The organism is Microvirga sp. VF16 (assembly GCF_016864375.1).
Taxonomy (GTDB): Bacteria; Pseudomonadota; Alphaproteobacteria; order Rhizobiales; family Beijerinckiaceae; genus Microvirga.
The window spans coordinates 115,344-346,029 of record NZ_CP069359.1; the positions used below are offsets into that span (position 1 = coordinate 115,344).

The window sequence follows — 230,686 nt, forward strand, 5'->3', positions numbered from 1 at the left end:
AATCGCCCAGATCGGCACCATCTCCGCCAACGGCGATGCCGAGGTCGGCCGCATGCTGGCGGAGGCCATGCAGAAGGTCGGCAACGAGGGTGTCATTACGGTCGAAGAAGCCAAGACGGCTGCGACAGAACTCGACGTCGTCGAGGGCATGCAGTTCGACCGCGGCTATCTCTCGCCGTACTTCATTACCAACGCCGAGAAGATGATCGCGGAGCTCGAGGATCCCTACATCCTCATCCACGAGAAGAAACTCTCCTCGCTCCAAGCTCTGCTGCCGATCCTCGAGGCGGTCGTTCAGACCGGCAAGCCGCTGTTGATCATTGCGGAAGATATCGAGGGCGAGGCTCTGGCCACCCTCGTGGTCAACAAGCTGCGTGGTGGCCTCAAGATCGCCGCCGTTAAGGCGCCGGGCTTCGGCGATCGCCGCAAGGCCATGCTTGAGGACATCGCCGTCCTCACCGCCGGTCAGACGATCTCCGAAGACCTCGGCATCAAGCTTGAGAATGTCACGCTGGACATGCTCGGGCGAGCCAAGACCGTGCGGGTGGAGAAGGAAAACACCACCATTGTCAGCGGAGCCGGTGACCGGCGGGACATCGAGGCACGTATTCAGCAGATCAAGGCGCAGATCGAGGAGACCACCTCGGATTACGACCGTGAGAAGCTGCAGGAGCGCCTCGCCAAGCTCGCCGGCGGTGTCGCGGTGATTCATGTCGGCGGGAGCACCGAGATCGAAGTGAAGGAGAAGAAGGATCGTGTCGACGATGCGCTGCACGCCACGAAGGCTGCGGTGGAAGAGGGCATCGTGCCCGGCGGTGGCACCGCACTGCTGCGCGCCAAGGCGGCGGTCGCCAAGCTGAAGAGTGACAACCCGGACATTCAGGCCGGCATTAACATCGTGCTGCGGGCGCTGGAGGCTCCGATCCGCCAGATCGCCGAGAATGCCGGCGTCGAGGGCTCGATCGTGGTCGGCAAGATCACAGATAATACCGGCTCTGAAACCTTCGGGTTTGATGCCCAGACCGAGGAATTCGTTGATTTGCTCCATGCCGGCATTGTCGATCCAGCGAAGGTCGTGCGCACGGCCCTCCAGGATGCGTCTTCGGTCGCCGGCCTCCTCGTCATCACCGAGGCTATGGTCGCCGAAATGCCGAAAAAGGAAGCCGCTCCTGCGATGCCAGGTGGTGGCATGGGCGGCATGGGAGGCATGGACTTCTAAGTCCTGCTCCCACCATCCAACTGGAACGGCCCCGGATTGCTCCGGGGCTTTTTCGTTTGTGTTGTGAATTCTCTATAGGCGATCACACAGGCGAAGATTGGACGGACAGGTGCGCCGCACTACGCGGGCTGTGAGACCAGGTCGCTACCGTTCTTCGTCCAACCACGCCCGAGGCAATAGTCGCGTCAGCGCTTATTCAGCGGGACCACGTTGGATCCGGCCGTGTTGTTGCCCTTGGGCGGTTTGACCTTGCTGAGGAGGGTGGGCGAGACATTCCACTTCTGCCCAGTATCGGTGATCACCGTCACTGTCTTCTTGTTGTAGCGCGTCAACATGCCCTCGAGTGGGCCCTGGCCGGGAGGCTGGAAGGTGACCCGGTCCCCAATCTTGAACTCCAGCATCTCCACATGAGCGCGCATCTGGTCGAGAAAGCGCAGGCGCTCGACGATGCGGTGATTGAGATCGATCAACTCGGCCTCGGTCAGCTGGTCAATGTCGATCTTCATAGAGGTGCCATATGATAGAGCCGGGCTAGATCATCGAGCGAATGTCTGGCTTGCGCTTCTGCCTGTCAAGCGCCCGACGCCGCTTCCAGGTGGGGTCAACCTCCGCTCATCAGATGGTGCTCACTCTGGAGCGCCGGGTAGATCCGGCGACAGCCAGGCCTCGTCCGCACAATCAACGTGCTGGTGCGCCCTGAACGCGTGCCCGTCCTGTGCCCACTCAATCGGCCAAATCCGCTGTGCCAAGGAAGTAGGGGCAGAGACAGGTGGAGCAATTTGAGGAGCAGGCCTTTAGACGTCCTCAGAACATTTGATTAGTCGTCTCTGCCGGAAGCTACAGTGCGGGATCGTGTGCGGCGACGAGAGACCTCGGTTCTTGTCTCTGTAGGTCTCCTTGCAGACGCAGGCACCCGCTTATGTCCATCACTACTATTGCCCGCCCGAACAGCTGGAAGCCGACCTTTGGGACTGACAGTCCGGTTCTTTGTCTGAGGATACTGTGCCTTTGGTGAATGCTCGTCGAGAAAAGCGCGGCACGCCGTGAAATTGGTGATCACTTCTGGTGGGCACTCGATTGCGTGCTGTTCGGCAAGCGACCGAGCATAGCGCACCATCGCTTCGCTTGGAGAGCGAGGGCCCGTTTGCGGGGCCTCCGCCGGTTTGGAAGATCGCGACGGAGCATGCTGGTCAAGGAAGGCTCGGCAGATTGCGCTATTGCTTTTGAGCCCGCGGGGCAGTTTCAAGCCACGCTGGGCGGCAATCGATGTTGCGAAAGCAATCATCGCCTTCGTTGGAGGCTTTCCATCCGCTGTGAAGGGCGCCGGGAGACACGCTGGATCCAGAGCAACAGTGTCCGACTGTCCAATCGTCGTAATCAGCTCTCTGACACGACTGCGGGTTCGCTCCTGATAGGCTGTGGCTCTGCCAATCGCCTCAGTTCGCGTGGATGCACGCCCGATCTCAGCCAGATCCGCCTCGAACATCGCCCGGCCAACCGGGTCGCCATAGGCGGGAAAAACACGCCGGACGGCTGCAATGAACGCGAGACCAACTTCCGTCACTTGGATCGGCGGATCCTTACCCTTCAGCAACTCAACATACTGACTCTTCTGGAGCTTCGGCAGGATCGTGTCACGGGTCGCCGCGGTTCCGAGCCCCTTGGGCTCGTTTGGGTTCGCCGGGTTCTCGAGAGCAGCTTTGAGTGTTGGGTCTTCCACCTGATCGACGAGGCGGCCCATCACGACCGGCAACTCGCCGCGCGTGATCCGCCGTGGTGGCTCGGTCTTGGCCGTCTCAATTCGAGCGTCAGTTGCCTTCCCAGGCTCGTTGTCGCGGACAGGCGGGAGGCGTCCGGTGGTGGGCTCCTCGTCCGGCTTGGCCTTGCCCGGAACAGCCTCATTCTCCTCGTCAGCCTCGGCTCCATAGACAGCGCGCCAGCCCGGAGACTTGATCACGCTGCCGCTGATCGAAAACCGCTTGGAGCCAAGTGGGGTCGGGACCTGCACAGCAATGGTAGTCCGAGCATCGATACCATCGGGCAGGTGGGCCGCCAGGAAGCTCTTGGCGACCAACTCCCAGAGGCGAAGATGATCTCCGCTGATGCTCCCTAGCTGGGGCACCTTGCGCAGCGGCACGATGGCGTGGTGCTCGCCAGGATCCTTGACGTAATGGCCCTTGTTGCCCTTGCGGAACACGAGGTTGCTCGCGGCTGGCACGAGGCTGGCAAGATCAGTCAGGGCCCCGACAACACTCGCGATCACAGCACTGGCATCGCCTGTCTGACTCTCGGGCAGGTGCTCGGATTCGGTGCGAGGATAGGTCAAGTAGCCCTGATCATAGAGCTCCTGTGCCAGCTTGGCCGTGTGCTGAGGATCCCAGCCGAACCGCTTGGCGCAGCGACGGGCGAGGGTGTCTTTGGAGAACAGGCGAGGAGGCGTCCGGCGCACATCCTTCTGCTCGACACCAAGCGGACCTGACCAGGAGGCGGCTGCCTGCTGAATCGTTTCGGCCACCTGCTTGTCGAGGATCTTGTCTTTGGGAGCATGCCAGAGGGTGATCTCGGCTCCCCCGTCTGTCGCGACCGTCAGAGCAATCTTGAAATAGTCTTGCGGGACGAAGTCACGGATGCGCTTCTCGAGGTCAGCTAGGATCGCAAGCGTCGGAGTCTGCACACCGCCAAAGCGCCAGGGCTGCCGGAAGGCTGGTGGGCGCAGCCGCAAGGAGATGGCGCGAGTGCCATTAAGGCCGAGATGATAGTCCTCGTATTGGCGGCACAGAGCCTCGAGGTAGGCTGCATAGTCCCGCTCCCCCGAATCTGTCTCCTTGGCCATGGCCGCGAACGCTCGCCGGATCGAGACTTCATCTAGCGCTCCGAGCCTGAGACGATCCACCCGACCCCGATAGCCAAGATGTTCAAGCACCTCCCAGGCAATCATCGAGCCCTCCCGGCCCGGGTCAGTGGCGATGATGACGCGCTCCACACCCTGGAGAGCCTGCCTGACCGCCTCGATCTTCGGCTTGTATGACTGCCCGGAGCGGCTAGTGCCGTATGTAACAGGAATACGGTCGAGCACGATCGGGAGCGTGTCAAAGCGCCAAGATTTCCACTCATCTCGAACATTGCCGGGTTCTTCGGCAGCCAAGAGATGGCCCTCGGCGGAGACGCAGACAGTGCTCGGCGATTTGAAAAACCGCTGCAGTTGGCGCATGGCCGACGGCTTCTCGAAGAAGAACAGCGTGCGCGGGGCTGATTGGGCGGTCATGACCTACAATCATGCAATATCATTGTAACCTACAGCCCAAAGCGAGCGCAGGCCTACAATCAAGAACGGATAGAGAACACTAGCTGCAGTGACATTGCTGGTCAACGGAAGGACGGGACTAGAGCACCGGACGGTTAAACGGACGCATATCCGGCCGCCCTGAGGAAGTTCCAACACTCGTGCGGCTCGAAGAGATTGCAGATGTCGCCGAGGGCGCGCCAAAGCGCGTCAAAGGTTCGGGCTTCAGCTTTGCGCAGGTGTGCCTTGATCTTGGCGAAGGCCTGTTCAATGGGATTAAGATCGGGCGAATAAGCAGGCAGGAACAGAAACCAGGCTCCGCGTTGCTTCAGGCATTGGGCGGCCTTCTCGCTCTTGTGGGCAGCCAGGTTGTCGAGGATTACCACGTCGCCTTGGTGCAGCGTCGGCGCGAGCTGGGTCTCGATATAAGCCTCAAACGCCAACCGGGTGATCGGGCCATCAATCACCCACGGAGCGCTCAACTCGCTGCACCGTAGCCCGGCTACAAAGGTATGGGTTGTCCAGTGTCCAAAGGGAGCTTTCATGCGCAGGCGCTGGCCGCGGCGAGAACGTCCGCGCAGGCGCGTCATCTTGGTGTTGACGTACGTCTCATCGAGAAAGATCAAGCGGTGCGGCTCTTGGCGCATATGCGGCTGACGGTGGGTATGCCAGACGCGGCGCTCATCCCGCACGGCGGCGTGTGCGCATTCCGCCGCCATCAGGACTTTTTTATAGCTGAAGCCGCGGTGGCACAGAAAGCGCGAGAGCATTGCGGGAGCTGCCATCACCCCGTGTTCCTCCAGCAGCCTCGCGGCCAGTTCGGGCATGGTGATGGCGGGGTGGGCCTCGACCGTCTGGATCAGGAAGCTCTCATAAGCCACCAGCTTGCCGCGTCCGGGCGGGCGGCCTTGCCGGGCCGGCGCCGGCGAGCCGGTGTCCCGCGTTCGCCGCACCAGCTTGATGGCCAAGCTCTCGCTGACGTCAAAGTGCTCGGCTGCCGCTCGGCAGGAATGACCGGCCTCGACAAAGTCGGCGACGCGCACCCGCAGATCCAGGGAATAGCAATGACCCATGATCCACCTCCCGTTCCAGCAAGTGAATCACGGATCGCGCCAGCCCAAAACCCCGGGAGTCGGATTTCCAGTCCGGTGCTCTAGAGGCTGAGCAGCGCTAACAGTGCTCTCAGCGAACTGCGGATACGGCTCGTTCTGATGTCCTCAGAGCCTGTACGGCAGAAGCGGGAACAAATGTGCCTGTCACGGGCTGCACTCGGGATGCCGGCCAGTAAGCTCGCTTCAAGTGTATAGCTGATCGCAGAGTGTTTAGACCAAACTCTCAATTGTATGAACAGCGCTACCTCGACTTCCCTAAGCGAAGATAACCATACCTTGCTAAGCTTCGTCGCAACAATGTTTTATCTCTAGCGTCCACCCATCTGTCGTGCTTATTTCGCAAAATCAGGAACTTGATATCGTAGACAGAAGACAGGCGCATGGATGGAGCCGAGATCGGGCGCATTGATGATTTTTTGCTGAACCGCTGCCTTTCGATCGACCTTGAGGTTGATCCGGGTCAAGCGAAGATTTTCGCCTTTGCCGCCGTTCGCCGCCAAGGTCAGGAGAAAGTGGTATTCCGAAACGGGAACGAGGCCGCCTTTGATCAGCTCGAGGGACTCGCCGCTGGGGCCGACTTCCTGCTTGGTCACAACATTATCCGATTTGATCTCCCTCACCTCGCAGCGGTGAGGCCCCGCCTCGCGCGACTAGCCACAAAGCCAATAGATACGCTTTGGCTGAACCCGCTAGCTTTCCCGCGCAATCCATACAACCATCTAGTCAAACACCATCACGATGGGCGGTTGCACGCAGGACATGTCAACGACCCGGAGCTCGACGCGCGCCTTGTGCTCGATGTGCTGGCCAACCAGATCACAGCCTTTGCAACCCTGGCGAAGGAGACGCCTGCCGCTCCTATCGCCTATCACTACCTGACCACTTGCATGCCGGGGAGTGACGGTTTCGATGCACTGTTTACCGACTTACGCAGAGCACCCCGACCTGCTGCGGCACAGGCCGAGAAGGCGATCAAGGAGCTGCTCGATGGTCAGGCATGCGCTTCGCGTATCCAGCAAACACTGAACCGCCTGTCCTCTCCACAACTCGGCTGGCCGATGGCCTATGCACTTTCGTGGATCTCGGTCGCGGGCGGGGATTCCGTTATGCCACCCTGGGTGCGGGCGCAGTTCCGTGAAGCCTCACGGATCGTTCGGCATTTGCGCGACCGCGCGTGCGGCGACCCAGGCTGCCATTGGTGCCGCGAGAAGAACAACCCGAAGAAAGCGCTATCGCGCTGGTTCGGCTTCGACAGCTTTCGGCCGGAGCCAAAGGACGATGCTGGTCGCCCGCTGCAGGAACGCATTGTCGCTGAAGCAATGGAAGGGAAATCCGTTCTCGGTATCCTGCCCACTGGCACTGGGAAGTCTGTCTGCTACCAGATTCCGGCGCTGGCGCGGTTCGATAAGATCGGCGCGCTTTCCGTCGTCATCTCGCCTCTGGTCGCATTGATGGCCGATCAGGTGCAAGGCCTTGCGCGTCACGGAATCGGGGGTTGCGTTACGATCAACGGGCTTCTCTCAATGCCAGAGCGCCATGCTGCGTTGGATCAGGTGCGGTTGGGCGACGCGGCCATGTTGCTGATATCACCCGAGCAGCTACGCAGCCCCTCAGTGCGTGCAGTCCTGGCGCAGCGCGAGGTCGGCTACTGGATCCTGGATGAGGCCCATTGTGTCTCAAAGTGGGGGCATGATTTCCGGCCCGATTATCGCTACGTCTCGCGCTTTATCCGTGAGTATTCCGGGGATCAAGAGCCCGCGCCGGTGATCTGCCTGACTGCGACGGCAAAGCCGGAGGTGGTGCGCGACATCCGTGATCACTTCCAGTCCCGCCTAGGGGTGGAACTGCTTCTGCTCGACGGCGGTGCGACCCGCCAGAACCTCGCCTTCGAGGTGCACGAGACCCACCGCAGCCGCAAGCTCACCGACATTCTTGATATGATCGAACGCGCCCTGCCGCGCGATGGTGCGTCAGGCGCCGTGGTCTATTGCGCCACGCGTGCTGCGACTGAACGTGTCGCAGGCTTCCTGCAACAACAGGGGTTGGCAGCGGACTTCTTCCATGCTGGCCTGACGCCCGAACGCAAGCACGAGGTGCAAGAGCGTTTTCGTGTCGGTGAGCTGCGGGTCATTGCGGCCACAAACGCCTTCGGTATGGGGATCGACAAGCCCGATATCAGGCTGGTGGTGCATGGCGACATTCCGGGCTCGCTTGAGAACTACCTGCAGGAGGCCGGCCGGGCTGGACGTGACCGCGATCCGGCGGTCTGCGTGCTTTTGTTCACCACCGAGGACGTCGAACGGCAATTCTCTCTCAGCGCCCGCTCGCGTCTGGCGCGCCATGAGATCAGCGCGATCCTGAAGGCGCTCCGCCGCTTGGATACCCGTGGAAAGCACAACGGTGAGGTCGTCGCCACGCCGGGCGAGATAGTGCGGGAAGAGACGGCGCAGGAATTCGAGCGCGATAACGCCACAGACGACACACGGGTCAAGACGGCCGTTGCCTGGCTCGAAGAATCAACTCTGCTAACCCGGGAGGAGAACCGGGTGCAGGTCTTCCCTTCCTCGCTGCGTATCCGCACGCTGACAGAGGCCGAGGAGATTCTGTCCAAGATTGAGCTGACCAGAACCCGGCGTAAGCAGCTACTGGATCTGGTGCGGCATCTAATGACGGCCTCCCCCGATGCTGGTGTCTCGACCGACGAGCTTTCCGGCGCCAGTGGCCTGACCGGTGGCGCACTTCGGAAGGCATTGTCCGATCTCGAAGCACTTGGTATCGCAACGGACGATACAGCCATTACGATCTTCGTTCATGTCGGGGTCGAGGGGTCGTCGAAACAGCGGTTCCAGGTCGCTACGGCATTGGAGGCCGCGTTGATCGACGCCATGCGCGAGGCGTCGCCAGATGCTGAGGGCGGCGAAGCGCAGCCTCTGCATCTCGCCGCGACCTGTCAAGTTCTGCGCGATCAGGGCCATCTGGGCGTGCGCCCGGATCTGGTTGAGGCGCATCTGCGCAGCTTGGCGCAGGACGGGCGCGACGAGGACGGCGGACGCGGCAACATTCATTTGCGCAAGGTGAATCGAAACACTTGCTTCGTGCGACTGCAGCGGTCGTGGGAAATGGTTAGCCGGACGGCGGAGATCAGGCGTCGAGGGGCGGAGCTTTTAATCCAACATCTCGAAGCGCTAGTGGCAAAAGGCACGCGCGGTAAAGATGTCCGGGTCGAGACCACGATGGGCAAAATGCAGTCCGCCATCACAGGGGACGTTTTCCTGAAGGGCTCAGTCCGGGATGTGACTAAGTTGCTCGGCCGGGCACTCATGTGGCTCCATGAACAGGGCGTGATCACCCTTGGACGAGGCCTGACGATCTTCCGCCCCGCGATCACCGTTCACCTGCGCCCTGGGGGTGGACAGTTTACTCAGAAGGATTTCCTCCCTCTCGAGGATCATTACTGCGAACAGACCGTCCAGACCCATATCATGGCGGCCTATGCCGAGCGCGGGCTGACCTCGATGAAAGAGGCAGAGCGGCTCGCGCAGGACTATTTCCAGCTGGACAAAGGAGCCTTCCTGAAGCGCTGGTTGCCGGATCGAGCGGGCGACTTGGTCCGTCAAACCACACCGGAGAGCTGGCGCCAGATTGTCGAGAGTCTCGGAAATTCCGTGCAGTCGAAGATCGTCGCCGATGATCGCGAACAGACCAACGTGCTGGTGCTCGCAGGACCCGGCTCCGGAAAAACACGGGTGCTGGTGCATCGCGTCGCCTATCTGATCCGGGTCAAGCGCGAAGATCCGCGTGGCATTCTCGTTCTGACCTACAACCGCCATGCCGCAGTCGAGATCCGCAAGCGGCTGAAGGAGCTGATCGGCGATGATGCCAACAGCGTAACCGTCTCGACCTGTCACGCTCTAGCGATGCGACTGGTCGGGGCAAGCTTTGCGAGCCAGGTCGAGGCGGATACCCCACATGACTTCGACAAAATTGTAATGGAGGCCGTCACCCTGCTGAAAGGCGAAGGCCTGTCTAAGGTCGAGGCCGAGGCGCTCCGCGAAACCCTGATTCAGGGCTATCGCTGGATCCTCGTTGACGAATATCAGGACATTGGCCCCGAGGAATATGCCCTGATCGCCGCCGTAGCAGGTCGCTCATTCGACGACCCGGACCAACGCCTGAGCCTTTTTGCCGTGGGCGATGACGACCAGAACATCTATGCCTTCGCAGGTGCCTCAATCGATTTCATCCGGCGCTTCGAAGCGGATTACTCAGCCAAGCCCACCTATCTGATTGAGAACTATCGTTCGACGCGGGCGATTATTGATGCAGCAAACCGCGTGATTGCACCAGCCGCTAATCGGATGAAGACTGGCCATGACATCACCGTCAATCGCGCCCGTGCTAAAGCCCCTGAAGGCGGCGTGCTGGCCTCGCAGGATCCGGTCGCGCAGGGCCGGGTTCAGCTTTTGCGCACAGCACCGGGCCTTGCAGCGCAGGCCAACGCCGCCGTCGATGAACTGGTCCGCCTGTCACAACTGGTCCCGGACTGGTCCTGGTCAAAGGCCGCGATCGTCGCACGGGAATGGCGGCTTCTGGAACCAGTGCGGAGCTATTGTGAAGCGCTGGACATACCGGTTCAACTCGCAAGCGAGGCCATGCCTCCATTTTGGCGTTTGCGGGAAGCTCAGGAATTCCTCAACTTCCTCAAGGCGGAGCCTGCGAAGATTATTGCGGCCGAAGCCGTGAAAGGCTTTATCTCCAGGCAGCCTTCGAACCATTGGTGGGATCGGATCTCGGACGGTATCACGGCACTCGATGCCGAACTCGATGGGAAAGCTGTTCCGGTCGCAGATATCATCGAGATGCTGGTCGAATGGACTCGGGTCACTCGTCAGGAGCAACGAGGATTGATGCTTTTGACCGCGCATCGAGCCAAAGGCCTTGAGTTTGACGACGTTGTCATCCTTGACGGCGGCTGGGATCGTTCCTCGAAGGGGGAGGACCGCGATGCCCCACTCCGGCTGTTTTACGTCGCCATGACGCGGGCAAAGCGCAGCCTCGCAATCGTTTCAATGCAGGGCCGGCATCCGATCTTGCAGAATGTCGCAGCAACCTTACTGCAGCGGCAGATCACCCCAGATGAGGGAGCCCAGGCGGACTGTGGTTTGCAATATCAGACCGTAGAACCACGCATGGTGGATCTGTCCTGGGTCGGCAGGCAGGCGGAAAGCCACCCAGCCCATCAAGCTCTCTCTCGGATACAAACCGGTGATCCCATCGAACTGATAAAGTGCGACGGACGCTGGGAGATTCGCACTGATAAGGGAGTGACCATTGGGCGGATGGCTCAGGGCTACGCACCCCCCGACGGGTTGCGCTTCATTCGAGGCAAGGCCAGCGCGATCATCCGTTGGCGTAAGGTCGACAATGCAGAGGAATTCCGCGGCGCGCTTCGGCGCGAAGCCTGGGAGGTTATCCTCCCGGAGTTGGTATTTCGGCATTGAGGGGCGCATCATGATCAAGGCAGCGGTTGAGGCCGTCCGTAGAAATCATTACGCTTCAAGGATTGGTATTCCTCATACAGACCCTCTCGGGAGGCACGACCAGGAACGTGCCTGACGATCATCCCTTCGCCTAAACCCCCTAGCCATTGGAGTGCCGCGATTGTGACCGTCACACATCAGACGGCAAAGAGCCGCTCGCGCCTCAACTTGCCGGCGGAAGTAGGAGCATTTAAGCTGCTGAATCTGTTGAGTTAAATGGCGGAGAGGGGGAGATTCGAACTCCCGATACGGTTGCCCGTATGCCGCATTTCGAGTGCGGTGCATTCAACCACTCTGCCACCTCTCCGGGGTGCGAAGGCTGATGAGCCGCGTGTCCGAAACAGCTTCCAAATCAAGCCGTTACGTTGGTCAGGCTATCAGTTTCCCCGAGCTAAGCAAGAGCTTTGTCTCGTCTGCTTCGCAACGGCCCAGACCCCGTCTGTCACATTCATTGTGACAACCGCTGTGACAAGCCGAGGCCCACCCCAAGGGGGAACGGGGCTGAACGAGGGTTGAGCGATAGGCTCGGAGATTCTTGCACCAAAAAGCTAAGCCTCCCCCTTATGGGTTACGCTATGTAACACATTACGGCCATGGTTTGCCGTAGGCTTTACCCACTGACATGGGGGAGCCTCGCCATGCGACGCCTCAGTCTGTCCCTGTTGCTGATTGTAATATCCTCAGTGCTGGTGCCGCTGTTGGTCCTAATGGCTTTCATGGCAAGTGTGCTGGTTTCGGCGCTGATGTTCCCCTAAGACCTTTCGGCTGTAGCGTCCCTTCGATTTGAATGACTATGGCTTACCAGCGGCATGGGTAAGGCTCACAAGCAACCCTATGGTTATTGGTGCCGTGCTGCGTCCGTTGCTGGCCGAGATTTTGTCGCGTCAGAGTGCCGCCCCATTGCAGGACTAAGCTCGTACTTAGGCGACTGAGCCTAGCTCTGATGGGAGGAGAAAATGGCCATCAGATACGCGACGGAAGCTGACCCTAATGTAGACGGCACCAGCGGCAATGATTACCTGTTTGGGAACCGACTCGCCAATGAACTCCGTGGCCTTGAAGGCTCTGACTGGCTCTTCGGGTATGGCGGGGATGATGCGCTGTTCGGTGGGCCTAACAACGATTATTTGTTTGGTGGAAGGGGAGCGGATCACCTTCACGGAGAAGCGGGAAACGACTGGCTGATCGGTGGTAAGGGACCAGACACGTACCATTTCGTGCGGGATGGCGGCAAGGATACGGTGACAGACCTAAACCCTTCCGAGGGCGACGCGATCGTCTTCGGTGAGGGAGTTGGCCTCCTCCTCGTTGGCGGAGACGCCGTCGCTGAAGGGACAACTTACCAAGAGTTCGACTTCAACGGGGACGGCAAGATCGACAAGACGAGGGTTTATCTGGACTACGACAGAGAGCCATCGGGGCCGGTGATAAATCAGGCAAGTGACACATCAGGCAAGCCGCCGGACTATATTACGTTCCTGTATGCCAGTTGGGAGGATGTACAGGTCGCACTCAGACAGGTCTCACCTCCTGCGGGAGAGTTGTTCATCTAAACTCGGTTGGACAGAGGGCACACTCGACCGTGTTAACGTGCCTTCTTTGTCTCATGCGATACGAGGGTCCATAAAATACCGTCACAAACCCACAGATCAGCCCCTCTCAGTTGCCGTGATGAGCTTCTGAGAGGGCTCATTGTTAGTCAGCAGGTCAGCCGTTAGCGTGATCTTCCAGTAAACCCAATCGCCATAGCGGCCATCTGAGCCTCAGTATCAGCAAGTCCATCAACTCGTTCGTTTTGCTCATGACCAGCATGGCCCTTGACCCATTGCCAAGTGATCTTGCGACCGCTGATCAGCCCGTCCAATTGAAGCCAAAGGTCTTGGTTTAGCACAGGCTTACCATCAGCCTTACGCCAACCCTTCGCCTTCCATCCGCGAAGCCATTGGGTCGCGCCTTTAATGACGTACTGACTGTCACTGTGAATGATGATCGGGGTCGAATGAGGAACAGCCTCAAGCGCCTTGATGGCTGCGGTCATTTCCATCTTGTTGTTCGTAGTCGAGGGATCGCGCCCGATGATGATCTGCTCCTTTCCTTCGATGGTAACAACGGCTGCGTAGCCTCCTGGTCCGGGGTTTCCGAGGCAAGCGCCGTCGGTAAAGACAATGGCGTGTTCAGCGGTCTCTTTGGTCATGTGGTTCTCAATGATTTGGTGAAGGAGGCTTGCTCTGGGAGGCAATGGAGGGCGGCTATAAGCAGCGGAAGGCGTTAAGATCGTCTGACTCGGAGACAGCGGTTCACAGTGGACTTCCTGCCTTCCTCAGGTCATCAGTTCTTACAGCCAAGGTTAACCCGTGGTTAGCGTTCCGTGTCTTACGCTTTGGTCAAGACAGTGGAAAGGCTCACGATGCGTACTCTCAAAAACTCGCTAGTTCTGCTTGTGTCGGCCTCAGTGCTTGGCCCGTTCTTCGTTGTGTCAGCGTATGCAGCGACAATCTTGGCTTCGGCCTTTGTCGGCCAGTAGGTGCGGCTCAGAGACTCAAAATACCCTGACAAACCCACACATCAGCAAACCCTCTCAGTTGCCGTGATTGGTTTCTGAGAGGGCTATGTGTCAGTGCGAAGCGTGTTCACCGAATAGGTGAGGCTGGAAGAAAGAAAGCTAGATCGGCACTTGGCTAACGCTCAGTGCTTCCTCCTCTATTTCAGGAGTCCTTGCTTCCTGCCTCACCCTTTGTCGAGGCACTTGGTTAGACATAGGTCGATAGCGCTTGAGCTTTGGTCCTTCCCTATTAGTCTCATGGACGATCCTACGTCCGGCTTCACCCACGGTAGACTTCATGGCGACCACGAATGAACGAGGCCGTGTCAAAACGCGGATCGCGACTGACCAAGCTCACCAATATTGTCCTCTGATTGGCGGGAGCGCGACTGACAACGGCTGTTTTGCTCTTCGACAAGGCTGGACGTCAGTCTCCCTGGTGTCCAAGCCATCGTGATCAGCTTGGTGGTCTAAAGCGACGCCGCCTCAGGACTGGATTGCTGCCATCAGAGGTCCTGGCCCGAGGATCGCCAAAACCCGCTTCAGGTTGTAGGCGAGCACATGCAGGCTCATCTCAGTGCGCACCCGCTCCAGGGTCCGGGTCAGGAAGTGCGTGGCGCCCATCCAGGCCTTGATCGTCCCGAACGGATGCTCCGCCGTCTGCCGGCGCAGGCGCGTCGTCTCCGGTGCCCGGTCGAGCCGCTCCTGCATCGCATCGAGCATGTCCTCGTGCTCCCAGCGCTTGATGCGTCGCTGCTTGCCGGTCGTGCATTGCTCCTTCAGCGCACATCTTTCGCAGCAGGTGGTCCAGTAGAGGTGCAGCAGCATCCCATGCTCGACGGTTGAGCACCGTCGCGTCAGGCGCTCTCCCGCGGGACAGCGATAGGTGTCATCCTCAGGATGATAGACAAAGTCCTGCTTGCCAAAGCGACCTTCAGCTTTAGCGCCGGAACTGAGGGTCTTGGGGACTGTTGCATTAATCTTGGCAGTTTAGACTGTGGTGGCTACCTGAGGAGCCGCCTCATTGTCCTTGTTCAAGCGCCACCGCTTTCCAGTTGAGATCATCCTTCTTTGCGTGCGCTGGTACTGCAGGTACGGCATCAGCTACCGCGACCTTTCTGAGATAATGCAGGAACGTGGCGTCGAGGTGGACCCATCCACTATTTTCCGATGGGTCCAGAGGTATGCGCCGGAGCTTGAGAAACGCGCTCGCCGCTACCAGGGACATCGGTCTGGCTCTTGGCGCGTCGATGAAACCTATGTGCGGGTCGGCGGAAGGTGGAAATATCTCTTCCGGGCGGTCGACAAGCACGGCCAGCTGATCGACTTCATGCTCTCAGACCGCCGGAATACCAGAGCAGCTTATCGCTTCCTGCGCAAAGCCTTGAGGACGATGAGAGACTGTCCGCCCATGTCTATTACCACCGACAAACTGGCATCTTACCCGAAGGCGATCCGGCGCCTGCAGCGAGAAGGACACTTAGCGCATCATGTCGAGCATCGGACATCAAAATACCTGAACAACATCATCGAGGCAGATCACGGCGCGCTCAAGCGTGTGATCCGACCGACGCGCGGCTTCCAGAGGATGAAGACTGCCTACGCCACCATCAAAGGCTTTGAAGTGATGCGGATGATCCGTCGCGGCCATTGCATCCTGCGGACACCAGGAGCGACAGGCGAAATCCGCTTCGTCAACGAGCTATTCGGCCTTGCCGCCTGACAAACTCTTCCAATGGGTTCGTTGTGTTCTTTCCAAGTTACTGCAACGGAGCCCAGCGGCCGCGCAGGCGGGTCATCTTGGTGGATGTGCCGGTCTCATCGAGAAACACGAGCCGGTGCGGCTCCTGGCGCATGCGCGGCTGACGCTTCGCGTGCCTGGCGCACGTCGGCGCGTCCTTGTTCGCTGGCCCGCAGCGTTTTTTTGAAGCTGTAGCCCTGACGGATGAACCAGCGCGCGATGGAGGCGGGCATGACCTTGGTGCCGCGGGCCGCCAATTCAGCCGCGAGTTGCGGCATGGTGATGTCGCCCTTCTCAGCGACACGATGGAGCAGGAACTCGCGATGCGGATCGAGCTTGGAGTAGCGCCAGCCGCCCTCCGGTTTGGCGGCCAGACTGCCGGTGGCCCGGTACGCCGCCATCAGCCGCACCACGAACGCGACCGAGACCTCGAAGTGGCGGGCGGCTTCGTGGCAGGAATGACCGGCTTCGACAAAGCGCGCCACCCGTTGACGCAGATCCAGCGAGTAGGACTTGGTCATTGCTCATCTCCTCCCGGGAAGGGGGCTGAGACAAGTGAATCACGAAGCCGCCGCGCCGAACAGCCTTCGATTCAGTCAGAACCGACGTTGCTCAGGACCTTTGTTCGTGATGTGGAAGACCGTGAGCAAAGCTCGTCCAGCCTCATCTGGACCACCATCATACCGGCTCAAAGCGACTTCAGGAGCGACCATCTTGAGTGGCCCGTCAGCGTTATGGAAATGCTCAATTCCGACATCCCAGGCTGCCGCTTTTTCCTGTTGCGTAAGCGTCCGTCCTTTTCGCACAGTCCCGACCCTGGGCCGACATTCCGGTGCGATGCCGATCAGGGTTCACTCCTCGCACCGATTGACATTACGAAATGTATCACGAAAGCGCATCAAGCAGCGCCTTGGCCTCCCGCAGGTCAGGTGTGTCGAAGCCTTCCATGAACCAGCCGTAGACGGGCGCGAGGAGTTCGCGGGCTTCGGCCTGCCGGCTCTCCGCGGCCCAAAGCCGGGCAAGGCTCGTGGCGGCGCGGAGTTCCCAAAGCTTGGCGCTCTGCTCCCGGGCCACAGCCATCGCATGGATCAAGCAAGCTTCGGCCGTGGCTCGATCCCCGGCGGCTGAGACCAGCAGCTCCCCTTTGAGCCGATACAACTCCGCCTCGAACCAGCGCTCGCCGCTCGCGCTCCCAGCATCCACAGCTGCCGCGAGCAGGCGCTGTCCCTCAGCGGCTCGCCCGGCAGCGGCGCACATCGTGCCCTGAAGGGCAAAGAAGTAAGGAACGAAAAGCGCGGAACCCGTTGCCCGATAGGCGTGGAGGCCGGCTTCGATCTGGGCAATTCCCTCCGCCACTCGACCCTGCTGGACCAGCGCCCAGCCGTCGAAAGCCACACCCAACGCGTGCCATAGAGGAAAACCATGCTCGGCCGCAAGCGCAACCAAGGCTGCAGCGTGCTGCCCGACGCCCAGAGCGTCCCCGCGGACTTGGTCCAACATGCACGCGTGCTGAAGGGCGTAAGCCAAACCGGCAGGATGCGATAGTCGCTCGGCGTCGTCGACCACCTCGCGGCAACGCGCGACGGCTTGCTCTGGAAAGCCCAGCTGAAACAGGGCAAAAGCCAGCCCAGCGAGGCCCGCGAGCCGTGGATCGTAAACATAGACATTGGCGAGCGGCCGGTGTCGCTCCGGGTCGTATAATGCAAGCGTCCGTTCCAGGTGCTCACGCGCTTCGATGAGGGCACCTTGCCAGAGCGAGCTGATCCCGGCCGCGCGGTGGCCGACCATCAGACCAGTTGCATCGCCATCCCGCTTGGCGGCGCGGAGCAGCTCTTCGGCAATCTCCTGCGCCGCGACGTGCTCGGCACGGACCATATGGAACACCCACTGTCCGAACATCAGGGGAGATAACCGGCCCAGGTCGCCAACCTGCCGGCAGAGCTCGTGCGCGCGGGCATAGGCCCGACCGGTCTCTGGCGCGGCGTGGCCTTTCGCAGCGATCAATGCTCCGCCGAGGGCGATCTGGAGATCGATTTCTCGCTCTGAGCGCTCAGCGCTCTCCGGAAGGCTGGCAAGGAGGTTCAGCGCTGTGGTGATATGAGCGATGGCCTCGGCCATGGCCGAGCGCCGGATCGCCAGCTGCCCGGCCTTGAGCCCATACTCCACCGCTTTGTCGACCAGCCCGGCCTCGCAGAAGTGGCGGGCGAGCGCTTCCGGCTTCGCCTCTGCTGTCTCGGGGAAGCGCTGCTCCAGGGCCTGGGCAATGCGGGCGTGAAGCTGCTTGCGCCTGCTCTTGAGCTGGCTCTCGTATGCAGCATCACGCACGAGCGCGTGCTTGAACATGTAGCTCGAATTCGGTGGTGTACCTCGCGCAAAAACGAGCTCAGCCTCGGTCAGCCGACGCAGGGCGTCTTGCAGCTCGGTTTCGTCCAGCGGCGTGGCCGCGGCGAGCAGCTCGTAGCCGAACTCGCGGCCGATGGCAGCGCCGACTTGCAACACTTCCTTGACGCCCCCTAGTCTGTCGAGCCGGGCCATGAGCGAGTCGCGCAGCGTCGTCGGGATCGCCAGCGTCGGCAGCGGGGCGGCGAGCGCGTAGCGCTCGCCCTCGTCCTTGAGCAGCCCGGTTTCGAGCACCGTCTTGGTCAGCTCCTCAATAAACAGCGGCACCCCGTCGGTCTTCGCCAGAATCTCGATCAGCACCTGCGACGGCAGCGCCTTGCCACCGGTCAAGTCGGCCACCATCGATGCGCCCCGGGTGCGGCTCAGGCGGTTGAGAGTCAGCGAGGTAACGTGCGCCTGGCCCTGCCAGGGAGGGATGAACTCGGGGCGAAACGTGATCAGCCGAGCACCGGCAGGCGCTGCACGCGCGTGATGAGCCGGTCGAGCAGCTCGAGCGTGGTCGGATCGGCCCAGTGCACATCCTCGTACAGGGTCAGCACCGGCTGATTGGTTGCCAACCCGGCGAGCTGAGCCAGCAGTGCCTCCAGTTTACTGAGGCTTCGCTCGGGCGCCTCATCGCGGGAGAGCCCGGCGGCGCGCTCGAGCAGATCGATGATCGGGTAGAGGGCGCTGGTCTGGTGGAAAGGCGAGCAGAAATGGCTGAGCGGCGTATAGGGCTCGTTGGCGAGCCGCTCGCGCAGGGCCCGGACGAGACGGGACTTGCCGATCCCAGGCTCGCCCGACAACAGAACAACCTGCCCGTCGCCCTCCTTGGCCTGCTGCCAGCGATCGAGCAGAAGACCGAGCTCATGCTCCCGGCCAACCAGTGGCGTTACGCCTCTGGCGTGCCGCGCCTCGAACCGGTCCCGCCTGCGATTTTGGCCCAGCACCCGCCAGGCCTGCACCGGTTCTCCAAAACCCTTGAGGTCGTGACGGCCGAGATCCGTTAGCTCGAACAGGCCGTGCACCAGTTGGTGGGTGCTCTGAGCGATCACCACCGCATCAGGATCAGCCATGGTCTGCAGTCGCGCCGCCAGATTCGGCGTCTCGCCGACGACCGCTTGCTCTTGTGCAGCCCCTGTGCCGATGACATCGCCCACGACCGCCAGACCAGTGGCAATGCCGACGCGAACTCGCAGCGGTTCCGCCGCCTGCACCCGGCCGACGGCCTCCACCAGCGCCAGTCCCGCCCGCACCGCCCGCTCCGCGTCGTCCTCGTGCGCCTGCGGGTATCCGAAGTAGAGCAAGACTCCATCGCCCATGTATTTGGCAACAAAGCCGTCGAAGCGGGCAACCGTCGCGGCAACGCAGCGCTGATACGCGCCAATCACTTCGCGGAGGTCCTCGGGATCGAGCCGTGACGCGAGGGCCGTCGAGCCGACCAGGTCGCAAAACATCACGGTCAGCTGGCGCCGCTCGGCCGAACACGCGGGGATCTGGCTTGGCGCCAGTGTCGCATTGGGGGCCGTTCGCGCTGAGGGGGCCGTCAGGCTCGCCAGTGCCTTCAGCAGCTTTTTGCGCTGGCCAAGCGAGAGACCGAACTTCTCCAGGTCCGCCTCGTTCAGCTCGGGCAGAATTTCGAAATCGACATCGTTCGCCCGCAACACGGGCGCGAGCTGTGCCAAGCCTAGCGGCGCCAGCCAGCGCTCCAGCTCGTCCACGGCAGTTTCCTCGCGGGTTCGGATCGCTCCCGGCTGCTCGAGCTGACAATACCAAAATCGCGCGCGTGGTCCGAAGGTTTCTTGCCTCCGCGAGCTCGACCTAATGTGGTCTTTTGGCACGACGCGGAAGTAGACCTAACTTCTGCAATGAGATGGTAAACCGACGTTCAAAGGGCTGCCCTTAAGGCTCACCTTTGGCCCTCTCGCGACGTTTCCGCTGCGCAGCGGATGGCCGACTTGGGTCATCAGTTCCGGTTCCGGAAGGACATTCTTGCGCCGCCATTTCCCGACATTTCTGGTCCTATTAAGTGGACCTTCAGGCTGAGGCCGAATCGACTCTTGTCGGACCCGTTTCCACGCGTCCATGATGGGCTTTTGGTGTATTATTGTACTTTCATACAGGAGGGGGACGTGGACGTCGCCGCCTGGCTTCGCGGTATCGGCCTGGGACAATACGAGAAGGCCTTCCGCGACAACGATATTAGTGAAGAGGTTCTTGCCCACCTGACGGCCGAGGATTTGACGGGAATCGGCGTGACCTCCGTCGGTCACCGGCGCAAGCTGCTTGATGCGATTGCCTCACTGGCCCTGGTTTCGAGGTCGGCGCCCATTGGCGCATCCGCATCGCTGAAGACGGCGCTGCCTTTATCCGCCCCGACAGAGGCAGAGCGGCGGCAGCTCACGGTGATGTTCGTCGACCTCGTCGGGTCGACCGAGCTAAGCCATCAGCTCGACCCCGAAGAGCTGCGGGCGGTGATGCGGCGTTACCGAAGCGCGGTAACCGAAGAAGTGGACCGTTTCGGGGGGCACGTCGCCAAGTTCTTGGGCGATGGCATTCTTGCATATTTCGGCTGGCCGAAGGCACAGGAGGACGCGGCTGAACGGGCGGTCAAGGCTGCCCTGCGCATTGTGGCAGCAGCCCGTGGAATCAAGACGCAAGAGGTTCCTCACCTTCGTGCACGCATCGGCATTGCCACAGGGTTGGTGGTCATCGGAAGCCTAGGGGAAGGGGAGGCAGAGCGCCCGGACGAGATCGTCGGGGCGACGCCGAACCTCGCAGCACGGCTACAGCAGGCGGCAGGGCCGGACCAGGTTGTGATTTCCGAAACCACCCGGCACCTCGTCGGAGGGATTTTCGACCTGGAGGACCTGGGAAGGCAGCCGATCAAGGGGATCGGCTCCTCGGTAGCCCTCTGGCGGGTCCACGGCATCGGGCGCAGTGAAAGTCGGTTCGAGGGCCTTCACGGCACGATGCTCACGCCGTTCGTCGGCCGAGGCCGCGAGATCGATCTGCTGCTCGAGCGCTGGGGGCGGGTCAGGCGAACGATGGGCCAGGTTGTCCTCGTAACCGGGGAGCCCGGGATCGGAAAATCGAGACTGGTGCGCTTTCTCGGGGATCGACTGAGAGGGGACCGGCTCCAGGAAATCCATTTCGACGCCTCGCCGTACTACGCGAACTCGGCGCTACGGCCCGTCATCTCGGAAATCCGGCGCTCCGCGGAGTTTGCAAGCATTGACCCGGACGAAACACAGTTCAGGAAGCTCGAGCTTCTTCTGGGAAGGGCTTTGTCCGATACCAGCGGCGCCATCCCTGTCATCGCCGATCTGCTCGGCGTTCGAACCGGCGAGCAGCATTCGTTACGTGATCTGACCCCTCAGCAGAGGAAGGCCATGACGTTTGCAGCGCTGCTGAACTGGGTTGAGGGGCTCGCGACGCGGCATCCGCTGCTCATGGTCGTCGAGGACGCACAATGGCTCGACCCGACGACGCTGGAACTGGTCGGTCGGATCAACGATCGGATCGCCCAATTGCCAGTGCTGCTGCTCGTCACTTTCCGGCCGGAGTTCAAGCCGGCCTGGAGCGGCGCACACGTTGACCGGATCGTGCTCGAACGGCTCGATCCGATCGAGGCGGCCGCAGTGGCCGAGGCCGTTGCGGGCAAGCGTCTTCCGCAGGAAGTCTTGAACGAGATCGTCGCGCACACCGACGGCATTCCGCTGTTCATCGAGGAATTGACCAAGGCGATGCGCGATCTCAACGTCCTTGTCGACGCAGGAGATCACTTCGACCTTTTGGGATCTCTGCCTGCAGTCACGGTTCCCGTGACACTTCAGGACGCGCTGATGGCTCGGCTCGACCGCCTGCCGCCCTCCGCAAGGCATGCCGCGCAAGTCGGTGCCGTGATTGGGCGGGAGTTCGATCGTGCGCTGCTGGCGAGCGTGAGCGACATGCCTGCCGGTGAACTGGAGACGGCGCTCTCGGAACTGATCGGAGCCGAGCTAATCTTGAGCGGCGGCACCGCGGCCAGCCCGGCACACATCTTCAAGCACGCTCTCATTCAGGACGCGGCCTACGAATCGCTCCTCAAAAGGCGCCGCCGGGAACTGCACGGCGCGATTGCCGACGCGCTGGTCAACAGATTCAAGGACACGGCCACAGCGCATCCCGAACTCGTCGCCGGCCACTACGGCAGGGCCGGGCTCGTCGAGCAAGCAGTGCCATATTATCAGGCTGCGGCACGCACGGCGATCATGCGCTCGGCGACAAGGGAAGCGTTGGGCCAGCTCGATAACGGTCTCTCGCTTCTCGAAACGCTGCCGGAAGGCTTGGAGCGCAACCGATTTGAACTCGGGCTCCGCCTTGCGCTCGGGGATGCGCTCCGGGCGGCTAGGGGCACGGCGGCGGTCGAAACGGGCACCGCTTATGCTCGCGCCCGATTCCTGGCAGGGCAAACGGGAGCGGAGCACGAGAACCTCCGGGCCGGCTATGGCGAGTTTCTCTGTTACTACAATCGCGCGGAGCTCGATCGCGCGCGCGAAGTCGCCAACGAGCTGATGCGCGCGGCGGCGCGCGCATACGGCGAGGGTGGCCCAATCGGAGCGGACGCAGCCGGATTCGTTGCCCTTTGGATGGGCGATTTTGCCACCGCACGCTCTTTCCTGGAGCAGCGGGTCTCGACAAGGGCACCTGACCTGGACCCTCTGCTCGGTGCGGACATCGCCGACGCCGGACCGAACCTCTACCTTGCCCGGACGCTGCTCATTCTGGGCTACCCCGAGCAGGGATACCGGCGGTGCCGGCAGGGTCTGGAAACTGCGGAGAAAACGCGCCAGCCCTTCGCGATCGTGTTGGCTCTCGTCAACACGTGCGTCTACTACCACTTGTGCAAAGACTGGCTCGCCCTTCGGCGCGACAGCGAGCGCCTGATTGCTCTCGCGTCCGAAAAGGCCATGCCTGCAATGTTGAACAAGGGACGGGGCTTTCGAGCTGCCGCACTCATCGCAGAAGGAAATGCAACCGAAGGCCTCGAGACCCTCAAATCCTGCTACGAGCACGACGTGAACGCCGGTTACCTGGTGATGATGCCGTACTTCGAGTCCATTCTGGCTGAGGCTTACCTTAGTAGTGGCAACGTTGAAGATGCGCGACGCGTGCTCGACGACGCGTTCGAGCGTGCAACTTCGACCGGCGAGCGTTGGTTTGATGCCGAGCTGTACCGACTGAAAGGGGAGTTTGCTTTGCGCGAGCCTGGTCGCGACGGCGACTTGGCGGCGGAATCTTTCGGCAAATCGGTAGAGATTGCCGGGGCCCAGGCCGCCAAATGGTGGGAGTTGCGAGCTGCGACGCAGCTCGCACGCCTATGGGCAGAGCGAGGCGCCGGGGAGAAAGCCCACGGTTTTCTGACACACGTTCGCGACGGGTTCACCGAGGGTTTCGAAACTGCCGACGTCAGAGAGGCCGAGGCCCTGCTCAGCGAGCTGGAGCGTGCTACGCTATATGACACCTCCTCGGCTCGGCGGGAATAGCCTTGGCCGTTTGTTGGGGGAAGGAGCAGCGCGTTCAACGGGCGCGGTCGCGCCAATTGCAGTCATTCCAGAACACACGTTTGACTTCCTGCTACTGGCACGAGGCGGAAGAAGCGCTTGGGTCTGCTCATGAGGCGGTAAGCGGACCTTCATTGCATTTGCTGTTCATTACTCTTTGACCCGTTGAAGCCATTCAGAATACACGCTGGGCAAGGAGCGCCTCCGCTTCTTCGGCTCAAGTCCGGACTTGCGACACATCCGATTGGCCAATGGCGCTTCACAGCGCCGACAGCCCCGCGATGAGCCCGCTGCAGACACCTGCCAAAAACTCAATGTCCAGCGTCTCAATCCGATCACTCACTTTGTGGTAATGGGGATTGCGCATGTTGGCGGTGTCCGTGACCATAATGGCTGGATTTCCACGATCCCAGAACGATGCGTGATCACTGCGTCGGGTGTCCGGTACAATCCGGCCTCGGCTTGGAACGGGTAAGAACTCGCACGGAACAGACTTGCGCATCACGCGAGCAAGCTCCCACAGCACAGGCAGCGTGCGCAGGTTTCCAATCAGGCCGATGAAGTCCCCCCGATCAGGGTAGAAATGGTGCAGGCCAGCTGGGTACTGCTGAGAGCCCGGCCGGGAATCTCGGTATCCGAGCATTTCCAACGCAACCATCAAGGCAAGCGGTTCGCGCTGATCCCGGAGATGCTGCGCATAGGCCACACTGCCACGGCGATCGGCTTCTTCAAGGTCAAAGGCCGCGAGGCGCATGGGCCGGCGGGCGGGTTTGTCGAAAAAAGCCGAAGCCATCTCCAAGAGGACGGCCAAGGCAGACCCATTGTCATCGGCCCCAGGCGACCCTGGCACTGCATCGTAGTGAGCACCAACAAGAATGAAGCCACGGTTCTGCTGCCCCGGCAGGTTCAGGATCAAGTTCTGACGCGTCCGACCTGCATAAAGGAACTCGTGGACTGCGAGCCTTCCAAACCGCCCAAGCTCCTGTTTCATGTAGGACATGACGGCGGAGTGGCCGTCCGGTGCTCGATAGGGGTCGCGCTCTCGGACGACCTCTCGCAGATGCCTCAGAAGGCGGTCCTGCAACTCCGCTCGCGATGTCTGCCCATTCGGAGGCAAGGGAACGGTTCGCATGCACGTGCCTCCTTCAGATCATGGCTTGTTCGCCTGGGAAGAGGCGCAGTCAGCCTCTACTTCAACAGTTCAAGCAAGCCTCGCCGCCGATCTGTCGCCAGCGGGAATACGGCCGGAGTGGCGGGAGCAGTATGGCGAGATGTGACCTGCATCAGCTCGTCGCGACAGGGCCTTTCCAACCTCGGAACGCATCACCCGCACATTATGCCTCGGTCACCTCCCGATGATAGGTGGTCTGGAGTTCAAACGGCAAAGTCGCCGGCGCAGCATCCACCCCGTCATGCGGCTCGTATCCAAGCGCTCGGATCCAGCCTTCCTGCGTTCATCTCAACCGCCAGCCGCGTGTTCCAGTTGCGCACCGGCGGGATCACCCAGCTGAACGGCGTTGACCCACTGGTGACTGCCTGCTCGATGGTCGCGCAGCGTGTCACACTATCGCGCCTGCGGTCCGGCAGCGCACAGGGACGGGGTTCCCAGCCATATTGGGATTCGCGCCAATCGTTCGCCACGGCACCCGGGCCGAGGTAGACCGTCCCGCTGCGCTCGCGGCGCTCCACAATGGCAATCTCATCGGCGGCGCAGCCGACCAGCGTGACGAGCACCGGGCGAGCAAGCTCGACCGTTCTCAGCAACTGCAACGCTTCCGAGAAGTCAGTGGCGGTCTCGAAGGCATAGCGCAAGAGGTGAAGCGGCGGCATCCCCCGCTCACGCGATAAGGTCCACGCTAGGTTGCGGGTATAGTCGATCCCCCGGAACATGTCGGTGCGGGTGCGTCGTCGGAGCGGAGCCTGGTTGATCGCCGCCGCGAAGCGCCCTGGTGCTAGCGCTGTGAGGGTCCCCACCGCCCCTGGCCATGTCACATCGACGAACTCGCCGGCCCGTCCGGAGCGGTGCGCCAGGATGGCAGACCGCCCGAGACCGAGAAATGGCCAATCGAGCGTGCGGCGCAGGGTGGGAGCCGCGCCCGGTGCATCGGAACGTGCCAACGCGGTGCAGGCGTACTCATAGGAGATATTGATGGCGTAAATACCCGAGACACCGGTGTGTGTCGCAATGGCGTCCAGCTCTGCAACATACGGAGATGGGCTGCGGGTCAGCCACCGATGCGCAATGCGATCGGCTACAGGCAGCGCTGGCAGGATCAATGATCTGTACGAGCCGAAGATGGTGTCCCGGAGGGCGCGGACAGCGGCTGGATCAGCGGTCGCCAGTGGGTCGGATCGTGCGTCGATTAGGGGGACAGGAAGCGCTTGCGCATGCATGGAGAAAGCCCGCGTCGTTCTGGTGAGGTGGGCTTGTACCAGCACCTTGCAAGATCACTGAGGCAGCCAGTAGGCGGACAGAGCGGCAAAGTGGTCGGTTCAACCGATCCTTCTGATCTTGAATACTCATAGGCAAGCCGGGCGAAGCTTGGCAGCGCTGGTCGCCACGGCGTCACATCTCGAGCATCGCCGGCGTGCCGAACGCATTGTGGCGCTCAAAGGAAGCAGTCTCGAACCTGAGGCCGAGTTCGCGCGCCCGGCGCCAGGAAGCATCAAGCTCCACCGGTGTGGGTCGGCGGGCGATGTCGGCGTATTTGTCCCGGTACTTGGCACTCGCCGGATCGCAGTAATTGTCGGGATGGAACTGCGCCATTACGTTCACCGGTGCGGCCGGGACATGCTCGGCGATCCATTCCAGTACCGGATAGGTGCAACACTCGACGTGATTGGGCATCACCAGGTGGCGGATGGAGAAATCCTCGCCCCACGCTTCGAGCAGCGCGACGTTGTGGTTACCGTCTCCCAGTAGCGTGGCGTCTTCGCCAGGTTCATCGCGCAACGGCCGGGCCCGAATTTGAAATCGGGAAGCCACACGTCGGTGAGGATGCGCAGGATCTTCATGCTCTCAGGCGTCATGAAGAAGTTGCTGTTCCAGAGCATGGGTGCGTTAAATGCGCCGTCATAGACGGCGGCATCCGGCGCCTCGTCGAACCATAAGAATCGGTCCGCCTTTGTCCTGCGGGCTTGTGCCAGCTCCCCCGGCCCCGGCGTAAAGTCGCGGCCCAACAGTGCGATGGCGTCGACGATAGCATGCAGGTGAATGACCACCTCGCCGCCGACCCAGTTGATGTTGTGGCAACCTTCGCGGCGCAACGTCCAGGCCATCGCCGCCAACGTGCGTGGGTCGGTCTCCTCACCATTGTCCTTGTCGGTGCTGATGTCGCCATTCTGGCAGAAGGCGCAGCGCATGTTGCAGGAGGTGAAGAAGATCGTGCCCGAGCCTTGCGTGCCGCGATAGAATAGCTCCTCGCCGGTGTGATGGAAATGCGAGCTGACCCGTGAGCCGGAGGCGAGTTTGCACGCGCCGAACTTGGCCCCGGCCACGCGGTCGACGCGGCAATGCCAGGGACAGAAATTGCAGTGGCTGAGCATCCGGTATGCGAGCTCGCGGCTCAGCTCCAGGAGGCTCGGTCCCTCCGCCGCCGGCGGCAACTGCCCGCCCGCCCGGATCGCCTGCCAGCGCGCGAGAAACAGCGGTGTGAGCCGGTCGAACTCGGCCCAGAGCGCATCTTCGTTTTCTTCCGCAGGATCAAACTCGGTAGCGACGGTCGCGGCAATGCGAAACTTGGCGGGACGTCGGTTCTCCGCCACGTCCAGATACCACGACAGCGCGCTGCGGATCGCTGGATCGTCCCAGATGGTCAGCTTGGTCAAGTCGCTCATGGGCCGGCTCCCTGGCGCCCCGTTCCCCAGTGGTGTGCGGCCTTGGCGGCTTTGCCACTGCGGCCATCGAAGTTCGGTTTGAAGCGCCGCGATCGCGGGTCACCGCACCCGATATTTGTTCGTGTAGTGCGTGCGGAGGATCTTGCGGATCTGCTCGGCCAGACGCCTGTTCCCGGTCGCCTGTGGCTTGTCGCGGCGTTCTTGTTTCCGCCGATCCGATCCTGGGCGCTGTCTTGCTGGTTTGGGCATCGCAGTTCAGATCTGTGACTGGGCCGACTGCCGTCAAGGGACGATCTCGACCACGGTCCCGATCGCAAGGCCAAGCACGTGGTCCGCCCGCCCCTGATTGACGGCGATCTCCGCAAGCCCGTTCGAATTTTCGTACCAGAATGCCCCACCAGGCGGCAGATCGCTGAAGGTTCTCGCACGCTCCAACACCCGGCCCGCCGCGGCAATCCTGGCATCGGAGGGCAGCAGGGCGGCCCGCAACCCGGTCATGGCATTGCCGTAGTGATCGACATAGACAATCTCGCCGAGGTCATCGGGCCAGTCGGCCCGGCGGTCGGCACCATCCTGACGCGGCTGGCCGGGCGGCGGCTCGCGGCAGGCCAGCAGGCCCGCGACCGGCGCGAAGAGATCACGGCCGTGAAAGCTGGCCGAGAGGTGCTCCGGCGTCCAGTCGATGTCCCAGCTCCGCATCCTTCCGGCACGGCGCTGGACGAGTTCGAACACGCCATTGCCGGGGCCGACATACCAGCGATCATCCGCCTCGAGCACAAGGGCGGGCCGTGCTCCGCCGACGCCGGGATCGACGACACAGAGGAAGACGGTTCCGGCCGGAAACCATCTGGCATAGGCCGCCAGCAGGTAGGCCGAGGCCTTGGGGTTGCTGACCGGCGCATCGGCGAACAGATCGACCATGGGGATGCCGGGCGCGGTCTGGTGGAGCACCGCCTTCATCTGGCCCGTATAGGGACCGTCCAACCCGAAGTCCGTGAACAGCACGATCATGACACTAACATGCCCCGATGTGCCTGTGCCTTGCAACGATCGCACGTTCTTCAATGACAGCAATTGGCATGGGGCAGACCTTGTCCGAATTTCCGCATTGGCAGCGCGAGCCGATCTTCATGGGCATGAGTTCAATGACCCGGGTTGACCCAGCCTGTGTCAAAACGCGAACGGGTCCGATCTCGGCGAACTATTTGTACAACATAAACCCCATACGCCGTGAAATCTCCGGCCTATTCGGCCCTCCAAGACATAAGATTGCTCCAACGAGCGACACGTCAGCGATTTTACACAACCAAGACCCGCTGCAGACGCCCAGTGCCGGGCGTGGTCGCCCTCCGGCGATATCTGGTTCGATGTTCCCAGCCGGCCGAAATTCCGGCGCCTCGCGGTCGCCGGACGCAGCTTGACATGAGGCGCGGTCTGAAGACCTCAGCAGCGAAACGGGCTCGGACGCAGCCACGATGATCGCCTGCATTAACGGCAGTTGGGCGGTCCGCTGCGGGAGAATACTCGGACATGCGGAACGTTGAATGTCGCGTGTGCGCCACCCGCCCTTAGCGGTTGGCCACGCTCGCACGCTAAGAGCCAACATTTTTTAGCGGAAGTCCGAACCAACTGGCGACGCTGTCGCGGATGACGTCGAAGACCGTCCGGCCGTCTCTCGTCGGGCTGTCCGACGAGTAGAAGTGGTTGGCTCCAGGCACCTGAGCCCATTCAACCGGTCTTACAGCCATCCGAAACTGCTGCTCGACCTCCGGTACGAATGCGGTGACATAGTCGAGATCATGCTCGGCCGAGATCATCAAAAGAGGTGGCAGCGGCAGGTCCTGCCGCGCCGCTAAATAGGCCTTTACGTCTACAGGCATCAGCGGGCCGGAAATAGTGACGACACCCGCGACCTCGACACCCTTCCCATAAGCGACGTAACACGCACTACGCCCACCGGACGAATATCCACCGAGCACGATATTCCTTGGATCAATCCCAAAGTCTTGGTGGTGCGCTTTGACCCACCGCACAGCCTCGGCCACGTCTTCGAACGCAGCTTCCATGAAGCGAGCCATCTCGCTCGGCTTGATTGATGGCAGGCCCATCTCAGCACGTAGAGCACTTACACGAGACATCGGCACCTCGTCGGGCCGCGTCAGCACCGGGTTGGGGCTCGGCTCCGGGTCAGTCTGCGCGAGCCGGTATTGAACAGAGAATGCTGCGACACCCAGTTCTGCGAAACGGCGGCAATATTCCGCGATCGACGTATTCGTCCCGACCCCGGCGGAGAAGGCGTCAGCTTCTTTAGACCCGCGATGGAACACGCCGCCATGGGCGAGCACCAGGGCTGGGGTTGGCGTCCGGGCAGGATAGTCGGGCAGGTAGCAGTCGAGCTTCAGGGGCATGGTCCGCATCGGTCCTCGGCCCCGTTCATATGCGATCCGGGCGTGGCAGAAGACGATATTCCTCTGTACGCTGACGCTCATTGGCGTTCTCCCGTGAAGGTGATGACCCGATTATCCATTGGGCCGATCGTCAGAACGCCGATATGGTGGAAGCCTAGCATTGCGATGTCCATGGCCACTTTGGAAAGCAGAGCGGAAAAAGCCAGGCTCGGAGCCATCGGTCTGGTGGAGCGCTCCATACTTCGCAGAGCGGCCTCGAACTTGCCTGTCAGCGATCAGCTTAAGAGTCTGATGCTCTAAGTTGCCTACCAGACGCAAATCAGCAGCTAAAGCGGGAGAGGCGTTGTTAGAGCGCGTATCCGGCGCTGTACTGCGTCGAGGAGCGAGGCGAGCTGCTGGACGGCGACGGAAGCGGACCTTTTACCCAGTCTCCTAACATCGCTGTCTGACCCCATGCAGACGTTGGGCAATCCAAAATATTGGATGCTCGGGCCATGGCATCCGCGCGACCTCACTGTATTAGGACTTGACGCGAGAAACGTCCTGGATCCTGCGCAGCCGCGGTCAGGGGCGTGGTAGCTTGGGCATCGACGCACTAGCCCCGCGAACGGCGGGGAGATCCTCCATCGATCGTACGTCACCACTTTTTCGGCTCCTGACTATTTCGTGCTATCCTGTTGCCTGGGGCACGCTCGGATGAGAGGAGGCTGCGATGCGCGCAGCTATCCAGAGGCTCTGTCACCGCATCTCGCATTGGGCCTTTTCAGGCTTCCCCCGTCGTGAACCTGGCCTCGATGGGCCGGAGACAGCAGACGAGATCGCATTCCGATTCAAGGACTGTGAGGAGTGCGGGCCGTCCGCCGAAGACCTCGAGGCAAAGGACCGCGAGCGTGCGGAGCGGTTCAAGCGCGATCAGCTCTTGCCGATCATGGGATGGTCGACCGGGGTGCCGGGTTGACGGGTAAATGTCAGGGGCCGACTTGACCCACGTCGGCGGTCTGACGGGTCCGCATCACCTTCGGATACGTCAAATGATGCTTCGACAAACGCGCGGGTAACTATTGTGAGGATCGCCGGGCTTCCAGCCGGCGGTGGATTCCCTCACGAGCGCTTTCGTTGCGCTGGATCATGAGCGCGGTGGCGGGTTCAGGCGCCTTGTCAGGGTGGCCGGCGTCGAACGGAGGAGACGGGTCATACTCGATGGCGAGCTGAACAGCCTGGGCGACCTCTGCCCCGGCGAGTTCGGCCACAAGACTGAAAGCGAAGTCGATCCCCACTGACACGCCGCCCGAGGTGATGACATTGCCGTCGCGCACGATCCTCGCCTTTTCGTGACGGGCGCCAACCAGTGGCAGCAAGTCGACGTAAGCCCAATGCGTCGCGGCGCGACGCCCCACCAGCAACCCGGCCGCACCGAGCAGAAAGGCCCCCGTGCACACGGACGTCACGTACCGCGCCTGCTCACCCTGGGAGCGGACGAACTCAACCGTCTCGGCGTCAGCCAGCGCATCGACGATGCCGGCTCCGCCAGGCACGCAGATCAGATCGAGCCTGGGAGAGGTGCCAAACGTGCATGTGGGCATGATCCCCAAACCACGGTCGCTCGCAACCGGCTGCAACGTCTTAGCGATCACGTGGACGCCTGATTGGGGAAACGGGCTGGGAACTGTCGGCGACGGAGGCGTTCCCAAACGGCTGAGGACCTCGAACGGTCCGGTGAAATCAAGTTGCGTGATCCCGGGGTAGATCACAAAACCGACGTTGAAATGGGCCATGCTGCACTCCTCTGTGCTGGGAGCCACGCGAGACCTCTGCCGAGCATTGCGCTTCCTGCAAGAGTTCGCAACGCGTCATCAGCCGTCGGTTCGGTGGGGCTATGTCGAGCCAACGGGACGCCCCTCACGCCACGGCGAGGGTCTCGAACTCGCCGCAATTTCCGTTGGGAACAGTATTCAACTCGTCATGCACGTGCGAGTGCTAAGTAGGTCGCCAAAAGTTCTGCAACAGCTTTCTGAGCCAGAAGCGTTTGGATGCCATGCCAGCCTTGCGACGCGCCTGTTGCGGCGTCAGGCTTAGAACCCAGGCCGCGGCATCGGCGGCCAGAGCATCGATGGACGCGGCCTGCCGGTTGGCCGCAATGAGCCGCTTGAGTTCGCGCCAGAGCTGGTCCATCGGGCTCAGTTCGGGTGCCTGCCGGGGCAACCACACGAAGCGGATGCGCAGCCGATCGGCCAGCGCTTGCGTCTGTGGGGCGGTGTGGGCGCTCGCCCGATCGGTGAGAAGCCAGAGCCAGCCGGCGCGGCGATATCGCCGCCGCAACGCGTGCAAGAACGCCTGAGCGTCGGCCTGACCGGCGCGGGTGCGGACCAGCACCACCCGACGCGCGGTCCGTAGGTCAATCGCCCCAAACAGCACCCGCTTGGCATTGCGGCCGGTGATCGGCACGATCGCCTGGGTACCCTTGAGCGCCCACATCGCCCGCAGGGGCGGAAACAGTCGCAGCAGGGTCCAGTCGAGGCACAGCAGCCGATCGCCTCTGTGCCAGCCCGCCTTCAGGCGCCGGATCAAGCCCCTTTTTTCTGCGCCAGATGAGCCGCGCGCGCGACATAGACATAGCGCGGCCGCTTCCAGCGATAGCCGGCCTCGTGCAGCCGGCGCCGCAGGGTGCGGGGGCTGACGGCGAGGCCCTTGGCGGCCAGATCGTGCGCCAGCAGCGGCACCGTCCAGCTCGTCGCCTGGTAGCCGCAGCGGCGCGGGTCGCGTGCCAGGGCGGCGGCCAGGCGCTGCGGCGTCAGCGGGCGATGCAGGCGCGGACGCCCGCTGCGCGGTCGGTCGATCAGGGCCGTGGTCTCATGCTCGGCCCGGTACTGGACGAGCCAGCGATGCACACTGGAGCGGTTGACGCGGCAGCGGCGGGCCGCCTCGGCCACGGGATGCCCCTCGGCCACCAGCAACAGCGCCTCGAGGCGGCGATACTCACGAGCCTCGCGGGCACCAGCAAGCGCTACGGCCAGCCGCTTGCGATCCACCTCGTCGAGCCACGTCTCGGGAGAGTGATCATGTCGTTGCATGCTCCCTAGGGAACACCCGCGGCTCTCGCGTTGCAAGTTTTATGGCGACCTACTTAGCAAGGCATGGCGCCCTCGGCCCTGCGGAGATAATCGCAAATCAGGATATTCGACGGGGTCGAGATGTCGATCAAATCTAAGTTGTGGGATTCATCAGGAACTGTGACCTCTACACAGGCCTATAGTGGCGATGGTTTTGAACCGGCTGCACCGTGCAGACGAGTTCCTCTACAACCCGAACCTGTCTTCAATGGGAAGGTCTCCTAGTGGCACGCTCGAGACCTACGCTCGAAGGCAGCAATCCTCATCGAACCGGACGTTCCGAAAGTGCAGGGAATCTCGGTTCCTGACCCCGAGCGGTCCTTCGCCTTGACCGTGTTGATAGCCCCTGTGGGCGGCTTGGCGTGTATGTGGCCGGCATCCGTTCGCTCCAGTCCTTGGAGATCCACAGACGGCTGACGCCCGGAACTTTCCTCCTTCGCTTTCAAGGTCATCCCCAATAGTGAGGCCGGTTCGTACCCATGGTCGCTCCTTGCGCTGGAACAAGGAGCGCCGCTCTGAGGCGGGTTATCCTATCCGCACGTGTTCCAATCGAGAGGATACGTCCATGGGATCGGGAGCGCCCAAGAGGCCGGTGCTGCGTGCGCGGTCATGGCCGAGGAGCCGATGGGTGGAGCGGCAGGCCAGCCTGTTCGGCCGGATGATGGTGAGCGTGGGAGCGGATCCCGGCGCGACGGCCCGGGAGGGGTTCGATGGCGGGTTCGCGGCCGCGTGCCGTCGGTGCCTGGCCTGTCCGAACGCGACCGACTGCGGACGCTGGCTCGAGGGTGGGGGCGCCGACGAACCGCCGTCCTTCTGCGCGAATGCCGCTTTCCTGAACCGCGTGCGGGCATCGGGCACGGGCTGATCCACCGGACAGCCGGAAGCCCATGTTGACGGGGGATCCTTCCGGAGCTCTGCGAATGAACGCCGCCGGACTGGCGGTAGTCGCGGGCCCCCTGACGGCTCCCATCGCAGTCGTCCAGACGTCATACTTTCTTACAAGTCTCCGAAGCCGACCCGCTTGATCTACCTCAATTCGACCGATTGTTGGCCCAGTATGATGGCACCCAAGTCCCACGCCTAGGAACAACGCAGGGACGGAGGAGAGGGGCGACTGGGAAAGTCACGCTCATGAATGTCACGGCACCTGTTGTTACGCTATCAGTCTACGACGTGCCGGGGGAGTGGAAGCATCGGGCCTATCTGGACGATGCGGGCTATCTCGCGAAGTACGAAGCTTCCATCACGAACCCGGAGGCCTTCTGGGCCGAGGAAGCCAAGCGCATCCACTGGTTCAAGGCCCCGACCCGGATCAAGAACACCCATTTCGGGCCCGGCAACGTGGCGATCCGCTGGTTCGAGGACGGCGTCACCAACGTGGCCTATAACTGCATTGACCGGCATCTCCACACCCGCGGTGACCAGGTCGCCATCATCTGGGAAGGCGACGACCCGTCGGAATCGAAGACAATCACCTATCGCGAGCTTCACGACGAAGTCTGCCGCATGGCCAACATCATGCGCAACCGCGGCGTCGAAAAGGGCGACCGGGTCACGATCTACATGCCGATGATCCCGGAAGCCGCCTATGCCATGCTCGCCTGCGCGCGGCTCGGGGCCATCCACTCGGTGGTGTTCGGCGGCTTCTCGCCGGATTCGCTCGCCAGCCGCATCCAGGACGCCAAATCCGCCTTCGTCATCACAGCGGACGAGGGCCTGCGCGGCGGCCGCAAGGTGCCGCTGAAGGTGAACGTGGATGCCGCCATCGAGCGTGTCGGTCCTGGTGTCGTCGATCACGTGCTGGTGGTGCGCCGCACCGGTTCTCCCGTCAACATGGTGCCGGGCCGTGACGTCTATTACCACGAGGCGGCCGAACTCGTCTCCGAGGAGTGCCCCTGCGAGGAGATGAACGCGGAGGATCCGCTCTTCATCCTCTACACCTCAGGGAGCACCGGAACGCCCAAGGGCGTGCTGCACACCACCGGCGGCTATCTCGTCTATGCGGCGATGACGCATCAATACGTGTTCGACTACCACGACGGCGATGTCTACTGGTGCACCGCCGACGTGGGCTGGGTGACGGGCCATTCCTACATCCTCTACGGACCGCTGGCGAACGGCGCCACGACCCTGATGTTCGAGGGCGTGCCGACCTATCCGACGATCTCCCGCTTCTGGGAGGTGATCGACAAGCACCAGGTCAACATCTTCTACACTGCCCCGACGGCGATCCGCTCGCTGATGCAGGCGGGCGAGGAACCGGTGAAGAAGACCTCGCGCAAGTCCCTGCGCCTGCTCGGCTCCGTCGGCGAGCCGATCAATCCGGAAGCCTGGGAATGGTACCACCGCGTGGTCGGCGACGACCGTTGCCCGATCGTCGACACCTGGTGGCAGACGGAGACCGGCGGCATCCTGATCACGCCGCTGCCCGGCGCCACGAAGCTCAAGCCGGGCTCGGCCACGCGGCCGTTCTTCGGCGTGAAGCCGGAAGTGGTCGATGCGGATGGCAAGGTGCTGGAGAATGCGGCCGAGGGCAACCTGGTGATCGCCGATTCCTGGCCGGGCCAGATGCGCACGGTCTACGGTGACCACGAGCGCTTCGTGCAGACCTATTTCTCCACCTATCCCGGCAAGTACTTCACCGGCGACGGCTGCCGGCGCGATGCGGACGGCTATTACTGGATCACCGGCCGCGTCGACGACGTGATCAACGTCTCCGGCCACCGCATGGGCACGGCGGAGGTGGAATCGGCGCTCGTCGCCCATCCGAAGGTGTCGGAGGCCGCGGTGGTCGGCTATCCGCACGACATCAAGGGCCAGGGCATCTATGCCTATGTCACCCTGATGACCGGCGAGCAGCCCTCGGAGGATCTGCGCAAGGAACTGGTCGCCTGGGTGCGCAAGGAGATCGGCCCGATCGCCTCGCCGGACCTGATCCAGTTCGCGCCGAGCCTGCCCAAGACCCGCTCCGGCAAGATCATGCGCCGCATCCTGCGCAAGATCGCCGAGGACGAGTTCGGCTCGCTCGGCGACACCTCGACGCTGGCCGACCCCGCCGTCGTCGACGACCTCATCACCAACAGACAGAACAGAACCCACTGAACCCATTCCGGAGGACTCTTGCCATGGCCTCGCACGACTACAACCAACTCCTTCGCAGCCCCCGGTTCCAGGAGCTCGTTCGCCAGCGGACGAGATTCGCCTGGACCCTCTCCATCGTGATGCTCGTCATCTATTTCGGCTTCATCCTCCTCGTGGCCTTCGCCAAGCCTCTCCTCGCCACCAAGGTCGGCGGCGGCGTCACCTCGTTGGGGATCATCCTCGGACTGGGCGTCATCCTCTCCGCATTCGTTCTGACCGGCATCTATGTCCAGCGCGCCAACAGCCGCTTCGACGAACTCACCCGTCACCTCACGAGGGAGATCATGTGATGCCCCGGCCGCTCATTCTTGCAATCGCAATCCTTCTCGCGCTCGACGCCAGTCATTCCGGAGTACTGGCGGCGGGACCGGATCTCGGCGCCGTGCAGAGACAGCCCCTGAACTGGACCGCCATCATCATGTTCCTGGTCTTCGTGCTCGGTACGCTCGGGATCACCTATCGGGCCGCGGCCCAGACCAAGTCGGCTGCCGATTTCTATGCCGCGGGAGGTGGCATCACCGGATTCCAGAACGGCTTGGCCATTGCTGGCGACTACATGTCCGCGGCCTCCTTTCTGGGCATCTCCGGGCTTGTCTTCGCCAGCGGCTTCGACGGTCTGATTTACTCCATCGGGTTCCTGGTCGGATGGCCGATCGTGCTCTTTCTGATCGCAGAGCGGCTGCGGAATCTTGGCAAGTTCACGTTCTCGGACGTGGCGTCCTTCCGCCTCGACCAGACCCGGATCCGCATTCTCTCCGCAGTCGGGACGCTTGTCGTTGTTGCCTTCTATCTCATCGCGCAGATGGTCGGCGCCGGCAAGCTCATTGAGCTGCTCTTCGGCCTGAACTATCTGTACGCGGTCATCATCGTCGGCGTGCTGATGATCGTGTATGTGGCGTTCGGCGGCATGAAGGCCACGACCTGGGTGCAGATCATCAAGGCGTGCCTCCTCTTGGCCGGCGCCACCCTGATGTCCCTGATCGTCCTGTGGCGGTTCGGCTTCAGCCCGGAAGCCATGTTCGCCGAGGCCGTGAAGACCCACCCGAAGGGTGACGCCATCATGGCGCCTGGCGCCCTCGTGGCCGATCCGATCTCGGCCATTTCGCTCGGCCTCGCGCTGATGTTCGGGACTGCCGGACTGCCCCACATCCTGATGCGGTTCTTCACGGTGTCGGATGCCCAGGCGGCCCGCAAGTCGGTCTTCTACGCCACCGGCTTCATCGCCTATTTCTATATCCTGACCTTCATCATCGGGTTCGGCGCGATCACGTTCCTGATGAACGACCCGAGCTTCTTCAAGCTCGGCGCGGGCGGAGCCTACGACAAGGTCAAGGACATCATCGGCGGGACCAACATGGCCGCGGTCCATCTCGCGACCGCGACGGGGGGCTCGCTCTTTCTCGGCTTCATCTCGGCGGTGGCGTTTGCGACGATCCTAGCTGTGGTGGCTGGCCTCACGCTTGCGGGCGCGTCGGCGGTGAGCCACGACCTCTATGCGGAAGTGATCGCACGCGGCAAGGCATCCGAGCAGAAGGAGGTCAACATCTCGAAGATCGCGGCCATCGTCATCGGCATCGTGGCGATCTTCCTGGGTTACATCTTCGAGAACCAGAACGTGGCCTTCATGGTCGGCCTGGCCTTCGCGGTCGCGGCGAGCTGCAACTTCCCGGTTCTCCTGATGTCGGTCCTCTGGAAGGGAACAACGACCCGCGGAGCGCTGATCGGCGGTCTGCTTGGATTGGTCAGCGCGGTCGCCATGGTGGTCCTGAGCAAGGCCGTCTGGGTGCAGACGTTCGGCTTCGCGCGCGAACTCTTCCCCTATGACAACCCGGCCATCTTTTCCATGCCGATCGCCTTCCTCGGGATCTGGGCGTTCTCCAGGCTCGATGCCAGCAACCGCGCCAAGGTCGAGGTCGCTGCGTTCGATGCCCAGTACATCCGATCGGAAACGGGGATCGGAGCCGCGGCGGCTCACGTTCATTGAGTGACGTGACAAGTGTCGCCTCCCGGCAAGCCGGAAGGCGACGGCTCGGTTGAGGCAGAAAGGAACCCATGCAGGGCTTCGACACCGCCAATCCGCCATTCGACCGCCTGACGCATCAGGAGAGCGAGGAGCTCCGGGCCGGACTCGACATTGGGTACTTCGCGCCCGGCGAAATGATCATTGCCCAAGGGCGCTCCTCAGACACGCTGCACGTCGTGATCAAGGGATCCGTCGAGGTGCGGGACGGCAACACGATCCCGACCGTGCTCGGGCCCAAGGACAGCTTCGACTCCCGCGCCCTGGTGCACGGGGCCGCGGGCGAGAATTTCGTGGCGGCCGAGGAGACGCTCTGCCATCTCATCCCACGCCATATCGTTCTCGACCTGATCCGCCGTAACGCCGCTTTCGCGGCGTTCTTCTATGCCGACGTCTCGCGCAAGCTCGACGCCTTTGCGCAGCAACGGAAGGCGGAGGGTATGGACAGCGTCCTCCGGACACGGGTGTGCGATGTCCGGTATCGTGCCGCCGTATACGTCGACGGAGGGATCAGCATCGAGCAGGCCGGCCATTGCATGAGGGACAACGACATCAATGCCCTCTTCGTGCGGGATGGTCCACGCATCGGCGTCGTGACCGGCATGAACCTGTCGAAGGCGGTCGTTCTGCTCCGGCGCCCGCTCGAGGCCCCGGTGCGGGAAGCCTGCCACTTCGATGTCGTCTCGGTCGACCTCGACGACTTCGTGTTCGAGGCGCTGCTGCTGATGACGAAGCACGACAAGCGGCGCCTCGCGATCCGCTCGAATGGTGACTATGTGGGATTCCTGGAGGACATCGATATCCTCGGCCTGTTCGCGGGCAATTCCCAACTGATCCCGGGGCGGATTGACCGCGCGCGGAGCATCGATGATCTCGCCACTGCCGCCCAGGACATCGAGGCGCAGGTCGAGCGCCTTCACCGGCAGGGGGTGAAGGTCGACGTGATCGCCGAGATGACGTCCGACCTGAACCGGCGGCTGTTCAAGCGCGTTTTCGAGATGTCAGCTCCCCCGACGATCCGTGAGGCCGGCTGCCTGTTGCTGATGGGATCGGAAGGGCGCGGCGAACAGACAGTCCGAACCGACCAGGACAATGCCATCCTTCTGGACAGGGAGGTTCCGGTGTCGGATCTCGCCCGCTTCCGGGAGGCATTTTCGGGGGCGCTGGACCGGTTCGGGTTTCCGCCTTGTCCCGGGAATGTCATGGTTCGCAATCCGGTCTGGTCCCAGTCCCTGGACGACTTCATCCGCCAACTCAAGGCGTGGGTTCTCCGCGGTGATGCCGAGGCTATGATGAATATCGCCATCTTCCTCGATGCCGAGGCCGTGGCGGGCCCGGCGGACATCCTCACCCGAGCAAAGGAGGCGCTGTTCGCACTCATGCGCGGCGAGGCCGCTCTCCTGGCGCGGTTCGCATCGCTGATCGAGACCTTCGCGACCCCCAACCTGGGCGTTCTCAGCACTATCATGGCAACCGTCGGCGCCGGTCCGGACGAGATCAACATCAAGAAGGCCGGAACGTTTCCGATCGTACATGGCGTGCGCACGCTCGCGATCGACAAGGGCATCCTCGAGACGCCGACGGCAGCCCGGATCGAGGCCCTCGTCAGGGCAGGCTCCCTGGAGCCAACGTTCGGACGGGAACTGACCAGCGCCCTGCACGTCTTCATGGAGTTTCGGCTCCGATCCCAGCTCCTTGCGCTGCACAAGGGGGAACTTGGGTCGGAGGCCATGCTGCGCCTGGATAGGATCACCACCGTGGAGCGGGACATCCTGCGGGATGCCCTCCGGGTGGTTCGCCAGTTCCGCGAGTTGATCCGTAGCCGCTACAATCTCGGGGCATTCTGAATGCGGCGCTGGCTGCGCAACCTCTTCTATCGTGCGACGCTGGCGGACCATGCCTACCGATTCCTGTTCGAGCCCGGACCGGCGGACGAGGTCCTGGTTCTGGATTGCGAGACAACCGGGCTCAACCCGCGGATTGACGAGGTGATTGCCGTCGCGGCCATCGTGATCCACGGCAACCGCATCATGACGAGCGAGGCCTACAAGGCGATCATCAAGGCCGACAGGCTTCCGACCTCCGCCTCCATCAAGGTGCACCAGCTTCGGGCGCGTGATGTGGCAGAAGGCCGGCCTGTGCACGAGGTTCTCCCCGAGTTGCTTCGGTTCATCGGCGGGCGTCCCATCGTCGGCTACTACGTGGATTTCGATGTCCGCATGCTCGACAAGCATGTTCTCCGGTACATCGAGGCGAAGCTTCCCAATCGCCGCATCGAAGTGTCGGAGATCTATTACGCCCTCAAATACGGCGGTGCCCCACCCGGGACGGTGCTTGATCTCCGGTTCCAGTCGATCCTGGCGGACCTGAGCATTCCCAGCCTCGGGCAACACGACGCCTTCAACGATGCCCTCATGACGGCCATGATGTACGTGCAGCTCAGGGACATGCGCAAGCGAGGCGCTCGCATCAGGCGCGAGCGCGCCGTTCAGCAAGAGGCTCCAATCGGAGCTTGATATCATCGGATTACGTGGATCGGACTTGATCGGGGTTCCCACCGGATGGCGGGATCCGGGTCGTGGTGCGGAAGAGGTTCGGTTGCCACTGATTGGCGTTCACTGCCGATGAAGCCATAGAGGTACTCGAAATCCATACCGAGTGGCCACTGGTCGAACGGCTCGGCCTGGCTGGCCGCGAAGGCAGGGACGTTGTGATCCTTGCCGAACCATGAGATGGCATAGCCATTGTCCTTGAGGATACGGTTGATGGTGGCTTTGTCCTTAGATCTAATCTCTATTCCGAGGTGGTCGATGGAGGATTATGATTTGCCCTGCGGATCGAGCGCTTTCGCTCTGGCTTCTCCAAGGCGGAAATGCCGGATCCGGCATCATCGAGCCCGAGTTGTGTTGCCCTTCCGGCGCGGGAGCCCCACCCGCCCATGAGCTCATGGTTGATGAGGAGGAACGCACAATGGCCCGCAATCTCGTGCCCCTTGACGCCCCGGTGGCGGAAGGTTTCCAGATGATCCCTTCCTGTCGCTTCACCGCGAGATAAACCGCCTCTTCGACGATGTCTTATGGGAACTGTCGCAAACCCTTCGGTAACTGAGTTCGGCATACGCCTCCAGCCAGTTCCGGAGGTGCATGATGTTCAAAGGCCGCCATTTTGATCGATCAGCGATCCTGCTGTGCGTGCGGTGGTCCTGGAGTCCCTCACCTCCGATGGATCTTAGCAGGCATCGGGCCGGGTTCGTTGCTGACGAGATCCTTATGGCCGAAGCCCTTGCGGTAATCGAGGACAGAGATTACCTTCGGGACGACCTTGAATAACGCAACGCCCTCAAGCGCGCCCGAGGCATACTCTGCGATCCCCTGCGGGAATTTTTGGAGCAGAAGCTGTTCCGCGCGCTCGATCTCCCGCGGGTCCGTGAGGCGGTCCGCATGGCCCCCGGCCGAGACGCCGCGGATCTCGCCCCAATTCGCATAGGGCAGGTTGACTGTTAGGGACACCTTGCCGTTGCGGCTGATGTTCCGTGCTTTCTGGGAATCCTCGGCACATCCGAAGTAGATGTCCAGCCCGTCGTTGGCGAAGCTGACCATGGTGGCCTGCGGATATCCGTCTTGGCGGATCGTCGCGATCGTCATGTCGCTCGCGCAATCGAGAATGGACAGGATCTCCTCGCGAATGCTTGAGTCCATAGCGACGTCCCCATGGTGATCGGACCTTATCCAGCCTGACGACCCATGATGGCTTCGTTCTCGTCCAACCGCCTTGATCTGGATCAATGCCGCGCTGGACAGAGGAACGCATGATTTGTCTGGCTTCGTTGGAAATCGCCTCTCGGTCTAACGCAAGGTTGCCGCACAATTCCAACGGCAACCTGCTTGATCTTCGGATATGATCAGAGGCGAGCGAGCTTTTCACGAGCCGGACAACGGCGGAGGGCTCCATGATCGTCGGTGATGAGCGTTCGCAGGTTTTGGATAGACCGGAGAGAGACCGGGTCTGTACGCCGGACATCCTCCCGAAGCTTCAGTCGCTGCTGGCGAACCTGGCGAATATCGATACCGATCACGAAAGTAATCTGATCGTCATCGAGAGCAGGCCGATGGATGATGCTTGCAAGCGTCGACTGATCGCCGATCTTTGTGAGAGCCATCGTCAGCGGCGCGCCCCCTACCTTCGGGAAATCGAGGCGCTCAGGGAGCAAATGGAAGCCGCGTTTCATTGAGGCGATGAAGGCGATGGTTTTCCACAAGGCGCGCGCACCTCTGTGCATGGAAGAGCGCCCGCTGCCGTCGCCCGGACCACGCGAGATCCGCGTGGCGGTGGAAGCCTGCACGGTGTGCCGCACCGACCTCCATATGGTGGATGGTGACCTGCCGCATCCCAAGCTCCCACTCGCCCCCGGCCATGAGATCGTGGGACGGTTTGAGTCCCCGTGACAGAGCCGCTTGGGTCGTGATGTTCGGTTCCGTCTCAGCCTACCTGCTCCGCGATCGCCTGAGATGCAAGCGGCAGGCGTCCGTCACACAGGCTTCATCGTCTTCGGCAACCTCACGCCGCCGAGAGCGTTTCGAAATTTGAGAATGTCCGTCTTAATGGCAGCTGGATCCCGGGCTGCATCGAGGCGAAGCCAGATGATCGTCCCGCGATTTCGCTCTGCCTGCCTGCGTACGACTGCAGCAGTCGCATCCGATGGATCGTTTCGGCGGGCCGCCACGCGGGACATGAGAAGCTCCGTCGGAGCCTCAAGCCAGTATCCGGTGAAGGGCACAGCACACTCGCGCGCAAGCTGCCCCACTTTCTCCCTGTCACCGGGCCGGTCGAAGACTGCATCGATAATGACGGCAGAGCCCACGCGCAGGGCACGGGCCGCCTCGTCTCTTAATGTCGCATAGACCCGCTCGGAAACGTCCCGGCGATATGCCGCCTGGGGCAGATGACGTTCAACCGGTACACCGTAGATCCACTTGCGGATGCGGTCGCTGTTCAGGACCCGTGCTCCCGGTGGCGGGCCGAGATGGGGCGCGACGAGCGAGGCGATGAACGACTTGCCGGAACCGCTGAGCCCTCCGACCGCGACGAGAACGGAGGGATCGGGCGTCAGCAGGGACGTGGCCAAATCGAAATAGTGTCGGGCCTCGGCAAGCAGGCCTGCGCGGGCCTCGGGTGATGTGCGCTGTGCCTGGGCCGCCGTGACATGGGCGCGAACCGTTGCGCGAATGGCCATGAAGAAGGGGACGAGACCGAGGCCGTCGGTTTCGTCGGCCTCGTCGAGATAGCGGTTCAGCAGCACGTTTGCCGATTGCCTCTGATCGCGGTGCCACAGATCCATCAGCAGAAAAGCCAGATCGTACAGCACGTCGATGGTGGCAAGGTTCTCGTCGAACTCGATGCAGTCGAACAGCGTCGGTTTTCCATGCCACAGGCAAATATTGCGGAGGATGAGATCGCCATGGCAGCGCCTGACCTTGCCCACGCTGCGGCGGTTCTCGAGCACGGCCGAATAAGTCTCAAGCGCTTGCCGGAACTTTTCCGCGAACGCGTCTGCGGCATCGGGCGTGACCAGTCCCGTCGCACGTAAGGAGCGGTCGTTGATGGCAAGGACGTCGGCAATGCCCCGTGTTCCGCCATAGTCCAGGCTGACATGCGCCTCGCGGTGAAACGCTGCAATGCGGCGAGCCAGATCGGACAGGAGCGAAGGCGTCAGGGAGCCATGCTGGGCCATGTTATCGAAAAGGCATGCCTGGTCGAACCGGTGCATCTCGACCACCGCATCGATCCTCTTTCCGGTGCCGTCGAAGGCAAGCTGTCCATCCGCCGCGCAGGTGATGGTGCGGACACCGATGTAGAGATCGGGGGCGGTCCGGCGGTTGAGTTCGAACTCCTTCAGACAGGCTGCATGCCTTTGCTCTGGCGTGGAGTAATCGAGATACGTGAAGCGGACCGCCAGCTTCAGTTTGTAGACCTTCGTCGTTGTCAGGAAGATCATGGAGGCATGGGTCGCGATCGTTTCCACGGGCGATGGCCTGCCAAGGATCCGCTTGAGGAATTCGATCGTTTCAGTCTGTTCGTGGGCGGACATCGCTATCGCTCCGAACTCTAAGCGGACAGGGGACTTCTCTTGTCGGCGAGACGAGTGAGGATCGCCAGGAAACTAATGCCTGGATCATCAGGAGACAATCCAGACAGCTGCGCGGACTGCCCAGCGAACGTTCCGGGGAGCCGAAGACGGACCATTGGAATACCAAGGACGGAGCTGCCCCCGGCATCACAGAGTGGAATTCGGCCAGGACCTGAGCAGCGATCTTGCCATCGCTCAGCGTATATTCCCCGTGTAGTGCATCACGGAGCCCCCGCCGCTGGTACGTCCCCCTCGCATCGTCACGACGCCGGTCCTTTGTCCCAATGTGGGTCCGGAACCGCACTTTGACCAAGCCTTCTTCCATGTGCTGATCCGCCGCTTCTTTCCGAACCTCGCGGAAACGAGGGCGAAGCACCACTCCCAACCTGCGTGAGGTGTCCGCTGGCCTCAAGACTTTCGAGAGACGTTCTGTTGAAGGCCGTTCACGATCAGAGAAACAGTCCTGAGAGGGCTGAACCGCGGGTCGGTGCGATCACGGACTCGGCTCCGCAGGCCTAGCACCGCGCGCACGAGCCGACGATTTCCCAATCGTGAACCCCGTCACGAAGCGTTCTCCGGCAGTTCGGGCAGCTAAGGCCCTCTTCGATCCAGCCGAAATCATAGTCGGGTCCCACATAGGAGCAGACCATGTGGTGGATCACCGAGGCAGCCTTGAGGCCTGCCTTGCCGCAAACCGGGCAAGTCGAGCAAGAGGCCGATCTGCATGGATGCGCTCAGTCCAGGCCGAGAATACCGACAACGGTCTTGAAGAACCGATCCGCGACCTCCGTGTAGTACATGTGGACACGCACTGCCGAATTGAGCGCCGGCGGCTGGGCGTTTGCATCAAGCCGGACGCGGGCGACCAGGGTCGCCTGGGCCGGCTGCAGAAGCGAACTTTGCCGCCCCTCGATGACCGCGCTCAAGGGAAGAATCGCCTCGATCATTCCGCGCATTCTGGTCTTGCCATGCACCACGAAGACCTCCTGGCCAACCTGCGGATCCACCCGGCGGAAATCAGGAATATGCCAGACGACGGATCTCTCTTGAGGACGCTCCCATAGGATAGCCACAATTCGGCAAAGTGCTTACTCAAGGTCCGCAACAGCTCGCCTCACCCTCGAGGCGGGCTTTTTGCAACCTACCTAAGTACCGGAAACGCGTGCGCAGCCGCTTACCACCGGCCGTGTTTCATAACCCTCCATTTTCACGAAATGCCTGGGGTACTAGATCAACTTTGATACAAGCCAAGTGCTGAATGCGATCTCCCTCGTTCGAGATCTGATTGGGGTGAAGGATGACTGGCAGATTTCTCAATGATTCAGCTGTCGCACAGGCCTGGGATCAGAATGCCGAGCGATGGACACAGGACGTCCGCGCTGGCTTTGACCTCTATCGGGAGCTGTATACCCTCCCTGCGTTCCTGGATTTCATGCCGTCCATCGCGGACAAGGATGTCATCGACCTGGGGTGCGGAGAAGGCACGAACACCCGGCATTTCGCCCGCTTAGGCGGCCACATAACCGGGATCGATCTCTCCGAGAAGATGATCGCCTATGCCCAGGCTCAAGAAGCTGCGGATCCGCTTGGGATCACGTATCAGATCGGCTCGTTCAGCGATCTGAGCGCATATGGTGACGAGCGGTTCGATATTGCCCTTTCGACTATGGCTCTGATGGATGGGCCGGACTTCCCTGCTGCGATGCAGGCAGCCTATCGGGTCCTGACACCTGGCGGGGTCCTGTGCTTCAGCGTCCTGCATCCGTGCTTCATCACGCCAGCCATCAAATGGCTGATCGAAGAGGATGGATTCCATAGCGGCCTGCGGATCGGCCGGTACTTTGACCAGTCGCCATTCGTCGAGCGCTGGCGCTTCAGCAAGCGGCCCGATCCCGATCAAGTGCTCCCGTTCAGCGTGCCTCGTTTCCCGCGAACCCTGTCGGATTACATCAATGCAGTGAGCGACGCTGGATTCCAGACCATCAGGGTGGCCGAGCCTCGCCCGGACGAAAGCCTTTCGGCACAGCATGCATGGCTGAAACGGTGGCGGGATCATGCGCCGTTGGTCTTGTTTGTCTCTGCAATAGAGCCCTGATTGTTGTTCCTCGAGCTTGCTCAGCACCTGTGATAGTGAGGCAGGCTGATAGGGTAGTTCGGCGACAGGCTGAGGCAAATTCACAACCAAAGCCTAGGCACGACAACCAGTTACGGACGGCCTGCGGCATCCTTTGGTAGCATCTACATCTCTTCCGCCTGATAGATTTCGGCGACGGACGAGCCGGCCATGACGGTCTCGCCGGCCCGGCTCAGGCGGGTCGACACGATGCCGGCCACCGGTGACAGCACGCGTCCCTCACCGAACTGCTCTTTGATCTGGGTTATCTGCCCCCTGAAGCTGTTGCCGCGCGTCAGCGAGACGAGATCCCAGAGCAGCGGAAGGGCCCGGGAAGACTGGGTGAGCCAGACATAACCCAACATTGAGGCTGATCTGCTTCCAACCGGGCAGCGCGACAGGCACGCCCAATGCATCTGAGCGGCGCTCACCCTCGGAGCGTCGAGCAGGTCCATGCCCATGTGGATGCTCACATCGTCATTGAATGCAACTCCCGAAACGCTTCGTCTCTCGCCAATTCACCTCCGCGAGTGCACGAACTGAGAGTGTCGCGGAGGTCTTAGCGGAGGATCTCGGGAACACTGTGCGCTGAGCCCTGAAAGGCGAGCGGTGATGAAGCGTCCCACCCTGGCATTCTAGTCCGAACACCCCACCCATCTTTGATCTACGTCAAAGACGCTTTGCTTTCGGACCGTCATGCTTGGGGATCGCCGACGGGGACAGTCGGCGCTCCGACTCCCGACAGAGTGCCGATCTGGACCAAGCGGCCGGCTGGTTGACCGGCCTGTGCACGCGGCTGGGTCCGCAGAGCCGCCACTAGTCAGCGCAACGGTCTAACACAACAGGGGAGGAGACCATGAAGCAGCTTCAGATTGGAAACGATCAATCGGCCATGGCCTTTGAGCCACGCTATAATCTGTTCCGACGCAAGGGGCGGCCAGATCTCTTCTGCGCGGTGCCGGAGGACCACCCTATCCCAGGCTTCGTCACGGACGAATATTGGGCGTTCGCCGGCACCCAAGACAGCAACTTACTGCCGTCCGGGTTGAACCTAACAGCAGCAGAGCTCGGCGTGCACCTCAGCGGCTTCCACTTGTTCCAGGTCGCCGGCCCGATGCGAACGCTGCGGCGTGCCGCAGGCCAGTCCGGTCCGAAGACGCGGGATCTGCTCCCTCCCCATCCGCAACATGGGCCGAAATCACCGGTTGAGACGGCAATAAAAGGGCTAATGAAGCGGCGAATCGCGCAGCGTTCGCGCTACATGACAGCCATGATGATGCGACTCGATGTCGACGCGGCGGCGGCGACGCGCGAAACTCGCGGCAGGGAGTTTGCAACCGCCACGCTGTGTTGTTTGAGGTGCGCTCACTCGAGTGAGTGCGGCGGATGGCTTGCCGACCCGACCAGAGGTTCGGACGCACCTCCATTTTGTCCTAACTCACAGTTCTTCGCGCGCCATAGCCGGCATGGTCATAATGTCGACCGGGACCTTTGAGGACTACACGGAGAGCAGAAGGAACTGTGGGGCAGCTTGTAAGAGGTTCCCTCGGAAACGCGGCGATCAAGACCGGTCTGTGCCAGTGCAATGAGTGCCAAGTCTATGGGCGGCATTGTTGCCCCACGCTTTCTCATGCGCCCGGTCGGATCACGCTGGACCAAGGACTCCCTCTGAAAGGGTGTTGGGCATCTCCTGATTTTTATGCATCATGGCCTCACGCATGAGGACAAAGCGAGGAAGCTACCATGGGCCCATCCCTCGGCCACGCCGCGCGCATCGCGCGGGCGCTTGACAGCTCAATGGCGGCGCGCTCGCCCATCGCTGCTTCATGGCATCGGTCTCTCATGCGCTACGGTCTTGACCCACTCGACGCGCGGCCGCCGCTGATCTTGAGCGCCGCCGAGTTGCGCAATGCACGCCAAAGCGTAGAGCCTTTGCTTGATTCCGCACAGGCCGCCCTCGATCGGCTGTTCCAGGCTGCGGGCGATGCGGGATGTTGCGTTCTTTTTGCGGATCGCAATGGCGTACCGATCGATCGCCGCGGCACCGCCGCGGATGATCGGACTTTTTCCGCGTGGGGGCTCTGGATTGGAGCGGTGTGGAGTGAAGAGGCGGAGGGGACCAACGGCATCGGGACCTGTCTCGCCGAGGGCAGGGCACTGACAATCCACCGGGACCAGCATTTTCATGCCCGCAATACCGGCCTAAGCTGCACAGTAGCACCGATCTTCGATCACACGGGTCAACTGGCCGGCGCACTTGATGTCTCTTCCTGCCGAGCCGATCTCACTGAAAGTTACGTTGGCCTGATCGCGGCTGCAGTGGCTGATGCCGCCCGTCAGATTGAGGCACTGAACTTCCGCAGGGCTTTCCCGCAGACGCGCATTATCCTGGCTGACGGTTCGTCTCCGGGCAAATTGGGGCTGCTTGCCATCAACCATGACGATTTGATCGTCGGGGCCACCCGCGCCGCTCGGCTGACTTATGGCATCACGGATGCGAGGATTGCAGCCCTGCTGCCGGCGCAGGAGGTGCTGGCAGATGACCCGGCGCCGGATTTGATGAACGCCGAGCGGAGCGCGCTCAGGCGGGCGCTGGCACGAGCCCGGGGCAACGTCTCGGAGGCCGCGGCCGCGCTGCAGATCAGCCGGGCCACGTTGCATCGCAAAATGAAGCGCTTGGGAGTGCGGCGCACCGGATGAGGTCGGCGGCAAGTGTCGCAGATCTGCGACACCTGCCGCGAGCGATCGCATCAACTGGCAGTGACAAGCGCGCCTGAGGCGCCGATCCTGATTTGAAGACGCCACCGACGGCGCGATCAGGAGGAAATCATGAACAAGCCAGAGTTCCTAACGCTATCCAAGACCCCGTTCAAGGATCGCTACGGCAACTACATCGGCGGACAATGGGTCGAGCCGGTGAACGGCCGCTATTTCGAGAACACCTCGCCCGTGACCGGCAAAGTGGTCTGCCAAGTCGCTCGGTCCGATAAGGACGATGTCGAGAAGGCGCTCGATGCGGCTCATGCGGCCAAGGACGCCTGGGGCAAGACCTCGCCAGCCGCGCGGGCCCTGATCCTGAACGAGATCGCGAACCGGATGGAAGCGAATCTCGACCTGCTGGCCCAGGCCGAGACCTGGGACAACGGCAAGCCGATCCGTGAGACGACGGCCGCCGATATTCCCTTGGCTATCGACCACTTCCGCTACTTTGCATCCTGCATCAGGGCGCAGGAGGGATCGGTTGCGGAAATCGATCACGATACGGTCGCCTATCACTTTCATGAGCCCCTGGGCGTCGTGGGGCAGATCATTCCCTGGAACTTCCCGATCCTGATGGCGGTCTGGAAGCTGGCGCCCGCGCTCGCCGCCGGCAACTGTGTCGTCCTCAAGCCTGCCGAGCAGACCCCGGCCTCGATTCTGGTCTGGGCCGAACTGGTCGGGGACCTGCTACCATCCGGCGTTCTCAACATCGTCAACGGCTATGGCCTCGAAGCCGGTAAACCGCTGGCCTCGAGTTCGCGCATCGCCAAGATCGCCTTCACCGGCGAAACGACGACCGGCCGGCTCATCATGCAATATGCAAGCCAGAATCTGATCCCGGTGACCCTCGAACTCGGCGGCAAGTCGCCCAACATCTTCTTCAACGATGTGACGGCGGAGGATGACGAGTATCTGGACAAGGCCATCGAAGGCTTCGTGATGTTCGCCCTCAACCAGGGCGAGGTCTGCACCTGCCCGAGCCGTGCACTGATCCAGGAATCGATCTACGACCGCTTCATGGAGAAGGCCCTCAAGCGTGTCGGGGCGATCAAGCAGGGCAGCCCGCTCGACCCGTCGACGATGATCGGCGCCCAGGCCTCCGGCGAGCAGCTGGAAAAGATCCTCAGCTATTTCGACATCGGCAAGCAGGAAGGCGCTGAGGTGCTGACGGGCGGCGAGCGCAACAACCTGCCGGGCGAACTGGCCGGCGGCTATTACGTGAAGCCCACCGTGTTCCGTGGCCACAACCGGATGCGGGTGTTCCAGGAGGAGATCTTCGGGCCCGTTGTTTCCGTCACGACCTTCAAGGACGAGGACGACGCCCTGTCGATTGCCAACGACACCCTCTACGGCCTCGGTGCCGGTGTGTGGACCCGCAACGGCAATCGTGCCTATCGCTTCGGTCGCGCCATCCAGGCGGGCCGCGTCTGGACGAACTGCTACCATGCCTATCCGGCTCACGCGGCCTTCGGCGGCTACAAGCAGTCAGGCATCGGCCGCGAGACGCACAAGATGATGCTCGATCACTACCAGCAGACCAAGAACCTCCTGGTGAGCTACAGCAGCAAGGCTCTCGGCTTCTTCTGATGCCTTCGGAGCCTGACGCGGGCGAGGGGCAGCGCCCGATCAGATCAGGCTCTTGCCACGGCCGGGGCGCGGCACGCTGCGTCCCGGCCCAATCATAAGGGAGGGAAAGAATGAATAGCGCCGACATTCATCGCGTCACCGCAACACTCGCCGCGCTCGACCTGATCGCGACATTGCAGAACGAATACGGCCCGGTTCTCTTCCACGATCACGCGAAACGCGCACTTCCACCAATCAGGAGGGTGCTGCGACAGATCCTCGCCCATGTGCTATCCGCAGGGCGACTACATTGTCGGGGATGAGGACGTGCTCCTTGGCACGATCGGTGGGGCGCCGTTTTACATGAGCCCGTCGCAATATGAGTACTGGAAACACACCCGGCTGATCATCGACGTGGTGCCGGGCAAAGGCGGCATGTTCTCCCTCGAGAACGGTCGCGGCGTCCGCTTCCTGACCCGCTCGCGCCTGTTCACGGACGAGGAGGCGAGACACCTCGAACTGAAGGAGTGGCTCCGGAGGCGGGGGCGATCTTCTCGGCCGAGGCCGAACTCTCGGCGACTTCGTCAGCTTCAGCAAGGAAGAGCTCATTGAGGGCGTCGCACTCAGCTCTGAACTCTTGGAGCTACGTCACCGGCCTCAACTAAAAACCCTCACGATCATATCAGGACTGCTCAAACGAGGAGGAACCGCATGACAAAGGTGATGAAGGCAGCTCTGGTTCGGGATTTTGGACGACCACTGACGATTGAGGAGGTCCCAATCCCCGAACCCCGTCCCGATCAGATCCTAGTGCGGATTGCCGCCAGCGGCGTGTGCCACACCGATCTTCACGCGGCCAAGGGTGACCGGCCCATCAAACCCAATCCGCCTTTCATCCCGGGCCACGAGGGCGTGGGCACCGTGGTGGCTGTCGGGCGCGACGTGAAGCGTGTCAGGGAAGGGGACCGAGTCGGCGGCACCGTTGCAGTAACTTGAAACGGCGAAACGAACCCCGTCGATCAGATCATTCAGGCTGCGAGACCGAAGAGCTGATTAATGAGACGGACTTCGCCTGTCGCCTGACGTTTCCGCTGGATGCAGTGACCGCGGCGGATCATCCGCATGGTTTCGAAGCCCATCAGGGTCACGGCGGCGGTTTTCATCGTCTGGAAGCCACGCGTCGGCCGGATCACGCGCTTGAGCGCTCCATGGTCGGCTTCGATGATGTTATTCAAATATTTCGAGGTGCGATGTTCGACATCCTGCGGCAGCAGCCCTTCGTCCTGCAAGCGTCGGATGGCCTTCGGATAGGATGCCAGTTTGTCGGTCGTGATCGAGGACGGCGGATAGTCGCTCACCACCCTCAGAGCTTTGCGCAGGAAGCGATAAGCGGTTCCAGTATCGCGCCGGTCGGATAGCATGGAGGCAATCAGACGACCGTGTTTGTCGACCGCTCGAAACAAGTACCGCCACTGTCCGCCAACTCGCACATAGGTCTCATCCACCCGCCACGAACCTGAACGATGTCCCTGGTATGGTCGCACCCGCTTCCCGATCTCCGGCGCGTAGCGCTGAACCCAGCGGAAGATCGTGGATGGGTTCACGTTGGTGCCTCGCTCTTGCATCATCTCGGCCAGATCGCGATAGCTGATGCCATACTTGCAGTACCACCGCACGCACAGCAGGATGATCTCAACTGGGAAGCGACGACGCTTGAACAGAAACAACGGAGCGGCTCCTTGACGAACCGCCCCTCGCTATACCGCCAAGGTTAACGCAACAGTACCCATCGCGCCTGCTCAACGCGGTCGTGCCCGGATTTGATGAGGCGGTCCACCGCCATGGCCTTGAGAGACACATGGTCCGGCAGCCCTTCCTGCCCATATTGCTCCGCACTGCGCTTCTTGCTGGGCTCGCCACCGTCATGCGGGACCCAGTTCGCATGGTCACGGATTTACGGCGGCAAACACGCTTGGGAGGTCGGCAGCGCTTTGAGGCGCTTGAAAGCGGGAGGGGGAGGGGCCTCCCTTTCTTGTCTCACGTTGGCAGTTAACCTGAGACTCCATGCTCCCAGAGTCTCAGGTTAACTGCCAACGACTTCCCAAAAATCTGGAATCTCACGCCAAAGTGCCCAGCGACAAGGGCCTTTTCAGCCTCCTCTCGGCTACCATCGTATCGGCTCAAGGCCATTTCAGGATCGACCATTTTCAAGGGACCATCCGCATTTTGGAATTGCCTCGTTGCCGACGCCGTCTTCTCTCGGAGAAAAGCTATCGGGAAGGAAGCACAGGAGCTCTCCGCCCCGTGATTGGCACTTTCGGCGGTGATCGTACACAGATCAGTATGCAGATTGTGCATACCAGTCGGCAAAGTTTCTATTTTGATCGTCTTGGCACCCCTGTAATCTGTCGTAGGCGCCCCAATCCGGGCCCCATTGGACAAAGGCCAAAGGTACTCGCCTGCCTGAGTCTGGAAAGGTTAGGGAAGCGTAAGAGAGACGATGGCGTCAAGGCTGCCCGCTCGCCAAAGGCTTTCGAACGCGAAACCTACAAATTATAAAAACGTGGGAACAGACAGAGAGGATGAAGGTATGGGAAAGCATTCTAATTTGGATGGCAAATGGTCCCTTGTTGCGCTGACAGCTGGCACTTGCGCGATCCTCTCGACTCTCCCTGCGCAGGCTGCCGAAACGCGCCTGAGCGAAATTCTTGAGCGAGGCGTCGTCCGCATCGGCGTGCAGGGGGCATTCAAGCCATGGTCCTATCCTGCTCCAGACGGCACCATGCAGGGCATCGAAGTCGATTTGGCCAAAGATGTCGCCGACAAGCTGGGCGTTAAGCTCGAGACGGTCATCATCAACTCAGCGAACCGGATTCAGTTCTTACAGCAAGGCAAGATCGATCTGATCATCGGAGGCATGTACGATACTGCCGAGCGTCGGAAGGCTGTCGGCATCATCGAGCCGGCCTACTGGACGTCGGGTCCGACCCTGATGGCGAAAAAGGGTGTCGTCAAGGACTGGAAAGATATTGAAGGCAAGCCGGTTTGTGCCAAGCAGGGTGTCGCCTACAACAAGAAAGTCGAACAGGACTATAAGGTCAGGATCGTCGCTTTCGCGGGCAACTCGGAAGGTAAGGAAGCACTGCGCTCCGGCAAGTGCGTCGCGTGGCTCTACGATGACGTAAGCATCATGGCCGATCTGGAAACCTCCGAGTGGGCCGAGTACGAGATGCCGGTCTCCGTGCTCTACAACAACCCGTGGGCGACCGCTGTCCCCCTTGAGGAGCTCGACAGGCCGTGGGGTGTCTTCATGACGGGCATGGCCTATCGCTGGCAAGCGTCCGGTAAGCTCGTGGAGCTTGAGGGCAAGTACAAGCTGAAGCCTTCGGACTGGTTCGCTCAGCTGCATGAGAAGCACCGGTGGGATGCGTCTTATCTCGAGGGCGGGAAGTAGACGAGCGACCGTGTCATGAACTGACCTGATCGCCCTTCAAGCAACGGGAAGCGGAGATGGTATGTTTGAGTTGATCGCCCCCTTCTTTCACGACCTGTACGAAAAGACGGGGTTTAACTTCAACGTCTTCTATGACCGCTATGAATATGAACGGTTTCTCTCGGGAGCTGTCATTTCACTGCAGTTGATGTTCGGGGCGATCATCCTGTCGCTCGTCATCGGTGTTCTGGGTGCCTGGGCGCAGGGGTTGGGATCGCGCGTGCTGCGCGGCGTCATCAACGCTTATATCCAGGCGTTCCGGAACACGCCGCCAATGATTCAGCTCCTGTTCTTCTACTTCGGGTTGGGCGCTTTCACGCCGCAGGTCGATATGGGCGGTTATACCGAGCCGTTGATCTCCAATTTCGCATGGGCGGTCATCGCACTCGGGATCTTCGGCGGTGCATATAACGTGGAGATACTCAGGTCCGGCCTGGAAGCCGTCCCCCGAACCACGCTGGAGGCGTCGGAAAGCCTCTGCCTGACAAAGTGGCAGACGTACCGGCATGTGACCCTGCCCCTCGCCTTCAGGATCTGCCTGCCATCGCTCGCGAGCAATCTGATTAGCCTGGCAAAGACCAGTTCGCTGGCATACGTGATCGCCGTCCCAGAAATGACATACGTTCTCAACCAGGTATGGTCCGACAGCATCAACGTGCCCGAGATGATGTTGATTCTGTTCGTATTCTACGTCTCCGTCGTTACTCTTTTCGGTGCGGGAATGAGCTTTGTGGAACGGAAACTCGCACTGCCGGGGTTCGGACGATGACGCAGACGCGCACCGAAACCGGCCATGCTAGCGCGGCGCAATATTCCCTCTCCGGGATCCGTTGGTATCACGGCGCCATTCTCCTCCTTATTTTTTTGATCGTTTTCGCAGTCGTTCAGATGAAGGATCGCGGAGCAACCGACACGAACCTGTCGGCGATCGATACCTTGGTGCTCTGGCTGCCTTTCATCCTGAAAGGATTCAGCCTTAACCTGCTGATGAGCTTTCTTGCCATGGCCATCGCAACCGTATTGGGCGTCGCGCTGGGGATAGCACAGGTCAGTCAGATCTCCGTAATCCGGGGCATGGCGAAGTTTGTGACCCATCTCTTCCGGAATGCCCCCTGGCTCGTCATCCTGTTTATGGTCATGTACCTCCTTCCAGTCGAAATGCGCCTGCCGGGAGGAGAGAAAGCCATCATTCCGGACTGGATCAAGGCAACGTTCGCCTTCTCCCTGCCGGTGATGGGCAACATCAGCGAGATTGTCCGCGGCGCTATCAGATCGATCCCGACCGGGCAGTGGGATTCAGCAGAAGGACTTGCCTTCAGCAGGTGGCAGACAATGGTGCACATCATATTGCCGCAGTGCGTCAAACGCTCCATCCCGCCATGGATGAACTGGTACGCGCTGCTCACCCTCGCGACGCCGATGGCCTCCATCCTTGGAGTCCACGAGGCAGTCGGCAACGCTCAGGCGGCCATGGAGGCCGGTGGAGGAAGGCCGGATTTCCTTCTCCCATTCTACCTTTTCCTGCTGTGCCTGTTCTTTGCATACATTTACCCGATCGCTCTTTGGACGAGAAAGCTCGAGCAGAAATATGCTGTCTCTCAATAGCACCATGGAGGGAGGTGTCCCCCGCACTTGGACATCCGACATGCCGATCGTCGCGCTTCGCGACGTCCGCAAGTTTTACGACTCGCTCGAGGTCCTGAAGGGCATCAGCTTCGATGTGCGGAAAGGGGAGGTGATCTGCATCATCGGCCCATCCGGCTCGGGTAAATCGACCCTCATCCGGTGCATCAACGGACTGAACAGCATTCAGCACGGCTCGATCAGGGTTGACGGCATTGAAGTCAACGATCCCAAACTCGACGTGATCGCGCTTCGGCGGAAGGTCGGTATCGTCTTCCAGCAATACAATCTGTTCCCGCACAAGACAGCGCTTGAGAACGTCATGATGGCCCCGCTTCTCGTTCTCAAGGAACCGAGGCGGCAGGTCGAGGAGCGCGCTCGTGAGCTCATTTCCAAGGTGAAGCTGGAAGGCAAGGAAAATGCCTATCCCGGCGAGCTGTCGGGCGGGCAGCAGCAGCGGGTTGCAATAGCTCGCAGCCTCGCGATGTGCCCCGACCTGATGCTCTTCGACGAGGTCACGGCGGCCCTTGATCCGGAAACCGTCAAAGAGGTCCTCATCACCATCAAGCAGCTGGCCTCCGAAGGCATGACCTGCATTCTTGTGACCCATGAGATGGGATTCGCTCGGGAAGTCGCTGACCATGTCTATTTCACGGACGGCGGCGTCATCGTCGAACATGGCCCACCGGCGGAACTCTTCAGCAACGCGAAGGACCCGAGAACCAGGCGCTTCCTAAGCCAAGTCTTGTAACAGGACCCGGGCTCGCGCCCGAAGCAACGATCGTAACTTCCAGGTATCCGGAGCGGCCAGACAGCAGTTTGGCCGAATGGACCCTTATTGTCAGAAAACGGCAGATCAACATGGACAACGCGACCCACCGGCAGATCACGAAGGATCCCCTTCTTCAGCCCCTCACGATCCGAAAGCTTACGCTGCGCAATCGGATCATGAGTACCAGTCACGCCTGCGGCCTCGAAGAAGGCGGAATGCCGGGCGAAGCATACCAGCTCTACCATGCCGAAAAGGCGAAGGGCGGGCTCGCCCTGTCCATGTTCGGCGGTTCCTCCAACGTCGATCGGGACTCGCCCAACATCTTCCGGCAGCTCAATGTCGGGGACGACCGGATCATCCCCTATTTCCAGCAGTTCAGCGAGCGCATGCACAGCCACGGCGCGGCACTCATGTGCCAAATCACGCATCTGGGGCGACGCGGCGATCCCTATGCAGGCGATCGTCTTCCGACGATCGCTCCCTCGGTGATCCGGGAAACCCTCCATCGCAGCATTCCCAAAGAAATGGATGAACACGATATCCAGCGTGTCGTGCGCGCCTATGCCGAGGCTGCAAGGCGATGCAAGGAAGGGGGGCTCGACGGTCTGGAAACGCTTGCCGCGGGCCACCTGATTGGCCAGTTCCTGTCACCCCTCACGAACCGGCGGACGGACCGTTTCGGCGGCAGCCTCGAAAACCGCTGCCGATTCGCGCTGATGGTCCACGAGGCTATTCGAAAAGCCGTTGGAGACGATTTCGCGATCGGTATGCGGTTTACCGTCGATGAGCAGGCCACCGGCGGGCTGTCGTTCGAGGACTGCGTCAGGATCGCGTTGATCCTGAAAGATTCCGGCGCCGTTGACTTCATCAACGCTGTTTACGGTTCCATGGACACGTTCCGTGGCCTCGCCGAGCAGAATATGCCCGGCATGGGCTCGCCGATCGCTCCGTGGGTGGAGCCGATCGGTCAGTTCAGAAGGGAAGTCGGGTTGCCGGTGTTCCACGCAGCCCGTATCGCCGATGTGGCCTCCGCCCGCTACGCGATTGCGGAAGGCAAGCTCGACATGGCTGCCATGACGCGGGCCCAGATCGCTGACCCCTATATCGTCGAGAAAATTCGAACCGGGCGCGAAAACGAGGTCCGCCCATGCGTCGGCGCTACGCATTGTCAGTCGCCACAACGGCCTTCCTGCCTCCACAATCCCGCAACAGGCCGCGAAATGCTGCTTCAGCACAAGATCGCAAGGGCAGAGGGGCCGCCGCGCCGCATCGTCGTGATCGGTGGCGGGCCCGCTGGTCTCGAGGCGGCGCGGATCTGTGCGGAGCGCGGCCACGAGGTGTCGCTCCATGAGGCTGCGCCGCAACTAGGTGGGCAGATCCTCATTGGAGCAACGGGATCATGGCGCCGTGATCTCAAAGGCATTGTTGACTGGCGCGCGTCCGAGCTCGAGCGTCTGAACGTCCATGTGCATACCGACTCCTATATGGAGGAATCGGACATCCAAGCTCTCAATGCCGATGTCGTCATCGTCGCAACGGGAGGTCTGCCCAACATCGATCTGACCTCCGGAGCTGATCTTTGCCTCACCACCTGGGACGTGATCACTGGGCATAGTCCGACCTCGGGAACTGCGCTCGTCTACGACGGCACCGGACGTCATCCGGCTCCGTTGGCGGCCGAGAAGCTCGCAGCTCAGGGAATGAACATCGTTTACTGTTCGATTGACGGCCAGATTGCCGAGGAGCTGACCTACGCCGAGAGGTTCCGCTGGAAAAAGCGGCTCCTGGAGGTTGGCGTCAGCCCCATCTTCGACACCAGGCTGGTGGGCGTTGCCCGTTCGGACAATCGCCTGCAGGCCAGACTTGTCAGCGAAGTATCCCAGCAGGAGATCATCGTTGACGTCGACCATGTCGTCGCGGAGCAGGGCACGGTGCCGATGGACGATGTCTATGCGGGTCTGCGGCCGCAATCCGTCAACGACGGCGTAACCGATATCAAAGCACTCCTGACGATGCAGCCCCAGCCAAAGCTGAGGGACAAGGGGTTCGAGCTCCACCGTATCGGAGACGCCGTAGCCAGCCGGAACATCCATTCGGCTATGCTCGACGCGTACCGCATCTGCAGTGTTCTCTAAGGTCTCACAGGAAAAATGGGGAAGACGATGAAACTCACAAACTTCAAGGTTATGACCTTCGACGTTGTCGGAACGCTTGTCGACTTTGAGACGGGTGTCTTGACCGCCACGCGCACGCTTGGCGGAGAACGGGCGAAAAACCTGTCTGACGACGAGATCTTCGAACCTTACCTGCGCGGCCGCGACGTCTACTACGGACGCTCCTCCTCCGCGATGAGGGACGTTTACCTCTACATGGCCAAGGGACTGCATCTGGATGCGGGGGAGCGCACCGCGGATTCATTCCAGCTGGCCATGCTCCGGCATCCGGCCTTCCAGGATTCCGTCGACGCGCTCCGGCGTCTGCGGAAGAATTTCCGCCTCGTCGCCATGACGAATGCGGATCGGACAGCCTTCTCGGCCTATTCGGAAACGTTGGGGAATCCGTTCCATGACAGCGTGACCTGCGACGAAACGGGCTGTGCAAAGCCCGACCCGAACTTCTTCGCCTTCAACAAGGGGCGCCAGTCGGCGTTTGGGTACAAGCAATCTGAAATCCTGCACGTCGCGCAAAGCCAGTATCATGATATCGGCATCGCCAAGAAGCTCGGCTATGCAACCTGCTGGATCGAACGTCGGCAGGGCCTGAAAGGCTTTGGCGGAACGCCTGTTCCAGAGAAGGTGGAGACTCCCGACTTCCACTTCGCGACTCTCGCACAACTCGCCGACGCCGTTGATGCGGAGCTGCGCGCTGCTTCGATAAGGCAGGCTGAACACGCTTGAACGGGGAGCATCCGCTATGTCGTCTCACGCATCTGCGCCCATTGGCCACTCTCTATGGCAGGCAACGGCTTCGGCCAAGCCAACATTCAGTCGCCTCAGGAGCGCAGATCGGTTCGATGTGGCGATCATCGGCGGAGGCTATACCGGTCTGTCCTCGGCCCAGTACCTCGCCCGAAAGGGGTTGGCGCCAGTCGTCCTGGAGGCCAACCATATCGGCTGGGGCGCCAGCGGCCGCAACGGAGGCGTTGTATCGGGCAAGTTCAGAGTAGCCTTCAGGGATATAGGCAACCGGTACGGCTTGGAAACGGCGCGCCGGATGCACCAGCTTGGGATCGAAGCCATCGAGCATATCGGTACCCTGGTCGACGAATATCAGATCGCGGCGGCGCAGTATCAACCGAGTGGGTCGCTGCGGTGCGCCCATAACGCGGCATCGCTCAAGGGGCTTGAGGAAGAGTGCGAGTGGCTCAACTCAGCTCTTGGCGACAAGGCGTGCAGCATCCTATCGGCGGGAGATCTGCGGGAAGAGACGGGATCCGGAGATTTTATGGGAGGTATGCTCAACAGGCACGGCGGTGTCATTCATCCGCTCAACTTTGCGCTCGGGTGGGCCGACGGACTGTTGCGGGAAGGAATCACGATCTGCGAGCAGACGCCCGTGCTCAGTCTGAAACTCGAGAACGACGGCGTCATTCTCGAAACGACGCAAGGGGCCATACGCGCCAAGCAAGTCGTCCTGGCGTCCAACTCCTACTCCAATATCTCACCGGCCACACGGTCCATCGAGAAAAGCATCATTCCATTTCGTTCGGCCATAATCGCCACGAAGCCGCTGGAGGGGACAAGCGCCGAACATCTACTTTGCCATGGCCGCAGCTATACGGAAACCAGGCGAATGATGCGGTGGTTTCGCAAGTCGCAAGGGCGGCTGTTGTATGGCGGCCGAGGAGCCTTCGGAAAAAAAGATTCGGAATCCGCTTTTCTGGCTCTTCACAAGGCGATGGTGCGGCAGTTCCCCGAACTCAGGGACATCGAAGTGACGCATCGATGGTCCGGCCTCGTCGCGATGACGCTCGACAGTCTGCCGCATCTGGGCAAGCACCACGACAGGGTCATATATGCTGCCGGGTATAATGGTTCGGGCGTGGCACTGTCGTCGTTGATGGGAAAATACGTAGCCGCATTGGCGGTCGGCGAGAGCCCGGATCTGGGCCTCGTCACATCATCGGGACTCAGGCCCGTCCCACTCCATGTCGTGAGGGAGCCGGCCATTCGCGCCGTGGCGGGATGGTACCAGTTTCTCGATGCGGTCGGTCTTTGATACAAATCCCTGAAGGGGGACAGCCTCAGCGGACGACGAAAGCCAGAGGCATCTGAGTGCGGCCGTGCTTGGACTGTGTCTCCGAGCGGAGAACCGGCTCCGTTCTGTCGAAAGCCTCTCCCGCATCTTCCTGTGATGATCCGGCATCCGGCTTGATGTTGCGGCCCCGCTCGTGCAACTTTCGCCTGAGTGGACCCGGGCGTCGTTATGAATTTGAGTTATTTTGCTGCATTTCGTGCTGTAATGATGGCCGGAACGGTCAGCGGTGCAGCCCAGATCCTCGGACGCAGCCAGCCTGCCGTCAGCCGGTTGCTCGACAAGCTTGAATACGAGCTGGGCGTTCAGTTGTTCGAGCGGCGCAAGGGTTTGGTGACGCCGACGCCCCAGGCGCACGCCTTGCTGACGGAAATAGAGCGCGCTTATGTCTCCTTGGACTCACTCCGGACCTCCGCTCTGCGGCTGACAAAAGGCGAGGTGAGCGAGATCAGCGTGGCAACGATGCCCGCGCTCGGGATCGACTTCATCCCATATGCGCTGTCGCAGTACCATTCGGACTGGCCGAACATCAAAGTGACTCTGACCGTGAGGACGTCTGCCAGGGTGGAGGAATATGCTGCAGCTCAGCAGATCGACTTTGGCTTTGCCGAGATGCCCTATCGGCGCTCCGGGTTCAAAGTCGAGGTTTTCAGCACCGCGCCTTATGTCGTGGCCGTTCCGGAAAGCCATCCGTTTGCCGACCGCACGAGCCTTGGGTTGGAGGATCTGTCCAACACGCGCTTCATCTCATATTCCGCGTTCGCCCCTGGGCGTAACCTGTTCGATCAGGCCTCCCGATCGTCCGGTGTCGAAACAGACTACACTTACGAAACCAACCTGTCGGCCCCCGCTTATTCGATGGTCAAGCGCGGGCTCGGTGTTGCCATCATCGACCCGTTTACGGCAGTTCTGCAGAAGTCCGAGCAGGTGAGGGTGCTTCCGCTGGCGCCGACCATCCCCTTTCGAGTAAGCCTGATCAGACCGGAAACACGGCCGTCCAGTCCGGCCATGGAGGCTCTCATCGAGACGATGCGAGAGCTGAAGGAAAGGGTTCTGAGCGAACTGCCGGTTTGACGAGCCATTATAATGAGGGTGCATATTGATAGACGAGGATTCGATTTTGCCGGGAGCAACATTCCTGCTTACTTGGTCAGCCAACGGTAATTGAAGAGGTGCGCTTTCGAGCGGCGTCGAGCAACGATCCTGCCAGTGTTCATCGCGCGGGCTGCCGCACTGCCGGCACAGGTTTCGAGGTGCTTTCCGTCTAGCGCTCGCCTCTCCAGTTCCTCTTCGGCGTTCGTCCCCGATGGTCTCAGGCCCGTCGATTCCACTGTGCGTCGCCCGGCTGTAGCCGCGCATGAACGGCGTTGTCGACCGGTTCACGCGACTCTCGGGCTACGGTAGCGCCGGAGCCGAGTCTGAATCATGCAACCTGGATTACGACTGGAGACAAGCCAGGATGAAGTACATCAGTGCCCGAGTGCGACCGACAAAAGTGTATCATGGTTATGATGCCGATCGAACGCTCATCATCGATGATCTGCCTCCCAGGGATTACGTCGAGAAGGTCATCAAGGTCGATCGCATATTGTCCGTGACCGAGGACTACATCTTCATCGAGTGCCCGCACGACACTGTCCAAACCTGGGAGTACGAAGGGAGCCTGAGCGATATCAAAAGCCAGTTGCGAGCAGCGGGCATGTTCGCTGGCTGATGCATCACAAAGGCAGGAAATGCCTCCTGCCTTTCCCGATCGGCCGCGGAACGGCTCAGTCGAAGTCAGTAGGCGCCATCAGACCGGATGTGCCGGGCCAATGCACTTCATAGGGAAAGACGGACCATGAAGCTTCTTGTGTGTGTGAAGCGGGTTGTGGACTACAACGTGAAGATCCGGGTGAAGCCGGACGGGTCGGGCGTGGAACTGGCCAACATCAAGATGTCCATGAATCCCTTCGACGAAATCGCCGTGGAAGAAGCGGTTCGCCTGAAGGAGCAGGGCAAGGCCACCGAGATCGTCGCCGTCTCCATCGGCCCGCAACAGGCCGGCGAGACGATCCGCACCGCGCTCGCCATGGGCGCCGACCGCGGCATCCTGGTCAAGACCGACGCCACCATCGAGCCGCTCGCCGTCGCCAAGATCCTGGCCAAGGTGGTCGAGCAGGAAAAGCCCGATCTCGTCATCCTGGGCAAGCAGGCCATCGACGACGATGCCAACCAGACCGGCCAGATGCTGGCCGCCCTCCTCGGCTGGCCGCAGGGCACCTTCGCGTTCAAGGTCAACGTGGGCGAGGGCTCCATCGACGTCACCCGCGAGGTCGACGGCGGGTTGCAGACGGTGGGCCTGAAGCTGCCGGCCATCGTCACCACGGATCTGCGCCTCAACGAGCCGCGTTATGCCAGCTTGCCCAACATCATGAAGGCCAAGAAGAAGCCCCTCGACGAAACCTCGCCGGAGACGCTCGGTGTCGACGTGTCGCCGCGTCTGAAGGTGATCAAGACCGCCGAGCCCGGCGGCCGCAAGGCGGGCGTGAAGGTCGGCTCGGTGGCCGAACTCGTCCAGAAGCTGAAGACCGAAGCCGGCGTGCTCTAAGGGAGACCAAGACAATGACCACATTGCTGATGGCCGAGCACGACAACGCTCACCTTAAGGACGCCACCCACAAGGCGCTCTCGGCCGCCACGGCTCTGGGGGCTCCGGTGCACGTGCTGGTCGCCGGCTCCAATGCCAAGGCGGCGGCCGAAGCGGCCGCCAAGTGTGAGGGCGTGGAGAAGGTGCTGCTGGCCGACGCGCCTGCTTATGAGCACCAGCTCGCCGAGCCGACCGCGGCCCTCATCGGGTCGCTGGCCGGCTCCTACGACGCTCTGGTGGCGCCCGCCACCAGCAAGGGCAAGAACGTGATGCCGCGCGTGGCGGCGCTGCTCGACGTGATGCAGGTGTCCGACATCATCAAGGTGGTGGCACCCGACACCTTCGAGCGTCCGATCTATGCCGGCAATGCGATCCAGACGGTGCAGGCCACCGACGCCAAGAAGGTGATCACGGTGCGCACGGCAGCCTTCCCGGCAGCCGGCGAGGGCGGCTCTGCCGCCATCGAGACGGTGAATGCCGCCGAGGACCCCGGCGTGTCGTCCTTCAAGGGTGAGGAGATCGCCCAGACGGACCGGCCGGAGCTAACCTCGGCCCGGATCATCATCTCGGGCGGCCGGTCTCTCGGCTCGGCGGAGAACTTCACCACCTATATCGAGCCGATCGCCGACAAGCTCGGCGCGGCGATGGGCGCCTCGCGCGCGGCGGTGGATGCGGGCTATGCTCCCAACGACTGGCAGGTGGGCCAGACCGGCAAGGTGGTGGCGCCCGATCTCTACATCGCGGTGGGGATTTCAGGGGCCATTCAGCATCTGGCCGGCATGAAGGATTCCAAGGTGATCGTCGCGATCAACAAGGACGAGGAGGCCCCGATCTTCCAGGTGGCCGACTACGGCCTCGTCGGCGACCTCTTCCAGATCCTGCCGGAACTGGAGGACGCACTTCGATGAGCGGCAACGAGGAGGTGCGGGCGCCATCCAGACATGACAACACCGCCCGGAGCAGGAAGGCCCGGCTGTGTGCCAGCTTGATATGGGCGACCTGAAGCTTCGTGCGCTCCCCACCCAGGACGGCGTGGTCCTCGCTCCAGTCGAACTGGAACGCCTCGCCCGGGCGAAAGGCCAGAGGGACGAAGGTGCCGCGACCCGTCGTCTGCTGTTCGCGCTGCCGATCCACCCGCCACTCCCGGGCAAAGGCGGCGACCCGGCCGTAGGAGCCGGTGAAGCCGAGCGCCACAAGGTCGGCATGGAACTGCTTGAGCGTCCGGCGCTGCTGCGTGACTTGCCGACTTGCGTCTTCAGCCACGCCGCCAGCCTCTTGGCAAACGGATCGAGCTTGCTCGGCCGCTCAGGCGTCGCGAACCTCGGCTCGATCGTGCCAGCGTTCAGATACTTCTTGATGGTGTTGCGAGACAGGCCGGTCCGCCGTGCGATCTCCCGGATCGGCAGCTTCTCCCGCAATGCCATGCGTCGGATGATGTTCAAAAGTCCCATGTGGATCACTCCGGCACCCCCCGCCGCGCTCCGCTTTGGGGAAGGTTCACATGGGTCAATTCTCAGTGGAAATTACGCGCCCACCTGGGTCAGTTCCAGGTGGAAATCAACACCTCGCTACCCATCTTCACCGTCTACAGACGATGACGGCGTGGAGCGCCGCAGCGAGTGCGCGCGTGAAACCAGCCAATCAAGCCGTCTTGGGACCTATTCAGCGTGCCGTGACATCGTCGCCGAAGCAACCGCCGTTAGATCTCCGCTGGCGCTCTTGCAGGGCTAGTAGTGCGATAAATCTCCTCTAGACTCATCATATTCGAAAGATCTACGCTCATAGGGGCGGCATGTCCGAAGGCGCCGCGCATCATGCAGGTCTTTGCGGCGGCATTCGCAGCCTCCTTCAGGATCGTTTCAGGTTGGCGCTTGTCGAGCAACCCGACGAGGACACTAGCGATATAGGTATCGCCGGCACCCAGTGTGTCTACAGCATCGACGGCTTGTGCAGGTACTTCAAACACACCCGCTTCACCGATAAGAAGAGCGCCTTCGACCCCGCGGGTGACGAGGCTCCATCGCGCTCCCGCCGCCCGCGCGCGTTGCGCCAGCGCCAGGGCCTCCTCGCGCGTTGTGCCGCCAGCCGAAAAGGCGAGAAGGAAGCAATGGGGGGCGACTTGCTTGATGCGCTTGGGGTCGTGAACGGTAGCGAGATCGTAAGAGACTTTCGTCAGTCCGGCGAACCGCGGCAGCCAAGCATCGACATGGCTTGACCGGCCTGTGTGAACGGCATCGAAATCCGAGAGCCTTGCGAGGTCGTCATCTGAGGGTGCGATGATCGATACGCCGAGGTTCGCGCCGACGAAAACTCTGTCGCCATCCTGCGTCTCGATCACGCAATAGGCAGTTTGCCCGGGCTCGATCCGCAGCAATGAAACGTCAACACCCTCATCAATAAGCGCACGACGGATCAGGCGTCCGGCATCATCGTCGCAGACTGCGCCAGCATAGGCCGTGTCGGCGCCAGCCCGCCGGGCAAAGACAGCATGGTTCACGCAGTTCCCACCAGGGAACATCAGGTTCTGATCACGGTAGCAATCGACCACATTGTCACCGAAGGCAAGGATTCTGACGATTCGCGACACTGTGCAGACTCTCCTGAGAAGGAACTGAGAACGTTCTCAAATAGTGAATCGCGTCGCAAAAGGCAAATGGATTCCCATGACGAGGATACCGCCGGCGAGCAGGGCCAATAAAAGGCGGATAAGGTTGAGCGGGGTGGGCTCGGAGCAGCTGCGGCAGGGGGCGCAGTTTTGCGTTAGAAAACGCGCATCAACAGGGGAGCCACCTTCATCCGTAAGGGACCAGTAATGCTCCAGAATCCACTCTTGGGTCAGAGCCGTGCGACAGACCCGCGTTCCATCAGCTCAGCTGGCATCAGCACTGTCCGTGGCGGATAATTCTCGCCACGAATGCGCTCCAGCAGCATCCGCGCCGCAGCTTCACCCATAGCTAAGTGTGGTTGCGCAACGCTTGTGATGCCAGGACGGTGAAAGCTCATCCAGTCCAGATCGTCGAAGCAGATGAGCGAGAGATCCTGCGGGATGGACAGGTTCAGTTCGGTCAGTGCCCGCATGGTGCCTTCGGACATGGTACCGTCTGTCGTGAAGAGCGCCGTCGGCGGATCGGGCGCTGTCATCAGACGCGAAACGACCGCCTGTGCGGCAAGGGCGGAATAGCTTCCGGCCCGCAGCGTCAGGCGCGGATCCAAAGGCAGCCCCTCGATCCGGTGCGCTCGAATGTAGCCGAGAAGGCGTTGCCAGCTTGGATAAAGCGTCTCGCTCTCGATCGGGTCGCCGGCGACCGCACGAGCCAGAAACATGTCCAGTCCGCCGCTCTCCTCGTCAACGAGCTCTGCCACGATACCGATCTGGCGATGACCTGCCGCAATCAGATGGCGCACGGCCTGTTCGGCTGCGGCGATGTTGTCGGTTGCCACACGGTCGACCATCAGGCCGGCAACGGCGCGGTCGATCAGCACAAGCGGCATGCCCGTCGCCCGGAGACTGTGCAGGTGCCGCGCCTTGCGTGTATCGCTGGTAGTGACGATCAGTCCGTCCACCTGCTTCTGCGCCAGAAGCTCCACCGAGTGAACCTCTTTCGCCTGATCCTCGTCACTATTGGTGATCAAAAGGCCGAAGCCGTTCGCCTCGGCCACATTGGAGATTCCGCGTAGAGCGGACGCGTAGAACGGGTTCTGGATGTCGCCGGCCACTACACCAAGCGTCCGGGTCTTTCCCGTGATGAGGCTACGGGCGAGCGCGTTGGGCCTGTAGCGGAGAGCCTGAGCAGCCTTGAGAACCTGCTCCTTCTTCTCCTCGCTGGTATAGCCGTAGCCGCCGAGCACACGTCCCGCAGTTGCCGTTGAAACGCCAGCTGCCCGCGCAACATCTGCGATCGTCGCCTTAGTTGTCGGAGCCAAGTCGCACTTTCCTCTCACATCTCGGGCATGCCGAATGAGAATTTTATCATGCGTGCTCCGCATAAAACGGCATCCCTACATCGGTGTTATCAAATCTAGCGCTGTTTTCAACGTATCTAGAACCCAATTCCGTGCAAAACGCTGCTTGACGGACACGGACTCTCTGTGTCTCATATGTGAGAACGTTCTCGCTGTCATATACAAAGGGAACCAGAGAACGCAATCGCGGACCCGCCAGGTTCGCCACAAGGAGGATATAATGTTCAAATCCATTCTGGCTGGTTGTGCCCTAAGCGCGGTGCTGGCGATGCCGGCGCTTGCTGACGTCATTCCCGCTCTGCACAATGCCCTGCCTAAGGAGTACAAGGACAGCGGCATCAAGGCCGCGGTATTCAACGACTGGGCGCCCGACGAGTTCGTCGATTCCGACGGCCAGCTCAAGGGATGGAGTGTCGATATCGCCAAGGAGATGCAACAGCGCCTCGGCGTACCCTTCTCCTTCCAAGGCACGAGCTTCGATGCCATCATTCCCGGCCTACAGTCCAAGCGCTTTGATGCTGGCTTCTCATCCTTCGGCACCACTCCAGAGCGCCTGAAAACGCTCGACTTCGTTTCCCAGCGCAAGATCGGCACCTCGTTTGCCTATCCGACGAACAGCAAACTCGATATCAAGTCCGCAGCCGATGCATGCGGCCTGACAGTTGCTGTGCTGAACGGTTCCTGGGATATCGGCCTTCTGGAGCGGCTGAACGCTAAGGAGTGCAAGGACAAACCGGTGGTCATGCAGACGCATGGAACGCAGGCGCAAGCCGAACTCGCGGTTCGCTCCAATCGCGCCCAAGCGACGGTGGGCGGCTCGGTCAAGCTTAACTATATGGCCAAGCAAACCTCTGACCTGAAGGTTTCGGAGCTGGTTCTGCAGCCCGTCAATAGCTGCATCGGCGTCCGCAAGGGTGATCCGCTTGGACAGGTCCTAACCGACACGATCCAGTCAATGATCGATGACGGCACCTATGAGAAGATCATGGCCAAGTGGGGAATCAACGACTCTGGGATGCTCACCAAGGCGCTTCTCATCACAGAAGAGCGCCCGGCTGATCTTTAAGGTCCGGTCCCGGCCCGAAGGTATACTCGGGCCGGGATAGACGCTCCGAGATCGGCAGCAAGGAACGACGATGTCTGACGTACCGTCACACCGCCCCTCGATCCATGAACTCAAGCCTATTGCAGTCCCGAAGATCGGCCACTGGTTCGGGGGCGTAGTTCTAGCGATCTTTGCGGTTGTCTTCCTGCAGGTACTTGTTACAAACAAGAACATGCAGTGGTCCGTAGTTGCCGAATACATGTTCAACCCAGCCATCCTGTCGGGCTTGGGCATGACGCTTCTGCTGACATTTATCGCCATGATACTGGGCCTTGCGATCGGCATCGTGCTCGCGATCATGCGCCTGTCGGGCAGCCGCGTTTTCCAGTCCGTCAGCTGGGGCTGGATCTGGTTCTTCCGCGGCGTGCCGCCGCTGGTTCAGATGATCTTCTGGTACAATCTCGCGCTTCTGCTGCCCGAGATCTCGATCGGGATTCCCTTTGATGGGCCAAAGCTCCTGTCCTGGAACACCAACGCGCTGATTACCCCCTTCAGCGCCGCCATCATGGGCCTTGCCTTTACCGAAAGCGCCTATGCCGCCGAAATGATCCGCGCCGGTATCCAGGCGGTCAATGTCGGCCAGACGGAAGCGGCTGCCACGCTCGGCATGACTCGCGGGCAGATGCTACGCCGCATCGTGCTGCCTCAGGCGCTTCGCATCGTCATCCCGCCAATCGGCAACGACACAATCTCGATGCTGAAATTCACCTCGCTCGTGTCCGTGCTGGCGCTGCCGGACCTGCTCTACTCCGCGCAGATGGTTTATGCCCGCACCTACCAGACCGTGCCGCTGCTGCTCGTCGCGACTATATGGTATCTTGTGCTCACCACGATCCTAACGGTCGTCGAACATGCCGTCGAGCACCGGTTGAAAGCTGAACATAATGCGAAGAACTCCGGCGGGTTCTTTGCTTTCCGTCTGTTCGCGCGCCAGCAGGAGGCGCTATGATGAATAATCATCAGGACGTCGAGCCGCTGCTGAAAGTCGAGCGCCTGCGCAAGAGTTTCGGCGCGCATGAAGTGCTGCGCGGCATCGACGTCGCGGTGATGCGCGGCGATGTTACCTGTATCGTCGGCCCCTCCGGATCGGGCAAAAGCACGCTTCTGCGCTGCCTCAACTACCTCGAAAAGCCTACGGGCGGCGCGGTTTTCCTGCATGGCGAACCTGTTGGCGTGCGTTGGAAGGGCGACAAGCTCTACGAGATGAGCTTCAACGAACTCGCCCGCCAGCGCCAGCGTATGGGCATGGTTTTCCAGGGCTTCCATCTCTTCCCACATAAGACGGTTCTTGAAAACGTCATTGAGGCTCCGGTCCTCGTCAAGCGCGTGCCGCGTGCGAAAGCGGTCGAGGAGGCAATGGTGCTTCTGGAGCGCGTCGGCATGAACGAGCGTGCAAGCTACTATCCCGCACAGCTTTCCGGCGGCCAGCAGCAGCGCGCAGCCATCGCTCGCTCCCTGGCGATGAAGCCAGATGTTATGCTGTTTGACGAGCCGACTTCGGCACTGGATCCCGAGTTGGTGGGCGAGGTTCTGGCCGTGATGCGCCAGCTTGCTGATGACGGAATGACCATGGTCGTCGTCACGCATGAAATGGGCTTTGCGCGCGACGTTGCCGATCACCTGATCTTCATGGACGGTGGTGTAATCGTCGAACAAGGCCAACCGGTTGAGGTGCTAACGCGCCCGCAGCATGACCGCACGCGCGCCTTCCTGGCGCGGGTTCTGGCTGATGCGTAAAGCCTCAGCCAGAGTTCGCAAGTGCGGAGGAGGCGAGAAGGTTGAGGGAGGCGCCGCCAGATGCGCCTCGGTAAAGTGCGGGGCGAGCGCCCGGCGTTGACGGTCAGCAGTTCTTCCGCGACGCTGCGCCACGATAGACGTGTTGAGGCCAGGATCTGCGGCTATCTTACGCCGTCAGGACCGCGCCAGAAGGGCGAACCGTCGAAAAGGGCCACTCGCCTCGCACTGCGGGTTGTGATGACGCGAGAGCCGTATTCTGTGTGAAGGTGCCGACCATCTCCCTCACTATCGGCCCGGTGAACCCGCGGCCGAGCAGGGTGATGAGTTGCGCCTCGCCGTCTGCGGAGTCGCACTACACTGCGGCCTTGGAGGCAGGCATAGGCCCAAGCTGCGCGGTGCACGGCGCCTCAATCACGACGGTCCTGAAGGGGCCGCGTGACGGGAAGCGACAAATACCTGCGTGTCGAACCTTTCAGGTCTTGATCGTATAGGTGACCAGATGGCTGGGGGTGACGAGTTGCGACAGGGCGAGCGGGTGCCCTTGTGCATCGGTGACGATCTTTTCGATCCGATAGACCGGCTGGGTGGCGGTTATGGCAAGGATGCCGCGTTCTTCGGCCGAGGGGAACCCGACGTCGATCTGCCGCTCAGCATGGGACGGCACGATGCCCGCCTTGTCGCGCAGCGCAGCGAAAAAGGACCCGCCGGCGGCGACCGGCTCAACGACCTTCGGAAAACGCGTGGGGTCAAACCACAGCGTCTCCAGCGTCATTGGTCTCCCGTCGTCCTCCAATAGTCGGTCGAAGCGGATCAGCGCTTCCGCCTGCAGGCGGTCGCGAATGGCCGGCGCAGCGGCATCGTCTTCGCGGGAGAGGATGCGGTGGCCCGCCTTGCGGCCCAAGCCGTCCATAGTTTCGGAAAAGCCGGAGAGTGAGACCAGAGTCTGCCGCACCTTGCCCGGCATGACCACCGTGCCGCGCCCCTGCTGCCTCTGCAGACGGCCATCAGCGCAGAGATCGCCAATGGCGCGCCTGAGGGTGATCCGGCTGACGCCGTAGAGCGACATCAGCTCCGGTTCCGCCGGCAGAAAACTGCCTTCGGCGAACTGGCCGGACTCGATGCCGGCCAAGATCGAACGCCGGACCTGCTCATAGAGTGGCAAGAGGTCTGCCTGGTCTTCCATCCGCCTTTTCCATATTCGATCAGTAGACGATCTTCTTCATATAGCGTCGGCCTTCGAGCATCTCGTGCTTGCGAAGCTCGGCGATTTTATAGGCGAAACGCCACAGTGTGTCGAAGAAGATCAACGGCACCACATTGCCGCGGAAGAGCGGATCAATCCCGGAGAGATCAAGCGTTGCGGCATCGAGAACCAGAATGTTCTCTGCAGAGCCGAATCGGTGCAGGAACTCGTCCGCGCGCTCTTCGAGCGGCCGCGTGCTATCGAGGCCCTTCATGAGGATGAAGGCGCGGTCCTTGTCCAGAACCTCGAAGGGACCATGGAAAAATTCATTGGCATGGATCGCCTGGCTGTTGATCCACTGCATTTCCATGAGCACGCAAATGGCGAAGGAATAGGCCGCTCCAAAGCTCGCCCCGCTAGCGACCGTATAGATCACATCTTCCTTGGCAAAGCGGGGCGCATAGTCCTCGAACATCGATGCGAAGGAGGCTTGTGCACGGTCAATGGCCGGCTGCAAAGCAAAAAGGCTGTCGATCAGCGTTGCGGTCAGGTCCTCACCGCCGGTGAGTGCAACGAGGCCCATCACGATCTGGTAGATCCGAGAATAGTTGCTGTCTTTGGCGTTGATTGGCACGCCAGTCGTGTAAGGGGCTTCAAAGCCCACGACGTAATCGACTGCCTTGGCAAGCGGGGAGGCAGGCTCGACCGTCAGGCCGATGGTCGCCGCGCCCCTTGAGCGCGCGAACTCAGCGGCGGCGGTGGTCTCCTTGGTCGTGCCAGTCATCGAGCACAGGACGACTAGCGAGTTCTTGTCCAGCGAGCGCGGGGCGCGTGTGGTGAATTCGGCGGCATTATAGACATCCGACGGCAGCGGCGAATGTTGGTCCATGAGAAACTTGGCCGGATGCATGATCGACAAAGAGCCGCCGCAGGCGACGAAGAACACATGCTTCACAGACTTAGCGTCAAGGGCGGAGAGGGCCGCGACGACGCCGCGGTCAAAGGCCGAGGGGAGGGACATGAGCATACCTTTTATATGACGTCTTAATACGTATTATTTCTATTCGGCCCCTGTCAAGCACGCTTGACGCCGGCGATAGACTTGTGCGAACGTTCTCATATGCGGCGTCAGGTGCATCGGGCTTGGCGCCTGTGAGACGGGAAGTCAATGTGACCCAGACCTACGATATCGTGGTGGTCGGCGGCGGCATCATCGCTGCGGCCGCAGGTCAACATCTGACGGCGGCCGGCTATCGCACGCTGCTCGTCGAGCGTAACGATTACGGTTCAGGGACGTCCAGCAAGACCTCGCGGTTGCAGCACTGCGGTCTCGGCTATTTGTCCGCCGCCAGCGGATCGATCGCCGCCTTTCTCTCCCGCCCGCGCAGCGCAATCGAGTGTTTCAGTCTCATGCGCCGTGCGATGCGAGGCCGTGCGGAATTCGTCCGCACCACGCCCGAACGGGTAAAGCCCGTACGCTTCATCATTCCCCTAACGCGGGAAAATGCCATTCCGCGATGGAAGGCGTGGCTTGCCTTCCGATTGATGAAGGAGTGCGACGGCGGCGAGGTTCCTTTGGACCTTCGGATCCTTTCCGCCGAGGAGGCGCGGGCGCATCCGGCCTTGCATGGCATGGCAAGACTCGATGGTATTCGTGGAGCCATGACCTTTACCGAATACCAGTACCATTGGCCCGAACGCATTGTCGTCGACACCATCATGAAGGCGCGCGCCATAGGCATGGATGCGCTAAACCATACCGCAGTAACCGCCCTCGTGCGCCAAGGCGACCTTTGGAGGATCACACTGACGACGGCCGATGGATCGCGCGACGTCCTGACGCGCGCCGTAGTAAACTGCGCGGGCGTGTGGGTCGATGAGATTACTGCCCTCGCAGGTGCGCCGCATATTCGCAAGAACACCGGCGAAAAAGGCACAAATATCGTCTTGCGTCTGCCCGAGACCCTGCGCGGTATTGGATTCGAGACCGTCACCGCTGCCGGTGCGCCCTTCTACCTGATTCCGTGGGGCGAGCTTCATTATGTTGGTCCCTGGGACTCGGCCTCAGATGGCAGGCCCGAAGGGTTCCGGGCAACGGAGGCTGAGATCACCGCCATCCTTAATCAGTTGGGGCAGCTTTTTCCCGGCCTCGGCCTGAGCCGCGATGACGTGCTCTATTCCTGGGCGGGCGTGCAGCCGCGCAGTCTCGCCAGCGACGGAAAGAATTCGGCACCGGCGGTCCGCGAGCATGACCTCACCGCCGAGGGATTGCCGAATGTCTTCACCTTCACCGGCGGGCTGCTCATGACACATCGCGACGCCGGGCGGAGGCTCACCCGCGCGGTGGCCCGCCGGATGAAACCCACTGGACCGCCCCGTCCGTTCGATCCGGCGCCCCTGCAGGCGGAGGACATGGATCGTGCTACGGAGGCATCTGTCGCCCATGCCGTTCTGAACGAACAGGCCCGCACTCTCTCGGACATTCTGCGCCGTCGCCTTTCCGTCGGATGGGAGCCAGATCTCGGCCTCAGCCATGCAGAAACGGCCGCAAAACTGGCCGCTCCGCATCTAGGCTGGACGCCGGAGGAGACGGCCGCACAGGTCGCGGACTTCGTCAAGGAAACATCGCTCGAATTCGGACTTCGGCTAGCAATACGCTGAGCCACGTTTGGGAAGCATGGGCATGCTAGCATGTAAGACAAGCTGAGAGCGTTCTCACTAGATCAGACGGACTGTCTTTGGATCTCGCCGCGCCGGCGGCGTCAGCGGAGGAAATACATTGGCATTGGACGAGTGCAATATCAGCGTAATGAACTTTCACTATGTCCGGCATACGATGGACCGATTTCTCGCCGATGTGTGCGATGCCGGGGTCTCTCGCATCGAGTTATGGGCGGCTGCTCCGCACTTCTACATCGGCGACAAGACGCTAGCCGAGGCACGTGCGCTTGGGCAAAAGCTGCGCGAAATGGGGCTCGATATAGTCGCCTTCACACCGGAGCAGTGCATCTATCCTATCAATATCTCGGCCAAAGAAAGGGAGCTGCGCGATCGTTCGGTGCGCTATTTCCTGGAGTCGCTGGAGTTTGCTGTAGAATGTGGCGCGCCAGCTCTGCTGGTGACAGCGGGCGGCGGCTATCGCGACGAGCCGGCTTCGGAAGCGTTGGAGCGTTGCGTCGATTCGATGGGCATCCTCTGCGACCGCGCACAAAAACTTGGCGTCGATCTCTGGATGGAGTCCCTGCCGGAGTCCTTTGCAAACATTGTTCGCTCGGCGAAGGAAATCCGCGAGTTGATGGACAAGCTCGCCAGTCCGGCGCTCTACGCCGTCTACGACGTGGCAGGCGCGGTGATGACACATGAGCAGCCGGAGGACTATTTCACTCATCTGGCCGGCCGCGTCGCGCATGTGCATTTCACCGACTCGGATGCCGGCGGCAGCCATCTTGCCTGGGGTGACGGCATCATCGATCTCGACAAGCTGGTCGCCTATCTCCGCAGCCAGAACTATGAAGGCTCGCTGTCAATAGAACTGACCAACTGGAAATACAATGTCGACCCCACCCCACCTTTGAAGCAATGCGTCGAGGCCATGCGCAACGCGCTCGGCCCGGCATAAGGCTCTGCACGGAAAAGCAAGCGGGAGAGTGACATGGAGGAACGGAAGCCGTCCGGTGAACCGACAGGGACCGCGGCGGATGCACGGGGGAAGAAGGATCCACTGCTGCGGCCGCTGCGGATCGGCCGGCTCAATCTGCGCAACCGAATCATGAGCACCAGCCACGAGACCGCCCTCGACGACGGCGGCTATCCGCTCGAAGCCTATCAGCGCTATCACGAGGAGAAGGCAAAAGGCGGTCTGGCGCTGACGATGTTCGGCGGCTCCGCCCGTATCTCCGCCGATACGAGCTGGGGCGGCACGCAGCTCGATTTCACGAGCGATGCGATCATTCCGGTCTTTCAGGAGTTTTCAGCGCGCATTCATCGCCATGGCGCCGCGGTGATGTGTCAGATCTCGCATGTCGGCCGGCGAGCGAACGCTACGGTAGGCGCGTGGCTTCCCGCGCTTGGCCCCTCGCATTCGCGCGAGGATTATAACCGCAGCTTCTCCCATGAGATGGATCGCCACGATATTGCGCGCATCGTGCGCGAGTTCGGCCAGGCCGCCCGCCGGGCGCGTGAGGGCGGGCTCGATGGCATCGAGACAATGACCGGCGGCCACCTGATAGGCCAATTCTTGTCGCCAATGGTCAATCGCCGCAAAGACGAATTCGGCGGTTCCCTGGAAAACCGAATGCGATTCCTGCGCATGGTCTACGAGGAGATCCGCACCCAGGTTGGGATCAATTATCCACTCGGCATTCGCTATACCATCGACGAGGACCATGACGAGGGATTGAGCTTCGCCGAGGCGGTCAAGGTCGCCAACATGCTGGAGCGCGAAGGGCTGGTCGATTTCTTCAATTGCATCTTCGGACGGTTCGACACCCGTCTCAACCTGCTCGTCTACAACATTCCCGACATGACGGCGCCGTCCGCACCCTGGCTTGACCAAGTCGGGGCATTCAAGGCCGAGACGGGCCTCCCGGTCTGGCACGCCGCCAAAATCGCGGATGTTGCCACGGCGCGATACGCCGTTGATGCGGGACTGGTCGATATGGTCGGCATGACGCGGGCGCATATGGCGGACCCGCAGATCGTCAACAAGTTACGGGCGGGCAGGGAGGAGCGAATCCGTCCCTGCGTCGGTGCATCGCACTGTCTTTATCGCCCGGTGCATTGCATCCACAACCCGGCAACTGGTCGCGAGACCTGGCTGCCGCAAGTAATCGAGCGTTCACCTCATGCGGGGCGCAAGGCAGTCGTCGTGGGCGGCGGACCATCAGGGCTGGAGGCGGCGCGCGTGCTGGCGGAGCGAGGGCATCGTGTCGTGCTCCTCGAAGCGACCAACCGCCTAGGCGGGCAGCTCGTGCTTGCAGCAAAAACCCATCTTCGACGCGACCTGATCGGCATTGTCGACTGGCGCATTGCCGAGCTGGAACGGCTCGGCGTGGATATCCGGCCCAATATCTATGCGGAGGCTGCGTACGTTCTGGCCGAAGCGCCCGACCTCGTTATCGTCGCTACTGGCGGCACCCCGGATTTCGGTCCCGCCGCAGGCAGCGAGTTGTGCCTCAGCGTGTTTGATGCCTTGGGCAACCCCGCGCAGGTTGCGGACGACGTGTTGATCTATGACGCGACCGGGCGTCATCCCGCGCCGTCGGCTGCCGCCCAGATCGCGGCGGCGGGCAAGGCGGTGACCTTCGTCGCGCGCGATCCTTCAATCGCGCCGGAGATGGAGCATCATTCAAGTATCACCTATCGGAAGGCGCTCGCCGAGCATGACGTGCGGATACTGCTGGAATACGAACTGGTTTCGGTGAGCGCGCGAAATGGCTTACGAGAGGCAGTCTTGCGTCACCGTCTGACTGGCCGCGAGCTAAGCTCGGCCCATAAGCAAATCATTGTCGAGCACGGAACGATACCGGTCAGCGATATCTTCGATGCATTGCGGCCCCTTTCTGTGAACGATGGTGTCACGGAAATTGAAACCCTCATTGGAACGTCACCTCTGCGCGATCCCCCGACGAGCGGTTTTGAGCTGCATCGGATTGGTGACGCCATCAGCAGTCGTTCGGTTCATGCCGCCATGCTGGATGCCCTCCGGCTCGGAGCGCAGTTCTGACCGCTTAAGGACATGGTTATGTGGGTGCGCTGCTGACGAAGGCGCGCCCGACGACGTCCGCTTGCAGAACCATAGGTTCGCCTCCGTGGTGTTTCCGTTCAGTTGCTCGCCCGGCAGCTTAGCGCCGCCTCGGAGGCGGTAGGCGGGCTAGCTCACGCGACGCGTGAGCGGTTCTGTTGCACCACTTCCTTTCCTAGCGCGCGTATGGTCTGCGCTGGCAGAACAGTGCGAGGCAACATGTTCATGGGTAGGGAATTTGATCGGTCAGTGATTCTGCTGTGCGTGCGGTGGTATCTGGCTTAAAGTCGCGGCGGAGCCTCATCAGGGTGCGATTGTTCGACTCCTGCAAGAACATCATTCGCAGGTATCGGCTTCAGGCAAGTCGTCCCACCGAGTTCCCATCGGCCTCTTGCTCCGTTTGTGCTTCCTGAACAATCCACTCTTGAAACGCCACCAATGGAGGGTATGCAGAGCAGTTTGCCGGCCAGGCAAGGTAATACCGCTCGGTACTCTGCATGGGCATATCAAAGGCCCTGACGAGATCCCCTCGCGCGAGTTCGTCTTGAATGAGGAATTCAGGAAGCAGCGCGAGACCGAGGCCCGACATGGCCGCCTGGGCTGCGGTGGCAAATTGGTCGAACAGCATGCCATGCAGAGGCTCGCTAAGACCACCGTGCATCAGAAACCAGTGCTCCCAGGCGTCTGGTCGCGAGACGAGGTGCAGGAGCGGAGCCCTAAGAAGATCGCTTGGCTTCTCGATCTTATAAGCCTCCAGGAGCGAGCGATTACAAGCGGGCACCACTGTCTCGCTCATCAGGAGGGCCAATTCGGCGCCGGGCCAGTTTGGACTACCGAAGTGGATGGCGGCATCCGCCTGGTCCAGACTGAAGTCGAACGGAGCAAGGCGGGTCGTCAGGTTGACTGTGATTCCAGGGTTCTCTCGGAGGAAGCCAGAAAGGCGAGGGGCCAGCCATCGAGTGCCGAAAGTTGGCAGGATCGCCAAGTTAAGGGTCCCACCCTTCGGATTGGCGCGGAAGCTCAGGGTCGCGCTGGAAATGCGCCTAAGCGCCTCCCGGATCTCGCGGGCGTAGGTCTCTCCGGCTGATGTGAGACGGATAGTCTGCCGCTCCCGGACAAAGAGATCCGAACCAAGCAGTTCTTCCAAGGCCCGGATCTGTCGGCTGACTGCTCCCTGCGTCAGGTTCAACTCTTCAGCCGCGGCCGTAATACTTTGATGACGGGCGGCGGCCTCGAAGGCGCGAAGCAGTGACATGGACGGCAAAAAGCGACGGGCAATGGCCATTTCATTACCTTCGGTCATGACCTCTTGAGAAAAATCGGCTTGCTCTCGAGGTTTCTTCTGAGGATCTGATTACAAGAGGGAATGGAGCCTGAACAGCGCCGATCTTTCGCTCCATACTCCATACAAAGGGAATCTGGAATGAAGAACGATCCGCGTAGCCACGGCCTCTGGGAGCGCTCGGCGCCTCCCGCACCTCCGACGAGCAGGTTGTCCGACGATCTAGAGGCCGACGTCGCGGTGATCGGCGCAGGCTTTACCGGCCTTTCGGCGGCACTCCATCTTGCCGAGGCGGGAGCCTCGGTCGCGGTGCTCGAGGGAGTAGAGATCGGCTTCGGCGGCTCGGGCCGTAATGTCGGCCTCGTCAACGCGGGTATGTGGGTGATGCCCGATGATCTGCCGGGGGAACTGGGCGAGGTCTACGGCAACCGTCTGCTCCACCTGCTCGGCGACGCGCCGAGCTTGGTATTCGAACTCGTCGAGAAACACGCAATGGCCTGCGAGGTCGAACGCAGCGGCACGCTTCACTGTGCCGTTGGCGCGAAGGGCTTGGCGGAAGTCCACGAGCGGGCGCGGCAATGGCAGGCAAGGGGCGCTCCGGTACGCCTGCTTGATGCGGAGGAGACCGCACGGAAGGTCGGAACCAACGCTTACTCCGGCTCGCTTCTCGACCTCCGCGCCGGGACCATCCAGCCGCTGGCCTATGCTCGCGGTCTCGCCGTGGCAGCGAGCAAAGCAGGCGCGCAGATCTTCACCGCAAGCCCCGTACTGGACGCGCAGGAAGTCGACAGCAGGTGGATGGTGCGCACAAGCGCCGGGTCCGTACAGGCAAAGTGGGTCATCGTGGCCACGAATGCCTACACGACCAATGTGTGGCCGCAGATCCGGGCCGAGCTCGTGCATCTTCCCTACTTCAATCTCGCCACCAAGCCGCTGGGCGACAACCTGCGCACTGCGATCCTGCCAGAGCGGCAAGGCGTCTGGGACACGAAGGATATCCTCAGCTCCTTCCGCTTCGACCAGAAGGGGCGCCTCGTATTCGGGAGTGTGGGCGCTCTGCGTGGCCCTGGACGGACCATCCACCCGAACTGGGGGCGCCGTGCTCTGCGGAAACTCTTCCCCCAGCTTGCAGGCATCGAGTTTGAGTACGAGTGGTACGGCAGCATCGGCATGACCAGCAACAATCTGCCGAGATTTCATAGGTTGGCCCGGAACGTGGTGTCGTTCAGCGGCTACAATGGACGGGGCATTGCTCCAGGAACCGTCTTTGGGCGTACGCTCGCGCGGTTTGTCCTTGGCGAACTCGCAGAAGACGATTTGCCTCTTCCCGTAACCGAACCGGAGCCCGTCCGGCTTCGAGCAGTCAAGGAGGCCTATTACGAGGTTGGGGCTCAGATTGTCCATGCGGCGATGACGCGCTTCTAAGAATCGTGGTTATGTGCCCGTCCTGTGGCGATAGGTAAACCGAGATTGAATAGAAGAAGCGGTACGATGGCGTGATGAGACCGGACAAACTCGATCTCTTTTTTCCGGTCAGTGACCAGCTTCTCGATGCCAGGTCCAGCCATCTCGTCGATCTGTCATGCCTTTGCGGATCTGCGTGGCTTGGACTGCTCCGAGGAGCGGGAGAGGCCCTGCGTCTTCAGTCCGGCAACCGATCCGCGCATGCGTAGAGCCGGCGTGAGAACCTGACGCTGGGAAGGCGACCGATCTCCACTGATGCGGGACAGAACCAGCGGCGCCGCGGTGCGTCCCATCTCGTTGAGCGGCTGGGCGATCGCGGTGATTCCAGGCCGGAGGAAGCGCATCCACTCTAGATCATCAAAGCAGATGAGAGATAGATCCTGCGGCAGTTCGAGGGCTAATTCGCTTATGGCATCCATCGCTCCGGCCGACATCAGGCCATCGGTTGTGAACAGGGCCGTGGGCCGTCCACTGCCCTGGAGCAGATCCAGCGTTTCTTCCTTGGCAGCTTTTGCTGAATAAGCTCCGACTCGCCGCACAAGATCGAGATCGACCGAGAGGCCTGCCTCTCGGTGCGCCTGCAGGTAGCCCACAAGGCGCTGCCAGCTGGGATAGAGTGCTCCCGGGTCCACCCGGCCGTGGGCCTCCAGATCGATGAAGGACTTCAAATCTCCTGCCGTAAACTGCTCCAGCTCCGAGATCAGTCCAATCCGGCGATGTCCTGCGGCAATGACATGCTCGATACAGGCCTTAGCGCCCTTGACATTATCCACAGTCACCGAGTCGGCTTCGAGGCCGTGAACGAGGCGATCGATCTGGACGACGGGGCATCCAGCGGCCACGACATTCCTCAGGTGATTGGAACTCTGGAGATCCGACGGCGTCACAATCATCCCATCGACCTGCTTCTCCATGAGGAGTTGCACCGCCTCTCGTTCCCGCTGCAGGATCTCGTCGCTGTTGGTGACAACGATCCCGAATCCTCGGTTGCGGGCAACGTCGGCAATTCCGCGCAGAATACTGGCATAGAAGGGGCTTTCCATATCGCCAGCAACAACCCCAATTGTCTGGGTTTTGCCGGTGATCAGGCCTCGGGCAAGCAGATTGGGGCGATAACCCAGCTGTTCGGCCGCCTTCCGCACTTTGTCCCGGATCTGCTCGCTGGAATAGCCGTAGCCGCCCAGAACGCGCCCGGCCGTCGCCGTGCTTACACCGGCAAGCCGGGCAACTTCAATAATCGTCACGTTCTTCGTGCGCTTTTCAGCCATGGATTCCACTGCCGCCCCGTGCGGCCGAGCTTAGCGATGCGTCGGTTCTAAGGGAGCCCCCAAAGGACGAGGTGCAAGGGAAGATTTCGCCTTGACGCTCCGAACGTTCGATGATGATACTATGAGAACGTTCGCAGAGACAACTCCGAACCTAGATTTGAGCATCCTAAACCGAAGGAAGCGGCAGGGATGCTGAAGAAGACTTGGCACAATCAACAGAAGAGGGAACACCGCATGAGATCACGTCGGAATTTCTTGGCTGGAATCGCGATCCTTGCAACCCTGCCGATGCTCTCCGCAGCGGCCTTGGCCCAGAAGGTGGAATTGCGCCTCGCCCACGTCAATCAGCCCACGATCGAGTCTCACAAAGTTGCTGTCGAAGTGGCCGAGCGCATCGCCAAGCGGAGCGAAGGACGCATCACGATCAAAGTCTTCCCCGGCGGTATGTTGGGAACGACGACCGACATGTTGGAGCAGGCGAGCCAAGGCGAGCCGATTATCACCTTCACCGATGCGGCTTATCTCTCGAGCTTCGGCGTGCCTGAAATGGGCATTGTTGGCGGGCCGTTCATTGTCGAGAACAATGAGGAGGCTGAGCGTCTCGCCTTCTCGCCGTTGATGAAGGGTTGGTACGACAAGCTTGCCGAGAAGGCGAAGATCCGCGTTCTCGCCCTCAACTGGTTCGATGGCGCCCGACATATGATTGGGAGCAAGCCCTATCCGACTCCGGCCGACCTCAAGGGCGTGAAGGTCCGCGTTCCACCCGTGCCGACTTGGCAAAAGACCTTTGAACCCTTGGGTGCAGTTCCGACCACAGTCGAGGCGGCCGAAACCTATTCCGCTTTGTCTCAAGGCGTCGTCAATGCCGGCGAGTCTCCGCTCACAGGCCTGCGGGCAAACCGCTGGTACGAAGTGGTGAAGGACATCACTCTCACAGGACACTTCAATCTCTTCACTGGCTGGGTGATGAGCGACGCGGCCTACAACGCGCTGAGCCCATCCGACCGCGCCATGTTGCTGGAAGAATTTCGTGCGGGCGGGCAGGAACTCTCCAAACGTTCGACTGACATGAATGATCAGATCCGCAGGGAATTCGAAGCAAAAGGCGTCAAGTTCCACAACGCTGATGTTCCCGCCTACCGCAAGGCAACGGCATCCTTCTACACCAGCTTCCCGCAATGGCCCGCCGGTCTGCTCGAGCAGGTTCGCGCGGCCGCATCAGGTCAGTAAGACCAGCCATTTAATGCTTGTGATGGCGCCTCGGGTACCCGCCGAGGCGCCATAGACATCCGTCCAATTCGGAGCAGGGACTTGCGTATTGTGAACTGGATCGGAGAGCTGGCCGGGAGCGTCATTCCCGTCATACTCCTCGCGCTCGTGATCATCAGCGTCGGCGCGGACGTTGTTGGCCGAAACATCTTCTCCGCTCCCATTTTCGGCGCAAGCGAAGTGGCCGTTCTCGCCTTCGTGTGGCTGGTTTGGCTCGGGGTAATCGGTGCCGCCAAGCGGGACGACCTGATGGGGGTCCGCTACTTTGTTGATCTTTTGCCGCCCCGTGGCAGGCATCTGGTGCACGCCACGATGAACGTTATCGTTGCCCTGATCGCGGCTGGGGTCATCTATGCCGCCATAATGCAGATCAGAACCGCCCGCTTCACCACGTTCATGTCCATCGATGTCCCAAAATGGGTTATGTCCGTGGGCCTCGCAATCTCCATGGCTGCGATCATTGTGATCTATCTCGCTAGAGCCTGGGTTGAGCTGAAGCAGGCGGGGAGTGTTCACCGGTGATCGCGCTCACGTTTATCGTCTTCCTTCTTCTGCTTTTTGCTGGCATGCCGATCTCCTTCGTGCTGCTCGGATCGGCCATGTCCTACTTCATAGCCAACCCGATTGCGCCGAGCATCATCGCGCAACGCATGAACGGGAGCCTGGAGCTGTTTCCTCTGCTCGCCGTACCCTTCTTCGTCTTTGCGGGGGCGGCCATGGCGCGTGGCGGAATTGCCGACCGTCTCTATGGTTTCGCTGAAGCGCTCGTCGGCCACTGGCGCGGCGGGCTTGCCCAGGTTGCCGTCATCAATTCGCTGTTCATGGGAGCCATGTCAGGCTCATCGAACGCCGATGCCGCAATTGATGCTCGTACGGTCGTGCCGATCATGCGAAAGCAGGGATACTCGAATGGCTTCGCCTCCGCGATCAGCGCCTGCTCGGGCGTGATCGCCCCGGTACTGCCGCCGAGCATCGGCCTGATCATCTATGGCCTCCTGACGAACACGTCGATCGGCCAGCTCTTCATTGGCGGCATCATTCCCGCCTTCCTGATCGCTGCGGCCTTGATGATCACCGTCCACCAAGTGGCCAAGCGTCGTGGCTATGGCGCTCTGAGACCCCACCGGATGCCGGTGCGCGAGATCGCGATCAAAGCACGCCATGCACTCTGGGCGCTGGCCATGCCGTTCCTGCTACTGTTTGGATTACGGATCGGTTGGTTCACCCCAACCGAACTCGGAGCGATCGCGGCGGCTTATGCGCTTTTCGTGGGCCTGTTCATCTATCGAGGCTTCAGCGTCGGTGAGACTTATGAACTCGCGCGGGAGTCAGCGCATACGACTGCGAATGTCATGCTGATCATCGCGGCCTCAGCCATCTTCTCGGTTGTTCTCACCCTGGAAGAGGTCCCTCAGACGGTCGTGGGATATCTTCTCGCCATGACCGACAACAAATACGTGGCGCTTGCGCTGATCAACATCCTTCTCCTCCTGCTCGGAACGGTTATGGAGGGGCTCTCTCTGATGGTGATCCTAGCACCTCTGTTTGTTCAGGTCATGCAGAGGTTCGGGATTGATCCCATCCACTTCGGCGTCGTTCTGATCGTCAATCTCACCATCGGTTCCGTGTCGCCACCGATCGGCTCGGTCCTGTTCACTGTTTGCTCAATCACCAAATGCTCGATCGAAGAGTTCACGAGAGAATCCATTCCGTTGCTCATGGCTCTGATTGTAGTCCTCTTCCTGATCACCTTCCTGCCCGATACGGTATTGCTCCTGCCGAGGATGCTGTTCTGAGGCTAAGGAGAGGCGAGCTGAGTTTGCGAATTGCACGCAAGATTCGTCGGTTAGCGCCAATAATGTTGAATGGAGAGTGTGTCATGAAGTTCGTCGATGCGGATACCGTGCATCGCCTGCTCGATTACCCTGGGCTCGTTGAAGGACTTCGGGCTGCGCACAAGGGTGTGTCTCCGAGAAGCGACGCCTCGGTCATGGATGAGCCAAACGGTGGTGACAACAAGTTCGTTTCGCTAGTGGCTTGGGCTACGCGGGAGGTGATCGCGGTCAAGCTTGTGGGCGTTTTCCCGTCTAACTTGGCGCTGCAGCCGCCGCAGCCCTCGGTTCAAGGCCTTGTCGCAGTTTTCGACGGCAAAACGGGTGCGCCCGTTCTAGCAGCCGATGGTGCGGCTCTAACCTTTCGCAAGACAGCTGCCGATTCCGCCCTAGGTGCAAGCTTTCTCGCGCGAGAAGACGCGGAGGTGCTTCTCGTCGTGGGAGCCGGCGGCCTCGCTCCGCACGTCATTCTCGCCCATACGAGCGTCCGACCCTCGATCAAGCGCGTCCTGATCTGGAACCGCACCGCGGCACGAGCGGAGGCGCTGGCCCGTGAGATGCAGATCGAAGGCGTCTTGATCTCCGCTGTCCGTGATCTCGATGCGGCCATACCCGAAGCGGACGTGATCTCCTGCGTGACCATGTCGACCGAGCCCCTCGTCAAGGGGGCCCTCTTGAAGCCAGGCGCACATGTGGACCTGATCGGTGCCTATCTGCCCACCATGCGTGAGGCGGATGACGAAACGATCCGGCGTGGCCGTGTCTTTGTTGATACCCGTGCCGGAATGGAAGGAGCAGGCGATCTGTTTCAGCCGGTCCAGCGCGGGCTCTTCGCATGGGCTGACGTTCAGGCGGATCATTTCGAACTCTGCACCACGGCCAGGGCAGGCCGCGAGGATCTGAACGAGATAACCGTCTTCAAGAATGTGGGAGGAGGTCACCTCGATCTCTTTACTGCTCGCCACCTTGGGGAACGGTTGCGGCAGATCGTCTAGAGCATCGGCCCCGAGAGTAGATTCACTCTTGGGACCTAATCTCCCTTCTTGATTGGCGCATCGCTGAGTGCGGAATAACGGGCCCGCTATTCCGCATGAGACCTTAAGATCGGCTTCCGGTCCTCGTCCGTGCCCTCGCCGGCTTCGACCGTTTCACACTGTCTTCGTCCATGGCGGGAGTACCAACGGACTGGCGGTCGATCAGCGTCGACTTCAGAACGAAGCGGCGGGGCGCATGAACAGCTCCGCGAACTCGCTCGATCAGCATGCGCGCGCTCTCCCTCCCAAGGTCATAGATTGGCTGCGCAATGACGGTCACGGGCGGCGTTGTCACACTCGTCCAATCCGCATCGTGAAAGGCGATAAGCGAGACGTCCCCCGGAACTTGCAACCCGAGAGCCCGAACGGTTTTGAACACTTCGAGAGCAATGACGTTGTCGGATGCAAGGATTGCCGATGGGTGATCAGGAAGAGCCAGCAGGTCCATCACGATCTTGCGAGTCATGGATGGCTCGGTGGCACCGAGCCGAATGTAGCGCTCCGGGGCTTCGATACCAGCCTGTCGAGCGACCTCTAGAAAGCCATCAATGCGATCCAACACCGTCGATGTATCAATTTGGTCGCGACTTCGGAATAAGATCTCGCCGGATTTTACAGCTGAGATATATGCAATACGGCGATGGCCGAATTCAATCAGGCGGCGGGTGGCTACTGACGCTGCAGTGTGATCGTCTGTCATGACAGTATCGACCGACAGGTTGGATACGGCGCGATCCAGGAGCACGACGGGACGTCCGGTTTTCTGCAGTGATAGAAGATGGTGCGTCTCGGAGGTTTTGGCCGGAGTGACGATCAGGCCGTCAACCCTCTTGCCCATTAGAACCCGGACGGCATCTCTTTCCTTCTCAATTTCTTCACCGGAGTTCGCCAGGATGACGTCGAATCCTTCCGCGCGCGCCGCGTCGCTGATGCCGCGGACAGCGAGGCCGAAATAAGGGTTCTCGATATCGCCCACGATGACGCCGATAATCCCTGATCGGCCCGTGGTCATGCTGCGGGCAAGTTCATTGGCCTGATAGCCGAGCTCCTGCGCTGCCGCGAGAACTTTGTCCTTCACAGCCGAGCTGGTTGTTCCATAGCGGCCGAGGACGCGAGCCGCCGTCGCCTTCGAGACGCCCGCCCTCTGAGCAACGTCTTGGACGGTCACCAGGCGTTTCGGTGTTTCACTATTTTTCATATCTGATCACCTAGAGGCGTTAAGTACAGTGCGTCAAGTGAATCAGGCGTTGACATGTGAGACCGGTCTCAATAACTTCATGAGACCGGTCTCACAAGGCATTCTACAGAAGCCTGCAAGAACCGGAAGAGCCGACGGCAGAGGAGAGCCGGACACAGAAGAAGAGCGTGACGATAGGTCCGGGAATGCTCAAGGCCAGCTCAAGCAAAAACAAAAGCTAAGGCATCTTTCAGAATGAGGAACACGATGAACAACGCGCAATGGTATAGCCCCATAGCCAAGGTGGCCGCGTTCGCCACGCTCACGCTCGGCATTGTCTTCACAGGCGCTGCCGACGCACAGACGTCCAAGAGCAACCCCTACAATCTCATTGATCCGGCGCGGGTCAGCGTCGGCACCATGGGAGATTCAAGGCCCTATGCCTTCGTCGATAAAAACGGCGAGTTCTCCGGCTTCGATATCGAACTCTTCCTCGACGTGGCACGCCGGCTGGGTTTTACCAAGGATCAGGTGTCCTTCACCGGACAGGACTTCTCGGCTTTGATCCCGTCGGTGGCCAATGGCCGCTTTGACGTTGCAGTTGCCGCCATCGGTACGACGGAGCCGCGGAAGAAGACCGTGGACTTTTCCGACGGCTATCTGGCGGGATACCTCTCGGTGATCACCGCCGATGAGAAGATCAAGACGGAGGCCGACCTGACGGGCAAGCGTCTCGGGGTCGTCCAGGGCACCCTCCAGGAGATCTTTGCGACAAAGAATTTCACCAAAACGGATCTTGTGAAGTTCCCCGACAACAACGCAGCCATTTCTGCTCTCAACAATGGGACGATTGACGCCCACTTCTTCGACTATGAGGCAGCCAAGCAGCAGGCTGAGCGCTACAAGACGCTCAGGATCGCCATCAATATCCCGTCCTTCGACGCTCCGGCCGGCTTTGTGGTGCAGAAGGGCAACAATGCCTTCCGGGAAGCACTGAACAAGGGTCTGCGTGAAGCCATGCAGGACGGCACCTGGAAGCGGCTCCACGAGAAGTGGTTCCCTGGCACGCCGATGCCCGACCAGTATCTGCCGAGGTCGTAACAGCCTGGAGAGCATCCCGCGTTTCCTGGTTGGAGCAGCTATAGGTCTGCTCCAACCAAGCCGAACCGCGGAAGCAGTAGGGAGCAGAACGTATGAACTGGCTGGAAAACCTGCGCCGCAGCTTCCTCGATTGGGAGTCGATGGCGGAAGTGCTGCCGAACATGCTTGCGGTCGGCCTCAAGAATACGATCATTCTTGCTTTAGCCTCAACCGTGCTTGGCACCATCATCGGCATGATTTTGGCGGTGATGGGAATCTCTCACTCCAAGTGGCTGAGAATCCCGGCACGCATCTACACGGATGTGTTCCGCGGTCTACCTGCCATCGTAACCATCCTGCTCATCGGCCAAGGTTTTGCGCGGATCGGCAGGGATCTATTCGGGCCTTCACCGTACCCGCTTGGTATTCTGGCTCTGAGCCTGATTGCGGGTGCTTATATTGGTGAGATCTTCCGCTCTGGCATCCAGAGCGTTGAGCGCGGACAGTTGGAAGCCTCCCGGGCGCTGAGCATGAGCTACGGCCAGGGCATGCGCCTTGTGGTCATCCCGCAGGGCGTGCGCCGCGTCCTCCCGGCGCTGGTGAACCAGTTCATCGGCAACGTCAAAGACTCGAGCTTGGTCTATTTCCTGGGCTTGCTGGCCTCGGAGCGCGAGCTCTTCCGTGTGGGCCAGGATGCAGCGGTCGTCACTGGAAATCTGTCACCGCTGCTTCTCGCGGGCATCTTCTATCTCGTAATCACCGTTCCGCTCACGCATTTCGTCAACTACATCGATTATCGACTGCGGATCGGCAAACGACCGACCGTTGTCACCAGCGGCCTCAAAGAGGTCAGCGAAATGGAAGAGGCCGGGATCGTCTCGGACACAGCAGGGGCTTTGGCGTCCGGAGCTAAGCACCTGCCTGCTACTCCGCCTCTCGCACGCAGCTCTGCGGAGCCGGTGCGGTACCAGGGAGGCAGCCTGGAAGTCTCCGACCTGAGCATGGCCTATGGCGCCCTGAAGGTCCTTCACGACATCAACCTCACAATCAAGCCCGGTACAGTGACGTGCATCATCGGTCCGTCGGGATCCGGCAAGTCAACGCTCCTGCGCTGCCTCAACCGTCTCGTTGAACCCTCCGGCGGTGACATCCTGCTGGATGGCGACAGCATCTTCAAATTCAAGCCGGATCATCTGCGCCGGCGGGTAGGCATGGTCTTCCAGCAGTTCAACCTGTTCCCTGACCATACCGCGCTCGGCAACGTCGCTCTGGCGCTTCGGAAGGTGAAGCGCATGCCAAAAGATCAGGCGTATGAGATCGCCGCGGCACGGCTCGCCGAGGTGGGGCTGGCGGAGCGGATCCACCATCGGCCGTCGCACCTCTCCGGTGGGCAGCAACAGCGTGTCGCTATTGCCCGTGCTCTGGCAATGAATCCGGAGATTATGCTGTTCGACGAGGTGACGAGCGCCCTCGACCCGGAACTGGTCAAAGGTGTCCTCCAACTCATGGCCAGACTGGGTGAGAGTGGAATGACCATGGTGGTCGTCACCCACGAGATGAACTTCGCCCGCAAGGTGGCCGATCAGGTCGTGTTCATGGACGAGGGCAGGGTGGTCGAAGCCGGACGTCCCGATGACTTGTTCGATAATCCGAAGAGCTCGCGTCTCAAGCGCTTCCTGTCGCAGGTTCTGTAGCTCCGATCCGCTCCACCGCGACGTAGCGCGTGGCGGAGCAAATACCATATTCCAATCGAGGAAAACTCATATGAACTCTCCATCCCGTGTCTCCCGCGTCGCGATCATCGGCGGCGGCATCTTTGGCGTCTCCTCAGCGGTGCAGCTTGCTCGCCGCGGCGCCCAAGTGACTCTCGTGACCGAGGGAGCTCTCGCGAGCGAAGCCTCAGGCCGCTCGCTCTCCTGGCTGAACTCCTCGCGCATGCGCTCTCCCGAGTATCATCAGCTGCGCATGATCGGTATCGACCGATACCGGACCCTCGCGGCAAAGCATCCCGATGCAGCGTGGCTGCGCTTCGATGGGGGTCTGACCTGGGATGCGGATGACAGTTCGAACGAGATTGCCGCGGTCTATGCTCACGAGCGGAGCATTGGTTATGACGCTCGGCTCCTGGCAGCCGATCAGGTTGCGGCGGTGACGCCAGGCGTCGATCCGCGGGCCATCACCCGCCAGGGAGCCATCTTCAATCCCGGCGAAGGATGGGTGGATCTTCCGTCACTCATCAACGTCTTGGTCGAGGAGTTCTCCGCGCTCGGTGGTGAAGTCGTGACCCAAGCGGGACGCGCCTCTGTCGAGGTCAACAATGGTCGCGCAACCGGGATTGTCACGGCCGACGGCCGGCGTTTCGCCGCGGACGCGGTGCTGCTCGCAGCCGGAGCCTCCGTGCCGAAGATCGTGGCCGAGGTTGGGCTCCAGATCACTGATGCAACACCGATTTCGCTTCTCGTCAAGACGAAGCCTATCAATGTCGCCCTGCGGGCTGTTCTCAACACCCCTCGCGTCGCCGTGCGGCCCACACCCACGGGGTCGCTCGTGCTCGACTCAGCATGGTCGGAAGAAGAAGTTGCTCGGCGCCCGGATGGCACGTTCGAGGTGAAGGACTCGACCTTTCAGGGCCTTCTGGCCGAAGCATCGGCAGCACTGGAAGGGAATCCAATGCTCGTTCTCGACTCCTATGGCGTGGGCCCGAAGCCCATTCCAGGGGACGGAGAACCGGTGTTCGGGGAACTCCCCGGAATCGCGGGTTACTACGTCGCTTTCAGCCACAGTGGAGCAACGCTGGGCCTGATCGCAGGCGAGCTTTTAGCGGATGAGATCGTGACAGGAGAGAGTCATCCTCTGCTGAAGACGTTCCGCCCTAGCCGATTCAAATGATCCGATCCAAGTTCTGTCCTTCATCTGGATCCACATGGGGTCACCACTTTGGCTTTCCGGCAAAAGTAGGAACTGCCGCGTCGAGACACCGACAGGAAAGGACGATGACCCCGCAGGCAATTTCGTCCACAGTCCAGCAGCCTAACAGGCTGTAGGATCGGTCTGAGCTCTGCCGGGAGACCCAGATGTTAGATGCCGTTCACCACGTCGCGATCATTTGTTCGGATTATGAGCGTTCGAAGCGCTTCTATGCCGAGATCCTGAGACTGCCGATTATTCGCGAGGTCTGGCGCGCGGATCGACAGTCTTGGAAATGCGACCTACAGGTGGGCGCGACACAGATCGAGCTCTTCTCGTTTCCGAACCCTCCGGCACGGCCATCGCAGCCAGAGGCGCAGGGACTGCGTCATCTCGCATTTGCGGTTGCTGCTCTCGAGCCAGTTATTGAGTACCTGCAAAACCAGGACCTTGCCGTAGAGCCGATCCGGCTTGACCAGCATACGGGGAAGCGTTTTACCTTCTTCGCCGATCCTGACGGCCTGCCCCTAGAGCTCTACGAGCGATAGTCTGTGCCCGCATCTGATGAAAGATCTTCGTAAAACACCGCCGAGGGAGAAACTCGCATGGCAAAGAAAGTTAGATGGGGAATTCTGAGCACGGCCAAGATCGGCCGTGAACAGGTAATCCCAGCCCTGAAGAACGGTGATCTGATGGACGTTGTGGCGATTGCTTCCCGCGACGGAAACCGGGCGCAGGACGCCGCCGCGGAATTCGGCATTCCAAAGGCCTATGCCTCGTACGAGGCGCTGCTGGCCGACCCGGAGATTGACGCTGTCTACAATCCTTTGCCTAACCATCTTCACGCTCCTCTCACCATCAAGGCTCTGGATGCGGGCAAACATGTCTTATGCGAGAAGCCGATTGCGCTGAATGCCGAAGAGGCAAAGCAAATTGAAGCGGCTCAGAGGAGGAGCGGCAAGATCGTTGCTGAAGCCTTCATGGTCCGCTTCCATCCGCAATGGCAACGGGCACGGGAGATTGTACGCAGTGGACGCCTTGGCGATGTTCGGGTCATCCATACGTTCTTTTCGTACCATCTCGTCGATCCCGACAATATCCGAAACCAGGCCGATATTGGCGGCGGCAGTCTCTACGATGTCGGCTGCTATGCAGTCGCGACTGCGCGCTTCATCTTTGGGGCAGATCCGGAGCGTGTGATCGGCGCGTTCGATCGGGACCCCGCCATGCGAACGGACCGTCTTGCGAGCGGCCTTGCCGAGTTTCCGAGTGGGCGACATCTGGCCTTCACCTGCGCCACCCAACTCGTGCCCACTCAGCGGGTGCAGATCGTCGGCACGAAGGGACGACTGGAGATCCAGCTGCCGTTCAATCCGAGACGCGATCAGCCGACGCGGTTGGTGATCGACGATGGTCGAGATCTGATTGGCAGCGGGGAAGAGACGGAAGAGTTTCCCCCCTCAAACCAGTATCAACGCCAAGGCGATGTGTTCTCCCGCGCTATCTTAGAGGGGAGCAGCCTCGAATTCCCAGTGGCCGACGCGATCATGAACATGCGAGTCCTCGATGCGCTCTTCCGGTCCGAGACGTCGAGGGCTTGGGAAACCATTTAGTAGCCTTCCAGATGATCAAACAGTGCGCTCGCAACGTGTGGATACACCTGCGGGTGCGCCCAGATGCTTTGCTTAGTTCCATAACGTGTTTGCGCTGACACTGGCTATGGGAACCCAGATCTAAACAATTGCCAGCTAGTTCCATTTAGCTTTAGGTCCGATCCAATATGGCTCTGACTTCAGCAACTTAGGCGTCGTGGGCATGTCCAGAGCGGCACCGTTGCATTAACCTTGGCATTGTAGCGAGGAGCGGCTAATCAAGGGGAGCCGCTCTGTTGTCGATCTTCAAACGCCGCCGGTTTCCGGTCGAGATTATCCTGCTGTGCGTGCGCTGGTACTGCAAGTATGGCATCAGCTATCGGGATCTGGCGGAGATGATGCAGGAGCGTGGTATCAAGGTCGACCCATCCACCCTCTTTCGCTGGGTGCAGCGCTACGCCCCAGAGATCGAGAAGCGGATCCGCCAACACCAGGGCTCCCGTTCCGGATCATGGCGCGTGGATGAGACCTACGTGCGCGTCAGCGGAAGATGGAAATATCTGTTTCGCGCGGTCGACAAGCACGGTCAGTTCATCGCTTCTATGCTGTCTGATCGGCGCGATACGGGCGCGGCTTATCGTTTCCTGCGCAAAGCCCTTAAGACAACAAAGGCGTTCCCCCCATCCTCGATCACCACCGACAAACTCGCTTCTTATCCCAAGGCAATTCAGCGGTTGCAGGATGAAGGGCTGCTGTCGAAAAATGTCGCGCATCGGACGTCGAAATATCTGAACAATATCATTGAGGCGGATCACGGCGCACTCAAGCGTGTGATCCGACCGACCCGCGGCTTCCAGCGAATGAAAACGGCGCGGGCGGCCCTCAAAGGCTTTGAGGTCATGCGAATGATCCGCCGTGGGCACTGCGTCCTGGCACGACCCGGCGCGAAAGGCGAAATCCGTCTTGTGAACCAGCTCTTTGGTCTTGCCGCCTGAACGACCCATTCGATTGCGTTCATTGTGCCCTGTCAGAGTTACTGCAACAGTGCCCCTGGGATCATTCCCGGCAGTCTCTTGACCTTCATCTGGGTTTGCAACAGATCCCTCCTTCTAGGCATCCCACCGATGCATCAACACCGATCACATGCGCCCCCGCCTCGGCCAGTGCTTTCGCCAACACACCTGTCCCACAGGCTACATCGAGCACGCGACCGCCCGGAGGGACATTGACACGAGTGAGAAATTGGCCTGCCAGATGTTCGCTCCAACGCGCCATGAAAGTCTCGTATACGTCGGGATCAGCCCAATTGTATCGAAGCTGCGGGGTTTCCATGGCTTGCCATCCTCCCTCGAGCGAGAATGGAACATAACACGGTCTTGGGGGGCAGCGCGTATCGCGAGCCCTTCCCGGCGGCCTGAATGGTTCGATCAGCGCCCACTGAGCTTCCGAGAGCCGGAACATTGGACGGTGCGGGACCGGGTTCAAGCAGCCTGCCATGGAAGCCAGCCATGGCCGAAGGGCAGCTTCTGGCACGCCTGAGACGTAAGCGCTTGGTCCTCTTCAGCGGTTATGAGCCGACGTTCGTTGGGCGGTCCGAAGGTGAAAGGTTGACCCAGAAGAGACGTCCAACGTGGCTGCCTTCGGTGGGTTCGCGTCTGAACTCGTCAAGCCGACGATCGTCTCCTCGACTGTTCGCGTCCTTGGTGGGGAGCGCAGGCCGGGCAGACGTCCCTGGTCTGCGTTCGTAGCGGTCGCTTGGCGTGGACCGGCGTGCCGGGCTAGTGAGACCCTGCCTGGACCCGCGTCAGCGGCGTACCATCCACCGCGGTGGCCTGTGCGCCCTCCAGCTTCCTGATGTCGTCAAGTGACAGCTTCGGTCGGTCCACCTTGATCGTCAGCTTCTCCAGTCTGGCGGTCAGCGGGAACGGCGGCGTGTAATCGGCATCGTTCACGCCGGTGAGCGTATCCGAGCCGATGTCGAAGGCCTCGTCCCATTGCAGGATCATCGGCAGCGTCTGCGGCAGCGTAATCGTCTGCACCGCTTTGCCGTCCACCTTGAGCGTGCCGGTGCCGGAGCGACCGACCCCGCTCATGTTGTTGAACGCAAGGGTGCCGGCGCCCAAGCCGTCGTACTTGAAGTCGAACTCCACGGTATGTTTGCCCGGCGCAAGGACGTCCGGCCCCTCCCACTTGACCCGCTTCAGGTCGACCAGGTTCCATAGGAACACCGGCTTGCCCTTGAGCAGATAGAAGCCGTAGCCGGCAAAGCGCCCGCCCGAGGTCAGGATCATCCCATCGGCGCCTGCTGACGGCACCTCAATGTCGGCCGTGATCGTATAGGAGGTGTTCAGTAGCAACGGCGAGTCGCCCTGCGGCAGCCCGGTCATCGGCCGGGTGTAGACGAACTCTGTCCGTCCCGCCGTGATGTTCGGGCGCGGCGCGGCGATGCGGGCGGCCACCGAGGCATCCATCGGGAACACCTGGTACTTCTTCGCCTCAGCGACGAACACCTGCTTCAGCTCCTCGACCTTCTGCGGATTCTTGTCTGCCAGATCGGTGGTCTGGGTGAAGTCCGTGCCCAAGTCAAACAACTGGAGTACCTGGTTGTTGAGCGGATCGGGATTGGCTGGGCCGAACGCCTCCCAGGGCGCCCGGTTGACCTTGGTGCTCAGGAACCAACCGTCATGGTACAGCGCCCACTGCCCCATCATCTCGAAGTACTGCGTCGTGTGCCGCGACGGCACCTTGGCGTTCGCCGCATCGAAGGTGTAGGCGAAGCTCGTGCCCTCGATCGGCGCCTGCCTGATGCCGTCGACAACGTCCGGCGCGTTGATGCCGGCAGCCTCGAGGATCGTCGGCACGACGTCGATCACGTGCACGAACTGGTCGCGCAGGGCCCCCTTGTCCTTGATGCGGGCCGGCCACGAGACGGCCATGTTCTGGTTGATGCCGCCGAGCTGCGAGGCGTTCTGCTTGAACCAGGAGAACGGCGTGTCGAAGGTCCAGGACCAGCCGGCCGACATATGGTTGTAGGTCTGCTCGGTACCCCAGACGTCGTAGAACTTCATCTGGACGTCGACAGGCAACTCGTTCAGGCCGTTGAAGAACGCCACCTCGTTGGGCGTGCCCTTCGGTCCACCCTCGGCGCTGGTGCCGTTGTCGCCGTTGATGTAGATGATCAGCGTGTTGTCGCGCTGCCCGATGTCGTCGAAGGCTTGGATCACACGTCCGATCTCATGGTCGCTGTAGGCCGCGTAGGCGGCGAACACCTCGACCTGACGGATGTACAGCTTCTTCTCGTCGGCCGAGAGCGCATCCCAGTCCTTCAGCACATCCTTGGGCCACGGCGGCAGCTTGGCGTCCTGGGGGATCACGCCGAGCCGCTTCTGGTTCTCGAAGATGCGGTCGCGCACCTTGTTCCAGCCTTCGTCGAACAGCTTCATCTGGCTGATCTTGTCGACCCATTCCTTGGTGGGATGGTGCGGCGCGTGGGTGGCGCCGGGCGCGTACTTGATGAAGATCGGCTTGTCCGGCTGGATCTGGTGCATCCGGTTCACGTAGTCGATGGCATCGTCGGCCATGGCCGTGACCAGGTTCCAGCTCCCCGCCGGCTTGCCCTCGAAGGGATAGATCTGCGTGGTGTTGCGGAAGAGGTTCGGCTGCCACTGGTTGGCATCGCCGCCGACAAAGCCATAGAAGTACTCGAAGCCCATCCCGGTCGGCCACTGGTCGAACGGTCCGGCCTGGCTGGCTGCGAAGGCGGGCGTGTTGTGGTCCTTGCCGAACCAGGAGGTAGCATAGCCATTGTCTTGCAGGATCCGGCCGATCGTGGCCTTGTCCTTGGCGATGATGCTGTTGTAGCCGGGAAAGCCCGTGGACTGCTCGGAGATGACGCCGAACCCCGCCGAATGGTGGTTGCGCCCGGTGATGAGCGCGGCGCGCGTCGGTGAGCACAGGGCGGTGGAGAACACGCGGTTGTAGCGCAGGCCCTCATTGGCGATGCGATCCAGCGATGGTGTCGGGATCACCCCGCCAAACGTGCTGGGCACGCCGAAGCCGGCATCGTCGGTGATGATCAAGAGGACATTGGGCGCACTCTTCGGCGGCACGATGCGTGGTGCCCACCACGGCGTGGACTGCAAGGCGTCATCCCTGATCACGCCGCCGAACTGGGGGTCCGGGGCCGGAAGCTGCCGCCCGTCGATGGTGGTCGTCGTGTCCGGCGCGCCGGGCGTGCCGGTCGTCTGCTGGGCCTGGGCCATTGGGATTGCCAGGAGGCTGGCCGTGGCGAGGGCAGCGGCGAACGATGGGGCTTTCTTCATGGCCGCGATCCTCCTGTGAAAGGGGAGTTGGTCAAGCTTCTGGCGAGCAAGGCAAGGGAGATCATTCGCGGTTCAGGGGCGAACGACCTCTCAGGTGCGCAACGAACAGCAGTTCGCGGGAGTATGCTTGATAGGATGAGACATCGGCTTGACAGAATTGGACAGGCTCCAGACCCTCATCCCAAAGAGTTGCAGGTCTGATGGCTCTGGCATGATCGCTTCGATGCAAGCGTGTTCAATTCAGTGGGAAGGGCGGCTTCTGGCACTCCCGAGACCTAAGCGTGAAGGCAGCAAGCCTCATCGAACCGGACATTCCGAAAGCGCAGGGAATCTCGGTTCCTGACCCATTTCGGACTTTCGAGTGATCGGGAGGGAAGGTCCCGTGGGGCGGACTTCGTCGCACCTCCGCTACGGCCCGACCGGAAAGATGGTCTTCCAGTCGCGCTTCATGTCGACCACAGTCCACCGATCCACCGTCGCGGCATCAAGTGCCTTATCGAGCTTTCCCACATGCGACTGGCGGTCGTAAGCATATTCACGCTCCGCGTCGGTGTGATGCACCACGACGCCAAGCCTGCGCTTGCCTGCCTCGGTCGTCCATTGCAGCATCTCGAGGTCGCCGTCCGAGTTTCCGAAGGCAGCGATCGGCCGGCGACCAATCTCCTGGTTGATGCCGACGGGCTTGCCGGGGCCGTCGTCAACGAAGTCGACCTGGGGCATTCGGAACAGGATGGGTTTGCCGTCGCGGCGCTCAAATTTCGTGACGATGCGCGAGCCGATGACCTGCTCGGGCGGGATGCCGTAACGCTCCTCGGCAAAGGCCCGGATGAACTCGGCTCCGCCCCCGGACGTGATGTAGGTCTTGAACCCGTTGACGCGCAAATAGGCTAGGACTTCGAGCATGGGCTGGTACACGAGCTCGTCATAGCGACGGCCGAAGCGAGGATGCTTAGCGATCGCGAGCCACTCCTTGACGCCTTGCCGGAACTCGTCCGGCGTCATGCCGGCATGCGTCGCGGCAACGATCGCGACAGCTCCTTTCTCACCAGCCGCGGCGAGCGCTGCCATGTCGCCTTCGAGCACGGCCTTGAAGGGCTGCGTGTCCTTCCATTCCGGATGCTGCGGCGCCAGCGCCTTGACGCGGTCGAGCGCGTAGGCGAACTGCACGTAGATCGGCTGCTCGATCCACAGCGTGCCGTCATTGTCGAAGGTAGCGATCCGCTCCGATAGCGGAACGAAGTCGGGGGAGCCTTCGCGGGTCACGTCCGTGACGAAGGCGACGATCGCCTGTTTCGCCGGGCCGTCGTTCCACGAGGGCAGTGGGTCGGTCTGGGCGACGGCGACCGAAATCCAGGTCGTGAACAGGGCGATGGTGCCAAGCCAGGACAGGCGAATGCGCATGTGTGCCTCCCTTTGGGGTCTCCGGTCGATGAGATTGCGCCAGCACGGCGTCAAAAGTCGTCGGAGCCGTCCTTGCATCGGTAGCCGATGAAGCATTGGGGATTGTTGGAGCTCGGGACCCATGCCGGCTCGGGGAACTGGTCGATCGTGCATTCGGCGCCGCTCCTGACGAAGCGGGCGTAGGTCGAGGGTCCGGTGTCGAGGACAACGGCGCCTTCTCGCAGAACGAGTTGGCGGTTGGCTGAGCATGTTCGCTGCGACGTCGGCGGCCCGACCTGTGCTGTCGCTGCTGTTGCAATTGCAGTGAGGGCAAGAGCTGACAATAACTTTCTCATCACTGCTTCCTCCTCTTCCCAAAAGCGTGCGCCGTGGAGCATGTTGAGGATCCGCGGCCCGCGGGCAACTGCGACCGGCTACCCGCGGGCCTCACGATCCGTTACGCACCTATTTCGCTATTGCCGCCCGCGCTGCCTCAATTTGCCCCTTCACGGCTTCAAGGTTGAAGCTCGCACCCTTTTGCATCGGCGGGAACTCGATCGCCGTCATGGCCAGCTTCTCCACTTGCTGCTGAACGAACACGAAGCGCCAGAATTCGTACTTGAACCAGTCAAAGTATTGTTGCGCTCCCTCCCTGGTCCCGGAATTGGGCCAGCCGGTGCGCTCGAAAGGATCGAGGCGCAGGTTGGTCAGGAACGGCACATCGACCGTGGTCTTGCCGCCCAGCCAACCACCCGGCTGGTCGATGAAGCGATACTTGTAGTCGCCGAACCGCACGGCGCCCAACGTGCTTTCGCCGAAGTAGAAGATCTCCTGGCGGTTGGACGGACCCTTGCCGGTGATCAGGTTGGTTTGGTCATAGCCGTCCAGATGCACCTTGTAGGTCCGGTCGCCGATCTTCTTGCCCTGCTTCAGCTCGGCGGTGATGTTCGGGTTTCCGGCAGCCGCCAGGAGCGTCGGGAACCAGTCGAGCCCGGAGATGAGACCGTTCTCGACCTTGCCGGCCGGCACCTTGCCAGGCCAGCGGATCATGGCCGGTGCGCGGAAACCACCTTCCATTACCGTGCCCTTGCTCTGGGCGAAGGGGGTCTGTCCGCCGTCAGGCCAGGTAAACACCTCGGTGCCGTTGTCAGTGGTAAAGATGACGATGGTGTTGTCGTCCACACCCACATCACGAAGCTTGTTCATCACGAGACCGACATCATCGTCGAGCTGCGCCATGCCGGCTTCATGGATGGACCAGCCGTTCTGGGAGTTGCGCATCGCCTGATATTTCGGCGACAGGTGCGTGACGATGTGCATCCGTGTCGGATTGAGCCACAGGAAGAATGGCTTGTTGTCGGCCCTCGCCTTGTCGATGAATTTGAGCGCATTGTCGCGGATTTCGTCGTCCACGGTTTCCATGCGCTTCGGGCACAATTCCCCCGCGTCCTCGATTCTTTGCTTGCCGACCTTGCCCCACCGCGGATCCACGGTGGAATCATCGACATTCGTTGCCCAGGAGTGGAGCATGTTGCGCGGACCGACCTGCGCCCTGAGCTCCTGCGGGTAGTTCGGATGGCAGGGATCCTCCATCGCATCGAGGTGATAGAGATAGCCATAGAACTCGTCGAATCCGTGCGCCGTGGGCAGAAACTCGTTCTTGTCGCCCAGGTGGTTCTTGCCGAACTGCCCGGTGGCGTAGCCTAGATCCTTCAGTGCAGTGGCAATCGTCACCGCCTCCGCTGGCAGTCCGATGGACGCGCCGGCTTGTCCGACCGTGGTCATGCCGGTGCGGATCGGCAGCTCTCCGGTGATGAAATTGGCGCGACCAGCAGTGCAGCTTGCCTCGGCATAGTAGTCGGTGAACAGCATGCCCTCTGCGGCAATCTTGTCGAGATTGGGCGTCCGCCCCGCCATCATGCCGCGGTGGTACGCACCGATGTTCCAGATGCCGATGTCATCGCCCATGATCACGACGATGTTCGGCCGGGCGGGCGCCTGCGCAGCGGCGGGCGCCAGGGCGGCGGCGGAGACGAGCGCGGTGGCGCCCAGCAGCGCGGTCCGCGACGCATGGCACGCGTCGACAAAGGCCCCCTTGAGCCAGGATCGGCCACTCGCGGGAGCGGCCTGGGCATCTTCCGCAGGAACTGATTGGTGCATGACTTGTCCTCCCTGGTTCAGGTCTCCGAAGATCCCCGCCTGACGCACCGGAAGCCGACATGGCTCGTCGAGGTATCGACGGGTTGCGGGTGACGCGCCGCCGGGCGGTAGCGGCGGCAATAGTTGGGCGCGCACAGATGCGAGCCGCCCTTGATGACCCTGCGCGGGATGCGGATCCGCGGCTGGCAGGGATCGTAGCTTTGGTCCTCTCGGCCACCGCGCGGGTTCTCGGGGATGCAGCAGGCCTTCACGGCGTCGGCGGGATGCTGCGGCGCGTAGAAGTCGCTCGTCCACTCCCAGACATTGCCGATCATGTCGTAGAGGCCGTAGCCGTTGGGTGGAAAAGCGGTGACCGGCGAGGTGCGCTCGAAGCCGTCCTGCGCGAGGTTCTGGAACGGAAACGCGCCCTGCCAGGTGTTGGCCATTGGCCGTCCGTCCGGCATGAATTCGTCGCCCCAGGCGAACTCGGCGCCGTCGAGCCCGCCGCGGGCGGCGAATTCCCACTCGGCCTCGGTCGGCAGGTCCTTGCCGGCCCAACGGGCATAGGCGAGCGCGTCGGCATAGGTCACGTGCACCACGGGATGGTTGTCGAGGCCGTTGATGGTGCTCCTCGGACCATAGGGATGGCGCCAGTCGGCCCCTTTCAGCAGGGTCCACCACTGGCCCCAGTTGCGCAGGTCGACCGGGTGATCCGGCGGCACAAAGACCAGCGAGCCGGCGTACAGCAGGTGCGGCAGGGCGCCGGGATAGTCCTGCGGGTCAGGGCGCCTCTCAGCGACGGTGGCATGCCCGGTGGCACGGACGAACTCGCGGAACTGGCGGTTGGTGACCGGCGTGCGGTCGATCCAGAAGCCGTCGACGGCGACGCGGTGGACCGGGGCTTCCTCGGGGTAGTGCCGATCCGAGCCCATGCGGAACGTGCCGCCCGCGATCCGGAGCATGTCGTCAGACGAATGGTCCTTTGGAGCATGGCCTCGATGATGCCGGAGTTCGACTTGCACCATGGGGGCTCCTGATCCTGGCCTTCCAGCAGTGTCGTCCCGTCGCGGCCAAAGGTCCATTGGGGTTTACCCTGGAACCGAGGGCGGCAAACCCTGACACATCTCCCATCGGCGTTGCCGATCTGGGTCGACGTCAATGGCTCAGGGTTTGGCCTGTGTTGTCGGACCGCGGGGCTTCCGTCGCGACATCACCGGTCCCGTTGCGTTGCCCTTGCGGCCGTAGTCAGCCTTCTCGTCGGGCAGGGGCATACTCTCATCGGTTGGGAGGTGTCTGTGCTAGCGCTCCAGTGCGCTGCGGGCCTCCCCCAGGGCCCGTTCGCAGGAGGTCGCGTCGCCTGCCTGATCCGCATCGATTGCCTGGGCGAGTGACGCAAGAACCTGTCCGTATCCCGAACCTTCGCCGAGGCTTTGCTCGGCCTGGGCGACGGAGCCCGGGGTCGGCTGACGATGCGCCGTCGCCGCGGTGCTTTCGCGGGCCGTCCGCCCGGTGCCGGCGGTGGTGTCGATCCGGGCATCGACCGCGGCCTGAAGCTGATCGATCTCGGCCGCGCAGGGTCCGGCGCGGGCGGAGGTTGGCGCAAGGGCCGCCACGGCCATCAACAGGAGAAATGGAGGGGACACTATGAGTGCCGTTACCACGATCTGCCATAGACGTGATTTGATCATGCAACAGGCTCCTCTCGGTTCAACTGCGGCAGTGTCGTTCTGAGTCTTTGGAGCAGGCTTGCCTGGCCGAGGCGACAAAGCGAAATCCGCATCGATTGCCGCCCGAAGCAGGGTAAATCCTCCAGCCCACCGGTGCCCAGGCTAGGCTCCGCGCAGGCTTCTGCTTGATCGATCCGGACAGCGGATGGACATCTTGGGACAACCGCACGGGGATCTGCGTCGGATTGCCCTGAATCTGCTGGGGCCAGCATCGAGCAGGATCGATCCCAGAGTGTAGTCAGGTTGTCGTGTCGCCTTCGGGACGCCGCCACGGGATGACCCGGCCGCTGCCGCAGAGGCTCATACACCACGCGGGCACCGCCTTGATGGCAGGTCAAGGGCGCCGACGGTCCCTGAGAACAGCGGTTCCCCGGCTCATCCGGGATCGTCACGGCAGGGATAGCTGCCGCTCAATCGATGCGAGCGTGACGGCGACATCTTCGGGCCCAACCCTGTGGAACCTTGCGATGTGTGTCGGAATTGGACCTCAGCGATGTCTCTTCCTGGCACATCTGCGAAGTAGGTCGAATACCCGCAAAAGCGCACGAGCAGACCTTTCTGAGACAGCGGCAATTTCCCTAGATCCATCCGGAGGGGAACTGGAGCTACGTTACTGATACTGAGCTGCTGGTGCATGGCCGGGATGTGCCTTTTGCCCATCAGGACCGGAACACGCTCCACCGGGTCGGAGAAGCGAAGCCCAATCCTCTGACGTTGATTATAGCCAAGCGCAAGGCAGGTTGAGCGGAGTGGCGCGGCCCGCCGAAAGTCGCTCCGTCTCGAACCTTTTCCCGCGCCATAGTTCGAGCCTTCGCTCGCCAATCTGCCCCACTTACTTGCGTGAGGTAAGTGGGGCAGATTGGGATTGGAACAAGGATTGCGCCTAAACAAACTGTAACGAAGCACGCAGCAAGAATGTGCCTCCACGACTACCCGTTGCCCCGTCTCAACAGAACGTCCTTGGCCTGGTTGACGCGAGCTGCGAGATAGGTCGAACCGCCTTGGTCCGGGTGCAGCTTCTTCATCAGATTGCGATGAGCCTGTCGGATTTCATCGGCGCCGGCTCCCGGTTGGAGACCAAGGATCCGGTAGGCTTCCTCCGCGGTCATCACGCCCGATGGAAACCAAGCGTCTGCCTGCGGCTGCTCCTCAGTCTGAGAATCCTCACGCCAATGGGGAAACCGGCGGTCGAGATAGGCCTCGAGAAGGCGGACACCCTCCGGGTCGCTGACATGACACTCTGCCAGCAGATCCCGCAGGCGAGCCTCATCCAGTGACGCGAGTTGCTGCCCGGCGGAGGTACCGGCGAGCACGGAGCCCTCCATCTCCCCGGTATCATGATCCAGTGTCATCTCAATCAGCTGCGAGCGAACGCGTGAGGTGCGTCCGGAGGCCCGCTGTGCACGCGCACCGAGATTGGGCAAGGTGAGGCGACTCCATCCGAGGAGCCAAGCACCGAAACTGCCGATCAGCAGGGCCATATCGATCCGCCCCCGCACCGCGAGCAAGCCCGCGAAGCCCAACGCTACAACCCCGCCGATAACCTTGAAAAGCTTCGCAAGGGTAGCCGGGTTCGCGTGCGCGAAGTTGCTCAGGAACCACCACAGGACTGCCACGCCAGCGATGCCGTACAGCAGCATCACGGTTTGCCTCCAGTGATTGCGGTGAGCAGGCCGCGGGCCTGCGGGCTGCCGGCGGTCAACCGGGTGAGCCCCTCGACACCACCAGCCGCATAGGCTGCTGCGGCGCGCAGGAGCTCGGACAGGGCTTGGGGGGCTCCTGCATCGAAATGGGCATAGGCTCCGCCGCTCAGGCGGGCGATCTCCCGAAAGGCGCGGGCCGCATCAGGGTCATGTCCCTCATGGAACATGAAGGCCTTGATCCCGAGGAGACCGAGTTCGCCGGCGACAGCACAGAGATCGTCGATCGGTTCCTCCATGGCATCACCAACGTAGACAAGCACCTTCAACGGGGTCTGGCTCGCCTCTGTCCGGACGTGACGGAACACCCGACCGATCTGGGTTTGGCCACCCCGGCAACCGATCTTGGTCATGAGATCGGTCAGCGCCCGCGGATCGGCGACCCAGCGGGACGCGCGGCACTCACCGAACCCTCGGAAGTAGACAAGTTGCACCGAGAGGCCACCGGCCTCGCTGGTTGCGGCAAACATCTCGCCCTGGACGCGGCAGGCGAGATCCCAGGTCGGCTGCCGGCTCATGGTGGCATCGAGGGCGAACACGAGCCGCGCCCGGGGCGCATTGCCCGCCAGTGGTCCAAGGCGTTTGGCCTCCATTAGGAAGGAGTCGATCATCGAAGCCGGACTGGTGCCAGCGGTAGGTGGTCGTGTGAGATCCTTCTTATCAGCCATTGCGTCTCCCTCTCCAGGAATGTGGGTCTTGAGGGAGTGCCTGTAAATCCGGAGGACATACACTTCGCTTGATATGTCTTACTTGCGCGACCTGCCAGGGTGGGATCAGCGCAAGATCTGTGTCTGATTGAGCGCTTAGGTAAAATGGATTGGGAATCTCTCAGGCGTGACTTGAAGCCTGATCCTCAATGTTAGGTGAGATCACATCGACGCGTCCCAGGTAAACCGTTGATCCTTCTGCCTATCCTTTCTGCGAAACCTGCTGAGCAGAGCCACGTGCTCCAGCCGATCCTCCGGGCAGCTGCATCCTTCCTGGCAACGTGACCACAGCGCTGTAGGGCTACTCAGGCACCTGAACCAAATCGTACTCGGTCGTTTGTTAGCTCAGCATGCCTGCTTGAGAGTGCACGTTCCTGCTACATACTCCGTTAGCGCGCAATCGGGAGCAGATCTTGCGCTGATCCCATATTTAAGAACAGAGCGCGCGAACGTGTGCGGCTCAACCGGAACCAGAATAGATTTCATGACCCCACCTCAGCGGCCTTTCAGGCAAGTCTGAGCACTCTGAGCATACCTGAAAAGATGACGTCCTGCCCGGATTATCCCTCTGCTGTGTTTGCCAGTTGCGCTACAATGCGTTTCGCTATCCGACCCCATAGAGGCGCCGATGAAAGCTTGGCTTTCCAGTTTTGATCCTGGGGTTCTCATTGGAGGACTAATGATAGTGACGGGCCTGGTTCTGTCCCTGGTATTTGGAGCCTGACCCGCTCGGGGTCCCAAGCGCCGAGCAAGCTGTGCTCCGCCTCTAAGTGACCATGTATCTGCCTAGGTACACCGGGACCTTGCCGGGTCGATGTCGAGCTGAGGGGATGCAGTGACTGATAGTCGATGCATCCCATGACGCGGCCTGCAACTGTGTGTTCGTAGAGATAGAGCGCCAGCTGATCGGATGACACACGGATCATAGGACTGGTTCAATGCAGCTCAACGAAACGGCGTGCGAGATCCTCGATCTCTTTCGTGAGACGCACCGCAAACCCGGTGCCCGCATGACAATGGCAACATTGGATGCGCACTTCGGGACAGATCCCGCTGTTGCGGTGGCCGTTTCCGAGTTAAAGCAGCTTGGATATGTGACCACGCCGGACGCTGGGACAGTCGAGCTAACGGATCAAGGCTTTGACGCAATCCATCGCGGAAGTTATCGCGCGGGGGCGGAATGAAGGCATCTTGAGCCCAGGCATTTCAAAGCAGCAGTCCGAGTCACGGGCGAGCGGCCGGTGACCGCCAGTCTGCCCTCAAAGGGCGACAACAGGCGCACGATAGCGCTGGTGGTGCCGGTCGCCTCCGGGACGATCTAAACCTTGATCTCGGTCAGAGCGCCGGCACTTTCCGCGGAGTGCAAGTCGTTCTGCCGCCGGGCGGGAGCGCCCAGGCGACATTATCTAACTGCCGCAAAGACTTGAAACCGCATATACTAGCCGCACAAGCGTCGGGTTGGGTCCCGCCACAAGGGGCCTGTGGGAACCACCGAATGGAGGTGGATCATGGCCTGGAGACGCACAGCGGCTGCCGCGGCCGCCATCGTGGTCGGCCTGGCCGTATTGAGCGTTGTCTTCAACACGGTGGTCGATTGGACGTGGTTTGCGGCCATCGGCTACCTCAACGTCTTTTGGATGGTATTCAGCACCAGAGCCCTGTTGTTCCTGGCGGCCTTCGCGGCAACCACGATCATCCTCTGGTGGAACGGCTGGCTCGCATCCCGACTTGCACAGTCAGAGACAGGGCGCTTCCTCGAACTGGCCGGAGCCACTGTGCGCCCGCCAACATCGGCCAGCGTGCCAGATATCGTGCGTAGACATCTCCCTCTTGTTATCGCGGGTGCGGCCATCATCCTCGGAGCGCTGCTGGCGATCGGCGAGATGGCCAACTGGGACGTTCTTTTGCGCTTTGTCTATCAGGTGCCTTACGGGCAGCGGGATCCAGTCTTTGGCAACGACATTGGCTTCTATCTCTTCTCACTCCCGGCCTATATTGCCCTCAAGAATTGGATGTTGGTGACGGTTAGCCTGAGTGCTCTCGGCGCCGGAGGCGTATATTGGCTGCATGGCCATATCGAACTCGACGGTCACGGCCGAGGGGTGTCCCAGACGGCAATCGGCCATGGCTCCGCTTTGCTCGGCATCCTCTTCGCCGTGAAAGCGTGGTCTTATGGGCTGGATCGCTATCTCCTGCTGTACGGTGACAATGGCGTGGTGGTGGGGGCAAGCTACACAGACGTGCACATTGAGCTGCCGGTCCTTTGGCTGCTGATTGGGCTTGCCGTCGTTGCCGCTATTGTGTCGTGGGCCAATCTGTGGGTCCGCAGCTACAAGTTTCCTCTCGCTGCGACGGCGCTCGTCTTCGGCAGTGCCTTCGTCCTGGCTGAGGGGTTTCCCTTTCTGTTCGAGCGCCTGTTCGTCAGACCCAACGAGTTGGAGTTGGAGAGGCCTTTCATCCAGCAGAACATCACGCTTACCCGACAGGCCTATAATCTTCATCAGATGACGGCCAAAGCCTTCCCGGTTGAGCAGAGCCTCACGTCCGCATCGCTCCAGGCCAATCAGGCGACCATCGACAATATCCGGTTGTGGGATGAGCAGCCGCTGATGGCCACTTACCGTCAACTGCAGGAAATCCGGACCTACTACAAGTTCGGGGACGTTGATGTCGATCGGTACTGGCTCAACGGGACCTACCGGCAGGTGATGTTGTCGGCCCGGGAGCTCGCGTCCACGCTCCTCCCGTCCAATGCTCAGACCTGGGTCAATCGCCACGTGCTGTTCACCCATGGCAACGGTGTGATCATGAGCCCGGTCACCCACAAAAGTGCCGAAGGGCTGCCGGTCTTCTATCTCGGCGACATTCCGCCTGTTGCGACCGGAGGGCCTCCGGTTCGCGAGCCCCGGATCTATTATGGCGAACTGACCGACACCTACGTTCTCGTCAAGGGAAGCACTCCGGAGTTCGATTACCCGAAGGGCAAAGACAATGTCTACGCGCCGTATGGGGGCATCGGGGGCGTCCCGGTGAGCGGGGTGGCCCGGAGGGCGCTGTTCGCCTGGTATTTCAATGATCCCAACATCCTGATCAGCAGCTATCTCACCGGCGAGAGCCGGATCATGTTCCGACGGACCATCAAAGCGCGCGTGGCGACGATTGCTCCCTTCCTCCGCCTCGACCGCAATCCCTACCTCGTGATCAGCGATGGGCGTCTTTTCTGGGTGCAGGATGCCTACACGACGAGCGACTACTTCCCATACGCTGTCGCTAATACCGGAAACGGGCTGAATTACATTCGCAATTCCGTCAAGGTCGTCGTCGACGCCTACAATGGCTCTGTCGATTTGTACCTGGCGGATCCCTCAGACCCGATTGCTGCAACCTACCAGCACATCTTCCCTGGCTTATTCAAAGCCTTCGCGGCCATGCCACAGGACCTGCAAAGGCATATTCGCTATCCTGAGGATCTCTTCCTCATCCAGGCGCACACATACGCGGCATACCACATGGAAGCTCCGGAGGTGTTTTATAATCGGGAGGATCTCTGGCAGTTTCCTCGCCAGCCCGTGGACGCCCGCCAGCCCGCGGACGGTAGCACTGCCATGATGACTCCCTATTACATGATCATGCGTCTGCCGGGCGAGCAACAGGCCGAAAACATCCTGATGCTGCCGATGGTGCCGAGCCAGCGAGAGAACATGATCGCATGGCTGGCCGCCCGGTGCGATCCGCCTCATTACGGCGAGGTGATCGTCTACGAGTTCCCCAAGGACAAGCTCGTATACGGGCCGTTCCAGATTGAGGCTCGCATCAACCAGAATACGGCGATCTCGCAGCAACTCTCCCTCTGGAACCAGCTGGGCTCGCGGGTCATTCGCGGGAACCTCCATGTGATTCCAATCGAGCACTCCATCTTGTACGTGTCGCCATTGTATCTGCGCGCGTCGACGGGACAGATCCCGGAGCTCAAGCGCGTGATCGCCATCTATGGTGACCAGGTCGTCATGGAGGAAACGCTCGCTCAGGCGCTGGCGGCTCTCTTTACGGAGCCTGTCCGAGCCCCCGAGCACAGAGGAGCGCTACCTCAAGGTTTGACCGCTGCCCCGGAGGCTGAGCGAGCCCGGGAGGCTCTCAGCCACTACCGCCAGGCGATGGAGCGGTTGAAGGCAGGAGACTGGCAGGGCTTTGGGGCGGAACTGGACCAACTGGGAAGGGTTCTTGAGCGCTCCAGTGAAGTCCCCGGCGACCGCTAGAGGGTCGATGCCGCCACGGCTGGCGGAGCAGCCCCTCACCCGCGGCGCATGAGGGTGGAAGGTGCTGACCAGCTCGAGTAGGCGCTTAGGTTCAACACACCCACACGTGTGTCGGCCAACACCCCGCGTGGTCAGGCGGGAGGATCAGAACTAGAACTGGCCAGACTATGCGGCGCAGCGACCTGACCGTTTGGCTGGTTACGTGCAAGCTGCGATGGGTTCTGTCACAAACCTTTTGTTTCAGAGTTTCAGCTACTGGGGTGGAGGTCTCAGTGGCGGAGGAATAGGTGTTCAAGGGCAGGCATTTTGATCGATCGGTGATCCTGCTCTGCATCCGGTGGTATCTGGCCTATAATCTCAGCCTGTGCAACCTCGAGGAGATGATGGCAGAGCGCGGCATCGCGGTCGACCACGCGACCGTTCATCGATGGGCTGTCCGATACTCGCCCGAACTTCTGAAGCGCTTCAATGCCCGCAAGCGAGCCGTCACTGCCAGGTGGCACATCGACGAGACATACATCAAGGTCAGAGGTCGCTGGATGTACCTTTACCGGGCGATCGACAGCAACGGCGACACGGTTGAATTCTGGTTCAGCGAACGACGGGACCTCATTGCTGCCAAGCGGTTTCTGCGCAAGGCTCTCAAGCGCCACGGCCGGCCCGAACGGATTGTCATCGACGGCAGCCAGACCAACCGGGAGGCGATCCTGTCGTGTGATGCCGAGAACCGGCTGCAGGACCGTTCAAGAGCAGCCTCAAGCCAATCAGGATCCGGCAGAGTCAATACCTCAATAACCGCATCGAGCAGGATCACCGCGCCGTCAAACGCCGTGTGCGATCGATGCTCGGCTTCAAGTCCGCTGACGGTGCCCGGGTGATCTTGGGTGGCATCGAGTTGGTTCATATGCTGCGTAAACAGCAGGTGAAATATGCCTGCAGTCGGCAGCCGTCACTGGCCGAGCAGTTTCACCTGCTCGCCGCATAAGGGCACTACGGTGCATCTGCGGCTTTCTCGCCCCTGCTCCGGATTTGCGACAGAACCAGACGAAGAACCCACAGACGAACGGCATCGTTGAGCGCTTTCACAATACGGTGCTGGACGAGTTCTATCGGGTCGCGTTCCGCAAGAAGATCTATGGATCGATCTCTGATCTCCAAGCCGATCTCGATGCCTGGGTCAGGAGTTATAATGAGGAGCGGTCACACCAGGGGCGGTGGTGCTTTGGTAAGACGCCAATGCAGACCCTCTTGGATGGCATGTCGCTGGCGAAGGAGAAAATGATTGCAGCCTGATCCAGTCGGACAGGCTCAACCCGATCACTCTCTGACGCCAACTGTCCGATCAAATACCGACTACTACAGATGATTGGACGTGTCCCAATGTCGGCCATGGTCGTTCTCCAGACCCAGTCAGAGCGCAACCCCCTTCTTTTTGAAGATTGTACCCGTGATCTACGGGAAATGGGATGAGGTGATGCGGGGCTAGATGTTTAGTCCCGGCATTTGGTGGAGCGGGTCGAGCCTGAAGCGTTGCGGCTCGCTTGTAAAGATCTTGCAGATGTACTCGTAGGGGGTGAGGCCGCGCAGGGTCTTAAGCCTTCGGGCGAAGTTGTAGGCGGCGAGGAAGTCGCCCAGGTGACCCCGCAGCTGGTCGTGGCTGTCGTAGTAGTAGCGCCTGACGGTCGCATCCTTGAGGGTCCGGTTCATGCGCTCAACCTGTCCGTTCGTCCAGGGATGGCGCGGCTTGGTCAGGCGGTGATCGATGTCGTTCTGCGCACAGGCGAGCTCGAACGAATGCGCCCGGAAGATCTCGCCTCTCTCCATAGCCTCTTTGATCAGAGGGGCGGCCGAACTGGTGTTGCCTGGTGTGGTGAAGTGAGTGCCGTTGTCGGTGAGAACCGTATGGATCTTGTAAGGAACGGCCGCGATTAGCGCCCGCAGGAAGTCCCCCGCCACACGCCTTGTGGCTTTCTCATGCAGCTGGGCAAAGGCGAACTTAGACGTGCGATCAATGGCCACAAACAGGTAGAGCCTCCCTTCTTCCGTGTGCACCTCGGCGATGTCGATGTGGAAGTAGCCGATCGGGTAGCTCTTGAACTTCTTCTTGGTGGGCTTGTCACCGGTCACCTCAGGCAAGCGGCTGATGCCATGCCGCTGCAGGCAGCGGTGCAAGGATGAGCGCGTCAGGTGCGGGATGGTAGCCTGGAGGGCGTAGAGGCAATCGTCCAATGGCAGCAGGGTGTGCTTGCGGAAGGCGACGACGATCGCCTCTTCCGTAACCGAGAGCACCGTGGAATGCGGTGCTCTCGGTCCCGTCGGGCGATCTGCGGTGGTGTCCCGTTTCTTCCATTTGGCCACCGTCTTCGGGTTGATGCCATGGCGCTCGGCCAGGGCTCTCAAGCTCGCTTGACTATTTTGTATTGCTCGACGGACTGCCTCTGTCGTTGTGGCGCTCCCATGGAGAACCTGGCCCATAGCGCATCCCTCCATTCCGGCGATAAGAATGCACCATCAAACCCTGGGATCAAACATCTAGAGGTCCCAGGAAATTCTTCAGCGGTCATGCGTCCCTGCCTGGTCGGAACAACAGCAAAAACTCTTTACTGGCAATTTTCAAAACGGGGGGTGGTGTGGGTCATCCCTGGGGGCTGTTTTGGCTCCTGGAGTCCCACACCCAAGCAAAAGAGAACCCCCCAGAATGGCGACTGAAGGGCTCAGGAGGTTCCAATGCGTACTCACACATGGGGCAACTCTGGGACATAGATGCTGTTCCAGCTTGACCTTAGATTTCCCGGCTTTCCTGCACATATCCCAGTCTCTTAGGCCTGTTCGCCCTGCCATTTAACGAACACGTCCTTGACGGGGCACAGCCTCTCAACTCATCTCATCATCAGGCCAACTGCGATTTCTCGCGCCAGAGACATTGTCGTTCCTGGGTGGCTGCTGGGGATGAGAGTCCCTCCAATGGGTCAGCCTATCAGTCATCCGCTTGATAGCGTCAGTGATCCTGTGAGTCATATCAGACAGGTTCATGGGAACCTCCCTAGGTCCCGCACATAAAGCTGTGCCCCATGACAACGCTGAATCCTGGGTGCCGTTCATGCTCAGGCGCGCGTTCCCCAGCCACCAATGGCATCTTGGATGTCGTGGGTAGATTCTCCGTGCGTTCCCGCACCGCCGATATGTCCGCTCAGTGTCATCCTCATTGAGTCGTTAGCGCCTCATCCTGACTAGAGTGATGGACAATGACCACGACAGGCAGAAGGCTTTCCAACGAGGCCGTACCCAATCTGGCAGACATTGACCCTGAGCCGTGCCCGCCTGTGGCTGAGTATTTGGCCGGAATCGTGATGGTGATGAATATCTGCGCGACCGTGCTGTCGCTCCTGGCCTGATAGCATTCTGACAGGGATTGGAACTGAACGTACCCTCTAGGGAGGCTAGCAATGAAACACATCAAGCTGACGTGTGCTGCTATCGTCCTCGTCACCGTAAGTTCTGAAGCAATAGCCCAAAGCCGTCCGCTAACCACTACGATGGCTTGTAATCAAGCCCAAACTCTTGTCGCTACCCAAGGCTCTGCTGTTCTCAACACAAGTGCCACAGCCTACGAACGATACGTGACATCCGGCGCATATTGTGGGCTGGGTGAATTGCCGGGACCTGCTTGGGTTCCAACGAAGGATGTTGCCCGGTGTGCGATTGGTTCCCGATGTGTTGCCGTCAGTCGTGGTAGATGAGTTGACCGAAGCGATACTCTACCTATCGCCTATGTCCGCCATAGGGACTCTCCAGATACCAATGACATCCTGGTTGTACTGGGAGCCTCTATATGTTGCCGCCCTACTGAGTTTCACAAAACGCCTGTGGATGTGACGCATTTCACAGAATAAGCAGTCGGATTGCGTCACCGTGCGCCCTGTCCAATGAGATAGTTGGGAGGGTGCTATGAAGAAGATGGATCATTTCCAGGAACGCGAACCGAGTGCGCGACTGTTCCCCCTATCAGTTGTCCTACTCTTGGTCGTTGTAGGCATCAACATCACAGCAACCGTCTTGTCGTTGCTCGCCGCGTACCAAAGCTGACAATGCCGTAGTTTCGGCAAGCATCCTACAAAGTCCTATAGGTGCCATTGCCCAACCTACAAAATCCAACTACAAAAGAGCCTGTCTGAGCCTCTCAGAAATCCTTATTTTACAAGGAAATCTAACGGACAAGCCGGAACCCCGCCGTCCACACCACTGGTGACCAGGGGCTTTTAGCCTTAGGCCGGCGCTGTCCCGTTCATGTGCTAAACCGGTAGAAAAAGGTTTCAGGGGCGGTGCAGCGACCATCATCGGAGCCGAACAGGTCAGTGGATACCGGTGAGGCGATCCAAGAACGGGGCGGACCTGCGGATGTACTGCCGGCCTCGTTTCCTTGTTCTTGTCTAAAGATTTGCCGCCATCACGGCATTGAACACGAAGGAAAACACAAAGGCATGGAAGGCCAGCCAGAGTGTGGCCTTGAGATCCGATTGCATGGCCGACACTGCCTTTTGCAGCAGATGAGGCCCCCAGAACTCAAGCCATCTGACCCTTCAAGCGTTCCTTCAGACAGGGATCGGAAGAGGGGTATCTCGGGCGTTGAACTCCTTCCGAGATAAGCTCCTGCCCATGGATGTACTGCCGGCCCCGTTTGCTATCGAACCCAGTTCCGCCGGCTAGAGGCTTCCGGCCTCAAAATCGACCACTGGCGGCGATCTGGTCTCAGGATGATAGAAACCTGCCGCAAGGGCTTCCTGCCCGCCCAGCCGCTGTTTCCCGCGACAATTGCCAACCACACGGCAGCCCGCTGACAGGGATCGCGCCGCCCCGTTTATTGATGGAATGGCTTCGGGCCATGCGATCACCGCACCCCGCCAACGGATGACGGCGCTTCGCTTCAGGCACGGCGCGGCATCGCGATGTGGTGGCACCCCACCATCATGGTGTCTGGAGCTATCATCATGGTGAGCGACCACGACCGCCGTCCGCCTTTCCGTCCCTTTCGTGGAGGCCACGCGCCCGGCCACCTGCGCGACGAATTTCTTGAGGCCCTGGAGGCTTATTACAAGAACCGGAACGACAGCAAGATCCGCGCGACGCTCGCCGCAACCTGCGCTCGGCTGTGGAACTGCACCGACATCCTGCCCGGATCCGACGCCGATCGGGTCGCCGATCTCATCGGTGGCGAGCGGCGGAGCTATTCCTACGCTGCTGCGGCCCGCAAGATCCGGAGCTATCTCGCGTAAGTCAGAGCCGAGGAGACTTGAGGAATGAAGCGACCGAGATACGGCTCTTGCACGGCTGCCGAGCGCTCCGAGGCTGGCTCTGGTCTCTCGGCCTTGCGGTACGCGGCCTGATGAGCGCGAGAGCTGGGCGAGGAGAGGCCGAAGCCGGAGACATTTCCGGCCTCTCTTCCTCACGAAAAAGCTCCCTCACCGGAGCGGAGGCCGGGAGGGAGCAAGGCTCTCAATACCCATAATCTAATCAACTTACGCTCCTGCGCCGGGAACTCCATCACCTCGGTTAAACTGAGTCGAAAACTGGGATTAGGTCGATGGCCGTCGGCCAGCCACTGGCCGACAAAAACTCCCCCGCCGACAGGGACCGACGAGGGAGCTTTTGCAGTCTGGAAGTCTGATGCCGTCGTTCGTGAATTGATCCTCGGAGGATTGGAACAAGGACCAATCGACACTGATAAGAATGCGCCCTCCGCAGGCCCGCAGCCTTTACCCACGTTAAACGTGGCGGGAGATTTGGGCCGGATCGTCTCACAAGCATTCGCGAGGATTCGCGCGCCAGAAGAGACCTCCTGCGGAGCGGTTTTTACTGAATAGTCGGCGCAGCGTTCCATAAGCCGCCGCGATCACTTCACGAACCCTTCAAAACGACACAGAATCCAGCTCCATAGGCAATTCTCGGAATTTCCGCTCTGTGCTCCAGTGCACACGTATCATCCTTACCGAGGTCCAGAGTAAACTGAGACATAACTGAGTGCATGACGCCCAAGTCGGTAGGTCAGAGATGAGTAGAGAGTAGCATGTTGGGAAACACGCTCTAACCCAGAGCGAGAACAAGGGGAATCCAATGCCAAATGATGTAATGACACCTGCGTCAAAGACCCCTGCAGGCAGGGCAGCGGCTACCCCACCAAAGGAAATTCTCAAAACAACGTCTATGTCGGCCGATACCGTGAAGGTCATTCCCGGGCATGGCATCGCTGGTCGTCATCCAAAGAGAGAACATCTTGATACCCTGTCCGGCCACAAAGATCCGGGTATGTTTGGCCGTATGTTCCCAAAGCTCCCACCGTTAGAGGTGAGTGATGCCAAGTTGCAGGCGCTTGCTGCCGCGATGCTGGATCCAGATCCGACTGATACCACTCGCGACAACCCTCATGTCCCTGCAGGCTTCACCTACCTGGGACAGTTCATCGACCATGACATCACTCTCGATCTGACTTCCCTTTCCGAGAAGGACAAGGATCCGCTCGGCATCGAGAATTTCCGGACCCCAAGCTTGGATCTTGATGCAGTTTATGGCCTTGGGCCGGACGGCAGCCCACATCTTTATGCCCGCAACCCTGAGAATACGAGCAAGCACGGCCCCAAACTGCTCATCGGCAAGAACATCAACGTCGATTTCGGCGGCGTCACTGGGAACTTCCGCAACGATCTTCCCCGCAGCCCTGAAGGCTTCGCCCTGATCGGCGACCATCGCAACGATGAAAACCTGCTCGTCGCTCAGACGCATCTTGCATTCCTGAAGTTCCACAACAAGGTTTGTGATCTGATCGCGGGATCTCCCACACCGCCAGCCGATATCTTTGCCGAGGCACGCCAAACAGTAACATGGCACTATCAGTGGATGGTGCTCCACGATTTTGTGGAACGTCTCACTGAACCCGGGATCGTCGCGAGGATCCTTAACGACGGGCGTAAGTTCTACCGTTTTAAGAAGACGCCCTATATGCCGGTCGAGTTTTCGGCTGCTGCCTACAGACTCGGCCACAGCATGGTTCGGCAGACCTACAGCCACAACCGGGTCTTTCATAATCCCCCTGCTGATTTCAGCCTGATTTTTGGGTTTAGTGGCCTCTCAGGCCAGATCATCGGTGATCTTGCTCCGAACCCGCCTACAGGCCCCCTGCCGGTTCCTGTGCTGCCGAGCAATTGGATCATTGATTGGCGCCGCTTCTACGATCTCGGCACCCCGGAAGGCACACCCGATTTCACCCTCAACCATGCACGGAAGCTAGATCCGTTCCTTGTCCCAGAGCTGCATTCCCTGCCTGGCGAGGGTGGCAATCTAGCGTTCCGGAACATGAAGCGCGGCGTCAATCTCGGATTGCCCTCAGGCCAAGACGTTGCCAAGGCAATGAGGATCAAGAACCCACTCACGACCCAAGAGATCGCGAGTGGTCCAGAGGGACAGGTGGCCAAAAAGCAAGGTCTCGATAAGGCAACCCCGCTTTGGTACTACATCCTGAAGGAAGCGCAGGTCCGCCATAACGGCGAGCGCTTAGGTCCTGTGGGCTCGATCCTCGTCTCTGAAGTGTTCGTGGGTCTGATCCACGGAGACACAAAATCATTCCTGTGGCAGGCAAAGAACTGGAAGCCGACGTTGCCGGCAGCAAAACCTGGTACGTTTCTGATGACCGACCTGCTTCGTCTGGTGGATGATATCAATCCGATTGGCTAGCGTTAGCAACCAAGAAAAGCGGGAAGTTCTCATTTACGCCCGCCCTCCCGCTTCAGCTGATTGTCTTTGTGAAGGGCAAGCAGCACTCGCTCGTACGGTCATCCGGGAGGGCACTGCAAGGAATTCCATAAAGGGCCTTATCGGAAATTCGCGCCCTGTTTCTTACTCGGGAACTGAGGCTTGGTGTCCGTTCAAGACGGTGGACTCGGTGAGCCTCCTCCAAATCCCATAATCGGCAAGAGCTGATCACCCTTGAACCGATCTGCGCGCTCCCGTTCCTTCGCCTGGATCTGTTCGGCCGTCGGCTCGCAGACGCCCTCGCATTCCTTGAACGTGACTGCGACCTTGTCCAATGCGAATTTGTCCGGAGCTGTTGGCAGTTCGCGAGCACGGAGGAAGCTTAGGAACGGCAAATGGGAGACATGGTGCCAGAGCCTCTGGATAGGTACGCCCACGGCAGCCTCCTCTTATCCAAGAGTATGCCCCTCGCAATATAATATCACGATCTCACCGAGTTCTATACTGCGGCTTATGCGAAATGGCGCGGCAGGTTTGACCTGCGCTGGTGCGGCAACATCGGCCATCTGGCCGATGTTTATTTTCCTAAATGCAGCTAGTATGGCTGGGTTCACCCCGGAGGAGAACCGTGAAGCCTATCGAACCCGACGAGTTCGCCAAGCACCGGAAGTTAGAGGCCATCCACACCGAACTGGCGCAGCACAGGCGAATGGCCCGTTTCACCCTGCTCCTGGTCGTCGTCCTGAATGTCGTGATCCTTGCCGGGGTGGCCTACCACCTCCTCGGCCACAACTGAGCGCCGGCTGCTCACCGTTCCATACTGGACGTTATGCGAAATTGCGCGGCCGGCTTTGTTCACGCCCACGGTGTCCGCTGCGGCCAAACAAGCGTGACTCCATGCTGCTCGTCTCGGCTCCAGACCACGCGCGCTTCGACCCGCAGGTCCAGGCTCGGGATCTCCAGCTCAAATTCGCGCGGCAACTCGAACACAGTCGCGAAAGCAAGTTGAGCACCACTGGCGGACATATTTTGCACGATGCATGGGAGAGCTGGAGATTGGTCGTCGAACACGACCCGTGCCTTGAAAGACGTTGGCCACCGTCTGTGCCAACGCCGATCAGTCTCTTCCGGCATGGCTCCCTCTTCCTCCTTCCAAATGTTTGGAAGCAGAAAGCCGCCCCGTGGTTCGCTGTTCCATAAACGGCTTTCTCGGAAATCAGCGATTACATAAGCAACAAAAAAGGCCCGGGTTGCCCCGAGCCTCTCCTGCCACTGGTGAAGGGGTGATCTCAGTAGGTGCCGAACTTGAAGTTCAGCTTGGCCCGCGCGACGAAGAAGTCGTTGTCGTCGTTGCCGACGGCGGGGGCAAAGATGTCGACCGGGGCGCCGCCGCCGGCCGGCGTGAAGGTGCCGACAAAGCCGGTGCCGAAATCGTCGTCGTCCTCATCGAAGCTGAGCCACAGGCCCTCGAGCCCGAAGGTCACCGCCGAGGAGCCGAACCAGTTCACCGGCAGCGCCCACTCGACACCGCCGCCGGCCACCCAGCCGGTGGTGTCATCGGAATAGGCCAGACCGCCGGTGGCGTAGATCAGCACGCGGTCGATCGCGACACCGGCGCGGGCCCGCACCGTGCCGAACCAGTCCGACAGGTTGGAGCGGAACTCGCCGGGCACGAAGGTGCCGGGCAGGCCGGCCGGGATGAAGGCGACATTCTCGTCCTGATCGGTGTCGGCCCATTGGATGTCGGTCTCGAGACCGATCACGAAGGAGCCGATCTGGTAGTTGTAGCCGATCTGGGCGCCGCCGGTGAAGCCGCCGTCGCCGTTGTCCGGGAAGAACAGGGTGCCCGGCACATCGCCGCCGAGCACGACGGTCTCGCGGTTGCTGTCGCGCCAGCCCCAGCCGGCGTTCACACCGGCATAAAACCCGGTCCAGGTGAAGACCGGAACCGGTGCAAAAACTGGCGCCGGCGCAACGCGCGACGGCAGGTCCGCGGCAGACGCGGCCGAGAGACCGGCGGTGGTGATGGCGGTTGCGGCCAGAAGGCCAAGAAGACGTGTTCTCATGAGCTTTCATCCCTTGTGCGAGGAGTCGCAGGCGTGGAGTATGGATCAAGAATGAATTCTGGATATGGCAAAGCTGCAACACCGCTCAGCTTTAAACGCTTTCTTGCTGTATTGGCGGGATGAATCCACGCGTGCCACCTCGTTAATACTTCGTCTTATTTGACAGACGGGGAATTGCGTGACGTACTGGTTCTGTTTTCGGAGATCTCCGAAGGCGAGGAGAAGAACTCAACCCTGCCCCGCAACGGGCAGGGTTTTTTAATTGCGGCTGCCGTCGACCGACAAAGTTGCCTTAACAGCGGGATCGGAGAACTGATCCAGCCAGCTGGTGAGCTCCTGCAGGATCCAGCGGATGGCTCGTCGGTGTGAGGATAGTTTCCTCACCACCTCCCAGCAATGCAGGACGCTCAACGGCGAGGCCGGATTGGGGTGTCGATGGTGACGAGGTTTCCGGTGATCGGATCGAGAATAGTCATGGGCAGTCCTCTCCCGTTCAGACACAGGAGCAACGCCGTGCCTCCCGCCTGGATCAGGTTCGAGTGTGATCGTGGTTACGGGATAGTTCCTGCGCCTTGACGCTGACATCCCCGAAACAGGCGAGACGCGGATGGATCGCCTCGCCTGCTCCATGGGAGGTTGCTGATCCGGAGCCCATCGGATCAGCCAAAGCATGGTCGTCGCGATATGGTTAACAAACCCCTAACAAGAAACCCCATCCGGCTGAGCGTCCGAACGGGGTTCTGGGTTTTTCAGCCTGATGCGCAACGCAGCCTGTCTGCTTTGTCCCGTTCTGGGTTAAGAGGCGGTGCCGATTGACGGCGCATCATCACCCGTGCGCAGAACCGCGCTTTCATCGACGATGCGTTCGATGGATTGCACGAGGTCAGCTTCGGCTTGGCTCAAAGCCTGCGACCGGGCGATTTCGGCGCGGGTCTGCTCAATGACCTGATGGACCAGATCGATGGTCTCCTCAATCGCCGCATCGAGAGATTGCATGTTCTGTTCAGCCATGATCTTGGGCTACTCGCCCAATGGGGCCAATCCTTGGCGATCACAGATCGCGATAGCCACGCCGGCGCTTGGCCCGTGCCACAGCCTCCAGGGCTTCTCCGGCCTCCAGTTCGCTATCGCAGATCCCGACCAGCTCCTGTCCGTTGCTGCCGATCCGGCCCCAGTGGCGCAAGAGGCGGATCGTCCCGAACAGATCGCGCTCAATCATGAGCGAGTACAAGCGCCGGATTCCCTGCACCGGATCGATCCGGTGCAGCACGAGATGGTGCTTGAACGGCGAGCGGAGATCGTCAGGCATCCGGCCTCTGACGCTGCTCCAGCATCTTTCGCGCTTCGGCGATCATCAGTTGCCAGTGCCGGTCGACATCCTGCGCGATGAGCAACTCGCGATCCTCCCTGCGCAGAGTTGGATACCAACCCGAGCGTTCGATCGTTTCGCGCATCATGACGCGCGCCTTGGCCTCGATTTCCTCGTCGTGCAGTGCTGTGACCACCTGCCCTCTCAGAATCTCGCTCTGCCCTAACCTTACCCGCCTCGGCTCTGCCGAAAACCCTCTTCGAATCGTGCTAAGGCGGCTACGAGTTTTGCGCTGGACTCAGAGGCTTCTGCAGGAATGCCGCTTTCTTTCACAAAGGGGCCCATATGCACTGAGGATTCAGATGCGGCTATGCCTTTGGGCCCCTTAAGCGAGGGCTCTGACGGGGGCGATGGGCAGCAGCTCGGGGCGCGGGAGCGGGCCTGCGAGCCTCTGGGAGCCTCGTGGAGGCGCGCGAGGGCTGTGATGGGGCAATCCCGTCAAGAGCGGAAGTCGCCGCCACGAGCCGCCGCAGCGCGCTTGTTGGCCGCGCTGAACATGCGGGCATAGTCGGAGCCGAACTGGAAGATAATCGGCTTGCGTGCAGCTCGCCCTCGTCGGTCTGCATATGGGGTCTGCGCGCCGGACGGATTGCGAGAGGCGCTGCGCCAGATGACACGGATGCAGTTGGTCAGGACCCAAGCGGCCTGACCTGACCGACTACCACAATGTGGATTCCGCCTACAGGTATGTTGTCATGGCTGACCCAACTCGTCCGACCTGAGCTCTGCTCCCAATCGGATAGCTCCCTAACTCGCGACGGCCCGCAACTCCACTGGCCTCCCATGCGACTGCAGCCGATGCACCATCACGCTCCCGGACGGAAGCGTACTGAAAGCCGCATCCAACACGTGGCGGTGATGGGTGAACAGGATGACCTGCGTTGACCGCCCGAGTTCTGCCAAGGCGGCAAGCCCTGGCACAACGCGCTCGTCATCGCTGGTGATGAAAAGATCATCCGCCAGGAAGGGAAGCGCCTCGTTCTCGACGACGTGCCGCTCAATGGTCGCAATGCGAAGAGCCAGGTAGAGCTGGTCACGGGTACCCTCGCTCATCCCTTCGACGTCGCACTCGGATCCGTCAGCCCGGAGGCCAATCAGGGTTGGGGCATCACCATCGCGGTAGCGGACGGCCAGCCGCGCCAACGGATTGGGGCCGGTTCCGGCAATCAGCCCAAAGATCTCGCTCGCCCGGCGGACCAGCGGGTGCTCGTTGGCGGCACGATAGCGCTCCATGGCCCGTTCGAGAATGCGCCGGGCTGCCTCCAGGCGCATCCAGCGCTCGGCGCAGATGCCGATCCCGAGGGCGGCGTTCTGGGCTTCTTGGGCGGCCTCCGCGGCGCCTTTCCGCCCGGCGAGATCGCGCAGCAACCGTTCCGCCTCGGTTTCGGCTTGGGCTGCGGCTTGGCTCTCGCCAACGAGGCGCTCCTCGTCTTTCTCCAGTGCCGACAATTCCGCAGCGTTCTCATCGGGCGAGATGGAGCCCGCCTCCTGGCGCAATGCATCCTCTCCGAGCCCGTCACCGGCCTTTGCGAGTTCGTTGCGCTTCTCGGCCAATTCGCTTGCGATCGTGCGATATTCCTGCGCTTCCGCGGCAACGGCCAGCGGGTCGGCATTCGCATCCAACCCTGACTGCCGCAAGAGATGATCCATTCGCTCACTCGCGACGCGCAAGGACTCAAACGCATCGGTATGGGAGTTACGCGCTTTCTCGACGCGGCGGGCAAGTTCTGCGAGTTTTTCGGTCTGAAGCATGTCCTCCCGAAGCTGCTCGTACAGCATCCGGACGGCCTTCTCCGGATCGGCCGTATCAAAGTCAGCCGCCATCGCGCCGAGCGAAGCGTGCAGGGAGAGCACGTCGCTTCGGAACTGCTGTAGGTCCTTGCGCAGCCCGTCGAGCCGGCGCATCGTTTGGGATCGGTTCGTGGAGCGGTCTCGTATCGAATCCCAGATCGACAACGCCGCTTCCGCCTCCGCGGGCAGGGCGTCGGCAGGGAGCTGCAGGCGCGTGACGGCGTCCGCCCATTGATCGAGCCAGCTCGTTCGCTCGGCAGCTGCGCGGGCGACATCCTTCTCCAGACGGGCAACGCGGTGCTGCAGGTCCTGCAGAGACGTGGCCAGGGCCTGGCGCTCTGTCCATGTCTTCAGAGCTGACGAGTGCGCCTGTTGCACCCTGCGGAAGAGCACGGAGAATGTCTCGTCATGGTCAGTCGAAACGCCGAGCAGGCCCGCAGCCTCGGTCGCAAGACAGCGGGCATTGGCGGCAATGGCGCGGCTTTGATCGAGAGCCTCCTCGCTCCGTCGGGAGGCTGTCAGCAGGCGGACAACCTCATCCCGCTGCCTGAGCCAGATCAGCATCTCGGCAGGAGTGCCTGGGTCGGTGCCGCAGTCGGCCCAGAGTGCAATCCAGCGGCCCTGGAGCGAGCCCAGTTCAGCCTGTGCACGCTCCTCGGCTAACCGCGCGGCATCCAACGCGGCGGCAAGCCGTTCCTTCTGTGCGGCAAGGTCGGTGAGGCGTGCGACACGGTGCCCCTCATGTTCACGCCGGTCCACGAGCTCATCCGCGTGGCGCAGCGCGGTCTCGAAGGAGCCGGCAAGATCGCCACTCGGGGCAAAAGCGCTCAGCTCATCGATGGGCACATGGGCATCGATAAGGCGCGTACGAACCAGCCGCCAGCCCATGTCACGATGGTCGCGAGCGGCTTTGACGGCAGCCGGGGAGGGCACTTCGCCGGTTGCCGCCAGACCGATGATCTCGGCCTTGACCTGCTGCAGCTCGTTGTCAGTTTCAATCAGCTTGCGCTCTGCCGTCTCATGGCTGTCCACGGCCTTGCGCCAAGCCTGGTCATACTGCGCCACGAGTTCGATTCCCGGAACGGGCCGTGCCGCCAGATCCTCGGTCGTCCCGGTCCAGCGTGGAACCCTGCTCAAGGCCTCGGCAAGATCCCGCTTGGCGTTCGCATTGGCTATGTCCGCCTGGGCAAGCAAGCTCGAGACATCACCCAGCTGCAGGATCTCGTTCAACAGCCCAGTCGCGCCGGCAGGATCCGCTGTCGACCCAGAAAGAGCCTGGAGCTTGCGCTGTGCCGCCTCGAACGCCTCCCGGGCCTCCTTCAGATCAGCTTCCAGCACTTCCAGTCTGCTCAGGACAGCTTGCCCGCTGCGAGCCAATTCGCGCAGCCTCGAGATCAGCGGCGCGGACGGCATCTGTGCCTCGACCGTGGCAGGATCCAGTGTCAGCCCAAGCTGTTGCAGATGCCCGGCGATTTGGCTGTCGTCATTGGCCTTGTCGCGCATGAGCTTCGGTTCATCCGCGAGCTTCTTGCGGTAATCTCCCAACGCCTCGTTGAGAGCGGTTATCTCGGCAGTCCGCGCTGGAAGACCCTTGGGTTTCGGTTCCGCAGCGATCTCTGTTTCAAGTTGCTGTAGGAGATCCTCGGCCCGCCTTGCTCCTGTGGCGGCCTCGCGCACGGCACTGTCGAGACTGCGCCATTCGCGTTCGAAGGTCTCAGGCAACGTTGCCGCTGTCGGGCCGAATGCCGTCAGCCGGCTTTCCCGCTGCAGGATCGCCGCCAGGATCGGATTGACGCGACGGATGCGCTCCAGCCGGGATCTTTTGCGCCGCAACTGAGTCATGGCCTCGTCGAGATTGCGCCGCCTCTCACGCGCCGCCTCCACGCTGGCCTCTGCCTGACGCCACTCGTCGGTCTTGAGGGCGTCCAAGCGCATGGCCTGCTGAGCCTTCGTGAACCGATCGATCTGCTGCCAGATCGGCTTGCCGGCGGATTTGCGCTGGTCCAGGGCTCCGAGCTTCCCGATCTCGTCCTCGATCCGCCGAAGAGCATCGCCGACCCTTGTGAGACCACTGCCAGCCTCGAACAGGCTGGTTGTCAGATCGCCGCCGCTCTCCAGCATCTTCTTGCCGCCCAGGCGCAGCCGCTGATGGTCGAGACCGAACATCCGCTCGAACAACTCTCGATCGGCAGATCCGAGGAAGCGGGTGAGAGCAGCGTCCGGGAGGGCTGCCTCTTGGTCTGACAGCAGCGTCCCGGAGGTGCCCTTGCCTTTGCGGCGTTTGAACGAGAGGCGCTCGCCGGCATCGTTGGCGAGGGTCGCCCCGACGCGCATCTGACTGTAATCGAACCGAAAGCCGTAAGGCGAACGCATCGGGATGCCGAACAGCAGGTCAACGACCGAGGACAGCAGGGTCGACTTGCCTGCCTCGTTCGGACCGAAGACGATGTGCAGCCGTACGTCGCTTCCGGTCAGATCAAGGGTCAGGTCTTCGAAGCGCCCATATCGCTCGAGGGTGAGCGTCTCAAGTTTCATGGCTGAACCGGCTCGGTCGTGAGGTGGTGCAGGAGCAGCGCTTCCGCATCGGCGAGGATGCGCTCCATCTGATCGGGCGCAAGGTCGTCAAGGCGTGATTTCGCGCGAGCGCCTGTGGGAAGCTTGCCAAGGCCTTGTTCAAGCGCTTCCCGGATCACAGCGCACTCATCGGGATCGGTCCTGACCTCGCGCAGAAGTTGGACGAGGTCGTTGAACCCTTCACTTGGGACGTACTCTGCCTCGGGAAGAACCGTCTCAACGTCAACACGCTCAATCCAGACGTCGCCCTGTGCCTGGAGGGCAAGCGAGGAACACTCGGCCTCCAGGCGCTCCGGGTCGCCGGCGAGAACCCGGTGCGCCGGGCTGGCGCCGGTCAGGACGAGACGAACGGCGAGCATCCGGCCATCGGCCTCGTCAACCGCCGCCTTTAAGGCCCGTCCGATCAAAGGGCACGTCTCGTCCAATGTCGATGCGGACGACACATCCACGGCGACGCGGGCCCAGCGCACCACGTCGACGGGGATCGGCTCAACCTGGCGGACGCGCCCACCCTCGACAGTCACGAGGGTAAAACCCTTGGCTCCCGGCTCGTTGACATGCCTGCCCTGCAGGTTTCCCGGGAAGATCACGTGCGGTGCCTCGCACAGCACCTCGCGGGTGTGCACGTGGCCGAGAGCCCAGTAGTCATAGCCTTTGGCGACGAGATCGCGCAGCTCGCAGGGCGCGTAGGTGTCGTGCCCCGGACGGCCCGTCGCGGACGTGTGGAGGAGGCCAATGTTGAAAAGGCCGGGAACCGGCTCGGGGTAAGTAGCCGCCAGATTGTGCGGGATTGCGCGGTCGGCAAAGCTCTGCCCGTGAATGGCCACGCCGAGGCCGGGGGGCGTCCAGGTCTCAGGTGCCCGGCTTGAGAACTCCCGAACGTTGCTGGGCCAGCTCAATCTCCGGCTGATGACGCTGGCGGCATCGTGGTTGCCCCGGATCATGGCAACCGGGATCCCCGCGGCGTTGAGGCGGGCGAGCATTTTCACGAAGAACAGGCCCGTGCCGTGATCGGGCCAATCGCCGTCGAACACATCACCGGCAATCACAACAAGATCGACGCGCTCATCGACGGCGAAGTCGACCAGTTTTTCGAACGCGCGCCTAGTTGCGCCGATGAGCTTTTCGGCCTGCTCGCCGGCTCGCTCCCTCAGGCCCGACAGCGGGCTATCGAGGTGGAGATCTGCCGCATGAATGAAACGCATGTGCCCCCGCACTGGGGCATGATGCATACTGTTACCGCCCCAAGGATCAGCTTGAGGCAGGGGCCATGGCAGCGACAAGTGAACAAAGAAGGAACGGCACTCCAGCCCAAACGCGAACTTTTGGAGAGTGCTCAAATGGTGACACCGCTCGATAGAGCTATGCGCCATCATTCAGCTGACGAGCCCTTTGGACGAACTCGTATTCAGTGCACCAGTGCGAACGCCCTCTGGAATCTGATTGATGCCAGTTGAGGAGAAGGTGCCATTCGACTTGCCGTGGCATTCCGCCGAGTCACGCCGGCGCTAGAATCGATTACAAATATCCAGAGGCTATATCGGCTCGGTTAATAGTTATTAACCATAGACGCGTCCCATCCTCGAATCATAATTCCGGATCGCGAATCGAACTTCAGGGCGAATACTAGGTCGCCGCGAATCAAGTGAGTAGCTTGAGATAGCCTGGAACAAGGGATTTACATGCGAATTGATTCGGCCTTGTGGGCTAAATGATTCTGACTAAAGAAGTTTCCCACCGCTGAATCGATCTATTGTGAATGGATTCTTGACGCGCGACTCCACAGCCAACTCAGAATCGGTCATCTCTCGGAACGGTACGAGTGTAACGGGTGGATGCCATGCCTGACGCTAAACGGACCGAGCGCGTTCAACGCTTCCGCCAGTCTCGCCGAGAGCGGGGAGACAGGGAGATGAACGTCTGGGTTCCCGGAACTTTGGGCGCTGCGATCGACGAAGCCGTCGAGAGTGGCCGCTTCAAGTCGCGTGAAGCCGTCATCACCCATGCCCTCGAGGCCATGTTCGCCCAGAAGGATCGAAATGCCGTGACGTAAACCAGGCAAAGCAAAAGGCCCACGAAGCTGGAAACTTCGAGGGCCTTTGGAGAACCACCGCGAGGGTGGGCATCTGGAATGATTTGCACCTTCCTTATGCCATCCCGACAAGCTGACTGTCAAGAGCATCGGTTTCGGTGAGCGCTCCCGCTTTGCCCTCAACATGGAGGGCGCGATGCAGGTTGCATCGTCAGGAGGCCGGCGGCTGAGATATGCCGCTCTGGCTGCGAGAGAACTTGTGCTCGAAACCGGGCGCACGGTGACGCGTAAAGAACTATCTGCGGCAGCTCGCGAGGCTGCCAAGGCCCTGGAATTGCGGAATGGACCCCGATCGGTCCTATCCGAGCTCGTTGCTTGCTGGGGAGAACAAGAATGGGAGCGGCTGCTGGTCTGGCCGTCGAACGACTACCTCATGAGCCGGACCGGCCTCTCGGAGCGGTCCATCCGGTATGCATTCAAGGTCCTTATCGATCAGCAGCTCATCGTTCCGAAGGAATCCCCGAACGGAAAGCGCTATGCGGTCAAAGATTTGGCCGGAGAGGTCGTCGACGCCTTCGGCTTCGACCTGACTCCCGTTTACGCCAGGCGAGGGGAGTGGGCTGAGCGTCTTATCGAGATGAAGCAGGCCAAGGAAGCCCGCAAGCGCGCCTTTGACGAGATTACCATCGCCAGGCGGGCTGCCGAAGAGGCCCTGAGTGCTTTGGCCGAGCGTTATCCTGATCTCGATCGCTCCGACCTGGAAGAACATGTCAAAGGCCTGAAAGCCCGCACGCCGTTGCGCAGCACGAAGGCCATGCCGCACGCGATCCTCGAGGAGTGGACAGCCCTGAGGATGGCTTGCGAGCAAGCTTTCATAAAAGCGGGCAATGGCGGCAAAGACTGCCGTCACACTAATAACAACAACGGATCTCCTAGTGAGCCTTGTAACAACAGCTTTCCGAAGAAAGCTGAGGCGGTTCGTTCAACCGAACAAACCTCGGAGCACCTATCACCCGAATTGATCCTTGAGGCCTGCCCCACGCTGGGCGACTACGGCCAGCCCGTCCGGGATCTGGCGGATATCATCTCCGCCGGCCGCTACCTGCGGGCTTCCCTCGGGGCGCATGAGAGCGCCTGGGCCGAGGCGGTGGAGGACATCGGCACCGTCAGAGCCGCCATCGCCGTGATCTACGTGCTGCAGCTCTATGAGGACGACATGGCCAAGAACGGTGGGGAGAGCAGGATCAAGAACCCGGGCGGTTACTTCCGCGCCCTTACCCGCATGGTGAAATCCGGCAAGATCGACCTCGCCGTCGAACTCCTGGCCATGAGGAGGCGAAGAATGTCATAGGGAGAGGAGCCGTGCGCGTCGAGATGACGACTGGCCAGCGTGCCTGGGGTCAGAGAGCGGCATTAGCAGGATGCATCACGGATGTGAATCGGTCATGCTCAACGGATTCAGGACTTTGATTGGACCTCGTCCAGGGGCCCGCGCGACACTGGCGCATGGCTCACGACACGATCCACTATCTGGTCCTTCACAGATGCGATGCAAGCTGCAACATGGCTCGCTACTATGTCCTGTCGATCGAGCCCAGCCTGTTTGGCGATGCGACCCTGATCCGGGAGTGGGGCCGCCTTGGGCAACCAGGCCAGCGCAGGATCGAGCTCTACGAAAACCACTCATACGCCGTGGAAGCCCTCGAGATCTGGCTTCAGCGAAAGCGGCGACGCGGCTATCTGCTCCAAGACGGGTAGGGCAGGCAAAGCTGGAGTGGTTTCAGCGCAGGATCTTGAGCAGTTCTTCAACAGCTTCACTTTCCTTAAGACTGCCTCTCTCGTACTGGCGCAGCACCTTCCTGATCTGGGCGCGCTTCGAACGTGAGCTGCCTGCTTGCTCATCATGGGCAACTGCTTGCCGCTGGATTTCGGGCGGCAACTCGGGCTTGCGGAAGTAGGTCTGGGCTTTCTGGAGCAGTCTCATGGTCAGCATTCGTGGTCGATGCCTCTGATGATCGATATGGGAGCTCTTGAGGCGTGTTCATCGTCGCCTATCCTTAGCAACCGGCAGGATTGAGGAAGACAGACTTTGGTCGCAAACTTCGGAGCGAGAGAACCGCACTTCGGTCTTTGTTACACCGCGATCAGAGCTTCAACAATGCACGCGGCTGAGAGGATGACACCGCATGGACGAGCGTTTCTCGCCGACCATCTTCCTGTATGGCATAGCTCTTGTGCTCGCCGTGGGAAAGGCGTTCACCCTAACGATCTGGCGGACCCTTCCAAAACCCAGACCAGGATTGAGGCAAGAGATGCTGCAGGCCTGGCGGCAGCGCAGGCTTCAGAAACAGGCTACAGCGGATGCAGTCCAGCGGCCTCGGAGCGAGCAGACGGCGGACGAACCCTTGAGGCCCGCTGGCGAGGCCAAGGGTGAACCACACGCCACAGGACCAGCTCCAGAACAGAGTTCAGCAACACGCCCAAGGTCCAACGTAGCTCCTGAAAATTAGCTTTGGAGCTTGCGATTGCACACGGGTGGGATCCTCCGGCGGGGCATCGCCTCTCATATGGTTACAGCCCCAGTAGTTCTCAAATCATGCAGAGGCCGGCATAGCTGGGGGATGACCGACAAGATGAGCACTGCGATGTCCGAACTTGTGGAAGGCGAGACCCAGCCGGACCTCGGCCTTCCGGCCGCCCGCATGTCGGACGCGGAAGTGGCCCTGCGGCTGGCCGAGTTCATCCTGTCGCTACCCGCCTCGGGAGCAATGGCCAGCGTCGCGATCGACGGAGCCAGCATCAAGGTCGGCGACGCGGTGGCCTTCAACATCGGCCGCTTCATGGCCGGTACGGGATGGGAGCAGATCAAGGAGCCGCAGGTCGGCCGGAATGCCTGGACTGGTGCTTACCGGCGTAGTGACAAGACCATCCGGGTGCATTCGCGGCCGGGCGGAGGTGGCGTGGTCACCACAGTCGACGGCCGCCGCGTCATTGCCCAATGCGAGAGGGGTCCGCTGGTCCGAAAGCCTGGAGGTCCGGAGTACGCATTGCTCACCGCTGCTCTCGGACAGGCGCTGTTGGTCGACGTCTCTGCCGATGACATCGTGGTCGCAGCGGTGCCGGACACGCCTGTCTTCCGCAAGTTTGCGGAGACTTGGCGGAGCCGCCCACTCGTCAGGCGGGCCGGCATCCGGATCGCCCTCGTGGCCCGCGCCGGCGGGGTCTCGGGATTGGCCCTCTAGCTATAGCGAGCCTCTATTTGCAGAGGATCATCACGTGCCTGACACCCTGCCCGTCACACCATAAGCGCCCTCCACCGCGTCGCACCGGAGCCAACCTGCCGGCGGCTTGGTTCTACAGTCTGCTTACTGAGTGGGACCTGTTCAGCGAGATTCAGCCAGTGCTAAATTTCGAGCTTGTCGATATCCGCAGCTGGGGAAATCACTACAGAGTGTGACTCTGGAGCCCGCGACCTTTCAAAATCCCGAGCAAATTGCCAAGCGTCTCAGCCGGTCGGGATATCGGGACCTCCGCCATCCTACAAACTGCTCGCCTCGTTAGCTCGCGAAATAAGCCATATCCAGAGAGTTCCACCCGATTCGAATCGGCAAAAAGTGAAGCAAACGAAGGCGAATCGGGTCAGAACTTGACAGCGGCCGTCGCTGCCAACTATCTACAGGGCATAGTTGCAAGACTATCGCGACGGTCAGCACCCGTGAGCCCCGTCCGTAGCAGGTGCTAGCGTATCGTGCGGAAAGTTGGATACGGTTTTCCGCTTTAAACGATACGCTTAGCAAGACCGAACGCATCGGATTGACCTCAAAAGTACAAATCTACTTTTGATGCCGATGCTCCAACGTCACCTGCCGACGCGGGCTCTGGGCGGTAAGGTATTTCAGCATTTACCCCGCTTGACGAATAATGCGCAGCTCCTGGCTTAGAGCTGAGAGGTCGCTTCCCCGTATTGGGTTTCCACAATACAGGCAAAGAGCCCAGGCCATCTCAAAAATCCGAACTCTCGAGATGGAAATGACCTTACAGAATAAGTCTACACTCGTAACCCGTGCGACAATCGCCGAAGCCCTGGGTGTTTCTACCAAGACAATTGAGCGAATGGAGAAAGCTGGTCTTCCTAGGATCGTTCCAGTGCCTGGCGGGCACCCGCGCTACGACATAGATTTGGTGCTTGAATGGGTTAGGACGACGCGCGCAAAGGGAGAGACGAAATGAGCATCGTCACCCCTGTTCCTGACACAACACCAATTTGGACGCCAAGCTCTTTCGAAGCATTCGGCATTGACTTGATGAGTGCATTCACGACGATGCCGCCCCCGCCAGACTTCGTGCTTCCCGGCTTGCCGATGGGTACTATAGGTGTCCTTGTCTCGCCAGGTGCAACTGGAAAATCGGTTCTCGCTGCGATGAGCTGCCTGTCTGTTGCTGCAGGCGCTGATATTGGCCATATCTGGAATGCGGAGATTGAACCTGGCCCTGCGGTTTACGTCGGCATTGAGGATCCGAAAGACGTTTTACAGGGGCGCCTGCATCATATTGGGCAAAGTCTTCGGAAAGACCTGCCTCCGGAAGTCTTTCAGAGAGCTGCTGAGAACGCCCATTTCTTTGCGATGCCGGGAGAGGGCTTTGCAATTGCGACTCGAAGGAACGGCTTGATTGTTCCGCATGATAGCTTCAAGGCACTGGAGGCAAGGCTCATGGCTATGCCTGTCACGCCACGCATTCTCGTGCTTGACACCTTGAACCGCTGCATTGCGACGGGTGGAATTTGTGAAAGTGACAACGGCGATATGGGAGCTGTCGTAGGTATTGTTGAAGGCACCGCAAAGCGCGTGGGGTGTGCAGGCATCCTTCTACACCACACCAGCAAATCGACGGCACTGAATGGCCAGGGGGATGCTCAACAAGCTGCCCGGGGCGCGTCCGCAATCACCGATAATGCCCGCTGGCAGGCAAACCTCATTGGCATGTCGAAGGAAGAGGCTCGGAAGCTCCTTCCGAAAGGTGACGAAGCCAAGCGGCGCTCCTACGTCCGTCTAGAGCTCACGAAAGTCAATTATTGCTCGCCGCCTGACGAGCGCTGGCTCAAGCGCGGCGAGGGCGGGGTGCTCTCCTACACGCCCAAAGTCCTAGGGCAGAAACTCCCATGATCAAAACAGAATTCGCGCTAACGGACATTACGATTGCCCAAGTCGGATTATTCCGCTCTCACAGAAGGTGCTCGGACTCCCGGTTAGTAGCCACAAAAGCGAGCATCTTGTGGGATGGTACTACCTACACCTATGTGTCTCCATTTTTGCTTGACGCATCAGACTGGAAGCTATTTGCAACCCTTTGTGCGATGGCGGGTCTCGATAAGGTGGAGATTAATGCAACAACCGCAGGTGACAGCAAGCAGCTGTTCGACAATCTGTTCATGGCAAGTTGGCTCAGTGTACGGAAGGCGCTTGTCGTAACGACGAGCGGGTACCGGTTGCTTCAAGAACTCGGCCGCGGTCGCTCTGAGGATGATTACGATGCAGTGAGATCTGGACTTCACAGGCTCTCTCACGTCTCGATTTCCATAAAGAATGAGACAGGAGAGGAGATGGGTGGGTGTTCGTTACTCAGCTTCAAGTTCGATAAGGAGTTAAAAGAGCTGACGGTTGTTCTCTCCCCGCTTGCGTCCCAGTACCTTCTGGGTATTTGCGAACAGCACCTGCGTCTCTCCCTGATCGAAACGCGGGCGCTAAGTACCGATGCGGCTGTGTTGCTTCACGCCTACCTGTCGAGTCGCATTCGGCTTGGGAAATGGGCAAGGTTTGAAATCGACGCCCTAGTGACCCGGGTGTATGGGTCAAGTAAGACACCAAAAATGATGAGAGATCGTCGAACCTATATTCGGAGAGCGATCGTCGAAATCATTGAACGCCTCGGTTGGCAAGGAAGGGATCTCAAGGAATCCCATTGTCACATCGGGCGGCCGAAGCTGCAGTGCAATTAGCTTTCGCTAAACCAGTGCCCTGCCGATTGGCAGGGCACAACTATCGTGATTTCGCCGGCGCTTATGCCACCCGCTGGGTTCGTTCTATCGCAACGGTCGCATGATCTGAGGCAATATCACGCTGTGCGGAGGCGTCAGTATGCCTTAAATGGCTTCGACACTGTCGCAAAACACATATCCATCGGCAAAGTATGACGATTTGGAGTGGAAAATTGACAAACACTTCTATCGTGATTTCTCCGGCGTACTATCGTGTTTTCCCCGTCGCCTTATCGTGATTTCACTGGCGCTCTCCTAGCACTCAACACACTAAATCATTGAAAGTTAATTATAATTTTTATGGGCGTCATTGCTTCTAAGAACTCTAAGAGTTCTAGTGCCCGGCGCCTTCGGGCGCCTGGCCCCGAAGGATAGCCCAAAGCGTATTGCGCTTCGCGCGGGTGCGACAGAATGCATGATAATGAGAGTGACTAAAGTTCGTTCGCGACACGCTCTGCTACATCCTGTAACACCATCCTCACTCCGTCGCACCCCTACCGACACGAAAAACCCCTCCACATGGCCGGCTAGTTGAGGTTAAGGTCGTTGTCGACCAAAGCGCTTCGGCAGACACTGTCGTTCGATGCTGTTACTGTTGACGTCGTGGTCGCTATAGCGCGGACACCTTGGTCATCCGCAGGTTCGCCGAGGCTAAGCGAAGTCCCCGCTCTTCATACGGGGCACGCGTGGATCGTCCGCCGGAACCGCGATGGTGCAGTCTCTGGTCTCGATGTTCAGCGAGAACCAAAAGAGGACACATGCCGTATAGAATGTGTGGCTCTTGCAACCCCTTGGATGGATGCTGATGAAGCACACCATTACAGACGCGTGGATGAGTGGAAGGTAATTAATTAAGTTGGCCTGCAGGTGGATTGCTAGCCATGCCTGATGTTTCGCCGGTGGATAGTCCGGGCCATGATCCGCACAGTTGGGAAAGAGTTGAACGAAGATTGTCGCTTTTGAGGGAAGAAGACGAAAAATCCCTTAAGTAAACAATCGGGCCTGAGCACAGCAGCTCAAGGCTGGATCCTCTCACCAGTCAGCTGCAGCACCATGGTTAAGTGGATCGCGGCTGGTCGCTGAACTGCCATCTATCATGAATGAATACACACTTGATCTGAAATATCGGCTGGAGGCACATGCTATCCTGGACCGGCTTGTGGCCGATGGGTTGACATTCCCAGTCGGCGATGCGCGCCGGCTGATCGAGCTGATCCCAATCGCCCCCAGCTCCCGTATCTCCTTCAAAGGCGTCTTCACCGGGCGTAGCCCAGGTGCCAAGGGGCACGCGGCCGGCATCGGCGACGTCAGATTCGATGACGAGGCAAAGCAGAAAACCTTCACCCTGAACATGCCCGCTTCGCACCGGATCGGCAGCTTTGTGGTCACTCATACACCCGGCCACCTGGACATCGAATCGATGTGGGTTGAGACCCGAGCTGACCATACAGGCCAGAGTTGTTGCCTGATCTATGACATTGACACCAAAGAGCCAAAGGAGATGCGCATCTCAGTGCAGAAGTCTCTAACGATGCTGTTTATCACCTTTAACTACGTCACCTTTATCCCCTGGAAGATGCCCGAGCTCACCTGAGCCTCTCGCGAGGACGAGCCGTCTTGAGCACTGAACCGACCAAATTCGCTGCATCATTACCGGTCCAGCAGACCCGCAAGAAGAGCGCTACCGTCGCAGCATAGCGGATCGGGTAGGGCAGGGAACCGGCACCAACAACGAACAATAGGAGCATCATGCATGAGGATGCATGAACCCGACCGGCGAGTATCCATAGATGTGGAAACGCCGAACGATGAGGTACGTCCGATCCCACGGTGGGGTCTATCGCAGTTCACGGCAGAGGCGGGGAAAGTCATCCGGTCAGGACTACCGGAGGAGGTCTGGGTCGAGGCTGTCATCCTGACCATCTCCCGCGGTGGCTCAGGCTACAACCTGGACCTGATTGAGCCTTACGCTCAGAACCCGTCCACCAGTGCCCGGCTCCGTGGCTTCCTACCAACCACGGTTGTCGAGCAAATGGGTGAAATAATCAGAGAAGCCTTCGACATTGAGGCCTTAAGGGGCAGCGTTGCCTGGGTGAAGATCAAGCCAACGTTCCATCCGAGCAGGCATCTGCAGGCAACCGTGTTGGATCTGGAGCCAATCCCTGCGACCGACACGCTGGACCAAGTCCTGGAGGAGGCTCGCCTCCAACTCGCCAGGGACAGAGTCTTCCGTCGTCAGCGCCAGTTACAGGCACCGACCGACATTCTGCGCATTGGCATCGTTCACCCTGAGCGCTCCGCTGGCTATGCCGACGTTCTCACTGAACTTGAACGGCTGGAGCGTGCCGGCATCATCACCTCGCTATCGTTCCCGGCGAGCTTCGAGGGCTCTGGTGCTCGGCAATCACTCTGCGCCGCCTTGGCGTTGGCAGGGGAGGTAGCTCGAGGGGAGGGGCTCGATGTGCTCCTCATCGTGCGGGGTGGCGGGCACTCAGCAGGACTGGCCTCCCTTGTCTTCGATGATGTCGCTCGGCTGATCTGCACCTTTCCAGTGCCGGTCATCACGGGCTTGGGTCACGCGACGGACCACACCCTGCTCGATGATGTAGCCTGGCGATCGACGGACACTCCGAGCAAAGCGATTGGACTGGTGCTCAACCTCATCCGCGACCGGGCCGAACAGGTCATGATTGACTACCGGACCATCCGCAAAGCCGCCGATAGTGACATCGGACGACAATCTCACCTGCTGCAAGACCTGCGGGATCAGATCCTGCGAGGTGCTGGAGACTGCATCCAACGACAAGAGCACCAAATCGATTCCGCGCGACAGTCCGTAGCCGCCTGCCAGAGCTTCCTGCAGACCCGCTTGAGTGAGAGTCGAATAGATCTGGACCGTTTGATGTGTGAGCTAACTGGAAATCTAAGCGATTCTGACCTGACACGGGCGCCCCTCAGTCCAAGTGGACTATTTCGGATCACGCTTGATCGGGAGGGCAGGGAGCTTGACCGACTGCAACGCGAGATCGCCAGCCTAGTGAAGACGGCCCTGGAGCGCGCCGATCTTGCCCTGCAGGGCCTTCATAGGGAGATCCGGGCCCTCAGCGTCGAAGGCACTCTTGGGCGCGGGTTTGCCCTCGTTCTCGATCCTAACCGCCGACCGATCCGGCATGCTGCCGAGATTAGTACGGCCCCACTCAGGTTAACTCTTGCAGACGGCGTAGTGACAGTCCGCTGCGAGAAAACAACTATTTGTCCCATTTGATAAAGGTACCAAGATATGTTGCACAAAAACGAAAACGCTCAGTCCGCCGCTGCGGGACTTTACGCCAAGCACTATGGCATCCTTCAGGAGATCGCCAACCGACTCCGGAACAGCGGACCAGCTGATATTGATATGCTGCTCGAGGATACCCGAAGAGCGATGGAATCCTACGAGATTTGCCGGACCCGGCTTGACGCAGTCCGAACCGAACTAGGGTCTCAGATAGGGCGCGGTTGATCGGTCCAAAGGTTTCTGCGGAACGTTGGTCGAAGAGTGAATAAGGGCCAATCGGGTATTGCGCGTTCCCATGTTGCCTATCCGATGAGCCCGAATTCCTCAACAACCAGCGCCCCGCTATAGGCTTTCCCATATCCCAAGAACGCTTGTAGGCTCACGTCAGTTGTCTTCGTTGTAGAAGCGACAAAGACCAGCCACGCTTGGCACACCGATGACCGGAGATCGAGACTGGTCCGAGAACGGATGCGGCTCGGCGATGTGCTATGGCTTGCAGTCAGTAGGAGGTTATGCAAACCCGCCGGACCCGACGCGGTCCAGGTAGGATCTGACAGCCTCGGCTCGACCGTGCTTGACTAACTCGTCAGCCGTCAGGCCCCCAAATCCGGGCAACGCCTGCCTCCGGTACCAAGCCCAGGCCTGCTCAAGCGAGCCGGCCCAGTCAACCACCCGGAGGACGATCTCGACCTCAACCTCGCTGAGCTTCCTCAGGGGCCCTTCCGGCGGAAATTCACAAAGGTCTCCATCGGCGTCTGTGCCGTAGACAGAGCGGCCGGCCCGGTGGTGCTCGGCAATCGCCTCTGCAACTGCCTCAGTGAACGCTTCCATGAAGTGTCGAGTGAAGTCTGCCAAGATGCGCTCCCTATGACGCTATGCCATATTCGATACGGACCAACAGGGTCCGGACCGGCTCCACCTGGCCACGCAACAGGAGGTCGATTGGTGAGCCGCCCAACACAGTGTTATGCCGGAGAAGCCAAATCCAGGCGCGATCATCGCTCCAGATCCGCCGGACGTGGGCCAAAGTCTCCATAACCTCCGGCTCGGCCCCTTTCAGAGCTTCCAGCTTCGCAATCCTTTCGCGGAGATCCGCAATCGCTCGATCGATGAATTCGTTCATCAGCGGCGTAGACGTCTGAGAACTCTCACGCCCAAGGCAATGGTGTCCTCGCGGAGCCGTTCCTCCCTGGAGTACGACGCAAGGCAACGTAACCGAACTAGTTCACGTTGATAATCGTCGAGGAGCAACTCTAAGCTTTCCACTTTTATCTCGGTGGTACGCATCCGGCACCTCAACTCTGATACGCGCCGTTCAGCAGCGTCACGCTCATCCCGCATGTCGTCGAGCTTTCTTGCGTGGTCGTCATACGGTACCTGTTCGAACTCACTCTTTGTCGTCATTTGCGACATCTGCTTTCGCTGTCGAATAATTTCTCGATTTACGTCAGAGAACAATCACGGAGACTTATCCAGGTCTCCACGATGCCTCTCCAAAGGATGACTCTGCTCGTCAAAAGAGGGTAGCTGGAGGCTTCACTGGATTAGGCCGCGGCGGCAACTTCTCGATCACCCATCCGTGGACGCTGCCTTTGTATTCATGTGGAAAGCAGTAGACCACTCCATTGCCATAGCCGCTTCCATCCGGCGCCGTCCAATCATACCTTGGCTTTCGTTGCCACCCAGGCTCCGAGCAGTCGGTCAGTTTCGACAGGCTCGTGAGCGTCGACAGGTGATAAGCTCTCCGACCGGTGGTCGAGAGTGCCCATTGTTTCAATACCTCGTCGGTTGCCGACTCCGAGCCTGCATAGGGAGAGTGCTTGCCCCAAGCCCATCCTGCGGAGGCTGACGCGGCCATGCCTGTGACTATGACAGTCGTGAGGACCATTGCCGTCTTCAGTATTTTCTCGCGCGATGTCGCAGTCGCTGCCTCCCGCGCAACGTCCACGACAGCCTTACGCAGGTCGGCTTTGGTTTTCTCAACTGACGCAGCCATGACCTTGTCCGCGGTGACTTTCGCCTCCCCCAGCGCTTTCGTCAGGACTGCACCGAGCTCTCCCGGAATCCGCTCGTGATAGGTTCGGTGAAGCTCCAGAAGGACCATCACGTCCCATAACGCGTCATTGTCTCCGATGCCGAGGGTTTTTCGCGCCCGCACGATCCGCTGGCGCTCCTCATCAGTCGGCTCGCGCCCTAAAAGTTGCTGAAGTCGTTCTTCCGCCCGCATCATGCCAGGATCTCCGCAAACATGGCTTCAACCTCGTCACGCCAGCGGATCAACTCGACTCTCGCTCCGGTTGACATGGTTTTAACTGCGGTATTGATCGCGACGCGGTTGGTATAGATCTCATCGGCGACCCGGTCTGCGAGTTCAGGCAATAGTAACGATTTCCCGCCTCTGGCCTCAATGGTTTGCCGGAGCTTTGAGGAATTGTAGAGCTCGAACTTATGCTCCTCGCCAAAATGACCGTTTCGAACGATATGCACTTTTACTTCGTCCAGCACTTCGAGAAAGTCGGCCACAGCCTCCAGCCCGTCGCGCTGACGATTAATTGGCCATAGGATCGTCAGCGTACGATTCAATTCCGGAAGCGCCTTCTGAAGCATCGCCGCCCTAGCCATCGCTGCTTTCAAAGCTCCAGCCGCCGAATTGACGACGACAACATGATCTGGATATTGCTCGATGATATCTATGAGTTTCGCCCACTCATTTTTGTCGTTCAGGTTCAAGGCATAACCCGTGACCGTATCGTTCTGTGACTCGTATGCTTTCAGCACATCTGGGTTAGCTTCGTCAGCATCAATGAGCAGTATCCGTCGTCCTTGTCTCTGAAAGGCGTCGATTGCAGCGATGGACGTCAACGATTTACCAACACCGCCTTTTGATCCACCAACGTAGAACATGTCTTCTTCTCGCTTCGCCAATTTGTATCTCCTATTGTCAACATGAATTACCGGTTCGCTCTTCGGAACAGACCGCATTGACCCCAAAGCTGGTTCGAAATCGTCTCTAACTAAGGAGCGCAGGGTTTCTTCTGTATTGCCCTTGGCGTATCCGCCGATGCTATAATGCCGTTCAACACCATAGCCGTGGTAAGGCTTTCGATAGCGCTCATCTCGCGCCTCAGGTGTCGCGAACTCCGCGGCTACCTTTTGTTACCGTTAGATTTCTTTTCGGTCAGGCCGGACTTCAAATCCGATTGCCGGGCGTGTCTCGGGTAATTTCTTTGGCGTCGCAGGAGTGTTACCTCCAGTTTGGCTCGCACGCTTCCGAACCGTTTTCTTAGCAGTCGATTTTCGCTTCTTCGGTGAAAGGTAAGTTTTCAGGGTCTTGCCGCCGATCGGTAGATCCCCCTCGCTGAGGATTTCGGCAATTTCATCCAGCGTATATCCACGCGCACGCAGTGCCTGAATCGAACCTCTGAGCTTCCGCACAGCCTCCGCCGTGCTCACCATTTTGGCTTCCGGAGATTTAACAGGCGTCTCGTCAAGCTGCTTTCCGAGTCTTGCGATGATATCTACAGAAACTTTCTTCATCTGCTGCCCTTCTTTGCTGATTAACTGCTTGAAATTATAACTGAGCGCAGATAGGGTGAGCAAATCGCACGACAAAAAACTTTTTCTCCGCAGTTATCTCTTCTGTGATTTTCGGGTAGCAGGATGGCCCTTGTCACACACATGCAGAGCGCATGTGTTGACAGGATGACCCGCTATCCGGCGCTTCACATCTCGCCCTCGGGTTTCCGGTAGCCGGGTTTGTCAATCCTGGTGACGGAATGAGATGCGATGCGTTTGGGTTTCATCGCAGAGGACTAACATGCCCTTGGAAAAAGCAGGTCTCAAACCATCACTATCTGTCGTCGATATCAATCTCACACCGGATGAAGCGTCGAAGCTGTGCAAGGCGGCCGAATTGACTGGCGTGATAGTTCCGCAGTTCGTGCGCCGTCGGGCGCTACGCTGTTCCGATAGAGGTTCGGCCCGTAATTTGCCGCCGCGGTGATCTGCTGAAGCAGCGCCTGATAAAGCCGTAAAAAACTGACAGCAGAGAGATTCACCTATGCCTTTCCAAAAAATTGGTCGGGAGCGCCTGAGCGCGGTCGTCAACGTGCGCATGACTGCCGAGGAGAAAGTGGAGTTGCGACATGATGCGGAGCTGTGTGGCCTGACGGTCTCTCAGATCGCGCGCAGGTTTATCTTCGGTCGTCGCGTCGAGGCCATGACCGTCTATGTCGTGATCAAGGAGCTGCGGCGCATCGTGGTGCTCTTGAGGCAAATCCTCAAGGACAAGGCGGCTGATCCGAAGCTGGTCGAGGCTGCGGTCACCACGGCTGTCGATGCTATCAAGCGGGTGGTGCGATGATCGTCAAGCGCCCCCAGGACCAGTCACATTCCAAGAGCCGAGCTGCTTCGGTACGCGACTTACTGCTCTATGTAACGAAAGCGGGGAACAACGATCTCACGCAGAAAGTTACCCACACTGGTGCGCTGAATTTCCTCACGGCGACCGAGCAGGGACAGCGCGCCGAAATGATCAGCCTTGCCCATGCCGCAGCGCGCAGCAAGAATCCGTGCACGCACTTTATCCTGTCATGGCAGGAGAGCGAACGGCCGACCATCGGGCAGTTGGACGAGGCAGCCGTTATATTCCTCAGGGAGATTGGGCTTGAGAGCCACCAGGCGCTCTACGCTGTGCATGGCAGCACCGGAAATGTTCACCTTCATATCGTCGTGAATCGCGTCGATCCTGACACGGAGCGGGTGATCAAGATCAACAAGGGCTTCGACCTCAAGGCGGGCCACATGGCGATTGCCCGCATCGAGGCGGTGCAAGGCTGGCTCTCGGAAGACAGGTCACTGTACCATGTCGACTCGGACGGGATCATTCGGTCTAGTCCGCCGTTCGATCCCATCGAGATGGATGAGCCGAAACTGAACTATCGGGCCGCCGACTTCGAGCACTATGCCGGACTGGAGTCGGCTCAGCGCATGGCTCAGGAAAGGGCAGCGCCTCTCATCCGCAAGGCATCAGGCTGGGCGGAACTCCACGTCTCCCTGGCGGCTGCTGGGTTCCGCTACCGACGATCCGGCGGCGGTGCCGTGGTTCTCGTCGGCGAGATTGCGGTCCGAGCATCCAAGGTGCTTCGGCAGGCGTCGTTATCGTGTCTCGAAAATCGCTTCGGTGCTTACCAAGAGCCACCCAGTGAAGCCCAAACGCTGGTTGCCATTGCTCCGAAGAGCCTCCGACCGACCGACCTTCACGCAACATACGCCGCGGAGCGGCTGGCCTTCTATGAGCAAAGAAAAGTCGAAAGAAAGAAAATTCGGGAACGTCATGCAGCGGAGCGTAAGAGGCTTGCGCAGGCTCAGGAGCATTCCCGCGACGAACTCCTTCAAGGGGACTGGCACAACCGAGGGCATTTACTGAATGCCCTCCGGTCAGAAATCGCCGCGGACCAGGCGGTCGCTAAGCGTGAGATGAAGGGGCGCCATTCCCTCGAGCTCAAAGTGCTCCAGGGTAGATTCCCACCTTATGCCGAATGGCTGAGCGGACAGGGAGCAGACGACGTGGTTACGGACTACCATCAGAGGAATAGCGCACCGGGTATCCTCCGCGGGCGTGAGAGGGATGATACCAAGAGACACCCGCGAAACCTGCAGAAGTTCAACGCAGAAGTCGTCGGCCGCGACGTTCGCTACCGTTGGAAGTCCAACCAGCGTGTAGCTTTCATCGACAAAGGACCCGAGGTCCGCGTGCATGACCTGGATCTGGTCAGCATTTTGGCTGCGCTTCAAATGGCGCAGCAGACATACGGTTCGTTCACTGTCCATGGAACGTCAGCCTTCAAGGGACAAGTAGTTCGCCTAGCGGCAGTGCACGGCTTCGAGATTGGAGGCGAGGGCTTGGAAGAGGCGGTAGCAGTGGAGCGTCATCGTCTTCGCAGAGTTCAGTCAACGGAAAAGGGCTCGGCTATGCGTGAGGCGGATCCTCACTCTAAACGTGAGCGCGACGGATCGACTGGAATTCCGGCTCGAGGCGGAGGAAGGACGCAGACAGGCGGACTGGATCTATGACGCAATGACGGTGCTATCGCGACTGTCATCGAAGCGCTTTCTGACTCACGCGTGCTCTTGAGGTAGGTCCGCAGAGCGATCCTCTGTGAGGTCACAGGATCTGATAGCTGGTCGGGCCAACAAACACGTACCGCTTGTGCCTCAGGAAGTTAAAGCGACAGAGCCAGGCGAGAGCAAGCCTGAGGAGCTTGCCAGCAGTCCCGGGATTGGTAGCGCGAGATTGATATAGCAAGCAAGGGATCGGCCGGTGCCGCAGATGGATGCCTCTTGCGGCAGAGCTTAAGAAGGTGACCGCCGCGCCCTACAACATCCACCGCTTGTCGCCGATGCGAGTGCCGAAGCTCCGGGCGAACAAGAGCAGCGCGTCGATGATCGGTTGATCTCCGGTCTTCTCGATCGAGAACAGCGGATACGAAACGCTGATGGCGGCGCCCATCGATTTCTGCGGATCCTCGAATCCCACGGAGATGGCCTTCACGCCCTCGAACAGTTCCTGGTTCGAGACCGCGTAGCCCCGCATCCGCGTCATGGCAATGTCCCGCAGCAACTCATCAATGGACGTCTTGGTCTGCGTCGTCAGCGGCTCCGGATCGGCAGCAAAGAGCGCGTGGATCTCCTGGTCGGACTTGAGGGCGAGCAATGCCTTGCCCATGGCGGCCGCATGGGCGGGCAGCCTGTGGCCCGGTTCGACCGTGAACTGGATGGGCTGGGGGCCGCGAACGGTCTTGAGGACGATGACCTCCGTGCCCGAGAGCACGCCTAGCCACACCGTATGCTCCGTCTGACGAGCAAGGTCCTCCATCTCCTTCCGGGCCTCTTCCACCAAGTCGAAGTTCCGGTGGAAGCTTGCCGCGATCTCCACCGACAGGATGCCGGCCCGATACCTCTGCGTGGCGGGATCCTGTTCGAGCAGTCCTCCCCGCGCAAGGGATGCCAGGAGCCGCGAGGCGTTGCCCCTCGTCATCTTGAGGTGACGGCTGGTTTCCCCGACCCGCAGTTCCCCTCCACTATCGACGAGAAGCCGGAGGGCGCTCATCGCCTTGTCTATGGATTTCATCGATCCTGTTCTTCTCTTTAGTTGCTTGACGGGAAGTAAAACGCGTGTCTACGATAATAAACAACATGTTGCATAATATACAACACATTAATGGATGAGGGAGGATGGAATGCGGGCCACCGGGGGTGCACTGGTCTACGAAACCCTGAAGAGCCACGGGGTTTCGTGCATCTTCGGGATGGAGGACCCCGTCCATCTTTTCCATGCCGTCGACCGGACATTCACTCGGATCGTAACCGTTCGGGACGAGAAGCACGCCGCGATCATGGCCCATGGCTATGCCCAGGTGACGGGACGACCGGGCGTCTGCGCCGCCACCTTCGGACCGGGCGCCACGAACCTCATCACCGGCCTCCTGGAAGCCCAGCGCTCGTCGGTTCCGGTGATAGCGCTGGTCCAGGATCACGCGCTGGCCCTCAAGGACAAGCATGCCAGCAGCGCGCTCGATCATGCGGCTGCTCTGGCCCCTTACGTTAAGAACGTGATCCGCATCGATGCAGCGGAGCAAGCCGGCGATGCCGTCAGGAAGGCCTTCCGGATCGCGACAACAGGCCGTCCCGGACCGGTGGTGCTTCTCTGTCCCAACGACGTCATGGCTGCCGAGGCAGAGGCCGAGACCTGGGCCGACCAGAACTACGCGCACTTCCCGGCCAATCGGGTACGGGCAAGCCGCCAGTCGATCCAGGCAGCGGCCAGCCTGCTTGCCAAGGCGGAGCGGCCGCTCCTGATCGCGGGAGGTGGGACGATCATCTCGGAGGCCCAGGAAGAGATACGGATGCTCGCCGAGCTGTTCGACATTCCCATCGCGACAACCATGACGGGGAGAGGAGCGATCAAGGATGATCATCCCCTCGCCGTGGGGCCGCTCGGGTCCACGACGGGCGGACGGTACGGCCGCGGACAGATTTCCAACACCCTTTTCGCCGAGGCGGACGTCGCCTTCGTGATGGGGTCCCGCACCGGACAGATCTGCTACAGCAACTGGACACTTCCGAAGTCGGGGACGAAGCTCATCCACCTCGACATCGATCCCGAGGAGGTCGGCCGGAACTTCCCCACGCATGTTGCCATGGTCGGAGATGTTCGGGACACGCTGCGCGACCTCCTCATGCATTGTGCGGAGCACGGGCTCGCTAGGACGAGTCCCGAGGGAAGACGGCGCATCGACGGCCTGAAGGAAGAATGGGCCGCGGAATTCCAGCCGATTGCCCGGTCATCCCAGAGCCCGATCAGGCCGGAGCGCCTTCTGGCCGAGATTTCCGCCAAGGTGGACGATGCGACCCTCGTCGTCACCGATGCGAGCTACGTCACCGGATGGGCCATGAGCCATATCGACGTGCCGCGTTCGGGACGCTTCATTCTCTCGCCGCGCGGCACCGGCGGGATCGGCTGGAGTCTTCCAGCCGCCATCGGCGCCAAGATGGGAGATCCCGCGCGCAAGGTCATCTGCCTGACTGGGGACGGCGCCTTCGGCTACGTGCTCAATGAGTTGGAGACCGCAGCGCGCTACGGCGTGGACGTGCTTATCGTTGTCTTCAATAACGGCACCCTTGGCTTCCAGCGTCACTGGGAGCAGAAGCTGATGGGAAGTTACCTGGAGTGCGACTTCCTCGACATTGATTATTCCGAGGTCGGGCGTGCCCTGAAATGCCGGGGCGAACGCATCACGGACGCGGAAGCCATCGAAGCCGCTATCGCGCGAGGTCTCTCCGCGGGCGGCCCCTACGTGATCGACGTCGTCATCGACCCGAACGCCACCGCGCCGATCGTTGGCTTCGAGGAAATCCTCGAGCGCGACGCCGTCCACTGAGGCGGGACAACCTGCCTCGAGTGTATGTCTGATAAACAAGAGGGAGCGATCATGCGAAAGATCATAGCAACAGCAGTAGCAACGGCGGCATTCGCCCTGGCGGCGTTGTCATCGACCATCGCGTCGGCAGGTCCGGCGCTCGACAGGATCATGTCGGAGAAGAAGCTGGTCGTCGGAGTGGCGCCCTGGAACAAGTTCGTCTTGCTCAACCCGAAGACGAACGAGTACGAGGGATACATCGTCGACGATATCCGCAACTTCGAATCGATGACCGGAATCAAGGTCGAGCTCGTCAACACGACCTGGAGCGGTCTCGTCGCGGGACTTCAGGCGGGCAAGTGGGACGTCGTGATGAGCGGTCTCGGAGCCACGCCCGAACGCGCCACCGCCGTGGCATTCGGGGAACCCTTCGGATACCTGTCATCCACGGCGGTTGTCCGTGCTGACAGCCCCGTCAACTCGCTGGCCGATCTCGACAAGGAAGGCAACGTCATCTCCGTGGTCTCGGGGACATCCGCGCAGCAGTTCAGCCAGCGCACGTTCAAGAAGGCAAAGATAACGCCCCTGGCGGATACCGGAGCGGCCGTGCTCGAGGTCATGCAGGGCCGGGCGACTGCCTATATCGGTGACTCCGTCTCGAACGAACTGCGGGCCAAGGAAAGGCCGACCGAGCTGAAGAACATCAAGTTCGGCAGCAACGAGACCGAATGGACGACGATGAACCATGCCGTCCGCTACGGCGATCTCGACCTCATGGTCTTCCTCGATACCTACATCCGCGCCATGAAGCTGCGTGGGTGGTATCGGGGCCTCGCCGATAAGTGGGGACTGCCCATCGAACTGGCCACAGGCCCTCGCTGATCGACACGCGCGGGACGGCAATCCCGTCCCGCGCAATGGCAGCGTACCGAACGCAGTAGGCGAGAGGCTCGGGATCCATGGACTACAAGTTTCAGTTCGGCGTGCTGGCCGACTACGGCCCCTATCTCGCGGGCGGCCTGTGGCATGCTTGGTGGACTAGCCTGCCCAGCATCATCCTGACCACGATCCTCGGGGTCGTGCTGGCCGCCATGAGTATGTCCCGGAAGTGGTTCCTGCGGGGCTTCTCCGTCGTCTTCGTGGACCTCTTCCGCACCCTTCCGGTGGTCGTCCTGCTCATCTGGATCCACTACGTGATGCCCATCCTGACGGGGTTGTCGCTGTCCCCGACGATGAGCTCGATCATCGCACTCTCGCTCAACGGAGCGGCCCTCGCCTGCGAGGCTTTCCGCGGAGGGCTTGAGGCGATTCCCTCGACCCAGGCGCAAGCCGCCCAATCGCTGGGCTTCTCCCGATGGCAGGTCATGCGTTACGTCACGCTGCCGCAGGCTGCCTTCGCCACCCTGCCGTCGCTGACGAACGTCCACATCACGGTGATCAAGAACGTTACTGTGACGGTGCTGATCGCCGTGCCCGAGGTCATGTTCCGAGCCCAGGAGTTGACGGTCCAGTTCTTCCGGCCGCTGGAATTCTATACGGGAGCGGCAGCGCTCTACGTGGCCCTCATCTGGGGCTATGCCCTGTTCATGCGCTCGCTCGAGAGATTCCAGAAATGGCAACCAATCTGATGCTGGTGGAGACCGAGCCCGCGGGTGCCTATATCCGCTTCCGCGATGTGCAGAAGTCCTATGGGGCGGTAAGCGTCCTGAACGGGATATCGCTCGATGTCGCCAAGGGCGAGGTCCTCGTGCTCTGCGGCCCGAGCGGTTGCGGCAAGAGCACCCTGCTCCGATGCATAAACGGGCTCGAACCCATCAGCAGCGGCACGATTTCGGTCGGCGAGCACCGCGTCGACGGAGCATCGCAGGAGACGTTGCAGAAGATCCGCCTGTCGACAGGGTTCGTCTTCCAGAACTTCAACCTGTTCCCACACATGACGGCGCTCGAGAACATTACGATTGCGCCCCGGAAGATCCTCGGCCTGCCGCAACGCGAAGCGGTCGCGGAAGGGATGAGGCTTCTCGAACAGGTGGGCATGGCGGAGAAGGCCAACGTCTATCCGTTCCAGCTCTCGGGCGGTCAACGCCAGCGCGTGGCGATCGCGCGGGCGCTGGCCATGAAGCCATCTCTGATGCTGTTCGACGAGCCGACCTCCGCGCTTGACCCGGAGATGCGCGAGGAGGTGCTACAGGTGATCCGCCAGGTGCATCACGAGCACAACATGACGATGATCGTGGTCACCCACGAGATCGGCTTCGCGAAAAATGTTGCGAGCCGAGCGATGCTGTTGGATGCCGGCAGGATCGTCGAGGAGGCCCCGGCACGGGTCTTCTTCGAGCGCCCCGTCCAGGAGCGCACGCGCCGCTTCCTTCGCGCCATCAGCAACGACTGATGGGAGGGTTTCCCTGCCACTTGCAAATCCGGTTCAGTTTGAGCGGTCATAGCTAGTTACCGAACCGGACTGAGGTTGGTTTCGCTGAACCACACTCAAACTGAACCCCAGATTGGCTCAGCCAACTATGCATCCTGTATTAAATCGACAGCCGATAGCACCGCGCCGTAATGGCATGCAGTCGCCACGAGAACGAAGGCATGCCAAATCGCGTTTTGGAAGCGAAGGCTCTCCCACACGTGAAAGATGACGCCGGTCGTGTAGAGCAGCGCCCCAGCGGCGAGCAGCCAAAGGGTCACAATTGGGAATGCTAGGATGTCGTCCCACAGGACGACGCCGCTCCAGCCGATCAGAAGGTAGAGAATGATCGACAGGCGATCGAAGCGCCCCGGCAGCGCAATTTTGAGAATAATTCCGACCAAGGCGGCAGCCCAGACTAAAACCATGAGGATCTGGGGGAGGAATGCCCCGCTCATACGAGTGAGAAAGGGCGTATACGTGCCAGCGATCAGGAGGAAAATCGCCGCATGATCAAAGCGGCGCAACCACCACTTTACAGGCGAGATCGGCCACATGTTGTAGGCGGCCGAGATCAACAAGACCGTTATCATCGCGATGCCATAGATCAGGATCGGCAACAGGTCTGAGAGCGATGGTTTCGGCGGGAGAACACCCACGAGCCCCGCAACGGCGATTACTCCTAGAACGATACCGAGGCCGTGGATGATACCGTCGGCCCAGAGTTCAGCACGATCATACTCGAAGCGCCCAGCAGTCGGTCGGTGCAAGATCATTCCCCCGCAGCAAACCCCTGCTGCGTATCTGTTGATTGAGAAAGGAAGCGGGCAGACCTGACGGCGGCACCGCAGTTCAGACCAAATCACAAGGCTAGCTCAGGCTCAGCCGGCCTCATGACTAATGCCGCGACATCTGGGCTGCTGCTCAGAGGACTAGAGGCCGATCTCTGTCGCTAGTCGAGACGATCAGGCCTCAGGGCTGCGGCGCCCCGCGGTCAGGCGCAGAGAACCGTTGGCGCCCGCGATCTTGGGCTGATCGAAGTTGAGGTTGCCGAGCTTCCAGGATTGCAGCACCACCGAGGTGTCACCAACCGCCTTCGGCTTCACGCCGCCTTCCATGGCACGCTCGATGGTCAGAGCCTTGCCGCTCCAGGCGAGCAGAAGCTTGTCGTCTGGCCCAAAGCCTGCCTGATCCCAAAGCTCGCGCGGTAGGCGGATGGAGGTGTAGTACCGGTCCGAGCGCTTGCTGTCCGCAATCGACCTGACGGCTACCGGAGCGGACGCGGTTTGAACCGTCCGCCCTTTCGCTACTCGCTTAACCCGTGGCTGTCCTGCGGATGGTTGCACCTCCGACACTGGTGCCGCTGCTCGTTCAGGATCACCTGCTCGCGTCTGGCCCTTGTCAGACGCGGTCTCCGGTGGGAGCTGCACATCTACCGCCGGGACGGGCGGGTGCGGGACCGTCTGAACGGCGCTGGCAATCTGCCGGAGACTGCCTGAGAGGCCCTCGGTCGACTGGAGGAGGGCAGGGGCCAAGTGCGCGATGGCTTCGATCTGCCGGCCGCCAAGCGCCACCAGCTTGCCCACCTGGTCAACCATGATCTCTGCCGCCGCACGCAAGCCTTTCAGGTCCGCCGCCATACCGGCCAGAGCCTGCTCGACCTCTGGCGAAAGAACTGGCGTGGGGTGCATTGGCTGCGACGCCTTTGGTGCGGAAGGTTGCGGCGATTTGGCTTCCTTCGGGCGGAAGACCTCTGCGGCCAGGTCCTCGGTCTTACCCAGGTGCCTGGCAAGAATGTCGGCTGTGTTCTGGTATCGCTTCTCCGAGGTTCCGGGCTCGCGACGCGAGGCAGCCGATTTCGTCTCGTGAGTATGGCGTGGTTGGGCTAAGCAGGCCGGGCAGACGTCAAAGGAGGAGGCGCGGCCAAGCAGCCAGCCGCGATCCTTGAAGTAGCCCTTGACGGCGTCATTGCTGGTGGACCTGGAGGTCTCATAAGTGTCTGCACGGGCACATTCCGAGCAGCGGACGGTAAAGCGGAACTTGGAGGGCGCGCCACCGCTACGGGTAATTTGCGGCTCGAACTGACGTGCGATGCCGGGCATCTGGCAATTCCTGATCGTGAGTAAAAGGTCTACGAGGCGGGACGAGGCAGTGTCCTGATCTCTCGCCCAAAAAAGGTGTAGGGACGGGCAGGGGCTTAACACCTGTCTGGCCAAATTCCAACCCATCGGTGTAGGTATGCTTCATCCGTCGGGAAGGGAAACAGAACGGGCACACTTTCAAGCGTACCTGAAGCCGCTATCATCACTGGATGGGCTGGATGATATATCCGGGTGTCAGCAGATGCGGGTGGCAGCGGAGGCTGAGATGACCGAGACATTCCAAGGGAGGGTCATCGCCGGTCGGGGCGACGCCGAGAGTGTCGCCATTCAAGTCCTGAACTTCATCGTCTCTGACGTCGATCGGATCATCCAGTTTCTGAACGTCACCGGCCTCCAGCCCGAGACAATCCGCGAGTCGGCGACATCATCGCATTTCCTGCTGGGCGTGCTCGAGTATGTGGCCAAGGATGATGAGCTTCTGAAGGCACTCGATCAGGCGATGAGGATTCGGCCAGCCGTGATCCTGGCGGCTGTCGTGTATCTGTCACCGGAGCCTGAGGCAAAGCCGTCTGATAAGAAGGTCGACGCGGCCCCTCAGCTACCGAGGCGCAACCTGTTCCACCAAAGCAGCAGCCATCCAGATGACAGTTCCGGCCCGCTCCCGATAACCGGGCCTTATCGGGAGTGAGAGCAGTGGCTCGAAATTCCTGGAACAAGCTACCTACCCGTTGTAAGTGGTGGAGGAATACTCGCAGAGGGACTATTGAGTTACCGAGGCAGTGTGGGTTCGCAAAGCCTGCAGAGTCGCAGTTCCAAGTTTGCCCGTGACGGGAAGACCTTTGGCTCGCTCAAATGCTTCAACGGCTTTGCGGGTAGAGGGGCCTAGAGACCCGTCAGCTTTTAGTTTTCCATACCCAAAGTCGACAAGCGCTTCCTGCGCCGTGCGTATTTCCTGCTTGGAAAGGCGAACGGAGGACGTCGTGCCGACCGTGGGACTTTCCGTCATAGCTACAGGCTGATCTGACGGTCCGGTTAACTGAAGGCGGGTTTGCTCAATCGCTTGACTAACGCTCGCCCGCAGAGAGTCCAGCTGCTGGAGTTCTTCGGTTGCTGCTTCGATTCGCACCAGCATCGTGTTCAGATCTTGGCCGGCCAAGATTTTTTGATCGTTTGCTTTCGCCAACTGATCGCGCTCTGCGGTAACAGTCACAATCTGCTGCCGGAGTTGCGAGGTCTCAGTCTGGATAGTGTGCTCCGCAGATCGATTAGACAGGGCGGAGTACACAAACAACCCCCAGCCGATTGCTGTAGCAGCCAGGAGGCCTATGCCAGCTACGCCAAACTGCAACCCTGCTCGGTTTCTTACATAACTCATGAACCTACCCGCGGATCGTTAGCTGAATTTCTGAGCGCATTGTGTGCGTACATGGGTTCCCCATTGGGTCGAGCTTGTGGCGCAATTGGGCCCATGCGAACCCCTTGGGTTCGCATGGTTAATCAATCATGACAGTGAGCAGTTAGTGACTGTTGGCAGATGGTTTGAGGATGCCCCGAAGCGGCTTGTATCGCCGTGCGCTGTTCTATGAGGCCGGTGATCTGATGGGCTCTCAATGTGGATCGCGATATCCTGACCGCAGTTGGGTAGATTCGCATGGCGCCTCGTCTGGATGCGAGAGGCATCCACACAGGGAAACGCCTCAGCCGAGGAGGGGGCCTTCCTCGGCTAGGGTGCCTTGGTGCCTGAGCGCACCACCTCGGGCTGATACGCAACGTGCCCGGTGGGTGTGATTTGCAACTGCCACGGTTAATATTCAGTTCTTAGGAGCGATCTTAAGCGGCTTGACGAGGTCTAGCCGGGGCCGTCTTCAATCACTCGACGTATGGAACATCCCCGGGTGGGGCCTCGACAGGGCCAGAATAGGCGCTCCGGCGAGGCGCTCGGCCGATCCAGGGTTCTGCGGTTTCTATTTCTCCTGCGGGGCCACAGATGCGATCTCGTCGGACGACCTCTTCGCCAAAGCTGTTGATCTGCCGTCTGGAGACGGTTCTGCATCTATCTCTCTCGATGCCCCATGAAGGATCTGCGTAGAGGTTATTCTCATAGGTCCGTTCAGTCCCGCCATAGCGGTCGTACTGATACTCGCTGTAAGAGATCTCTGTGCCGGTAACACACCCACCGAGCAATACCGCAACGGCGATCAAGGTGGCCGTCGGCCTTACTCGTTTCAAACGGCTCAACATGGAAGCCTCCCTGTGTTCACTGGCGGCGCTGACAGGCATCGTCCAGCACTAGCAGGGAGGGTGGGGTAGGGGCTTTGAACCGTATCTGATGAAGTAGCCCCCGAATTGACCGGACATGATCTCCCACCTCGCTAAGAGATAGGAGTAGTGTTGGTGCTATGACTGGTTCTTCCTCGAAGTTAGAGGTCCTCGATGGACCGCAACACCGCCGCCGCTGGATGGCCTCTGAGAAGCTGTCCATCGTCCAGGAGACCTACGAACCTGACGCCACCGTCAGCCTGGTGGCCCGCCGGCATGGGGTCGCTCCCAACCAGCTCTTCCGCTGGCGCAAGCTCGCCGCGCAAGGCGCACTGACCGCCACCAGTGCCCAGGAGGAGGTCGTTGCCGCCTCCGAGTACCGCGCCTTGCAGAACCAAGTCCGAGAGCTGCAGCGCCTGCTCGGCAAGAAGACGCTCGAGGCCGAGATCCTCAAGGAGGCGCTGGAGGTCGCCACCGGGCCAAAAAAGCAGCTGTTGCGCTCGCTGTCATGGCCCAAGGGCGGTTCGCGATGAGCGCCGTCTGCGCCACTCTTCAGGTCGCCCGCTCGAACATTGCCGAGCAAGCGGCAGGGCGACCAGTCAAGCGCCGGGGACGTCCGCCCGAGCCGGAGGAGGAACTCGTCGCATCCATCAAGGCGATCATCGGCAGCCTGCCGACCTATGGCTATCGGCGCGTGCATGCACTTCTGGTGCGCCAGGCTCGCGAGCAGGGCCGGGCGCCGCCCAATCACAAGCGGGTCTACCGGGTCATGAAGGCCCACGGTCTCCTGCTGCAGCGGCATGCCGGCGGGGCCGAGGCGCGCCGGCACGACGGTCGTGTGGCCGTGGAGCGCTCCAACCTGCGCTGGTGTTCGGACGGCTTCGAAATCGGCTGTGACAATGGCGAGAAGGTGCGGGTCGCCTTTGCGCTCGACTGCTGTGACCGGGAGGTGCTGGGCCATGTGGCCACGACCGAAGGGATCAAGGGTGAGGATGTACAGGATCTGATGATCACCGCTGTCGAATACCGCTTTGGGCCGGTGAACCGACTGCCAGAGACCATCGAATGGCTCTCCGACAATGGCTCGGGCTCCATCGCCCATGAGACGAAGGGCCTGGCGCGAGAGATGGGACTGGAGCCGAGGACCACACCCGTGCAGAGTCCGCAAAGCAACGGCATGGCAGAAGCCTTCGTGCGCACCATCAAGCGCGATTACGCCCGCGTCAGCCCGGTCCCGGATGCGAGAACCGTACTGGAGAGCCTGCCGTTATGGTTCGAGCACTACAACAGCCTTCACCCACACAAGGCACTCGGCTATCGTTCCCCACGTGAGTTCATTGCCTCACGTCAACCCGGGTGATCCTGTCCGATCTTTCGGGGGCAACAACATCTGAACGGCTCAGCTATCATCACAGGTTAGCATCACAGGTTAGGGAGATGAGCCTGGGGATGGAGATCATCACCTCAGGGATCGTTATCAGGCTATCGCCGGTTCAGCGCTCTTCCCGTCGGTTCCACCCCCTGCCGCGGCCCTCACGGCTTCCCAGTTGGCCAGCCCGTCCACCCGCTCATTCTCGGGGTGGCCGGCGTGACCCTTCACCCACTTCCAGGTGATCTGCCGGCCAGCCATCAGGGCGTCCATCTGCATCCATAGATCCTGGTTCAGGACAGGTTTCCCGTCAGCCTTGCGCCACCCTTTGGCCTTCCAGCCACGGAGCCACTCGGTCGCGCCTTTGATCACGTACTGGCTGTCGCTGTGGATCACGATGGGCAGATCCTTGGAGACCGCTTCAAGAGCCTTAATGGCTGCTGTCATTTCCATCTTGTTGTTCGTCGTGGAGCGATCTCGGCCAACGATGATCTGCTCTTCACCCGCAATGGTGATCAGGGCAGCGTATCCGCCGGGGCCAGGGTTCCCCAGGCATGCGCCGTCCGTGAAGATAATGGCGTGGTCGGTCATATGGATTTCTCGATAGGTTCGTTAAGGAATGGCCCCAGTGAGCAAACTGGAAGGGGGTATAGAGCAGGGGAGGTTTTAAGATCCCCTGACCGGATGCCAGCAATCCACAGAAGGGCTCTCGCCAAACGACAAAGCCTGTCGAGAGGGATCTCAAGCAGCTTCTGTGAGGTGAGGCAGGGAGAGTGTTTTTAGCGAGTTACAGTCTTGGGTGGCATCCTCAGATTCATAGGGTTTTCTGAGGGACGCAATGGACGATCAGAGGAAGGAGCTTCGCAAGCTCATCGCGCAACTCCGGCCCGTTCAAGGCGCTCGTTCGACCACGCGCGAGTACCGCAACTTGGACGAACAGAATGATGCGAGGACAGTCTTGGAAGCAGCCGGCCTTCAGTTCACGAACCTACGCCACAGAGGCGAAGGGAGAGACCCACCTGACTGTGAGGTGGAGATCAATGGTGTTCGTTGTGGGATCGAACTGACTGAGTTCGTTCACAGGCGGACGCTGGAAAAGTCCATCAAGGCCCACAAGGCCAATAGCCGACAGCGCTACTATCACGAGTGGGCCCGCGAGGGATTCCTTGAGCAACTCCGAGAGGAGATTACAAAGAAAGACCAGCCGAGGGATCTGAAAGATGGCCCTTGGCAGCGGTATTTCCTCATTTTCTGGACAGGGGAGATGCACTTGGGAATCGAGCAGCTAACGGAGTTCCTCGATGGTGTTGTGTTTGAGTGCGAGCTCATCACAGATGCATTCATAGGCTTGGACTACCACTCAGGGCAGGGATACCCAGCTATTCGCATTCCAGTGGTCAGGATCCAAGGTTCAGGTCAGTGTAGGCAGCAGTTTTGACGGCGCGGTACGGAGTTTTAGAACATCGTCAGCCGTGAGTCTAAGAAGCCAAGCTCGCCAGCACCACTCATCATGCTTCGAGTGATCATTCTCGCCACCCTCATCAGCCTCTTCGTCTGTGTGGCATTGACACGCTCTTCTTTGAGGGCGCCATAGCGGGATCGAATGGTCGCGCATCCCAATAACTGGGTATTTACCTGCCTCATCCAGAGTGTGGAGGTCACCGGCCGACCCACCGCGATATTTGCGAGCTTTGTTAGTATCCATGCGTAAGATCTTCATGCCGAACGATTATCTTCCGTCCGCTATCCGGACCGAGGATGGAGCCTCAAGGAGATCGCATGAGAGTGGCGCCCTGCCGTTCCAAGATATGAACAACAGCTCCAGCACCAACTGGGAGGAGCCGTGGCTGGCCATGGGCCAAGCCGAGCCCGGTTGGTGGCAGGCTTTCGCGATCGACCACGGCGTGCGGTCCACGCGTACGCCCGACAAGTTCATCAGGAAGTCACCGGAAACGAACGTGTTCGACCTTCCAACGGGCGAACTGATGAACGCGGATCGTTTGGCCGAAGTAGCAATGAACAAGCCCGAGGACGAGATCCACAAGCGCATCGAAAGGCTTCGCGCCGCCATGGAGGCCCCCCCGGTCAAGACCTTCGCCCACAAGGCGCGAGGGACCACGCAGCCGCTACCTGCCCCCTCCGTGGGGCAGTGCGAGGCGCCAGACGCCCCAAGGCAAGTCGAGGCGCCCGCCGCATCTAAGGCGCATGGTGCTCAGATACCCGTTTCCGGGACTGTCGAGACGGTTTCCCAGTCCGTGCCAGAGCCCCAGATGACCCTCCCCACCATTCCGTCCACGATGTTCGTTCCGTCGGCCTTTCAGTCGGCGCTGTACCGCATCGACGTCTCGCTGAAACACCCGCTACTCACGCAAGCTGACGCAGCCGCCGACGAACGGGAAGTCCAGGCGCCCCAGGCCGGACCCCACCAGGAGTCGTGTGGCTCCGAGGCGATAGAGCCCGAGGTCATCTTTTGCGACGGGCATTCGGAACTGGGAGTGTGCGAGGGTGCCGCTGAGCTCTTGGAGCCGCAATCGCTGGACGGGTGCATGGCGGCGCGACAGGAACTGAGCCAGCAATCTGAGATTGGCGATCAAATCGACATCAGCATGAATGACGCATCTGAGGTAGCGGAATCCGCCGGAACCGAGCATGGGGTTCTGGAGGACATGGTTCAAGAGGTCGTTACCTTCGCGCGTGGTGAGGACGGGACTGAAGTAGTCGCGCAAGTCGTCGAGGACATGAGCCCCAACGTGGAGGAGGCTCAGGCAGAGGAAGTCGACCTTGGATACCTCACCCTGTGCGGGGAGGACATTGCTACCATCCACACCACGTTGAGAGCCGAGGCGAAGGTCGCCTTGCGACGTGCGCCGGATGTTCCGGCGATTGAGGAGGCCGCGATCGTGGAGGAGCCAACGTCCGTCCCGGAGAGCGCCTCGATCAAGAGTGAATTTGCCACAACGGGTGAGCTGCCGGAACAGGTGCTGGAGGAGTATCATCTTGAATTGGATGCTGCCGCTTCTTTCGAGGTGGTCGAGGTTGCGCAAGGAGTCCTACCTGAGGAAGTGATGATCCCGGCTCAGGATGCGGAGATCCACGCCTCCATGAAGGAGGCTGCCATCGGGCCGCAGCGTTCCGGGTTCGCCTCTTACCAGCTTCCTTCCATTGAGCTTCTTGCCGAGCCGCCGCAGCGGGAGGGAGAGATCCTGACCGAGGATATTCTCGAGGAGCGAGCCGGACGCGTGGAGAAGGTCATCCGCGATTTCGGGGTGAAGGGCGAGGTCATTCATGTTCACCCAGGGCCCGTGGTCACGCTCTACGAGCTCGAGCCTGCGCCGGGCGTCAAATCCTCGCGGGTCATTGCCCTCTCGGAGGACATTGCCCGCTCGATGAGCGCGGTCTCGGCCCGCGTGGCGGTGATCCCGGGCCGCAATGCCATTGGTATCGAGCTACCGAACGCGACCCGTGAGACGGTATACCTGCGCGAGATGTTGGAGGCGGCCGATTTTACGGCATCGGTTCAAAAGCTGCCGATCTGTCTCGGCAAGACCATCGGGGGCGAGCCGGTCATCGCCGACCTCGCCCGCATGCCGCACTTGCTTGTCGCCGGCACCACCGGCTCAGGCAAGTCGGTGGCGATCAACACCATGATCCTGTCGTTGCTGTATCGGTTCACGCCGGAGCAGTGCCGCCTGATCATGGTCGACCCGAAGATGCTCGAGCTCTCGGTCTATGACGGCATTCCCCATCTGCTCACGCCCGTCGTGACTGATCCCAAGAGGGCGATCATCGCCTTGCGTTGGGCGGTGCGCGAGATGGAGGATCGCTACAAGAAGATGGCGAAGCTCGGGGTGCGCAACATCGACGGCTTCAACGCCCGTGTGAGCGAGGCCAAGGCCAGGGGTGAGGTGATTACGCGGACCGTCGAAACCGGCTTCGACAAGGCCACAGGGGAGCTGACGTACACGGAAGAGGTGATGGATCTCGATCCGTTGCCCTACATCGTGGTGATCGTCGACGAGATGGCCGACCTGATGATGGTGGCCGGCAAGGAGATCGAGGGCGCGATCCAGCGCCTGGCCCAGATGGCCAGAGCGGCCGGCATCCACGTCATCCTGGCGACGCAGCGGCCTTCCGTGGACGTGATCACCGGCACGATCAAGGCGAACTTCCCGACAAGGATCTCGTTCCAGGTCACGTCGAAGATCGACAGCCGCACCATTCTGGGCGAGATGGGGGCCGAGCAGCTTCTGGGCCAGGGCGACATGCTGTACATGGCCGGCGGCGGCCGGATCACGCGCGTGCACGGGCCGTTCTGCTCCGACGCGGAAGTCGAGAAGGTGGTCAACCACCTCAAGCGCCAGGGCGAGCCGGTCTATCTCGAGGCCGTCACGGCCGATGATGAGGCACCTGAGGAGCTGAATGTTCCCGAGCTGCCGATCGATGAGGACGATGCCGGTCTCGCATCGGCAGATGTCTACGAGCAGGCCATCGCCATCGTCCTGCGACACAGGAAGGCGTCGACATCCTACATCCAGCGCCGTCTGCAGATCGGCTACAACCGCGCGGCTTCCATCATGGAGCGGATGGAGAAGGAAGGGATCGTCGGCCCGGCCAACCATGCCGGCAAGCGCGAGATCCTGCGCGGCGAGTTCGAGGACTAGGGCGGTTGAACGGTCTTCCCGGCATGCGGCAAAAGGGAGCTTCCCTCTAGGGCGTCAACTTCTCAGAGATGGCGGAGTGCAGTCCCTGGAGCCACCCGGCGATGTCGGATGAATAATGCGCTACCTCCATTGCGAGCAGCGCAAGGTCTTCATCCGACGAGACCCGGGCATTCTTCACTCCTGAGAGAAGCCTCATGACCGCTTGATCGCGCGTGGGTTCCCGGGGGTCTGCGACCCAGCCGATGCTGGCCTTGTTGATGGCGAGCTTGAAGCGCTCCCCGCTCTGGAAGCGGGCATCGACCAACCACCCGTTGCCACTCGGGCTCAGGTCTACGACGGTGAGTGATGGAGTTCTGACGCCGACCTCAGGCGCAGGATGCTTATCGGCCACCTCCAGCACTTCCCGCAGCCCCTCAATGAACTGTTCCACACTCAGCGCGGACCGGGCCAGTGTTTCCATTCCATAGATCATCTGGTTGAGGCTGGTGAACGGATAGCCCGGTTCGCCCACCCTGTCGGTGCTCCAATGGAAGATAGAAGACAGCCTCTCGGCGATTTCCCGGTCATTGGGCGCCACGCTGACGCTCTTGCCGTCCCTGCCGGCTGTCATCGTCACGGTCCTGCCATCAGGGAACATGATCCGGAGCGTGAGGAGGTCGCCATCGATGACCTTGGTTGTGAGCGCCACCGAATGCCTCCTTTCGCCTCAGGTCTCGACACCGACCGTATACCCATCAAGCGAAGCCGCAGACAATACGGGCTCATCTTAGGCTCCAGCGGTTGGCTCCGATGCAAGCCGGGACAGGGCAGGGAACGATAAATGTGAAGCTGACAGGAACCGCTTTCGCCTTGATAAGTTGTCCATTTGTGGCATTATAAAGCAAGATGTCCACAAATGGACGAGATTTCATGGTTGCCTTAAGAGCCGAGAGCACACCACGCCCCAACAAAGCTGGTCCGGGACTTCGGACTTTCTTCCGCATCGCCGATGCCTGGCAGTTGACCCCAGCCGAGCAGATGATTGTGCTTGGTCAGCCGCCTCGATCAACCTTCTACAAGTGGCGTGACCGGCCTGACGAGGCCTCTCTGTCGAGGGATACCTTCGAGCGCCTGTCCTACATCTTTGGCATCTATCGTGGTCTCCAGATCCTTCTGCCAAGTGAGCAGGCTGCGGATTCTTGGGTGAAAAAGCCGAATGCCGCCCAACCTTTCAATGGCCGCTCGGCGCTTGACGTGATGCTTGGCGGGAATGTTGCCGATCTTCATCTCGTCCGCCGCTACATCGACGCCCAGCGAGGCTAAGGTTGATCTCTCAGTCTGCTGTCCGATGGCTACCCTGCTACCGGATCATCCCGAGCCGCTTCCCGCCGATCAATCTATTCGAGCGGGTCACCGATCCAGCCGATCTCGAAACGGTCCTCGACATCGAGAGCATGACCAATGACCGGTTGCGGGATGAGGTGGGCGCTCTCAACCTTGTCCCTCCGGAAGATCGGATCAGCGGCCCCGGCACCAGCCCGATCATGGCGGCATTCACTCACCTGCCGCCTTACGGCAGCCGCTTCACCGATGGCAGCTTTGGCGTGTTCTACGCAGGCCGGACACTCGAGACGGCGATTGCCGAAACCAAGCACCACCGGGAGGCATTTCTGCGCGCAACCAGCGAGCCCAGAATCGAGCTCGATATGCGGGTATACGCCGTTGACCTCGATGCGGTGCTGCATGACATCCGGGGAATGAAGGACACCATGCTGGGGATCTATGACCCGAGCAGCTATACTGCGTCACAGGCTCTTGCGATTGAGATCCGCAACAGCGGCTCCTCTGGTCTTGCGTATGACAGCGTGCGCAAACCGGGCGGTGAATGCGTGGCCATCTTCAAGCCTCGGGTTCTGTCGAACTGCCGCCAGGAGCGGCACCTGACCTATGTCTGGGATGGCAGTTCGATCAGCACCGTTTACGAGAAGCGAGATCTTAGCCTCTAGCCTTTGCTATTGTACGGGCAGGGCTGCAGTGGCGGTGAGGTCCTCAAGAAACGAAGCTCCAGAATGAGCTTTTGCGGCCGTGTTGGGCTTTGAGGCGCCTCACGTAGACATCATGAGTCTCGAACCTGCCGAAATCCTCGATCCGGTCCGCAAGGTTTTCGCACTCCTCGAGGTGGCGAGCGGCGTGCTGATACCGTTTGGTCCGGTTCCGCTCCAGAGCAAAGTCGATCAGGGCCCGACGAAGAACGGTGGCTGCAAGAGGATGCTTCGCCTCCAGCGCAGCCGCGGCCGGCGCCAGGATCTCGTAGAAGTCACCATTGAGTTCGTCTGCACGGGCAAGAACCAAGCGCGCGGCTTGGTCCAGCGCCGGCCAGCTCACCAGAAAACCCAATGCATGGTCCACGCTCGGATGGCTCAGGGCATGGGCGATAGCCCGCTCCTCAGCCTCAAGATCCTCAAAGTCGGGCAGGCGCTTGAGATAGGAGCGCAGATGGTCCGGGTTGAGCGAGCGCTCGAAGCAGGCCCAGCGAAACGCCTGCGCCTCATCCACTCGGCCGAGGGCCTCGAGAACCTCAAGCCGAGTCTGCTCCCATTCGACAGGAATCCAGCCGAGTCGATCCTGATCGACGGCATTGATGGCAGCCCACGCCTCCTCGGCGCGCCCTGCAGCCAACAGCCGGCGAGCAATCTCCACAGCAACACTCGGGACGTGCCGTGCCTTCTCACCTTGTTGTGCAATGAACCCGTCAACGTCTCCCTGAGCATCGGCGATCGCCTCCAGCGCCAGTCGAACAACGCTGCTGCGATGGCGCTCGGCCAAGTCATTGGCGTACAAGGGACCACCTATACCCCAGCTGACAACCTTCCGGTCTTCAGCACGAGGCTTCTGCCGCGGTTCCTGTGACAACTTGAGGATGAGCTGCTTGAGGTGGTCGAGGCCTGATGGGCCGAGGGCTGGAGCCAGAACTTCGATCAGGCCGTCGTACTGACCGTACTCGTTCTCAATCAGAGCCCGGTAAGCCTGCTCGGCCAGCACGTTAGGGGCGGCATTTGCTGAGTTGGCAATCTCACCCAAATCGCGGCAGGCAGATTGAAAGACGGCCATCACGCTTCCGCTGCTGTCGTCACAGCGATCAAAGATCGAATTGGCCAGTGCCATGAAGCGCCAGAGAAGGTCCAGCGCTTCAGCTGCATCGACTTTGGCGACCTGACTGATGGCCTGTCGCTGGGTCTCGAGATCCGCGACAAGGGCCTTGCGGTGGTTCCAGTCGACAAAGGAGCGGGACCGGGCAATGGCTGTCAGGCGCTTACGGATCTCCTGCGCCATGTCGGCCGGGCTGGCGGCGCCGGCCAGTTCCAGCCGCAGGCGGCGTTGGGCCGCCGCATTGCCCCGGCTAATCTCGATCAGCAGCTCAGCCAGGCGCTCGGCTCCAAGTGCCTCGAGGTTCTTCGCGTTTAGAGTCTTCCGTGAGGCCATGTCGCATCCCGAGCGCGTCCAGGGCTCTCATTTATGGGTCAGACGGATCACGATCAATCCGTGGTGGTTTCACGGTGGGGAGGGGGCCTGAATGAAGTTTGTTAACCTATTATAACATTTCGCATAACAAACATTTTGACAAGAAGTCTGGATCGTCGCCATTGTCTCCCGTACTGGACTCAGGCGGCTCGAGCGGCTTCCCGATTGAAGCTTTCGAGGATCCATTGCCGAACCGCTGTTACGGCCGGACGCCGCTCGTGATCGCCGGCATCGATCAGGAAAAATGAGGCTGGCGCCCGGACACTCTCAGCGAACGGTCGAACAAGGACCCCAGATTCCAAGTAGCGTTGACAGGTCACGTTGTCTCCCATGGCGAGACCAAGGCCGCCGACAGCCGCCTCGATCATCGCCAGATGATTTCCGAGATAATGGCGTCCTCCGGTGAGGATGCTTCCCTGCGGGACCGTCGCCAGCCAGAGATCCCACTCGTGACCGTTTGCAGCACATAGCAGGGGCGTGTCGGCCAGCTCACGGATGTCACCACTTGCGAGAAGATTCGGTCGGCAGATCGGGAAAAGATCGGTGTCGGTCAACCGCTCGCTGCGTCGACCAGGCCAGATTCCATCGCCATAGCGAATGCACAGATCGACATCGGAGGCGATGACCTCCTTCGGGCTGTTTGAGGGACGCAGGTGTAACCGCAGGTCCGGGTACTGCTTCAAAAGATCGCCGACTGTCTTCACCAGCCACAGGCATGTCAGGGCAGGAGGCGCGCTCACCGTGACGTCGCCCCGGACGCTCGGTCGATCCAAGCTGATGACGGCTGCTGCCAGAAGGTCGAACCCGGAGCTCAGAGGGCCCAAGAGTTGCTCTCCTGCCACCGTCAGCTTGAAGCGGTTGCCCGCCCGCTCCAGGAGATCGGTGCCAACGAAGGCTTCCAGCGTCCGGATCTGATGGCTGACCGCTCCATGCGTCACCCCGAGTTCCTCCGCGGCCCGGGAGATCGAGCGGCGGCGGGCCGCTGCCTCGAAGGCCCGCAGAGCATTGAGAGGAGGAAGCCGGCGTGCGGCCATTGTTAGATTTTCTCACGGTTGAGCCGGAGACATTCTCGATTGCGTGAGCCTACCTGTCTAGAGCAAGGTCTTGGCTCCTGGCGGAGGCTTTGGTCGGCCGCTGGACGGATTCAGAAACACTCAAAAGGGGAGCGGCTCGGTGAAGCGTCTTCAGCTACTCGGCATGGCGGCTCTGGGGCTTCTGACGGCCACAGGCGGTGCCTTCGCACAGGCAAAGAAATGGGAAACCGTGAAGATCGCCACGGAAGGAGCCTATGCCCCGTGGAACTTCACGGGCCCTGGCGGCAAGCTCGAAGGTTTCGAGATCGATCTCATTGCCGAGCTCTGCCCGCGGATGAAAGTGAAGTGCGAGATCGTGGCCCAGGACTGGGATGGCATCATTCCGGCGCTCAACGCCGGCAAGTACGACGCCATCATGGCCGGAATGCAGATCACCGATAAGCGGCTGGAAACCATCAACTTCTCGCGGCCGTATGCCCGCACCCCCGGTGCCTTCCTCGTTCCCAAGGACTCTCCCCTGGCAAAGGTGCCGAACGACAAGGTCTTCGATATCGGTGCGGACGCTGCAGCCGCTCAGAAGGCCGCTGACGAGATCAAGCCGCTTCTCAAGGGCAAGGTCGTGGGCGTCCAGGGCTCGACGACACTTGCGACCATGATGGAGCGCCTGTTCCAGGGCGTGGAAATCCGCGAGTACAAGACCACGGAGCAGCATGATCTCGATCTCGCGGCGGGGCGCGTCGACGCCGTGGCCGCGGCCACGACGACCCTCGACACCACCTTGGGCAAGCCGGGCTTCGAGAACTTCGTCATTGCCGGTCCCGGCTTCACCGGTGGTTTCATGGGCCGGGGTGTTGCTGCAGGCTTACGGAAAGCCGACCAAGACCTGAAAGTCATGTTCGACGAGGCGATCGCATCGGCCCTGGCCGACGGCACGATCTCACGGCTGTCCCAGAAGTGGTTCAAGCGCGATCTCGCCGCAAAGTAATAAAGCATCAACGTTGCTGAAAGTGCCCCGCTCGGCGGAGCCGGCGGGGCACGCTGCTTCTTTTCATGAGGACGAGACACGAGGGAGCAGACGCTTCACCGATGCTCGTCCCCTGCCCTCCTTCAAACCTGGAGCCGGACCATGTCCTTTCGCGTTCTCTCGGCACAGATCATGCACGAGTCGAATTCCTTCAGCGTTCGCCTGACGTCCCTCGACCGCTTTGCCGACGTGATCCTGCTCCAGGGTGACGAGGCCCTGCGGGCGCTCGATGGGACAAATACCGAGGTTGCAGGTTTCCTGGATGTTGCACGCGAGAAGAGCTGGGAACTGGTTCATGTCATCAGTGCCCACGCTAATCCGGCAGGCTGCGTCACCGAGGAGGCCTTTGATGAGATCGTGAAAGTCGTCGAGGACGCCGCCCGCAAAGAGCGGGCACGGCTCGACGGGGTTCTGCTCGCATTCCACGGAGCCATGGTCACAACCCATTCAGGCGATGGCGAAGGGGAAATTCTCAAACGCCTCCGCGCGGTTGTTGGTCCGGATATTCCGATTGCCGCGACGTTGGATCTGCATGCCAACGTCACTAGGCGCATGTGCGAACTGGCTGACATTCTCGTGTCCTATAAGACCTATCCGCATATCGACATGCGCGTGGCCGGCCGGCATGCGGGCGAATTGCTGCACCGGACCATGGCTGGCGAAATCAAGCCACATACCCTCTTCGTGCGCCCGCCCATGCTGGAGGACGCCAATGGTGGCCGTACGGATGTTGGGCCGCTTGTCGCCGTGATGGACCGCGCCCGGGCGTATGAAAGCGAGCCCAACGTTCTCGCGGTGAGCGTCAACGGCGCTTTCCCTTATGCCGATATCGATGAGATCGGTCCGACCATCACGGTGACTTATTCTGGAGATCCGGAGCCCCACCGGCTCTTCGCCGAAGAGATGGCGAAGGCCATGTGGGACATGCGCCATGATCTCGTCAACCGCTTCCTATCCCCTGAGGAGGCAGTAGCTTCCGCGCTTGCGAGCGATGATCGGCCGGTAGTCATTGCGGATTATGCCGACAATCCCGGAGCTGGAGGGTACGGCGATGGAACGAACCTGCTTCAGGCCTTGATTGCGGCAGACGCAGACGCCTGCTTCTGCCCAATCGCGGACCCCGAGACTGCCTCGCAGCTGCGGAGCAGGAAGCCCGGTGAAACGGTATCGTTTCGCCTCGGTGGCAAGGTGAACTCATCGTTTGGCGGTGCGCCTCTGGAACTCACCGGCACCTTGCTGGGTGTGTTCGATGGCAGCTACACCTGTGACGGGCCGATGTATGCGGGTGTTCGCATGTCCTTTGGGCCTGCGGCGGTAATCGAGGTTGGATCCGTTCAGGTTGTTATCGTCACGGAGCCGCATCAGTGTCATGACCTGCAGCAGTTCCTTGCTTTCGGCATTGACCCTCGTAGCAAGAGGATCGTCGCTGTCAAATCCATGCAACATTTCCGAGCCGCGTTCGAGCCGATCGCAAGTCGTGTTCTGGTGTGCGACAGCGGGGCACTGGCCTCTCCGGACCTGACCAAGTTCACCTTCACCCGCGTGCCGAGACCAATGTATCCGCTCGACCCGAATACCCCATACAACCCCGAAGTCTTTATTCGTTCCCGGTCCTCCAAACAGCCTGCCAAAGTGGAGAGGCGAGCATGACACAGCCCTCCCCCGCCTGGCTTGATGCCGCTGCCGTTGAGAACCGGATGAAGCGGGTTGACGCCGTCGCAGCGATGCGCGACCTCTTCGAGGCGCACGGACAAGGCCGTGTGGCCCAGCCGCCGCAAGTTCTCACCCTGCTGCCCGACAGCCGGGGCGACTTCATCACCTACTCAGGTGTTCTGGCGGAGGATGGGGTCTTCGGGGTCAAGGTTTCGCCCTATGTGATCACCCCGTCTGGCGGCAAGGTCACTGCCACGACGATGCTGCTGGGCCTTGAAACGGGCCAGCCCTTGCTGTTCTGCGACTCGCTGGCGCTGACGACGGAGCGAACTGCCGCAACAACCGCTTTGGCGGTCGACCTCCTCGCCCAATCTGATGCCGCCAATCTGGCAATCATCGGCAGCGGCCCCATCGCCCTGGCTCACTTGCGTCACGTCCTGCCGCTTCGGCCGTGGCGGCGGATCCGCATCCATTCACGCAATATCTCCGCCAAGCAGGAGATCCTTGAGGCGCGCCTTGGTGAACTCCGACCGGTCCCTGAGATCGTTAACGATTGCTCTCGCGCGGTGGCCGACGCCGATGTGGTGCTGCTTTGTACGTCCTCCGGCACCCCGGTTCTATCGATGGAGCTTATCAGGCCCGGAATGCTTGTGACCTCGATCAGCACGAACGTCGCACGGGCACATGAAATTCCGCCAGAAGCCCTGACCCGAATGAATGTCTATTGCGACGATCGGTCGACAACTCCACTCATCGCGGGTGAGATGGTGCTGGCCTCCGAGAACGGATGGTCTCGCGACGACATCCGCGGCGATCTGGGTGAACTTGCCTGCGGCAAGGCGCAAGCCCCCTCCGCCGGTCGAGCCACTTTCTTCCGGTCCATGGGCCTTGGCATCGAAGACGTGAAGATGGCGCTCGAGATCCACCGCGTGAACTCGCACGCTTCCTAAGCCGATGACACACCCACATCCTGAAATCCGCGCCGATGTCATTGTGCTGGGAGCCGGCATCGTGGGTGTCTCCGCCGCTCTGCATCTTCAGATGCGAGGGCGCGATGTCGTTCTGGTTGATCGACGCGGCGTGGGTGAGGAAACGAGCCATGGCAACGCCGGTCTGATCGAACGGTCGAGCGTTATTCCCTATGGGTTTCCCCGCGATCTCAAGACCGTCCTCCTCTACGCCCTGAACCGCTCTGCCGACGTGCGCTCCGACTGGCGCTTCCTGCCCCGAATCCTCCCTTGGCTCTGGCAATTCTGGCGCGAATCCGCACCCGGGTCCTTGAAAAAGGCAGCGGCCGACATGCTGCCTCTCATCGAGCGGTCAGTCGCAGAGCATGAACTCCTCATTGCTGAAGCCGGGCTTCTGGGGCAACTGCGCCGGACAGGCTGGATCGAGGCATTCCGTAGCCAGAATTCTCTCGACCAAGCAGCGAAGAACGCGGCGGCTCTCGAGCCTTATGGGTTGAATTTCGATATCCTCGATGGCAAGGCCCTCCGGCAGCGTGAGCCTCACACATCCGAAACTCTCATTGGGGGAATTCATTGGCGGGATCCGGCGACGGTTCCGGACCCTGGCGGTCTCGTAAAAGGATACGCTGACCTGTTTCTGCACCGCGGTGGCCGTTTCGTTCACGGTGAGGCTCGCACGCTCCAGGAGGACGGCATCGAATGGACGGTCCGCAGCCGGTCTGGTGTCGTCCGCGCCCACGATGTCGTAATTGCGCTTGGACCCTGGTCGGACACTGTCCTCCGCCCCCTCGGCTACCGTGTGCCGCTGGTCGTCAAACGCGGATACCACGTGCATTTCCGGCCAAGGGCCGACGCCGTCCTTCACCATCCTGTGGTCGACGTGGACGGCGGCTTTCTTTTGGCGCCGATGACGCGCGGTATCCGCCTGACCACGGGTGTCGAGTTCGCTGCTCGTGACTCGGCGCCAACGCCTCGGCAATTGGACCGAACAGAACCCCTCGCACGCGAGATTTTCCCACTTGAGAGGCGCGTTGATCCACAGCCGTGGATGGGATCCCGCCCCTGTCTGCCTGATATGCGTCCCATCATTGGTGCTGCTCCAAGGCACAAAGGTCTCTGGTGCGCCTTTGGCCACAATCATCACGGTTTGACCCTTGGACCGGTCACCGGGCGTTTACTGGCGGAAATGATGACCCACCGGGAAACCTTCACCGACCCAAGGCCCTATTCTATTGATCGTTTCACGTCCTGAGCCCCATGGCTGAATACGGCGTAAGCTCAGGCCGCGCAATTTTGATTTCTAATTAAGCTGATGAGTGTGTATCGCGCTGTTATCCTCAGGTTTTCGGAGCGATGTCGATCTTGAACCATTTCATCGAGAGTTTCTGGATGGTGCCGTCCTGAGTGGCCGCCTTGATTGCCTCGTTGAGCTTCTGCTTTAACTCGGCGTCCTCCTTGCGCAGACCGATGCCGACTCCGTCGCCCTGAATGCCACCCGTGATAGCAGGCCCGACGAGGGCGTAGTTCTTGAATTCCGGCTTATCGAGGGTGCCGATAATCGCGGTGGCGTCAGCCAGCACCGCATCAATCCGACCGGCCAGAAGATCGAGGTCGTGCTGCTCGGTGGTCTTGTACTCTCGGATGTCGGCCGTACCCTTCAGGTACTTCTCGGCGAAGACGGGATGAGTGGTGGAGACCTGAACGCCGATCATCTTGCCCTTGAGCAGCGGCTTCGTCGCCTCAATCGCCTTCTCGGCCTCCGCTTGCTGGCTTACCAGATGATAGGTTTGCCCCGTGCCCGGCATCTTGGCGAGTGGCGAGTCCTTAGCCACCAGATAGCCATTCGGCGAGTCGGCATAGGGACCAGCGAAATCGATTACCTGCTTGCGTTCGTCGGTGATGCTCATGCCGGCCATGATGGCATCGTATTTCTTCGCCTGAAGAGCGGGGATGATCCCGTCCCAATCCTGGGAGACGATCTCGCACTTGACCTTCATGCGGGCGCACAGGTCGTTGGCGAGATCGATGTCGAAGCCTTCGAGCTTGCCGCCCGCACCTGTGAAATTCCACGGGGCATAAGCGCCTTCCGTCGCGATCTTGATGACTCTGTCCTGCGCAGCAGTCGCACCACCTGCCAGAGTGGCAGCGATCGCAGCCAAGGCGAAGCTCCTCATGATATTCATTGCCGTTCCTTTGGTTTTCTCTCGTCCGATTGAGAAGTCGGATTCTATCCTGAGGCACGGTTCATTGGTACCGTCGCTTTCGTAAAGGGCTCTTTGGCACCAGCTCGCTTGCTACCGCGGAATAACATTGCTTCTTTGCAGGGTCAGGACATTCTAACTTTGCCTGCAGATGATGAAGTTCATTGAAGACAGATTTTGACAAGAAGTTTACAGCCGGTGCCGTGGCGGGGACCTCTCCCCACGCTATCAATGCTTCCGCCGTGTTTGGCTATCCTGCGGCTGGATCAGCGGCTGATGCGCCAGATCCGGCCGCCCGCGTCATCAGACACGACAATCGACCCATCCGGCAGTTCCTTGACATCAACCGGACGTCCAACACCGCTCAGAAAACGCTGCCCGTTGCCGGAGCGGCTGCTGCCCACACGCAGCCGCACGACCTGGTACCCGACCGGCGTGCTGCGATCCCAGCTCCCATGTTCGGCAATCAGCGCTTCGCCGCGCAACTCCGGAAACATGGCACCGCGATAGAAGTGAAGCCCGAGCGTGGCCACATGGGCCTGGAACTCATACGCAGGCGGGTTTTGGGGCGCGGGCGGAGCCGCCGCCTCAAAGCCGCGCAATCGCACCCGACCGCCGAAATACGGAAAGCCATAGAAGGCGCCTGGCTGCAGGACGTTGAGCTCGTCAGGCGGTGTGTTGTCGCCCATCCCGTCGGCGCCATTGTCGGTGAAATACAGGGTGCCGCCGTTCCAATCGAAGCCGACCGAGTTGCGGATGCCCCAGGCCATGCGCCGGAGGTCCCCGCCGCTTGGGCTGAGGCTGATGATCGTCCCCTGCAAACCCGCGGGCTGACAAATATTACACGGCGAGCCGATTGAGATGTACAGCCGGCTGTCTGGCCCGGCTTGCATGTAGCGCAGGCCGTGGTGGGCTTGGTTCGGCAGCCTGATCGGCAGATCGGCTCGGTTGGCCAGTCTGCCGCCAGGCACGAGGGCGAAAGTCGAGACGCGGTCGCGCGATGCAACGTAGAGTCTGTTCCCCAAGCAGGCGACGCCGTTGGGGGCAACGAGCCCGGACGCGGCCCGCACGGCAGGCCCACCCGCCAGAGGGACACCATAGACCGCATTGCCTTTGGTGCCGACGTATAGCGCATCGCCGCAGACGGCCATGGCGCGGGCGGCCGGCACACGGGCGAACACCGCAACGCGGGCTCCGGGTGTGGCATGGACGATTTGGCCAAGGCACAGTGATGGGACCAAGCCAGCGGTGGCGAGGCCGGCAAGAGCTAAGGACCGGAAGGGCTTGCCGAGGTGCATCATTCCGTCGCGACCGGATCGAACAGCTCATTTATGCGCCGACCGCTGAGTTTGGAAACTCACGAGTTCGCGGGGCTGGCGAGATCAGGGGTGGAGACAGTTAAGGCCTGTTAATGGGAACAAGGCCTCAGGCCAAGCCGAGGCCTGCGATGCGGTGTCAAAGTGCAACCCGCGCTTTGCCAGCCAGGATCCGCCAGTCAGGAGGATCCCACGCCCGCCGATAGACGCCCAAGCCATCCCCCAAGCAGGCTGGTGAGCCCCTTCAGGTGCAGGTATGTTCACTGGGAGCCGCTGGCTCATCTTTGCCGCCCCCAACCTCGGGCAAGTCCTGTGATGCATGAGCTCACTCCTGAAGGTCAGCAGATCGTCACGGACGCCGCCCAGCGGCATAGGGTTAGTGCCGATGCTGTTCTAACCTTGCTTCGCGCGCTGGAGGTGGGTCACGGCACCATGGCGCAGTTCAACCATCCTGAGCTCGGCGGGATGGGCCAGTGGACGCAGGGTGGCATGACCATGGTGGGCACCCTGTTCGACCATGGCCTGAAGGCCCGCGTGGATGCCCTGTGCACCGAGCTGGCCGCACTCCTGGGCCAGCAGCCATCCATTCTGGCCGCGACAGGCGCGCAGGCACAGCCGCAGCCGGGCGCGCCGGGTGTGAGCCTGTTCGTGACAGGGGCAGCCTCCCCGTCGGGAATGTGGTGGCCCCCGGAGCTGGGCCAACCATCGTCCGCCGGATCTCAGGACGACCTGCACTACGCAATCTTCCCGGCAGCGCACCGGCTTGCGATCGAGCGGAGTGGGCAGATCACCCTCTACGACACTCGGGATCACTTGATCTCTGGAGTGTCCCAGCAACAGGGTGCGGACCAATCTCTGAAGTTCGTGAGCCAGCACGGTCTCGTTCGGCTTCATGACCTGCTGGTGGTGGAAGCGGGTCCCCGCTCATCCACTTCTGACACAACCCGGGAGGGTTTAGCATCAGAGCCTGAGCCTGGGGCGTCGATGGCGGCCGGCGCCGCGCCGCCGACGTCGCCCCAGGTTTCCCCAGAGGACATCTTTGCCACGCTCGAGCGCCTTGTCGAGCTGCACAAGAACGGTGTGCTGACGGATGAGGAGTTTGCCGCCAAGAAAGCGGAACTGCTGGCCCGGATCTGAACTGCCAGAGTTCAACCAGGGAGGATCAGGGATTCTGGTTCTGTCGCGATTTTCGGGCAGCGGACACAGAGATGCCAGAGTGAACGGTAGGCCATTATGCGGCGAGCCGCTCGAATTGCTTCGCAAGGCGTCCTGCGGATCAATGCTGACGGGCCTGAACGAAGTAGGCGACGATCGTTGCCTCGCCGAGCGCCTTGCAGGCTTCCAGCCGGTGCAAGCCTTCGACCAGAACAAACCGCGTGCCGTCGGGTCGCACGAGAATGGGCGCCCGCTGCCCCTTCTCCATGATGCTCTCGGCAAGGGCTGCAACCTTGTGCGGAACAAGCGTTTGATGCCGCCGCACCGGCACATAGACATCTGCGATAGGAAGGGTCTGCCTCTTCATCATCCCGGCGGCTCCGGTCGCTTGTCATGATGATCAAAGCTTAGGCGCCGCGGATCGGCTTGCCCAGGAACATGCGGTCCCACACGGCGTTGCCTGAGAAGGCCAGCTTGGCAGGAGAGTGGCGTCGCTGTGCTGGGCCTCCGCACACGGAGACATCTCATGAGCAAACTCACAGCCTTGATGGGCGTTCTCTTCCTGGCCGTGTCGTCGGCCTGGGCGCAGACCCCTGCCCCCTCCCCTGCGCCCGGTGCTCCCCCCACTGCCACGGGCGGCGGGATCGCAGACTACTGGTGGATCATCCTGCTGGTGATCATCGTCGCTGCCGCAATCTGGTATTTCTCCCGCAGCCGCAGGGGCGTGTAACCGGGCTCCGGCAGGAACGGACCCAGGGCATCAGGCGTTGATCAGCAGCCCTTTTGATGCTCCAAGGTCCCAGCGACCCGGACCCGGCTCTGCGCCGGGTTCTTTTTGACATGGGCTGACTTGCGCCACTAGGCGCTCCAGGGATGCCGTCCCTGGGACCGTGAGACGTGCCACTCGATCTCCATCGAAGCTCTGATGGTGCAGACCCGCTGGCTGCGCTCGTCCCGCACCTCGACGACAACATCGCTGGTCTCGCCCCTTGCGAGCCGGCCTTGGCCAATCTCAGCGGCCGAGCGGGCTGCCACCTGCACGGCGGCGTCCAGGCTGTTGAGCTCAGCGCCCTCATCGTCGCGCACGCCCTGTGCGCCATCCAGGATGTCAAAATAGTAGCGGGCCACGGCAGTCTCCTCTTGGCCAGCACCGATGCATCAGACGTGGGTTGATGGCGGGCAGTTCGCGCCCCGGCTGAGGGTGCTGTCTGAAACCCTCAAGCCAGGGCATCAGTGGAGAGGAAGCCCTCCGACAACTCCAGTGCCATTCACTAGCGACACCAGAGTCGCTGTTCGGGCAGAGACACCACTTGCCCGGTGCACAGATCCTGTCTCGGTCAGGGTAAACAATTCGTCGATGCCGGAGAGCAAGGCGCTCCTTCGGCTTCATCCTCCAGAGGCAGTGAAACCAATTCCCTTGCCGAGTACACTGACCTGTCCTGCCGGAGGTTGACGTGAGCATTGCCTACTTCATCACCCATCCTGAGGTTGTCGTTGAGGCAACGACACCGGTCTCGCAGTGGCATCTCTCGGATCAGGGTGTCCACCGCATGCGGGCTTTCGCCTCCCAGGCGGGTCTGGGCACCCTCTCGGCCGTTTGGGCGAGCCCCGAAACCAAAGCCATCGAAGCGGCCGGTATCCTGGCTGGCCGCTTCGGCCTTCCTGTTCACGTTCATCATGAGCTGCATGAGAATGATCGCAGCGCCACTGGGTTTCTTCCGCCTCCGGAATTTGACCGGATGGCGGATGCCTTCTTTGCCAGGCCGGAGGAGAACGTGCGGGGATGGGAGCGTGCGGTGGATGCACAAGCCCGAGTGGCGGCGGCTGTGGATGAGATCCTCGAGCACTTCTCGGGCGAGAACATTGCGTTTGTCGCCCATGGTGGCGTAGGCACCTTGCTGCTGTGCAAGTATCTCGGGCTTCCGATCACGCGGAGCGCTGATCAACCGTTCCAGGGACACTTCTGGGCCTTTGACGTTAATACGCGTCGCGTGATCCATCGATGGCGTGAGATCGCGCCGCGCTGACGCCCATGTTCTGTGCCGCCCAGGCCAGAGACCCGTGCGGTGTGAGTTGAGCCAGCCAGCGCGTCAGCTCCCGAATGACCCAGCGGCTGGTCCCTGACAAATGCAAGCCACAAGGTCAGCCTTGAGCCCCCTCGTCGTGCAAAAAGCGACATTTCAACTTGGTTGGCGCACGCGAATTTCGTTGAACATTTTTTATGGAACCTGATGGCGTCAGCGGGCGCAGTGAAAATGGCCTTGAGCCCCTAAATCTCGGTCATTGGGTTAGTTGATACTCGGATCACTATTTTGACAAGAAGTCCGTACCGGGCACTGGGTCATAAATCGCGACCGTGAGGTCCCATGGACTGCAACTATTCAGGCACCAGTTTCACCAAATCTGACCTGACAGCACGCTATTGAGGTGAACTACCACTCTAGCGCTTAACCAAGATACCAAAGCGCTTACGGTTAGCCTTCAGAGATCGGCTGAACTCCCTTGAAAAGGCTAAGCTTCTTCGGGATGGTGAAGTTACCGTTCTGGTTGGGGGCACGAATGGCGTCGGCGTTTAATGCGAAATTGGCAGTCTATGGTCAATGGACCTACCGCGTGGCCTGGGCGCTTGAGATCGTCGCCGCCTCCATTGGTTTGGCGACAGGTATCGCGCTGGGATATCAGGCCTACAGCGCGAGCCTCGGTACCGAGTTATCGGTCAGCGGTCTGGACCTGGCCTTGGCCAGTGCTCCATTCTTCATGGTCGCACTGGCAGAGTTGACGAAGATCCCGATCGCGACCCTGCTGTTCTCGGTCAGATGGATCTGGAAGCCGGTCCTTGCGATCGCCCTCTGCCTTTTGGCGCTCATCACCTTCGAAACCGTATTCCTCGGCCTGGAACGAGCGTCCACTCAACGTCAGATCCAGTATGAGGAAATTCAGGCGCGGAAGAACGCTGCTCAGATTGAACTTCAGAATACTGAGAAGTCACTGGTCGCCCTCTCGTCTGCCAGCCATGTCGCCGATGTTAAGGCAGAGGTCGATAGGCTGAATGAGATGGAAGCTTCCGAAAGCCAACGGAAGCAAGACGAGATCCAGCGGGTTCAGGGTCAGATCGAGAACTTGAAGCTGCAGAATCCACATTATGCGTCACTTGCTCGACAGATTGCATCGAAGGACACGGAGTTCAAACAACTCATAGAGCGGCGGGACAATGAAATTCGCGTCCAGCTTGAGCCATTTGAGCGACAGAGAGAGAGTTTTACGAAGCGCATTGAAGCGGCACGTGAAAAGGGTGATCTGGCGACGGTCCGCCGGCTGGAGGAGGAGCTGGCGCGACTGAGAAATCCCGTCCCGGCGATCCGGGAGCGTTTCGGTATAGACGAGCAACGACTTCAAGGGGATCTGCGTATTTTGCGGGAGCAACAGGCTGCCCTGGAGAACAGTGAGACTGAAGCTGAGAAACAGGCTCGTGGCCGTCTCGTCGAGCGCCAGAACCTACTCGAGCAGGAAGTCCGCGATCTCCAGACAACATGGCAAGACCGTCGCAATCGAACCCTCTCTCAGCTGCAGGACGCGCAGCAGAAAGCGGCCGCGAACGCTCTCGAAACGGAACGCCTTCGGGTGAGGATCACCCAACTGCAGAATGAGCTTACCATCGTTGAAAAGGAGCGGGTCGTCACATCCCGCAACGATCAGATCCGGCGCCTTGCAGGCAGGCTGTATGGCAAAAATCCGGAGGCCGTGAGCGTGGAGGAGGCCGGCTTCATCTCCATCGTTTGGTTTGGGTCACTCGGTGCGCTGGCTGCTCTTGCAGGACCTCTGACGGCCATTGTGGCACTGGGCCTGCAACGCTCGGCAGAGGTACGGGAGACGAGAGGAACCCGAACTCTTTCCGACTACCTGCGCCGTTGGCTTATCCGGTGGCGGTTCAAGCGCACCCGGAAGGTCCAGGTGACGGTCGAGGTCCCGGTCGAAAAGGAGATCGAGAAGCACGTAGAGGTTCCTGTCGAAAGGATCATCAAGGAGGTTCTCTACGTACCAATCCTGACAGACGATCCGGATGCTGTTCGCAACACGCTTCAGCAGGATCTGCCAGCCGAAATCGCCGACTTGGTTCGGGTTAAGTTTAAGGGTGCCCCCAATGCAAGTGCGGCATGACACTTCACTGCTTGAGAAAGCCATCGAGCAGGTTCTGCTTCGGGCATCGATCCCCACCTTGCAGGCTCAGGCTGAGGCGCTTGAGAAGACCAATAAGGCCGTTGCCATTCGGCGCATCGCTACCGGAGCAGCAATTGCTTTAGTCGCAATCGGCATTGGTCTCGGGATCAAGTTTGCCCTCGATCGGAATCCAAATCTTGCTGGTCATGAGCCTCAGACCCAAGCTCAGGCCATGCCTGATCCGGTGCCACAGCCACCAGCTCCGGCTCCGCGTCCGCAAGACATTGCCGTGAGTAAGTCCGACCCAGCGCCATCACAATCCGACATCATAACAACGAACTTCACGAAGTTCGCCAATCGGCAAGTTGAGCTTCTGGGCCGGAACTGGACCGTCAGCGTAGGTCATCATTTCGATAATGAGGCAGACAGAACCTGGAACCAGGCTTGGTGCTACACCCTGACGAAAGTCAATGGGGTCGAGGTCAAGGTAGAGCTAGCAGACCGAAAATCGCCGCATGCCAAACCCGTTTCCCCGACCGCCAATCTGGCGACGATGCAGCATGCCGGGTTGGATCTCAACGACGCCTTGGCGCTCGCTTCCAGATGCCCATGGTCAGATCGGGAATTCAGCGTTGCTGACCTGCAAGTCCCATCATCTGCGAAAGGGCCCATGCCAACTCCACCAGTGTCGCAGCCATTGCCCTCGCCTCCTCCACCGCAGCCGCAACAGGAATTTATTGCGGCCGATGACTTCGATATTCCCGGGGGAGATTATCGGGTCGAGAAAGAGGTCTCATTGGAGCTTTGTACGTCCCTTTGCCGAACCGACACGCAATGCAGGGCCTATACCTATAACAAAACTGCCCGGTGGTGTTTCCTAAAGGACCGTCTGGGCGAAGCCCAGCGGTTCGTCGGAGCTTTCTCCGGCATGAAGAAGATCGCACCGACGGCTGGGAATTTCAATGCGCAGTGGCGCTAGACAGAGGCAGGCCATCGCAACGGCCTCAGGAGGCGCGCAAGCGTCGACTTGAACAGGTCGCAGAAGACGAATCGAGAGGGATTGGATCGGCGGACCTACTCGATCTCGTCTCCCTCATCGTCCTCGTCCGCGCCGCGGTAGGGATCCTCAGCGTAGGCCAGACAACCTTCATGGAATGACCAAGAGTTCCTCGGAATCGGGCACTCAATGGGATCGGTTATCCCTTTTTGCTCTGCCCAGAGATAGCCTGCCCTGTGGCCAGAGCAGTCATCCGTGCACTCATAGCCCCCGAAATAGCGGTCACTGGCAACCGCTGATTCTTCGGGAACCGAGAGAAGCAACAACGCGATGATGGTGCAAGGAATCCGCATGGCAGGTTAACTCTTGACGGCCTCTTGTCTGACTTCGATCTCATGAATGTCGGATCCGACTACAATATTGATCCGGTAAGATTTCGGCGCATCGCTCCCGTCAGTTTGAGGCGGCTCGAAGTGTAACTGGCCGCCATACCATTCACCGGGAAGAATCGTGTTGTCCTTGAGTACTGATTGCTCGAGGCTCGCAAGGCTTTGTCGCCCCTGCTCGACCGTGCTTGCAATCATTGCGTCGTTCTGTGCGGCTGCATTTGCCTGAGCGATCGCATTGGCCGTGGGATCGAAATAAGATGCCGTAACGGTGCTGACGCGATTGTACGAACCGTAGGGCGTGTAGGTTGTTGAGTAAACGTTGGCGCGGGCTGTACCATATCCTGCTTGGGACGCCGCGAAGGAATTAGCTCCTGCTGCCAGTCCGACCAGAAGCGCTTGTGCAACTTGTTTGCTACGCTCTTCAGCGACCAGGCTCTCGTAGGTCTTTACGGGCAGAGCTACAACCCTGCCGTCCGTTGCCTTTTGATGAACGGCAATGTTGCTCACCGCGAATTCGAGCGGGCCTTTCGTAAGGTTGTTGATGCCAATTACGAATACCGGCCGTGTTCCAGATTGAAACTCCCGGGATGCCGGGCTCACGAGGACGATCGAATTTCTGCTCTTTGAGACAATTGCTTGGCGACCGTCACGGACCATCGCCTGTTGATTGGCATTGGCCTGGAAACGGACGGTCTCGGTGCTGACACAAGCTAGCAAAAGCGGCGTCCCTGCGATCACCGCGACAAGATTTCGGATTTTCATTGAGGCCCCCATAGTCCCATCGACTAGAAGCCAAAATTGAGATGTCCAGGCAAGAGAAAGCTTAAAATTCCATTGATGGGCAGTCTAGTTGACCACAGGGTTTTTATTCAGATGTCGAACAAAGAAGTGATCGATCTAACCACTCCTTGAGGCTTTAGAGAGAAGATTATTTCGCCTCTATGGCCTCCCTCTGGCATCTGGCTCATCCCGGTCTATCCCGACGCGCAAGTCTTCAACAGCGACGTTGCCCCGTGCGCAGAGGATGGCGAGGCCACAGAGCAAATGGCGATAGTTGGCACTGCGCTTGCATTAGGCCTGATCCGCGCTCGGAAGCTCCCTAAACTCGATCGCGTTTCTGTGATGTCCGTTTCAGCCGAGTATCCCGGCCGAAGTCGGCGTCGTGTTCTGCTCTCTGTCGCGCTCACCAAGACGCTGGATGCAGACGCCGCTTCCAGCGCTCGCCGCGCGGCAGTTGAGCGGCAGAGGCCTGACGCTTTGTCAGCCTCGCTGGCTCGGATTTCGGCGACGTCGCTGGGGCAGAGGGGCGCAGCGGGTCTGCATGGGCTGTCGGAGATCGTCGAACAGGCTCTGATGCGTCTACGTCCTCGACGAACTCAGGCAGCTTCCTCCGTCGTATCCGTGCCTTCGTCTCTCCGGTTGCAACGTCGTCAGTCCGAACGTCAGGAACGGGCTGCGGGCTCCCCTCCGCCACCGGTGCAGCATCCATCCACAATGCAGTTTCCGGGGTCGGTCGCGCGTCTGGAGCATCTTCCAGATCGTCCATTGCATCTGCCTGCAGATCGAGCTCGATCTGCCCTTCATCAGCCTTTGATCTGACAGCCCGCCTGCGACGCACAGGCGCAACGGAATCAGGATCGCTAAGGAGAGGTTCGATGATGCTCGGCAGAATGCGAGGGGCTGTCACCGGCTCGGCGACGGCTTGAGGTTCAGTCTCTTGGGGGCGTGCTGAGATCTCATCAGGTGGCACTGCGAACAGCCGCCGTGGCGGAAGGTGGGGACGCGGGCCTTGGGTGCGGGACTTCTTGATCTCGACCGAAAAGGACTTCTGGGGGCGTTTCATCTGATCCATGACTTTGGATTGGAAATGATTTGATCCGGGTGTCGGGTTGGTGATTGCGGAGCCTCGCCTCGTGGCGTCGATCTGCCCTCCCCGCACTTTCGATCATATCCGGGGATATGTGACGTCGCGCCTGTCCTGGCAAAGAGAAGCGCCTCGTGCCTGGCAGAGGCGCTTCCCTTCCAGGGAGGATCGGCCCCCCAGCCGTTCCTTCAAGGACGTCACCAGAATGCCCGATGTCCAGCGCTTTGGCTGTCTCGCAATCAGCACAGGCGCCCGAAAATGCGCCCTCAGAGCCCGGCCAGCAGAAGGCTCAGGCCGATCAGGGCGGCAAACGAGACGGCAAACCGGATGGCCGCCTGCGTGAAGGTTGGAGCAACAGGGGAATGAGCAGGCGCGACGATCTCTGTCGGCGGCATGATGAATACCTTCGATGAATATGGCTGGTTCTGAAAACGGGCGAACGGCGCGAACAATTCTGCCGCTCGGCTCGCATCATGTGGCCGATTTCCGGGCTGATGTCTGTCACCGGCCGGCAACATGGTGAGTCTGCTGTAGCGTATCGGCTGGCCGCCGAAAGCAGCATTGCCAGGGGCTCGGGATGGCCTACATCCAAGGTGTGCTCACTCCCATGGCACACCAGCGCCCCGGGCGAGGTTTTCAGACAGCGCCGCGGCCGGGGCGCTTCTCTCACGCACCCTGAGAAGCGGTGTGCCGGTTGTTGGTCTTCACCGGCGGCTGACCGAGCCAGGCGCACAACTCCTCCAGCGACGGAAAGCTGTGCTCGATGTCCTGGAAGGGCGACGGCCGCTTGCTGCGCGGCAGGTCCTCGAGCAGCTCGGCCGTCCAGATATAGGGTTGGCGCAGGCCGCTTCTGACTACGCTGGCGACAATGGTGTCGGACAGGTAGAGATCATAGGCGCCCGGAGCCAGCTGGATCAGGCTGTAGCTCATCATGGGTTCTCGTTAGAAGGTCAGCTGGCAAATAATTCACTCGTGGGCTTATATTTGGTGGGCCTGGAGGGACTTGAACCCCCAACCAGACCGTTAGGATGGGCCGGCTCTAACCATTGAGCTACAGGCCCCACCGCCAGCCGCCATGACAGTCCACAGCGGGCTGGCTGTACTTGTGGAGCATGCAAGGTCTGTTCAATAAACCTCGGCGGCATTATAAACCAAAGACAGCTTTTCCCTGCGACCTATGGCTTTACGCGAGTCCTGACCTCGTGGTCGGTGGTAGCGAACATCACTACCATGTCGGACGTGGTTAGGGCGTTCCAAGATAAGAGCATGGCTGATATTTGCTCGCGGCGATGGTCTGGCGTAAGGCGGATTTGCCTCACCTTCGGCTATTGCCACACCATCGCACCGCCGGTGCGTCTCTTCAGGTGGTTGGGCCGGAAATGCGCCGAACCACGATCCGAAAAATCGATCCTGTCTTCAGGGTTGCTGTGTTTGGTTTATAATGCCGCCGTATGTTTGGAAGCAGATCTTGTTCCAGCCCCTTCAACGGCTTCCTGACCCTCGCCCCGCGTTGCGAGGCCTGCGGCCTCGACTACTCCTTCGCCGACCCGGCCGACGGCCCGGCCTTCTTCATCATGATCCTCATGGGCATCCCGGCGGCCGGGTTCGGTGTCTGGGTCGAGATCATGTGGGAGCCGTCCGTCTGGGTTCACCTGCTCACGTCAGGTCCGTTCCTGCTGCTAACCTGCATCCCGCCGATCCGCATCGCCAAGGGCATGCTGGTCGCGAGCCAGTACTTCCACAAAGCCGAGGAAGGCCGGTTCGAGATTCCGCGACGGACTGCGGAGACGGAGCCGCCCTCCCCCGGCACTGTCGGTTCCCGCGGCTGAGCCGTTGGTTCGTAACCGTCGTGATTTGCCCCAATGTCCCGTAATCACGACATCGACGGTCCGCGAGTAGTCATTCCGCAGATGAGAGCGCAACCGAGTTGCCACTCAGGCTCGCTTCAGGCGATCCGGCAGGTCACGGTCAACCTCACGGCTGGTTCAGAGATGATCCAGTGCCGTCAGGCTTCCCATCTTGCGGGAAGAGATCTCATCGTCTGAACAACACAATTCTGCCACAAACCAAATTAGATTGAGCTTGGCAATGAGCGGGAGAGAGCCAGCGTGCTGGCCGCCGAAGGAGCAACTGCCCCGGAAACTCTCAGGCACCCAGGACCGCTTCATTGCACAACACTCTGAAAAGTGGAGCATCCTGCTCCCGCCCATGGTGAAAGTCGCGGCGGCCGCTGGCATCCGGACGAAACTCTCAGGCCAATGACAGAGGGGGCTCCACCGCAGCATCGCCTGCGGGACCATGATGGAGCCTGACGAATGCCCTTCCCCTACATGCCCGCAAGCCGTGATGCGCCCCCTTCGCCACGAGGGCCAGCAGAGAACCTGATGCGCCGGTTGGGACTCCGTCCAAGCCGCTGACGCGTCACGACCCATCCCCGAACGCCCGTCGACCATCTCTGGGACGCATCTCGCGGTCTCGGCCCATGACCTGACGCCTCGCCCATCGAGAGCTGTGGGAATGATGGCGACGTGCACCAAGGGGGATTCCCTTTGCCATTCACCGCCATTGAGCGAGTGCCGTCGCGTCAACGCACGCACTCGCCTGAACCCGGGTGCTCGCCATGCGCTTCGTTCTTCGCTTCCTCGGCTTTGCCACGGCCCTGGCCTCGCTTCTTCTGGTCAGCGGCTCGCTGACCGTCGGCATTCTGCTCTGGCATCTCTCCGCCGACCTGCCCGATCACGCGGAACTCACACGTTACGAGCCCGCGGTAACGACGCGCCTGCATGCCGCCGACGGCCGGATCATCGCCGAATACGCGCGAGAGAACCGGCTGTACCTCCCCCTGGAGGCCATGCCGCAGCGGATCGTCGCGGCCTTCCTGTCGGCGGAAGACCGGCACTTCTATGAGCACAACGGCATCGACCCCAAAGGCATCGGCCGCGCCCTGCTCGCCAATCTCGCCAGCGACGCCGCCCGCCCGCAGGGCGCCTCGACGATCACCCAGCAGGTCGCCAAGAACCTGCTGCTGTCACGCGAGCAGACCTACAGCCGCAAGATCAAGGAGATCCTCCTCGCCTTCCGGATCGAGGAGACCTTCAGCAAGGACCGCATCCTTGAGCTGTATCTCAACGAGATCTATTTCGGTATGGGCCACTACGGCATTGCCGCGGCCGCGCTGGGCTACTTCGACAAGTCCGTGCATGAGCTGAGCCTGACGGAGGCGGCCTATCTCGCCGCCCTCCCGAAGGGGCCGAACAACTATCACCCCTTCCGCCAACCCGAGGCGGCCATCGCCCGCCGCAACTGGGTCCTGGAGCGGATGGCCGCCAACGGCTACATCGGGCAGGAGGAGGCGGATGTGGCGACGGAGGAGGCGTTCGTCGTCAATCTGCGTTCAGTCTCGCCGCACGAGACCCAAGCCGGCTACTTCGCTGAGGAGGTCCGGCGCGAGCTCGCCAACCGCTACGGCGAAGCGACGCTCTACGAGGGCGGCCTGTCGGTCCGCACGACGCTTGACCCAACGATGCAGGCTGCGGCCCGCAAGAGCCTCGTCGACGGCTTGGTCCGCTTCGATGAGGCCCGGGGCTGGCGCGGAACCGAGACCCGGCTTGCCTCTGTCGAGGGCGATTGGGGTGTGAAGCTCACCGAACTGCCAACGTGCGAGGACATCCGACCATGGCAGCAGGCTGTCGTGCTCGCCGTCGACGCCAAAGGCGCCCGTATCGGCCTGCGGCCGGACAGGGATGTCACCGGTGCCATTGAGACCGCCCGCCGCACCGGACGGATCGCGAGCCGGGGCATCCGGTGGTCGGGCCAGAGCCGCGTGAGCGATGTCCTGCGGGTCGGCGACATCGTCCATGTGGAGCCCATCAAAAAGGCGTCCAATGAGTACCGGTTGCGCCAAGTCCCCGAGATTTCCGGAGCCCTGGTCGCGCTGGAGCCGGACACCGGACGCATCCGTGCCATGGTGGGCGGCTTTTCGTCCAGCCAGAACGAATTCAACCGCGTCACCCAGGCCTGGCGCCAACCCGGCTCCACGTTCAAGGCCCTCGTCTACGCGGCGGCCCTGGACAACGGCTACACGCCGTCCAGCCTCGTTCTCGATGCGCCGCTGTCCATCGACCAGGGCACGGGACAGGCACCGTGGTCCCCGGGCAACCACAACGGCCGCTACGACGGTCCGTCCACGCTCCGCATGGGGCTGGAGCGCTCCAAGAATGTGATGACGGTGAGGCTGGCGCGGGACGTCGGGATGCCGCTTGTGTCCGACTATGCCCGGCGCCTCGGCGTCCAGGACGACCTGCCGCCGCGGCTCGCGATGGCGCTCGGAGCCGGCGAGACGACGGTGCTGCGGATGACCTCCGCCTACGCGATGTTCGTCAACGGCGGCCGCCATGTTCGGCCAACGCTGATCGAGCACATCCAGAACCGCCACGGGAAGACCATCTTCCGGCACGACCGGCGGGCATGCTCCGGCTGCGCCGCCCTCTCCTGGCGCAACCAGGGTATCCCCAGGCTGGCGGACAAGGCGGAGCAGGCCATCGATCCGCTGACGGCCTACCAGGTGACCTCCCTGCTGGAGGGTGTCGTCGAGCGCACGCTGCCAAAGGTGTTCTCCGGCTTCGGCCGGCCACTCGCCGGCAAGACCGGAACAACCAACGACGCCAAGGACCTGTGGTTCGTCGGCTCGACGCCGGAGCTCGCCGTCGGCGTGTTTCTCGGCTACGACCGGCCCCGCTCGCTCGGCAGGTCGGCCTACGGCTCCGGGCATGCCGCGCCCATCGTCCGCGCCTTCCTGGAGCAGGCGCTCGCGGGCAAGCCGCGAACCGCCTTTCGCGTTCCGGCCGGCATCAAGCTGATCCCGGTTGATCCTTATACCGGCGATCGCAGTGCACTCGGAGCAGGCACGATCCTGGAGGCGTTCAAGCCCGGCACCGAGCCGCCGGCAACCGCGCTTCCCCCTATCTCAAACTGGAGCCCGGCCGACGTCCCAGCCCGGGAGGCTTATGCCCCTCCCGGCCCCAGCTACTTCCGCTGATGGGACGGGTGACGTGATGGCTCGGTCTCTGTTCCAGCTCGCCTTTGAACGCAGCCCCGCACGCATCCGGCTGGCAGCCCTTGGGTTTGTCGGCCTGTTCGCCGCGATTGCAGTGCGACTGGTCGCGTTCGCCCTCGACCCTGCCGAGCCCCGCGCGGCCGCTCAGGACCGGATCCAGCGCATGCGGCCGGACATCGTTGACCGCAACGGCGTCCTGCTCGCCAAGGACCTGAAAGCCTTCTCCGTCTACGCCGAGCCCCGCAGGATCATCGACGTCGACGAGGCGGTCGAGGGCCTGACCGACGTGTTCGCGGACCTCAACCCGCACGACCTGCGTCGCAAGCTCACGTCGGAGTCAGGCTTCGCCTGGATCAAGCGCTCGATCCCGCCCTCCGCGGCCGATCGCGTCTGGTCGCTCGGCTTGGCCGGCATCCACCTGCGGCCCGAACCGACGCGCGTCTACCCCAACGGGGCTGCGGCGGCGCATGTCCTGGGTGCGGTCGACATCGACAACCAGGGCCTGTCGGGAATCGAGAAGTGGATCGATGCCACCATGGGAACGGGAACCGGAGAGCTGTCGAGCGGACAGGCGCCGGCGCTACGGGCCGATATAGCCGTCCGCCTCAGCATCGATCTCAGGGTCCAGCACCTCTATGCCGAGCAACTGCGCCGCGCCGTCGAAACCTACACCGCCATTGCCGCGGCGGGACTGATTCTTGATGTCACCAACGGCGAGGTCCTCGCGCTCGTGTCACTGCCCGATTTCGATCCGAACGAGCCGGATCTGGCGCTGCACCCGGATCGCATCAACCGGATGCAGGTTGGCCGCTACGAGATGGGGTCGATCTACAAGGCCATCACGACCGCGCTCGCATTGGATACCGGGCTGTTCACGCTTCACTCGACCTTCGACGTCAGGCAGCCGCTCACCATCGGCGGCGCCAGCATCGACGACTTCCGCGGCAAGAAGCGGGTCCTGACGCTGCCCGAGAGCTTCATCTACTCATCGAACATCGCCATGGGCCGGATGGCGCTGGTCACGGGCGCGTCCCGGCTCCAGGCCTTCCTGAAGTCGCTCGGTCAGTTCGACCGGATCCGGACCGAATTGACCGAGAGCTCCGCACCCATCGTGCCATCGCGGTGGAGCGATGTCACAACCGCGACGGTCGCCTTCGGGCACGGCATCGCGGTCACACCCCTTCAAGCCGCCATGGCGGTGGCGGCGTTGGTCAATGGCGGTGACCTGATCACCCCCACCTTCCTCGCCGGACGCGGCCTCGGCGACCGCCTCCGAGCTGCGGCCGTGATCAAGCCGGAAACCGCCGCGGCCATGCGCGACCTGATGCGCCTCAACGTCGAGGCGGGATCGGCCCGGCGGGCCTCGCTCGATCCGATCCGGATCGGCGGCAAGACGGGAACCTCCGAGAAAGTCATTGGCGGGGTCTACTCCAAGGAGAAGGTCATGACGTTCTTCGTCGGCGTCGCTCCCATCGACGCACCGCGCTACCTGTTCCTGACGATCCTCGATGAGCCGCGCGGTCTGCCGGAAACCTTTGGCTTCCGCACCTCCGGATGGAATGCGGTACCGGTGACGCGGCGTGTCATGGGTGAGGCCCTGCCGCTGCTCGGCGTCCAGCCCTGGACGGCTTCCGCGCATTGATATTGATCTCGCACACCATGATGGATTTCTGACCGATGTTCGACACGTTTGCCGCCCTCCTCGACTGGTTTGGAATCGTCATCTTTGCGACCACCGGAGCGCTGGTCGCCTCACGCAAGCAGATGGACCTGGTCGGCTTCGTGCTGCTCGGCACAGCCACCGGGATCGGCGGCGGAACGATCCGCGACACGCTCATCAACGCACTTCCGGTGTTCTGGGTGCGGGAGCCGACGTACCTGGTCACCTGCGTGCTGGTCTCCTGCGCAACCTTCTTCCTCGCCCATATCCCGCAATCGCGGCTCAAGCTCCTGCTGTGGTGCGATGCCGTCGGCATGGCCCTGTTCGCGGTGACCGGGGCCGAGAAGGCGTTGCTGGCCCAGGCGGGTCCCATCGTTGCGGTTGCGATGGGCGTGATCACGGCCACCTTCGGCGGCGTCGTCAGGGATATCCTGGGCGGCGAAAGCCCGGTGATCCTCAGTCGCGAGATCTATGTGTCGGCGGCGCTCGGCGGAGCGGTGATCTTCGTCGCCCTGGCACTGGCGGGGGTTGCCCGCGAGTATGCGCTGGCCGGCGGCTTCTGGGCCGCGTTCGCGATCCGGGCGGCGGCGCTGCGGTGGGACTGGTCCCTGCCCCGCTATCGGCCGCGGCCCGGGCGCACGCGGGAGGAAATCGATCGCTGACGGCCCCGCGTCGCATGGATGCTTGCTCAGGATCGCCTGCCTGGGATCATGGGACCGGACTGGATCGAATCGGTTTCCGGCCAAAGGCCGGGTGTGCTCACGTGATCCCGACCCATGGATGTACATTCCCGGGCGGCAGCCGGGACCGCAAGTGACCGTGCCTGCCCGTCTGACCGGGTGATGAGGAACCTGCCCCATTGCAGGGCGGTTGGCCGTATGGAGGATCGCGCGATCACCTGCAGGGAGTGACCGCAGTCCATCAGTCGACCCCGGGCCAAGCCGGCGGAGGATGCGATGAAGACGGACCGGATCATTCCCGTATTGATCGTGGTCGCCGCGGTGGCCGCCTGGACGCCATGGGCACGGCAGAACCAATCGCGGCAGCCTGTGAGCGGTGGACAGATGACGACGCCCATGTGCGGAAATGGACCCGGATGATCCTGCCGGGCCAGCCGCGATCCCGGCCGCACGGAGGCTCGTCTCTCCGCTCATGCGCCCGATACGAAATCCTGATCGAAGACCCGGCGATCGACATTGTCGCCATCGTATGCACCAGGCGATGGCCGTGACTCTGGTTTCACGTCACCGTCACGGCGGCCCCGGCGGAATTGGGCCGGGGTCATCCCGTAGCGTGCCTTGAAACTCCGGCCGAAATGGGAGCTGTCGGAAAAGCCGAGTTCCGCTGCGATCAGGACGGCCGGAAGGCCGCTATGCTCGAGCATCCAGCGCGCGTGCTTGAGGCGCAGGGCCATATAGCTCTCCTGCGGACTCTCGCCCAGGTGGTTACGGAAATGACGCTCAAGCTGGCGCACGCTCAGCGACAGGGCCTCAGCGAGGTCGTGAATGGCAAGAGGTTCCATCAGGTTCTGCTCCATGAGGAGCAGGGCCCGCGAGACGAGATGGTCATCCTTCGTGGCGGCGAGGGATGGCGCGGGCTGTGCGGTGTCGCCTGACCGTGGCCGCTCGACGAGAAGGATATGCAGGGCCTTGTAGGCTTGGGCCTGCCCCAGACGGTCGCTGACCAGGCGAGCCGCGAGATCGGCCACACCAGCTCCGCCGGAGCATGTGATGCGGTCCCGATCGATCACGTAGAGGCGGTCGGCGATCGGGACGAGGTCCGAGAACTCTTCCAGGAAGTCCCGGTAGTGATACCAGCTGACGCAGCACTTGCGATCGGTCATCAAGCCCAAGCGGCACAGGACGAAGCTGCCGGTGCACACGCCGACGAGCGTCACGCCGGCCTGGGCTGCATTCCTCAGGTATCGCGCAATCTCGGGGGGAATCCCGGGAGCGCCATGCAGCAGCCCGCCCACGATCACCAGATAGTCGAACGTCTTCGGGTCGACGAAATCCGACGACGGCTGGATGTCGATTCCGCAGCTGGACCGGACCGGCCGGCGCTGCGGGCTCATGACCTCCCAGGCGCAGGCGATCGGCCGGCTGAGATCGCCCTCGTCGGCCGCCAGGCGCAGGACGTCGACGAAGGTCGAGAACGCCGTCAGGGTGAACTTCGGCATGAGCACGAAGCCAACTCTCAGCTTGGGACCGGTGTGCGCCATTTTCATCCCCTGTCGCATCCGTTCTACCCGATTGTCGCGGAAATACGAAGTGCCGCGGCCGATGCACGCCATAACAGGCGGACAGCACGAGGGTGTTCCAATGCGCCGATTTTCGCTTCTCACGCTTCTGAAGGAGGCGACGAATGCTCACCAGGGCTGGGGACGCCAGTGGCGCGCCCCGGAGCCCAAGGTCGGCTACGACGCCGTCATTGTCGGTGGCGGCGGCCACGGCCTGGCCACGGCCTATTATCTGGCGAAAGAGCACGGCATGCGGAACATCGCCGTGCTCGAGAAGGGATGGATCGGCGGCGGCAACACCGGCCGCAACACCACCATCATTCGCTCCAATTACCTCTATGATGAGAGCGCCGCGATCTATGAGCACGCGCTCAAGCTCTGGGAGACGATGTCTCAGGAGCTGAACTATAACGTGATGTATTCGGCCCGCGGCGTCATGATGCTGGCCCACAACGTCCATGACGTTCAGAGCTTCAAGCGCCATGTCTATGCGAACCGCCTGAATGGCATCGACAACGAGTGGTTGACGCCCGAAGAAGCCAAGGAATTCTGTCCGCCCCTGAACATCTCCAAGAGCCTGCGTTACCCGGTCATGGGCGCGGCTCTGCAGCGTCGCGGCGGCACGGCCCGCCACGATGCCGTTGCCTGGGGCTATGCCCGCGGCGCCGACGCGCTCGGTGTCGACATCATTCAGAACTGTGAGGTGACGGGCATTCGCCGGGGCCTCAGTGGCGCAGTCGAAGGGGTCGAGACCTCAAAGGGCTTCATCCGAACGCCGCGTGTTGGCGTCGTCGCTGCGGGCCACACCAGCGTGATCATGGAGAGGGCCGGGGTTCGCATGCCGCTGGAGAGCTTCCCGCTGCAGGCGCTCGTCTCCGAGCCGGTCAAGCCGGTCTTTCCCTGCGTGGTCATGTCGAACGCGGTTCATGCCTACATCTCGCAATCGGACAAGGGCGAACTCGTCATCGGCGCCGGCACGGACCAATACGTGTCCTACAGCCAGCAGGGCGGCATCCATATCGCGACGCACACCCTCGATGCGATCTGCGAACTGTTCCCGCAATTCACCCGCATGCGGATGCTGCGCAACTGGGGCGGCATCGTCGACGTGACCCCGGACCGCTCCCCGATCATCGGCAAGACCCCGGTGCCGGGCCTGTTCGTCAACTGCGGCTGGGGCACCGGCGGCTTCAAGGCGACGCCCGGGTCCGGCCACGTCTTTGCCCACACCATCGCCAAGGGCGAGCCCCATCCCATCGCCGCTCCCTTCACCATGGACCGTTTCCGGACCGGCCGTCTCATCGACGAGGCGGCGGCGGCGGCCGTTGCACATTGAGGCGCACCATGCTGCTCGTGAATTGCCCCTACTGCGGCCTCCGTCCGGAAATCGAGTTCCGCTGCGGCGGCGAGGCCCACATCGCTCGCCCGGCCGAGCCGTCAACGCTCAGCGACAAGGACTGGGCGGAGTTTCTGTTCGTCCGCACCAACGCGAAGGGCACCTTCGCCGAACGCTGGAACCACGCCCATGGCTGCCAGCGCTGGTTCAATGCCCTGCGCGACACCGCCAGCGACCGGTTCATTCAAACCTACAAAATGGGTGAAACGCGGCCCGACCGCGCACCCGGGCAGGAGAAGCTCTGATGGCCCAGGCTTACCGACTCTCCAAAGGCGGTCGCGTCGACCGAACGAAGCCGGTCACAATCAGCTTCAACGGGCAGAGTGTGCAGGGCTATGCTGGCGACACCGTCGCTTCTGCTTTGCTCGCCAATGGCATCCATCTGGTCGCCCGCTCGTTCAAGTACCACCGGCCTCGCGGCATCGTCACGCATGGTTCGGACGAGCCGAATGCCCTGCTGGATGTGGATCGCGGGCGGGGGCGTGCCGACCCGAACAACCGGGCTACGGTGGTGGAGGTCTTCAATGGCCTGACCATCGCCTCGCAGAACCATTGGCCGTCGCTCGACTTCGACGTCGGCGAGGTGAATGATCTCCTCTCGCCGGTGATCGTCTCCGGGTTCTACTACAAGACCTTCATGTGGCCGCGCTCGTTCTGGACCAAGGTCTACGAGCCGCGCATCCGCGCCGCCGCCGGCCTTGGGCGTGCCCCGACCGTGTCGGACCCGGACCGTTATCAGTACCGCCATGCCCATTGCGACGTGCTCGTCGTCGGATCCGGGCCGGCGGGACTCGCTGCGGCCCTGGCTGCCTCCGAGAGCGGAAAGCGGGTCATCATCGTCGATGAGCAGGCGGAGCTCGGTGGCTCGCTGCTGCACGACGTGACCTCGCTGATCGACGGCATCCCGGCGCAGGATTGGGTCCGGCAGGCGGTCGATACACTGGATTCCCGTGCCAACGTGGTGGTTCTGCCCCGCACGACCGCCTTCGGGTACTATAATCATAACCACATTGCCTTGGCTGAACGCGTGACGGATCACCTGGCGGACCCGTCATCCAACCTGCCGCGTGAGCGGCTCTGGCAGGTGCGTGCCAAGCAAGTGGTCCTGGCGACCGGGTCTCATGAACGCCCGCTCGTCTTCGCCGACAACGACCGTCCTGGCATCATGCTGGCGGAGAGCGTCCGCGCCTTCATCAATCGTTACGGCGTAGCGCCGGGGCGCCAGATCGTGTTCGCCACCAGCGGCGCATCCGCGTACATGGCTGCGGCCGATGCCAAGGCGGCCGGGCTCGCAGTCTCGGTGGTCGATGTCCGCAGTGAGGCGGAGTGCGGACCCGAGGTCGCTCAATTGCGATCGATGGGCTGCGAGGTGCTGACCGGCCATACGGTCGTCGCCTCGCAGGGACGCAAGCGTGTCACCGGCCTTATCATCGCGCCAATGGGTGCCGACGGCCGCGTCGGCGCCCGCCGCACCCTGCCGTGCGACTGCGTCGGCATGTCGGGCGGCTGGACCCCGGCCATCCACCTGTTCTCCCAGTCACGCGGCAAGGGCCGCTACGAGCCCTCGTTGGACGCCTTCCTGCCCGGCCCGTCGGTGCAGGCGGAGCGCTCGGCCGGCGCCGCCAAGGGAGTGTACCAGCTCAATGAATGCCTGTCGCAGGGCTGGGCGGCCGGTGCCGAGGCGGCGGAGCATGCGTCCGAGCGGACCTTCGACGCCACCGACGGCCCGGTCGGCTTCAAGCCGGTGCGGGTGCTCCCGACCGACGTCAATTCCAAGCGCCTGCGTGCCTTCGTCGACTTCCAGAACGACGTGACGGCCAAGGACATCAAGCTTGCGGTGCGCGAGGGCTTCGAGTCCATCGAACACGTCAAGCGCTATACCACGACAGGTATGGCGACGGATCAGGGCAAGACGTCGAACATGAACGCGCTTGGTCTGGTGGCGGGCATTCTCGATCGACCCATCCCGGCGGTCGGAACGACCACCTTCCGGCTGCCCTATACCCCGACCACGTTCGGCACCTTTGTCGGTCCGAGCCGTCACCACTTGTTCGACCCGATCCGCACCACGCCGATCCACGAATGGGCGGTGGCCCACGGGGCGGAGTTCGAGAATGTCGGTCTGTGGAAGCGGGCCTGGTACTTCCCGAAGGCAGGCGAGGACATGCATGCCGCCGTGGCACGCGAGTGCAAGGCCGCCCGTACGAGTGTCGGTATCTTCGATGCCACGACCCTCGGCAAGATCGAGGTCGTGGGCCCGGATGCCGCCGAGTTCATGAACCGCATCTATACGAACGCGTGGTTGAAGCTCGAGCCGGGCAAATGCCGCTATGGACTGATGCTGAAGGAAGACGGCTACATCATGGACGACGGCGTCGTCGCGCGTCTCGCCCATGACCGCTTCCATGTGACCACGACGACGGGCGGGGCGCCCCGCGTGCTGGCCCATATGGAGGACTACCTCCAGACCGAGTGGCCAGACCTCAAGGTGTTCCTGACCTCGATCACCGAGCAATATGCGGTCATTGCGCTCCAAGGTCCGAAGGCACGCGAGGTGATCGCGCCGCTGGTAACGGACATCGATCTGTCGCCGCAGGCGTTCCCGCATATGTCCGTACGCACGGGCCTCATCTGCGGCGTTCCCTGCCGCCTGTTCCGCGTGTCGTTCACAGGCGAACTCGGCTTCGAGATCAACGTGCCCGCCGATGATGGACGCAGGGTCTGGGAAGCGATCTTCGAACGGGGCCAGCCCTATGGCATCACGCCCTACGGCACCGAGACCATGCATGTGCTGCGAGCCGAAAAGGGCTTTATCATCGTCGGTCAGGAAACGGACGGCACGGTGACGCCGGACGATCTCGGCCTGTCGGGTCTCATTGCCAAGACCAAGCCGGACTTCGTCGGCAAGCGCTCGCTCTCGCGTCCTGACATCGTGGGCGCCGGTCGCAAGCAGCTGGTCGGGTTGGTGACCGATGATCCAAACGAGGTGCTCGACGAGGGCGCTCAGATCGTCATGGATCCGAACCAGGCGATTCCCATGCGCATGGTGGGACACGTGACCTCCAGCTACTGGAGCTCGAACTGCAATCGTTCGATCGCGCTTGCGCTCCTGGCGGGCGGACGCTCGCGGATGGGCAGCCGCATCTATGTCACGACTCCGACAGGCTTCACGACCGCACGGGTCTGTGAGCCAGTGTTCTTTGACCCTGCAGGGGAGCGCCTCAATGCCTAGGACCAGCCATTCCGCCCGCCGTGACCTGTCGCTGGTGACAGAGCAACCTGTTACACTGCCTGAGACGACGACGCAGGTCGCGATCCGGCCTCTTCCGGCTCAGGCTCGCTTTTCACTTCGGCTGAATGAGGCCGACCTAGAGGGCGCCAAGACTGCCGCGGGGTTCACACTTGATCTTCCGATCAACAGCCGTTCGGGCTCGGCCGAGCGATCCTCAATCCGCCTCGGCCCGAACGAGTGGCTTCTGATCGGGCCCTATGGCGACGCTGGGGCCATCGCCGACCAGGTCGGCGCCGCCCTCAGTGGCCGCTTCTACACCCTCGTGGACGTCAGCCACCGCAATGTCGGTATCATTGTCTCCGGCCGTCGCGCGGCGGACGTGCTCAACAGTGGCTGCCCCTTGGATCTCGTCGAGGCCGCCTTTCCCACAGGCATGGCGACCCGCACGCTGATGGGCAAGGCCGAGATCGTGCTCATGAAGCTGGATGACGCGCCGACCTTTCAGGTGGAGTGCTGGAGGTCGTTCTCGACCTATGTGCGCGACTACCTGGTCGAAGCAGCCCGTGAGTTCGAACCATCCATCGCCTGATCGAAAAGCGGGGTTCCCGTGACCAGTGCCTTTGAACTCTTCAAAATCGGTATCGGACCATCAAGCTCGCATACGGTCGGTCCCATGGTGGCGGCGAAGCGCTTCATCGACGAGTTGAAGCGAGACGGCCTGAAACCGAGGCGGATCAAGGCGGAGATCTATGGATCGCTGGCCTGGACCGGCCGTGGGCACGGGACAGATACAGCAATCTGCCTTGGCCTTCTCGGAGGGACACCGGACACGGTTGATCCAAACAGCGTCGCCGACCTGGTCCATCATCTTCACGAGGCTAAGCAGGTTCTTGCAGGTGACAACGTCCGAGCAGAGTTTGATCCGGACCGGGACATTGTCTTCAACATGAAGGACGTACTGCCGGGGCATTCCAATGGCATGCGCTTTTCGGCCCTCGACGTGCACGACGCAGTCATCTCCGAGAAAGTTTTCTACTCTATCGGCGGCGGGTTCGTCGTGCTCGAGGGCGAGCCGGCGGATAGCAGGGCTACGCCGGTGCCTTACCCATTTCACTCGGCCGCCGAGCTGCTGAACATCTGCACGGAAAAGAGCCTGACAATCGCCGAGGTTCAACTCGCCAATGAGTTGGCCGCAAGGTCGCGCGAGGAGATCGACAACCGCCTGGACGCGATCCGTGACGCGATGTTCGCTTGCATCGATCGGGGATTGTGCATGGAAGGCCAATTGCCTGGCGGCCTTCGGGTCAAACGCCGGGCGAAAGCTCTCTATGACGAACTGCAGAAAAGGCGCAATAAGAACCACCGCAGCCCGCATGAGGTCATGGACTGGGTCAGCACCTACGCCATCGCGGTCAACGAGGAGAATGCCTCCGGCGGCCGCGTGGTTACGGCGCCCACGAACGGTGCTGCCGGCATCATCCCGGCGGTCCTGCGCTACTGCCGCGATTTCTGCTCCGAGTACACGCCAGAGGGCAGCCACACGTTCTTGCTGACCGCTGCGGCGATCGGCAGCTTGATCAAACGTAACGCGTCGATTTCCGGCGCCGAGGTCGGCTGTCAAGGCGAGGTGGGGTCGGCCGCCTCGATGGCGTCGGCCGGGCTGGCGGCCGTGCTGGGCGCCACGCCGGCCCAGGTCGAGAACGCCGCAGAAATCGCCATCGAGCATCATCTTGGCATGACCTGTGATCCCATCGGAGGATTGGTGCAGATCCCCTGCATCGAGCGCAATGCCTTTGGCGCCAACAAGGCCATCGCCGCTGCGTCCCTCGCTTTATGCGGCGACGGAACCCACCGGGTCACCCTTGATGAGGTGATCGAGACGATGCGCCAGACAGGCTCCGACATGCAGACGAAGTACAAGGAGACGTCTCTCGGCGGTCTCGCCGTCAATGTTGCCGAATGCTAAGGGAGAACCAGATGTATACGCACCCGCTTGCTACTCCTCTTTCGAACCAAGCCCTGCCAGGAGCAGGGCAGCATGACAGCGAGGTTTTCGACGCGATCGAGGCTGAACTGCAACGTCAGCAGGATCAGATCGAGCTGATCGCATCCGAGAACATCGTGTCGGGAGCAGTTCTCAAAGCCCAGGGCTCGGTCTTTACCAACAAGTACGCAGAAGGCTATCCGGGCCGGCGCTACTACGGCGGCTGTGAGCATTCCGACACCGTGGAGGCCCTTGCCATCGATCGCGCGTGCAAGCTGTTCGGATGCACCTTCGCCAACGTGCAGCCGCACTCCGGCGCTCAAGCCAATGGTGCGGTGTTCATGGCCCTGCTGCAGCCCGGTGACACGATCCTGGGCATGGCCCTGTCCGCCGGCGGCCATTTGACCCATGGAGCCCCACCGACCATGTCGGGCAAGTGGTTCAAGGCGGTCGGCTACGGGGTTCGCCAGGAGGATGCACAGATCGACTATGATGAGGTCGAGCGATTGGCACGGGAGCATCAGCCTAAGCTGATCATCGCCGGCGGTTCCAGCTACCCCCGCGTCATCGACTTCGCACGCTTCCGTGCGATTGCGGATGCTGTCGGGGCCTACCTGTTCGTGGACATGGCTCACTTTGCTGGGCTTGTAGCCGCAGGCGTCTATCCATCGCCGTTCCCGCATGCCCATGTGGTCTCGACCACAACCCACAAGACCCTCCGTGGCCCACGCGGCGGCATGATCCTGACCAACGACGAGGCCATCGCCAAAAAGCTCAACTCCGCGGTGTTCCCCGGTATGCAGGGCGGTCCGCTGATGCATGTCATCGCCGCCAAAGCAGTCGCCCTTGGCGAGGCATTGCAACCTGAGTTCAAAACCTATGCGACCGCCGTGGTGGCGAATGCCCGGGCGCTGGCGACTCGCCTGGTCGAGCGTGGCGCTGCTATCGTGTCTGGCGGCACGGACAGCCATGTCGTCCTGGTTGATCTGCGTCCCATCGGTGTGACCGGCAAAGCCGCCGAAGCTGCCCTCGAACGGGCCGGGCTGACCTGCAACAAGAACGGCATTCCGTTCGATCCCGAGAAACCGGCCGTGACCTCGGGCATCCGTCTTGGGACGCCGGCCGCCACCTCTCGCGGGTTTGGCATGAAGGAATTCGAGCAGGTCGGCGACTGGATCGCTCAGGTGCTGATTGGCCTCGCTCAGAACGGCGAGACGGTGAACGAGGCAACGGAGAAGCAGGTCCGCCGGGAGGTTAAGGCGCTCTGCGGCCAGTTCCCGATCTACCAGTAACAGACGACATCGGTCATGACTGACTTGGCGAGCGGCGGGGCAATCTCCGCCGTCTCGAGGTCACATCACCATCGAACGCCCACCATTGGACCGAAACAGCAGATCATGAAGCTCGAAGATCCACGCTACGTGCTTAAATTCTCGTGCTACGACACGATCGGCATCATCCAGGCGATTTCGAGTTTTCTGGTCAATAACGGCTGCAACATCATCACGAGTTCGCAGTTCGGCGACCGCGAGACCGAGCGCTTCTTCATGCGCGTCGCCTTCACACCGATCGATCCCCGGACGGAACGCTCGGCGCTCGAAGGACTCTTCAAGCCGATCGCCGAGCGCTACCGGATGGATTGGAGCCTGCACGAGACAAGCACCCGGGCGAAGGTGCTGCTCATGGTCTCGCGCTTCGGGCATTGCCTGAACGATCTTCTCTACCGCCAACGCATCGGCGCCTTGAACATGGACGTCGTTGGCATCGTCTCCAATCACCGGGACTTCGAAGATCTTGGAACGAGCCGCAACATCCCGTTTCACCATCTCCCTGTCACGAAAGAAACCAAGGCCCGGCAGGAAGCGCAGTTGCGTGACGTCATCGAGACCACCGGTGCGGATCTGGTCGTGCTGGCCCGCTACATGCAGGTGCTGTCCGACGAGATGTGCCAATATCTGTCAGGCCGGGCGATCAATATCCATCACTCATTTCTGCCGAGCTTCAAGGGGGCTGCTCCCTACACCCAGGCCTATACCCGTGGAGTCAAGCTCATCGGTGCGACCGCTCACTACGTGACCCCGGAGCTGGATGAGGGGCCGATCATCGAGCAGGAAGTGCAGCGCGTGAGCCATGAGCATTCGCCGGACGACCTGACCGCCATCGGTCGCGATGTGGAGAGCCTCGCCCTATCCCGCGCGGTCAAGTTCCATATCGAGCACCGCGTGCTCCTGAACGGGAACAAGACTGTCGTATTCCGCTAAGACACGCAGAGTTTGTGCCAAGATTGGCGAGCTCAAATATGCGTCCGATCGATGATCCGCGACCCTAGGGTTTGTTATCGGCCTGCGTCGATGGCTTGCCCTCGATCCTATTCAAAGTTCGGCGATCCTTCGCAGGCCCCCTTTGGCGAGGAACTACAATGCACCGGCCTGCGAACGTGATGATCCAACCATCTGCCTCAGCGTCGCTGATGACCCGGTCAATCCAGCGAGAGAATCTCTTGATCGCGCTTGTGAACGTAGAGGACATTCGAGCCTCACAGGGAATAGTCGCTCATCCTGTTATGTCTGCTCAGCCTTCCGGGAGAACATAAGCACTCTCTGTCTTCCAGGACAGACCTATCCTCCCGCCTCTCCGGACATGGTTCTCCCGGAATGTCATATCAGGCACCAGAACCTTGATTTCCTGACGTTCATCCGTCTCGACATAAACCCTGACCGCGGCACCGACGAACTCTTCGCCGATAATCCTCCCGACCATCACATTAGCTCCGGGTTGCGGGTGTGCAAGGCTGATCTGGATACGATCCTCGGGAACGACGAACCGAATCTGATCGCCGGCGGATACGGATCTTTGAGGGTTGACCGGTGTCTCGAAGCTGGCACTCGCCGTTTGCACCGAAACCGTCGCGTCGGCGATCCGGTGGACCGTTCCTTCAAAGATGTTGGAGGAACCCAGGAATTCGGCCACGAAACGATTGCGGGGGGTGCGGTAGATGTCGACAGGTCGCCCGATTTGCTCGATCCTCCCGCGGCTCATGATGATGACGCGGTCCGCCATCGAGAACGCTTCCGACTGGCTGTGGGTGACATAGACAAAGGTTATGCCGAGTTCTTCCTGCAACTCCGTTAGGACCGCCTGCATGCGCACCTTCAGGTGAGCATCAAGGGCACTTAATGGTTCATCCAGCAGCAGGATCTTCGGTTCGGTCACCAACGATCGTGCCAGCGCGACGCGTTGGCGCTGGCCGCCGGAAAGCTGCGCGATGTTGCGGTTCGTGAATTCGGAAAGTCCCATGCGATCCAGCCACCCGAGTGCGCGCTTGCGTCTTTCCGCTGCCGGAACCTTCCTCATCCTGAGGCCAAACTCGACGTTCTCGACAACGGTCAGGAAGGGAAACAACGCAAGGCTCTGCCAGACCAGTGGCGTCTCCCGCTGCCACGGCGGGAGATCGTTCATGCGGTGACCTTCGATCCTGATCTCTCCCTCGGATGGCGCCTCCAGACCCGCCAGCATCCGCAACGTGGTCGTCTTCCCGCATCCGGAGGATCCCATGATCGCGAGGAACTCACCAGCGGCGATCTCAAAGCTCGTGCGTTCGACGGCCGTAACGGCGCCGTAGCGTTTAACGACGTTGTCGACGGCGACGAGAGGGATTTTCGACATTGTGTCCTCTTAGTGCGCATTTCCAGAGGGATCGGAGGTTCTCGCGCGATTCCGCAGCAGGATCTGCGCGATGACGACGAGGGTTATGCTGGATAGGAAAACGACGGTTCCGATGGCATTGATGCGGGGGCTGACCTGCCCCTGAAGAAACCCGAGGACACGCACGGGGAGCGTCTCGTTGAGGCCGGACACGAACCACGCGACGGCGAACTCGTCGAAGGACACGGCCATCGTGATGAACAGTGCCGCCAGGATGGAGGGCATGGTAAAGGGAACGATGACACATCGAAGCGCCGTCCACTCGTCCGCCCCCAGATTCCAGGCCGCGGCCTCGAGGCTCTGGTCCATCTGAGATAACCGAAGCCGGATGATTGCCATCGCGAACGGTGCACACATGACGACATGAGCCAGGATGACGGACCAGAGTTCGCCTGCGATCCCCAAGCGTGCGAAATACGCGAGCATACCGAGTCCCAGGATCACGACCGGGATGGTCGGCGGCAGGAGCGCAAGCGCGAGATAAAGTTTCTTCCCGAGGAAGTGGAAGCGGTAATCCGTGTATGCTGCGCCGAAGCCGATGATCGTTGAGAGAATGGATGTGCAAGCGCCGACAACGAGTGTGTTCTCGAAGCCCGTGATGACGAGAGGATCCGTGAACACGGCCTCGTACCAATCGGTCGTGAAATGCCCGAGCGGCAGGGACGGGAAGCGGTCGGAGTTGAACGAAAAGACGAAGCTTGCCGCGATCGGGGCGAAGATGAAGAGAAATATGAGGCCGACATAAAGCTTCAGTGCGACCGATATGGCTCGGCCCCTGTCGACGATCCTCGTCTTGGCCGGACTGACCCGCCCGAGCCGAAGGGGGCGTCGCTCGGCGGGCGGGCCATCAGCCGCCATTGTCTGTTCCAGGTTCATCGTCCAGGCTTTCTGTAAGCGTAGGCAATCGAGGCGAATGCGACCGCAAGCAACGTGCCGATCATCATAAGTGCAATGACTGCGGCCCGGGGCCATTGCTGTCCCGATTTGGTCGTGTCAGTGATGAGGATGGGAAGCGTCGGGGATTGGCCGCCGCCGAGATACAATGGGCTGACGAAATCGCCGAACGTGAGGATGAAGCAAAAGAGCGCGGCCACGACCAGCCCGATCCGTGCCGACGGAATGATCACGGCAAACACTGTGCGGACCCTGCCGCAACTGAGGTTGTGGGCGGCCTCGATCAGGCTGCGGTCGACGAACATCAGGCTGAACAGTTGAAGCAGGATGACGAGCGGAAGGGTCAGGGTCAAATATCCAATCAGCGTCCCGAACGCATTGTTGATCAGGGGAAGCGGGCTGAACCCGGCGGATGACAGCAGTTTATTGATGATGCCCTGATCCGTCAGGAAGATCTGCCACGAGTATATCCGCACGAGATAGCTGGTGAAGAAGGGAATGACGAGAAGGAAGATCGCGAGCTGTCGGGCTCGGGGCTGGAGCTTGAACGAAATTGCGTAGGCGCAAGGAAACGCAATCAGGCTGCAGACGCCGGTCGCGACAATCGCATTGATCCACGTGTGCGAATAGGTGGACCAGAAGACGTCGCTCGCCAGGACGTACTCCCAGTTGACCGACGTGAGGGCTGGCTGGAGGCGGAAATTCCTGACCTGCCAGAAGCTCAGCGCAACCAGGAAAAGGAGTGGCGCCACGAAGAATGCGAGCTGCCACACGAGCATCGGAAGAGCCAGGGCGACCCCAAAAAAGCGGATCCTGCGCATGCGAAGACAGTCTCCAGGAACGAGGGGCATGCTCCGGCCATGCCGTGCGGCCGGAGCGATGATCATGGCCTCTTGGGGCGTAGGGACCGTCTGTCAGCGGGCCCAGGCTCGGGGCACGGGCGGCGTCAGCCGCTCATTCCCTTGTAGCGCGTCCAGAAATCGTTCCAGACCTCCAGGTCCTGTTTGATGGGCAGCTCGCGGAACTGGATCTTGCCGGACCGGATGTCGTCCATCACATTCGACTTGTTCAGTTCCATCCGTTGCCGCTTCGCCTCTTCGGGCGTGACCTTCGCCAGCAGCTCCCAACCTTTCTTATTCGGAATCAAGGCAGGATAAGCAGCCATGTTGGCCGACTTCGCCTGACCCTCGGCGGACGTAATGTACTGGATCCACTTCCGGGCGAGGTCCTGCTTCTTGGTGCCCTTGCCGATGCAGAACGACTCCGTCCATTGCAGTCCGCCTTCGTCGGGAATGACGGTGCGCACCGGAGCGCCATTCTTCTCGAGGACGCCGGTGATCCAGTCGCCGATGCCGCAGAATGCCAGCATCTGCCCGTTCTTCAGCGAGGCGAACGTGCCGCCATAGTCGAAGAACCCACCGACCTGCCGCCTCAAGGAGATCGTCGTATCCTGAACCTTCTTCCAGGCGGCCGCGTCGATGTCGTACGGCTTCCTGTTCCCGGCATGGAGGCTCACCTGACCAAGGTTGGGAAGATGCCAGTCGAAATGCCCGACCTTGCCTTTGAGCTTCTCGTCCCAGAAGACCCGGTAGGAACGAGCCTGAGCTTCGGTAATGACCCCCGTATTATACGAGACGCCCAGGAAGCCGAAGCGGGTGATGACCGAGTAAAGCTTGTTGCCGTCCCAGTGCCCAGGGAAGCGGTGGAACTCGGGGAAGAACTCGTCGAAGGCATAGTCCTTGGGGTCGAGCTGTTCGATGTAGCCCGCCTCGCGGAGCTGCTGAACGTATTCCGCATCCGACAGGATGATGTCGTAGGTGCCCGGAGGCGACTGCGATATCAGGGCGAGCATATTGTCGCCACCGGTATAGTACTTCGGCACGAACTTGACGTTGTGCTGCCGTTCGAATTCCTGGACGACGTCAGGCTCGGCATGTCCGTACCAGGCCAGCATCGTGAGCTGGACCGGCTGGGCCGAGGCTGGGCGGATGAGATACGGCATGCCGATGGCCGCGACGCCGGCCGCCTTGAGGATCGTTCGCCGCGAGACGGGACCGGACCCGGATGTGCTTCCCATTTCAGTTCCCTCTTTTATGCACGCATCGCCGTCGAGGGTATGCGTACTGGTTGTTGATGGTATCTGTGCCCTCGCAATATTTGAAATTGATCTGTCAAATGTATCGATTAGTTCCGCTTATTCAGAGGACTCGTGCCGATATTGCGGTCGATGCGGATGACGTCGGTCTGGCCGGAGTCGTGGAGGCACTGGATCAGGTGGCTCGCCAGCAGGAGCCCCGCCGTCGAGAGTTGCGAATGCTTGTAGTGCAGCCCCACGCGGATGTCCGTCATCGGCGGGAAGCCGTCCGCCTCCGTCAGGACACGCATGCCGCGGGTCAGCGTCCGCGACGTCATCGCGCTGATCCCTAGGCCCGACTGGACGGCCTCTTGCAAGCCCGCGATGCTCGGGCTCGAATAGGCGATCCGCCAGGCCCGGTCGACGGTGTCGAGGGCCTGGATCATCCTGCTGCGGTACTCGCACCCCTTGTGGTGAGCGGCGATCGGCACGGGGGTCTGCGCGTGCACGTCGCCGCCGGATGCCGCCACCCAGATGGGACGTTCGGCCCATGAGAACGCCAGGCCCGGCCCGGGCTGGGTCCCGTGCATCGCGACGACGATGTCCGCCTCGTCAGCTTCCAGCCGGGCCAGGAGTTCCTGGCTCAGGTCGCAGACGACCTCCAACTGGACGTCCTGGTGCTTCTTGACGAAGTTCGTGAGCGCTCGCTGCAAGAACGCCATCGCGTAATCGGTCGGAAGCCCGACCCTGAGGATGCCATCCGACTGCCGGCGCTGCAGGACGGCGGCGGCCTCGTCGTTCAGGCGGAGGATCTGGCGTGCGAACCGCAGCAGCACGTCGCCGGATTCGGTCGGGGCGATATCGCGCCCAGTCACCTGGACAAGGACGCACCCGACCAGGTCCTGGAGCTTCTGCATCTGCAGGGTGATCGCGGGCTGCGTGCGGCCTAGGGCCTGGCCCGCCTTGGTGAAGCTGCCCAGCTCGACGACCGTCACGAAGGTCCGGAGTATGTCGATCGGAAGATTGGTGAACCGCATCCGACCCCTCATCGCTTATGGAAGCATAATCCGAATTTATTTCTCTTATCAACGGCTCAAGATCAAGATGCTTCCGCAGTTGGCACCCTTCGGAGGTATTCGTGTCGAGTCGTACAGTATTCGCTGCCGAGATGCCGTGGCCGGACTACGACGCTGCGGTCCATGACGGCCGGACACCCATCATCATCCCCTTCGGCTCGATGGAGCAGCACGGCCACCACATGCCCCTGCACGTGGACGTGTTGCTCCCGACGGAGTTCGCGCGCCGCGTGGCAGGACAGATCGGGGCACTCGTCGCCCCGCCCTTCACATACGGATACAAGTCGCACCAGAAATCCGGCGGCGGCAACCACCTGCCCGGAACGACGAGCCTCGACGGTGCGACCCTGGTCAATGGGCTGAAGAACGTCATCACCGAGTTCGCCCGTCATGGCATCCGCAAGTTCGCGATCATGAACGGGCACTACGAGAACGCCTGGTTCATCACGGAAGGGGTCGACCTGGCCCTCAAGGAGCTGCGCTGGGATCGGGTCGACGGCGTGAAGGTCGTGGTCCTGTCCTACTGGGACTTCGTGAACGAGGAAACGATCGCGCGCCTGTACCCGGGCGGCTTCCCGGGATGGGCCGTCGAGCATGGCGGAGTGCTCGAGACGTCGTTGATGCTCGCCCTTCATCCGGAACTCGTGCAGCTCGAGAGGGCGCATGACCATCCGCCCGCGACATTCCCGCCGTACGACGTCTATCCCGTCAAGCCCGAATGGACGCCGGCGAGCGGAACCCTGTCCTCCCCGAAGGAGGCCACCGCCGAAAAGGGCGGGATCCTCCTCGAGGTCTGCACCACGGGTATCGTCGACGCTCTCAGGGCCGAATTCGCCTGAGGGGCCAGGACGGGAAATCCTCGGCACGTGTGCCTGGGCCATCAAAGAGTCTTCACCGAACCAAAGAGGGAGAGATCAATGTACCAGGAACCCCAAGACCTGCTTCGCGGCTCCGGCGGCGAGCCGGCAGGCGTGAGCGACATGCTTCATGTCATGAAGTGGCACAACGGGGAGAAGGATTGGTCGCCGTTTTCGGACGCCGAGATGACCCGGCGTCACGATGCCCTGCGCCAGTACATGGCCGAGCACGACATCGATGCCGCCCTCCTGACCTCCTATCACGGGATCTGCTACTACTCCGGCTTCCTGTATTGCTACTTCGGCAGGAAGTACGGGATGGTCATCGACGCCCAGAATGCGACGACGATCAGCGCCGCCATCGACGGAGGCCAGCCGTGGCGTCGGACCTTCGGCGACAACATCACCTACACGGACTGGCGTCGGGACAACTTCTTCAGGGCGGTCCAGACGCTGACCGGAGGCGTCAAGCGCCTCGGCATCGAGTTCGACCATGTCTCGATCGACTACCGCAAGCAGATCGAGGATGCGCTGCCCGGCGTCGAACTGGTCGACATCGCGCCGCCCTCGATGTGGATGAGGACCATCAAGTCTGCCGAGGAGCACAGCCTCATCCGCGAGGGAGCCCGCATCTGCAACGTCGGCGGACGCGCCGTCATGGATGCGGTCAAGGCGGGCATCCCGGAGTACGAGGTCGCCATTGCCTCGACCAACGCCATGATCAGGGAGATCGGGAAATCGTTCCCGTTCGTCGAACTCATGGACACCTGGACCTGGTTCCAGTCAGGCCTCAACACGGATGGGGCGCACAACCCCGTCACGAACCGGACGGTACGGGCCGGCGACATCCTTTCGCTGAACTGCTTCCCCATGATCTTCGGCTACTACACGGCCCTTGAGCGTACGCTGTTCTGCGAGTACGCGTCCGATGCGCATCTCGACTACTGGCAGAAGAACTGCGAGGTCATGCGTGTCGGTTGCGACCTGATCAAGCCCGGGAAGCGGTGTTCCGAGATCGCGCTCGAGCTCAACGGCATGTACCGTGAATGGAACCTGCTGCGGTACCGCTCCTTCGGGTATGGTCATTCCTTCGGCATCCTGAGTCACTATTATGGCCGGGAAGCGGGGGTCGAGCTTCGCGAGGACATCGATACCGTCCTGAAACCGGGAATGGTCGTCTCGATGGAACCGATGATCATGATCCCCGAGGGCCTTCCGGGCGCGGGCGGTTACCGCGAGCACGACATCTTCATCGTGACCGAGACAGGGGCGGAGAACATCACGAATTTCCCCTATGGACCGGAACAGATGATCATTCGGAAGCGATAGGGGCGGCGTTGACCGGTCCGTGCTGAAGCGGTCCATTCCACCGCACCGAACATCGATGCAGACCTGACGATTGTCCGCGGCGGGCTACCGGTACGGGAGCCCGCCGCCTCGAAGGCAATGATCACGGGTCGCGAGGCTCCTAAGCCGTCAGGATTTCAGGATCTGTCCAGGCCGACCAGGCATCCCACCCGACGAAACGCGGCAGCAGGACGTGTGAGCCAAGCCGCCGGCGGACAGCCCTACAGCAGTGGCGAAAGCACCCGTGCCGCGGAATCCCGTAACCGCTTGAGGACCGGAATACGCAAGTACCCGGCTGCCTCGAACGAATAGCAATCCTTGAGATCCCTCTCGAACGCCGCCTCCAGTTCGCCCGAGAGCTGCGTATCGTAGATGACCGCGTTGAGCTCGTAGTTGATGCTGAAGCTGCGGATGTCGAGATTGGCTGAGCCGATGGAGCAGACCTCACCGTCGATGCTGAGGGTCTTGGCATGCAGGTAGCCTTTCCCGTACATGTGCACCCGCGCCCCCGCGGCTGCGATCTCGGCCAGGTAGGTGTTGGCGGCCCAGTACGGCGTCTGGTTCAGGCCCTCGCCGCGGTCGCTCACCATCACGTCCACCTCAATGCCGGCCAAGGCGGCCGCTTTGAGCGCCTCCGCGATGGTGGCATCGAGGATGAAGAAGGGGGATTGCAGCCGCACACGCTGCTGGGCCGACATGATCATGGCGAAATAGAGCTGGCGGATGGCACGCCACTCCGAGTCCGGGCCCGAGGTCAGGATCTGAACCGGCACGTACGCATCGTCGGCGCCCAGATCCTCCGATGTCGTGGGAGGCATCTCCGTTGCAAGCAACGGGAAGCGATCCGCCGTGAAGAGGTCCTCGCCCGTGGCGTTATACCAGTCGACAAGGAATACCACCTGCAGCACCGTCGCCGCCTCCCCTTCAAGGCGAACCTGCGTGTCCCGCCAGCTGTCGAAGGTCGGTCCGCCGTCGATATGCTCCTGGCCGATGTTCATCCCACCCGTGTAGCCAACCTGCCCATCGATCACAGCGATCTTGCGATGATTGCGGTAGGAGACCGTGTGAAGCCAATAGAGAGCCGAGACTGGCGCCCATTTGACGCTGCCTTGGCTGAGCGCACGTTTGTAGCGGCGGGTCAGGCGAAAGAGCGATCCGAACGGATCGTAGAGCAGGCGCACCTCGACACCATGGGCTGCCCGTTCGAGCAGGATCGCCTTCAACTCGCGGGTGAAGGCATCGTCAGCCCAGGTGTAGAACTGGAGAAAGATTGTCCGCTGCGCCCTCCTCAGATCCTCCATCAGACTTGGGTAGAACGTGGACGCGTCCTGCTGGATGGCGACCCGGTTCCGCGTGGTGAGGCCGGAATGAGAGTTGTGCCGCACCAGCGACATGAGCCGCCGCCGGACAAGGCTTTGCGTCTCCAGCCTTCCGATTTCGGCATCCTGACGAGCCAGAAGCTGCTTCAGCAGCGGCGCGGCGGTTCCCTCCAGGTTCTGGCGGGCAAGCTGCCGCTGGCGGCTGAAGGCCTTGCGGTCGCGTCCGAACAGGGCATAGATGATCAGCCCGATGCCGGGCAGGGTCAGGAACAGCAGCGTCCAGGCGAGTGTCGCCTGCGGACGTCGGTTCTCCAGAAGGATGAAGATGCCGGTGAGCAGAGCATAGCCTGCGAAGAACCAGCCAAGGGCGGCAGTCCAGGTCATCCCGTCCTTCTCTCCCGTCAGGCCGTGGCCTTCCGTGCGGGCTCGTGCATCCTGTCCGCCTTCACGAAGGCGGAACGTCGCTGCAGCGGGACAACCTGGTTCCGTGCCTGTGGTTCGGCTGGCATCGTAGCCTCTTCCGACATGTGCCTTGGCTCGCCGTCCCTGCCGGATATCCGAAAGCCTGTCTCAGGCGTTGGCGGATTGAAGCCGCAGCCCCGGGAAGGGTCGTGGCCAGCCACGCCCGAATGCCGAGCGCATGATGAACCTGAACAAGACACGGCCTGAACCCATCCGGTTGCCCGACAGGAGGGTTCTCCGGCGGGGGATGGCCCGAAAGCCCACGCCGATCCGAATTTCCGTCACGGCATGGCGGCTCATCCTGCTTGGCCTGGCTGCCCTGCTGGCGCTGATCCTGTGGGCGGTGCCGATCGTGCCGGCCGTCGCTCTAGCCGGCTTCGCGGTGGCCCTGGTGCTGTCCTTCCCGGTTCACCTGTTCGCGCAGTATGTTCCGCGTAGCCTGGCAATCCTGCTGTCATTCCTGATCCTGCTCGCCGTGGTCCTCCTGCTGGCCTACATTCTCCTGCCCCTGATCGTGTCCCAGGCCGGGGCCCTCGTCACTGCCCTGCCCGATCTGGTGCAGAACCTGGAGCAGTATCTGGTGCGGGCGCTCAGGGCGCTACATGCCCGGGATCTGTTGCCCGACACCCCGGAGGCGGTGGCGGGACGCCTGATCTCGGATATCAAGGACAGCCTTGGCCTGATCGCCAACAATGTGCTCGGCCGTACGCTCGGAATTCTCTTCGGCACCTTCAGTTGGGCACTGACCCTGTTCGCGGTGATCTTCATCGCCGCGTCGCTGCTCGCCAACGTGCGTTCGTTCAAGGCAGCCTATCTCACCAGCGTGCCGGGCCATTACCGCCACGACGCTTTGGCGTTCTGGGATGCGCTCGGCCATGCCCTCTCGAGCTACCTGGGCGGGCTTGCGGTGGTGCTGGCCATCCAAGGTGGGCTGTCCGCGGCGGCGCTGTTCCTGATCGGAGTGCCCTACTCCCTGGCCCTGGGCGCCTGGGTGTCGATCACGGCGGTCATCCCCTACCTTGGCGCCTGGATCGGGGCCATTCCAGCGCTGCTGGTGGCATTCTCCATCTCCCCGACCGCGGCCGTGCTGACCGGCATGCTCTTCCTGGCGATCCAGCAGTTGGAAGGCAACGTTCTGACACCCCGCATTCAGGCTCAGACCATCAAGGTGCCCTCGGTCCTGGTCTTCCTGGGCGTGCTGGCCGGCGGATCTCTGGCCGGGATTACGGGCGTCCTCCTCGCCGTTCCGACGCTGGCGACGCTCCGCGTGATCTTCGATTTCTTTCGCGTCAGGCTCCGGACGGAACCCAGTCCTCTCGATCCGCCGCCGGGATGAACCCCGATAACGGACCTATCGCCTCATCGGAGGGGCGGTACGGCGAGGATGTCAACGTCGAGGGAGCGCAGGACCTCCTCGGTCACGCTTCCCAGGAGCGCCTTGGCGATGCCCGTGCGGCCGTGCGTCCCGATGATCAGGACGTCGGGTTTCGATTGCTCCGTGGCCTTGGAGATCACCTCGAACGGTGCCCCCTCCTCGATGGACATCGACCGGCCACGATCATCGAGCAGGTTCGCCTCCAGGAACGCGATCAGCTCCTTGGCGGCCCGCTGACGCTCGTCGGCCACATATCCGTCAATGGCGTCCCGGCTGAGGCCGGCATAGAACATCTTCCCTTTCGCCATCGGCTGGAAGGCATGGACGAGCGCGAGCCGGGCACCGCTGGGCAATCCCAGCGCCCTGCCGGTTCTGATCGCATTCACGGACGGCTCGGACATGTCGACGGGGGCCAAGGCCGTCCGGTAGGGCTGATCCATCTCCTTGTTCACCATTAGGACCGGGAACGGACCCGTGCGGATCACGCGCTCGATGGTCGTTCCGACAAAAATATCGCGCAGGAGCTGCTTGCGGTGGGCTCCCATGACAATGAGATCCGCGCCCGTCGACGCGGCGGCGCGTAGGATGCCGTCGAACGGGTCGCCCTCAACGACGAGGGCGCGAGACGGGAGTACGCTCAGCTCGGCGATTGCACTGATCTGCTCGCTGAGGATCCGTTCGGCCTCGCGCCTTTGGAGCGCGACCAGATCCGGCGGCTGGTCATCGTCCACGACGTGCACGAGGGTGAGCTCGGCGCCGCTGTCCCGCGCCAGCAGGCCCGCCCGCCGCAAGGCCCGCTGCGAGCGGGTCGAAAAATCCGTCGCTGCGAGAATGTGCATGGGTTCGTCTCCTGTAAGTTCGAATGTCGGGAGCTTGCACGCAACCTCAACCGAGCTCTCGTGTCCCGTTTTCGCGGGCAGGCCGTCCCTACCCGATCTGGTCGATCACTTGCTTCCGGATCTCCTCGCGAGTCATCGAGTTCGGTTGCGGCGCCCACTCCGGAACCACAAACACCTTTGCCTCGATCGGCCGATGGCGGTTACGCGGCTCCCCGGCCACTGGGATCTTGCCGGTGACTGTGATCTTGTCTGCGGCTTTCATTCTTCTTCTCCTTGGCCGTTGCGACGTGTTTTGGTTGTGGGTTCAGACACTGATGCCGGCCATGCGCTCGGGCTGGAAATGCACCCGTTGCACCGTCACCTTGCGCCGTCCGCCCGTCGGCCCCAGCCATTCCATCGACTGTCCCTCCGACAGTCCCACCAGAGCTGCCCCGATTGGCGTCAGGACCGAGATCCGTCCGGCATCCGCATCCTCCTCGCCCGGATACACCAGGGTAGTCCGACGCACGTCGCCCGTGATCTCATCCTGGTACTCGACCTCCGAATGCATCGTCACGATGTCCGGGCGGATGGCCCCGGGTGACGCGATCATCGCGCGGTCGAGTTCGTCTGCCAGCATCTCGGCGACGGTGTAGTGCTGGCCGTTGACACCGGCGGTCGCGATCCAGGACAGCCGGTCGTAATCGATCGTGGAGATCGTGATGGGAGGAAGGGTTACCTGTTTCATTGTCTTCTCCTTTGTGTCGCTGCGCCCTGCGATGGGAGAGCAGCAAGCATTCTGGTTACCGGGATCAGGACCGTCCGCAGACAATGACCGAGACCGGATCGCTGGCCGGGAAGGTCTCCATCAGGGCCTCATCGAGCCGGCGGTCGAGATCGTCCCACGAATTGTCTGGTCCATGCTCAGACGGATTAGATGCATTCCAGGCCGACCCCGCTTCATCCGGCAGAAGCCGGAACTGGACATCCTCCACCACGACCTCGTGCACTGGCCCATTCCGGTTCGTCTGGAACGGCATGCGGTCGCCCACGCGCAGGCCGAGCAGGGCAATTCCCAAGGGCGTCAGCACCGACAGTTCCGCGCCGGGCCAGAGCAGGTCCTGTGGATGGACCAGAACGTTCGCTTTCGGCCGTCCGCCATCGATCCGGTATGTGACCTTCGCGTTGGTCGAGACCACGTCGTCCGGCAACGCGTCGGGGTGGCAGAGGGAAGCCCGTCGCAGCTCCGACATCAGGAACTGGCGATGCGGCTTGCGCTGGTTGTGCTCCATGGCGGCAACGGACATGAGACGGTTGTAGTCGTGCGTTGCGATGGTGACCTGCGGCAGGTCCATGGTGGTGTTCATGAGATGATCCTCCTGGATGCACGGATCCGGGCTCGCGAGCGCGTTGCATCGAAGCGAGCGGTCGCGTTCACCTGTGACCGGGCGTGCTGGGTTCAGTTTTGCAAGATTGGTCATGACCCCGAACGATGGTGGCGCACGGCGCCGGCGCGAGTTCGGGGTTCAGCGGCCTGCGAAGAGGCAGCCTCCGCGGCGGATGAGGATATGAGACAGGGTAATCATGACAACAATAACGTAAGTATTAAAATGTAGTATTCAACCCTATTCAGCACAGAGAATGACTAAAATTCTTCAATTTTCGGATATTGAAGCGTATTCAAAAATAAAACGGAATCGAACCTGCCGCACCAGAGCTTGCTTGGTGAAATCCGTCTCCCTGACGGGCATCCCGGGTGCGAGAAGTCTGAATCGCGGCCTCCGCAGTCGTCTAAAGCGTCAGCACGTTAGCCATCACGCTCTGCTCCAACGCGTCCTGGAACCGCTCCCTGCTCCCGGCCACCTCGGAGAAGCGTGCGATCAGCGGCCGGAGGGCTGACGAGGTGGAGATCGATGTCACAAGGAGGAAGAACAGCATCTCCGGATCCTGCTGTCGAATGACGCCGGCCGCGATGGCCTCGCGGATGAGCGGCACCAGAAGGTCGTGGTGCGGCCTCACGAGGCGTTCGTAGAGGTAATCGCGACGCTCGCCGGCTTGGTGCATCTCCTGGCTCACCAGCAGGCCGAGCTCGGGCAAGTCGCTGTTGACCCGGATGAGGTGACGCAGGGCGTAGCGGACCCGATCCGCGACGTCGGCATCGGTGGTTGCAGCGGGCCCATCCTCGTACGTGGTCAACAGCCGCGTAGCGAGGCTGTCCACGGCGGCTTTCCAGAGATCGAGCTTGGAGCCGAAATGATGGGCGATCAGGGCCACGTCGATGCCGGCATCGGCCGCGATTCGGCGCAGGTTGGTGCCGTCATACCCGCCCTGGGCAAACGCCCTCGACGCGGCCTGCAGGATCCCATCGTGCGGCGAGATTTCCGACTTACGGGGCCGGCCGCGTCCCCGCTGCACGGGCTGCATGGCCCGGGTCACAGCCGGTCTCCCGGAGGAGGCCTGAGCGCCAGACCGAACGCGATCGCCGCGACACCTTGGGCGCTGAGGTCCGCCGCAAGCACCGCACCGAACAGCCACGCATGATCCACGGGCCGCCCCATGGCGACCACCACACTTGCCGCGATAGTGACGGCGCCCGACAGCGCCAGCCATCTCCACCCAACCTGCGGCCGAAGCCGCACGGCCGTCAGGATGCGCAGGATACCCGCCATGCCGAGCCCGAGCACGAGCCCGAGGAGCGACGGCACGGAGGACAATCCCGGATTGAGATACGCGATCATGCCCGCGACCCCGTAGAGGATGCCGCTGAACAGCCATGGGTAGAAGCCGCTCCGGCCAATCACGAGGATGGCATGAAGGAGCAGGGCCACGGCGCCGAGCGCCATCATGGCACCGATGAAGCGAACCGGTGGCGCGGCACCGACCAGCAGATTGGCGAAGGCAAGGACGCTCAACGCGAAGAATGTGGTGCCGACAACGAAACAGGCCCACTTGGGAATGACATCATCCGGCCGTATGACTTGGTCCCAGCGGGAAAGCGCCGATTTCATGATCCTTCTCCCATGCCGAACGCACATCGCATGCAATAATTCAACAAATGATGATTTATTGGGTGTTGCTGGTTGCCTCAAGGATTTCGGAGCTTTTGTCTCATCCGCCTGACCGTCGCTGGGGTCGCCCGGCGATGGGTCTCAGAACATCGTGGCTGCCGCGTAATGTGTGCCTTTGCCGCAACAGCGCAGTGCCTTTTGGCGTGGAACGGCAGGATGAGCACGGGCCGCGTCCAAGCTTCACAATTCTGCCCCAAATCGGCTTAGGTTTCGAACCGCTGCAAGCGGGAGAGAGCCAGCGTGCTGGCCGCCGAAGGAGCAACCGCCCCGGAATCTCTCAGGCACCGAGGACCGCTTGCGGTGCAACACTCTGAAAAGCGGAGCGTCCTGCTCCCGCCCACGGTGTAAGTCGCCGCCGGTCGAGCCGGCTGCGATGAAGCTCTCAGGCCAATGACAGAGGGGGCTCGCACAATCGGTGTGCGGAGCCTTTTCGGAGCCTGATCATGCCTTCCCCATCCATTCCTTATGTCCACTGACACCGGGCCAACCTGGTCTGCGCACCCGCGCCCCTTGGTCAGCAGCACGCCCAGTAAGCCGGCGCGAATGGTCGTCGGCTGAACCCAGCCTCCCGACGGCCCGCATCACCGCTCGTGAACCGCCACACATCCATCACGGATTTGGGCGGCTGCGGGCGTGCGGATGTCATCCTCGTCACCTCCCATCAAAAAGCAAATCATCCATGTCTCCTTTCCGTCCCCTTCCCCGTCAGAACGCATCTATGCACTTCGCAGTGGTCGGCATCGTCCTGCTGGCTCTGACACTGGCGGGCTGCGTCTCGACACAGCCACCTCAGCACACCGATCTCAAGGCGCCGCATCCGACCTACGTCGCCATGTACGGGCCGCAGCCGAACGAGAAGTTTCCGCTCCCGGCCACCGACATCTCGACGGTCGATCCGCAGTTTCTCCGGCGGGAAGTCGCCTACGACACCCCGGAACGGCCCGGCACCATCGTGGTCGACACGGCCAACCGTCACCTGTACCTCGTGCGGGAGAATGGACGCGCGCTCCGCTATGGCATCGGCGTCGGCGCTGACGGCATGAAATGGGCCGGCCGGGCGCAGGTCGGCCGCAAGGCTGAATGGCCGCGCTGGACGCCGACCGCCGCGATGATCAAGCGCGATCCCGAGCGCAACCGGCCCTGGGCGAACGGGATGCCCGCGGGACCGAACAATCCCTTGGGCCCGCGAGCGCTCTACCTCTTCCAGGATGGCCGGGACACCTTGTACCGGATCCACGGCACCACCGAGCCCGACACCATCGGCGAGGCGGTGTCGAGCGGGTGCATCCGCATGCTCAATCCCGATATTCTCGACCTGTACAGCCGTGTCCCGGTCGGTGCCCCGGTGATTGTCCTGTCCGACACGCAGACGGCCAATGCCGACAGGGGGCCAACCACGTGATCGTCCGAGCGAGGCGATGCACATACGTGCCCCCGGGTCTCGTGCAAGGCGACCGATGGGCCACAGGGTGCAGGGTCGAGGTGGTGCCAGGAAGGCCGTGCCGGCCCGTCGGTCGACTTCGGCCTCAAGCGGCCCAGATGTTAGTTTTTCCGGATCCTACCCTTGCATCCGGATGTCAATGTCAACCATATTGGGCGATATCGCCCTAAACCTGGAGTTTCGCACGCGCTCCCCGCCCGGAAGGAGACCACCTAAACCATGTCCAGTGGCATGCCCCTCCTGGCCATCGTCGCCCTTCCTTTCATCGGGAGCCTCGTTGCCGCCTTCCTGCGGCAAGACGCCCGGAACGGCGCCGCCTCCCTGGCCGGAGGTATCGCCCTGTGCGGCACCATTCTAACAGCTGTTCAGTTCCCGGCCGTTCACCGTGGCGCTGTTCTGCGTATGAGTGTCGAGTGGCTGCCGAGCCTCGGTCTTGACTTTACCCTGAGGATGGACGGCTTTACCTGGCTGTTTTCCATGCTGGTCACCGGGATCGGCTTCCTGGTGACGCTCTATGCCCGCTACTACATGTCGCCCACCGACCCGGTGCCGCGCTTCTTCGCGTTCCTGCTCGCCTTCATGGGCGCGATGTTGGGCATCGTCCTGTCCGGCAACCTGATCCAGCTGGTCTTCTTCTGGGAGCTGACCAGCCTCTTCTCCTTCCTCCTCATCGGCTACTGGCATCACAATGCCAGCGCCCGCGATGGCGCTCGCATGGCGCTGACCGTCACGGCCACCGGCGGGCTGTGCCTGCTTATCGGCGCCCTGCTGATCGGACACATCGTCGGGAGCTACGACCTCGACCAGGTGCTGTCATCGGGTGAAAAGGTCCGCTCCAGCAGCCTCTACCTCCCGACCCTGATCCTGGTCCTGCTCGGTGCTCTGACCAAGAGCGCCCAGTTCCCTTTCCACTTCTGGCTCCCGCATGCCATGGCCGCGCCGACGCCCGTCTCGGCCTATCTCCACTCGGCCACCATGGTGAAGGCGGGCGTGTTTCTGCTCACCCTGCTCTGGCCCGTGCTGTCCGGCACAGAAGCGTGGTTCTACATCGTCGTGACGGCGGGCCTCTGCACGCTGGTCCTTGGCGCCTACGCGGCCATCTTCCAGCAGGACTTGAAGGGTCTGCTCGCTTATTCCACCATCAGCCATCTCGGCCTCATCACCCTCCTGCTCGGGCTCAGCAGCCCGCTCGCCACCGTCGCGGCGATCTTCCACACCATCAACCATGCGACCTTCAAGGCATCGCTGTTCATGGCGGCCGGGATCATTGACCACGAGTCCGGCACCCGCGACATCCGGCGCCTGAGCGGGCTGTTCCGGTTCATGCCGATCACCGCCACTCTGGCGATGGTCGCGGCCGCCGCGATGGCTGGCGTACCCCTGCTCAACGGCTTCCTCTCCAAGGAGATGTTCTTTGCCGAGGCGGCGGCGTTCCACATCGACTCGCTTCTCGACCATTCCCTGCCGTACTTCGCCATGCTGGCGAGCGCCTTCGGCGTCGCCTACTCCCTGCGGTTTATCCATGGCGTGTTCTTCGGCCCGCCCGCAACCGACCTGCCACGCAAGCCGCATGAGCCACCGCACTGGATGCGGTTTCCCGTCGAGTTCCTTGTCCTGGCCTGCCTGCTCGTCGGCATCCTCCCGGCGATGACCATCAAGCCGTTCCTCGCGACAGCAGTGCGTGCGGTCCTGGGGCCCGACACTCCGCCTTACAGTCTGGCCGTATGGCACGGCTTCAACGAGGTCCTGCTCATGAGCCTGATTGCGCTCACCGGTGGCGTCATCCTGTACTGGCTGTTGCAGGGATACCTAAAGAAGGGCATCGATGGTCCACCCATCGTGCGCCACCTCAAGGGCCAGCGCATCTTCGAGCGGGTGCTCGTGACCCTGTCATGGAAATGGGCGCGGTCCCTGGAGCGCCTGTTCGGCACCCAGCGGCTTCAGCCGCAATTGCGATTGCTGGTGGCCTTTGCGGTGCTCGCGGCGCTCTGGCCGCTTTACCGGCAAGGGCTTGAGGCGGGCTCCCGGCCAACCACGGGCTTCGATCCCGCCTTCCTGCTGCTCTGGATCGTCGGGGGAGTGTGCGCCATCGGCGCGGCTCACCAGGCCAAGTACCACCGGCTCGCGGCCATGGTCCTGATGGGAGGAGCCGGTCTCGTCACCTGCATCACCTTCGTCTGGTTCTCGGCGCCCGATCTTGCGATCACCCAGCTGCTCGTCGAGATCGTCACGACAGTGCTGATCCTCCTCGGTCTGCGCTGGCTGCCGAAGCGGATCGCGACGGCAGGCGAGGACCTCTCGATTGGAGTCCGGGCCAGGGTACGACGGGCACGGGATCTGATGCTGGCCATAGCGGCCGGCACGGGCATGTCGCTGATTGTCTATGCGATGCTGACGCGGCCGCTTCCCGACACCATCTCGCGTTACTTCATCGAGAACGCCTACGCGGAGGGCGGCGGCCGCAACGTCGTCAACGTCCTTTTGGTCGACTTCCGCGGCTTTGACACCTTCGGCGAAATCGTGGTGCTTGCCGTGGTGGCGATCACGGTCTTCTCCCTGTTGCGCCGGTTCCGGCCCGCGCCCGAGAGTGTCGCGGCGCCGGAGCAGCAGCGGGTGCAGGATGCCTATGACGAGGCGCAGCCAGATCGGACAGTCGGCGACACCCTCACCGATTACCTCACGATCCCTGCAGTGATCATGCAATGGTTGTTCCCGGTGATCATCGTGGTCGCGATCTATCTCTTCCTGCGCGGTCATGATCTCCCAGGCGGCGGGTTCGCGGCCGGGGTCACCATGTCGATCGCCCTTATCCTGCAATACATGGCGGGCGGAACCCGCTGGATCGAGGCGCGGCTGCGGATCCTTCCCATCAGGTGGATCGGCCTCGGCCTGCTCTGTGCCGCTCTCACGGGCATAGGTGCCTGGCTCTTCGGCTACCCGTTTCTGACATCGCACTTCCGGTACCTGGACCTGCCTGGCATCGGCAAGGTGCCCGCCGCCACCGCGCTCCTGTTCGACCTCGGCGTTTTCGCGGTCGTGGTGGGTTCCACCGTGCTCATCCTAGTTGCCTTGGCTCACCAGTCGGTTCGCAGCCCGCGTCCGGCACGGCGGCCGTACACGCCCGCAACGCCAGTCGTGACGAAAGAGGACGCATGATGGAACTGATCTTCGCGCTCGCGGTCGGCATCCTGACAGCCTCGGGCGTGTGGCTGCTGCTGCGACCGCGCACGTTCCAGGTCATCATCGGCCTGTCCCTGCTGTCCTATGCGGTGAACCTGTTCATCTTCGGCATGGGCCGGTTGCGGATCGGAGCACCGCCGGTTCTGGAGAACGCCGAGGCCGTCGACCCGGCGCTCTATGCCGATCCGCTGCCTCAGGCACTGGTGCTCACCGCCATCGTGATCAGCTTCGCGATGACGGCCCTGTTCCTCGTGGTCCTGCTGGCCTCGCGCGGCCTCACGGGCACCGACCACGTGGATGGTCGGGAGGACGTACAATGATGGGTTGGGCTGACCATCTCATCATCGTGCCGATCCTGCTGCCGCTGGTCTCGGCGGCCGTGATGCTGCTCCTCAACGAGCGCCGCCGCATCCTCAAGGGCGGGATCGGGATCGCCACGACACTTGCCCTGCTGGTCGTCTCCGTCCTTCTGCTGCACCAGGCCGACATGACGCCCCCGGGATCCAGCGTCCGGACGTACCAACTCGGCAACTGGCCCGCCCCCTTCGGCATCGTGCTCGTGCTCGATCGGCTCTCCGCCCTGATGCTGGTGCTGACGAGCATCCTCGGGATCGCCTCGCTGCTGTATTCGCTCGCTCGCTGGCATCGTGCCGGGCCGCGGTTCCACGCGATCTTCCAGCTTCAGCTGATGGGGCTGAACGGTGCCTTCCTGACCGGAGACCTCTTCAACCTCTTCGTGTTCTTCGAGGTGCTGCTCGCCGCCTCCTACGGCCTCGTCCTGCACGGGGACGGGATCGTACGGGTCAGGGCGGGCCTGGCCTACATCGCGATCAATCTGACCAGCTCGTTCCTCTTTCTCATCGGTGCCAGCCTGGCCTACGGCGCCACCGGCACGCTCAACATGGCGGATCTTGCCCGCCGACTTCCGACTCTTGCGCCGGGAGACGCGACCCTCGTTGCGGTCGCTGCGGCAATCCTCGGCACCGCCTTCCTGATGAAGGCAGGGGCGTGGCCGCTCAACTTCTGGCTTCCAACGACCTATGCGGCCGCCTCCGCGCCGGCCGCCGCCATGTTCGCGATCATGACCAAGCTCGGGGTCTACGTCATCCTGCGCCTGTGGATGCTGGTGTTTGGCCCAGAGGCGGGTCCCCTCGCCGGATTCGGCGGCAATGGGCTGCTCGTCATAGGGATGCTGACGATCGTGTTCGGCACCGTGGGCATCCTGGCCTCGCAGACCCTGCCGCGGCTCGCCGGATGCAGCGTGCTCATCTCATCGGGGACGCTGATCGCCGCCATCGGCCTCGGCGACGGGGCGGTCATCGGCGCCATGCTGTTCTATCTGGTCAGCTCGACCCTGGGCATCGCCGCCCTCTTCCTGCTCGTCGAGCTGGTCGAGCGCATCCGCGACCCCGGTGCCGACGTGCTTGCCGTCACCATGGAGGCGTATGGCGAAGGCGATGACGCGGGCCTGGCGGACGAGATCGGCATCGCCATCCCGGCAACGATCGCCACCCTCGGCGGCAGCTTCATCGCCTGCGCCCTCCTCCTGGCCGGGTTGCCGCCCTTCTCAGGCTTCATCGGCAAGTTCGCCCTGATGGCGGCGATGCTCAAGACGGACGGCACCGCGGTTCAGGCCTCGACCTGGACAATGATCGCCCTGCTGACCGTGTCGGGGCTGGCGACGCTGATTGCCATGACCCGGTCCGGCATCAGCAGCTTCTGGGCCCGCATGGATGACAGCATCCCGCGGGTACGGATCATCGAGATGGCCCCGGTGCTCACCCTCCTGCTGCTCTGCCTCGGCCTCACGATCGGCGGCGGCCCGGCCATGCGCTACATGGAGGCAACGACACAGGCCCTTCAGACGCCACAGGACTACGTCACCGGCGTGCTGAACGCCCCGGAGGCCGGATCCACCAATGGGGAGAGGCGCCCATGAACGGTGTCCTGCCCTTCCCGCTGCTGTCGTTGGCCTTGCTGGTACTGTGGCTGCTGCTCAACCAGTCGGTCTCGGCCGGCCACGTCATCCTCGGCAGCGTGATCGCCGTTCTCGCGTCATGGGCGATGGCGGCCCTGCGGCCCGACAAGCCCCGCATTCGCCGTCCCGGGGCAGCCTTGCGGCTTCTGGGCGTCGTGTTGGTGGACATTCTCCGCTCGAACCTTGCGGTCGGACGGATCATCGTGCGCTCCAGGGAGCCTGGAGTGAACGCCGGATTCATGACCATTCCACTCGACCTGCGCAGCCGCCACGGGCTTGCGGTCCTTGCCATCATCATCACCTCGACCCCTGGCACGATTTGGGTGAATTACGACGAAGCGAAAGGAACGCTGTTGCTGCATGTGCTCGACCTCGTTGACGAGACGGTGTGGATCCAGACGATCAAGGGCCGTTACGAGCGACTGCTGATGGAGATCTTCGAATGAGCGCTCTCGCTATCCTCGCATGGGCCATCACCTCTGCCCAGGTCCTGCTCGGCCTGGCAATGTGCTGCGCCACCTATCGCCTTGTCGTGGGCCCACGGGCGCAGGATCGTATCCTTGGGCTCGACAGCCTCTACATGAGCGCAATGCTGATGCTGATCACGTTTGGAGTCCGCACCGCCAGCACCCTGTATTTCGAGGCGGCACTGATCATCGGGCTGCTCGGGTTCGTCTCGACCGTAGCGCTTGCCAAGTTCCTCATGCGCGGAGAGGTGATCGAATGACCGTGGCTGACGGATTACCCGGCTGGGTGGTGCTGCTGGCGTCCGTCCTCGTGTTCGTCGGGGCGGCCGTGACCCTGATCGGATCAGTCGGGCTCTTGAGGCTCGGCACCTTCTATGCCCGCGTCCATGCGCCCACGTTGGGCACGACGTTCGGCATGGCCAGCATCCTGATCGGATCCGCCCTTTACTTCAGCGTCCTCGAGACACGTCCCGTCATCCACGAGGTCCTGATCGCCGCGTTCGTCACCTTGACCACGCCGGTGACCTTGATGCTGCTCGTCCGGGCCGCTCTCCACCGCGACCGCACCGAAGGCAGCAGGGACGTTCCGGCCGTCGAGGAAGCGGAGAACCTGGTCCGGCCCGGAAACGGCTGAGGACGTCGGATTCCGTGGATCGACGGGAACCGCGGTCTGATCTTGGCCGATAGGCCGAGCCCTAGGGCAGCGGCCTCCGGAGCCGCACCCCGGGCCCGGCGTCATCCGCGGGGATCAGAAGAGCTCCACCCGCTTCAAGGGCCTCAACGACCTGGGCCGCTGTCCCAGAATGCAGGCAATGGCGGCCGTTCTCGAAGTCACGGATGGTACTGCGCGAGACACTCGCACGTTCGGCGAGTTCCTCCTGGGTCCAGTCTAAGAGGCCGCGGGCAGCACGGCACTGTTCAGGAGACAATAGCGGCATACCGGATGCTCGTGGGCGGGCAACACCAAGTCACCCATTATGGTTGAAACTAGGGTGCTGTGACCAACCGTGCAAGCAGCCCACCCGTGATTTCGGCTGCTGCCAAGCCGGAGACACGCCTTCGTGTCACGCACAGGTGGGGAGCACCTGAACTGACTTGACTTAGATCATTGCAATTCCGATATTTCAGAAAATTCTGAAACTCCGGAAGCGACATGAACCTCCCGCCCCTCGTTCAGATGGGGTTGTCTAATCGCAGCTCATTGATCAAGTCCTTTCTCGTCATTGCTCAACGATGTCCTTGCCGGTCTTGTGACCGGCAAGGACGGGAGGCCGATATTGCGGCTGTGCTGCTTATTCGTATTCGTTTGGCGCCATTGATGGCCGGTTGCCGGGAGCAGGGTTGTCTTCGCGGTCGACACTTGGTCGCCGCATGATGGTCTTCGCAGGCGGGGCCTTCCAATGTATTCGACGCAGTCTGCGTGTCGATGACGCGCACCTGCAATCCCATCAACGGAATGGCCTGACCTACGTCCCGGCAGGGACGTCTCGGCGCATCCGACGAGCGGACGCAATCTGGTTGTGGCTCAGCTTCAGGTCATGGCCGGTCTCCCATGCCGCAGTGCGCTTTCAAGCGATCGTGCGGGCGGCTCGATCAAAGAGCGTGCCGGTTTTCAGCATCGTGTGCATGATCACCGCGAGCTTGCGTGCTACGGCCACGGCGGCTCGCTTGAAGCCGATCTTCTCCCTCAGCTTCAGCCCCCAGGATCGGAGCGCACTGTCGGCAAGGCTCCGGGTCAGGATCACCGTTGCCGCCTCGTAGAGGAGGCCGCGCAGATGCTTGTCTCCGCGTCGCGAGATGTGGCCATCGTAATCGACTTCGCCTGACTGATACCGTCGGGTTGTGAGGCCGAGCCACGCGCCCACTGAGCGCGATGTCCTGAAGTTCTCCGGATCTTCGATCGCCGCGGTGAAGGACGCTGAGGTGACCGCGCCAATCCCGGGGACCGACATCAAGAGCTGGCACGATGCGCTCTCCCGCGCGGCGGCGACAAGCTGTCGGTCGAGCTCGGCTGCCCGGACACGCAGGCTGCGCCAGGCCTCGAGCAGAGGCAGAACGATCCGCTCCAGCCCGCTGTGACCGGCAAGCAGACCGCGGACATTGGTTTCAAACACGCGACCGGCCCCCTTGGGAACGACCAGCCCGAAGGTCTTCATGAGCCCGCGGATCTGATTGGCCAGCTCGGTCACGGATTTTAGCAGTTGACCGCGCGCGGCCACCAGCGTGCGGGTCAGCATGCTGTCATACTGCTTGACTCGCACCTCACGGTAGAAGCCCGCCTCTGCGAGCTGCGCCAGGCCGTCGGCATCATTCGCATCAGTCTTGTTCGGTGCCATGTCGAGTGCTGCTTTGGCATGGCGAGCATCGATGCAGATCGCCGGCAGCCCTTCAGCACTGAGGGTATGATAGAACCACACCGACAATGGGCCGGTCTCGAACACCACTCGCTTTGCCGCGGGCGCACGCTTGCGGAGCACATCCGCCAGCAATGTCGGATCCGACGGGCATTTGCCGCGCCAGATCCGTTTGCCATTCTGCCGCACCGAGATCGCCGTCTCTTTCAACGACACGTCCAGACCGATATACTGCGCCATGGTTGCTCTCCGTTCGATGCTTGGGCCCGGCGTCAGGTCGTGAGCCCGTTTCTTCATCTTATCGGGGAGCAACCACCTTTCGGATAGGCATTCGCCTCTGGCGTCTGCGTGACCCAGCCCATACAGGCGACTCGCCCCGCGATTACCCCATGTATTCGGCCTGCCGCCGGAGCCCTCGATTCCCGGTGAGGTGCTGCACTGCAGGCTGATGGTACAACGAGGATCGTTCGCAGCGGCCTCAGGCCCCAGTGGGAGAAGCGCAGCATGAGACACTATGCGGGTTTGGATGTCTCGGTCAAAGAGACTTCGGTGTGCATCGTTGACGAGACGGGGAAGATCTGTCGTGAGGTCAAGGCTCTCAGCCATCCGGAGGATCTTCTGCGGGTGCTGCAGGACGCTGCCTGGCACCTCGAGCGGGTTGGTCTTGAGGCGGGCCCGCTCTCCCAATGGCTCTTCGAGGGGCTTGCCCAGGCCGGGCTTCCCGTTGTGTGCATCGAGGCGCGGCACACCAGGGCTTTTCTCAAAGCTCAGGTGAACAAGAGCGACCGCCACGATGCCCGCGGCATCGCCCAGATGATGCGGGTCAACCTCTTCCGCCCAGTGCATGTAAAGACGCTCTCAAGTCAGAAGCGCCGAGCCCTACTTACCGCTCGCAAGCTCCTGCAGGAGAAAGCCCTCGCGGTTGAGAACGACATCCGCGGATTGTTGCGCAACTTCGGGCTCAAAGTCGGGACCGTGGGGGCGGTTCGGTTCGAGGCGCGCATCCATGAGCTCATCGAGAGCATGCCCGATCTGATCGAGATCATCCAACCGCTGCTGCAGGCCCGTCGCGAGCTGCGCGAGCACTTTGCCACCCTGCACCGGAAGCTGCTGGCCCTGGTCCGCAATGATGAGGTGTGCCGGCGCCTGATGACGGTTCCGGGAGTGGGGCCGGTGGTGTCCCTGGCCTTTGTGGCGACGATCGACACACCAGCTCGGTTCCGGCGCTCCAAGGCGGTGGGGCCGGCCCTGGGGCTGACGCCCGTCCTGCACCAGTCAGGGGAAAGCAGCCGGGTCGGCCGGATCTCATTGTGCGGCGATGCCATGATGCGAACCCTACTGTTTGAGGCGGCTCAGATCATCCTGACCCGAGCCAGCCGCTGGTCCTGGCTGAAAGCCTGGGCCATGAAGGTGGCCCAGCGGCGCGGGCGGGGAAAGGCTGTCATCGCGCTCGCCCGCCGGCTGGCGACCATTCTGCATCGGATCTGGTGTGATGGCACTGAGTTCCGTTGGACGAGAGAGGCTCAGGCGATGTAGGTGCTTGTGGCCGACGAAGACCGTCCGAGCCAGACAGAAAGACAAGGTTCCGCCCCGAGGCGGAGAGCTGTCCCTCGCGGGACGATGAATGAAGCGAGTCCGCACAAAGGTTTGTTCCTTGCGCCCCCGGCACAAAGGACGCTGTTCAGATCGTTCCGCTTCATTCTTCTGACCCCATAGTGGAAGAGCCATCGCGCTGATTCCGGAGAGAAGCGAGAGCCCGCGGGGCAGCCATGTTATGGAGCCAATTAGATCGGAAGCGCTTGACTGAACCCGGCCGAATAGAGAAAACCTTTGTGCTGCATTTCGGCGAGATGGGCTCCCGCTGGGGCATCAACCGCACCGTCGGCCAAATCTACGCGTTGCTGTATCTCTCCAAGGAACCGCTGAACGCCGAGGATATCGTCGAGCGGCTTGGCGTCTCCCGCTCCAACGTCAGCATGGGTCTCAAGGAGCTGCAGGCTTGGAACCTCGTGCGGCTCCAGCACAAGCCTGGGGATCGGCGCGATTACTTTTCCACCCCGGACGACATCTGGCAGATCGTCCGCACGCTCGTCGAGGAGCGCAAGAAGCGGGAGATCGATCCGACCATGACCCTCCTGCGTGAGGTGCTCATGCAGGAGCCCGCGAGCGCCGAGGAGCGCCATGCGCAGGAGCGCATGCGGGATATGCACGATCTCTTCGAGCTTCTCACCGGCTGGTACGCCGACGTGCAGCGGCTCGACACCGAGCGCCTCGTCCAACTCCTGACGCTGGGCTCGAAAGTGCAGAAGATCCTGGAGATGAAGGATCGTCTCTTCGTCGTGCCCGGATCGAAGAGAAGTCGCCGCGACGACGCCAAGGACAAGTAGCATGTTCGACCAGTTCGACGCGCTTCTCCTCGCGCGCTTCCAGTTCGCCTTCACGGTCTCCTTTCACTTCATCTTCCCTTCGTTCTCGATCGGTCTGGCGAGCTTTCTCGCCATGCTCGAGGGGCTGTGGCTATGGACCGGGCGCGAGGTCTATCTCAACCTGTTCAAGTACTGGCTCAAGATCTTCGCCTTGGCGTTCGCCATGGGCGTGGTCTCGGGCATCGTCATGTCCTACCAGTTCGGCACCAACTGGGCGGTGTTCTCCGACAAGGCCGGGCCGGTCATCGGGCCGCTGATGGCCTACGAGGTCATGACCGCCTTCTTCCTGGAGGCAGGTTTCCTCGGCATCATGCTGTTCGGCATGGGGCGGGTCGGGCGACGGCTGCACTTCGCCGCCACGCTCGCGGTCGCCATCGGCACCTTCATCTCCGCCTTCTGGATCCTGTCGGCCAATTCGTGGATGCAGACTCCCGTCGGCTACGGCATCAACGAGGCCGGGCAGTTCGTGCCGCAGGACTGGTGGGTGATCATCTTCAACCCGTCATTCCCGTATCGGCTCGTCCACACGGTCTTTGCCGCCTATCTCACGACGGCCCTCGTGGTCGGCGGCGTCGGCGCCTGGCATCTCCTGCGTGACCGCACCAACAAGGGTGCCCGGGTGATGTTCTCGATGGCCATGGGCATGGTGGCCGTCGTCGCTCCCCTCCAGATCTTCGCCGGCGACATGCATGGCCTCAACACCCTCGAGCATCAGCCCGCCAAGGTCATGGCGATGGAAGGTCACTTCCAAAGCCATCCTGAGGGTGCGCCCCTGATCCTGTTCGGCATCCCCGACCAAGAGGCTGGCACAGTCCGCAATGCCATCGAGATCCCAAAGGCCTCCTCGCTCATCCTCAAGCAGGATCCGAATGCTCCCTTGGCTGGTCTGGATACGATCGATCGCGCCAACTGGCCCTACGTGCCTCTGGTGTTCTGGTCGTTCCGCATCATGGTGGCCTTGGGCTTCGCGATGCTGGGTCTCGGGGTACTCAGCCTGCTCGCCCGCTTCCGCGACAGGCTCTATGACTGGCGCCTGCTGCACCGGCTGGCGCTGGCGATGGGACCTTCAGGCTTCGTGGCCGTCATTGCCGGCTGGGTCACCACGGAGGTCGGACGGCAGCCGTTCACCGTCTACGGCCTGCTCAGGACGGCGGCATCGGCCTCACCGCTCGAAGCCCCGGCAGTGGCGGCGTCACTTCTGACCTTCATCGTCGTCTACTTCATCGTGTTCGGAGCCGGCACCGGATACATCCTCAAGCTCATGGGCAAGGCCCCGCATGCAGGCGAGACCGGACCTGAGGCCGGACCCGACCATCCCATCCGCACCGCCGGCATCACCCCGGCTCCAGCCGTCGATCCGGACCGCACCCTCGGCGCGGAGGCAAGATCATGACAACCCTTCTCGACCTCCCCACCCTGTGGGCCTTCGTCATCGCATTTGCGGTCTTCGCCTACGTGGTGATGGACGGCTTTGACTTGGGCATCGGCATCCTGTTCCCATTCTTCAGTTCCGGACCGGAGCGCGACAGCGCCATGAACTCGGTTGCTCCCGTTTGGGACGGAAACGAGACTTGGCTGGTGCTGGGCGGCGGCGGCCTGATGGCGGCCTTCCCCCTCGCCTATGCGATCATCCTGCCGGCCCTCTACGCCCCGATGATCGCCATGGTGCTGGCGCTGATCTTCCGCGGCGTCGCTTTCGAGTTCCGCTGGCGCGATCCCGGCCATCGCCGCTACTGGGACTTCGCCTTCACGACCGGTTCCGTCGTGGCGACATTAACCCAAGGCATCACGCTCGGTGCCCTGCTTCAGGGCATCGTGGTCGCGGGGCGCTCCTATGCCGGTGGCTGGTGGGATTGGCTGACGCCGTTCAGCCTGCTGGTCGGATTCAGCCTCGTGACCGGCTATGCCCTGCTCGGTGCGACCTGGCTGGTGATGAAGACCGAGGGCGCCGTCCAGGACCACAGCTACCGCCTCGCCGGCAAGCTCGCTCTTGGGCTGATCGTCTGCATCGGGCTCGTCAGCGCGGCGACGCCGTTCCTGAGCGGCGCCTATTACGAACGCTGGTTCGCCTGGCCGCAGGTGCTGTTCACCGCCCAAGTGCCCTTGCTCGTGGGCCTCTGCTCGGGGACGCTGCTGGTGAGCTTGGTTCGTCGCTGGGAATACTGGCCGTTCCTGCTGACGCTGGCGCTGTTCGCCCTCTGCCTACTCGGCTTAGGTGTCAGCATGTTCCCATACGTGGTGCCGAACGCCGTCACCATCCACCAAGCCGCGGCGCCGCATTCCAGCCTCCGGTTCATGCTGGTGGGCGCGAGCGTGCTGATCCCGATCATCCTCGCCTATACCGGGTACTCGTACTGGGTGTTCCGCGGCAAGACCGGACACGAGGGGTATCACTGATGGGCAACGATCTCGAACAGGGCTCCACATGGCATCGCTGGCTATGGTTCGTGGGCCTTTGGGCCGCCGGCGTTGGAGCGACTGGAGCAGTCAGCGTCGTCATCAGGTTCTGGCTGATATGACAATCAATGTCTGATCGTCCGCTCCCATGACGGCATGATCCGGCAACCGACACAGCCGGCTGCCGGATCATAACACGCTTTGCCCAGACGGCATTGCGCCTGTCAGGAAATCAGGACATTCCGGAACTGCCACGGATCAGAGGTGTCGATGTCTTCGGGGAAGAAGCCAGGACGATCCGTGAGCGGGGTCCAATCCGTGTACACGCCAACCACCGGGCCGAGATACGGCATCTGCACCTCGAGGCAGCGGCGGAAGTCGATATCGTCGGCCTCGACGATGCCGGCATTCGGATTCTCCAGGGCCCAGACCATGCCGGCGAGCACGGCGGAAGTGACCTGGAGGCCGGTGGCATTCTGATACGGCGCGAGCTTGCGGGTCTCCTCGATGGAGAGCTGTGACCCATACCAGTAGGCGTTCTTGGCATGGCCATAGAGCAGGACGCCGAGTTCGTCGATGCCGTCGACGATCTCGTCCTCCGTCAGGATGTGGAAGGCATCCTGCGCCTTGCCGGCCTTGCCGAACATCTCGTGCAGGGACAGCACCGCCTCGTTGCAGGGGTGATACGCGTAGTGGCACGTCGGACGGTAGGCAATCTTGTCGTCCTCGCGGACGGTAAAGTAGTCCGCAATGGAGATCGACTCGTTGTGCGTCACCAAGAAGGCGCGTTGAGCCTCGGCGGTCGGGGTCCACGACCGCACGCACGTATCGGCCCCCGGCTGCAGCAGGTAGATGGCAGCCTGGCAGCCCTTCTCGTGCGTACGGCCGTTCTCGGGCATCCACTTCTCATGCGTGCCCCAGCCGAGTTCCGCCGGCTGCAGCCCTTCCGACACGAAGCCTTCCACCGACCAGGTGTTGACGAAGACGTTCATGGGCTTTTCGGAGGTGGCGCGTTGGGTGTCGCGTTCGGCGATGTGGATGCCTTTCACGCCGACGCGGCTCATCAGACGAGCCCAGTCTTCGCGGGATTTCGGCATCTCGTGCTCGATCTTCATGTCATTGGCGAGGTTGAGGAGTGCCTGCTTCACCAGCCAGGACACCATGCCCGGATTGGCGCCGCAGCAGTTCACCGCCGTCGTGCCGCCGGGGCTGCGGCGGCGGGCGTCCAGGATGATCTCGCGCAGGGTATAGTTGGTGCGAGACTCGGGCCCGGCGCTCTTGTCGAAATAGAAGCCGGCCCAGGGCTCGGCCACGGTATCGATGTAGAGAGCGCCAATCTCGCGGCACAGTTCCATGATGTCCCGCGAGGAGGTGTCCACCGACAGGTTCACGCAGAAGCCCTGTCCGCCGCCCTCTGTCAGGAGAGGTGTCAGAATCTCGCGGTAATTCTCGGGAGTCAGGGCTTTGTTGACGAACGTAATGCCGCGTGCGTCCAGCATGCTGCGATCCTTGTCGTTGGGATCGATGACCGTGAACCGGTTCTTGTCGAACTCGAAATGCCGCTCGATCAGCGGCAGCATGCCTTTGCCGATCGAGCCAAAGCCGATCATCACGATCGGGCCATTGATGCGGCCATAGACCGGCCAGGTGTCACTCTTCATTTTAGATTGATCCATTCGCAACGAGGGGGAGCCGCGTGGAAGGCGGCAAGAGAATCTCACCCGGGATGACTGTGCTTGGGCATCCGGGCAGCGTTTATCGGGATTGCCGTTTCGGCATACGCCACCTGATCCCCCGTTCGAGGCCGCTGCGGCACTGAGCGCTCTTGGATCGACGTCAGCTCGGTTCGCGAGGCATAGGGCTCATCGCCGGACGAGAGGGTGTCGATTGGATCAAGGCGCAGCCGACCATCGCTGCAAGCTGGATACTTGCGGCCAATGGTGCCGGACAGGTGGGAGGATCTGGTTATCTTTGGCCCCGAGCTCGGGATGCAACGGCGTGTTGAGCTCGGGGCTAGTTGCCCGCGATCAGATTCCCTGCTCGGTGCAGGCCGCGACGGAACGTTGCAAAGCTCGGCATGATGACTGGTTCATGATTCACTTTGGCGAATATGTCAAATGGCTGAACTATTCTGGCTCCGGCCGGTATGTCCCAAGCGAAGATCGGCATCTTCGTCGGCGTTGAGGCCCAGTGGATGATCTCGTGGCGACCTTCAGCCCGGAACTGGTAGACATCAGGATCAACTTGATTGAGCCGTCCCACATTGCTTGCTGGCAAAAATATGCTCAGGAAGCAGTTCCGCGTCCGGGAGACTGACCATGGCCAACCCATTCGCGTTCATGGGGTTCATCGGGATCCTGGCCCTCCTCCAGGGCGTAGCTTTCGCCCAGACGCCTCCGACACCAGCAGAGCTCTCGGCCTATCGCGGACTGCACGCGGCGGCGGCCCAAGGCTCCGTCGATCACATCCGGCGGCTGGCCCAAGCGGGAGCCGATCCCAGTGCCCGCGACGGCAACGGTCGCACGCCGCTGCATGTGGTGGCGTTCCAGGGGCACGGGACGGCGGCCCAGTCTCTGATCGCCGCCGGGGCCGATCCCAGCCTGCTCGACAACCAGCGCTATGACGCCGTGACCATTGCGGCGGTCAGGGATGACGTGCCGACGCTGCAGGCGCTGCTCGCCGCCGGCGCCAGCGCCAAGCTGGTCACGAGCATCTACGACGGCACGGCCCTGATCGCCGCGGCCCATCTCGGCCATGATGGCATCGTCGGCGAGCTCATCCGCGCCGGAGCGCCGCTCGACCACGTCAACAACCTGGGGTGGACCGCCCTGATCGAGGCGGTGGTCCTCGGCGACGGTGGGCCCCGTCACACGCAGACCGTGCGCGCCCTCCTCGAAGCCGGTGCCGATCCCCGGATCTCTGACCGGAACGGGTCAACTCCCCTTCAGCTCGCACAGGCCCGCGGGTACACAGGCATGGTGTCCCTGTTGCAAAGGACCCCACGCCGGTAGAGCCGTGGCGGCGGCGTTTGACTTCCCCTGCGCAGGGCATATCCTTGCCAGATCATGTTGAGCTTGCCGACATTCAGACGCGGCTTGCATCGCGCAGGTAATCTGATCGCGGGCACTTAGCCCCGGGCTCATTCGGCCGCAGCCGCAGCCGAGCTCGGGGCCTCTACAAACAACCGGAGTTTCTCCGGACTTCCCGGCCGTCCCAATGGCCGACGGCTGCGGTAACCGCCCCATTTCCATCCCGTGCGTCTCCAGGCCCGTAAAGGATGCCGCCATGGACATCGAACTCGCTCGCACTTTTCTGGCTATCGTCGAGGCCGGAAGCTTCGTCCGCGCCGCGGAGCGGCTGAACGTAACGCAAACCACCGTCAGCGCCCGTGTCCGTTCGCTTGAGGACCAGCTCCGGCGACCGGTTTTCCTGCGTAACAAGGCCGGGGTCACCCTGACGGCCGCCGGGGAGCAGTTTCTGCGGTTCGCGCCGACCCTGGTGCAGGTTTGGGAGCGGGCCCGCCATCAGGTCGCCGTTCCGGCCGGGCGCCGGGCGATCCTCGCCATGGGAGGCGAGCTGACCCTCTGGAACCCACTCCTCCTGAACTGGATGGTGTGGATGAGGCGCAGCGCTCCCGACATTGCCCTCCAGACCCAGGTTGGCCTGTCCGACGGCCTGTTGCGCCAGGTCGCCGACGGGGTGCTCGACCTGGCGGTGGTGTACTCACCGAGACAGTGGCCAGGGCTGCAAGTCGAGCTGCTGATGGAGGAGACTCTCGTCTTGGTCACGACCGATCCGTCAACAGCCGGCGTGTCGGATCCGGACTACGTGTATGTCGATTGGGGCGCGGATTTTGCAGCCCATCATGGCCTGAACTTCCCGCAGTTCTCCAACCCCGGCCTGTCCATCGGTCTGGGGCCGCTCGGGCTGGACTACATCGTACAGGTCGGTGGAACCGGCTACTTCCGCAAACGCGTGGCCCAGTCCTATCTCGCAAGCGGCCGCCTGCATTTGGTGCCGCATGCGCCGGAATTCCCGCTCCCGGCCTATGTCGTCTACCCGGATGACGCTGGGAGTGACGATCTGGAGGCAGCGTTGGCGGGCCTCCGTGCGGTGGCCCAGGCGGAGGAGCCGCAGCCCCGGAACGGCTCGACGCCGGCAGAGCCGGTGACGGCAAGCCAGGGTGCCGATCTCGGAGCCCCCATTCCCGCGGAATGAGAACCAAGCGAGGCAAGGTTGATGCGGCACAGAATGGCCGCGGCCAGCACTCCGCAGCGCTCTCAATGATGGGTGTCGATCGCGCGAGGCAGCGTGTTGAACTGATGGAACGGCGGCGGCGAGGACAAGGTCCATTCCAGCGTCGTCGCGCCGGTGCCCCATGGGTTGTCGGCGGCCCGCTCCTTGCGCCGGAAGGCGTCAATCACGCCGTATATGAACACGAACAGGCCGGCGAAGAAGATATAGGAACCGATCGAGGAAACCAGGTTCCAGCCGGCGAAGGCATCCGGATAGTCTGCATAGCGGCGCGGCATGCCGGACAGGCCGAGGAAATGCTGCGGGAAGAACAGCACGTTGGCGCCGATGAAGGCGATCCAGAAGTGCAGTTTGCCGATGCGCTCCGCATACACATAGCCGGTGATCTTCGGGAACCAGTAGTAGATGCCGGCGAAGATGCCAAAGACCGCGCCGAGCGACAGCACGTAATGGAAGTGCGCCACCACGTAGTAGGTGTCGTGCATGTAGCGGTCGACGGGAGCATTGGCGAGCACCACGCCGGTGACACCGCCGACCGTGAACACAAAGATGAAACCGATGGCCCAGTACATGGCCGCCGTGAAGCGGATGGAGCCGCCCCACATGGTGGCGATCCAGGAGAACACCTTCACGCCGGTGGGAACCGCGATCACCATTGTGGCGAACACGAAGTAGGCCTGGGACTGCAGCGACAGGCCGACGGTGTACATGTGGTGCGCCCAGACCACGCTGCCGACGACCCCGATGGCCGCCATGGCGTAGGCCATGCCGAGATAGCCGAAGATCGGCTTCTTGGAAAAGGTGGAGACGATGTGAGACACGATGCCGAAGGCCGGCAGGATCATGATGTACACTTCGGGGTGGCCGAAGAACCAGAACAGGTGTTGGTACAGCACCGGATCACCACCGCCCGACGGCTCGAAGAAGGTCGTGCCGAAGTTGCGGTCGGTGAGCAGCATCGTGATCGCGCCCGCGAGCACGGGAAGGGTGATCAGGAGCAGGAAGGCCGTGACCAGCATGGCCCAGGCGAACAGCGGCATCTTGTGCAGCGTCATGCCCGGAGCGCGCATGTTGAGGATCGTGGTGATGAAGTTGATCGCGCCGAGAATCGAGCCCGCGCCTGCCAGGTGCAGGGCGAGGATGCCGAAGTCGAAGGCCGGGCCGGGATGGCCGAGGGTCGAGAGCGGCGGATAGGCGGTCCAGCCGCCGCCGAAGCCGACTGAGCCCGGCGCGCCCTCGGAGAACAGGGACAGGATCATCAGGCCGAAGGCCGCCACCAGGAGCCAGAACGAGATGTTGTTCATCCGCGGGAAGGCCATGTCGGGCGCGCCGATCATCAGCGGCACGAACCAGTTGCCGAATCCGCCGATCAGGACCGGCATGATGACGAAGAACACCATGATGAGGCCGTGGCCGGTCACGAAGACATTGTACGCCTGCGGATTGGAGAAGAACTGCAGGCCGGGCTCCTGCAGCTCAAGACGCATGCCAATGGACAGCAGGCCACCGATGATGCCAGCCACGAAGCCGAAGATGAGATAGAGCGTTCCGATGTCCTTGTGGTTCGTCGAATAGAACCACCGGCGCCAGAACGCCGGGTGATCGCCACGTCCGCCAGCGTGCAGCATGCCCAGGCCAACTCTGTTATCCATGCCTTCGGCCTCCGACCGGCCAAACGGTCGGGCAACGACCAAGTTCTGGCAAACGCATTTTCTTGCTGGATACCAGCAAGAACTTTGCATGATCCTCCTCAGGCACGAAGACCTATGGCTCGCACCGCAGGAGCACGAACTCCAAAGATCTTGGTCATACAGAGCAAACAATTTCGTTTGCCTGCCCCCCAGGCCAGGGAGAGGATTGTTGCACCACCCTGCTGGATCGCCCCTCACCGGGATGAAGAACACCCGAGGACCGGTTCAGTCGCACGAGACGATGGAGGATGATGATGCAGCCCGCCAGAACGGCACAATCTGCGGCCGTCTTCGCCGACAACACGCGCCAACGATGGCTGACCGTCAGCCTTCTTGCTGGCTCCCTGGCTCTGCTCGCCTGGTGCGTGGTTGCACTTTAGGCAAGAAGCGGGATCAGCAAAACGGGAGGTCTCGAAGATGTGCAACTACAACCTGTTCCGCCACGCCGACCGCACGGAGCTCATCTGCGCGGTTCCGGAAGTGCGGCCCGTACCGGCCTTCATCACGGGGCCGCCATGGAGCTTCGTTGGACGCGTGCGGGACTATGCCAGCGGCTCTTCGGGTTTCGATCATCAGTCGGCGGAGGTGAGCGTCCACTACAACGGTTTCTACCTGTTCCAGCTGGTCAACGTGTCGGATCTCAAGGCCTGGGTCGATCAGGGCCGCAGGCGGCCATCCGACGAAGGCGCTCCCGTCTGCGGCAAGGAACAGCCAAAGGAGATCCTGCGGCTCGGGATGGCTGCCGGATAAAACGAGGCAGAGCGGCGACCAGGTGCAGGGGCCTTGCGGTGCCACAGCTCATTGGCCGCAAGTCTTTTGGCAAAGCGCCATAGTCTGGTAGGAGGTCAACATGGCTGGACAGGTTTATCCCGAACCATCGCCCGAGCTGGCGCATAGGCGTCGGGAACTCGTGCCCAACACTCAGGCGGCGTTCGATGCATTCAGCCGCCAGGTATTCGCCGATGGCGCTCTCGACACCAAGA

General features: G+C 61.4%; 194 protein-coding genes, 2 tRNA genes, 11 pseudogenes and 2 riboswitches (2 of these 209 only partly in view). Of the genes and pseudogenes, 117 read left to right on the forward strand and 90 right to left on the reverse strand.

The genetic code is table 11. From position 1 onward, the window contains the following. A pseudogene (groL, locus tag JO965_RS45985) lies at positions 1–1,219 on the forward strand (chaperonin GroEL); its annotated part reaches 32 nt to the left of the window's first position; the annotation flags it as partial. Between the two features lie 185 nt (positions 1,220–1,404). On the opposite strand, the gene JO965_RS45990 reads toward groL, so the two are convergent. From JO965_RS45990 to JO965_RS48850, 4 genes are all read right to left on the reverse strand, one after another. Continuing rightward, complete coding sequence (locus JO965_RS45990; RefSeq protein WP_203448376.1) at positions 1,405–1,725, reverse strand: hypothetical protein; 321 nt, start codon at positions 1,723–1,725, stop codon at positions 1,405–1,407. A 311-nt stretch (positions 1,726–2,036) separates the two neighbouring features. Beyond that, positions 2,037–4,484 (reverse strand): type IA DNA topoisomerase, encoded by a 2,448-nt coding sequence (locus JO965_RS45995; protein ID WP_203448377.1) that lies wholly within the window; start codon positions 4,482–4,484, stop codon positions 2,037–2,039. Between the two features lie 134 nt (positions 4,485–4,618). Further along, positions 4,619–5,575, reverse strand: a complete 957-nt coding sequence (locus JO965_RS46000) for an IS630 family transposase (protein ID WP_203448378.1) — start codon at positions 5,573–5,575, stop codon at positions 4,619–4,621. 371 nt (positions 5,576–5,946) lie between these two features. After that, a complete protein-coding gene (locus JO965_RS48850) occupies positions 5,947–6,207 on the reverse strand; it encodes a hypothetical protein (protein WP_246777370.1) in 261 nt (86 codons plus the stop codon). Between the two features lie 294 nt (positions 6,208–6,501). Between JO965_RS48850 and JO965_RS46005 the strand changes: the two genes are divergently transcribed. Further along, positions 6,502–11,115, forward strand: a complete 4,614-nt coding sequence (locus tag JO965_RS46005) for a RecQ family ATP-dependent DNA helicase (protein ID WP_246777380.1) — start codon at positions 6,502–6,504, stop codon at positions 11,113–11,115. Between the two features lie 256 nt (positions 11,116–11,371). Here JO965_RS46005 and JO965_RS46010 read toward each other — a convergent pair. After that, positions 11,372–11,461 (reverse strand) — tRNA-Ser (locus JO965_RS46010). A 649-nt stretch (positions 11,462–12,110) separates the two neighbouring features. On the opposite strand from JO965_RS46010, the gene JO965_RS46015 reads away from it, so the two are divergent. Continuing rightward, positions 12,111–12,707, forward strand: coding sequence for a calcium-binding protein (locus JO965_RS46015; protein ID WP_203448380.1), 597 nt, complete (start codon positions 12,111–12,113; stop codon positions 12,705–12,707). Positions 12,708–12,868: 161 nt separating this feature from the next. On the opposite strand, the gene rnhA (JO965_RS46020) is transcribed toward JO965_RS46015, so the two are convergent. Together rnhA (JO965_RS46020) and JO965_RS46025 are read right to left on the reverse strand one after the other, a co-directional pair. Then, positions 12,869–13,348, reverse strand: a complete 480-nt coding sequence (gene rnhA / locus JO965_RS46020; protein ID WP_203448381.1) for a ribonuclease HI — start codon at positions 13,346–13,348, stop codon at positions 12,869–12,871. Positions 13,349–14,182: 834 nt separating this feature from the next. Then, positions 14,183–14,683, reverse strand: a pseudogene (locus JO965_RS46025) (transposase); the annotation flags it as partial. A 37-nt stretch (positions 14,684–14,720) separates the two neighbouring features. Here JO965_RS46025 and JO965_RS46030 point away from each other — a divergent pair. Further along, positions 14,721–15,419 carry an IS6 family transposase gene (locus tag JO965_RS46030; protein WP_203448382.1) on the forward strand — a complete coding sequence of 233 codons (699 nt, stop codon included), beginning with the start codon at positions 14,721–14,723 and terminating at the stop codon, positions 15,417–15,419. Positions 15,420–15,514: 95 nt separating this feature from the next. Here JO965_RS46030 and JO965_RS46035 read toward each other — a convergent pair whose 3' ends face one another. Both JO965_RS46035 and JO965_RS49975 read right to left on the reverse strand, forming a co-directional pair. Beyond that, complete coding sequence (locus JO965_RS46035) at positions 15,515–15,958, reverse strand: IS630 transposase-related protein (RefSeq protein ID WP_246777371.1); 444 nt, start codon at positions 15,956–15,958, stop codon at positions 15,515–15,517. A 364-nt stretch (positions 15,959–16,322) separates the two neighbouring features. After that, a pseudogene (locus tag JO965_RS49975) lies at positions 16,323–19,537 on the reverse strand (AAA family ATPase). A 411-nt stretch (positions 19,538–19,948) separates the two neighbouring features. On the opposite strand from JO965_RS49975, the gene JO965_RS46045 reads away from it, so the two are divergent. After that, on the forward strand, positions 19,949–23,344 hold the full coding sequence (locus tag JO965_RS46045; protein ID WP_203448383.1) for an adenylate/guanylate cyclase domain-containing protein: 3,396 nt from the start codon (positions 19,949–19,951) through the stop codon (positions 23,342–23,344). Positions 23,345–23,621: 277 nt separating this feature from the next. Here the strand turns inward: JO965_RS46045 and JO965_RS46050 are convergent, their stop codons facing one another. The 6 genes from JO965_RS46050 to JO965_RS46075 form a co-directional block, all read right to left on the reverse strand. Beyond that, positions 23,622–24,362, reverse strand: coding sequence for a M28 family peptidase (locus JO965_RS46050; protein WP_371827059.1), 741 nt, complete (start codon positions 24,360–24,362; stop codon positions 23,622–23,624). 410 nt (positions 24,363–24,772) lie between these two features. Then, a complete protein-coding gene (locus JO965_RS46055) occupies positions 24,773–25,756 on the reverse strand; it encodes a hypothetical protein (RefSeq protein WP_203448385.1) in 984 nt (327 codons plus the stop codon). 172 nt (positions 25,757–25,928) lie between these two features. Next, positions 25,929–26,210 carry a hypothetical protein gene (locus tag JO965_RS46060; RefSeq protein WP_203448386.1) on the reverse strand — a complete coding sequence of 94 codons (282 nt, stop codon included), beginning with the start codon at positions 26,208–26,210 and terminating at the stop codon, positions 25,929–25,931. Next, positions 26,210–27,199: a radical SAM protein gene (locus tag JO965_RS46065; protein WP_203448387.1), complete on the reverse strand. Its 990-nt coding sequence runs from the start codon at positions 27,197–27,199 to the stop codon at positions 26,210–26,212. The genes JO965_RS46060 and JO965_RS46065 overlap by 1 nt, the downstream gene beginning before the upstream one ends. Positions 27,200–27,481: 282 nt before the next feature. Further along, positions 27,482–28,210: an S-adenosyl-l-methionine hydroxide adenosyltransferase family protein gene (locus JO965_RS46070; protein WP_203448388.1), complete on the reverse strand. Its 729-nt coding sequence runs from the start codon at positions 28,208–28,210 to the stop codon at positions 27,482–27,484. A 581-nt stretch (positions 28,211–28,791) separates the two neighbouring features. Next, positions 28,792–29,607, reverse strand: coding sequence for an alpha/beta hydrolase (locus JO965_RS46075; RefSeq protein WP_203448389.1), 816 nt, complete (start codon positions 29,605–29,607; stop codon positions 28,792–28,794). Between the two features lie 712 nt (positions 29,608–30,319). Between JO965_RS46075 and JO965_RS46080 the strand changes: the two genes are divergently transcribed. After that, the gene (locus JO965_RS46080) at positions 30,320–30,565 is read left to right on the forward strand and encodes a hypothetical protein (RefSeq protein ID WP_203448390.1); all 246 of its coding nucleotides are present in this window, start codon (positions 30,320–30,322) and stop codon (positions 30,563–30,565) included. Positions 30,566–30,665: 100 nt separating this feature from the next. Here the strand turns inward: JO965_RS46080 and JO965_RS46085 are convergent, their stop codons facing one another. The 3 genes from JO965_RS46085 to JO965_RS46095 form a co-directional block, all read right to left on the reverse strand. Continuing rightward, positions 30,666–31,382 carry a DJ-1/PfpI family protein gene (locus JO965_RS46085; RefSeq protein ID WP_203448391.1) on the reverse strand — a complete coding sequence of 239 codons (717 nt, stop codon included), beginning with the start codon at positions 31,380–31,382 and terminating at the stop codon, positions 30,666–30,668. A 202-nt stretch (positions 31,383–31,584) separates the two neighbouring features. After that, positions 31,585–32,175 (reverse strand): transposase, encoded by a 591-nt coding sequence (locus JO965_RS46090; RefSeq protein ID WP_246777278.1) that lies wholly within the window; start codon positions 32,173–32,175, stop codon positions 31,585–31,587. Next, positions 32,172–32,678, reverse strand: a complete 507-nt coding sequence (locus JO965_RS46095) for a helix-turn-helix domain-containing protein (protein ID WP_246777277.1) — start codon at positions 32,676–32,678, stop codon at positions 32,172–32,174. The genes JO965_RS46090 and JO965_RS46095 overlap by 4 nt, the downstream gene beginning before the upstream one ends. 529 nt (positions 32,679–33,207) lie before the next feature. Between JO965_RS46095 and JO965_RS46100 the strand changes: the two genes are divergently transcribed. The 6 genes from JO965_RS46100 to JO965_RS46125 all read left to right on the forward strand — a co-directional run bounded on the left by JO965_RS46100 (position 33,208) and on the right by JO965_RS46125 (position 40,394). Continuing rightward, positions 33,208–33,582 (forward strand): DUF6455 family protein, encoded by a 375-nt coding sequence (locus JO965_RS46100; RefSeq protein WP_203448392.1) that lies wholly within the window; start codon positions 33,208–33,210, stop codon positions 33,580–33,582. 266 nt (positions 33,583–33,848) lie between these two features. Then, a complete protein-coding gene (gene acs, locus JO965_RS46105; RefSeq protein WP_203448393.1) occupies positions 33,849–35,819 on the forward strand; it encodes an acetate--CoA ligase in 1,971 nt (656 codons plus the stop codon). Between the two features lie 23 nt (positions 35,820–35,842). Next, positions 35,843–36,148, forward strand: a complete 306-nt coding sequence (locus JO965_RS46110; protein ID WP_203448394.1) for a DUF485 domain-containing protein — start codon at positions 35,843–35,845, stop codon at positions 36,146–36,148. After that, complete coding sequence (locus tag JO965_RS46115) at positions 36,145–37,842, forward strand: cation acetate symporter (protein ID WP_371827061.1); 1,698 nt, start codon at positions 36,145–36,147, stop codon at positions 37,840–37,842. Before JO965_RS46110 ends, JO965_RS46115 begins: the two co-directional genes overlap by 4 nt. A gap of 68 nt (positions 37,843–37,910) precedes the next feature. Further along, the gene (locus JO965_RS46120; RefSeq protein WP_203447881.1) at positions 37,911–39,725 is read left to right on the forward strand and encodes a DUF294 nucleotidyltransferase-like domain-containing protein; all 1,815 of its coding nucleotides are present in this window, start codon (positions 37,911–37,913) and stop codon (positions 39,723–39,725) included. After that, positions 39,726–40,394, forward strand: a complete 669-nt coding sequence (locus JO965_RS46125) for a 3'-5' exonuclease (protein ID WP_203448396.1) — start codon at positions 39,726–39,728, stop codon at positions 40,392–40,394. A gap of 31 nt (positions 40,395–40,425) precedes the next feature. Here the strand turns inward: JO965_RS46125 and JO965_RS48865 are convergent. Both JO965_RS48865 and JO965_RS46130 read right to left on the reverse strand, forming a co-directional pair. Then, positions 40,426–40,663: pseudogene (locus tag JO965_RS48865) on the reverse strand (hypothetical protein); the annotation flags it as partial. Positions 40,664–41,090: 427 nt separating this feature from the next. Next, positions 41,091–41,576: a pyridoxamine 5'-phosphate oxidase family protein gene (locus tag JO965_RS46130; protein WP_203448397.1), complete on the reverse strand. Its 486-nt coding sequence runs from the start codon at positions 41,574–41,576 to the stop codon at positions 41,091–41,093. A gap of 251 nt (positions 41,577–41,827) precedes the next feature. Between JO965_RS46130 and JO965_RS46135 the strand changes: the two genes are divergently transcribed. After that, on the forward strand, positions 41,828–42,109 hold the full coding sequence (locus tag JO965_RS46135) for a hypothetical protein (RefSeq protein ID WP_203448398.1): 282 nt from the start codon (positions 41,828–41,830) through the stop codon (positions 42,107–42,109). A gap of 4 nt (positions 42,110–42,113) precedes the next feature. Then, positions 42,114–42,317: pseudogene (locus JO965_RS46140) on the forward strand (alcohol dehydrogenase catalytic domain-containing protein); the annotation flags it as partial. An 89-nt stretch (positions 42,318–42,406) separates the two neighbouring features. On the opposite strand, the gene JO965_RS46145 reads toward JO965_RS46140, so the two are convergent. From JO965_RS46145 to JO965_RS46155, 3 genes and pseudogenes are all read right to left on the reverse strand, one after another. Further along, positions 42,407–43,966 carry a bifunctional aminoglycoside phosphotransferase/ATP-binding protein gene (locus JO965_RS46145; RefSeq protein WP_203448400.1) on the reverse strand — a complete coding sequence of 520 codons (1,560 nt, stop codon included), beginning with the start codon at positions 43,964–43,966 and terminating at the stop codon, positions 42,407–42,409. 554 nt (positions 43,967–44,520) lie between these two features. Then, positions 44,521–44,700, reverse strand: a pseudogene (locus JO965_RS49980) (hypothetical protein); the annotation flags it as partial. A gap of 39 nt (positions 44,701–44,739) precedes the next feature. Beyond that, positions 44,740–44,982 carry a hypothetical protein gene (locus JO965_RS46155; RefSeq protein WP_203448401.1) on the reverse strand — a complete coding sequence of 81 codons (243 nt, stop codon included), beginning with the start codon at positions 44,980–44,982 and terminating at the stop codon, positions 44,740–44,742. A 320-nt stretch (positions 44,983–45,302) separates the two neighbouring features. Between JO965_RS46155 and JO965_RS46160 the strand changes: the two genes are divergently transcribed. Beyond that, positions 45,303–46,100, forward strand: coding sequence for a class I SAM-dependent methyltransferase (locus tag JO965_RS46160; protein WP_203448402.1), 798 nt, complete (start codon positions 45,303–45,305; stop codon positions 46,098–46,100). 143 nt (positions 46,101–46,243) lie between these two features. Here JO965_RS46160 and JO965_RS46165 read toward each other — a convergent pair whose 3' ends face one another. Continuing rightward, positions 46,244–46,483: a hypothetical protein gene (locus JO965_RS46165; protein ID WP_203448403.1), complete on the reverse strand. Its 240-nt coding sequence runs from the start codon at positions 46,481–46,483 to the stop codon at positions 46,244–46,246. Positions 46,484–46,974: 491 nt separating this feature from the next. Here JO965_RS46165 and JO965_RS46170 point away from each other — a divergent pair, with 491 nt between their 5' ends. The 5 genes and pseudogenes from JO965_RS46170 to JO965_RS46190 form a co-directional block, all read left to right on the forward strand. Beyond that, positions 46,975–47,613 (forward strand): DUF6455 family protein, encoded by a 639-nt coding sequence (locus JO965_RS46170; RefSeq protein WP_203448404.1) that lies wholly within the window; start codon positions 46,975–46,977, stop codon positions 47,611–47,613. Between the two features lie 248 nt (positions 47,614–47,861). After that, complete coding sequence (locus JO965_RS46175) at positions 47,862–48,818, forward strand: GAF domain-containing protein (protein ID WP_203448405.1); 957 nt, start codon at positions 47,862–47,864, stop codon at positions 48,816–48,818. A gap of 129 nt (positions 48,819–48,947) precedes the next feature. Continuing rightward, positions 48,948–50,465: an aldehyde dehydrogenase gene (adh, locus tag JO965_RS46180; RefSeq protein WP_203448406.1), complete on the forward strand. Its 1,518-nt coding sequence runs from the start codon at positions 48,948–48,950 to the stop codon at positions 50,463–50,465. 110 nt (positions 50,466–50,575) lie between these two features. Continuing rightward, positions 50,576–50,933 (forward strand): annotated as a pseudogene (locus JO965_RS46185) (DUF779 domain-containing protein); the annotation flags it as partial. A gap of 222 nt (positions 50,934–51,155) precedes the next feature. Next, a pseudogene (locus tag JO965_RS46190) lies at positions 51,156–51,419 on the forward strand (alcohol dehydrogenase catalytic domain-containing protein); the annotation flags it as partial. A gap of 53 nt (positions 51,420–51,472) precedes the next feature. Here JO965_RS46190 and JO965_RS46195 read toward each other — a convergent pair. Then, positions 51,473–52,171, reverse strand: a complete 699-nt coding sequence (locus JO965_RS46195; protein ID WP_203448408.1) for an IS6 family transposase — start codon at positions 52,169–52,171, stop codon at positions 51,473–51,475. Between the two features lie 863 nt (positions 52,172–53,034). Between JO965_RS46195 and JO965_RS46200 the strand changes: the two genes are divergently transcribed. From JO965_RS46200 to JO965_RS46250, 11 genes are all read left to right on the forward strand, one after another. Next, on the forward strand, positions 53,035–53,898 hold the full coding sequence (locus JO965_RS46200) for a transporter substrate-binding domain-containing protein (protein ID WP_203448409.1): 864 nt from the start codon (positions 53,035–53,037) through the stop codon (positions 53,896–53,898). A 61-nt stretch (positions 53,899–53,959) separates the two neighbouring features. Further along, positions 53,960–54,706, forward strand: coding sequence for an amino acid ABC transporter permease (locus tag JO965_RS46205; RefSeq protein WP_203448410.1), 747 nt, complete (start codon positions 53,960–53,962; stop codon positions 54,704–54,706). After that, positions 54,703–55,542, forward strand: coding sequence for an amino acid ABC transporter permease (locus tag JO965_RS46210; RefSeq protein WP_203448411.1), 840 nt, complete (start codon positions 54,703–54,705; stop codon positions 55,540–55,542). Before JO965_RS46205 ends, JO965_RS46210 begins: the two co-directional genes overlap by 4 nt. Further along, positions 55,526–56,311 (forward strand): amino acid ABC transporter ATP-binding protein, encoded by a 786-nt coding sequence (locus tag JO965_RS46215; RefSeq protein WP_371827062.1) that lies wholly within the window; start codon positions 55,526–55,528, stop codon positions 56,309–56,311. Before JO965_RS46210 ends, JO965_RS46215 begins: the two co-directional genes overlap by 17 nt. A gap of 110 nt (positions 56,312–56,421) precedes the next feature. Continuing rightward, positions 56,422–58,467, forward strand: a complete 2,046-nt coding sequence (locus JO965_RS46220; protein ID WP_203448412.1) for an NADH:flavin oxidoreductase — start codon at positions 56,422–56,424, stop codon at positions 58,465–58,467. A gap of 27 nt (positions 58,468–58,494) precedes the next feature. Beyond that, complete coding sequence (locus tag JO965_RS46225) at positions 58,495–59,229, forward strand: HAD-IA family hydrolase (protein ID WP_203448413.1); 735 nt, start codon at positions 58,495–58,497, stop codon at positions 59,227–59,229. Between the two features lie 16 nt (positions 59,230–59,245). Then, positions 59,246–60,550, forward strand: coding sequence for an FAD-binding oxidoreductase (locus tag JO965_RS46230; RefSeq protein WP_203448414.1), 1,305 nt, complete (start codon positions 59,246–59,248; stop codon positions 60,548–60,550). A 207-nt stretch (positions 60,551–60,757) separates the two neighbouring features. Beyond that, positions 60,758–61,660 carry a LysR substrate-binding domain-containing protein gene (locus JO965_RS46235; RefSeq protein ID WP_203448415.1) on the forward strand — a complete coding sequence of 301 codons (903 nt, stop codon included), beginning with the start codon at positions 60,758–60,760 and terminating at the stop codon, positions 61,658–61,660. 283 nt (positions 61,661–61,943) lie between these two features. Beyond that, positions 61,944–62,300, forward strand: coding sequence for a hypothetical protein (locus JO965_RS46240; RefSeq protein ID WP_203448416.1), 357 nt, complete (start codon positions 61,944–61,946; stop codon positions 62,298–62,300). A 126-nt stretch (positions 62,301–62,426) separates the two neighbouring features. Beyond that, positions 62,427–63,176: an electron transfer flavoprotein subunit beta/FixA family protein gene (locus tag JO965_RS46245; protein WP_203448417.1), complete on the forward strand. Its 750-nt coding sequence runs from the start codon at positions 62,427–62,429 to the stop codon at positions 63,174–63,176. A 14-nt stretch (positions 63,177–63,190) separates the two neighbouring features. Further along, on the forward strand, positions 63,191–64,123 hold the full coding sequence (locus JO965_RS46250) for an electron transfer flavoprotein subunit alpha/FixB family protein (protein WP_203448418.1): 933 nt from the start codon (positions 63,191–63,193) through the stop codon (positions 64,121–64,123). Between the two features lie 43 nt (positions 64,124–64,166). Here JO965_RS46250 and JO965_RS46255 read toward each other — a convergent pair. The 3 genes and pseudogenes from JO965_RS46255 to JO965_RS46265 form a co-directional block, all read right to left on the reverse strand. Then, positions 64,167–64,666 (reverse strand): annotated as a pseudogene (locus tag JO965_RS46255) (helix-turn-helix domain-containing protein); the annotation flags it as partial. A gap of 248 nt (positions 64,667–64,914) precedes the next feature. Beyond that, on the reverse strand, positions 64,915–65,802 hold the full coding sequence (locus JO965_RS46260; RefSeq protein ID WP_203448419.1) for a PfkB family carbohydrate kinase: 888 nt from the start codon (positions 65,800–65,802) through the stop codon (positions 64,915–64,917). A 248-nt stretch (positions 65,803–66,050) separates the two neighbouring features. Continuing rightward, positions 66,051–67,139 carry a LacI family DNA-binding transcriptional regulator gene (locus JO965_RS46265; RefSeq protein WP_203448420.1) on the reverse strand — a complete coding sequence of 363 codons (1,089 nt, stop codon included), beginning with the start codon at positions 67,137–67,139 and terminating at the stop codon, positions 66,051–66,053. Positions 67,140–67,398: 259 nt separating this feature from the next. On the opposite strand from JO965_RS46265, the gene JO965_RS46270 reads away from it, so the two are divergent. The 3 genes from JO965_RS46270 (at position 67,399) to JO965_RS46280 (ending at position 70,020) form a co-directional block, all read left to right on the forward strand. Further along, the gene (locus JO965_RS46270) at positions 67,399–68,244 is read left to right on the forward strand and encodes an ABC transporter substrate-binding protein (protein ID WP_203448421.1); all 846 of its coding nucleotides are present in this window, start codon (positions 67,399–67,401) and stop codon (positions 68,242–68,244) included. A gap of 70 nt (positions 68,245–68,314) precedes the next feature. Then, the gene (locus JO965_RS46275) at positions 68,315–69,232 is read left to right on the forward strand and encodes an amino acid ABC transporter permease (RefSeq protein WP_203448422.1); all 918 of its coding nucleotides are present in this window, start codon (positions 68,315–68,317) and stop codon (positions 69,230–69,232) included. After that, positions 69,232–70,020 carry an amino acid ABC transporter ATP-binding protein gene (locus tag JO965_RS46280; RefSeq protein ID WP_371827065.1) on the forward strand — a complete coding sequence of 263 codons (789 nt, stop codon included), beginning with the start codon at positions 69,232–69,234 and terminating at the stop codon, positions 70,018–70,020. Before JO965_RS46275 ends, JO965_RS46280 begins: the two co-directional genes overlap by 1 nt. Before the next feature lie 472 nt (positions 70,021–70,492). Here the strand turns inward: JO965_RS46280 and JO965_RS46285 are convergent, their stop codons facing one another. Together JO965_RS46285 and JO965_RS46290 are read right to left on the reverse strand one after the other, a co-directional pair. After that, positions 70,493–71,203, reverse strand: a complete 711-nt coding sequence (locus JO965_RS46285; protein ID WP_203448423.1) for a GntR family transcriptional regulator — start codon at positions 71,201–71,203, stop codon at positions 70,493–70,495. A 19-nt stretch (positions 71,204–71,222) separates the two neighbouring features. Further along, positions 71,223–72,224 carry an SIS domain-containing protein gene (locus tag JO965_RS46290; RefSeq protein WP_203448424.1) on the reverse strand — a complete coding sequence of 334 codons (1,002 nt, stop codon included), beginning with the start codon at positions 72,222–72,224 and terminating at the stop codon, positions 71,223–71,225. Between the two features lie 149 nt (positions 72,225–72,373). Between JO965_RS46290 and JO965_RS46295 the strand changes: the two genes are divergently transcribed. From JO965_RS46295 to JO965_RS46305, 3 genes are all read left to right on the forward strand, one after another. Continuing rightward, positions 72,374–73,864 (forward strand): FAD-dependent oxidoreductase, encoded by a 1,491-nt coding sequence (locus JO965_RS46295; RefSeq protein WP_203448425.1) that lies wholly within the window; start codon positions 72,374–72,376, stop codon positions 73,862–73,864. A gap of 118 nt (positions 73,865–73,982) precedes the next feature. Next, entirely contained in the window at positions 73,983–74,822 is an 840-nt protein-coding gene (locus JO965_RS46300; RefSeq protein WP_203448426.1) for a sugar phosphate isomerase/epimerase, read from the forward strand. A 33-nt stretch (positions 74,823–74,855) separates the two neighbouring features. Further along, entirely contained in the window at positions 74,856–76,928 is a 2,073-nt protein-coding gene (locus JO965_RS46305; protein ID WP_203448427.1) for an NADH:flavin oxidoreductase, read from the forward strand. Positions 76,929–77,301: 373 nt separating this feature from the next. Here the strand turns inward: JO965_RS46305 and JO965_RS46310 are convergent, their stop codons facing one another. After that, positions 77,302–78,231 carry a LysR family transcriptional regulator gene (locus tag JO965_RS46310; protein ID WP_203448463.1) on the reverse strand — a complete coding sequence of 310 codons (930 nt, stop codon included), beginning with the start codon at positions 78,229–78,231 and terminating at the stop codon, positions 77,302–77,304. A gap of 138 nt (positions 78,232–78,369) precedes the next feature. On the opposite strand from JO965_RS46310, the gene JO965_RS46315 reads away from it, so the two are divergent. Next, a complete protein-coding gene (locus tag JO965_RS46315) occupies positions 78,370–79,653 on the forward strand; it encodes an FAD-binding oxidoreductase (protein WP_203448428.1) in 1,284 nt (427 codons plus the stop codon). A 155-nt stretch (positions 79,654–79,808) separates the two neighbouring features. On the opposite strand, the gene JO965_RS46320 is transcribed toward JO965_RS46315, so the two are convergent. Further along, positions 79,809–80,960 carry a LacI family DNA-binding transcriptional regulator gene (locus tag JO965_RS46320; protein ID WP_203448429.1) on the reverse strand — a complete coding sequence of 384 codons (1,152 nt, stop codon included), beginning with the start codon at positions 80,958–80,960 and terminating at the stop codon, positions 79,809–79,811. A 234-nt stretch (positions 80,961–81,194) separates the two neighbouring features. Between JO965_RS46320 and JO965_RS46325 the strand changes: the two genes are divergently transcribed. The 4 genes from JO965_RS46325 (at position 81,195) to JO965_RS46340 (ending at position 85,056) form a co-directional block, all read left to right on the forward strand. Further along, positions 81,195–82,190, forward strand: coding sequence for a C4-dicarboxylate TRAP transporter substrate-binding protein (locus JO965_RS46325; protein WP_203448430.1), 996 nt, complete (start codon positions 81,195–81,197; stop codon positions 82,188–82,190). 90 nt (positions 82,191–82,280) lie between these two features. Then, positions 82,281–82,751 (forward strand): TRAP transporter small permease, encoded by a 471-nt coding sequence (locus JO965_RS46330; protein WP_246777381.1) that lies wholly within the window; start codon positions 82,281–82,283, stop codon positions 82,749–82,751. Then, a complete protein-coding gene (locus JO965_RS46335; RefSeq protein WP_246777374.1) occupies positions 82,748–84,025 on the forward strand; it encodes a TRAP transporter large permease in 1,278 nt (425 codons plus the stop codon). Before JO965_RS46330 ends, JO965_RS46335 begins: the two co-directional genes overlap by 4 nt. Before the next feature lie 83 nt (positions 84,026–84,108). Then, positions 84,109–85,056, forward strand: coding sequence for an ornithine cyclodeaminase (locus JO965_RS46340; protein WP_203448432.1), 948 nt, complete (start codon positions 84,109–84,111; stop codon positions 85,054–85,056). 103 nt (positions 85,057–85,159) lie between these two features. On the opposite strand, the gene JO965_RS46345 is transcribed toward JO965_RS46340, so the two are convergent. Continuing rightward, positions 85,160–86,293, reverse strand: a complete 1,134-nt coding sequence (locus JO965_RS46345) for a LacI family DNA-binding transcriptional regulator (RefSeq protein WP_203448433.1) — start codon at positions 86,291–86,293, stop codon at positions 85,160–85,162. Between the two features lie 246 nt (positions 86,294–86,539). Here JO965_RS46345 and JO965_RS46350 point away from each other — a divergent pair, with 246 nt between their 5' ends. From JO965_RS46350 to JO965_RS46375, 6 genes are all read left to right on the forward strand, one after another. Beyond that, positions 86,540–87,373, forward strand: a complete 834-nt coding sequence (locus tag JO965_RS46350) for an ABC transporter substrate-binding protein (RefSeq protein ID WP_203448434.1) — start codon at positions 86,540–86,542, stop codon at positions 87,371–87,373. Positions 87,374–87,465: 92 nt separating this feature from the next. Beyond that, positions 87,466–89,046: an amino acid ABC transporter permease/ATP-binding protein gene (locus JO965_RS49235; RefSeq protein WP_203448435.1), complete on the forward strand. Its 1,581-nt coding sequence runs from the start codon at positions 87,466–87,468 to the stop codon at positions 89,044–89,046. 70 nt (positions 89,047–89,116) lie between these two features. After that, positions 89,117–90,241, forward strand: coding sequence for an FAD-binding oxidoreductase (locus JO965_RS46360; RefSeq protein WP_203448436.1), 1,125 nt, complete (start codon positions 89,117–89,119; stop codon positions 90,239–90,241). A 185-nt stretch (positions 90,242–90,426) separates the two neighbouring features. Further along, positions 90,427–90,807: a VOC family protein gene (locus tag JO965_RS46365; protein WP_203448437.1), complete on the forward strand. Its 381-nt coding sequence runs from the start codon at positions 90,427–90,429 to the stop codon at positions 90,805–90,807. 57 nt (positions 90,808–90,864) lie between these two features. Continuing rightward, positions 90,865–91,872, forward strand: coding sequence for a Gfo/Idh/MocA family protein (locus tag JO965_RS46370; protein WP_203448438.1), 1,008 nt, complete (start codon positions 90,865–90,867; stop codon positions 91,870–91,872). Positions 91,873–92,147: 275 nt separating this feature from the next. Beyond that, positions 92,148–92,846, forward strand: a complete 699-nt coding sequence (locus JO965_RS46375; protein WP_203447549.1) for an IS6 family transposase — start codon at positions 92,148–92,150, stop codon at positions 92,844–92,846. 85 nt (positions 92,847–92,931) lie between these two features. Here JO965_RS46375 and JO965_RS49985 read toward each other — a convergent pair whose 3' ends face one another. From JO965_RS49985 to JO965_RS46420, 9 genes are all read right to left on the reverse strand, one after another. Next, positions 92,932–93,348: a class I SAM-dependent methyltransferase gene (locus tag JO965_RS49985; RefSeq protein WP_371827063.1), complete on the reverse strand. Its 417-nt coding sequence runs from the start codon at positions 93,346–93,348 to the stop codon at positions 92,932–92,934. A 281-nt stretch (positions 93,349–93,629) separates the two neighbouring features. Beyond that, on the reverse strand, positions 93,630–96,113 hold the full coding sequence (locus JO965_RS46385) for an arylsulfatase (RefSeq protein WP_246777375.1): 2,484 nt from the start codon (positions 96,111–96,113) through the stop codon (positions 93,630–93,632). A gap of 468 nt (positions 96,114–96,581) precedes the next feature. Then, positions 96,582–97,574 carry an HAD family phosphatase gene (locus JO965_RS46390; protein WP_203448440.1) on the reverse strand — a complete coding sequence of 331 codons (993 nt, stop codon included), beginning with the start codon at positions 97,572–97,574 and terminating at the stop codon, positions 96,582–96,584. 50 nt (positions 97,575–97,624) lie between these two features. Next, positions 97,625–97,909 carry a hypothetical protein gene (locus tag JO965_RS46395; RefSeq protein ID WP_246777376.1) on the reverse strand — a complete coding sequence of 95 codons (285 nt, stop codon included), beginning with the start codon at positions 97,907–97,909 and terminating at the stop codon, positions 97,625–97,627. 109 nt (positions 97,910–98,018) lie between these two features. Next, positions 98,019–99,713, reverse strand: coding sequence for an arylsulfatase (locus JO965_RS46400; protein ID WP_203448442.1), 1,695 nt, complete (start codon positions 99,711–99,713; stop codon positions 98,019–98,021). A gap of 17 nt (positions 99,714–99,730) precedes the next feature. Further along, a complete protein-coding gene (locus tag JO965_RS46405) occupies positions 99,731–100,654 on the reverse strand; it encodes a formylglycine-generating enzyme family protein (protein ID WP_371827066.1) in 924 nt (307 codons plus the stop codon). Between the two features lie 336 nt (positions 100,655–100,990). Next, a complete protein-coding gene (locus tag JO965_RS46410; RefSeq protein WP_246777377.1) occupies positions 100,991–101,380 on the reverse strand; it encodes a hypothetical protein in 390 nt (129 codons plus the stop codon). Between the two features lie 968 nt (positions 101,381–102,348). Then, positions 102,349–103,062, reverse strand: a complete 714-nt coding sequence (locus JO965_RS46415) for a DnaJ domain-containing protein (protein WP_371826986.1) — start codon at positions 103,060–103,062, stop codon at positions 102,349–102,351. Then, positions 103,059–103,787 carry a VWA domain-containing protein gene (locus JO965_RS46420; RefSeq protein ID WP_203448444.1) on the reverse strand — a complete coding sequence of 243 codons (729 nt, stop codon included), beginning with the start codon at positions 103,785–103,787 and terminating at the stop codon, positions 103,059–103,061. The genes JO965_RS46415 and JO965_RS46420 overlap by 4 nt, the downstream gene beginning before the upstream one ends. A gap of 977 nt (positions 103,788–104,764) precedes the next feature. Here JO965_RS46420 and JO965_RS46425 point away from each other — a divergent pair. From JO965_RS46425 to JO965_RS46440, 4 genes and pseudogenes are all read left to right on the forward strand, one after another. Beyond that, positions 104,765–105,010 (forward strand): hypothetical protein, encoded by a 246-nt coding sequence (locus JO965_RS46425; RefSeq protein ID WP_203448445.1) that lies wholly within the window; start codon positions 104,765–104,767, stop codon positions 105,008–105,010. 324 nt (positions 105,011–105,334) lie between these two features. Next, a complete protein-coding gene (locus tag JO965_RS46430; protein ID WP_203448446.1) occupies positions 105,335–108,082 on the forward strand; it encodes a UPF0182 family protein in 2,748 nt (915 codons plus the stop codon). A 287-nt stretch (positions 108,083–108,369) separates the two neighbouring features. Further along, positions 108,370–109,067, forward strand: a protein-coding gene (locus JO965_RS46435) for an IS6 family transposase (protein ID WP_203448447.1) whose coding sequence is annotated in 2 segments (ribosomal slippage) — positions 108,370–108,832 and positions 108,832–109,067 — 699 coding nt in all. Because the reading frame shifts where the segments join, the coding sequence is not laid out codon by codon here. 41 nt (positions 109,068–109,108) lie between these two features. Continuing rightward, a pseudogene (locus JO965_RS46440) lies at positions 109,109–109,375 on the forward strand (integrase core domain-containing protein); the annotation flags it as partial. Between the two features lie 189 nt (positions 109,376–109,564). Here the strand turns inward: JO965_RS46440 and JO965_RS46445 are convergent. Further along, positions 109,565–110,557, reverse strand: coding sequence for an IS481 family transposase (locus tag JO965_RS46445; protein ID WP_203448448.1), 993 nt, complete (start codon positions 110,555–110,557; stop codon positions 109,565–109,567). Positions 110,558–111,327: 770 nt separating this feature from the next. Here JO965_RS46445 and JO965_RS46450 point away from each other — a divergent pair. The 4 genes from JO965_RS46450 to JO965_RS46465 all read left to right on the forward strand — a co-directional run bounded on the left by JO965_RS46450 (position 111,328) and on the right by JO965_RS46465 (position 116,621). Then, positions 111,328–111,477, forward strand: coding sequence for a hypothetical protein (locus tag JO965_RS46450; protein ID WP_203448449.1), 150 nt, complete (start codon positions 111,328–111,330; stop codon positions 111,475–111,477). 1,593 nt (positions 111,478–113,070) lie between these two features. Further along, entirely contained in the window at positions 113,071–113,355 is a 285-nt protein-coding gene (locus tag JO965_RS46455; protein ID WP_203447958.1) for a hypothetical protein, read from the forward strand. A 928-nt stretch (positions 113,356–114,283) separates the two neighbouring features. Next, positions 114,284–115,807, forward strand: a complete 1,524-nt coding sequence (locus tag JO965_RS46460; RefSeq protein ID WP_203447959.1) for a heme peroxidase family protein — start codon at positions 114,284–114,286, stop codon at positions 115,805–115,807. Positions 115,808–116,453: 646 nt separating this feature from the next. Continuing rightward, positions 116,454–116,621: a hypothetical protein gene (locus JO965_RS46465; protein ID WP_203447960.1), complete on the forward strand. Its 168-nt coding sequence runs from the start codon at positions 116,454–116,456 to the stop codon at positions 116,619–116,621. A gap of 59 nt (positions 116,622–116,680) precedes the next feature. On the opposite strand, the gene JO965_RS49990 is transcribed toward JO965_RS46465, so the two are convergent. The 5 genes from JO965_RS49990 to JO965_RS46490 form a co-directional block, all read right to left on the reverse strand. Continuing rightward, positions 116,681–116,959, reverse strand: a complete 279-nt coding sequence (locus tag JO965_RS49990) for a PilZ domain-containing protein (RefSeq protein ID WP_203447961.1) — start codon at positions 116,957–116,959, stop codon at positions 116,681–116,683. Between the two features lie 155 nt (positions 116,960–117,114). After that, positions 117,115–117,891 (reverse strand): outer membrane protein, encoded by a 777-nt coding sequence (locus JO965_RS46475; protein ID WP_203447962.1) that lies wholly within the window; start codon positions 117,889–117,891, stop codon positions 117,115–117,117. Between the two features lie 795 nt (positions 117,892–118,686). After that, a complete protein-coding gene (locus JO965_RS46480) occupies positions 118,687–118,902 on the reverse strand; it encodes a hypothetical protein (RefSeq protein WP_203447963.1) in 216 nt (71 codons plus the stop codon). A 40-nt stretch (positions 118,903–118,942) separates the two neighbouring features. Further along, positions 118,943–119,200 carry a WGR domain-containing protein gene (locus JO965_RS46485; RefSeq protein WP_203447964.1) on the reverse strand — a complete coding sequence of 86 codons (258 nt, stop codon included), beginning with the start codon at positions 119,198–119,200 and terminating at the stop codon, positions 118,943–118,945. Beyond that, entirely contained in the window at positions 119,193–119,396 is a 204-nt protein-coding gene (locus JO965_RS46490; RefSeq protein ID WP_203447965.1) for a hypothetical protein, read from the reverse strand. Before JO965_RS46490 ends, JO965_RS46485 begins: the two co-directional genes overlap by 8 nt. A gap of 435 nt (positions 119,397–119,831) precedes the next feature. Between JO965_RS46490 and JO965_RS46495 the strand changes: the two are divergent. Next, positions 119,832–119,946, forward strand: a pseudogene (locus JO965_RS46495) (IS110 family transposase); the annotation flags it as partial. Between the two features lie 61 nt (positions 119,947–120,007). Here the strand turns inward: JO965_RS46495 and JO965_RS46500 are convergent. Together JO965_RS46500 and JO965_RS46505 are read right to left on the reverse strand one after the other, a co-directional pair. Further along, on the reverse strand, positions 120,008–123,586 hold the full coding sequence (locus JO965_RS46500) for a YhaN family protein (protein WP_203447966.1): 3,579 nt from the start codon (positions 123,584–123,586) through the stop codon (positions 120,008–120,010). Then, positions 123,583–124,830, reverse strand: coding sequence for a DNA repair exonuclease (locus JO965_RS46505; protein ID WP_203447967.1), 1,248 nt, complete (start codon positions 124,828–124,830; stop codon positions 123,583–123,585). Before JO965_RS46505 ends, JO965_RS46500 begins: the two co-directional genes overlap by 4 nt. Before the next feature lie 635 nt (positions 124,831–125,465). On the opposite strand from JO965_RS46505, the gene JO965_RS46510 reads away from it, so the two are divergent. The 3 genes from JO965_RS46510 to JO965_RS46520 all read left to right on the forward strand — a co-directional run bounded on the left by JO965_RS46510 (position 125,466) and on the right by JO965_RS46520 (position 127,415). After that, positions 125,466–125,678, forward strand: coding sequence for a hypothetical protein (locus tag JO965_RS46510; RefSeq protein ID WP_203448486.1), 213 nt, complete (start codon positions 125,466–125,468; stop codon positions 125,676–125,678). A gap of 175 nt (positions 125,679–125,853) precedes the next feature. Further along, positions 125,854–127,008: a plasmid replication protein RepC gene (gene repC / locus JO965_RS46515; RefSeq protein ID WP_203447968.1), complete on the forward strand. Its 1,155-nt coding sequence runs from the start codon at positions 125,854–125,856 to the stop codon at positions 127,006–127,008. 155 nt (positions 127,009–127,163) lie between these two features. Next, positions 127,164–127,415, forward strand: coding sequence for a WGR domain-containing protein (locus JO965_RS46520; protein WP_203447969.1), 252 nt, complete (start codon positions 127,164–127,166; stop codon positions 127,413–127,415). A 22-nt stretch (positions 127,416–127,437) separates the two neighbouring features. Here the strand turns inward: JO965_RS46520 and JO965_RS46525 are convergent, their stop codons facing one another. Next, positions 127,438–127,641 (reverse strand): hypothetical protein, encoded by a 204-nt coding sequence (locus tag JO965_RS46525; RefSeq protein ID WP_203447970.1) that lies wholly within the window; start codon positions 127,639–127,641, stop codon positions 127,438–127,440. 661 nt (positions 127,642–128,302) lie between these two features. Here JO965_RS46525 and JO965_RS46530 point away from each other — a divergent pair. From JO965_RS46530 to xseB, 6 genes are all read left to right on the forward strand, one after another. Then, entirely contained in the window at positions 128,303–128,899 is a 597-nt protein-coding gene (locus JO965_RS46530; RefSeq protein WP_246777339.1) for a hypothetical protein, read from the forward strand. Positions 128,900–129,883: 984 nt separating this feature from the next. Continuing rightward, positions 129,884–130,822, forward strand: a complete 939-nt coding sequence (locus tag JO965_RS46540) for a helicase RepA family protein (protein ID WP_203447973.1) — start codon at positions 129,884–129,886, stop codon at positions 130,820–130,822. After that, the gene (gene repC / locus JO965_RS46545) at positions 130,819–131,655 is read left to right on the forward strand and encodes a replication protein C, IncQ-type (RefSeq protein ID WP_203447975.1); all 837 of its coding nucleotides are present in this window, start codon (positions 130,819–130,821) and stop codon (positions 131,653–131,655) included. The genes JO965_RS46540 and repC (JO965_RS46545) overlap by 4 nt, the downstream gene beginning before the upstream one ends. A 1,135-nt stretch (positions 131,656–132,790) precedes the next feature. Further along, on the forward strand, positions 132,791–133,288 hold the full coding sequence (locus tag JO965_RS46550; protein WP_203447976.1) for a hypothetical protein: 498 nt from the start codon (positions 132,791–132,793) through the stop codon (positions 133,286–133,288). 159 nt (positions 133,289–133,447) lie between these two features. Then, positions 133,448–134,959: an exodeoxyribonuclease VII large subunit gene (locus tag JO965_RS46555; protein WP_203447977.1), complete on the forward strand. Its 1,512-nt coding sequence runs from the start codon at positions 133,448–133,450 to the stop codon at positions 134,957–134,959. Between the two features lie 15 nt (positions 134,960–134,974). Further along, on the forward strand, positions 134,975–135,196 hold the full coding sequence (gene xseB / locus JO965_RS49995) for an exodeoxyribonuclease VII small subunit (RefSeq protein WP_371827050.1): 222 nt from the start codon (positions 134,975–134,977) through the stop codon (positions 135,194–135,196). Positions 135,197–135,481: 285 nt separating this feature from the next. Here xseB and JO965_RS46560 read toward each other — a convergent pair whose 3' ends face one another. The 5 genes from JO965_RS46560 to JO965_RS46580 form a co-directional block, all read right to left on the reverse strand. Next, positions 135,482–135,826 (reverse strand): antitoxin Xre/MbcA/ParS toxin-binding domain-containing protein, encoded by a 345-nt coding sequence (locus JO965_RS46560; RefSeq protein ID WP_246777340.1) that lies wholly within the window; start codon positions 135,824–135,826, stop codon positions 135,482–135,484. Positions 135,827–135,836: 10 nt separating this feature from the next. Then, on the reverse strand, positions 135,837–136,094 hold the full coding sequence (locus JO965_RS50000; RefSeq protein ID WP_203447978.1) for an antitoxin Xre/MbcA/ParS toxin-binding domain-containing protein: 258 nt from the start codon (positions 136,092–136,094) through the stop codon (positions 135,837–135,839). A 390-nt stretch (positions 136,095–136,484) separates the two neighbouring features. Beyond that, positions 136,485–137,201, reverse strand: coding sequence for a hypothetical protein (locus tag JO965_RS46570; protein WP_203447980.1), 717 nt, complete (start codon positions 137,199–137,201; stop codon positions 136,485–136,487). Beyond that, positions 137,198–137,896 (reverse strand): protein mobD, encoded by a 699-nt coding sequence (locus JO965_RS46575; protein ID WP_203447982.1) that lies wholly within the window; start codon positions 137,894–137,896, stop codon positions 137,198–137,200. The genes JO965_RS46570 and JO965_RS46575 overlap by 4 nt, the downstream gene beginning before the upstream one ends. A 237-nt stretch (positions 137,897–138,133) precedes the next feature. Further along, on the reverse strand, positions 138,134–138,508 hold the full coding sequence (locus JO965_RS46580; RefSeq protein WP_203447984.1) for a hypothetical protein: 375 nt from the start codon (positions 138,506–138,508) through the stop codon (positions 138,134–138,136). Positions 138,509–139,031: 523 nt separating this feature from the next. On the opposite strand from JO965_RS46580, the gene JO965_RS46585 reads away from it, so the two are divergent. Continuing rightward, positions 139,032–139,334: a MobB mobilization protein gene (locus JO965_RS46585; protein WP_203447986.1), complete on the forward strand. Its 303-nt coding sequence runs from the start codon at positions 139,032–139,034 to the stop codon at positions 139,332–139,334. After that, positions 139,331–141,046, forward strand: coding sequence for a TraI/MobA(P) family conjugative relaxase (gene traI, locus JO965_RS46590; protein ID WP_203447988.1), 1,716 nt, complete (start codon positions 139,331–139,333; stop codon positions 141,044–141,046). The genes JO965_RS46585 and traI overlap by 4 nt, the downstream gene beginning before the upstream one ends. A gap of 301 nt (positions 141,047–141,347) precedes the next feature. Here the strand turns inward: traI and JO965_RS46595 are convergent, their stop codons facing one another. After that, on the reverse strand, positions 141,348–142,103 hold the full coding sequence (locus JO965_RS46595) for an IclR family transcriptional regulator (protein ID WP_203447990.1): 756 nt from the start codon (positions 142,101–142,103) through the stop codon (positions 141,348–141,350). 109 nt (positions 142,104–142,212) lie between these two features. Here JO965_RS46595 and JO965_RS46600 point away from each other — a divergent pair, with 109 nt between their 5' ends. From JO965_RS46600 to JO965_RS46615, 4 genes are all read left to right on the forward strand, one after another. After that, positions 142,213–143,913, forward strand: a complete 1,701-nt coding sequence (locus tag JO965_RS46600) for a thiamine pyrophosphate-binding protein (RefSeq protein WP_203447992.1) — start codon at positions 142,213–142,215, stop codon at positions 143,911–143,913. Between the two features lie 51 nt (positions 143,914–143,964). Beyond that, entirely contained in the window at positions 143,965–144,774 is an 810-nt protein-coding gene (locus tag JO965_RS46605) for a transporter substrate-binding domain-containing protein (protein ID WP_203447994.1), read from the forward strand. Positions 144,775–144,851: 77 nt separating this feature from the next. Then, positions 144,852–145,520: an amino acid ABC transporter permease gene (locus JO965_RS46610; protein ID WP_203447995.1), complete on the forward strand. Its 669-nt coding sequence runs from the start codon at positions 144,852–144,854 to the stop codon at positions 145,518–145,520. Next, positions 145,505–146,284: an amino acid ABC transporter ATP-binding protein gene (locus JO965_RS46615; protein WP_203447997.1), complete on the forward strand. Its 780-nt coding sequence runs from the start codon at positions 145,505–145,507 to the stop codon at positions 146,282–146,284. Before JO965_RS46610 ends, JO965_RS46615 begins: the two co-directional genes overlap by 16 nt. Before the next feature lie 125 nt (positions 146,285–146,409). Here JO965_RS46615 and JO965_RS46620 read toward each other — a convergent pair whose 3' ends face one another. Together JO965_RS46620 and JO965_RS46625 are read right to left on the reverse strand one after the other, a co-directional pair. Beyond that, a complete protein-coding gene (locus tag JO965_RS46620; RefSeq protein ID WP_203448006.1) occupies positions 146,410–147,078 on the reverse strand; it encodes a hemolysin III family protein in 669 nt (222 codons plus the stop codon). Positions 147,079–147,267: 189 nt separating this feature from the next. Further along, positions 147,268–148,404, reverse strand: coding sequence for a hypothetical protein (locus JO965_RS46625; protein WP_203448008.1), 1,137 nt, complete (start codon positions 148,402–148,404; stop codon positions 147,268–147,270). A gap of 265 nt (positions 148,405–148,669) precedes the next feature. On the opposite strand from JO965_RS46625, the gene JO965_RS46630 reads away from it, so the two are divergent. Continuing rightward, complete coding sequence (locus JO965_RS46630) at positions 148,670–149,092, forward strand: DUF3572 domain-containing protein (RefSeq protein WP_203448010.1); 423 nt, start codon at positions 148,670–148,672, stop codon at positions 149,090–149,092. Positions 149,093–149,164: 72 nt separating this feature from the next. Here JO965_RS46630 and JO965_RS46635 read toward each other — a convergent pair whose 3' ends face one another. Continuing rightward, on the reverse strand, positions 149,165–149,614 hold the full coding sequence (locus JO965_RS46635; RefSeq protein WP_246777342.1) for a peptidoglycan-binding domain-containing protein: 450 nt from the start codon (positions 149,612–149,614) through the stop codon (positions 149,165–149,167). A 1,189-nt stretch (positions 149,615–150,803) separates the two neighbouring features. On the opposite strand from JO965_RS46635, the gene JO965_RS46640 reads away from it, so the two are divergent. Then, a protein-coding gene (locus JO965_RS46640; protein ID WP_203448014.1) for an IS3 family transposase occupies positions 150,804–152,023 on the forward strand; the annotation gives its coding sequence in 2 pieces (ribosomal slippage) (positions 150,804–151,152 and positions 151,152–152,023; 1,221 coding nt in all). A 117-nt stretch (positions 152,024–152,140) separates the two neighbouring features. Here the strand turns inward: JO965_RS46640 and rnhA (JO965_RS46645) are convergent. Next, a complete protein-coding gene (gene rnhA, locus JO965_RS46645; protein WP_203448016.1) occupies positions 152,141–152,623 on the reverse strand; it encodes a ribonuclease HI in 483 nt (160 codons plus the stop codon). Positions 152,624–152,870: 247 nt separating this feature from the next. Between rnhA (JO965_RS46645) and JO965_RS46650 the strand changes: the two genes are divergently transcribed. Beyond that, on the forward strand, positions 152,871–153,470 hold the full coding sequence (locus JO965_RS46650) for a hypothetical protein (protein WP_203448018.1): 600 nt from the start codon (positions 152,871–152,873) through the stop codon (positions 153,468–153,470). Positions 153,471–153,735: 265 nt separating this feature from the next. Further along, positions 153,736–156,693, forward strand: a complete 2,958-nt coding sequence (locus JO965_RS46655; RefSeq protein WP_246777344.1) for a DNA translocase FtsK — start codon at positions 153,736–153,738, stop codon at positions 156,691–156,693. 46 nt (positions 156,694–156,739) lie between these two features. Here the strand turns inward: JO965_RS46655 and JO965_RS46660 are convergent, their stop codons facing one another. Then, positions 156,740–157,381, reverse strand: coding sequence for a hypothetical protein (locus JO965_RS46660; protein WP_203448020.1), 642 nt, complete (start codon positions 157,379–157,381; stop codon positions 156,740–156,742). A gap of 221 nt (positions 157,382–157,602) precedes the next feature. Here JO965_RS46660 and JO965_RS46665 point away from each other — a divergent pair, with 221 nt between their 5' ends. Then, positions 157,603–157,995: an MbcA/ParS/Xre antitoxin family protein gene (locus JO965_RS46665; RefSeq protein ID WP_203448022.1), complete on the forward strand. Its 393-nt coding sequence runs from the start codon at positions 157,603–157,605 to the stop codon at positions 157,993–157,995. Between the two features lie 2 nt (positions 157,996–157,997). Then, positions 157,998–158,678, forward strand: coding sequence for an RES family NAD+ phosphorylase (locus tag JO965_RS46670; protein WP_203448024.1), 681 nt, complete (start codon positions 157,998–158,000; stop codon positions 158,676–158,678). Between the two features lie 43 nt (positions 158,679–158,721). Here the strand turns inward: JO965_RS46670 and JO965_RS46675 are convergent, their stop codons facing one another. Then, positions 158,722–160,155, reverse strand: coding sequence for a DUF6880 family protein (locus JO965_RS46675; protein ID WP_203448026.1), 1,434 nt, complete (start codon positions 160,153–160,155; stop codon positions 158,722–158,724). Between the two features lie 179 nt (positions 160,156–160,334). Continuing rightward, positions 160,335–161,228 (reverse strand): LysR substrate-binding domain-containing protein, encoded by an 894-nt coding sequence (locus JO965_RS46680; protein ID WP_203448028.1) that lies wholly within the window; start codon positions 161,226–161,228, stop codon positions 160,335–160,337. Positions 161,229–161,367: 139 nt separating this feature from the next. Between JO965_RS46680 and JO965_RS46685 the strand changes: the two genes are divergently transcribed. The 4 genes from JO965_RS46685 to JO965_RS46700 all read left to right on the forward strand — a co-directional run bounded on the left by JO965_RS46685 (position 161,368) and on the right by JO965_RS46700 (position 166,125). Continuing rightward, positions 161,368–162,213 carry a transporter substrate-binding domain-containing protein gene (locus JO965_RS46685; RefSeq protein WP_246777345.1) on the forward strand — a complete coding sequence of 282 codons (846 nt, stop codon included), beginning with the start codon at positions 161,368–161,370 and terminating at the stop codon, positions 162,211–162,213. A 141-nt stretch (positions 162,214–162,354) separates the two neighbouring features. Next, positions 162,355–163,902 (forward strand): M81 family metallopeptidase, encoded by a 1,548-nt coding sequence (locus JO965_RS46690; protein ID WP_203448030.1) that lies wholly within the window; start codon positions 162,355–162,357, stop codon positions 163,900–163,902. Beyond that, positions 163,899–164,855 (forward strand): ornithine cyclodeaminase family protein, encoded by a 957-nt coding sequence (locus tag JO965_RS46695; protein ID WP_203448032.1) that lies wholly within the window; start codon positions 163,899–163,901, stop codon positions 164,853–164,855. Before JO965_RS46690 ends, JO965_RS46695 begins: the two co-directional genes overlap by 4 nt. A gap of 4 nt (positions 164,856–164,859) precedes the next feature. Beyond that, positions 164,860–166,125: an FAD-binding oxidoreductase gene (locus JO965_RS46700; protein ID WP_203448034.1), complete on the forward strand. Its 1,266-nt coding sequence runs from the start codon at positions 164,860–164,862 to the stop codon at positions 166,123–166,125. Between the two features lie 85 nt (positions 166,126–166,210). Here JO965_RS46700 and JO965_RS46705 read toward each other — a convergent pair whose 3' ends face one another. Both JO965_RS46705 and JO965_RS46710 read right to left on the reverse strand, forming a co-directional pair. Continuing rightward, positions 166,211–167,056, reverse strand: a complete 846-nt coding sequence (locus tag JO965_RS46705) for a lysine/arginine/ornithine ABC transporter substrate-binding protein (RefSeq protein ID WP_203448036.1) — start codon at positions 167,054–167,056, stop codon at positions 166,211–166,213. A gap of 284 nt (positions 167,057–167,340) precedes the next feature. Then, the gene (locus JO965_RS46710) at positions 167,341–168,375 is read right to left on the reverse strand and encodes a sorbosone dehydrogenase family protein (protein ID WP_246777346.1); all 1,035 of its coding nucleotides are present in this window, start codon (positions 168,373–168,375) and stop codon (positions 167,341–167,343) included. A gap of 330 nt (positions 168,376–168,705) precedes the next feature. Between JO965_RS46710 and JO965_RS46715 the strand changes: the two genes are divergently transcribed. Next, the gene (locus tag JO965_RS46715) at positions 168,706–169,527 is read left to right on the forward strand and encodes an SHOCT domain-containing protein (RefSeq protein WP_203448038.1); all 822 of its coding nucleotides are present in this window, start codon (positions 168,706–168,708) and stop codon (positions 169,525–169,527) included. Positions 169,528–169,666: 139 nt separating this feature from the next. Here the strand turns inward: JO965_RS46715 and JO965_RS46720 are convergent, their stop codons facing one another. After that, entirely contained in the window at positions 169,667–169,915 is a 249-nt protein-coding gene (locus JO965_RS46720; protein ID WP_203448040.1) for a ParB N-terminal domain-containing protein, read from the reverse strand. A gap of 156 nt (positions 169,916–170,071) precedes the next feature. On the opposite strand from JO965_RS46720, the gene JO965_RS46725 reads away from it, so the two are divergent. Next, entirely contained in the window at positions 170,072–170,275 is a 204-nt protein-coding gene (locus tag JO965_RS46725; RefSeq protein ID WP_203448042.1) for a hypothetical protein, read from the forward strand. A 128-nt stretch (positions 170,276–170,403) separates the two neighbouring features. On the opposite strand, the gene JO965_RS46730 is transcribed toward JO965_RS46725, so the two are convergent. Continuing rightward, positions 170,404–170,673, reverse strand: a complete 270-nt coding sequence (locus JO965_RS46730; RefSeq protein WP_203448044.1) for a hypothetical protein — start codon at positions 170,671–170,673, stop codon at positions 170,404–170,406. Positions 170,674–170,999: 326 nt separating this feature from the next. On the opposite strand from JO965_RS46730, the gene JO965_RS46735 reads away from it, so the two are divergent. The 3 genes from JO965_RS46735 (at position 171,000) to JO965_RS46745 (ending at position 174,682) form a co-directional block, all read left to right on the forward strand. Beyond that, on the forward strand, positions 171,000–171,572 hold the full coding sequence (locus JO965_RS46735; RefSeq protein WP_203448046.1) for a histidine phosphatase family protein: 573 nt from the start codon (positions 171,000–171,002) through the stop codon (positions 171,570–171,572). 532 nt (positions 171,573–172,104) lie between these two features. Further along, a complete protein-coding gene (locus JO965_RS46740; protein WP_203448048.1) occupies positions 172,105–173,703 on the forward strand; it encodes a hypothetical protein in 1,599 nt (532 codons plus the stop codon). Between the two features lie 58 nt (positions 173,704–173,761). Further along, a complete protein-coding gene (locus tag JO965_RS46745) occupies positions 173,762–174,682 on the forward strand; it encodes a PAN/Apple domain-containing protein (protein WP_203448050.1) in 921 nt (306 codons plus the stop codon). Positions 174,683–175,059: 377 nt separating this feature from the next. Here the strand turns inward: JO965_RS46745 and JO965_RS46750 are convergent, their stop codons facing one another. The 4 genes from JO965_RS46750 to JO965_RS46760 all read right to left on the reverse strand — a co-directional run bounded on the left by JO965_RS46750 (position 175,060) and on the right by JO965_RS46760 (position 178,014). Further along, positions 175,060–175,851 (reverse strand): hypothetical protein, encoded by a 792-nt coding sequence (locus tag JO965_RS46750; protein ID WP_203448051.1) that lies wholly within the window; start codon positions 175,849–175,851, stop codon positions 175,060–175,062. Between the two features lie 1,368 nt (positions 175,852–177,219). Next, a complete protein-coding gene (locus JO965_RS49140) occupies positions 177,220–177,348 on the reverse strand; it encodes a hypothetical protein (RefSeq protein ID WP_256451965.1) in 129 nt (42 codons plus the stop codon). Positions 177,349–177,619: 271 nt separating this feature from the next. Further along, positions 177,620–177,886, reverse strand: a complete 267-nt coding sequence (locus tag JO965_RS46755; protein WP_371827051.1) for a hypothetical protein — start codon at positions 177,884–177,886, stop codon at positions 177,620–177,622. Positions 177,887–177,938: 52 nt separating this feature from the next. Beyond that, a tRNA-Arg gene (locus tag JO965_RS46760) sits at positions 177,939–178,014 on the reverse strand. Positions 178,015–178,404: 390 nt separating this feature from the next. Between JO965_RS46760 and JO965_RS46765 the strand changes: the two genes are divergently transcribed. From JO965_RS46765 to JO965_RS46780, 4 genes are all read left to right on the forward strand, one after another. After that, the gene (locus tag JO965_RS46765; RefSeq protein WP_203448052.1) at positions 178,405–178,782 is read left to right on the forward strand and encodes a DUF983 domain-containing protein; all 378 of its coding nucleotides are present in this window, start codon (positions 178,405–178,407) and stop codon (positions 178,780–178,782) included. Positions 178,783–179,036: 254 nt separating this feature from the next. Further along, positions 179,037–179,125, forward strand: a riboswitch (glycine riboswitch). A gap of 448 nt (positions 179,126–179,573) precedes the next feature. Then, positions 179,574–181,991, forward strand: a complete 2,418-nt coding sequence (locus JO965_RS46770) for a penicillin-binding protein 1A (protein WP_203448053.1) — start codon at positions 179,574–179,576, stop codon at positions 181,989–181,991. A 16-nt stretch (positions 181,992–182,007) separates the two neighbouring features. Next, positions 182,008–183,651, forward strand: coding sequence for a penicillin-binding protein 2 (locus JO965_RS46775; protein WP_203448471.1), 1,644 nt, complete (start codon positions 182,008–182,010; stop codon positions 183,649–183,651). Positions 183,652–183,686: 35 nt separating this feature from the next. Continuing rightward, on the forward strand, positions 183,687–184,331 hold the full coding sequence (locus tag JO965_RS46780; RefSeq protein ID WP_203448054.1) for a trimeric intracellular cation channel family protein: 645 nt from the start codon (positions 183,687–183,689) through the stop codon (positions 184,329–184,331). Positions 184,332–184,357: 26 nt separating this feature from the next. On the opposite strand, the gene JO965_RS46785 is transcribed toward JO965_RS46780, so the two are convergent. Both JO965_RS46785 and JO965_RS46790 read right to left on the reverse strand, forming a co-directional pair. Next, positions 184,358–184,801: a hypothetical protein gene (locus JO965_RS46785; protein ID WP_203448055.1), complete on the reverse strand. Its 444-nt coding sequence runs from the start codon at positions 184,799–184,801 to the stop codon at positions 184,358–184,360. Between the two features lie 18 nt (positions 184,802–184,819). Further along, the gene (locus JO965_RS46790; RefSeq protein ID WP_246777347.1) at positions 184,820–185,890 is read right to left on the reverse strand and encodes a GlxA family transcriptional regulator; all 1,071 of its coding nucleotides are present in this window, start codon (positions 185,888–185,890) and stop codon (positions 184,820–184,822) included. Positions 185,891–185,990: 100 nt separating this feature from the next. On the opposite strand from JO965_RS46790, the gene JO965_RS46795 reads away from it, so the two are divergent. The 7 genes from JO965_RS46795 (at position 185,991) to purU (ending at position 194,781) form a co-directional block, all read left to right on the forward strand. Continuing rightward, positions 185,991–187,244: a sarcosine oxidase subunit beta family protein gene (locus JO965_RS46795; protein ID WP_203448057.1), complete on the forward strand. Its 1,254-nt coding sequence runs from the start codon at positions 185,991–185,993 to the stop codon at positions 187,242–187,244. An 8-nt stretch (positions 187,245–187,252) separates the two neighbouring features. After that, on the forward strand, positions 187,253–187,549 hold the full coding sequence (locus JO965_RS46800; RefSeq protein ID WP_203448058.1) for a sarcosine oxidase subunit delta: 297 nt from the start codon (positions 187,253–187,255) through the stop codon (positions 187,547–187,549). Then, entirely contained in the window at positions 187,549–190,536 is a 2,988-nt protein-coding gene (locus JO965_RS46805; protein ID WP_203448059.1) for a sarcosine oxidase subunit alpha family protein, read from the forward strand. The genes JO965_RS46800 and JO965_RS46805 overlap by 1 nt, the downstream gene beginning before the upstream one ends. Then, positions 190,529–191,125 carry a sarcosine oxidase subunit gamma gene (locus JO965_RS46810; protein ID WP_203448061.1) on the forward strand — a complete coding sequence of 199 codons (597 nt, stop codon included), beginning with the start codon at positions 190,529–190,531 and terminating at the stop codon, positions 191,123–191,125. The genes JO965_RS46805 and JO965_RS46810 overlap by 8 nt, the downstream gene beginning before the upstream one ends. Before the next feature lie 18 nt (positions 191,126–191,143). After that, positions 191,144–192,502, forward strand: a complete 1,359-nt coding sequence (locus tag JO965_RS46815) for an L-serine ammonia-lyase (protein ID WP_203448063.1) — start codon at positions 191,144–191,146, stop codon at positions 192,500–192,502. 11 nt (positions 192,503–192,513) lie between these two features. After that, on the forward strand, positions 192,514–193,812 hold the full coding sequence (gene glyA, locus JO965_RS46820; RefSeq protein WP_203448065.1) for a serine hydroxymethyltransferase: 1,299 nt from the start codon (positions 192,514–192,516) through the stop codon (positions 193,810–193,812). Positions 193,813–193,917: 105 nt separating this feature from the next. Further along, the gene (purU, locus tag JO965_RS46825) at positions 193,918–194,781 is read left to right on the forward strand and encodes a formyltetrahydrofolate deformylase (RefSeq protein WP_203448066.1); all 864 of its coding nucleotides are present in this window, start codon (positions 193,918–193,920) and stop codon (positions 194,779–194,781) included. A gap of 310 nt (positions 194,782–195,091) precedes the next feature. Here the strand turns inward: purU and JO965_RS46830 are convergent, their stop codons facing one another. The 5 genes from JO965_RS46830 to JO965_RS46850 form a co-directional block, all read right to left on the reverse strand. Further along, positions 195,092–196,186: an ABC transporter ATP-binding protein gene (locus tag JO965_RS46830; RefSeq protein WP_203448067.1), complete on the reverse strand. Its 1,095-nt coding sequence runs from the start codon at positions 196,184–196,186 to the stop codon at positions 195,092–195,094. Positions 196,187–196,195: 9 nt separating this feature from the next. Beyond that, a complete protein-coding gene (locus tag JO965_RS46835) occupies positions 196,196–197,083 on the reverse strand; it encodes an ABC transporter permease (protein ID WP_203448068.1) in 888 nt (295 codons plus the stop codon). Between the two features lie 14 nt (positions 197,084–197,097). Continuing rightward, complete coding sequence (locus JO965_RS46840; protein WP_203448069.1) at positions 197,098–197,940, reverse strand: ABC transporter permease; 843 nt, start codon at positions 197,938–197,940, stop codon at positions 197,098–197,100. A gap of 125 nt (positions 197,941–198,065) precedes the next feature. Beyond that, the gene (locus JO965_RS46845) at positions 198,066–199,196 is read right to left on the reverse strand and encodes a spermidine/putrescine ABC transporter substrate-binding protein (protein ID WP_203448070.1); all 1,131 of its coding nucleotides are present in this window, start codon (positions 199,194–199,196) and stop codon (positions 198,066–198,068) included. Positions 199,197–199,303: 107 nt separating this feature from the next. Further along, positions 199,304–200,230 (reverse strand): LysR substrate-binding domain-containing protein, encoded by a 927-nt coding sequence (locus JO965_RS46850; protein WP_203448071.1) that lies wholly within the window; start codon positions 200,228–200,230, stop codon positions 199,304–199,306. 101 nt (positions 200,231–200,331) lie between these two features. Between JO965_RS46850 and JO965_RS46855 the strand changes: the two genes are divergently transcribed. Then, complete coding sequence (locus JO965_RS46855; RefSeq protein ID WP_203448072.1) at positions 200,332–201,108, forward strand: creatininase; 777 nt, start codon at positions 200,332–200,334, stop codon at positions 201,106–201,108. Between the two features lie 78 nt (positions 201,109–201,186). After that, positions 201,187–202,455, forward strand: coding sequence for a M24 family metallopeptidase (locus JO965_RS46860; protein ID WP_246777348.1), 1,269 nt, complete (start codon positions 201,187–201,189; stop codon positions 202,453–202,455). 239 nt (positions 202,456–202,694) lie between these two features. On the opposite strand, the gene cls is transcribed toward JO965_RS46860, so the two are convergent. Beyond that, on the reverse strand, positions 202,695–204,176 hold the full coding sequence (gene cls / locus JO965_RS46865) for a cardiolipin synthase (protein ID WP_203448073.1): 1,482 nt from the start codon (positions 204,174–204,176) through the stop codon (positions 202,695–202,697). Between the two features lie 325 nt (positions 204,177–204,501). Between cls and JO965_RS46870 the strand changes: the two genes are divergently transcribed. Next, positions 204,502–205,590 carry an AI-2E family transporter gene (locus JO965_RS46870; protein ID WP_203448075.1) on the forward strand — a complete coding sequence of 363 codons (1,089 nt, stop codon included), beginning with the start codon at positions 204,502–204,504 and terminating at the stop codon, positions 205,588–205,590. A 23-nt stretch (positions 205,591–205,613) separates the two neighbouring features. Here the strand turns inward: JO965_RS46870 and JO965_RS46875 are convergent, their stop codons facing one another. The 6 genes from JO965_RS46875 to JO965_RS46900 form a co-directional block, all read right to left on the reverse strand. Further along, a complete protein-coding gene (locus tag JO965_RS46875) occupies positions 205,614–206,468 on the reverse strand; it encodes a universal stress protein (protein WP_203448077.1) in 855 nt (284 codons plus the stop codon). An 88-nt stretch (positions 206,469–206,556) separates the two neighbouring features. Next, the gene (locus JO965_RS46880) at positions 206,557–206,730 is read right to left on the reverse strand and encodes a hypothetical protein (protein ID WP_203448079.1); all 174 of its coding nucleotides are present in this window, start codon (positions 206,728–206,730) and stop codon (positions 206,557–206,559) included. A 42-nt stretch (positions 206,731–206,772) separates the two neighbouring features. Then, the gene (gene rnk / locus JO965_RS46885) at positions 206,773–207,195 is read right to left on the reverse strand and encodes a nucleoside diphosphate kinase regulator (protein WP_203448080.1); all 423 of its coding nucleotides are present in this window, start codon (positions 207,193–207,195) and stop codon (positions 206,773–206,775) included. A 64-nt stretch (positions 207,196–207,259) separates the two neighbouring features. Then, the gene (locus tag JO965_RS46890; RefSeq protein ID WP_203448081.1) at positions 207,260–207,814 is read right to left on the reverse strand and encodes a GreA/GreB family elongation factor; all 555 of its coding nucleotides are present in this window, start codon (positions 207,812–207,814) and stop codon (positions 207,260–207,262) included. Between the two features lie 424 nt (positions 207,815–208,238). Beyond that, positions 208,239–208,883 carry a TetR/AcrR family transcriptional regulator gene (locus tag JO965_RS46895; RefSeq protein WP_203448082.1) on the reverse strand — a complete coding sequence of 215 codons (645 nt, stop codon included), beginning with the start codon at positions 208,881–208,883 and terminating at the stop codon, positions 208,239–208,241. Continuing rightward, entirely contained in the window at positions 208,880–209,455 is a 576-nt protein-coding gene (locus JO965_RS46900; RefSeq protein ID WP_203448083.1) for an HdeD family acid-resistance protein, read from the reverse strand. The genes JO965_RS46895 and JO965_RS46900 overlap by 4 nt, the downstream gene beginning before the upstream one ends. Positions 209,456–209,730: 275 nt before the next feature. Beyond that, a riboswitch (glycine riboswitch) is annotated at positions 209,731–209,819 on the forward strand. Between the two features lie 414 nt (positions 209,820–210,233). Between JO965_RS46900 and JO965_RS46905 the strand changes: the two genes are divergently transcribed. From JO965_RS46905 to mnhG, 7 genes are all read left to right on the forward strand, one after another. After that, on the forward strand, positions 210,234–210,917 hold the full coding sequence (locus JO965_RS46905) for a L,D-transpeptidase (RefSeq protein WP_203448084.1): 684 nt from the start codon (positions 210,234–210,236) through the stop codon (positions 210,915–210,917). A 258-nt stretch (positions 210,918–211,175) separates the two neighbouring features. Then, the gene (locus tag JO965_RS46910) at positions 211,176–214,112 is read left to right on the forward strand and encodes a monovalent cation/H+ antiporter subunit A (RefSeq protein ID WP_203448086.1); all 2,937 of its coding nucleotides are present in this window, start codon (positions 211,176–211,178) and stop codon (positions 214,110–214,112) included. After that, complete coding sequence (locus JO965_RS46915; protein WP_203448473.1) at positions 214,112–214,456, forward strand: Na+/H+ antiporter subunit C; 345 nt, start codon at positions 214,112–214,114, stop codon at positions 214,454–214,456. Before JO965_RS46910 ends, JO965_RS46915 begins: the two co-directional genes overlap by 1 nt. Then, positions 214,453–216,075 (forward strand): monovalent cation/H+ antiporter subunit D, encoded by a 1,623-nt coding sequence (locus tag JO965_RS46920; RefSeq protein WP_203448088.1) that lies wholly within the window; start codon positions 214,453–214,455, stop codon positions 216,073–216,075. The genes JO965_RS46915 and JO965_RS46920 overlap by 4 nt, the downstream gene beginning before the upstream one ends. Further along, a complete protein-coding gene (locus JO965_RS46925) occupies positions 216,072–216,560 on the forward strand; it encodes a Na+/H+ antiporter subunit E (protein WP_203448090.1) in 489 nt (162 codons plus the stop codon). Before JO965_RS46920 ends, JO965_RS46925 begins: the two co-directional genes overlap by 4 nt. Next, complete coding sequence (locus JO965_RS46930) at positions 216,557–216,841, forward strand: K+/H+ antiporter subunit F (protein WP_203448092.1); 285 nt, start codon at positions 216,557–216,559, stop codon at positions 216,839–216,841. The genes JO965_RS46925 and JO965_RS46930 overlap by 4 nt, the downstream gene beginning before the upstream one ends. After that, a complete protein-coding gene (mnhG, locus tag JO965_RS46935; protein WP_203448094.1) occupies positions 216,838–217,215 on the forward strand; it encodes a monovalent cation/H(+) antiporter subunit G in 378 nt (125 codons plus the stop codon). The genes JO965_RS46930 and mnhG overlap by 4 nt, the downstream gene beginning before the upstream one ends. A 61-nt stretch (positions 217,216–217,276) precedes the next feature. Here mnhG and JO965_RS46940 read toward each other — a convergent pair whose 3' ends face one another. Both JO965_RS46940 and JO965_RS46945 read right to left on the reverse strand, forming a co-directional pair. Next, entirely contained in the window at positions 217,277–217,519 is a 243-nt protein-coding gene (locus JO965_RS46940) for a helix-turn-helix transcriptional regulator (protein ID WP_203448095.1), read from the reverse strand. Positions 217,520–218,149: 630 nt separating this feature from the next. Continuing rightward, entirely contained in the window at positions 218,150–219,175 is a 1,026-nt protein-coding gene (locus JO965_RS46945) for an IS110 family transposase (RefSeq protein WP_203445874.1), read from the reverse strand. 264 nt (positions 219,176–219,439) lie between these two features. Here JO965_RS46945 and JO965_RS46950 point away from each other — a divergent pair, with 264 nt between their 5' ends. From JO965_RS46950 to cydB, 4 genes are all read left to right on the forward strand, one after another. Next, positions 219,440–220,471, forward strand: a complete 1,032-nt coding sequence (locus JO965_RS46950; protein WP_203445875.1) for an IS110 family transposase — start codon at positions 219,440–219,442, stop codon at positions 220,469–220,471. A gap of 314 nt (positions 220,472–220,785) precedes the next feature. Beyond that, positions 220,786–221,322 carry a GbsR/MarR family transcriptional regulator gene (locus tag JO965_RS46955; RefSeq protein WP_246777385.1) on the forward strand — a complete coding sequence of 179 codons (537 nt, stop codon included), beginning with the start codon at positions 220,786–220,788 and terminating at the stop codon, positions 221,320–221,322. A 1-nt stretch (position 221,323) separates the two neighbouring features. Next, positions 221,324–222,754 carry a cytochrome ubiquinol oxidase subunit I gene (locus JO965_RS46960; protein ID WP_203448097.1) on the forward strand — a complete coding sequence of 477 codons (1,431 nt, stop codon included), beginning with the start codon at positions 221,324–221,326 and terminating at the stop codon, positions 222,752–222,754. After that, positions 222,751–223,758, forward strand: a complete 1,008-nt coding sequence (cydB, locus tag JO965_RS46965) for a cytochrome d ubiquinol oxidase subunit II (RefSeq protein WP_203448098.1) — start codon at positions 222,751–222,753, stop codon at positions 223,756–223,758. Before JO965_RS46960 ends, cydB begins: the two co-directional genes overlap by 4 nt. Before the next feature lie 224 nt (positions 223,759–223,982). Here cydB and JO965_RS46970 read toward each other — a convergent pair whose 3' ends face one another. Then, complete coding sequence (locus JO965_RS46970; protein ID WP_246777350.1) at positions 223,983–225,419, reverse strand: homospermidine synthase; 1,437 nt, start codon at positions 225,417–225,419, stop codon at positions 223,983–223,985. 657 nt (positions 225,420–226,076) lie between these two features. Between JO965_RS46970 and JO965_RS46975 the strand changes: the two genes are divergently transcribed. Then, positions 226,077–226,769: an ankyrin repeat domain-containing protein gene (locus JO965_RS46975; RefSeq protein WP_203448100.1), complete on the forward strand. Its 693-nt coding sequence runs from the start codon at positions 226,077–226,079 to the stop codon at positions 226,767–226,769. A 274-nt stretch (positions 226,770–227,043) separates the two neighbouring features. Next, on the forward strand, positions 227,044–227,976 hold the full coding sequence (locus JO965_RS46980) for a LysR family transcriptional regulator (RefSeq protein WP_203448101.1): 933 nt from the start codon (positions 227,044–227,046) through the stop codon (positions 227,974–227,976). A 62-nt stretch (positions 227,977–228,038) separates the two neighbouring features. Here JO965_RS46980 and ctaD read toward each other — a convergent pair whose 3' ends face one another. Continuing rightward, complete coding sequence (gene ctaD / locus JO965_RS46985; protein ID WP_246777351.1) at positions 228,039–229,664, reverse strand: cytochrome c oxidase subunit I; 1,626 nt, start codon at positions 229,662–229,664, stop codon at positions 228,039–228,041. A gap of 287 nt (positions 229,665–229,951) precedes the next feature. Here ctaD and JO965_RS49145 point away from each other — a divergent pair, with 287 nt between their 5' ends. The 3 genes from JO965_RS49145 to JO965_RS46995 form a co-directional block, all read left to right on the forward strand. After that, on the forward strand, positions 229,952–230,083 hold the full coding sequence (locus tag JO965_RS49145) for a hypothetical protein (RefSeq protein WP_256451966.1): 132 nt from the start codon (positions 229,952–229,954) through the stop codon (positions 230,081–230,083). 37 nt (positions 230,084–230,120) lie between these two features. Continuing rightward, the gene (locus JO965_RS46990) at positions 230,121–230,453 is read left to right on the forward strand and encodes a hypothetical protein (protein WP_203448102.1); all 333 of its coding nucleotides are present in this window, start codon (positions 230,121–230,123) and stop codon (positions 230,451–230,453) included. A 100-nt stretch (positions 230,454–230,553) separates the two neighbouring features. Next, positions 230,554–230,686 carry the start of a carboxymuconolactone decarboxylase family protein gene (locus tag JO965_RS46995; RefSeq protein ID WP_203448103.1) on the forward strand. The gene runs 200 nt beyond the window's last position, so only the first 133 of its 333 coding nucleotides appear in the window; it begins with the start codon at positions 230,554–230,556; its stop codon lies beyond the right edge, outside the window.

Bases quoted from the DNA above. Each gene is read 5' to 3' on its own strand.
- JO965_RS45990 (WP_203448376.1), bottom strand. From the start codon at position 1,725: ATGAAGATCGACATTGACCAGCTGACCGAGGCCGAGTTGATCGATCTC.
- JO965_RS45995 (WP_203448377.1), bottom strand. From the start codon at position 4,484: ATGACCGCCCAATCAGCCCCGCGCACGCTGTTCTTCTTCGAGAAGCCG.
- JO965_RS46000 (WP_203448378.1), bottom strand. From the start codon at position 5,575: ATGGGTCATTGCTATTCCCTGGATCTGCGGGTGCGCGTCGCCGACTTT.
- JO965_RS46005 (WP_246777380.1), top strand. From the start codon at position 6,502: ATGCCGGGGAGTGACGGTTTCGATGCACTGTTTACCGACTTACGCAGA.
- JO965_RS46015 (WP_203448380.1), top strand. From the start codon at position 12,111: ATGGCCATCAGATACGCGACGGAAGCTGACCCTAATGTAGACGGCACC.
- rnhA (WP_203448381.1), bottom strand. From the start codon at position 13,348: ATGACCAAAGAGACCGCTGAACACGCCATTGTCTTTACCGACGGCGCT.
- JO965_RS46035 (WP_246777371.1), bottom strand. From the start codon at position 15,958: ATGACCAAGTCCTACTCGCTGGATCTGCGTCAACGGGTGGCGCGCTTT.
- JO965_RS46050 (WP_371827059.1), bottom strand. From the start codon at position 24,362: ATGTCCTACATGAAACAGGAGCTTGGGCGGTTTGGAAGGCTCGCAGTC.
- JO965_RS46055 (WP_203448385.1), bottom strand. From the start codon at position 25,756: ATGCATGCGCAAGCGCTTCCTGTCCCCCTAATCGACGCACGATCCGAC.
- JO965_RS46060 (WP_203448386.1), bottom strand. From the start codon at position 26,210: ATGCCCAATCACGTCGAGTGTTGCACCTATCCGGTACTGGAATGGATC.
- JO965_RS46065 (WP_203448387.1), bottom strand. From the start codon at position 27,199: ATGAGCGACTTGACCAAGCTGACCATCTGGGACGATCCAGCGATCCGC.
- JO965_RS46070 (WP_203448388.1), bottom strand. From the start codon at position 28,210: ATGATCGTGCTGTTCACGGACTTCGGGTTGGACGGTCCCTATACGGGC.
- JO965_RS46075 (WP_203448389.1), bottom strand. From the start codon at position 29,607: ATGCCCCTGAAGCTCGACTGCTACCTGCCCGACTATCCTGCCCGGACG.
- JO965_RS46080 (WP_203448390.1), top strand. From the start codon at position 30,320: ATGCGCGCAGCTATCCAGAGGCTCTGTCACCGCATCTCGCATTGGGCC.
- JO965_RS46085 (WP_203448391.1), bottom strand. From the start codon at position 31,382: ATGGCCCATTTCAACGTCGGTTTTGTGATCTACCCCGGGATCACGCAA.
- JO965_RS46095 (WP_246777277.1), bottom strand. From the start codon at position 32,678: ATGCAACGACATGATCACTCTCCCGAGACGTGGCTCGACGAGGTGGAT.
- acs (WP_203448393.1), top strand. From the start codon at position 33,849: ATGAATGTCACGGCACCTGTTGTTACGCTATCAGTCTACGACGTGCCG.
- JO965_RS46110 (WP_203448394.1), top strand. From the start codon at position 35,843: ATGGCCTCGCACGACTACAACCAACTCCTTCGCAGCCCCCGGTTCCAG.
- JO965_RS46120 (WP_203447881.1), top strand. From the start codon at position 37,911: ATGCAGGGCTTCGACACCGCCAATCCGCCATTCGACCGCCTGACGCAT.
- JO965_RS46125 (WP_203448396.1), top strand. From the start codon at position 39,726: ATGCGGCGCTGGCTGCGCAACCTCTTCTATCGTGCGACGCTGGCGGAC.
- JO965_RS46130 (WP_203448397.1), bottom strand. From the start codon at position 41,576: ATGGACTCAAGCATTCGCGAGGAGATCCTGTCCATTCTCGATTGCGCG.
- JO965_RS46135 (WP_203448398.1), top strand. From the start codon at position 41,828: ATGATCGTCGGTGATGAGCGTTCGCAGGTTTTGGATAGACCGGAGAGA.
- JO965_RS46145 (WP_203448400.1), bottom strand. From the start codon at position 43,966: ATGTCCGCCCACGAACAGACTGAAACGATCGAATTCCTCAAGCGGATC.
- JO965_RS46160 (WP_203448402.1), top strand. From the start codon at position 45,303: ATGACTGGCAGATTTCTCAATGATTCAGCTGTCGCACAGGCCTGGGAT.
- JO965_RS46165 (WP_203448403.1), bottom strand. From the start codon at position 46,483: ATGTTGGGTTATGTCTGGCTCACCCAGTCTTCCCGGGCCCTTCCGCTG.
- JO965_RS46170 (WP_203448404.1), top strand. From the start codon at position 46,975: ATGAAGCAGCTTCAGATTGGAAACGATCAATCGGCCATGGCCTTTGAG.
- JO965_RS46175 (WP_203448405.1), top strand. From the start codon at position 47,862: ATGGGCCCATCCCTCGGCCACGCCGCGCGCATCGCGCGGGCGCTTGAC.
- adh (WP_203448406.1), top strand. From the start codon at position 48,948: ATGAACAAGCCAGAGTTCCTAACGCTATCCAAGACCCCGTTCAAGGAT.
- JO965_RS46200 (WP_203448409.1), top strand. From the start codon at position 53,035: ATGGGAAAGCATTCTAATTTGGATGGCAAATGGTCCCTTGTTGCGCTG.
- JO965_RS46205 (WP_203448410.1), top strand. From the start codon at position 53,960: ATGTTTGAGTTGATCGCCCCCTTCTTTCACGACCTGTACGAAAAGACG.
- JO965_RS46210 (WP_203448411.1), top strand. From the start codon at position 54,703: ATGACGCAGACGCGCACCGAAACCGGCCATGCTAGCGCGGCGCAATAT.
- JO965_RS46215 (WP_371827062.1), top strand. From the start codon at position 55,526: ATGCTGTCTCTCAATAGCACCATGGAGGGAGGTGTCCCCCGCACTTGG.
- JO965_RS46220 (WP_203448412.1), top strand. From the start codon at position 56,422: ATGGACAACGCGACCCACCGGCAGATCACGAAGGATCCCCTTCTTCAG.
- JO965_RS46225 (WP_203448413.1), top strand. From the start codon at position 58,495: ATGAAACTCACAAACTTCAAGGTTATGACCTTCGACGTTGTCGGAACG.
- JO965_RS46230 (WP_203448414.1), top strand. From the start codon at position 59,246: ATGTCGTCTCACGCATCTGCGCCCATTGGCCACTCTCTATGGCAGGCA.
- JO965_RS46235 (WP_203448415.1), top strand. From the start codon at position 60,758: ATGAATTTGAGTTATTTTGCTGCATTTCGTGCTGTAATGATGGCCGGA.
- JO965_RS46240 (WP_203448416.1), top strand. From the start codon at position 61,944: ATGAACGGCGTTGTCGACCGGTTCACGCGACTCTCGGGCTACGGTAGC.
- JO965_RS46245 (WP_203448417.1), top strand. From the start codon at position 62,427: ATGAAGCTTCTTGTGTGTGTGAAGCGGGTTGTGGACTACAACGTGAAG.
- JO965_RS46250 (WP_203448418.1), top strand. From the start codon at position 63,191: ATGACCACATTGCTGATGGCCGAGCACGACAACGCTCACCTTAAGGAC.
- JO965_RS46270 (WP_203448421.1), top strand. From the start codon at position 67,399: ATGTTCAAATCCATTCTGGCTGGTTGTGCCCTAAGCGCGGTGCTGGCG.
- JO965_RS46275 (WP_203448422.1), top strand. From the start codon at position 68,315: ATGTCTGACGTACCGTCACACCGCCCCTCGATCCATGAACTCAAGCCT.
- JO965_RS46280 (WP_371827065.1), top strand. From the start codon at position 69,232: ATGAATAATCATCAGGACGTCGAGCCGCTGCTGAAAGTCGAGCGCCTG.
- JO965_RS46285 (WP_203448423.1), bottom strand. From the start codon at position 71,203: ATGGAAGACCAGGCAGACCTCTTGCCACTCTATGAGCAGGTCCGGCGT.
- JO965_RS46290 (WP_203448424.1), bottom strand. From the start codon at position 72,224: ATGTCCCTCCCCTCGGCCTTTGACCGCGGCGTCGTCGCGGCCCTCTCC.
- JO965_RS46305 (WP_203448427.1), top strand. From the start codon at position 74,856: ATGGAGGAACGGAAGCCGTCCGGTGAACCGACAGGGACCGCGGCGGAT.
- JO965_RS46310 (WP_203448463.1), bottom strand. From the start codon at position 78,231: ATGGCCATTGCCCGTCGCTTTTTGCCGTCCATGTCACTGCTTCGCGCC.
- JO965_RS46315 (WP_203448428.1), top strand. From the start codon at position 78,370: ATGAAGAACGATCCGCGTAGCCACGGCCTCTGGGAGCGCTCGGCGCCT.
- JO965_RS46320 (WP_203448429.1), bottom strand. From the start codon at position 80,960: ATGGCTGAAAAGCGCACGAAGAACGTGACGATTATTGAAGTTGCCCGG.
- JO965_RS46325 (WP_203448430.1), top strand. From the start codon at position 81,195: ATGAGATCACGTCGGAATTTCTTGGCTGGAATCGCGATCCTTGCAACC.
- JO965_RS46340 (WP_203448432.1), top strand. From the start codon at position 84,109: ATGAAGTTCGTCGATGCGGATACCGTGCATCGCCTGCTCGATTACCCT.
- JO965_RS46345 (WP_203448433.1), bottom strand. From the start codon at position 86,293: ATGAAAAATAGTGAAACACCGAAACGCCTGGTGACCGTCCAAGACGTT.
- JO965_RS46350 (WP_203448434.1), top strand. From the start codon at position 86,540: ATGAACAACGCGCAATGGTATAGCCCCATAGCCAAGGTGGCCGCGTTC.
- JO965_RS49235 (WP_203448435.1), top strand. From the start codon at position 87,466: ATGAACTGGCTGGAAAACCTGCGCCGCAGCTTCCTCGATTGGGAGTCG.
- JO965_RS46360 (WP_203448436.1), top strand. From the start codon at position 89,117: ATGAACTCTCCATCCCGTGTCTCCCGCGTCGCGATCATCGGCGGCGGC.
- JO965_RS46365 (WP_203448437.1), top strand. From the start codon at position 90,427: ATGTTAGATGCCGTTCACCACGTCGCGATCATTTGTTCGGATTATGAG.
- JO965_RS46370 (WP_203448438.1), top strand. From the start codon at position 90,865: ATGGCAAAGAAAGTTAGATGGGGAATTCTGAGCACGGCCAAGATCGGC.
- JO965_RS49985 (WP_371827063.1), bottom strand. From the start codon at position 93,348: ATGGCAGGCTGCTTGAACCCGGTCCCGCACCGTCCAATGTTCCGGCTC.
- JO965_RS46385 (WP_246777375.1), bottom strand. From the start codon at position 96,113: ATGGCCCAGGCCCAGCAGACGACCGGCACGCCCGGCGCGCCGGACACG.
- JO965_RS46390 (WP_203448440.1), bottom strand. From the start codon at position 97,574: ATGCGCATTCGCCTGTCCTGGCTTGGCACCATCGCCCTGTTCACGACC.
- JO965_RS46395 (WP_246777376.1), bottom strand. From the start codon at position 97,909: ATGAGAAAGTTATTGTCAGCTCTTGCCCTCACTGCAATTGCAACAGCA.
- JO965_RS46400 (WP_203448442.1), bottom strand. From the start codon at position 99,713: ATGCACCAATCAGTTCCTGCGGAAGATGCCCAGGCCGCTCCCGCGAGT.
- JO965_RS46405 (WP_371827066.1), bottom strand. From the start codon at position 100,654: ATGCTCCGGATCGCGGGCGGCACGTTCCGCATGGGCTCGGATCGGCAC.
- JO965_RS46410 (WP_246777377.1), bottom strand. From the start codon at position 101,380: ATGATCAAATCACGTCTATGGCAGATCGTGGTAACGGCACTCATAGTG.
- JO965_RS46420 (WP_203448444.1), bottom strand. From the start codon at position 103,787: ATGGCTGATAAGAAGGATCTCACACGACCACCTACCGCTGGCACCAGT.
- JO965_RS46425 (WP_203448445.1), top strand. From the start codon at position 104,765: ATGCAGCTCAACGAAACGGCGTGCGAGATCCTCGATCTCTTTCGTGAG.
- JO965_RS46430 (WP_203448446.1), top strand. From the start codon at position 105,335: ATGGCCTGGAGACGCACAGCGGCTGCCGCGGCCGCCATCGTGGTCGGC.
- JO965_RS46445 (WP_203448448.1), bottom strand. From the start codon at position 110,557: ATGGGCCAGGTTCTCCATGGGAGCGCCACAACGACAGAGGCAGTCCGT.
- JO965_RS46450 (WP_203448449.1), top strand. From the start codon at position 111,328: ATGACCACGACAGGCAGAAGGCTTTCCAACGAGGCCGTACCCAATCTG.
- JO965_RS46455 (WP_203447958.1), top strand. From the start codon at position 113,071: ATGGTGAGCGACCACGACCGCCGTCCGCCTTTCCGTCCCTTTCGTGGA.
- JO965_RS46460 (WP_203447959.1), top strand. From the start codon at position 114,284: ATGTCGGCCGATACCGTGAAGGTCATTCCCGGGCATGGCATCGCTGGT.
- JO965_RS49990 (WP_203447961.1), bottom strand. From the start codon at position 116,959: ATGCCGGAAGAGACTGATCGGCGTTGGCACAGACGGTGGCCAACGTCT.
- JO965_RS46475 (WP_203447962.1), bottom strand. From the start codon at position 117,891: ATGAGAACACGTCTTCTTGGCCTTCTGGCCGCAACCGCCATCACCACC.
- JO965_RS46480 (WP_203447963.1), bottom strand. From the start codon at position 118,902: ATGGCTGAACAGAACATGCAATCTCTCGATGCGGCGATTGAGGAGACC.
- JO965_RS46485 (WP_203447964.1), bottom strand. From the start codon at position 119,200: ATGCCTGACGATCTCCGCTCGCCGTTCAAGCACCATCTCGTGCTGCAC.
- JO965_RS46500 (WP_203447966.1), bottom strand. From the start codon at position 123,586: ATGAAACTTGAGACGCTCACCCTCGAGCGATATGGGCGCTTCGAAGAC.
- JO965_RS46505 (WP_203447967.1), bottom strand. From the start codon at position 124,830: ATGCGTTTCATTCATGCGGCAGATCTCCACCTCGATAGCCCGCTGTCG.
- JO965_RS46510 (WP_203448486.1), top strand. From the start codon at position 125,466: ATGCCTGACGCTAAACGGACCGAGCGCGTTCAACGCTTCCGCCAGTCT.
- repC (WP_203447968.1), top strand. From the start codon at position 125,854: ATGCAGGTTGCATCGTCAGGAGGCCGGCGGCTGAGATATGCCGCTCTG.
- JO965_RS46520 (WP_203447969.1), top strand. From the start codon at position 127,164: ATGGCTCACGACACGATCCACTATCTGGTCCTTCACAGATGCGATGCA.
- JO965_RS46525 (WP_203447970.1), bottom strand. From the start codon at position 127,641: ATGAGACTGCTCCAGAAAGCCCAGACCTACTTCCGCAAGCCCGAGTTG.
- JO965_RS46530 (WP_246777339.1), top strand. From the start codon at position 128,303: ATGTCCGAACTTGTGGAAGGCGAGACCCAGCCGGACCTCGGCCTTCCG.
- JO965_RS46540 (WP_203447973.1), top strand. From the start codon at position 129,884: ATGAGCATCGTCACCCCTGTTCCTGACACAACACCAATTTGGACGCCA.
- repC (WP_203447975.1), top strand. From the start codon at position 130,819: ATGATCAAAACAGAATTCGCGCTAACGGACATTACGATTGCCCAAGTC.
- JO965_RS46550 (WP_203447976.1), top strand. From the start codon at position 132,791: ATGAATGAATACACACTTGATCTGAAATATCGGCTGGAGGCACATGCT.
- JO965_RS46555 (WP_203447977.1), top strand. From the start codon at position 133,448: ATGAGGATGCATGAACCCGACCGGCGAGTATCCATAGATGTGGAAACG.
- xseB (WP_371827050.1), top strand. From the start codon at position 134,975: ATGTTGCACAAAAACGAAAACGCTCAGTCCGCCGCTGCGGGACTTTAC.
- JO965_RS50000 (WP_203447978.1), bottom strand. From the start codon at position 136,094: ATGAACGAATTCATCGATCGAGCGATTGCGGATCTCCGCGAAAGGATT.
- JO965_RS46570 (WP_203447980.1), bottom strand. From the start codon at position 137,201: ATGATGCGGGCGGAAGAACGACTTCAGCAACTTTTAGGGCGCGAGCCG.
- JO965_RS46580 (WP_203447984.1), bottom strand. From the start codon at position 138,508: ATGAAGAAAGTTTCTGTAGATATCATCGCAAGACTCGGAAAGCAGCTT.
- JO965_RS46585 (WP_203447986.1), top strand. From the start codon at position 139,032: ATGCCTTTCCAAAAAATTGGTCGGGAGCGCCTGAGCGCGGTCGTCAAC.
- traI (WP_203447988.1), top strand. From the start codon at position 139,331: ATGATCGTCAAGCGCCCCCAGGACCAGTCACATTCCAAGAGCCGAGCT.
- JO965_RS46595 (WP_203447990.1), bottom strand. From the start codon at position 142,103: ATGAAATCCATAGACAAGGCGATGAGCGCCCTCCGGCTTCTCGTCGAT.
- JO965_RS46600 (WP_203447992.1), top strand. From the start codon at position 142,213: ATGCGGGCCACCGGGGGTGCACTGGTCTACGAAACCCTGAAGAGCCAC.
- JO965_RS46605 (WP_203447994.1), top strand. From the start codon at position 143,965: ATGCGAAAGATCATAGCAACAGCAGTAGCAACGGCGGCATTCGCCCTG.
- JO965_RS46610 (WP_203447995.1), top strand. From the start codon at position 144,852: ATGGACTACAAGTTTCAGTTCGGCGTGCTGGCCGACTACGGCCCCTAT.
- JO965_RS46615 (WP_203447997.1), top strand. From the start codon at position 145,505: ATGGCAACCAATCTGATGCTGGTGGAGACCGAGCCCGCGGGTGCCTAT.
- JO965_RS46620 (WP_203448006.1), bottom strand. From the start codon at position 147,078: ATGATCTTGCACCGACCGACTGCTGGGCGCTTCGAGTATGATCGTGCT.
- JO965_RS46625 (WP_203448008.1), bottom strand. From the start codon at position 148,404: ATGCCCGGCATCGCACGTCAGTTCGAGCCGCAAATTACCCGTAGCGGT.
- JO965_RS46630 (WP_203448010.1), top strand. From the start codon at position 148,670: ATGACCGAGACATTCCAAGGGAGGGTCATCGCCGGTCGGGGCGACGCC.
- rnhA (WP_203448016.1), bottom strand. From the start codon at position 152,623: ATGACCGACCACGCCATTATCTTCACGGACGGCGCATGCCTGGGGAAC.
- JO965_RS46650 (WP_203448018.1), top strand. From the start codon at position 152,871: ATGGACGATCAGAGGAAGGAGCTTCGCAAGCTCATCGCGCAACTCCGG.
- JO965_RS46655 (WP_246777344.1), top strand. From the start codon at position 153,736: ATGCGTAAGATCTTCATGCCGAACGATTATCTTCCGTCCGCTATCCGG.
- JO965_RS46665 (WP_203448022.1), top strand. From the start codon at position 157,603: ATGGTTGCCTTAAGAGCCGAGAGCACACCACGCCCCAACAAAGCTGGT.
- JO965_RS46675 (WP_203448026.1), bottom strand. From the start codon at position 160,155: ATGGCCTCACGGAAGACTCTAAACGCGAAGAACCTCGAGGCACTTGGA.
- JO965_RS46680 (WP_203448028.1), bottom strand. From the start codon at position 161,228: ATGGCCGCACGCCGGCTTCCTCCTCTCAATGCTCTGCGGGCCTTCGAG.
- JO965_RS46690 (WP_203448030.1), top strand. From the start codon at position 162,355: ATGTCCTTTCGCGTTCTCTCGGCACAGATCATGCACGAGTCGAATTCC.
- JO965_RS46695 (WP_203448032.1), top strand. From the start codon at position 163,899: ATGACACAGCCCTCCCCCGCCTGGCTTGATGCCGCTGCCGTTGAGAAC.
- JO965_RS46700 (WP_203448034.1), top strand. From the start codon at position 164,860: ATGACACACCCACATCCTGAAATCCGCGCCGATGTCATTGTGCTGGGA.
- JO965_RS46705 (WP_203448036.1), bottom strand. From the start codon at position 167,056: ATGAATATCATGAGGAGCTTCGCCTTGGCTGCGATCGCTGCCACTCTG.
- JO965_RS46710 (WP_246777346.1), bottom strand. From the start codon at position 168,375: ATGATGCACCTCGGCAAGCCCTTCCGGTCCTTAGCTCTTGCCGGCCTC.
- JO965_RS46715 (WP_203448038.1), top strand. From the start codon at position 168,706: ATGCATGAGCTCACTCCTGAAGGTCAGCAGATCGTCACGGACGCCGCC.
- JO965_RS46720 (WP_203448040.1), bottom strand. From the start codon at position 169,915: ATGATGAAGAGGCAGACCCTTCCTATCGCAGATGTCTATGTGCCGGTG.
- JO965_RS46725 (WP_203448042.1), top strand. From the start codon at position 170,072: ATGAGCAAACTCACAGCCTTGATGGGCGTTCTCTTCCTGGCCGTGTCG.
- JO965_RS46740 (WP_203448048.1), top strand. From the start codon at position 172,105: ATGGCGTCGGCGTTTAATGCGAAATTGGCAGTCTATGGTCAATGGACC.
- JO965_RS46750 (WP_203448051.1), bottom strand. From the start codon at position 175,851: ATGAAAATCCGAAATCTTGTCGCGGTGATCGCAGGGACGCCGCTTTTG.
- JO965_RS49140 (WP_256451965.1), bottom strand. From the start codon at position 177,348: ATGCCGCCGACAGAGATCGTCGCGCCTGCTCATTCCCCTGTTGCTCCA.
- JO965_RS46755 (WP_371827051.1), bottom strand. From the start codon at position 177,886: ATGATGAGCTACAGCCTGATCCAGCTGGCTCCGGGCGCCTATGATCTC.
- JO965_RS46765 (WP_203448052.1), top strand. From the start codon at position 178,405: ATGTTTGGAAGCAGATCTTGTTCCAGCCCCTTCAACGGCTTCCTGACC.
- JO965_RS46770 (WP_203448053.1), top strand. From the start codon at position 179,574: ATGCGCTTCGTTCTTCGCTTCCTCGGCTTTGCCACGGCCCTGGCCTCG.
- JO965_RS46775 (WP_203448471.1), top strand. From the start codon at position 182,008: ATGGCTCGGTCTCTGTTCCAGCTCGCCTTTGAACGCAGCCCCGCACGC.
- JO965_RS46780 (WP_203448054.1), top strand. From the start codon at position 183,687: ATGTTCGACACGTTTGCCGCCCTCCTCGACTGGTTTGGAATCGTCATC.
- JO965_RS46790 (WP_246777347.1), bottom strand. From the start codon at position 185,890: ATGGCGCACACCGGTCCCAAGCTGAGAGTTGGCTTCGTGCTCATGCCG.
- JO965_RS46795 (WP_203448057.1), top strand. From the start codon at position 185,991: ATGCGCCGATTTTCGCTTCTCACGCTTCTGAAGGAGGCGACGAATGCT.
- JO965_RS46800 (WP_203448058.1), top strand. From the start codon at position 187,253: ATGCTGCTCGTGAATTGCCCCTACTGCGGCCTCCGTCCGGAAATCGAG.
- JO965_RS46805 (WP_203448059.1), top strand. From the start codon at position 187,549: ATGGCCCAGGCTTACCGACTCTCCAAAGGCGGTCGCGTCGACCGAACG.
- JO965_RS46810 (WP_203448061.1), top strand. From the start codon at position 190,529: ATGCCTAGGACCAGCCATTCCGCCCGCCGTGACCTGTCGCTGGTGACA.
- glyA (WP_203448065.1), top strand. From the start codon at position 192,514: ATGTATACGCACCCGCTTGCTACTCCTCTTTCGAACCAAGCCCTGCCA.
- purU (WP_203448066.1), top strand. From the start codon at position 193,918: ATGAAGCTCGAAGATCCACGCTACGTGCTTAAATTCTCGTGCTACGAC.
- JO965_RS46830 (WP_203448067.1), bottom strand. From the start codon at position 196,186: ATGTCGAAAATCCCTCTCGTCGCCGTCGACAACGTCGTTAAACGCTAC.
- JO965_RS46835 (WP_203448068.1), bottom strand. From the start codon at position 197,083: ATGGCGGCTGATGGCCCGCCCGCCGAGCGACGCCCCCTTCGGCTCGGG.
- JO965_RS46840 (WP_203448069.1), bottom strand. From the start codon at position 197,940: ATGCGCAGGATCCGCTTTTTTGGGGTCGCCCTGGCTCTTCCGATGCTC.
- JO965_RS46845 (WP_203448070.1), bottom strand. From the start codon at position 199,196: ATGGGAAGCACATCCGGGTCCGGTCCCGTCTCGCGGCGAACGATCCTC.
- JO965_RS46850 (WP_203448071.1), bottom strand. From the start codon at position 200,230: ATGCGGTTCACCAATCTTCCGATCGACATACTCCGGACCTTCGTGACG.
- JO965_RS46860 (WP_246777348.1), top strand. From the start codon at position 201,187: ATGTACCAGGAACCCCAAGACCTGCTTCGCGGCTCCGGCGGCGAGCCG.
- cls (WP_203448073.1), bottom strand. From the start codon at position 204,176: ATGACCTGGACTGCCGCCCTTGGCTGGTTCTTCGCAGGCTATGCTCTG.
- JO965_RS46870 (WP_203448075.1), top strand. From the start codon at position 204,502: ATGGCCCGAAAGCCCACGCCGATCCGAATTTCCGTCACGGCATGGCGG.
- JO965_RS46875 (WP_203448077.1), bottom strand. From the start codon at position 206,468: ATGCACATTCTCGCAGCGACGGATTTTTCGACCCGCTCGCAGCGGGCC.
- JO965_RS46880 (WP_203448079.1), bottom strand. From the start codon at position 206,730: ATGAAAGCCGCAGACAAGATCACAGTCACCGGCAAGATCCCAGTGGCC.
- rnk (WP_203448080.1), bottom strand. From the start codon at position 207,195: ATGAAACAGGTAACCCTTCCTCCCATCACGATCTCCACGATCGATTAC.
- JO965_RS46890 (WP_203448081.1), bottom strand. From the start codon at position 207,814: ATGAACACCACCATGGACCTGCCGCAGGTCACCATCGCAACGCACGAC.
- JO965_RS46900 (WP_203448083.1), bottom strand. From the start codon at position 209,455: ATGAAATCGGCGCTTTCCCGCTGGGACCAAGTCATACGGCCGGATGAT.
- JO965_RS46905 (WP_203448084.1), top strand. From the start codon at position 210,234: ATGCACTTCGCAGTGGTCGGCATCGTCCTGCTGGCTCTGACACTGGCG.
- JO965_RS46910 (WP_203448086.1), top strand. From the start codon at position 211,176: ATGTCCAGTGGCATGCCCCTCCTGGCCATCGTCGCCCTTCCTTTCATC.
- JO965_RS46915 (WP_203448473.1), top strand. From the start codon at position 214,112: ATGGAACTGATCTTCGCGCTCGCGGTCGGCATCCTGACAGCCTCGGGC.
- JO965_RS46920 (WP_203448088.1), top strand. From the start codon at position 214,453: ATGATGGGTTGGGCTGACCATCTCATCATCGTGCCGATCCTGCTGCCG.
- JO965_RS46925 (WP_203448090.1), top strand. From the start codon at position 216,072: ATGAACGGTGTCCTGCCCTTCCCGCTGCTGTCGTTGGCCTTGCTGGTA.
- JO965_RS46930 (WP_203448092.1), top strand. From the start codon at position 216,557: ATGAGCGCTCTCGCTATCCTCGCATGGGCCATCACCTCTGCCCAGGTC.
- mnhG (WP_203448094.1), top strand. From the start codon at position 216,838: ATGACCGTGGCTGACGGATTACCCGGCTGGGTGGTGCTGCTGGCGTCC.
- JO965_RS46940 (WP_203448095.1), bottom strand. From the start codon at position 217,519: ATGCCGCTATTGTCTCCTGAACAGTGCCGTGCTGCCCGCGGCCTCTTA.
- JO965_RS46945 (WP_203445874.1), bottom strand. From the start codon at position 219,175: ATGGCGCAGTATATCGGTCTGGACGTGTCGTTGAAAGAGACGGCGATC.
- JO965_RS46950 (WP_203445875.1), top strand. From the start codon at position 219,440: ATGAGACACTATGCGGGTTTGGATGTCTCGGTCAAAGAGACTTCGGTG.
- JO965_RS46955 (WP_246777385.1), top strand. From the start codon at position 220,786: ATGGGCTCCCGCTGGGGCATCAACCGCACCGTCGGCCAAATCTACGCG.
- JO965_RS46960 (WP_203448097.1), top strand. From the start codon at position 221,324: ATGTTCGACCAGTTCGACGCGCTTCTCCTCGCGCGCTTCCAGTTCGCC.
- cydB (WP_203448098.1), top strand. From the start codon at position 222,751: ATGACAACCCTTCTCGACCTCCCCACCCTGTGGGCCTTCGTCATCGCA.
- JO965_RS46970 (WP_246777350.1), bottom strand. From the start codon at position 225,419: ATGAAGAGTGACACCTGGCCGGTCTATGGCCGCATCAATGGCCCGATC.
- JO965_RS46975 (WP_203448100.1), top strand. From the start codon at position 226,077: ATGGCCAACCCATTCGCGTTCATGGGGTTCATCGGGATCCTGGCCCTC.
- JO965_RS46980 (WP_203448101.1), top strand. From the start codon at position 227,044: ATGGACATCGAACTCGCTCGCACTTTTCTGGCTATCGTCGAGGCCGGA.
- ctaD (WP_246777351.1), bottom strand. From the start codon at position 229,664: ATGGATAACAGAGTTGGCCTGGGCATGCTGCACGCTGGCGGACGTGGC.
- JO965_RS49145 (WP_256451966.1), top strand. From the start codon at position 229,952: ATGATGATGCAGCCCGCCAGAACGGCACAATCTGCGGCCGTCTTCGCC.
- JO965_RS46990 (WP_203448102.1), top strand. From the start codon at position 230,121: ATGTGCAACTACAACCTGTTCCGCCACGCCGACCGCACGGAGCTCATC.